Origin of the sequence: Jannaschia pagri, from assembly GCF_019655435.1 — a bacterium.
Lineage (GTDB): Bacteria > Pseudomonadota > Alphaproteobacteria > Rhodobacterales > Rhodobacteraceae > Jannaschia > Jannaschia pagri.
In genome coordinates this window covers 107066-337751 of sequence record NZ_BPFH01000003.1, presented here as the reverse complement: position 1 = coordinate 337751, position 230686 = coordinate 107066, and the positions used below count along the sequence as shown (strand labels likewise).

Here is a 230686-nt window from a genome sequence, read left to right as displayed (position 1 = left end):
GCCGCAGTTCCAGGGACATCTAGCGCGCCTCCGATCCATCTGGGCCGGGATCGGCGTGAGCGCTGGTTTGGTCTGCGTTGCTCAACAATGGTGCCTCCCCGCATCCTTTGCACGGGCAAACGAACAGCATATGGAACCAATCGTCAATAACGAATGTTCGTTTTCTTTCCTTTCTGGTCGAACGCACTAGGCACAGGCGCTGCCGCCTTACGACGCCCGATGGATATTTCAGTTTTGTATCAGAGAGATATGGCTCACCGGAACGAGGTTTCCAGCCCCTACACTGGACGGACGTCGCGCGCCCCATATAACGTGCAACCGATATGTTCGGGGGGACCGGTGGTCACTAATTTTCGCAAAGCAGAGATCCTTGAGCAGGCCCGTCGGGACGGCAAAGTCCTCGTTGACGACCTAGCCCGACGCTTTGACGTCACAGTCCAGACCATCCGACGAGACCTGTCGGAGTTGTCCGATGTGGGCAAGTTGGAGCGCGTCCACGGTGGGGCCATCGTGCCCTCGGGCGTGGTGAACATCGTCTATGAGGAACGGCGGCAGTTGAATGACGCGGGCAAACGCGCCATCGCCCAGGCCTGCGCCGCAGAAATCCCGAATGGATCCTCGATCTTCATGAACATCGGCACCACGACCGAAGCGGTGGCTACGGCGCTCCGCGACCATGAAGATCTGCTGGTTGTCACCAATAACCTCAACATCGCGAATATTCTCACCTCCCATCGGCAGTGCGAGATCGTCGTGACGGGTGGCACGCTACGTCGGACGGACGGCGGCCTGATGGGGGGGTTCGCCGTTGAGACGGTGCGGCAGTTCAAGTTCGACTATGCCCTGATCGGCTGTTCGGCTTTGGACCAGGACGGGGACCTGCTAGATTTCGACGAGCAAGAAATCACCGTCAGCCAAACCGCGATCCGCCGCGCGCGACAGGTGTTTGCCGTGGCCGACAAATCCAAGCTGGAGCGTAAGGCGCCAATCACCACCTGCGGGTTGGACGAGTTGGACGCCCTGTTCACCGACGCGGACCTGCCCGACCACCTCGTGACCTTGGCCCAGCGGGCAGAGACGCGGGTTGTCACCGTTCCAGGCGCCTAACGGAAGTAGTAAGGAGCGCAGCGCCCCAGCGCTAATTCAGGATGCCGATTTCGCCGTAAAACCGCTCCGCCCCAGGGTGCAGCGGGATCCCTACGCCGTCCAAAGCAGTCTCCGTCGTGATCAGCGCGCCCTTCTCATGACCGCCGTCCAGCAGTCTACGGGTCGTGCTGTTCCACAGGGCGCGGGTGATTTCGTAGATCAGATCCTCTGACTGATTGGCCAGGGTGACCCACTGCGCATTGACGCCTATGGTCCAGATATCATCGGTTAGACCGGGATAGGCCCCGGCGGGGATCACGTCATAGGCCAGGAACTCATGTTCAACCAGAATGACCTCGGTCGCGTCTTCGTCGAAGGGGACCAGAGTGATCTCCATATCCTCGGCAAGCTCCGTGATTGCCTTGGCGGGGTAGCCTCCGGAAAAGAAAAACGCGTCCAATGTGCCCGCCCGCATGGCGGCGGCAGCGTCTTCTATCTTGAGAAACTGGGCCGAGACATCCGCTTGGGTGATGCCAACCGCGCGCAAAATGATCTCCGCCTCGACCAGCGTGCCGGACCCCGGCTCATCCAATGACACACGTTTGCCCACCAGATCCCCGAGCGAGGTGATCCCACTGTCGGCGGAGGCGACCACATGCATGGATTCCGGGTACAGGTTCGCAATGGCGCGCAGCCCCTCAACCGGCGGACGCGGCGCCCAAATCCCCGTGCCCGAATGGGCCCAGGTGGCCACATCGGACTGGACAAAGGCGCTCTCCAACTGGCCTTCGGCAACCAGTTCGACATTGGCAACGGATCCGTTTGTTGTGATCGCTGTGGCCGTCAGACCCGGCACACCACAGGCGCCGCCATCTTCGCAGGGCCGTGATCCAGGGGGCGCGGAAATGGCGTTGGCGATCAAACCTCCGATGGGGAAGTACGTCCCGAAGGTGCCAGCCGTCGCGATACGGAAGGATCGCGCCTCTTGCGCGGCCCCTGCCGTACAAATGACCAGCCAAAGGCCCAACGCCGCCAAAGCCACCCGTCGCATGTCCCACCCCAATTGTCCCGATACAATGGCCGGAACCCTTGTCCATATGGGACGTCCTGAAAAGGCCCTGAGCGCAATCGGCCTGCAACCGTTGCGATCAGACCATGCGGATAACCTTCGGATCCAACGCCAAAACGTAGCCTTGGCGGGTGATGTTGCGGATCAGCAGATGAGTCACGATTTGGTTACCCAGCGCATCGCGCAGCCGTTTGATCCGCGTGGCGCCCGCAGCCTCGTCGCAATCCGCCTCGGCCTTGCCGGAAATCATGGCCTCAATCTGGGCACCGGTCAGCATATCCCCGTCAATGCGGGCCTCTGCCAACACGCTGAGCGTCTCCATGGCGGCATCGGTCAGCTTCAGCTCAATGTCGTTCAGCATCACCGCATTCTCGGCCCGCGCCAGCACGAGTGACGTGACCTGTATCCCCGACCGCTCGATCTCTCCCATGCGGCGGTTCAAGGTGACCACCGCCACCAACAGGACCACGCAGGCGATCAGCAGCGCCGTCGCAAAGACCAGCAGCACAAAGATCACCATCCGGTAGCTGACGAGAACCTCGGAGAAGGCCGTGCCCGATTGGGCCAGCACCTCCAACAATCCGATCTCGGCCTGGGTGGTGAGGTCCTGTTCCACGAACAGACGCTCCACCCGCGCGTTGAACGCGTTCCCATCGGGCAAGGTCGCAAACAGAAACACCGCCGCCGCCAGCAGGATGACGACGATAGCGGCAATCCCAAATCCGACGATCCGGGCCGAGGCAGCCCGCGTTTCAGTAACGGAGGAAGAAGGCGCCTGCACTGGCTCTCCTCTCGGATAGACCCTCTGGGCCGAAGACAGAGACGACGTTCAGCAACTGCCAACCGTCTTGCAACCGACCGGCGACAACGCCCGCAGCGGCCCCTGCGGAGCAGGCACTGTCAGGAATCTGCATGACACCATAATGCAGGCGCAGGGGATTGTCCTGCTTGGCCTTATAGTCGGCGTAGCACTCAGCCTGCGCTGCGGTCGCGCTCAGCAGCAGCGCACCTAGGAGGGGGACCAGATATCTCATGGGTCAACCTTGGGCGACCGGGGCCGCGCAGGCAATAACAACCCCGGCGATAGGCGATGACATGGCGTTGATATTGAGGCGCAGCGGGACGGTTCGGCACCCAGGTGGCATCCATCCCACCCAAGCACGAGGTGCCCCCATGTTCCGACAACTCTCTGCCGCGATCCTGTCCATCGCGCTCGCCCTGCCGATGACCACCGCCCCAGCCCGCGCTGACGCCGAGGATGTGGCAAAAGTCCTGGGCGGCCTGGCCGCGCTCTATGTTCTGAAAGAAGCCATCGACCGGCGAAACGACCGGCGCGATCACAGCGCCACGCGCAATCAGACGCACCGCCCGGGCGTACACCACCACCACCGTCACCGCGACGGCACCTGGCACCGTCATTCCGGCGGCAACGCCCGGCACAGCCACGATCACGCGCGCCACACGCCACCGCGTCACAACAACCGCGTCAATCGCGTCCCGGATCGGTGTGCTCGCTATCTTAACACCAACAGAGGACAGGTCCTGGCCTACGGCGCCCGGTGCATGCAACGACATGTGGCCCGTCCGGGCAGCTTGCCGCCCCAATGCATCCGTCGCGTGAACACCGACCGCGGCTTGCGCACGGTTTATGGGCGGGGATGCTTGCGGCGTGAAGGCTGGGCCATGGCACGCCGTTGACCGCACCCCGAGGCGACGTACAAGCGGGGTATGCCCCGTCTCGCCGCCCCCCCGCCCGATCTGAGTTACGAGCACGCCGCCCAAGCCCAGGGCGCGCGTGTCATTGCGGGTGTGGACGAAGTGGGGCGCGGACCCTGGGCCGGACCCGTCACCGCCTGCGCCGTCATCTTGACGGGGCCGACCCCAGACGGCCTGACCGATAGCAAAAAACTCAGCGCCAAGCGGCGCGAGGCCCTTGTGCCACATTTGGAGGCCTGTTGCCTCATCGGCATCGGCGAGGCCTCTGTCGCGGAAATCGACGCGCTCAACATCCGGCAGGCCACCCATCTGGCCATGCGGCGCGCCGTGGCGGCATTGCCCCAGGCCCCCGATCACTTGCTGATAGATGGCATCGATTGCCCGGCCTGGGTCGATTGTCCACGGGACACGATCAAAGGCGGCGACGGGCGATCATTGTCCATCGCAGCAGCATCGGTTCTGGCAAAAACAAGGCGAGATCAGGGCATGGTTACCCTGGCGCAACAATTTCCCGGCTACGGTTGGGAGACGAATATGGGTTATGGCACCGCCGCCCATCGGTTGGGTCTCGCTGAGTATGGCGTCACACAACATCATCGGAGAAGCTTCGCACCGATACGCAACATGTTGTAGGTGAAAGGCGCCCCAATTCCGCCCCATTCCCGTTGTGGACCATTCATCCACAGCCCGTCATCTTGGTCTCACACAAAGGCGACCCCGACAAATGAGGGCGCCGCATGAGGCGACAGACATGGCAAGACCTACCCCGGAGGCCCCCGCGCTTCCGCTCGATACAATATTGGCTGGTGACTGCGTGGCGGCGATGGATGCGCTCCCAGAGGCGTCTGTCGATCTGATTTTTGCCGACCCACCTTACAACCTGCAACTGCGGGGCGATCTGCACCGGCCCGACAACTCAAAGGTGGATGCGGTCGACGATCACTGGGATCAGTTCGACACCTTCGCCGCCTATGATCGGTTCACGCGCGACTGGCTGCGGGCCGCGCGTCGTGTCCTCAAGCCAAACGGCGCCATCTGGGTCATCGGCAGCTATCACAACGTGTTTCGGGTGGGCGCCGCCATCCAAGATGCTGGCTTTTGGGTGTTGAACGATGTGGTGTGGCGCAAAACCAATCCCATGCCGAACTTTCGCGGCAAACGCCTGACCAATGCCCATGAGACACTGATCTGGGCGTCCAAATCCGAAAAGTCGAAATACACCTTCAATTACGAGGCGATGAAGGCCCTGAACGAAGGTGTGCAAATGCGCTCCGACTGGACCTTTCCGATTTGTACGGGGCACGAACGGCTCAAGAACGAACGTGGCGAAAAGGCCCATCCCACACAAAAGCCCGAAGGCTTGTTGCACCGCGTTTTGCTCAGCACAACGAACCCGGGCGATGTGGTCCTTGACCCCTTCTTCGGCACCGGCACCACGGGCGCCGTGGCCAAGATGTTGGGACGTCATTTCATCGGGATCGAGCGCGAGGACGACTACCGCGCCCTCGCCACCCAACGCATCGCCGACGTCCGCCCCTACGAGAAGGCCGCCCTGGAAGTGACAACCTCCAAACGGGCTGAACCGCGCGTCCCATTCGGCCAGTTGGTCGAGCGTGGCATGCTGCGGCCTGGTGAAGAGCTGCTGTCCGGTAACGGTCGCTTCCGCGCCAAGGTTCGCGCCGACGGCACGCTTGTGGGCAAGGACCATAAGGGGTCGATCCACCAGGTCGGTGCCGCCTGCGAAGGGGCGCCCTCCTGCAACGGCTGGACCTATTGGCACTTCAAACGCGAGGGCAAGCGCGTGCCCATCGACGCCCTGCGCCAGCAGATCCGCGACGAGATGGCGGGCAAACGCCTCAGCTAAAACCAACACCAAGTTACCGCCTGCGCCCGCTGTCCAATGTCCGGCGGGTGCACCTTGACCCCCTGTGCCCCTGTGGCGCCGGGGGTCCTTTTTTGTTCGTTTTCGCGCAGGGCGGTCTCAGATCACGTCGCCGTGTGACACGATGACCGGGCCCGCGCGGCGGCCCACCTCCGTCGTAGCCCCCTCATCCCGAGCGGGCGCAACACTGACGGACCAAAACACATGCAGACCCTTTCTTCCCGTTCTACTGCCTACGGGCTGTTTTCCATCCGTGTGTCGTTATTCCTGTTCATGCTGGCCTGGGCCTTGGTCAAAGTGACCAACCCGGCGGCCTATGCTGGCGAGGGGATCTTTGCCACGTACTATGGCACCGGCCTTGGAACCGGTCTGGTCTTGGCCATCGGGGTGGCTCAGATCGCCTTTCTTCTGGCCTTTGTCGCAGGCGTCGCGCGCATGATCACGACCGGCGGCGTCCTGGCGATGAACGCCGGTACGTTGCTGGTTTCGCTGACGACGATTTTGCCGACCTACGTGGGCGGTGGAAATCTGTTGTTCGTCGCGTCTCTGCCGGTCTTTGCGGCGTCTCTAGCGCTGTTCCTGATGCGCGATCAGGATACCCTCCTGTCCGTGGATGCCGCGCGGGCCAGCACAGTCACGGCCTGACAAACGTTTGGGGAGGCTCACCATCTGGCCGCCCCAAACGAAAAGAGCGCCCCCGGAGGGACGCCCTTTCCTAAGTCTCAACCTAACAGGTCGCGACGCTGGTCGGATCAGTCCGAAGCAGCGGCAGCGGCAAGCAGGATCACGGCCAGGATCGGCACGATGATACCACCAGCGGAGGACGAGGTGTCCTCAACGATGACAACGGGCTCGACCGGGGCCGGAGCAGGGTTGCCAGCGAAAGCGGCGGTGGCAGCGACCGACATAGCGGCAGCAAGAGCAAGTTTCTTCATAGGATATCCTCCAAGATACGCCATCGGTGAGGCGACAGTTGCCACACCATATGGCACCCAAGACTGTACCTCGTGCGACTCGTTAAGCAGCTAAAGCAGGGGTTTGCAACGCCGACCCAGACGCCGATCGGCAGCTTTGCCGCCCTCTCGTCAAATTAGCAACACTTGCGTGCCCACCTTCGTGAGGTCGAAAACCTCGGCAATATGCTCATTATAAAGCCCGATGCACCCCGAGGATGAGCGGCGTCCAATCTTGCGCGTGTCATGGGTTCCGTGGATCCGATAATAGGTCCAGCCAAGGTAGAGCGCATGGGTTCCCAGGGGATTGTCCGGGCCTGGCCCAACCACCGCCGGCCATTCTGGATTGCGGCGACGCATGTTTGGCGTTGGACGCCAGGTCGGGCCGACCACCTTTTGCACCACCCGTGTCCGACCCCGCCGGGTCAAATCCTCGGATTGGGGGACCGAAGACGGGTAGAGGCGATATCCCCCTGATTCCTCCCAAAGGTGCAGGACGCGGCTTTGGATATCGACCAGAATCGCGCCATTGCGCAGAGTCGGGAAATACGGCTGCCAGGTCAGCGCCCGAAAGCTAGAGGTATTGCGGCGCGTCGTCGCCGAGAGGGGATCGCGGGTCTGGACGGTGTCCGGAAGGGTCTGAGCAACCGCCGGACTGGCCAAGGTCGCCGCCAGTGCCACCCCCGACCGCAATAATTGACGACGAGTCGGACGTTGGACCGGATTTGACATGCACACCTCCTGCAAGACGGCGTTGACCGAGCGGCCCGCGCCGCTCTCCGTCCTTCGACGTTACGCCCAAGGCAGCACACAATCCAACCTCCCCCATGGGCATGGCGGCAAACCTGCCACAAAGGGTTACAATTCTGTCAAGCCAGGGATTTGCGTCACCCCCTGCTCCGCGCTAGTCCAAGCCGGAACAGACCTCCGGGGGACCGTCGAATGAACCGTCGCACTGCTCTGATTTTGCTGGCAAGCACCGCGCTGGCGGCCTGCGCCCCGCCGCCGCCCACGCTGGGGCCCGATGGAAAACCGCTGCCCAAACTCTACCGGATTTCGAGCACCGACGCCCGCCGCATCCCCTTCCGTGCCCTGGACGCCGTGAACGCCCTGCGCCAAGGCGCCGGCGTCAGCCCCCTAGAACTCAGCCCGGAACTCACCGCCGCCGCCGAGACGCACTCCCGCGATATGTCCCTGCAAAACCGTCCTTGGCTGTTCGGGTCCGATGGATCGTCACCATTGGATCGGGCGTCCCGCGTAGGGTTCACCGGTCAGCTGCTGGGCGAAATGATCTCGGAATCCTTCGAAAGCGAACTCGAAACCATCGCCGCCTGGATGCAGGACGGTGACAAAAGCTCCATCGTCCTGAACCCCGCGGGCCGCCGCATGGGCTTCGCCTTCTTCCAGGAGCCCAACGGAAAGATCTGGTGGACGATGAACATCGGCACCTGACACCCCTCATCGGTGCGGCAGCTTAGGCGTAAATGTCGATGGGCGTGCCGTTCTGGACCATGGCATAGACGGTCTTCATTTCACGGTTTTTCACGGCGATACAGCCGGCCGTCCAATCATTGGACCGCCCCCGGCGTTTATCGCCCCATCCGTGGATGAAGATATCCCCCCCGGGCTTTTTGCCCTGCGCCGCCGCAAAGGCACGGTCCGCCGCGTTGGGGTAGTCGATCCCGATGGACAGATAAAACGCTGAGTTCGGGTTGCGCCGGTCGATGTGGTACCGGCCCTCCGGCGTTTTGCCGTCGCCTTCGAACTGCTTTGGGCCAGCGGCGGTGAACCCCAACTGAACCCGATAGGCCTTCAACACACGGTCATGGTGCAACAAGTACATGCGCCGCGCGGACTTCTGCACCTCAACCCGTGTGACCTGCGGCCCGTCGTAGGTGATGAACTTACCACCACAGGCTGCTAATGTGGATAAGCCGCCAAAGATGGCGGCGCGACGCGTGACCTGCGACATGAAAAACCGGTCCCAAACCCTGACTGCTCTTTTCGAGTGTCATACCCCAAAAGCCAGCACGGGAAAATGCCCGTCGTCAGTCGGCGTCCTCCTGTCGCAGCAAATCCGCAAGCCCCACGCGATAGTCGGGGAACCGCAACTGCACACCCAACTCTTCCTTGATCCGGTCGTTTCGCACCTTCTTGGACTCGGCATAAAAGCTGCGGGCCATGGGCGTCATTTCTGCGGTGGCGAAGTCCTCTGACGGGGGCACCGGCACGCCCAAAAGCTCCGCTGCATGACCGATAACATCCTCGGGCGGAGCGGGATCATCATCACACAGGTTATAGACCGCCCCCGGATTGGGCCGCGCGATGCTGGCCGCCAGAACCTGGGCGATATCCTCCACATGGATCCGGCTGAACACCTGGCCCGGTTTGACGATCCGCCGCGCCGTTCCGGCCCGTACCTTGGCAAAGGGTCCCCGGCCCGGCCCATAGATCCCGGCCAAGCGAAAGATGTGCAACCCGGCGCCCGTCCGCGCGCAAAGATCCCGCCAGGCGCCCTCCGCATCGACCCGCAGCTGCCCCCGCGCCGTCGACGGTGACAAGGGCGTCGCCTCGTCCACCCATCCGCCGCCGTGATCACCGTAGACGCCCGTTGTTGACAGGTATCCCACCCACTGACCGGGTCGCAGATGCGTCTCTAACGCAGCCGAATAGGCCACCAGCACCGGGTCCCCCTCCACCCCTGGACCGGCTGAGACCAAGAGGTGGGTCGCCCGGCCCAGCGCGTCCTCCAGCGGCGCACCAAACAGCACCGGGGTCACGCCTTGGGCGCGCAAGACCTCCGCCTTGTCAGCTGTCCGCGTCGTCCCGATGACCTCCCATCCGTCGGCCAATAGCGTCGGCGTCAACGCCCGCGCCGAATACCCGTGCCCAAAACTCAGCAAGACTGTCATAACCGCTCCACCGCCCACCGAGCGGCATCCGCCACCGCCGCATCCGGGTCATCACAAAGTGTCTGTACAAGGGGCTTGAACTGCGCATCCCCAGAATTTCCGATGGCATAACACACATTTCGCACCATCCGATCCCGCCCAATCCGCTTAATCGGCGACCCGGAAAACCGCGCACGAAATGCGGCGTCGTCCAAACAAGCCAACTCGGACAGATCCGGCGCCCGATGGGGCCCATGATACCGTAGGTCCGAGGCATTCACTGCGAACTTGTTCCAAGGACACACCGCCAGGCAATCGTCGCAGCCATAGATCCGGTTGCCCAGCCCTTCTCTCAGCGCAGGATCAACCGGCCCGCGATGCTCTATGGTCAAATAGGAAATGCACCGCCGCGCATCCAATTGATAGGGCGCGGGAAACGCATCGGTGGGACAGATATCGAGGCACCGCCGACAGGATCCGCAGTGATCGACCTCTGACGGATCAGGCTCCAACACGGCCGTGGTAAGAATCGCCCCCAAAAACACCCAATTTCCAAAATCCCGCGACAGCAGGTTGGTATGCTTCCCCTGCCATCCCAGACCAGCCGCTTGGGCCAGCGGCTTTTCCATGACCGGGGCCGTATCGACAAAGACCTTCACCTCGCAGGCGGCCTCCGCCACCAGCCACCGTGCCACGCGCTTCAACGCCTTCTTGACGATGTCGTGGTAATCGCGCCCCTGGGCATAGGCGCTGATCGCCCCCCGCGTTCCATCGCGCAGGTCCTCTAACGGATCATGGGCGGGGGCATAGGAATGGGCCAGCATGATGACAGACCGCGCCTCCGGCCAAAGCGCGCTGGGGTCGCCACGCCAGGCCATGCGGTCCGCCATCCAGGCCATCTGCCCGTGCCGTCCCTCGGTCACGAAGTCGGCCAAACGCTCCGCCAGATCGGGCACAGCCGAGGGATCGCAGACACCCATGCGGATGAACCCCGCGGCCCGGGCCGCCGCATCCAGGCGCGCTTTCACCGTCAAGGCAGCCCCTCCATTAAGGTTAACAACCTCGACCGGATCAGCGCGCGCCCCCTCCCCATCACGGGTCCAAAAATACTCATGTTGGGCCCCCAAGGCTGGGCCAGCCGGAAATCGGGGGAGCGCTCAGAAATCCAGATCCGCATAATGGGCGGCCGGTCGAAACCCAGGCACGACATCGGCCAGGATCGACCGAAAAGCCGGTCGCGACTTGATCTTGGCGTACCAATCCCGCACGCCCTCGTTCCGGTTCCAATCCACGTCTGAGCTATAGTCCAAGCACGACAAGTGCGCAGCCGCTGCGAAATCGGCCAACGTCAAATCCGGCCCCGCCAACCAACGGCGCTGATCCAGCAGCCACCCCATGTAATCCAGGTGGAACTTGATCGCCTTCACCCCGTTCTTGACGTTCGTCCCATCGGGATAGCCCTGACGGGTCAGCTTCTTGTTGATCCGCTCATAGACCAGTTTCGACGTCACCTCCCCGTGGAACTTGTCGTCGAACCAAGCCACAAGACGCCGGACCTCGGCCCGCTTTTCTGGCGTGCGCGGCATCAACGCAGGCTCCGGCACGGTCTCTTCGATGTACTCACAGATGGCCGAACTGTCAGACAGGGTCAGCCCGTCCATCCGCAACACGGGCACCTTACCGGCGGCGTTGCGACGCAGAAACTCAGACGATTGCTCCCAATACTTCTCGTCGATCAGCTCCACATCCAGCTTCTTCTCGGCCAAGGTCAGGCGGACCTTTCGACAAAACGGCGACAGGGGAAAATGGTAGAGCTGGATCATGGCTCCGAAATGCCTCGCCTGCGGTTCGTTTTCAATCCTCGAAACAGGCCGCGCGCCCATCGGCGCGAATGGTCGCTGCCCCGTCGACAATCGCGGCGGCCCGACGGGATAGAAAGGCCGTCGGGGCCGCCGCATCGCGCCCCTTCGGATTGGGCAACACCGCAGCCATTAGGGCCGCCTGCCGGGCGGAGATCTCCCCAGCACCGCGCCCGAAGTAAGCCTGTGCCCCCGCTTCAACTCCAAAGACACCTTCGTCGAATTCCGCTACGTTAAGATAGACCTCGATGATCCGCCGCTTGGGCCAGAGCAGTTCCATCAAGGGTGTCAGGCCCGCTTCCAACGCCTTGCGAACCCAAGACCGCCCCTGCCACAGAAAGACATTTTTCACCACTTGCTGACTAATGGTCGAGGCCCCCCGCGTCCCCCCATCCTCGATCGCGCTGCGAATGGCCGAGACATCAAACCCCCAGTGCCGACAGAAGTTGGCATCCTCCGCCGCCACAGCCGAGCGCGCCATGACGGGTGCCATATCGTCCAGGTCCACCCAGGTCCGCGCCACACCGGCCAATCGCGCATCCTCGCCAATAATGTACGGAGTCGTCGGCGGATCGATCCAGCGATAGGCCAAAACCCACAGGACCACGAGCATAAGACCCACCATCACCCCACGGCGCACCCATCGCACAGCCTGCTGGATGGCCGTCGTCAACCGCATCCGCAGGGTCGACTTCGCTTTCTTTCGCGCGCGCTTGGAAGGTTTGGCTGTTTTCCGGACCACAAGCGTCAGAAACCGATGATTCCCCCTCAGGTCAAGGGTGGGCGCCCGAAATGCGGACTGGCGCTCCCAGGCCGTTTCTTCTCGGCCTAAATACCTCCGGGGGGCGCCAAAGGCGCGGGGGCAGCGCCCCCTCCCCCATCACCACTGGCTATACCGCCCGAGCAACGACATAGCGCGAAGGCGCGCGCCGAGCGAGGCCGGGCCTTGGCCCGCCCGAGCTCGGCGCTCCAGTTACTCCGCTGGAACCGCTGCCATGTCCTCGGACAAAGGCGCAGGCAGGTGGATCAGCATCTCGGTCGGGCAGACCTGGACGAAGTTCGCCTTTTCCTCTTCCCAATCGGCGAGGATCAGGCGTCCCTTCCGGGACCCGGTCTCTTCCACGTGCCGCTCGATCAACCCGCGCAACTGGGTCTCCCAATGGGCGACCGTCACCGGCCCGGTCTCCAGCGTTTCCAAGTTCATGAGGCTGAGCGCCGTGCCCTCAGGGTCATAGACATAGGCCATGCCCCCCGTCATCCCGGCGCCGAAGTTACCCCCGATCTCCCCCAAGATCACGGCGACACCGCCGGTCATGTACTCACACCCGTTGGAGCCGCAGCCCTCGATCACCACAGAGGCGCCGGAGTTGCGCACGGCGAACCGCTCACCGGCCCGACCAGCGGCGAACAGATACCCATCGGTGGCGCCATAAAGCACCGTATTCCCGATGATCACGTTCTCATCGGCCTTCAGCGCCGAGGCCATGGGCGGCCGCACGACGACCGTGCCCCCGGACAACCCCTTACCGACGTAGTCGTTGGCGTCGCCCGAGACTTCGATCTTGAGGCCCGGTGACAGGAACGCACCCAGCGATTGGCCAGCCGAGCCTTGCAGCTTCACCGTCAGGTGATCGGGCTGCAACCCGTTCCGCATCCCGAATTGGGACACCACATGGCTGGAAATCCGCGTGCCGACGGTACGGTGCGTGTTCTGCACCGCATATTGCAGCTGCATCTTCTCACCGTCGTTCAGGAACCGCGCGGCATCCTTGACGATCTGAGCGTCCAGCGTCTCGGGCACCGCGTTGCGGGGCTTGTCGCGGTTGTACGCGATCTTATCCGCACCATCGACGGTGATCAGCAGCGGGTTCAAATCCAGGTCATCCAGATGGGCCGACCCACGCGATACCTGCGTCAGCAGGTCGGCGCGTCCGATCACCTCGTCCAAGGACCGAGCCCCGATTTCCGCCAGGATCTCCCGCACTTCTTGGGCGTAGAAGGTGATCAGGTTCACCACCTTATCCGCCGTGCCGGTGAACTTGGCCCGCAACTCTTCGTTCTGGGTGCAGACGCCCACCGGGCAGGTGTTCGACTGGCACTGACGCACCATGATACAGCCCATGGCGATCAGGGCGGCGGTGCCGATCCCGTATTCCTCGGCGCCCATCATGGCGGCCATGACGATGTCACGGCCCGTGCGCAGACCGCCGTCGGTGCGCAGGGTCACCCGCTCCCGCAGGTTGTTCATGGCCAGAACCTGATGCGCCTCGGTCAGGCCCATCTCCCACGGCAGCCCCGCGTACTTGATGGACGTCGCAGGCGAGGCGCCCGTACCACCATTGTGGCCCGAGATCAGGATGACATCGGCCTTGGCCTTGGCCACACCGGCGGCAATCGTGCCCACGCCCGAGCTTGCCACCAGCTTCACCGTCACCTTACAGCGCGGGTTGATCTGCTTGAGGTCGTAGATCAGCTGCGCCAGATCCTCGATGGAATAGATATCGTGGTGCGGCGGGGGCGAGATCAGCGTTACGCCCTTGGTCGAATGGCGCAGCCGCGCGATCAAGTCCGTGACCTTCATGCCGGGCAACTGCCCGCCCTCGCCGGGCTTGGCACCCTGGGCGACCTTGATCTCCAACTCTTCGCAGTGGTTCAGGTATTCGGCGGTCACACCGAAACGCCCCGAGGCCACCTGCTTGATCTTGGCCGACGGGTTGTCGCCATTGGGCTCCGGCACAAAATGCGCTGGGTCTTCGCCGCCCTCACCCGAGTCGGACTTCGCACCGATCCGGTTCATCGCAACGTTCAGCAGCTTATGCGCCTCGGGCGACAGGGCGCCCAACGACATGCCCGGCGTCACGAACCGCTTCCGAATGGCGGTGATCGACTCGACCTCCTCCAGCGGGATGGACTTGCCCATGGGCTTGATCGCCAACAGGTCACGCAGGTGGATCGGCGGGTTCGCCTTCATCGCGTGGCTGAACTGCTTCCACAGCTCGTAGGAGCCACGGTCACAAGCCGCCTGCAACATGTGCATCGTCTGCGCTTCCCAGGCGTGCTTTTCGCCCGAGCGGCGGGCCTTGTAGAACCCACCGATGGGCAGCACGTTGGTGCCACCGCGCCAACCGGCGGCGTGGACCTGTTCTACCTTCTTTTGCAGACCGCTGATCCCGATGCCGGAAATCCGCGACAACATGCCAGGGAAGTATTCTGCCACCATGGCGCGGGACAGACCCACGGCCTCGAAGTTCAGACCACCGCGATAGGAGGAAATCACCGAGATCCCCATCTTGGCCATGATCTTCAACAGACCAGCATCCACTGCCTTGCGGTACCGGGCCACGGCCTCGGTCAGGGTGCAATCCAGCAGGCCCTTCTCGATCCGGTCGGCCAGGGTGTCCTGGGCCAGATAGGCGTTTACCGTCGTCGCCCCGCAGCCGATCAGAACGGCAAAGTAATGGGGATCGATACATTCCGCCGACCGCACGTTGAGCGAGCAGAACGTCCGCAGGCCCTTGCGCGTCAGCCAGCTATGCACGGCAGAGGTGGCCAGGATCATCGGCATGGGCACGCGATCTTCGGCCTGGAACCGGTCCGTCAGAACCAGATGCCCAGCGCCCGAACGCACGGCCTCCTCGGCCTTGGCACGGATCTCCTGCAAGGCCGTGCGCAAAGCCCCCTGCCCGCCATCGGCCGGGAAGGTACAATCGATGGTGACGACGCTCTCGCCCATCTGATCCATGATCGCCTGGAATTGGGCATTGCCCACAAACGGGCTGTCGAGAACGAAGATTTCGGTCTGCGACCCATCTTCGTCCAGCACGTTCTTGAGGTTCCCGAACCGCGTCTTCAGGCTCATGACCCGGAACTCGCGCAAGCTGTCAATCGGCGGGTTCGTCACCTGGCTGAACGCCTGGCGGAAGAAATGGCTCAGCGGGCGGTACTTTTCAGACAGCACGGCCGACGGCGTGTCGTCGCCCATGGACGCCAGCACTTCTTTCCCGTCCTCGGCCATGGGCGCCAGGATCTGCTCGACTTCCTCGATGGAGTACCCGGCAGCAATCTGGCGGCTGCGCAGCTCTGCGCCCGCATGGACAGCGGTTTCCGTAACGCCAGCCGTCACCTCTTCGAGGTTGGTGATCCGCTTGACCCAATCGCCAAAGGAATGCTCCTTCGACAGCTCGTCCTTCAGCTCCGCATCATGCAGCAGGCGGCCCTCGGCCATGTCCACAGCGATCATCTGGCCAGGGCCCAAAGCCCCCTTTTCGACCACGGTCGCCTCATCCACGGGCACCATGCCCGCCTCCGAGCCGGCGATTAGCAACCCATCACCCGACACCGTATAACGCATCGGGCGCAGGCCATTCCGGTCCAAACCCGCGCAGACCCAGCGCCCATCGGTCATGGCCAGGGCCGCGGGGCCGTCCCATGGCTCCATCACGGCGTTGCAATAGGCATACATGTCACGCCAAGCATCGGGCAGTTCGACCGCCGCCTGGGACCAGGACTCGGGCACCAGCATCGTCTTGGCCATGGGCGCGTTCCGCCCTGCCCGCACGAGAACTTCGAACACCGAATCCAGGGCAGCAGAGTCGCTGGCCCCCTGGGGCACGATCGGCTTGATGTCCGACGCATTGTCCCCAAAGGCCGAGGACGCCATGCGGATCTCGTGGGACTTCATCCAGTTGACGTTGCCCTTGAGCGTGTTGATCTCACCGTTGTGGGCCAGCATGCGGAACGGCTGCGCCAGCCACCACTGCGGGAAGGTGTTCGTGGAATACCGCTGGTGATAAATGGCAAAAGCGCTCTCAAACCGCTCATCCATCAGGTCGGGGAAGAACTCCGCAACCTGTTCGGCCAGCATCATGCCCTTGTAGATGATCGACCGGCAGCTCAGCGAGGCCAGGTACAGGCCCGGCTGCTGCGCCGCGATGGCCGACTTTTCGATGCGGCGGCGGATCACGTAGAGGTCGCGTTCGAATTCTTCCTCGCTCACGCCTTTGGCGTTGGAGATCAGGATCTGCTCAATCTCGGGCCGCGTTTGGTTCGCCTTTTCGCCCAGGCAATCGATGTTCACCGGCACGTGACGCCAACCATAGATGCTGTAGCCCATGGCCAGCACTTCGGTCTCGACAATCGTCCGGCAGACCTCCTGCCCACCGAAGTCATTGCGCGGCAGGAACACCTGACCCACAGCCAGAAGCTGATCCATGTGGGGCTCGTGCCCGGTGCGACGCACCTGATCGTAGAAGAACTCCACGGGGATTTGCACGTGGATGCCCGCGCCGTCGCCCGTCTTGCCGTCAGCATCGACCGCGCCCCGGTGCCAGATGGCCTTCAGGGCGTTGATCCCAGCTTCGACCACCTTGCGGGACTTGCGCCCCTGGATGTCGACGACCAGACCCACCCCGCAGGAGGCATGTTCGCTCTCCTGATGATAGAGGCTGGTGCCGTCCATCTTGGTGCGCATCTCCACCTGCTGGCGTTCCCATTCCGTGAAATAGTGGGTCATTATGCGTCTCCTTCGACAGAGCGGCCCAGGGCCGAGTGTAGGGATGCGGATGGGCGACGGGTCATGCCATCACCTCCGCGTATTTCTCATACAACCGTTCCACACGGGCTTTGTTGCCCCGCAGAATGGCCGCGATCACATCAGACAAAACGCCCGCGTCCTTGAGGCTACGGGCCAGGTTGTGCCGCCCGCGTGGCAGGACGAACCGGTGGACCCGCTTATGCTCAGGCAGCAGGTTCAAGTGCCCCAGGTCCTCCGGGCAATTGCCCCCGGCGGACACGTAGTACTGCGTGCGCGTGGTCCCCATGGTGGCGGGCAGGTCCCGCTCCACCAAGCTGCCCCAGCGCTTGGCCACGTCAGGCCACCGGATGTCGTCTAACACCGCGCGATCCATCGTCACCTGTGGCGCAAAGGCGATGGCCCGCGTCACCCGCAGGTCGCGAGGCAGCAGCAGCGCCCCGAACCCGCCCATGGAGGTGCCCAGGCTGACGACCTCCCGGATCCCCTCGGCATTGCGGATGGTTCGCACCGACCGCACGATCCGCGCCCAGAGACCCCGTGCCGAATACCAGCTTGCCCGCTCGTCCGTGACGAACAGCACGTTGTTCTGGCCGCTCATCGACGCCGAGCGCGCAAATTCATCCAAGGGCTGGCCACCCACGCGCGCCTTGAGGCCCGTGAACACCACGACCATCCGCGGCGTGGAGCCGGGGAGCCAGCGCAGCGTCAACTCATCGTCGCGCAGCAGGGTGTCGATGGGCAGAGCCATGGCGAATGCAAGCGTCCTTCGTACAGGTCAGCAAGGCTGACGTTTCGTGGGTGGGAAGGTATGACCAAGATCACCCCTTGGTCATACCCGGATCATACATCACTCCGCGGGTGGATTTGGGCCGGCGTTATTCTGCGGCGATTGTCGCGCTCTCGGATGCGAACCGGTCCAGGATCGCCTCGGCGGCCTCGCGACCATCGCGGATCGCCCAGACCACCAGGGAGGCGCCGCGCACGATGTCCCCCACCGCATAGACGCCATCCAGCGGCGTCTGATGGGTGCGGAAATCGGCCTTCACGGTGCCCCAGCGGGTCACGGCCAATTCCGGTTGATCCCAGAGCGTCGGCAGGTCCTCGGGCTCAAAGCCCAGGGCCTTGATGACCAGATCCGCCTCTTCGACGTAATCGGCGCCTTCGATGATCTCGGGACGCTGACGGCCCGTGGCATCGGCCTCGCCCAGCTTCATGCGCTGCACCTTGACGCCGGTCACCTTGGCGGGACCGCCGTCGGCTTCGGCCAGCGCGGCCTCGAACCCGGCGGGCGCCGTTAGCCATTCGAAGCCCACGCCCTCTTCTTCGGCGTTCTGCACTTCCCGCTGCGACCCGGGCATATTCGCCTTGTCGCGGCGATACAGGCATTTGACGCTGGTCGCGCCCTGACGGATCGCCGTGCGCACGCAGTCCATAGCCGTGTCGCCACCGCCGATGACCACGACGCGTTTGCCTTCGGCGTTGAGGTCACCGTTGTCGAAGACCTCCACCGCGTCGCCAAAGCTCTTGCGGTTGCTGGCGGTCAGATAATCCAGCGCCTTGACGACGCCGGTGGCGCCGCTGTTGGCCAATTCCAAATCGCGGGACTTGTAGACACCCGTCGCGATGACGACGGCGTCATGCTTTTCGCGGATCTCTTCAAAAGTAATGTCGCGCCCGATCTCCGTGTTCAGCGCGAAGGTCACGCCCCCCTCGGCCAGTTGATCGTTGCGACGCATCACGACGTCTTTTTCCAGCTTAAAGCCAGGAATGCCGTAGGTCAGCAGACCACCGGCGCGGTCGTAGCGGTCATAGACCGTGACCTGCACACCAGCGCGGCGCAGTACATCCGCCGCCGCCAAACCACCTGGGCCAGCGCCGATGATGCCGACGCTCTCGGCCCGTTCGCTGTGCGGTTTGATGGAGGGAACCCAGCCGTTCTCAAACGCTGTGTCGGTGATATACTTCTCGACGGCCCCGATCGTGACCGTGCCGTGCCCCGATTGCTCGATCACGCAGTTGCCTTCGCACAGGCGGTCTTGCGGGCAGATGCGGCCACAGATTTCCGGGAAGGTGTTCGTCGCTTGGCTGACCTCATAGGCCTCCTGCAGGCGCCCTTCAGCGGTCAGGCGCAGCCAGTCGGGGATGTTGTTGTGCAGAGGGCAGTGGGACTGACAGTAGGGCACACCACATTGGGAGCAGCGCGCCGCTTGCTCGGCTGCGCGCTCCGCCGCAAACTCGCGATAGATCTCACCGAAGTCTTCCTTCCGATCCTCGGCAGTCCGCTTCTCGGGCGTCTGCCGGTCAACGGTCACAAAACGGAGCATCTTGTTCGCAGCCATCGGTCCCTCCTACTAGCCGAGCCCACCCTATACGCAAGGCGATCACAGATATAAAGTCAGTAATTATGACCTAAATTATGATTTCTCGTGATGACGCCGACGTTGCGCGTCGGATTCTGCAGAAATTTCGGTCCGATCCGGTCTTATCTCCCCCCTTTCCCTTCGAGCGGGGGCGATTCACAGTGCGGACGTTACCACGAATCGAGCACCATGGCCCTCTGGCATCTTTTCATTCTTGCGGTCCTCCAAGGCGTGACCGAGTTCCTCCCCATCTCATCATCGGGGCATTTGATCCTTTTGCCGTCCCTCACAGGAATGGCCGATCAGGGCGCCTTTCTGGATGTGGCCGTTCACGTTGGCACCCTTGGGGCGGTCGTCCTGTACTTCCGCGACGATGTGGCCCAGGCGCTGCGCGGCACTCTGGGCCTGTTCCAGCGCAGATGGGGTCCGCAGGAACGTCTGGCAGCGGGTTTAGCCATCGCCACGGTCCCGGTGATCATCGCAGGCCTTTTGATAAAGCTGACCATTGGGACGGACGTCCTGCGATCCGTCACAGTCATCGGCTGGACAACCCTGGGGTTTGGGCTGCTGCTCCTGTGGGCGGATCAACGGGGGCGGGAAGAGAAAGACCTGCGCGACTGGAGGTTATCCCAGGCGCTCAAGATGGGTCTGTGGCAAGCAATTGCACTTATCCCCGGAACCTCCCGATCTGGGATCACGATCACGGGGGCTCGGGCCATGGGATACGGTCGGGAAGAAGCGGCGCGGATCGCCATGCTGATGTCGATCCCCACCATCCTGGCCTCGGGCACCTTGCTTGGGTTGGAGGTCGCACGCGACGCAAATGCGGACCTAGCGCGCGATGGCGCCATCGCGGCGGTGCTGTCATTCGGCGCCGCGCTGGGCGCGCTCCACCTGATGATGCGTTTGCTGCGCTCCGTGAGTTTCACGCCCTATGTGATCTATCGCGTGATCCTCGGAAGTGGCCTTCTGATCTGGGCCTACGCCGGAATGTGACGGGCGGGCCAGGCGACCGGCGCCGCTTCGGTCGCGAGGAGGCGCGTGGCCCGTGCCGCAACAAGCGTGGCCCAGGCGCCAAACACATTGGCCACCACCGCCGCAGCCAAGATCCCCACATACCCAAACGTCATCACGCCGAGCCAGGCGAGTGGAACATAGACCGCCAACACCCGCGCCAAAGATAGGGTCATGGCATGTCCAGACTTGGACCGTGCGTTCAGCGCGGCGTTACCCGTGATCAGCATCCCGTAGCCAAACAGGGACCAGCCGACCACGCGGAGATAGCTTGCGGCGGCTTCGGTGCTGTCTTCACCCGCGCCGAAAGCCGCCGCTATGGGTTGCGCGAACAAGGTCAGGGCAATGGCCACGGTCAACCCGTAGATCACCGAGACCCCGAAACAGAGCTTCAAGGCTTGCCGTGCCCGGTCCACCTTTTCTGCCCCCCAGTTCTGGCCGACCACTGGCCCGATCCCAGACGATAAGGCCAACAGCGGAACGGCGAGCACGCTTTCGACGCGGGTCGCCGCGCCGAAGCCACCCACCGCGCTGGACCCCACGGTGGCGACCGCCGCTGTCACCAGTGCCATTCCGGCGGGATTGATGGCATTGGACGTGGCCGCAGGCCCACCAATCCCAGCAATGGTTTTCACGTTGCGCCACAAATCTTTCAGCGGCTCCGAGCAGGGGTTCAAAATCCCGTCGCGCCAGGCAAGCCAGAACGCCACGGCTGACCCGGCCACCATGGCGACCAAGGTTCCGAGGGCCGCCCCCATGATGCCAAGCTCCGGCACAGGACCTAACCCCAGGATGAATACCGGCGTTGTTCCCACGTTCACAATGGCCGACGCGACCATCACCATGGCAGAGGTGCCGCCGTTCCCATGGGCTCGGAACACCGCGTTGATCAGCATCATGGACACGAGGAACGGGAACGACAGGCTCCAGACCGGGGTATAGCGGAGCGCGGCCTCCAGCACGGCGTCCTCGGCCCCCAAGGCGCCCAGCAGGTACTCATCGACCAGCCAAAAAACCACGGCCGCGACGCCTGCTAGGATCAGACCAAGACCAAGCGCGTGAAGCCCCCGTCGCGTGACATCGTGATCGTCTTCTTTGCGGCCCAACGCCTGGCTGATGATTGCACCGGCGCCAGCAGAAAGTCCGATCGACAAGGACGAGATGGCCGTCGTCACCGGGAAGATAAAGCCCACAGCCGACAACGCCTCGGGTGAGACCTTGGCCAGGAAGTAGGAATCCACCAGACCCGTCGAAATAACGGCGGCAATGCCCAACATCATCGGCAGCGACATGGCTGCAAGGGCACGCCACACGGGCCCCTCCGTCAGATCGCGTCCGCCTTTCGCCATTTCCTAGGTCCCCCAAGTCTCCGAGTGAACCCAGTACATAGCGCGGCGGTTCCTCAGGTCTTGAGGTTCGACGCGCTCTTCTTAATATCGGAATATTGACCGGACCGGCGGAAGCGCCACAGGTATTCGGGCAGAACCGTTTCCATCGTCGTGGGGACGATCCCCAGCGCCTCGAAGCCCGGCACATCGTCAGAGGCCACGTTATCGCGGGCCAAGTTCCGCACCTGATCCTTGGTCAAGGTTCCGTTGTGGAGAAGGCCAGCGGTCACCGTCTGCGCCAGATCCAACCCCCAGGCCATGATCCGCGCGGCGAAGAATGGAACGGTCAAAATCAGCGCACGGCGGCGGATGACGCCCAGCATGTCCTGCATCAACTCGCGGAAGGTGCGGATCTCGGGCCCGCCCAACTCGTAGATGCCGGGCTTGGCTTTCCCTTCGACGGCTAGGGCCGCAGCGGCAGCGACATCATCGACAAACACCGGCTGAAAGCGCGTGTTCGGCCCTACAACGGGCAGGATCGGCATCAGGCGCGCCATGCCTGCGAAGCGGTTAAAGAACTGATCCTCGGCACCAAACACGATGGAGGGCCGCAGGATCACGGCGTCGGGCTGATGCGCCAGAACAGCCGCCTCGCCCGCGGCCTTGGTGCGGGCATAGTCGCTGTCGCTCTCAGCATCGGCACCGATTGCACTGATTTGAACCATGCCGGTGATGCCTTCGGCGGCGGCCAAGCGCGCGATACGCCCCGGCGCCTCCGCCTGGACGGCGTCAAACCTGTTCTTGCCAGCCTCGGCCAGGATACCCACGCAATTGACGACCGCATCGGCGCCCATCAGGGCCGCGGCGACGCTGGCATCGTCCCGGACATTGGCAAACACAGGCTCCACTTGGCCGACGGCACCATAGACCCGCACGAAATGCGCCTCGTTCGGGCGCCGCACGGCCACGCGCACCCGCCAGCCCTGTTCGGCAAGACGGCGCGCAATGTAGCGACCCACAAAGCCGGAGCCGCCGAAAATAGTGACGAGCTTGTGCATGACATCTCTCCTGTCCGGTCGGGCTTGCGATACCGGTTGCGACACCGCCGGACAAGAGGACAGGTTTTCGCAATTGGGGGTATTGACGCGACCAGCGGGCGGGGATACCCACCGCCCACCGTGGATGCCCAGGTGGCGGAATTGGTAGACGCGCTGGCTTCAGGTGCCAGTTCTCGCAAGGGAGTGGAAGTTCGAGTCTTCTCCTGGGCACCACGGTCTACCACACGAAATGCCCAGCCCCGTGCTGGGCATTCGCGTTTTCGGAGGCGCCGATGACCATCAACTTGCACAAGGGCGACCTGCCCGACGGGCTGACCTTCCCAAATGGCGTCGCCATCGATTGCGAAACGATGGGCCTGAACCCGCACCGCGACCGTTTGTGCCTGGTGCAATTGTCAGGCGGAGACGGCACCGCCCACTTGGTCCAGATCGCCAAGGGCCAGACGTCGGCCCCGAACCTGGAGGCGCTGCTCCGCGACGGCACTTGCCTCAAGCTGTTCCACTACGGTCGCTTTGACATCGCCGCGATGTACCATGCCTTTGGTGCCTTGGCCGCGCCAGTCTGGTGCTCCAAGATCGCCTCGCGCCTCGTGCGGACCTACACCGACCGCCACGGGCTGAAGACGTTGCTCCATGAGTTGCTGCAGGAAGACATCTCCAAGATGCAGCAGACCAGCGATTGGGGCGCCGAAGAGCTAACCGAGGCGCAGATGGCCTATGCCGCCTCAGATGTCCTGTATCTCCACCGGTTAAAAGAGGCACTCGACGCCCGTCTGCGCCGCGAAGATCGCCTGGAGATCGCGCAAGCCTGCTATGATTTCCTGCCGACCCGCGCAAAGCTGGATCTGATCGGCTATCCCGAGACCGACATTTTCGCCCATTCGTGATTATATGGCGGGAATGGTTGCAGATCGTCACCACACCCGCCTGATCAAAGGCGCGCGCATCCTGCTGCCGGTGGGTGCCTTGATCCTTCTCTCGACGCTGTTTCTCTTGGCGCGAACGGTAAACCCCGACGATGCCATTCCGTTTGCGGACGTGGACGTGTCCTTGCGGGCCAAGGACCAACAACTAACGTCCCCACGGTTTTCAGGCGTCTCGCGGAATGGGACCGAATTCGCGCTGACGGCTCAGGTGGCAAAGCCCGATCCCAAGGATGCCCGCAAGATGACGGCGCAAGAGATCCAACTGACCCTCGTTGGGCGTGAGGTGTCCGATGCCCGCGTGGCGGCGAACACCGGTCTGATCGACACTGCGACCCGGACCGTTACGCTGACCGGCGAGGTGGAGGTGGAGACCTCCACGGGGTTCTCCCTGACCACACCGCACCTGCAGGGCTCGCTCAGCACGCTGTCCGTTACCGCCAGGGAGGGGGTGACCGGGACAGGCCCCCTTGGGCGGCTGAACGCCAGAGAAATGCATCTGAGCGAAGACAGCGAGGGGCGTCAGCGCCTGCTCTTCACGGGAGGTGTAGACCTGCTATACGTCCCCCCAGTTGAGTAGGATGGCCCCATGTTGATCCGCACCCTTGCCTTGATCGCCGTCATCGCGACCCCTGCCCTGTCGCAACAGGCTCAGGTTGGCTTTGGCGGCGGGAATCACGACCGGTCCGCGCCGGTCGAGGTCGCCGCCGACAACCTGGAGGTCGACCAATCCACAGGCCGCGCCACGCTGACGGGGAATGTCGTCATTGCCCAGGATGACCTGCGGCTCAGCGCTGCGCGTGTTGTGGTCGATTATGCGGTCGTCAACGGGGATCGCCGGATCGACCGTGTGAACGCAACGGGCGATGTGCTGATCGTCGCGGGCGAAGACGCGGCCGAGGGGCAATCGGCGGTCTATGTCCTAGGGACATCCGAGATCCTGCTCACTGGGGACGTCGTCGTCAGTCAAGCGGGCAGCACCTTGGCGGGCGACCGTCTGGCTGTGAACCTCCAGTCTGGTGCCGGAACGGTCACGGGCCGCGTCCGCACCACGTTGCAGCCGTGACAGCCCCCACCGTCATCGAGGGCGCGGGCGGCCTGCACATCCGAGGTCTCAAGAAGTCCTACAAGAAGCGGCCCGTCATCCACGACGTCTCCATGGATCTGGCGCGGGGCGAAGTGGTCGCGCTGCTCGGACCGAACGGATCAGGCAAAACCACGACGTTCTACTGTATCGCCGGTCTCGTCACACCTGACGCCGGTCAAGTGACCCTCGACGGGCGCGAGGTCACCTGGCTGCCCATGTACCGCCGGGCCAAAGCCGGGATCGGATACCTCCCGCAGGAGATGTCGATCTTCCGGGGCCTGACGGTGGAACAGAACATCATGGCGATCCTGGAGGTGGCCGAACCCAAGCGCCACCGTCGCCGCGAACGTCTCGAAGAACTGCTTAGCGAGTTTCACATCGAACGCCTGCGCCGCGCCTCTGCCATGGCCCTGTCCGGGGGTGAGCGGCGCCGGGTGGAAATCGCGCGCTGTCTTGCGGCGTCGCCCCGGTACTTGCTGCTTGATGAACCTTTTGCCGGTGTGGACCCCATCGCCGTGGGCGATATTCGCAGTCTTGTGGTCGATCTGAAGTCCCGTGGCATCGGCGTTCTGATCACCGATCACAACGTTCGGGAAACGCTGCAAATCGTTGATCGCGCCTATATTCTGCATGACGGCGGTGTTTTGATGTCCGGCAGCCCCGATGACGTGGTGGCCAACGACAAGGTCCGCAGCGTCTATCTGGGCGAAAGCTTCGCCCGTTAAGGTCCCCGCTCCGATTTCCGTTGACAGAGCGCCCTCTTCCGGCGCCCAATCAGAGGATGGAGCACCGCTCTCATGTTCTGGGGTTGGCCGATCGCGCCCCCCGACACGACCGCCGCCGACCCGGCGGCCCGGTGCCCTGAGCGTCAGCCGACCTATCCGAGCCAACGCTTTCCAGACCACCCGAGGAGGACCCATGCGCTATCAGATCACCGGTAAGCAAATCGACATCGGCGAAGCCCTACAGACCCACGTAAAGACCGAGCTCAGTGGCGTCTTAGAAAAGTATTCCGGCCGACCAACCGATGCGCAGGTGACGTTTTCCAAGTCGGCGCATGAACACGTTTGCGAAGCCTCGGTGCATCTCTCGACCGGTCTGACGGCCACGGCCAAGGCCAAGGCGACCGAGATCTATGCCGCCTTCGATGGGGCCGCCGAGAAACTGGACAAGCAGTTGCGCCGTTACAAGCGCAGGCTCAAGAACCACCACCAGGAGCGGCAGCAGCCTGTTGCAGTTTCTGGCGGTGCTTCATATATCCTCGCCGCTGAGACGGAGGATTCTGAGCCCGAGACGCTACAGCCGATCATCGTTGCCGAAATGGAGACGAAGATCCCCGCGCTGTCCGTTGGAGAGGCCGTTATGCAAATGGAACTGGCCGGCGCCCCGGTTCTCGTGTTCAAACACGAAAAGGATGGGGGCGTGAACGTGGTCTACCGGCGCGAGGATGGCAACGTCGGCTGGATAGACCCGGCAACCGGAACGTAAGACATCCGCCACAAAGGCGGAGCGAGGATCGAGCGAATGCAGTTGAACGACATCCTGGCCCCCGGGGCCGTGAGGGTATTGCCGAAGATCAGCAGCAAGAAACGGCTGTTTTGTGATCTGGGTGATATTGCGCACGACGTCTACGGTTTGGACCAGGCTGACGCCTTCACTGCTTTGCAAGACCGCGAATCCCTTGGACCGACGGGCGTGGGCGACGGTGTCGCCCTGCCCCACGCGCGGCTCGATGGGCTAGAGGCCGTCCATGGCGTCTTCCTGCGGTTGGAAACGCCCCTGGACTTCGACGCCATGGATCGCAAACCCGTCGATCTGATCTTTGCGCTTTTCGCCCCGGAAGGCGCGGGCGTGGCGCATCTGAAGGCGCTGGCCCTGGTGTCTCGCACCCTGCGAGACAGTGGCATTTGCGCCAAGCTGCGGGCCAACAGCGATCCGGCGATCCTGCATACGGTGCTGACAGAAATGGAAGCGAACCAAGCCGCTTAAGGGTGGGACCAAGGGCCGAAGGTGCCCTTTTGGACCGGATCCGATCTGATGGCTCTGGGCAACAGGTCGTATTCGGAATCTGCGCGCCCTAGCTGTTCTTCCATCTGCGAAAGCCGAACTGCAGGAAATCCCGACGATAGGCGGCAATGGCCGCGTCGTCGTGGGCGTCGGTGTAAATCTCGGCAAGGGAAGGCGTCGCCTCCGCGCAGGTCAAATCCAACTCCGGCGCCGCCCGTCCACAGAAATCGGCCAGACGCGCCAAGTCACCCGGCGCATCGAACTCGCGGATTAGCCGTTGGGGCAGGACGGCCTGAGCCATACCGCTCAGGATCGCGGATTGACTGGCACGCTCCGGCGTGACGGGCAGGGCTGATCCCCCACTCAGGTTCGCCTTGAGAAAGGTCAGGAACCCCAAAAAGCCCTGCGCATGCAGATCCGGGTCGGGCACCTCGGGGATTGTCACGCCATGTTGGTTCGAGAGTATCCGGCGCAGCGCATTCGCCTCTGGCCCTTTGTCGGACAGAACCCTCTGCCATGCGCCGTGGGCCCGGACCAACGGATGACGCACCACCGCGAAACTGACAAAATCCTTCGCCTTGCGCATCCACGGCCGCAGATCGCGTTGGCGCATCCCATCGGTCGGCGCCGCTCCGTCCAGCGCCGTCAGCCAGGCCCGCACAGCGGCTGTCGGCCCACCGGGAATCGGCAGATACAGGAGGGGGCTCTGGGCCGCCGCCATCATGCTGGGCACCTCTGGGCCACGGGGTGGCTCCAGATTGGTGGACCGGGACAGAAGGAACGGATCGAGACCGGCCAGGTGGGCGCGCATCTCTTCCGGGTTGTCGACCTTTTCCTCCGGATCGCCGGGGTTTTGCTTTTTCAGTTTGCCGGGGACAGCCTTCAACCGATCCTGGGATCCCAGAAAGGCCGCCAAGCCGTTGAGGACGTTCAAGTCTCCGATCTGCTCATAGGCCAACCAGAACGCCGCCTGCCCCGTGCGTTGCAGGGCCTCCTGAATGCGGTCCCGAAAGGCCCGTTGGCGGGCAAGCTCCCCGTCGAACTCCGCACCATCGAAATACGCTTTGCCCGCTTTGGCCATCTTTGGGTTGGTCAGACGCCATTGCCCCGTTTGACGGGCAATGGCGAGGCTGATGTAGCTGTCGAGGGGATTGCGCGTCAGGATGATCTTGGCCGTGCGCGCATCCTCTAGGATGGTATCGACAACGCGGGGATCATGGTCGTGGAAGAACCGAAAGCCCGGCAACCCCTCGGTGTTGTGCCGAAGCGCGGACAGCAGGGGCAGGGGATCCACCTCACGCGCGGCCATGTCGATCCCGAACAAGGACTCGCGGTTGTGCGCGCCCAGAAACACCGGATTGAAAATCTCACCGTAGCTGGTCACGTCTGACAGGCTGTTGAGCGACTCCTCCAGGTGGTTGGAGCCGGTCCGCATCTCAGCGAAGACCACAAAGGCATCGAACTTAGCGGCCATGGCGCCGACGTCCCTGGGGCAGCGGTGTGGCCGCGAAATCACCCATCACCACCGGTTTCACCCCTTCGTTGCGCAGCCGCTGAAGAAACTCCGGAAAGGCGGACAGGTCTGGCATGGGCGGGATATCCGTCAACCGCCGGGGACCCGGTCCCGTGATTTCATCGACGATGTTCTGAAGCTTTTCCATCGGTTGCACCACGAAATCGGCCAGCGTCCATTGGTGGACCCGAGCCGTCACACCGACATCGTTCAACGCCTTGAGAAACGCCAATTCCGCCCGTTGCAGCCGGGCCGCTTCGGACCGGATCTCATCCATGGGACGCTGTGACAGGTGCAACGGAATGGCCCAGGCCCCCGAAATCACACAGATCGTCGCATTGGGATCGCGCGCCATGAACTGCGCAACCTCAGGGGTATCGCCGGGACCGTAGAAAAAGGTCTGACGTTCGCCCCGTGTGGACCACAAAAGGTTGGTTAGAAACTGCTGCGGTCGGTAGTCGCGCAATGTGGCGCTATCGCTCAGACAGCCGTTCAGAACGCGCTCCTCTCCGGCGAACTCCGCCCGATCTGGGTGATAGAGGCGCCCATGGACGCGCCCCCCAATCCGCCGGGCGAGCCAGAGGTCGAAGGTCTCGAAGAGATCCGCAAAGCCGCTAAAGACGTTGTAGCGCGCGCAAGTCACTGGCCCCTGGAAGCCAGGCGCAGGAAACCGGCCTTGGTTGTACAAACCTTGGCGTCCGTCCCCTCGCCGGTCATTGGCGCGGGCAAAGACACGATCAATCTTGCCTGGATTCGGCTCCGCCACGCGTTTGGCTGGACGGTCGGGGTCAAGGAAGGTCCCGTAAAGCGCATCAGCCTGGGGCCAAATCTTGCGCGCGACGAAGCAATCGGACCGTTCCAGCAGCTGCACGTGATCATCGTAAAAGATGTGGGGTTTGCCCTGGGTATCGAACTTGGCCAGCGTCAGGGAGCGACTTTCGATACGGCGCGCGTAGCGGCGGGTTAGGGACTGAAAATAGCTTTCGTCCGGAATCCATACCCGTTGAAAGTAGCGGTCCATGGCGATCCGATCCGGCGCCTTCAGAATTGCCTCTAACGTGTCGCGGGTAAGGCACCACCACTGGCTGCCCAGATGGGGCGACAGGCCTTCGGGCAGTTTGCGACGAACCCCCAGCTTGCGCTGCAACTCCGTGTAGCGGTCGAACAGTTTACGCCGTTTCCGCCAGGAAAATGGGAACCTCAAGGTGAAGCGTTCCGCCTCTAACCCATCGACTGTCCAAGTCACCTCTTGGATGGTCACGCTTTCGATGAAGTCCGTCTCGGGGTTGGCGAACAGGTACTCCTGCAACTCACCGACGGGACGCAGCGGCAGGCAGGAGCCTGACGCCAAGTAGACGTGCCGCACGTCCGGGAAGTTATCCAGCATCCGCGTGGTGGCCAATTGCGTCGCTTCGACCAAGGACCAGGTGCCCCATTCCACGCGCACCCGCTTTGAAAACCGCACCAGCCGGTTGCCGTCGAAGCGGGCCTTAAAGGCGCGAAACACCTTTTGCGTGACCTTGCCATCCACGTGGATGATGACGGGACAGCCGGCATTGGACCAATACTGCGCCACCTGCTCGGCCCGATCAAAGGCCGTATGGACCAACATGACGAAGCCTAGCGTCATGCCCAATTCCCCTTGGAGATCAGGCCCAGAATCTCGAGCTGACGCCAGTTGATGTAGCGTTCCGACCATTTGCACCAGAGGTTGGCGCGGGGGTCCAATTCATCGGCATAGGTCTTATACTCGTCGCCCGCGCGGTAGTGTTCGCCGCGCGCCGCCTCTTCCTCGGCCCGGTCCACGAACATGTTCAGGAACTTGGCGTGCAGCAAAACGCCCGTGGCTTTCTCACCGCCATCGACATCATAGACCTGGTTCAACCCCCGGGGCAGCAACGCATGGGTGGAACTGACGTAGACATAATCGGACGTCCATTTCACCAGGGGGATCTTATTGAGGGCCGGAGCTTGATACGGACGGTCGGCAAAGAACTTGCGCGCCCGTACACCGCCCTGAATCCAGAGATTGCCCAAGCCAGGGTTCTTCTCGATGACGTAATTGCCGCTGTCGAACCAAGCGGCGATCTCGAAGGGGTTCTGCCCCTCGACATAGGTATGCCGCGCGATCGGGCCTTTGGGATACATGTCCAGCAGCATGGCGCCAAACGACCGGATCTGGCTGGCATCCAACCAATCGGTCAGCGCCCGCAGGGGGCGCGTGTCGCAGAAGGGATAGACGAAGAACTCATCCACATCGACGGTCAGGCACCAGTGGCGCGCGCCATATTGCCGTTGCAACCAGTTGAGCCAATCGACACCGAAAGCCGACCGGTTGTAGCTGGCCGTGGTCGTCCAAACCGACGCGTCCGGTTGGCGCGCCAGATATTCCCGCGTGCCGTCTTCGCTGCCGTTGTCGACAAAGAGGAAGTGGTTGATGCCCAGCCGCCGATAGTAGTCGAAGAAATAGGGCAACCGCGTGCGTTCATTGCGCACGGTGCAAAACAGCAAAAGATCGGGCTTGGCGATTTGGCCGGTGCGGTTTTCCACGCAGGTCAATTCTCGCCGCCGGAGATAGGCCCGTGCGCGCCACCGCTTGCGACGCAAGCGCATCCGATAGGAGGACAAAAGCCCCATGGCACCCCAAACCTTCAACTGGGGCGCCCGGACGGCCCCCTGTATTGTTTCCACCTATTCAGCAATTAAGGCCATCTTGGGGCTTTGTTCCAGAAAAGCCTTGACGCTCGGTTACGCCCACCCGCCACGTGACATCAGGCCGAGCCCCTCAAGCTGTTGCCAGCCTTGATATCGAGTCGATTGCTCGCACCACAAAACGGGGTCACCGATCAGAGCGTCGTAGTACCCCTGGTAGAGATCCGAGTTCTCGAAATGCTGCCTGCGCGTCTTTTCCTCAGACGATTTGCTGATGATGTTGGGAAGGAACTTCGTGTGAAGCAAAACCCCCGAAGGCGCCTCTCCGCCGTTGGTGTCGTAGACGTGGTTCAAGCGGCGGGGCAGGGCGGAGTGGGTTGAGGTGACATAGGCGTAGCTGCGGTGCCACCGGATAAGCGGGACCTTGGATAGGGTGGGGGCGCGGCGCGGCTCGGGCGCGAAAAAGCAGCGCGCTCGCACGCCCCCCTGGATCCAGAGGTTCTGCAATTTGGCTTGGCGCGTGATCACATAGTTGCCCGCATCGAAGTAGGGCAGGGTGTCGACCGGATCTTGGTGCGGGTGATGCTTTGCCTCGCCGAGCGCGCCGCGCGGATAGAGATCCAGCATCAACGCGCCCATGCTGTCGCGCCCTTGCCACGACAACCAATCTGTCAGCGCCTTCAGGGTCCGCGTGGTGTGATGGGCGTAGACGAACAGTTCATCGGCGTCCAACGTCAGGCACCAGTGCCCATGACCGTACCGCCGCATCAGCACCGTCAGCCAGTCGATGCCGAAGCGGGATCGCTTGTAGCTGTCTGGCGTGGACCAGAGCGACACATCCGGCTGCGCGGCCAGCCAATCGGCGCTGCCATCGTCGCTGGCGTTGTCGACCACCAGGAAATGATCGACGCCCAGTGTGCGATGATGGTCGAAGAAGTGGGGGAGGCGGAGCCCTTCGTTCCGGACGGTCGCAAACGCCAGGATCGCCCCTGGCGCAATCAGGTCGGTCCGATCCACGCGGCATGTAATCTGGCGCCGTTTGCGCAGGGACCGCGCCAAGAGGCGGCGCCGTCTCCATCGAAGCTTATAGGCCGTCCACAGATCGTCGCCTGTGCCCATGGTGCCCGTGTTACTGGGCCGCCGTCGGGATCGAAGTGATGTCGGACAGGAACTCCACCAACTCCTCGCGCAGGTCGTCGCGCGCCATGCCAAAGGCCACGGTGGCCTGCAGGAATCCGGCCTTGGATCCGCAGTCGTAACGCTGACCCTTAAAGCGGAAGCCGTGGACATCGTCGCCGTCCTCGATCTCCTTGGCGATGGCGTCGGTCAGCTGGATCTCACCACCCGCACCGGACTTGATATCGTTGAGATGCTGCATGACCCGTGGGCTCAGGATGTAGCGGCCGATCACAGCCAGGTTCGACGGCGCGGTTCCAGCAGCGGGTTTTTCCACCATACCTTTGACCTTGAGCGTGTCGCCCACGGCAGGATCCACATCCAAGATGCCGTAGGACGATGTCTTTTCCGCCGACACCTCCATCGCGGCAACGACGCTGCCGCCGGTCTTTGCATGGGCATTGACCATCTGTTCCAGGCAGGGCGTCTCTGCCGCGATGACATCATCGGGCAGGATCACGGCAAAGGGCTCATCCCCAATGAGACGACGGGCACACCAGACAGCATGCCCCAGCCCCATCGCGCGATGCTGACGGATGTAGGCGATTTGGCCGGAGTCCATATAGGTATGCTTCAACTCCGCCAGGAGGTCGTCCTTGCCCTTGGCTTCCAGGGTCCGCTCCAACTCCGGCGAATGGTCGAAGTAGTCCTCCAGGGCGGACTTGCCCCGGGCCGTGACAAAGATAAACTCTTTGATGCCGGCAGCGCGGGCTTCGTCGATGGCGTATTGGATCAGGGGCCGATCCACGAGGGTCATGATTTCTTTGGGAACCGATTTCGTCGCCGGCAAGAACCGCGTACCCAAACCAGCGACGGGAAAAATAGCCTTTGTAACTGGCTTGCTCATCAGAAATCCTTCTCTTCTCCAAGCCGGACGATCTGACCGTCCGGTGCCCCCGTAGTGTTGTTGTAGCACACTTTTAGGGCAAATGTGTGCCTAACGGGCCTCTGGCACAAAAGCCCTGGCCTTGAAAGTCCTTGCCCATAGGTCAGGCAAACCCTTGCCTGTTAGGCCTGTTGCAATGTGACGCCTTCGGCAAAGGCGATAAAGTAAGGGTTCTCGTACCCAGGTTTGCCGTATTGCAGCGGGGTATGGTCATCGAACCGAACCACCTGTCCGCCCGCACCGCGCAGAACCGCATCCCCAGCAGCGGTATCCCATTCCATGGTCCGTCCGAGGCGGGGATACAAATCCGCCTCGCCGGTGGCGACCAAACAAAACTTAAGCGACGATCCCGCCGATTTCATGTCGGAGGTCGCATACTTTGAAATATACGCGTCCGTGGCCTCATCCCGGTGGGACTTTGACGCGACCACCCGCAGCGCCGCGTTGTCCGGGTCAGAGACCGACAATCGCGTCAGGTCGCCAACCGCGTCTTTGGCAAAAGGCGCCGCCTCTTCGACCGTGGTGCCATCGGCCTGAGTCCAGAACAAACGACCGCGCGCCGGCGCGTAGACCACCCCACGCAGCGGAACGCCTTCTTCAACCCAAGCGATGTTGACCGTAAAATCCCCGCGCCGCTTTACGAATTCCTTGGTGCCATCCAACGGATCGACGATGAAGAAGGACGCCGACTCCAGATCATGGCTGTCCGCCTGTTCTTCGGTCACGACCGTCGCCTCGGGAAAGGCCGCGGCCAAGCCGGCGCTGATGATCGCATCGGCGGCTTCGTCGGCGGCGGTGACCGGACTGTCGTCGGATTTGGCCCGAACGTCGAAATCGTCCTCGCCATAGATCTCCATGATTTTATCACCGGCCTCTAGGGAAAGGCGCCGCAGCACCTCCATCATTCGGTCAAATTCCATGAGTAGGACAATCCTTTAAGGTCTTAAGTGTAGCACCGCCGAACAACAGGCGGCCGCTTCGCGGTCACGGATGCTTATGGTAAGCTCAACCCGTTCGGGCAAGTCGGGAAGGAAAAACAGCGTGTTTCGGGTGGAAAAGCGTCAAAGCGCGGTCAGCAACGCCTTCACTTTGGCCGAACTCGTGTTCCACGCGACAGTTCGGCAGGCCCGCAAGGGTCACGGGAATGCGCTCTTGGCGCTGGCCATGAACATCTTGCAGACGGTCGTTTTTCTCGCGGCCTTCTTCGCGTTGTTCGCCCTGCTTGGCATGCGGGGCAGCGCGATCCGAGGGGATTTCCTGCTGTATCTAATGTCCGGGATTTTCCTGTTCCTGACGCATGTTAAGACCATCGGCGCCGTTCTCGGGTCCGAAGGGCCAGCCTCGCCGATGATGAAGCACGCCCCGATGAACACGGCGGTGGCCATCGCGGCCTCGGCCCTGTCAGCGCTGTACCTACAAACCCTTTCGCTCGTCGTGGTGTTGTTTGCCGTCCACGTCGCCTGGCACCCCGTCATCATCCAGGACCCCGTTCAAGCCTTTGGGATGTTCCTGCTGTCCTGGTTGGCAGGCATCGGCATCGGGCTTGTGTTTCTCGCCCTCAAACCCTGGTTTCCCAACTTCGTGCAGATCGCCAACACGATCTATTCCCGCGCAAACATGGTGTTCTCGGGCAAGATGTTTGTGGCCAACTCCCTGCCCAGCGCCTGGCTCGGGTACTTTTCTTGGAACCCGCTGTTTCACACAATCGACCAGTCGCGCGGCTTCACCTTTGTGAACTACAACCCGCATTACACCAGTTGGACGTACCCCCTGATCCTGTCGTTGATCCTGATCTTGATCGGGTTGATGGGCGAGTTCTACACCAAGCGGCACGCCTCCGTCTCCTGGATGGCGGGCCGGTGAGGGCGCTCGTTGCGCTTTTGATCTGGGCTGCGGGACCGGTCTGGGCCACCCAAGACGCCTGGCCCGCGTTTTATGACGTGGCGGGCGTGGCAGCGGACGATGTGCTCAACATCCGCGCCGCGCCGAACCCAGGGGCCGATATCATCGGGACCCTCGCGCCAGACGCAGTGAACGTGGAGGTCATCACCCCAAACCAGGCTGAAACCTGGGGGCGCGTGAACGTGGGGGAGCGGTCAGGCTGGGTCAGCCTACGGTTTCTCACCCGCCAACCGGGGCAATGGTTGGGGAGCTACCCTCAGATTGCCCGCTGTTCAGGGACGGAGCCGTTCTGGGCCCTCTCGGTCGGCGAAGATACGGTGCTGTCCACGCCAGAGGGATCATCCACCGGCGTCGTGGTCGCGCGGACAACACCCATAAACCGACGGGACCGGCACGGCCTGATGCTCTGGCTCGACGATGGGTTGTTCCAGGGGGTCATCGCGCAACAACAATGCGGTGATGGCATGTCCGACCGGGTCATGGGGCTAGAGATCAACGCCTTCTATGGCGGTGACATGCTGTCGGGGTGCTGCACGCTCACGCCATAGCCACGCGCATGGTCAAATTGATCCGACCCGGCGCTTGTAACAACGTCGAGGTGCCCGGCGCGATGCGGTCCACCCCGTGGTAGCGCAGACGCGCGTCACCCCCCATGACCACCACATCCCCCGACCGCAGCCAAAGACTTTCGGTTTTGCCGCCCCGCTCCGTGTTGCCGATCCGAAACAGCGCATCATCCCCGAGCGAGATGGAGACGACGGGCTGGGTCAGATCCGCTTCGTCCCGGTCCTGGTGCATTCCCATGCGCGCCTCGGGGCCGTACCAGTTCACCAAGCAGGAATCCGGCGCGCGCGCCTGCACTGTCACCGCATCCCACACCGCCCGGATCGACGCCGGAATCGCTGGCCACGCCGTACCAGAGGGATGACGATCCGCATAACGATACCCGCGCCGGTCGGTCACCCAACCGACCTGTCCTGCCGACGTCATGCGCACCGATAAGGGCTGCCCCCGGGGCGTGACGGGCGCCACCAAGGGCGCTGCCCGCAGCAGCTGACGCACATCCTCGACCATGGCGGCCTGGGCAGGCGGGTCCAAGAAACCGTCAAAGATGCGAAATCCCCTGACGTCGCGGCTCGAAACTTGGCTCAATTTGAGTCCCTTCACATCCTTGCGACCCCATTTGCCCCTCCTTATATACCCCACGAACCGCGGGCCGGGACCCAAAGGGCCCTAACCGCATTCACTGGGATGAGGACTGGGGTGCCGCCTATGGGCCCCGGGACGAGCAAATCGCCAAGAGAGGACACTTCGAAATGGCAAAAGTCATCGGTATCGACCTCGGGACCACGAACTCCTGCGTGGCCATCATGGACGGGTCGCAGCCCCGCGTCATCGAGAACGCAGAAGGCGCCCGGACCACCCCGTCGATCGTCGGCTACACCGACAGCGAACGCCTGGTCGGCCAGCCCGCCAAACGCCAGGCCGTCACCAACCCTGAAAACACCGTCTTCGGCGTCAAGCGCCTAATCGGCCGTCGCTTTGATGACGAGCATCTGGCCAAAGACAAGAAGAACCTGCCGTTCAACGTCGTCTCCGGCAATGGCGACGCCTGGGTCGAGATCCGGGGCGAAAAGTATTCCCCCGCACAGGTCTCCGCTCTGATCCTTCAGAAGATGAAGGAAACGGCTGAATCATACTTGGGCGAGGATGTCACCCAAGCCGTCATCACTGTACCCGCCTATTTCAACGACGCCCAGCGTCAGGCCACCAAGGACGCGGGCAAGATTGCCGGTCTGGAAGTTCTGCGCATCATCAACGAGCCGACGGCCGCTGCGTTGGCCTACGGTCTCGATAAGCAGGAAACACGCACCATCGCGGTCTACGACCTCGGCGGCGGGACCTTCGACGTCACGATCCTGGAAATCGACGACGGCCTGTTTGAGGTGAAGTCGACGAACGGCGACACCTTCTTGGGTGGCGAAGACTTCGACATGCGGATCGTCAACTACCTGGCGGACGAGTTCAAGAAAGAGCACGGCGCCGACCTGACCCAGGACAAGATGGCCCTGCAGCGCCTGAAAGAGGCGGCGGAAAAGGCCAAGATCGAGCTGTCCTCGGCCAACCAAACCGAGATCAACCAGCCGTTCATCTCCATGGGCTCCAACGGTCAGCCGCTGCACATGGTCATGAAGTTGACGCGCGCCAAGCTGGAAAGCCTGGTAGGCGATCTGATCAAGGCCTCGATCAAGCCCTGTAAGGAAGCGCTGAAGGATGCGGGCCTGTCCACCGGCGACATCGACGAAGTCGTCCTGGTCGGCGGTATGACCCGTATGCCCAAGGTCATCGAGGAGGTGACCAAGTTCTTCGGCAAAGAACCCCACAAGGGCGTGAACCCTGATGAGGTTGTCGCCATGGGTGCCGCCATTCAGGCCGGTGTTCTGCAAGGCGACGTCAAGGACGTGGTCCTATTGGACGTCACGCCGCTGTCGCTGGGCATCGAGACGCTGGGTGGTGTCTTCACCCGCCTGATCGACCGCAACACGACGATCCCGACGAAAAAGTCCCAGGTCTTCTCCACCGCCGAAGACAATCAGAACGCTGTGACGATCCGGGTCTTCCAGGGCGAACGTGAAATGGCCGCCGACAACAAGATGCTCGGCCAGTTTAACCTCGAAGAGATCCCGCCCGCACCGCGCGGCCTGCCGCAGATCGAGGTGACCTTCGACATCGACGCCAACGGCATCGTGTCGGTAGGCGCCAAGGACAAGGCGACCGGCAAGGAACAGCAGATCACCATCCAGGCCTCGGGCGGGTTGTCGGACGACGACATCGAACAGATGGTCAAGGACGCCGAAGCCAACGCAGAGGCCGACGCCCAGCGCCGCGAGCTGGTCGAAGCCAAGAACCAAGCCGAAAGCCTGGTGCATTCCACCAAGAAGTCGGTCGAAGAGCATGGCGACAAGGTCGACCCTTCCACCGTCGAAGCCATCGAATTGGCAGTATCGGCCTTGGAAGAGGTCATGGACGGCGACGACGCTGGCAAGATCAAGTCTGGCATCCAGAACGTGACCGAAGCGGCCATGCGCCTGGGCGAAGCCATCTACAAATCCCAGCAAGGTGACGAAGATGGCGATGTCGAATCCCCCGTGGATGAGGCCGATAAGCCCGCCGATGACGACATCCTCGACGCCGACTTCGAGGATCTTGGCGACGACCAGAAGCGGGCCTGATCCTGCGCCCCGATGTGACACGTCAGGCCGGCCCCTTTCCGGGCCGGCCTTGTCGTTGGAGGAGTTCCCATGGCGAAACGTGACTACTACGAGACGCTGGGCGTCGCGCGCGGCGCCAGCGCCGATGAAATTAAGAAAGCCTACCGCCGCAAAGCGAAAGAGCTGCACCCCGACCGCAATGCCGATAACCCCAACGCCGAGGCACAGTTCAAGGAAGCGAACGAAGCCTACGACGTCCTGAAGGATGCCGAGAAGAAGGCCGCCTACGACCGCTTTGGTCACGCAGCCTTTGAGGGCGGCATGGGCGGTGGACCACGCCGACCCGGTGCCGGACCACAGGGGCAGGGCGACTTCGCCAGCGCCTTCTCAGACGTATTCGAGGACCTGTTCGGCGACTTCATGGGTGGCCAACAGGGTGGCGGACGTGGCGGACGGACGCGCGCCACGCGGGGCTCAGATCTGCGCTACAACATGCGGATCTCGCTGGAGGAAGCCTTCTCGGGTGAGCAGAAGACGATCACCGTCCCCACGGCTGTGCAATGCGGAAAGTGCGACGGTAAAGGCACCGAAGGCGCCAGCGAGCCCGCCACCTGCCCGACGTGTTCAGGCATGGGCAAAGTGCGCGCGCAACAAGGCTTTTTTACGGTCGAGCGGACCTGTCCGACATGTAACGGCGCAGGTCAGATCATCAAAAACCCCTGCGCCGAATGCGGCGGGGGCGGTCGCGTCGAGAAAGAACGCCAGCTGTCGGTCAATATTCCCGCTGGCGTCGAGACAGGGACTCGTATTCGCCTCTCAGGCGAGGGCGAGGCCGGTCTGCGCGGCGGTCCGACGGGCGATCTGTATATCTTCATCGAGGTGGAGGATCATCCGATCTTCCAACGCGATGGCGTCAACCTCTACTGCGCGGTGCCCGTATCCATGACCGCTGCTGCCCTGGGTGGTGAGGTCGAGGTGCCCACCATCGACGGTGGTCGGTCTCGCGTGAAGGTGCCTGCCGGGTCCCAAACAGGACGGCAGATGCGGCTGCGCGGTAAGGGGATGCCCGCCCTGCGCGGCGGCGGTGTTGGCGATATGTTCATTGAAATGAACATCGAAACGCCGGTCAACCTGACGAGTCGCCAGAAGGAGTTGCTGCGCGAGTTCGAGCGGATCGATGCGGACAACAACCCCCAGGGCGATAGCTTTTTCCGCAAGGTGAAGGGCTTCTGGGACGGGATGACCCAATAGGTTTCGGGTCGCTTCCTGCGACCCGACCGGGACGGGGGGCCAGCCCCCCGCTCGCTTTGCTCGCCCCCCCCCCGGCATATTTTCAGAACATCGAACCCAGCGGTTAGCTGCCGATCCGGCAGGCGGCGAGCAGGGCCATGTTGAGAATATCCGACTGGGTCGAGGAGGTGGATGCAATTTGCACCGGCTTGTCGATGCCGGTCAGAATCGGCCCGATGACCGTGGCACCGGCCATTTCCTGCATCAGCTTGACGGAAATGGATGCGGAGTGCCGAGCAGGCACCACGAGAACGTTGGCTGGCCCCGTTAACCGGCTGAACGGATAGGCTGCCGCTGCATCGGGGTTCAGGGCCACATCAACCGTCATCTCCCCCTCGTATTCAAAGTCGGCGCCGCGCCGTTCCAAAACGTCAGGGGCCTTATGCATTTTCTCAGCCCGCTCGGAGACGGGATAGCCGAATGTCGAGAAGCTGACGAAGGCCACGCGCGGCTCCATCCCGAACCCACGGGCAACGCGGGCGCCAGCCTCGGCGATGGTGGCGAGATCTTCTTCCTGTGGCCATTCGTGAACGAGCGTATCCCCAATCAGAACAATCCGCCCCCGGTGCAGCAAGGCGGTGATGCCGACCGCGTCGTCATTGGTTTGGATGTCGAAGACATGGTTCAGAAGGCGGATCGCATGGGCCGCTTTCCGCGTCGCACCCGTCACCAGGCCATCGCCATGATCGTGGGCGAGCATGAGCGCTGCAAAGACGTGACGATCCCGGCTGGCCAAACGATGCACGTCGTTTTGGTCATAACCCTGACGTTGCAGACGGTCGTAAAGGTAGGATTTATAGGTCTCCAGATGACGCGTATTGGCGGCGTTGACGACCTCCAACTCGCGGACGGCATCCCCGAGACCTGCCTCCTCCAGCCGAGCGCGCACGTCGTCCACGCGGCCCACGACAAGCGCCTTACCGTAGCCATTGCGTTGATATGCGACGGCGGCCCGCAACACGCGGGGGTCGTCCCCTTCGGCGAAAATCATGCGGGCCTGGGCCTGACGGGACCGCGACGACAGACCCTGCAGGATCGAGGCGGTTGGATCCATCCGCGCCGCGAGCGCGTTTGCGTAACCCTCCATATCCACGATGGGACGGCGGGCGACGCCCGTATCCATGCCAGCGCGCGCGACGGCGGGCGGGATGACGTGGATCAAGCGCGGGTCGAACGGCGTGGGAATGATGTAGTCACGCCCGAACGTCAGCTTACGGCCATAGGCCATAGCGACCTCATCGGGCACATCTTCGCGGGCCAGCGCGGCCAAGGCCTCGGCACAGGCGATCTTCATCTCATCGTTGATCGCGCGGGCATGGATGTCGAGCGCGCCCCGGAACAGGTAGGGAAAGCCCAAGACGTTGTTCACCTGGTTGGGGTAATCACTACGACCGGTGGCGACGATAGCGTCGGCGCGGACTTCCTGCGCCTCTTCGGGCGTGATCTCGGGGTCGGGGTTGGCCATGGCGAAAATGACGGGGTCGTCGGCCATGCTTTCGACCATGGCGGGCGTCACGGCCCCCTTGGCCGAGACGCCCAGGAAAACGTCCGCACCGACCATGGCATCCTCAAGGGTGCGCAGGTCGGTCTTGATCGCATGGGCCGACTTCCACTGGTTCATCCCCTCGGTCCGGCCCTGGTAGATGACGCCCTTGGTGTCGCATGTGATACAGTTTTCGTGCCGCGCGCCCATGGATTTGAGCAGCTCGATACAGGCGATCCCCGCCGCCCCGGCACCGTTCAAGACGATTTTCACATCCTCGATCTTTTTGCCCGACAAATGCAGCGCGTTGATCAGACCAGCCGCACAGATCACCGCCGTGCCATGCTGGTCGTCGTGGAAGACGGGGATGTCCATCTCTTCCTTCAGACGGCTCTCGATCATGAAGCATTCGGGGGCCTTGATGTCCTCAAGGTTGATGCCGCCGAAGGTGGGGCCCATCAGTTTAACCGCGTTGACGAAGGCGTCGACGTCTTCGGTATCCAACTCAAGATCGATGGAGTTTACGTCGGCGAAACGTTTGAACAGGACGGCCTTGCCCTCCATCACCGGCTTCGACCCCAGGGCGCCCAGGTTGCCCAGGCCAAGCACCGCCGTCCCGTTCGAGATGACCGCCACAAGGTTGCCCTTGGTGGTGTAATCGTAGGCCAGTGCGGGGTTCTCGGCGATCCGCTCACAAGGGACGGCCACACCTGGGGAATAGGCCAAGGACAGATCCCGCTGGGTCGCCATGGCGGTCGAGGCGTTGATCTCGATCTTTCCGGGCCGTGGCTCCAGATGATAGGCCAGGGCCTCTGCGTCAGTGATCTTGGTGCGTCCGGCCATGCTATTCCTCCCTCGCGTCGGGTTGGTGTAGCGGAGCCTTTCGGGCAGCGGTAGGCTGCGCGCGCTAACGGAGGGCGCAAATGTCAGTCACGCCGATGATGGCTCAGTTTCTGGAAATCAAGGCGGAGGCGCCCGATGCCCTGCTGTTCTATCGCATGGGCGATTTTTATGAGCTGTTCTTTGACGATGCGGTTGCGGCCAGCGCTGCCCTGGACATCGCGCTGACCAAACGGGGCAAGCATTTGGGCGAGGATATCGCCATGTGCGGCGTGCCCGTCCATTCGGCCGAAAACTATCTGATGACGCTCATCCGCAAGGGATTTCGTGTCGCCGTAGCCGAGCAGTTGGAGGCGCCGGAAGAGGCGAAGAAGCGCGGCTCCAAATCCGTGGTCAAACGGGGGATCGTCCGATTGGTCACGCCCGGGACCCTGACCGAGGACACCCTGCTGGACGCGCGGGCTCATAACTATCTCGCCGCCTTTGCTGAGGTACGGGGGCAAGGGGCGCTGGCCTGGGCGGATATCTCGACTGGGGCGTTTCACGTGGCAACCTGCCCGCGTGTGCGGTTGGGGCCCGATCTGGCACGGTTGGGCGTGCGAGAGGTCATCGTCGTAGACGGCACCGATATTGGTCCGGTGATCGAAGACCTGGGCGCGGCCGTCACACCCTTGGGGGCAAGCGCATTCGATTCTACGGCGGCTGATGGGCGCTTGCGGGCCCTGTTCGACGTGGGCTCCCTTGAGGCTTTTGGGGCCTTTGGGCGCGCTGAACTGGGCGCCATGGGCGCACTGGTCGAATATGTAGAACTGACCCAGCGCGGGAAGCTGCCCCTCATGCGCCCGCCCCAGCGGCAATCAGCGGACGATCTGATGGCCATCGACGCGGCGACGCGGCGCAACTTGGAACTGACACGCGGGGCGACCGGTGGTCGGGACGGATCGTTGCTCTGGGCAATTGACCGAACGGTGACCGCCGCCGGGGGGCGATTGCTGGAACGTCGGGTCTCTGCGCCCTCTGCGGTGGAGGGCATCATTCGCGCGCGCCACGACGCCGTTGATTGGGCGCTGTCGGAGGATCGTCTGGCCGAGGATATTCGTTCTGATCTGCGCCGCGCCCCAGACATGGATCGCGCGCTGTCCCGCCTGTCGCTTGAGCGTGGTGGACCACGGGATCTGGCCGCCATCCGCAACGGGCTGGAGGCAGCTGATAGTCTCTATCAAAGGGTTTTTGAGACGTCTTGCCCCTTGGATGTGAGCAATCTCATCGGTCAGGAGGGGCTCCGAGATGTGTTGGCGCGCGCGTTGGTCGCGGAGCCGCCGATGATGCTGCGCGATGGTGGGGTGGTTGCGCCAGGCTACGACGCTGAATTGGACGAGGTGCGCACGTTACGCGATGAGGGCCGGGGTGTGATCGCTGGTTTGCAGGGGCAATACATCGAGGAAACCGGCATCGCATCGCTGAAGGTCAAACATAACAATGTCTTGGGCTATTTCGTCGAGACGACGGCCACCCATGCCGACAAGATGCGCGCGGATGATCGGTTTATCCATCGTCAAACGACGGCCAATCAGGTGCGCTTCACAACGATCGAATTGTCCGAGTTAGAGACGAAGATTCTGAACGCCGGAGGCCGGGCCCAGCAAATCGAAGATAGGATCTTCGAAGACCTGCGCGCAGCGGTGTTGGACGCCTCTGACGCGATCTTTGCAGCCGCCCGGTGCCTCGCGGAATTGGACGTCATGACCGGCCTCGCCGACCTAGCGAAGGGCGAGACCTGGTGCCGCCCCCGCGTGGATAGCAGCCGCGCCTTCGCCATCGAAGGGGGGCGTCATCCGGTCGTGGAACGTGCCTTGAAACGCGACGGGGCGCCCTTTGTGGCCAATGATACGGCCCTGTCGGCAGATGGGGGCGCAGCCATCCGCCTGCTGACAGGCCCGAACATGGCCGGTAAATCCACCTGGCTGCGGCAGAATGCTCTGATTGCAGTGCTGGCGCAGATGGGGAGTTTCGTTCCAGCGGACTCGGCCCATATTGGCGTCGTCAGTCAGCTATTCAGCCGCGTGGGCGCCTCGGACGATCTGGCGCGGGGCCGGTCCACCTTCATGGTGGAGATGGTTGAGACGGCTGCGATCCTGAACCAAGCGGACGACCGCGCCCTTGTGATCTTGGACGAGATCGGGCGGGGCACGGCCACCTACGACGGGCTTAGCATCGCCTGGGCGACCCTGGAGCACCTGCATGACGTGAACCGCTGCCGCGCGCTCTTTGCGACCCATTACCACGAGATGACCGCCCTCGCTTCGAAGCTGGACGGGGTGGAAAACGCAACGGTCGCTGTCCGCGAGTGGGAGGGTGACGTGATCTTCCTGCACGAGGTCCGGGAAGGCGCGGCGGACCGATCCTATGGGGTGCAAGTGGCGAAGCTCGCCGGGCTGCCCGAGGCGGTGGTATCGCGCGCCCGCGAGGTCTTGAATGCCTTGGAAGAGGGCGAGCGCGAGGGCGGGTCAAAGCCAAAAGCGTTGATTGACGACCTGCCGTTGTTCAGCGCCGTGCCAACCCCGCTGGCGGCGCCAGTGCGTGACAGCGGGGTAGAGGCTCGTATGAAGACCGTCTTGCCAGATGCCCTCAGCCCACGGGAGGCGTTGGACCTGATCTACGAACTCAAAGCGCTGACCGATGGGGCGGCGGGGTAACCACCGCCCAATGGATTCTCGTGAGCGGAATATATCCCGCCGTTGCCCTTAAGCCGGGGTGGACGACACACCCACCTGCGCGGGGCGCAGCAGGCGGTCGTGTAGCAGGAACCCTTCGGCGGCGACCTGGATGATCTCACCCGCTTTGGTGCCGGGCAGGGGGGCCTCGAACATCGCTTGGTGGATCTGAGGATCGAACTTTTCGCCGACCTCCGGTGCGACAAGGGTGATCCCGTGCTTTGAGAAGACGTTCAGCAGCTCTTTCAAGGTCAGTTGAATGCCCTCGATCACGCCATCCTTTTCCTCACCCGCGGCATCCAGGGCGCGCTTGAGGTTGTCGTAAACCGGCAGGAGATCACGGGCCAGCTTGGAACCGCCGTATTGCTCTGCCTCGACCCGATCCCGGGCGGCGCGTTTGCGTACGTTCTCGGCCTCGGCCAAGGACCGCATCAGCCGGTCGCGCATCTCATCCCGTTCGGCCACGATGGCGTCGACGTTGGCCTTTGCATGGTCGGTGGGGCCATCCCCTTCCTCCATGGCGGCATCCAGGTCGAAGTCCTCTTCCAGGTCTTCGGGGTCGTCGAGGAACGGATTTTCCTTCGGCTCAGCCATGCTCATCCTCTTGTGTTGGGGCCGGACAGCATCCGTCCGACCAATTGGGCGGTGTAGTCAACGACCGGCACGATCCGCCCGTAGTTCAGTCGAGTCGGGCCGATGACACCCACCGCACCGACAATTTTTCGATCCGCGTTCATATAAGGAGAAACCACCAGAGATGAACTGGAAAGTGAGAAGAGTTTGTTCTCAGACCCAATGAAAATGCGCACGCCTTCACCCGCTTCGGTCAGCGACAGGAAATCGGTGATGTCGCTTTTGCGTTCGAGGTCATCGAACAACTCTCGGATACGGTCCAAGTCTTCGGCGTCGCCGCTGCCATCAAGCAGGTTGGCCCGGCCCCTGACAATCAGGCGGGCGCCGCGCCCGTCGTCCGATTCCCAAGAGGCCAGACCTCGCTCAATCAGATCATGGGCAAGGCTGTCGATTTCCTGGCGACGCGCGGCCACCTCGGCGGTCATCAGATCACGCAAATCCGAGATCGTCCGACCGTCGATGATCGCGTTCAGGAAATTCGCGGCCTCCCGCATGGAAGACGGCGTTTGCCCGGGCGGGGGTGCGAAGACACGGTTTTCCACATGACCATCGGCAAAGACCAAGACGACAAGCGCGCGGTCCGCCGCGAGGCTGACGAACTCGATATGTTTGATCGGTGCTTCGTGCTTAGGAGCCAGCACCAGAGACGCGCTCTTGGTGATCCCGGACAGGGCGGTGCCAACACGGTCCATCAAGGCGTCGACGTCAGCTTCTGACGCGCCCACCGTAGCCTCGATGCGGTCGCGGTCGTCGTCACCCAACTGCGCCTCTAGCAGGCCGTCCACGAACATGCGCAACCCAACCTGGGTCGGAATGCGCCCCGCGGACACGTGGGGCGCGCGGATCAGACCCAGGTGTTCCAGATCCTGCATCACATTGCGCACGGTGGCGGCGGAGACCTTTTCCGACAGTTCTCTGGTCAAGGTCCGGCTGCCGACCGGATCGCCGGACCCCAGGTACCCCTCGACCACCCGGCGAAAGACTTCGCGGGAGCGGTCGTTCATTTCTGCCAAAATCTTCGCGTTTGTGGACATGGCACCATGGCGAGGGCGTCGGGACGAGAGGGATGTATTCATCGCCGGTCCCTGGGTCAATCGGACCCTTGCACCACCGCAATGCAAAGGCCAGAACCCCGCCAACACTTGCACCGAGGAACACCCATGCGACCTTCTGGCAGAGCCCTGGACCAAATGCGCGACATCTCCATCGAGATTGACGCGACCATGCATGCGGAGGGCGCGTGCCTGATCCGTTGCGGCAACACCCATGTGTTGTGCACGGCCTCCTTGGAGGAGCGTGTCCCACCCTTTTTGCGCAACACCGGCCAAGGCTGGGTGACGGCGGAATACGGAATGCTGCCCCGTGCCACCACGTCGCGGATGCGGCGCGAGGCGGCTGCCGGAAAGCAATCGGGCCGCACGCAGGAAATCCAGCGCTTGATTGGACGGTCTTTGCGCGCAGGGATTGATCGGAATGCCCTCGGAGAACGTCAGATCACGGTCGATTGCGATGTGATCCAGGCCGATGGCGGGACTCGCTGCGCGGCGATTACCGGCGGTTGGGTTGCCTTACGGTTGGCTGTGAACAAGCTGATGAAGGCGGGCGATATCGTCACGGACCCGATTGTGGATCACGTGGCGGCCGTGTCTTGCGGGATCTATGCCGGGCAGCCGGTTTTGGATCTCGACTATCCGGAGGATAGCGAAGCAGGAACAGACGGAAACTTCGTCATGACCGGATCGGGTCAGATGATCGAGCTTCAGGCGAGTGCGGAGGGCGCGACCTTTAGCCGGGAGCAGTTCCAAGACCTGCTGCAGCTTGCCGATCAAGGTATCGCGACGTTGGTGGCGGCACAGGCTGCTGCGGTCCAATGAAACCCCTTGGTGATACCCTGCTGATTGCGACCCACAACGCGGGCAAGTTAGAGGAATACGCCGCGCTGTTCGGCGCCATGGGGATTGCCTGCAAATCCAACCGCGACTTCGACCTGCCGGAGCCAGACGAGACAGAAACCACCTTCGTGGGAAATGCTCGGATCAAGGCGCGGGCCGCAGTGGATGCGACGGGCCTGCCCGCACTGGCGGATGACTCAGGGATCGAAGTGGATGGTTTGGACGGTCGTCCTGGTGTCCATACGGCGGATTGGGCGGAGACGCCAAATGGCCGGGATTTCGACATGGCAATGGCTCGGACCCATCGGGAGCTTCTGGCGCTGAATGCACCGAAGCCTTGGACGGGACGGTTTCGGGCGACGCTGGTCCTTTTGTGGCCGGACGGTCATGAAGAGGTGTTTGAAGGCGCAGCCGAGGGGCAATTGGTTTGGCCGCCACGGGGCACAACGGGCCATGGCTATGACCCGATGTTCCAACCGGACGGGGAAACACGGACTTTTGCCGAGATGTCATTCGAAGAAAAGAACGCACGCAGTCACCGGGCGGCGGCGCTCCAACAACTGCGCGATGCCATGGGGCTGACATGAGCGATCGGCGCCTGATCTCCACCGGGTCGCCGTTCGAAGCGGCCGTGGGGTATTCGCGCGCGGTCGTGCAGGGAGACTGGTGCTTTGTCGCCGGGATCACCGGCTATGATTACACCACCATGGTTTTGCCGGCCGAAATCGAGAAGCAGATCCGCAATTGCTACGCCACTGTGGACCGCGTGCTAGCCGATGCGGGCTTTGCCATGTCCGACATTGTGCGGGTGACGCACTACCTGACAGATCGTGGCCACGTGGACCGTGCGATCCCGATTTTGGGGGAAGCGCTTGGGCAGGTGAGACCAGCCGCGACCATGGTGATTGCGGGTCTAATGAAGCCTGAAATGCTATACGAGGTCGAAGTCACGGCCTTTCGAGGAAGCTGATGGAGACCTGGCAGATTGCGGGCTTCGGTATCTATGTCCATTGGCCGTTTTGTGCGGCCAAGTGCCCGTACTGTGACTTCAATTCCCATGTGGTCCAAACGGTGGACCATGCTCGGTTCCGTCAAGCGTACCTGTCTGAAATCGATAGTTGGGCCGCCAAGACACCGGGTCGCCGCGTGTCTTCGGTGTTCTTTGGTGGCGGCACCCCGTCTCTGATGGAGCCGGAGACCGTTGCCGCGATCTTGGACCGCATTCGACATCACTGGGTGGTGGCAAACGATCTGGAAGTGACCTTGGAGGCGAACCCCACGTCTGTGGAAGCCGGACGGTTTCGGGAATTCATTGCGGCGGGTGTGACCCGTTTTTCTGTTGGTTTACAGGCGCTTAATGATCAGGATCTGAAGGCACTTGGGCGTCTTCATTCGGCGGCCGAGGGGCGCGCCGCTTATGATGTCGCCCGGTCGGTCAGCGACCGTGTATCGTTTGATTTGATCTATGCGCGGCAGTTCCAATCCCTTGACGATTGGAGGTCAGAGCTGCGCGAGGCTTTGGCGATGGAGCCGGATCATCTGTCGCTGTATCAGTTGACCATAGAGGACGGGACGGCCTTCGGTGCCCGTGCCGCAGTTGGACGTCTGCCTGGTTTGCCAAGCGAGGATACGTCGGCTAATCTCTACGAAATGACCCAGATGATGTGTCTTGAGGCTGGTCTACCACGATATGAGGTATCGAACCATGCTGTGCCTGGCCAGGAGTCGCGCCATAACACGATTTACTGGCAGGCTGGTGATTGGCTTGGGATTGGTCCTGGAGCCCATGGCCGCCTAACGATGGACACTGGCAGGATTGGAACGGTGAACGTATCTGCCCCGATCCCATGGCGAGATGCGGTTGAGACCCTTGGATCGGGGCAGGAGCCCGTGAGTCATCTTCGGGCCGTGGATGTGGCCGAGGAATACCTTTTGATGAGCCTCCGGACACGGGATGGTCTGAGCCAGTCACGGCTACGTCGTCTCGGCTATGCTCTACACGACGAGGGACGGCGCCGTCTGGTGGAACTAGGCTTTCTGAACGTGAATGACGATCAGGTCATAGTCTCTGATGACGGCATTCTTGTCCTCAACCAGATCCTCAAGGATCTAGTCCCGCTTGAGCCCTTGGGAGAGAACCTCGCAGAGGGCGTCTAGCTGATCGAGCGACTTATATCGGATTGATACGTCGCCACCTTCGTCCCCTGGCTTGTGCTTAATCTGCACGTAAAGACCCAAAGCCGCTGTCAGATCCCCCTCCAAAGCAAGGGTGTCCGCGTCCTTTGCCGGTCTCGTAGCGCGTGTGGTATTTCCAGTACTCTCAGACTTTGCGGCCTTTGCGAGACGCTCGGTTTCGCGAACCGATAGGCCGTTCTTGACCACAAGCGCCGCAAGGCTGGAGGGATCGTCTGAATTGATCAAGGCACGGGCATGCCCGGCAGAAATCTGACCGTCACGGAGAAGATCTTGGACAGAGGGCGGCAGCTTCAGAAGGCGAAGTAGGTTTGTAACGTGACTGCGTGATTTCCCAAGAACCTCAGAAAGCTGGTCTTGGGTATGCCCGAACTTGTCGATGAGTTGTCGAAATCCGAGGGCTTCCTCGATAGCGTTCAGATCATCTCGCTGGATGTTTTCAACGATCGCAACCTCTAAGACCTCGGTATCGTCAAAGTCTCGGATAATGACGGGAACGGAGTGCAGCCCGCATCTTTGTGCTGCGCGCCAACGGCGTTCGCCCGCGACAATTTCGTATGATTCGGTGCTGCCGTGCCTTGGCCGGACGATCAACGGCTGTAGAACGCCCTTGGTGGCGATGGAGCTGGCCAAATCTGACAGCTTCTCTTCGTCAAATGTCCGACGCGGCTGATTTGGATTGGCGCTCAGCAAGTCGATGGGCACGCTTCGATCTGGTGACGAACGCTGCGCGGAGGCGTCGGTTGCGTCCACACCCATATCTGCCATGAGAGCCGACAACCCACGGCGCATCGGTCGTTTTCCCGTTACGTCAGACATTCTCAACCACCTGGCTTGTTGCGTTTCGGGCAAAGACTTCGCTTGCCAATGCTTTGTAGGCGATGGCGCCCCGTGAGGTCGGATCGTAGTTCAGAACCGGCATGGCGTAGCTCGGGGCTTCGCTTAACCGGACATTGCGCGGGATCACTGTCTCAAACACGAGATCGCCAAGATTTGCCCGGGCATCCTCCTCGACCTGCAAACAAAGGTTATTGCGCCGGTCAAACATCGTCAGGACAATCCCTTCAATCCGAAGATCGGCGTTTGCCGTCTCACGCACTTCCCGAACGGTGAGAAGAAGTTGCGACAGACCCTCCAACGCAAAGAACTCAGCTTGAAGGGGGACGATCACGGAATCAGATGCGACAAAGGCGTTGACCGTTAGCAAGTTCAACGATGGTGGGCAGTCTATGAGGATGTAATCATAGTGCGCATCGCGATGACGGAGCGCGTTTCGGAGGTGGACGACACGCCGGGATGTGGACATCAGCTCCGCATCGGCAGAACTGAGATCCATCGTGGCTGGAATGATCCAAAGGTTCTCAACATCGGTCGGTTTTGCAAGTTCCTCGGCCGAGGCCTGACCGAGCAAGAGGTCGTAGACGGTTTGCGTGCGGGTTTCCCGTGAAATGCCGAGCCCGGTCGACGCATTTCCTTGCGGATCGAGATCAATGATCAAGACCTTTGCCCCCCGGACGGCCAAGGCTGCACCGAGGTTGATGGCCGTAGTCGTTTTACCGACACCGCCCTTTTGGTTCGCGATACTGAAGATTTTAGGAGTTTTCATACCGCGCCCGTAGATTTGTTATCTTAAGGATGGCTCCGTCCGAACCATCGGCCGCCGAAACAACATCTAAGTCATATGTCCAAGATGCCTGAGCCTCAATATGCTCTGCCTGCCACTTGGCGCCTTTCGCAAAGATGAGCGTCCCATCTGGCACAATGTGCGGCTGTGCATAGTCCATAAGCTTGCTTAAGGACGCCAGGGCGCGAGCGCTAATGACGTCGGCATCAAATGGAGGGCACTTTTCAATTCGTTTCGAGACAACGTCGAAGGAAAGATCCAATTGCCGACGCACTGATCGAAGAAATGTCGCTTTGCGAAGGTCGCTCTCAACGAGTGTGACCGCGCAATCCGGTCGTAAGATAGCGATGACCACACCGGGCAAGCCGCCACCCGAGCCGAGATCCACCCAGTTCGCGGCCGGACGGTCGATTGCCTCCGCCATGGGGACCGAATCTAGTATGTGACGATCCCATGCCGTCGCAATTGTTGACGGGCCAATCAAGTTGATTGTCTCGTTCCACTGCATGAGCATTTCAAGGTAAGCTTCCAGTGTTTCACGTGAAACATCGGGAAGGTCGATGGTCATGCCTTCCGGCGTCCATGGCGCCTAACTTCGGAAAGAACCGTCAACAGCGCGGCTGGCGTCATGCCTTCCATCCGCCGTGCCTGCCCTACAGACTGCGGCTTCACCAACCGAAGCTTGTCCTTCACTTCCGTCGATAACCCCGACACGCCGTCAAATGACAGGTCAGATGGAATTGCGACCTTCTCATCTCGTTCCAATGCCATGGCATCTCTTGCCTGCCGTTCTTCGTAGGTGTGGTACAAAGCGTTGCGATGCACCTGTCGCTGAATTTCCTCAGGCCATTCAGCCACCTGCGGAGACAGAGCAGCCGCAGTGTCCACGTCAACTTGACCGCTCGATAGGACGTCAAAAAGGGACCGCCGCTTTGCTGTCTCAGACACCTTTACGCCATGCATAGCGAGATCGGATGGAAGAACATCGACCGTCTTCATCGCGGAAGTACAACCTTCAACGGCCTCCGCCTTTCGCTGGTATTGTTCCGCCCGTTCTTCACCGACGCATCCAACCTCATATCCCCAAGACGTAAGTCGTGCGTCCGCATTGTCGGCCCGCAGACTTAGGCGGTATTCAGCCCGCGACGTAAACATCCGATAAGGCTCAGTGACCCCACGCGTTGTCAGATCATCAATCATCACACCGATGTATGACGTCATTCGAGAAAAGTGGACTGGATCGCCATCCACACATCGGCGCGCTGCGTTGAGTCCAGCAACCAGTCCCTGCGCGGCCGCCTCTTCGTACCCTGTGGTTCCATTGATTTGCCCCGCTAGGAATAGACCTGGAAGGTCCGGGAGGGACAGATCGGCCGACAAACACCTCGGATCGATAAAATCATACTCGATTGCATAGCCAGGCTGGAGAATCTCCGCGGCTTCCAAGCCACGGATAGACCGGACGTAACGGAGCTGAACGTCCTCAGGCAGTGACGTAGAAATACCGTTTGGATAGATCCAATCCGTGTTCAGACCCTCCGGCTCCAGGAAGATCTGATGGGAGTCCTTCTCCGCAAACCGCGTGACTTTGTCCTCAATTGACGGACAATACCGCGGACCCACGCCATCGATATGCCCGCCGTACATCGCGGACCGATCAAGGTTCGCGCGGATGACATCATGTGTTTCCGAATTCGTATGCGTAATCGCGCAATCCACTTGCCGGAGCACTGGAGACTTGGACGCGAACGAAAGCATCACAGGATCCGTATCCCCAGGCTGGGCATCTAGACCTGCCCAATCAATCGATTTCGCAGACAAGCGGGGAGGTGTACCCGTCTTCAAGCGACCGATGCGAAGGTCCATCCCACGCAACCGTTCGGCCAGCGCAATCGACCCGTCAGACCCAAGTCTACCGCCCGGATAGGATTGGTCTCCAATATGAATCGTTCCACCTAGAAACGTACCGGTGGTCAGGATCACAGACGTTCCTGCTACTGCAGCGCCATCTTCAAGTATAATCCCGCTCACGGACCCATGGGAAACCAAGAGATCGGTCACGTGCCCTTCGATGATCGTGAGCGCCGACATCTTGGCCATTTCTGCTGAGACAGCGGATCTATACGCCGCTCGGTCCGCCTGAACGCGGGGGCCCTGGACAGCCGGCCCCTTACGGCGGTTTAGCAACCGGAACTGAATGCCGGCAGCATCGCCGCACCGTCCCATGATCCCATCGAGCGCATCAATCTCTCGGACAAGATGCCCCTTGCCGAGGCCACCAATAGCCGGGTTACAGGACATCACGCCAGGGTCACTCTTCCTCAGCGTGACCAATGCGACCTTTGCACCCATCCGTGCCGCAGCATGGGCAGCCTCACAGCCAGCGTGTCCACCGCCAACAACGACGACATCGAAATCAGGATGTTTCACGTGAAACCTCGCTACTTCCCCAGACAGAAGGACTTGAATACATCATCGAGAACGTCCTCAATTCCGATGTCACCAACGACATGCCCTAACTCGGATGACGCGGCACGTAGTCCCTCGACGACGATCTCGTCGGGCATATCATGACCTGACAGCTCAATTCCATCCAGTATCTCAACCGCCGCTGTAAGGCGACGGACATCCCGATCCCGTGTCACATAACTCGCCTTCTCGACACGCTTCGATAGAATGTCGGAGATAGACACAAGCAGGTCCGAGACGCCCTCACCAGACACAACCGAGATGTCTCCATCAGCGTTGATATCCGCTTTCGTTCGAACCGTTAGATCGTCTGGCTTATGATCCACACCAAAGTCTTCGTCGGCATCCGAGTCGCGAAGAAACAGTCGAAGGTCGGCGGCATTGGCACGTTGTCTCGCGCGATCCACGCCGATCTCCTCGACAGTATCCGTTGTGACGCGGACGCCTGCCATATCGAGGAACATAACCTTTAAACCATTCAAATCTAGGGGTTTTTCTAAAACATCACGGGTCGTGCCAGGAATATCGGACACAATAGCCACCTCATCGCGAGAGATGTAGTTCAACAGAGATGATTTCCCCACGTTAGGACGACCAACCAGAGCCACTTCAAACCCCTGGCGTAAGCTCTTGGCGTAACCAGCACCGTCCACTTCCGACCGCAAAGATCTAAGCAGACCGGACAGGATCTCACGCACCTCCGGCCAGACATCCACGGGCACCTCTTCATCCGCGAAGTCAATTGTTGCGCTCAACAACGCCATCGCACGGACCAGTTTCGCCCGCCAAGCCGAGACCTGTTCACCGAAGGCACCCCCCATAACAGCAACCGCGGCACGCCGCTGTTGCTCCGTCTCTGCGTCGATGACATCGGCCAAACCTTGAACCTGAGTCAGGTCCAGCCTGTCGTTCATCAAGGCACGTCGAGTGAATTCCCCCGGCTCGGCCAACCGGGCAAGACCGGTTTCGGATAGATGGTCCAGGGTAGCACGTACAACGGCAACGCTGCCATGAAGCTGAAGCTCGACGACATCCTCACCCGTGAAACTGCGCCCATCAGAAAAACACAGGACAACAGCCTCATCCAAGATACACCCGTCGTGGCCGCGCAGAACACGAAGGCTCGCCTGCCGATCAGGAACGTTGCCGACCCCGAGCGTTCCCAGAACTGCTTTCGCGTTCGGACCAGAAATCCGGACAACCGCGACCCCCGCCTTGCCCGGAGCCGTGGCCAAGGCAAAGATCGTGTCGGCCATGGATGTGCTCCGTCAGGAATTCATCGAATCGAAGAAATCCGAATTTGTCTTCGTCTGTTTCAGCTTCGAAATCAGGAACTCGATGGCATCGGTCGTGCCCATCGGGTTGAGGATGCGACGCAACACAAACGTCTTCTGGAGGTTGTGCGGATCGACCAACAAGTCTTCCTTCCGCGTCCCGGACTTCAAGATGTCCATGGCCGGGAAGACCCGCTTATCAGCCACCTTCCGATCCAGAACGATCTCGCTGTTACCGGTGCCTTTAAACTCTTCGAAGATCACTTCATCCATCCGGCTGCCGGTATCGATGAGCGCGGTCGCAATGATCGTCAGGGACCCGCCTTCTTCGATGTTTCTCGCGGCACCGAAGAACCGTTTCGGCCGCTGCAATGCATTGGCATCCACGCCACCGGTCAGCACCTTACCCGACGACGGAACCACGGTATTGAAGGCCCGCCCCAGACGCGTGATCGAATCGAGCAGAATGACCACATCCCGCTTATGCTCCACCAAGCGTTTCGCTTTCTCGATGACCATCTCCGACACCGCCACGTGTCGCGTGGCCGGTTCATCAAACGTGGAGGAAATGACCTCCCCCTTCACGGACCGCTGCATGTCCGTGACCTCTTCGGGCCGTTCGTCGATCAGCAAAACCATCAGGTAACACTCAGGATGGTTGGTCTCGATCGATTTGGCGATATTCTGAAGAATAACCGTCTTACCCGTGCGCGGTGGCGCCACGATCAGCGAGCGCTGACCCTTCCCGATGGGCGCAACGAGGTCGATAATGCGGGCCGACCGATCTTTGATCGTCGGATCCTCGATCTCCAACTTCAGACGCTCATCGGGGTAGAGCGGCGTCAGGTTGTCAAAGCTGACTTTGTGCCGCGCCCGCTCAGGCTCCTCGAAATTAATCGAGGTGACCTTGGTGATCGTGAAGTACCGCTCATTGTCGTCGGGGGCCTGGATGATGCCATCCACGGTATCGCCTGTCCGCAACGAATGCTGCCGGATCACATCGGGCGAAACATAAATGTCATCGGGGCCGGACAAGTAGTTCGCCTCGGGCGCCCTCAGAAAGCCGAAGCCATCTTGCAGGACCTCAAGGACGCCTTCGCCGCTAATCTCCCACCCATCATCGGCGCGTTCCCGCAGGATGGAGAACATCAGCTCTCCCTTGCGCATCGTAGAGGCGTTTTCGATGTCCAACTGTTCGGCCATGTCGACCAGAGCCTTGGGCGACGTTGCCTTCAGGTCGCGCAGGTTTAGGCGTTCGGTCGAACCGGTCTCGACAGTATCGTCGCGCATCAGAGCACTCCGTCAATGCACACGACCGTCAATCGATCAGTGGTGCAATTATATGAAAATCTGGAAAACGAACCTGGGTCAGGACGACCCGTCGTTAGCAAGCACCTACGGACGCTGCCCTAGAATGTCAATCATCCAGGCTTCACGATCACAGACACAACGATCGCGATCATCAGCACCGTCGGAACCTCGTTCATCATGCGAAAGCCCCGGCCTGTCATCGTGGACGTCTCCGCCAACAGCGCTTTCCGTTCGGCAGCACACCACATGTGAAACCAGGTCATACCCAAGACGCAGACCATCTTCACCCAGGGCCAAACCGCGCCGAAGTCCACGCCTCCCATGCCGACCATGACCAATCCAAAGATCCAACTCGACACCATGGCAGGTGTCATGATCGCCTTCAGCAGACGACTTTCCATCACATGCAGGACTGGGATCATCTCGGGGACCTCGTCCCGCTTCTCTACGTGATATACGTAGAGACGTGGCAAGTAGAACAGCCCTGCCATCCAAGCGATGATCGAGATGACATGAAGGGCCTTGGCCCAGATGTAGAAATCCATCGTGCTCTCCTTGGACCTCCCTTCCTTAATTTAAGAAGAAGAAAGAAAGAAAGATGTGTTTGTTGGTCCATGGAAATCCGGGGATAGAAACTCGTCCACACGGTTCGTCACAGATAGCGTTCGTCGATTCTAGACCGCTGGGGAAAACCATTTTTAGTATTTATAAACAAATAGTTGTTTCCTAGTATACCTGTGAAATCCCTGGGGGACGTGATGGCCAATCCGTCGCTTCTCCCAAACGAGCACGATCATTGATCCCCATGGATAACTCTCGCCAAACCTCCTAGGACTTCGCGGGTTATGCAGGCAAACGGGCTGGGTGAGGTTTTGCACCCGCTTTCGAACAAGGTTCTCCTTCTGGATGTTCACATGTCTATCCCCATCCTGACCCTGGCCTCGTCCTCCCAAACACGGCAGGCTTTGCTGCGGAACGCGGCGATCCCGTTTGAGGCGGTCCCGGCCCGGATCGATGAAATCAGCCTTCGCGACAGTCTCGTCGCCGATGGCCACACGCCTCGCAATGTGGCCGATGCCCTAGCCGAGATGAAGGCCTTGCGGGTTCGGCGGCCCGGACTGGTTTTGGGCTGCGATCAGATCCTGTCTTTCGGGACGGAGATCCTTGGGAAGCCCAGCAGTCAAGAGAACGCCATCGCGCAACTGTCTAAGTTGTCGGCACAACGCCATAAGCTCCACTCCGCCGCCGTTCTTGTGGAAGACGGCAAACCCATCTGGCGCCATGTCTCCGATGTGACGATGGTCATGCGCCGGGCCAGCGCCCCTTACATCGCGGAATATGTCGCGCGGAACTGGGACACCATCCAACATTCGGCTGGGGCCTACACCCTAGAAGGGGAGGGCGCGCGCCTGTTCCATCAGGTCCAAGGGGATTACTTTGCGGTGCTTGGATTGCCCCTTCTTCCATTGATTGATTTTCTCGTCACACGGGGGAATTTGCCGTCATGACAATCCGACTTGCAGGCGTCATCGGCGACCCGATCTCGCACAGTCGCTCGCCCCGGCTCCATGGGCATTGGCTACAGCGGTATGGGATCGATGGGCAGTACATCCCTTTGCACGTTCGGCCAGCGGATCTTCGGGCCAGTCTGGAATTGCTCCCCCGCTTGGGCCTGTCGGGGATCAACGTCACACTGCCCCACAAAGAAGCCGTGTTTGAGCTGGCCCACACCACGACGGAGCGCGCCAAGGCTGTCGGGTCCGCAAACACCCTGACGTTCGTCGATGGCCAGATCCACGCGGATAACACCGATGGATACGGGTTCCTGGCGAACCTGGACCAAGGCGCCGCAACGCGCGACCGCGCCGCGCCCGCTCTGGTCCTTGGGGCCGGCGGTGCCGCACGCGGGGTCATTGCCGCATTGCTACAGGATGGCACCGACCGCGTGACCTTGACCAATCGCACGGCCGCCCGGGCCGAAACTCTCGCCAGCCAGTTTCCCGACCGTGTTCAGGTCGTCCCATGGGATCAAGCGGAACACGCCGTTGCGGACCACGGGTTGCTCGTGAACACGACCAGCCTCGGGATGGTTGGCCAGCCCCCGTTGCAGATGTCCCTGGACCATCTCCCGCCTGAGACCATCGTTACCGATATTGTTTACACGCCACTGGAAACGCCTTTGCTGGCCTCTGCGCGGGCGCGGGGGAATGTGGTTGTCGATGGATTGGGGATGTTGCTCCACCAGGCGGTCCCTGGGTTCGAGGCCTGGTTCGGGCGGACACCCACGGTGGACTCTGACCTGCGTGCGGCCGTCCTCGCATGATCGTCGTTGGCCTCACGGGCTCCATCGGGATGGGGAAAACCACCACGGCGGCCATGTTTCGGGACCGTGGGGTGCCTGTCTGGGACGCTGATGCCGCGGTCCATCGCCTCTATGGTCCCGGTGGGGCCGCAGTGAGCGCAATTGCGGATGCCTTCCCAGAAGCCGTGCGTGACGGACAGGTAGACCGGTCCGCGCTGCGGGAGCGCATCATCACCGATCAGACGGCCCTGTCTCTGATCGAGGCCATCGTCCATCCACTCGTGGCCCAGGATCGCGCGCAATTCATTGCGACCGCCCAGGCCCCTCTGGTGGTGCTGGATGTCCCGCTGCTGTTTGAAACCGGTCTCTCCGTTGACAAGACGGTCGTGGTGACTGCTCCACCCGAGGTACAACGCGCCCGCGTGCTGGACCGTGGGACAATGTCGGAAGCGGCCTTTGATGATATTCTATCCCGTCAGATGCCGGATGCTGAAAAGCGCGCGAAGGCCGACTATGTCATCGAAACACTGTCCTTGCCTGCGGCCGCAGCCAGCGTGGACAGGATTATCGCGGATCTCACCGGAGACACCCCATGAGAGAGATCGTCCTAGATACCGAAACGACCGGGTTCGAACCCGAGTCCGGCGACCGGATCGTCGAGATCGGAGCCGTCGAACTCATCAACTACGTCCCCACGGGGCGGACCTATCACCAATACATCAACCCTGAACGGTCGATGCCCCAAGGTGCCTTCGAGGTGCATGGCTTAGGCGATGACTTCCTCAAGGACTTCCCCGTTTTCGCGCAGGTGGGGCAAGCCTTCGTCGACTTCATCGGGGATGCGAAACTGGTCATCCACAACGCCGCTTTCGACATGAAGTTTCTCAACGCGGAACTCGGCTGGATGGGCTTGGCCCGGCTCCCGATGGACCGAGCGCTGGACACGCTCGCCATTGCACGCAGCAAGTTCCCAGGGTCTCCAGCATCGCTGGATGCGCTCTGTCGCCGGTTTGGGATCGACAATTCTGCACGGGAAAAGCACGGCGCCTTGCTCGACAGCGAGATCCTAGCAGAGGTTTATCTGGAACTGATCGGTGGTCGGCAACCAACGCTCACCCTGGCGGGCCAACAGCGGACCACTCAAGTGTCCGGGGAGGTGTGGAAAGCCTATGCGCGCCCGACCCCGCTGCCATCCCGACTGAGCGAGACGGAACGTCATGCACATGATGCCCATGTGGCCGCTCTGGGCGAAGATGCGGTCTGGAAAACGTATCGGTAGTTGAGGTGTCGGGGACCCCAGCGAAGGTCCCCAACTTTTTATCCGACGCTTGGCCCTTAGGACGGCGTTGCCTGGGCAGCCTCAGCCTGGGCGCGGCGCGTGATCTCGTTGCGGTACAGCGACACGAAATCGATGGTTTCCAGGTTCAGCGGCGGGAACCCTCCGTCGCGGGTCACATCGGATACGATCCGGCGCAAGAACGGGAACAGGGTGCGCGGGCATTCAATCAACAGGTAGGGGTGCAACTGGTTGTCGGGCACGTTCGAGATCGCGAAAATCCCGGCATAGTCCAACTCCATGGCAAAGATCGTGTCTTCGCCGCCCTTCACCTTTGCGGTGATGTTCAGCTTACATGCGACCTCGAACTGACCGTCCTGCTGCCGCTTTCGGGCATCCAGACCAACCTGCACGTTGATGTCGGGCTGTCCGTCCATCGTCTTGCCCTTTTGGGCAGCAACGTTTTCGAAGGACATGTCGCGCACGAATTGGCCCAAGACCTTCATCTGCGGCATTTGCGGCTGGGCCTCGGTCGCGCCGTTGGTCGGGGCGGCGGAAGCTTCGGGGGCGGGAACGGTATCGTCCGTGTCGGCCATTTGGGGTCTCTCCGGCTAGGCGTCAGTTGGTTGACCGCTCGTTAACAGAGGCAACCCCCCCTCACAACAGAGAGGGTCCAATCCGACGACCGACCAGGGGTGATAGACCAGGTGTGTTCGCTACCTTTGGTCTGTGTCGCGATCATCTGGCGAGGTCCAACCCGAAGGACCCGACTTGCGGTGCACCTCCACATAGTCCCCATCGATCACAGTGTCTTGAGGCCCGTGGGGCCGCTGGGCAGGGCCTTGGCCCATGGTAAAGCTCTGGACATTAATGCGCGACCGGATCGCCGAGAGAAGGGCATCGCGCACCTGCGGCACCAGCAGGGAAAACCCAACCGCGTCCGTAAAGAAACCTGGTGTCAACAGTAACAGCCCTGACGCCAGGATCATCGCGCCATGGGCGAGGGGCCGCGTCGGATCGCTCAACCGATTGAACGACGTCTGCACGGCACGCAGTTGCGCCAATCCCTGCCGACGAACCAGGTAAGTTCCCGCCAAGGCGGTCAGCACCACAATCAGCAGTGTCGGCCACAGGCCCAACCATCCACCGACCTGAATAAACAGGGCGATTTCCACGATTGGGACCAAAACGAACAGGGCAAACAGCCACATGGTACCTCTCTCGTCTGGGGTCGCTTCCCTTGACCCCCACCGGGTTTTACATATGTGCCCTGTGTAGGATACCAAGCCTGCGACCCCAACCTTGGGCCGAGATTGCGAAGGATGAACGACGCCGTGTTACTACAACTTATCGTATTGGCGGCGATCGCCCTGTTCCTGGTGATCCGTCTCAAGAACGTTCTGGGCAAGCGGACCGGCTTTGAAAAGCCGACGGTTCTAGGCAGCCCGGCGGAGTCGCCGGTCCGGCGTGATTTTGAGGTCATCGAAGGGGGACCTGACCGGGACATCACCGATCACGTGGATGATGGGACACCCTCCGCAAAGGCCCTAGCCGCCATGAAAGAGGCAGAGCCTGGTTTTGTGGTGACGGAGTTTGTCGCCGGGGCGCGCGGCGCCTACGAGATGATCCTGATGGCCTTTGAGAGCGGCGATCTGGGCGACGTGCAGCCCTTCCTGTCCGAAGACGTCTACGAAGCCTTCCTGTCGGTGATCTCCGACCGTGAAGATAAGGGCCTGAGGGTCGAAGCGAACTTCATCGGCGTGCGGGAGACATCCCTGGAAGAGGCCGAATTTGATGCCGCGACGAACGAGGGTCAGGTTACGATCCGTTTCGTGGGTGAGCTGACCAGCGTCGTCAAAGACCAAGACGGCACCGTGGTCGAAGGCAATCCGAACGAAATCAAAAAGCAGCGCGACATCTGGACCTTCGCGCGCGAGATGGGATCGGACGATCCGAACTGGAAGCTCGTCGCCACGGGCGGCTGATATGGCTGCCCCGCGCGCAACTCTGGCCGCCCCCGAAACGGGGCGGCTTTCGTTTTCGGACCTGCCGGGTTGGCGGGAGGATGACCTGGCCCTTGCCCGGAGGGTTTTTGAGCGCTCTTCCGCACCCCAGTCGGTCCAACACGCCAGATCTGTCTTCGAGACTGACTTTGCTTTGGGACATCCAGTGTCGTGTCACCTGACGGGATACTACGAGCCGGAGATTGAAGGCAGCTTACACGCGACCGATCAGTTTCCGGTCCCGCTCCATGGCGTCCCGGAGACGCCCTGCACCCTGACACGCGCGCAAATTGAAGGGGGCTTCGACGGCCCGGTTCTTGCCTGGGTACGCGACCATGTGGAGCGGTTCTTTCTTCAGGTCCAGGGATCCGGGCGTCTGCGCTTGCAGGACGGGACCACGTTGCGCCTCGGGTTTGGGGCAAAGACGGCACACCCTTATCGCTCCATAGGTCAGGTCTTGCGGGATCGTGGTGAGGTGCCCGTGGATGTCACGGCGGATCAGGTCAAAGACTGGCTCCGCGCCGACCCAGAACGGGGCCGCGCAATGATGGCGCGTAACCCGAGTTACGTGTTCTTTCGCGTTCAAAATCTTCCTGACACTACCGGTCCCATCGGAACCCTCGGTCTGCCAGTGACGGCCGGTCGATCCATTGCCGTCGACCCGGACCACATCCCCCTTGGGACACTCGTTTGGCTGGACGCAGGGGGGGTCACGCGCCTGTGCATCGCCCAGGACACCGGCTCCGCGATCAAAGGCCCCGGTCGTGTCGACCTGTTCATGGGAACAGGCGCGGAGGCGGGTCATCGCGCTGGGGCCTTGAACGCCACCGGTCGTCTAATCCCGCTGGTGCGCAGATGAAACGTCGGCGTCTGTCGCCAGAGGATCGCGACCTTTGGCAACGTTACACAAAGACGGCGGACCGCCTGGCGGAGTCTCGTGCCGCGCCAGTGCCCGAGGCGCCGACCCCACCCGTTCCTAATCCCGTGGCACCGAGGCGGATTGACCCGTTCAAGCTGGGTGCCCAAGCGCGTCCACAGACCTCAACCCACGCCCTCGCCCCCAGCATCAGCGAGCAGGTTGCCGCCGCGCCCCTCCGCATGGATGCCAAAGCCCACAAACGGATGAAGGCCGGCAAACTGCGGCCCGAGGGTAAGCTGGATCTGCATGGAATGACCCTGGCGACCGCACAGCCCGCGCTGACCCGTTTTGTCATGGCGGCCCATGCGGACGGAAAGCGTCTCATCCTGGTGGTGACGGGCAAGGGTAAGTCCAAGCCGAGCCAGACGGTCATGCCCAATCGTCTCGGCGTTTTGAAACATCAGGTGCCCATGTGGCTGACGATGGCGCCCCTATCGTCAGTTGTCTTACAGGTCACCGAGGCGAACCGCAGCCACGGGGGGACCGGGGCGTATTACGTCTATCTCCGGCGGGCGCGGTGAATTCCCAAGGTGGCCAGCGCTGCCGCAAAGACGAAGTAGACGGCGATGGCTGTCATCTGGTCCGGGAAGGTGAGACCTCGGTCGATGATCCAACCCGTCAACCCCGGTCCCAGCGCCGACCCTAAGACCATAATGGCAGCGGCAAGTGCCTTGATCGCTCCTAGATGTTGCGTGCCATAGAACTCCGCCCAGAACGCGGTCGGAACAGTCGCTTGTAACCCGGTCCCGAGGCCGAAGACAGCGAGTGCCAGGGCCGCGCCACCAAGACTTTGCGTCCATCCCATCAACAGAAACGCCAGCGCGAACGGGAGAAGGTACACCCGGATCAACCGACCCGCGCCGACCCGGTCCAACACCATGCCGGAGGTCAGCGTTACGACCACGGATACCAACGTAAAAAGCGGCAGCAGCGCAACATATCCCGCAAGGGTCCAGCCCTTGGTCTCGACCAGGTGGACCTGGTGGAAAAACAGCGCTGTCCCAAAGGCGGGTGGCCCGAGGAGGAGGGGGACCAGCGCCCAGAACAGGCCGTGGCGCAGCATTTGCCCCCGGGTCCAGTGGCGCCCGCCCAGGCCTGTCACTGCCGTCTCGGTCGCGATGCTCTGGGGGGTACGCTCCGTCCGCAAGAGGCGCAGGACAACAGGGATGGAGACAAGGACCGCCCCGGCTGCGAAACACCAGAGCCACCGCCAGTCGATCACTGCCATGCCCGCGACAAAGACGATGGGAAGCACAGCCTGGCCTAAGGCGAAGCCCATGGCGGAGATCGACAGGGCGCGTCCACGGGTGGCCACGAACCAGCGCGCCATGGCGAGGGCGGCCAGGTGGCTCATCATTCCTTGACCGGCGAAGCGCAACAGAAAGACCGTCAGCGCGAGACCTGCCACATGGCTCGCCCCCGCCATCATCAGGCAGGCAAGGATCAGCAGCAGGCTGGTCGCGACGGCCAATTGCCGGATCCGCAATCGGTCGCTGACCGGCCCAACAAAGACCATGACCGCCGCCGAAATCGTCGTCGCGACGGCATAGAGCGCGCCCCATTGCCCGTCGGTCAGGGAAAAGTCTGCCATGATCTGCCCCGCGAAGAGGCCGATGAAGAAGGTTTGGCCATAGCTCGATGTGAACGAGATCAGGACCCCGGCGGAGAGAAAGGGCGCGTTGTCCCGCAGGAACGCGCCCGTGCTGGTCACAACACGTATCGTGACAGGTCGGTCGATTTCGCGAGCTCGCCCAATTGGGTCTCCACGAAGCTGGCGTCGATGGTGACCTCCGTCCCGCCTTGATCTGGCGCGTCGAAGGACAATTCCTCGAACACGCGCTCCAACACCGTGTAGAGCCGTCGCGCGCCGATGTTCTCGACACTCTCGTTCACCTGCGCCGCGATCCGGGCCAGGGCCGCGATGCCCTCGTCGGTGAAGGTCACTGTGACCTCTTCGGTGGCCATCAGGGCGGTGTACTGACGGGTCAGGGCATTGTCGGTTTCCGTCAAGATCCGCACGAAATCCGCCTCAGTCAGGGCGCGCAACTCGACCCGGATGGGCAGACGACCCTGCAACTCGGGCAACAGATCCGACGGCTTGGCGATGTGGAAGGCGCCGGAGGCGATGAACAAGATATGGTCTGTTTTCACGGCGCCGTGCTTGGTCGAGACGGTCGTCCCCTCGATCAGCGGTAGCAGGTCGCGCTGCACGCCCTCGCGGCTGACATCGCCGCCCCGGGCATCCTGACGGGCGGCGACCTTGTCGATTTCATCGATGAAGACGATGCCGTTCTGTTCCACGGCGCGCACGGCTTCGCGGGTCACCGCCTCGGGATCGAGCAGCTTGTCGGCCTCTTCGTCGATCAGCAAGTCGTAGGAGGCCGCGACGGTGAGACGCTTTTTCACGGTGCGCTGCATCATCTTGCCGAAGAGTTCGCCCAGATTGGCCATCTGGTCCATGCCGGGCTGTCCCGGGATCGCCATGCCGCCCATGGGGTTCGAGGTATCGGCGACCTCCAGTTCAATCACCTTGTCGTCCAACTCACCGGCGCGCAGCTTTTTGCGGAATGCCTCGCGCGTGCCGTCCCGCGCGTCTTCGCCCGCGATTGCGGTGATCACGCGGTCTTCGGCGGCGGAATGGGCCTTGGCTTTCACCTCTTCGCGCATTTGTTCGCGGATCATCAGTTGAGCCGCATCGACCAGATCGCGGATGATCTGCTCCACGTCGCGGCCCACGTAGCCCACTTCGGTGAACTTCGTGGCCTCGACCTTCAGAAAGGGCGCGCGGGCCAGTTTGGCCAAGCGGCGGCTGATCTCGGTCTTACCGACACCGGTCGGCCCGATCATGAGGATGTTCTTCGGATAGACTTCGTCCCGCAGGTCGTCGCCCAACTGCTTGCGGCGCCAGCGGTTGCGCAGGGCCACGGCCACGGCGCGTTTGGCGTCCTTCTGGCCGATGATGAAACGGTCGAGCTCGGACACGATTTCGCGCGGGGTCAGGTCGGTCATGGGTCTCTCCTTACCTGGGCCTACGTAAGGAACGTTCACGGAAACGCAACGGCGGTCACGTCCCCGTGGGTGGGGCTATGCCTCGCTAAGGTGGTCGATGCACAGTCCCCCCACACCATAGCACCGGAGATATCCATGTACCGTCGTTCTTTTATGCTGTCCGTCGCCACGGGCGTTGCCGCCTTACCCGCTGGATCCCTGTTGGCCGGAGGGCACGGGCGCCTGGGCAGTTTCACGGGCGCCTCGAACCATGTGACCACCGGCACCGCAGAGATCGCAGGAAACCAAGTCAATCTGCTGGCGGATTTCACCTTTGATGGGGCGCCCGACCCCAAGGTTGCCCTGGGTCGCAACGGATATGATCCCTCGACCCTCATGGGTCCGCTGACATCGGACACTGGCGCCAGCAGCTACACGATCCCAGCGGGCATTAACCCGAGCCAGTACAATGAGGTCTGGATCTGGTGTGAGCGGTTCAATGTCCCGTTGGGCGTTGCCAAGCTGAAGTAATTCTCGCGTCTTCTCAAAGCGTCTGACCCGCCGTAAACCGGGTCGGACGCCGGACCGATTAGGCCCAGCGCCCCACGGCCATAACGCGGGCCAGGGCGTAGTCGCCCGACGCAAAGTTGCTCATCCCGGCGATGCGATACTGCCGGAAAGTGACCGCGGTCGTGCTTGGCGGCAAATGCGTCCGCAAACCCAGGCTCGTAACGAACGGTGTGCAGTGATCGTTGACGCTGTCGTCGTCCAGATGGCTCGTAATGATCAGATCCGCAGGATCGATGAACGACACGGGAAATGTCCAGGTGCCCTCGATCCGGGAGCTTGCCACCTGGGTGAGCGTGATCTCCGCCGTGCAAATGAGCGTCCCATCAGCCATTTTGACGAAGTTTCCCGTGGCGGTCGTGCCCCGCTCCAGGACACCTCCCGTCGGGACGGCGCCCGCCCCCATGGACACGGGCGCCAACAGGTTGCCAGGGCCATACCCCCAATCCGCGCGCATCAAGCGGCCAGGTGTTGTGTCGTTAGCCGTGTCTTGAACCGCCGCGCCGTCCACCAAGCCTGTCGCCGGATCAACGCGCAGGGCCGTGGTCCAGGCCGTGCCGTCGGCGCTCACTTTGATGGACCAGGCATCCTCGCCGGCGCATCCCATCTCCGCGCGGCCAGACCAATTCGTCTGAAACAAAAGGCTATTGGTGTCAGCGGCGGTGGCTTTGTTAACTTTGATCTGATGTCCCGCCCCATCATGGGTCAGAAGCGTCGCCTCCGCCGAGACCGCCAGGCGGTTCGTCGTATCCGCCGACGTGTTGAGGCCAAGGGTGGTCAGGGGCCCCTGACCGACCACCGGCTGCCAGTCCGTGCCGTCAAACACGGCATCTGCCCCGAGCGAGACGACATGGGTTCGCCACCCCGCGCTGGGCGAGTAATAGACCCACCCCCCGCCCAGAAGCGCCGCGATCTGACCGGATTTGCCAAGCCAGTCGCCCGTGGCCCCGGCCCCAACGATATGGCGGTCGCCCTCCGCTGGGGTCGCGGGGGGTTCGGTCCGGTCCATGTCGGCCACGACCAGTTGAACCAGCGCGTCGAGCGCAGCCATCGCCTCGTTGTGGGTCACGTGCTTTTGCGCCTGGGACGCCTGGATCAACGGAAGATCGAGGATTGGGGTGGTTTGGGACATGGCTGGCTCCGGACCGACAGGTGAGACGAAAATCGCAGGGACCCTCCCGTTGAGCACTTAACGATCCGTTAACCGACACCCACCAGCGGGCGGCCCTTGGAGGGTCGTCCGGCCCAGGGTCGTCCTGTGAGGGCAGCGGCCAGCGGAGCCCGGGGGGGGAGGGGAATTAACCTTCTAAAATTAAATAAGAAATTTCTGGAATGTCCAGATTTTCGCCGCGGGCTTTGCACGCGCTGATCCGCCATTCCGCCACGCCTGACCTGCATCTCCATCTTACCCGATGGAGACCGCCATGACCCTGCGTAGTGCAGACCTTTCCCAGACCTGGACGGCTGAGTCAGATCCCTATCTGACTGATGTCACGGACATATCTGTTGGTGTCGGCGGTCGTATCTTCACAACGACCCATGCGGGAAACGCGGGCATCGCCTCGTGGTCCATGACCGGCTCGCGCGTTACGCGCACGGGCACAGCCGACTTACCGGCGGGCGCCGCCGTGGGGATATCGACGCAGCTTACGCAGATCGAGACTGGATCGGCTTCGTATCTGTTCGCTTGGGGTTTGGATGGACCCGGTCAAATGACCGTTCAGACGAACGGTCGCTTGGCGCGATTGAACGACGGCGATCAGGAGGTTCTTCCGTCTGACCTGCGCTCCTTAGAAATGGTCGAGGTTGACGGCACGTTCCACCTTTATGGCTCTCGCGCCGGGGATCGGAAGGTTCACCATTGGGTTTTGACCGACGATGGGGCGATGCAATCCCGTGGTCCCGAAGACGCCCTGGCCCGCGTGGGTCCCTTCGGTCTGACCGATCTGGCCAGCATTTCCGTCGGGGACAGAACGTGGCTTGTGGGCACAGGCGACGGGTTCGATACGCTGATCAGCTATGAAGTCGAAGATAACGGCCTACTTCGGCGAGACGGGCGGATCGCTCCCGCCGATGGCCCGGGCGTTCAGGCGCCCACAACCGTCGCGACCGCCGTGATTGACGGAACGGCCTATGTCTTGGTTGGCGGGGCTGGCTCCAACAGCCTGAGCGTTTTCATCCTCGACCGGTTCGGGAATTTCACGGCGACGGATCATGTGCTGGACGACCTCTCCACACGGTTTCAGTCCATCGGCACCTTGCAAACCCACACGGTGAAGGGCGCCACCTACGTTCTGGCGACGGGCGCCGATGATGGCGCGACGATCTTCCAATTATTGCCCGGTGGTCGTTTGCTCCACCGCGTAACTGTGCAGGACGAACTCAACACGGGTCTTGCCAACCTCAGTGCTGCAACCCTGACCGACCGCGGCGGCGATCTGATCCTCCTGGCGGCGAGCGCCACCGAACCAGGCCTCACCATGATTTCGATCCCCACGGGTGAGGCAGGGGAGACGGTGGTCTTGGACGATGACGGCGGCACGGCCAATGGAACGACCGGGGATGATGTGCTTGCCGGTGCTGATGGGGACGACAGGCTGTTGGGTGGCGATGGTGATGACATCCTCATGGATGGCGCGGGCAACGACGTCTTGACGGGTGGCGCCGGGGCAGATGTCTTCGTCTTCCATCCCGATGGTGAAGCGGACCGGATCTCGGATTTTGAGGTCGGCGTGGACCGGCTGGATCTGTCTGGCTGGATGTTCCTGCGAAACCCAATGCAACTGTCGGTGGCACCGACGGACGATGGCGCAACCATTACGTTCGGGTCTGAAACCCTCCACATAGAGACAGCCGATACCGAGCCCTTGACCCGCGCCACGCTCCTTTCAGATCAAGTGATCGGTCTTGATCGGATACTGCCTGCGTGGATGGAGGAAGAGACCATCGCCATTCCGGCGCCCATCGGCGTGAAAGACCCACCGCCGCCCACCGAGGGCACGGATGCCGATGACACATTATCCGGTGGGGCAGATGCTGATTCCCTCTCGGGCGGCGCTGGCGACGACTCGCTGGTTGGCGGTGGCGGTGCCGATACGTTGGACGGTGGCGTCGGACACGATGTGATATCCGGTGGGCAAGGCGATGACCGTCTGGTCGGTGGCGCTGGCGATGACACGCTGACCGGTGACGACGGTGGCGACAGCCTGGAGGCTGGGGCCGGGTCCGATGTGCTTTCTGGCGGTACGGGTAATGACACGCTCTCCGGTGGATCCGGGGGCGATCAACTGACCGGTGACGCGGGCTCGGACCAATTGCTTGGCGGGTCTGGAAACGACACCCTTGCGGGTGGCGGCGGGGCGGACACGCTGGATGGGGGGACAGGCGCCGATCGGTTGGATGGCGGGCAGGGCAGCGATACCTACCGTATCGACGCTCGCAACGACCGCGTCTTCGAGGTGTCAGGCGCCGGGGATGACACGATCCTGGCCACCGCCGAGGTGACCCTTGGTGCCGCAGCCGTTGAACACATCATCTTAGAGGGACGCGGGAACCTGCGGGTGAACGGCAATGGTTTCGCGACGGAAATCATCGGAAACGCCGGGTCCAACATTCTGGTCGGCGGCGGTGGAGAGGACACGATCACTGGCGCGGGTGGTCGCGATTACTTCGCGTTTCAGATCACGGACCCGCCCGGTCCGGCGCTGATCCGCGATTTCACCCCAGGGGATAAGCTGGCGTTGGATGATCGCTACTTTGGCCTGGGCGATGGCCGGATTGATCCGCGCGACGTGACTGAGGCGCAGGCGGCCTCGGCGCTGGGCTCGGGTGCGGTGCGGTACGACCAACGCACGGGATCACTGTTTATTGACACGGATGGGCGGCGTGGTCCTGCCGAACCTGAACTGATCCTCCGGCTTGAAAACACCCCCAGTTTGACCGCCGATGACGTCCTATTGTTCTGATCGGGCGCTGGTCCCATGTGATGGCGGCGGGGCCGTTTGCTGCAACCGGTCGCGGTTTTTTTGGATAAAACCCGATTAAGGTTCGGCGATAATTCCGCTAAACCCGGCGGGACACTGAATGGAGAGGTCCCGTGACGACAGAAATTTCGACGTCCGCCGATGCCGATCTAGCCGCGCTCTTGGAGGAAGTCCGAGAGTTTCTCGCCGAGCGGGAAGGCGAAAGTGCGCTCATGGCGCTCGACGATGAACCCGACCTGACGACTGGCCCCGAAGCGGAGCTTTTGCGCGCGGAAGCGCAAATTCAGATGGCCGAGGATTTTGATGAAGCCCTGATTACCCTGGAACGGGCGGCGCGTGCCAAGGCTGACCCGGCGTCCGTTGCCACGCTCTATAAGCGGGTGCGCATGGCCGATGTGAACCTGAAGAAACAGGCAAGCCTGCTCAGCTGGATCACCGAACGCTTGGACGACGCCGATCTTGCCGTATCCCTCGCCAAGTTGCAGATGCGCCGCGAACAGCCAACGCTGGCCGAGCGGGCGGCGAACCGGGCCTTGGATATCGACCCAGGCATGCCGGAGGCGCACCGCGCGCTCTATGTTGCGATCCTGCGGTCTGAGACACCGGAACGGGCCGTGGATGCCATTCGCGAAGCGCTCGTCGTGGCCCGTCGCAACCCGCGCTATCCGGCGATCATGTCGACGCTTGCGGGGATGGAGCCGAGCGAGGCCGATGCCCTCAAGACCGAGATGATCGACCATTGGCCCGAAAGCCTTGGCCGCCACCTGCGCGTGGGCGACTTGGACATCCGCAACGACGCGGATTTCAAGCCGGAGGCCAACGGCGTGTATCGCCTTGCCTTGCAAGGCCAGCGGGATGACGCCCTGGCCAAAGCCGAAGATATGATCGAGCGGAAGCAGGGCCGTGGCTTGTCCGCGCAAGATGAGGTCATGGCCGAGGTCCTGACGCTTCTGCCTGGTCCCCAAGACCGCAAACGCCCCTTGGTCGAAGACACGAACGCCGAAGTTATCGCGTCGGAGCCGTCACAAACCGGCGTCACGCTCTTGTGCTTCACCGATCTGACCCACCGCTTGAACTATGACTTTGAGGTCATCGATGCCTTTGCCGCGCGCAGCGGTGCGGCAACGCTCTTCCTGCGGGACCATTCGTTCCGTTTGTTCATTGGTGGCATTGGCTCGCTCGCGTCGGATCGTGCCGGTACGATTGCCGCGATTAAGGACAAGCTCGCGGATCTCAAGACGGAGCGCTTGCTGGTCATGGGGCTCAGCTCCGGGGGCTTTAGTGCCATCAGCTACGCGCGGGAACTCGGCGCCGAAAAGGTCCTTGGTCTCAGCGTTGCGACCTCCATCGGGCGGTTCCTGCGGGGCGACGACCGTCGCGCGCGCATGTTGATCGCCCGCCTCAATCGGAGTTTTGCACCCGAGGAGCTGGATCTGAATGCCGTCTTGCCGACTATCGACAGCCAGTGTCCGGTCGATTTGTACTACGGCATCAACAACGCGACCGACCGCGGGCATTCCGAGGATATCGGGGGCCTGCCCGGCGTAACCCTGCACCCGATGGAGGGTCACGCCCGCCATCAGGTCTTGCCGGATCTTATCCGACGCGGGACGTTCCAGGCGTTCTTGGACAGTTAAGACATGGATGGGCGGGCATGGACCCGCCCTACAACTCCAGCATGTCTCGGTGGTAGCGGTGCAGGAACACCATGCCAACAAGGCCGAGAACGAGCCCCACCCCAAACACATAGGCCGGGTTCACATAGACCACGTCATACCCGACGTAGAATCCGGACCGCATCTGTGCGGTCACATGGATTAAGGGGTTCCAAAGGAAGTATTCCTTATACTGCTCGGGCAGCCCTTCGAGGATCAGGATGATCCCCGACAGGAAAAACAAAGGTCGGTTGGCAATGCCCCAGACCTGTTGCCAGATCGGGAATTGGGTGATGAGAAAGCAATTCAACATCCCCACACCTGCGCCCAAGACGATGGCCATGGCATAGGACAGCAGGATTGGTTCCATTTGTACGACCGTTCGCGTCTCGAACAAACCACGGATCGCGCTGATCAGCAGGACCGCCACCAGAAGCTGCGTCAGGACCGTGAGTGTGATTCGCGCCAGAATGGCGTCCACATAGGTCACACGCGGGTACGACAGCAGAGCCTTTGAGAAGTTGATGGATTGAGCGGTCTTGTTGCTCACCTCCATGTACATATTGAACGGCAGGATTCCCGTGGCGAAGAAGATCGCGAAGTTCGTGCCCAGCTGCGGGCTACGCAGCCCGATCATCACGAACAGGACCGTGAGGAACAGGATGCCCAGCAGCGGCTCCAGGATCATCCAGGCATAGCCGCCAGGGGACCGACCGTAGCTGGAGGTCATTTCCCGCAGGATCAAAGCGACGATTGTCCGGATACCACTCAACCGCACGGTCTTGCGCACGGGACGCAGGGCCGCCGCCTCGGTCGCGCTGATCGGCGCGGGACCTGGTGAGGGCCCGGCGGTCTCTGACGTCATGGGATCCGGAGTCGCTGTCACGTCAGTCGCCCCCGAATAGATCGCGTGTGAAGACTTTGGCCTCCACGTCGAGCAGATCGTCGGTCATGCGGTTCGCCACGATGACGTCTGACTGCGCCTTGAAGGCTTCGAGGTCCGTCAGCACCGGGGAATTGAAGAAGGTCTCTTCGTCCAAGGCCGGTTCAAAGACCAAGACCTCGATCCCCTTTGCCTTGAGCCGTTTCATGATCCCCTGGACGGAGCTTTGGCGGAAATTGTCCGATCCTGCCTTCATCACCAGGCGATAGATGCCAACCACCTTTGGTCCTCGCGCCAGGATTTGTTCTGAGATGAAGCCCTTCCGCGTGCGGTTGGCTTCCACAATGGCAGCGATCAGGTTTTGCGGAACCTCGGAGTAATTCGCCAAAAGCTGCTTCGTGTCCTTTGGCAGGCAATACCCACCATAGCCGAAGGATGGGTTGTTGTAGTGCGCCCCAATGCGCGGGTCCAAGCCGACCCCTTCGATGATCTGCCGACTGTCCATGCCATGGGACAGGGCGTAGCTGTCCAACTCGTTAAAATAGGCGACGCGCATCGCCAGGTAGGTGTTCGCGAACAGTTTGATGGCCTCGGCCTCGGAGGGGTCCGTCAGCAGAACGGGGACATCTTTGGTAATCGCCCCGTCCAGCAGAAGGTCCGCAAAAGCCTGCGCCCGCTCCGACCGCTCCCCTACGACAATTCGGCTGGGGTGCAGGTTGTCATAGAGGGCGCGCCCCTCGCGCAGAAACTCCGGCGAGAAGAGAACATTGGTCAGGCCGGTCCGCGCCCGGAAGTCTTGCACGAAGCCAACCGGTATCGTGGATTTGATGACGATGGTCGCATCCGGTTGTTGGGCTGCGGCCTGCTGGGCAACCGCCTCTACCGAAGACGTGTCAAAATGGTTGGTCACCGTGTCGTAGTTTGTCGGTGTGGCAACGATCACCACATCTGCACCCGCGAAGGCTTCGGCTGGATCTGTGGTTGCCTGCAACGTCAGCGGAATATCGCTCAAGTACCGTTCGATGTCCGGGTCCACGATCGGGCTTTGCCGGGCGTTCAACATCTCTACCCGGCTGGCATCCAAGTCGAGCGCCACGACTTCATGCTTCTGAGCCAAAAGAACGGCATTCGACAGGCCAACGTATCCAATACCGGCAACGGCAATCTTCATATGGTATCTCCAAATCAGGCCCTGGCTTCCATCGTGGGGGCGTCACCGATGGGAACCAGACACGGCGCTGGGATGGCAATGGCACATTTCACGCCACCGCGCCAACAGGCGCGCGATGGGTTGGCGGTTTCAAGACAGGTTCAGCTTTGATGCAAAACCAGTTAGGCAATGGCGAAGCGTCAACAGATGGCGCGCCCCAAGGTACTCTCGAGATTTCAGGACCGTCCATGCACATTACCGACACTTCCCTTCCGGGTGTGAAATTGATCGAGCCGCCCCGTTTCGGAGACGCGCGTGGCTTCTTTTCCGAAAGTTGGAACAAGGCCAAGCTGGCATCAGAGGGCGTCGAGATCGACTTTGTGCAGGACAACCACTCCCTGTCGCGGACGGTCGGGACGGTGCGCGGGCTGCACTTTCAATCGCCGCCCCACGCCCAGGCCAAACTGGTGCGCTGTGGTCGCGGGGCGTTGTTCGACGTGGCGGTCGACATCCGGAAGGGATCCCCAACCTACGGGCAGTGGGTTGGCGAAGAATTGACCTTTGAGAACGGCAAGCAGCTTCTGATCCCTGCCGGATTCCTCCACGGCTTTGTCACGCGGGAACCTGACACAGAGATCGTCTACAAATGCTCGGACTATTACGCACCCGAATGTGACGGCGCCGTGCGCTGGGACAGTTGCGGTATCGATTGGGGGTTCGAGGGTGAGGCGTTGTTGAGCGACAAGGATGCCAAGGCCCCCGCCCTCGCTGAGTTCGACAGCCCTTTCACCTGGCAGGGATAAGACCATGAAGATCTTGATCACCGGCGGGGCCGGTTTCATCGGCTCGGCCGTGGTGCGCCAGGCCATCGCCGATGGCCATAGCGTCGTGAACTTGGACGCGCTGACCTATGCGGCCTGTCTCGACAACGTCGCCGGTGTCGCCGACAGCCCGAACTACGCCTTCGTCCAGGCCGATATTCGCGACCGCGCGGCCCTGGATGCGGCTTTTACCGCCCATCACCCCGACGCCGTCATGCACTTGGCCGCCGAAAGCCACGTGGACCGGTCGATAGATGGGCCGGGCGATTTCATCGAGACCAATATCACCGGCACCTACAACATGCTGGAGGCCGCGCGCAGCTATTGGACTGCCAAGGGCAAGCCTGCGTCGTTCCGGTTCCATCACATTTCCACCGATGAGGTCTTCGGCTCGCTGCCTGCCGACAAGTCGGTGAAGTTCACCGAGGATACGCCCTACGACCCGCGCTCGCCCTATTCGGCGTCCAAGGCGTCGTCGGACCATTTGGTGCGGGCCTGGCACGAGACCTACGGGTTGCCCGTGGTGCTGACCAATTGCTCCAACAACTACGGCCCTTTCCACTTCCCCGAGAAGCTGGTGCCGGTGATTATTCTGAACGCGTTGGCCGGAAAGGACCTACCGATCTACGGCGATGGCTCCAATGTGCGCGATTGGCTCTTCGTGGAGGATCATGCCCGCGCCCTTTTGGTTGCGCTGCAACGGGGGGCTCTGGGCCGCAGTTACAACATCGGTGGGGATAATGAGCGTACCAACCTGGAGTTGGTGACCGCGCTTTGCGCCATACTCGATGCCAAGCGGCCAAAGAACGAAGGCTCCTATGCCGACCAGATCACCTACGTGACCGACCGCCCTGGCCATGACGCCCGTTATGCCATCGATGCGACCCGGATCCAGGACGAACTTGGGTGGAAGCCCTCGGTCACCGTCGAAGAGGGTCTGGAACGGACGGTGGACTGGTATCTGGACAATACAGATTGGTGGCAGGCGTTGCTGGACCGGAAAGGGGTCGGGGAACGGCTGGGCGTGAAGGCGCTGTCCGAGGATCCTACGATGAAGGATCCAGCGACTGAACCTGCGGAGCCCCGCGCATGAGCATCCTGGTTTTTGGATCCACCGGCCAAGTCGCAACGGAGCTACGCCGTCAAGCGCCCGAGGCGACCTTCCTGAGCCGTGCAGACGCCGACCTATCGGACCCCGACGCCTGCGCTGCCGCTATTGCCGCGCATAAGCCCGATGTGGTGATCAACGCCGCCGCCTATACAGCCGTGGACCGCGCTGAGGAGGAGGAGGCCCTGGCCACGACCGTCAACGGCGACGCACCCGCCGCCATGGCCCGCGCTTGCGCGGATCTGGGCGTGCCGTTTCTGCATGTCTCTACCGATTACGTCTTTGACGGCACAGGCACCGATCCCTGGCAGGTGGGCGACCCGGTCGCACCGCTGGGCGCCTATGGCCGCTCCAAACTGGTGGGGGAGGAGGGGGTGCGCGCCGCGGGCGGGGCCCATGCAATCCTGCGGACGTCTTGGGTGTTCTCGGCCCATGGCAACAACTTCGTCAAAACCATGCTGCGCCTGTCCGAGACCCGCGACGCGCTGAACGTGGTCGAGGACCAGATCGGGGGGCCCACCCCGGCTGCTGACATTGCCGCGACCTTGCTGGCCATGTCCGCTAAGATGCGGGCGGGGCAGGGCGGCGGCACCTACCATTACGGCGGGGCGCCCGCGACGAGTTGGGCAGGGTTCGCCCGCGAGATATTCACCCGCGCAGGCCGCGACGTCACGGTGACCGGGATCCCGACCAAGGACTACCCCACCCCAGCGGCGCGCCCACTCAACTCCCAGATGGACGGCAGCACCCTGCGCACGGACTTTGGGATTGACCCGCCCGACTGGCGCGCGGGCCTCGATGCTGTCTTGCGCGACCTAACCGTCTGACGCCCCACTATTTAGCAGGAGATTTCCATGACCAATCGCAAGGGCATCATTCTGGCCGGCGGCTCGGGCACGCGGCTCTACCCCATTACGCTGGGGGTCTCGAAACAGCTTTTGCCGGTCTACGACAAGCCGATGATTTACTACCCCATCAGTGTGCTGATGCTGGGTGGGATCCGTGAGGTCGCGCTGATTACGACCCCGCAGGATGCGGACCAATTCAAGCGTACCCTGGGCGATGGCAGCCAGTGGGGCATGTCCTTCACCTATATCGAGCAGCCCAGCCCAGACGGACTGGCCCAAGCCTATCTCTTGGCCGAAGACTTCCTGGCCGGTGCGCCCTCGGCTTTGGTGCTGGGCGACAATATCTTCTTTGGCCATGGCTTGCCGAAGATGCTGGCCCGGGCCGATCAACAAGCTGTGGGAGGCACCGTGTTTGGATACCGGGTCGCGGATCCGGAACGGTATGGTGTGGTCGCCTTTGACGACGATGGGCAAGCAAAGCAGATCATCGAAAAGCCCGAGGTGCCTCCTTCAAACTTCGCGGTGACGGGCCTGTACTTCCTCGATGGGGACGCGCCGAAGCGCGCCGCCGCGGTGAAACCCTCGGCACGGGGTGAGTTGGAAATCACCACCCTGTTGGAAATGTATCTGACCCAGGGTTTGTTGTCCGTGGAGCGGATGGGCCGGGGATATGCCTGGTTGGACACGGGCACCCATGGCTCGCTGCTGGATGCGGGTAACTTCGTCAGGACGCTTGAGCGGCGTCAGGGTCTGCAAACCGGGTCGCCGGACGAGATCGCTTTCGGACAGGGGTGGATCGACCGGGCGGAGTTGACCAAGCGCGCCCAGATGTTTGGCAAGAATGACTACGGTCAGTACCTGCTTGCGCTGGCTGAGGACCCCAAGTCGTCGGCCTGAGTCGCGTTGCCATTTTGGAAACACAACGTTTCAATTGCATTGTAGCCAAAAGGCATCAGTAGGCGCAAAGCCGCGAATTTTGATCAGATTATGAGCGAAATTCGCCGCTTTTTGAGGACAGAAAGAGCGATAAGCAGTGGCCTGGCGGCGTCTCGGGAACGTTTCGTTCGCCTTTTTCTGACACGTCTGACCGCTGTACGCGCCGGGACATTCCGTGCCGGCGGCCTCTTTTCCCTTGCTGTTGGGTGCCTGCCCGCGGCGAGACCTCCGTCACGTTCTTAAGGAACCCACATGTCCGCAACTTTCCGACTGACTACCGGTCTTGATACGTTTACCGGAACGACCGGCAACGACATCGTCGAATTTCCCTCCAACGTCGCAAACCTAGAAGCGGGTGACATCATCACCCTCGGTGCCGGTACGGACACGCTGGTCACGGAGCGGACGTCAGCGCTGGGCCTCGGAACGGATCGTCTTGGCGGCTTCAGTGGACTTGATGTGATTGATGTCACTAGCCCCCCTGCGGTGACAATCAAACTGCTGGAGTTCCTGTTGTCGCAGTCCGACGATGGCACTCTGCTGGTTCGGTTCGATGGGGATCCCCTGACACTCGACCTGCGCGAGGCGGGTGGGCGCGAAGGCTTCGTGATCGAAGGCACGGGCCAGGTGTCGCTCTCTGATGGTGAGTTGCAGTGGGTCACCGTCGCGGATGGCGTGAACGGTCGGGTCGATGGCGGATCTGGCAGCGATACGATCGAAGGTGGCACGGGCAACGACGTTCTGCGCGGCGGCGGAAATGCCGATATGGTCGACGGCGGTGCGGGCGCGGACACGCTGACCGGCAACGGCGGCTATGACGTCCTGAACGGCGGCACGGGCAATGATGACCTGGACGGCGGCTCCGAAGACGATGTCCTTGAAGGTGGGGCTGGGCAAAACACCGCGACAGGTGGCTTTGGCTCCGACACCTTTGTGGTGACAGCGGGTGAGACGCTGACCATCACCGACTTCGAAGCCACGAACACCTTTGAGCGAATTGACCTGCGCGCCCTTGGATCCGACCTGGCGTTCAACCTGAACTTCACGACGGACGGCGCCTTTCAGGTTCTGTCCCTCGGGGCGGGCACAACACTCCGCCTGTCGGCCAGCGCGGCGGCTGCGATCACGCGCGATAGCTTCATCCTTCCGTCCGATGGGGATTTCGTGTCCAAGGCCCAGGGGTTGGCGCCCATGGCCGACTTCCGCTTTACCGATGCCGATGACACCTTTACCGGTGGGGCCGGTCGCCAGACATTTGAGGTGATCGGGCAATTCTCCAAACTGGCCGGGACGGATTTCTTCGATGGCGGCGCTGACGTGGATACACTGCGCATCTGGGGCGAAGATCGGGAGCTTTCCGAAGGTCTGCTGACCGGCATGTCCGGCATCGACGTGATCGACCTTGCAGGGGCCAGCGGCAACCTGGGTATCTCGATCAGCGCCGCAATGGTGGCGCAGTCGGACGCCGGAACGCTTCTCATCAAGACCGGCGGAAACGCTGTGATCGTTGACACCGCATTTGGTGATGGCGTCGTGACCGTTGAAGGGACGGGCCCGATTACCCTGCGCAATGAGGTGAACCAGAACCTGACCCTGTCCGACCAGTACGCGGGATCCGTGATTGGTGGATCCCGGGCTGACAAAGTGACGGGTGGCGCGCGCAACGACACTTTGGAGGGCGGCGCCGGTGCGGATACCGTTTCGGGCGAGGGTGGCGACGACAGCCTATCGGGTGGCGCCGCGCGAGACGTGCTGAACGGCGATGCGGGCGACGACACCCTTGAGGGCGGCGCAAGCCATGACCGGCTTAATGGCGGCACCGGGGACGACAGCCTCAACGGCGGCACCGGGTCGGACGTTCTGACCGGAGGGCTGGGCAGCAACACCGTCACGGGCGGGGCCAACGCCGATACCTTCGTGATCACCCCGGGCGAGACGCTGACGATCACGGACTTTGCGCTGACCAACACCTATGAGCGGATCGACCTCCGCCCCATGGGGCCGAATTTCGTCCTGGACCTGAACTATACGGTTGTTGACGGGTTTGGCGTGTTCGACTTGGGCCAGGGGACAACCCTGCGTCTGCCCGAAGCGACGGCCGCTGGCCTGACCGTGGATAACCTGGTCCTGCCCGGTGCCGAAGACTTCGTGACCTTTGCGACGAACCTCTCGACGCCAGCTGACTTCCTGTTCACAGCGGGCAACGACGTCTTTGCCGGTGGCGACGAAGCGGACATCTTTGAACTCAGTGGTCAGTTCTCGAACCTGTCCGGTGACGACGTGTTCGTTGGCGGGGCAGGTGATGACGTCCTGCGCATTACGGGCGCGGATCGTCAGTTGTCGTTCGACCTGCTGCGCGGCATGGACGGGATCGACATCATCGACATGACCGCAACGACGGGCGATCTGGCGGTGCGCATCGACCCGCGGATGGTCGCGCAATCCGACGACGGAACCCTCCTGATTAAGAACGGCCTCAACGATATGATCGTGGATGCCTCTTTCGGGGATGGTGTCATCACGTTGGAGGGGACGGGCAACATCCTGCTCCGCAATGTGACGGGTCAGAACGTCACGATTTCCGATGATTATGCGGGGAATGTCACGGGCGGGTCCCGGTCTGACAAGATCACTGGCGGGCGCCGTGATGACCGGATCGAGGGTGGCTTGCTCGATGACATGCTGGCCGGTGCTGGCGGTGACGACAGCATTCGCGGCGACGGCGGCAATGACACGCTGACGGGCGGCGAGGGGAATGACACGCTCGATGGTGGCGATGGACGCGACGAATTGATCGCGGACCTGGGCGCCACGACCATGACCGGTGGTGGGGGCGATGACCTGTTCATCATCGCAAAGGACGCAGGCCCCGTCACAATCACCGACCTCGACACGCTCAGCTTCCTGGAGCGTGTGGACCTGTCCCAGATCGACAGCATCCGGGCCGCATCGGACGTCAATGTCTCGATCGACGGGCGCGACGTGCGCCTGACCGCCACCGACCTGGACTTGACCCTGAAGGGCGCGGCAGGCCCCAACATCGATATCCGCGACTTCGTGTTGCCCGGCCAGGACGCGCGCATCTTCAATGTGACCAATGGCACGCCGCTGGAAGAGCTTCAGAACTTGATCAATGGCGCGCCGAGCGGGTCGACGATCAACCTGGCGGCCGGGACCTACGACATCACCGAGACGCTGCGGATCGACCGTTCGGACATCACCATCAAGGGGGCAGGCCAAGGTCAGACGATCCTTCGTGCGGCGCAAACCGACGCGAACGCGGGGCAGACCATCCTGGTTCAGCCGGACGGTCAGGAGCTCTTCACCGACCTCAGCCCTATCGCGGTGAACGCAGAGAAGGGCACCTTTCAGATCACGCTGTCCGAAGATCACGAGTTGGGCATCGGCGACCTGCTGTTCATCCATCAGGAAAACGACGCTGACTTTATCCGCGAGAGTGGCAATACCGACTGGATCCAGCCGGAACCTGATCGCCCGGAGGACATCTGGCTGCGTGAGTTCCGCTCCCGCATCACGGAAATTGATGGCAACGTCATCACCGTGCGGGAGCCGCTGCCTTTCGACTTCGATGCGGGCGTCGCCACGGTGCGGCAATCCACCTACCTGGAAAACGTCGTTCTGTCTGACTTCACGGTCACCGGCCAATGGGGCGAGACGGCGGATCCCAACAACTTCAACAACACGCTTCCCGATGAATGGAAGTCGATTGCCGCCATCGAATTGGATGCTGTCGAGAACTCCTCCATCAGCCGCGTGACGATTGAAGACCCGGCCAGCCACGCCTTCCGTTTCCAGCGTACCTATGACGTAACGGGCGAGGATCTGGTCGCCGAGGGCGCGCACAACAAGGGCCCGTCCAACGGCTACCACTACTACCTGGTCGAGGCGTTCAAGACGACGCTGAACAATGTCACGTCGGAAGATGCGCGCCACTCGGTTCTGTTCTCATCGTTCCACGCGGAACACTACAATGAGATCAACGTCACCGAGACCAATCGCGATATCAACTTCCACGGCAGCCCGGACGCCGACAACATCGTCCGCGTGGAAACGATGATCCAAGAGTACCGCAACGACGTCCCGTCGCGGGAGGATCCGCAGTGGCAATCGGTCAACCCAGGGGTTCCTGGGGAGCACCCCGAAGAAGCGATCGAGGATAACGACGTCACCTTCCGCACCCTGCAATCGGGTGGGCGGCCTGACATCGTGACGGCCGACGAACGGGGCGGCAACCTCAACACCGGCATCGGCAGCGACCAGTTGTTCGGTGGCTCCGGCCAAGACACGCTGACAGGCGGGCTGGGCGATGACGACCTGACCGGTGGCGGGGCGAGCGACCGCTTCGTGTATCGTGTCGGTGACGGCAACGACCAGATCCGCGACTTTGAGATGGGCGCCGGTGGCGACGTGTTGGTTCTGCAAGGGACGGCCTTCACCAATATCGGGCAGCTCAAGGTATCCTTCGAACAAGGCGACGTGGTTCTGGACATGGGCCGTGGGGTCGATGCGTCGATCCGCCTGCGGGATGTGGATGCCCGTTTGGCGCGACCGTCCAATGTCGAGTTCTTGAGCGACCCGAACGTTGAGGGTCTCGTGGACCGCGTGAATGCCGAAGACAGGTTCGTGCTGGGCACGCAGGTTGCAGACACTGTGACGATCTTTGCGTCGCAGCTGAACGCGACCAACTTCGAAGCGATCATGGGGACGGGCCTCGATACCCTCGTGGTCGAGGTTGGGAACGTCTCTGGCATCGTGGAAGAGATCGGCGATCTGTCGGGCGTGGATATCTTCGACTTCACCATCTCTCGCAACTTGGCTCTGGAAATCGGTCAAGAGGCGGTAACCCAGTCGGACAACGATGAGATCACCGTGATGATCGGGGATACCGGCGACATGCGCCTGAACGCCAGCGGCATCACCGACCGTGGTGGGCTGATCGTCGACGGCGCGCGGATCATTAACCTGTCGGACAGTGGCAATGCCTTGACGCTTGGCGACCGGATCGGTGGGACGGTGTCCGGCGGTGATGGCGCAGATGAGGTCGAAGGCGGCGCCCAAAACGACCGGATTGACGGTGGTGCCGGGAACGACACGATCGCTGGCGGTGCGGGCGAAGACACCTTGACGGGTGGCGCAGGCAACGACGCTTTCGTCTTCGAAGTCCCCGGCGCTGCGCTGCGCGGGGCCGACCGGATCACGGACTTCCAGTCGGGACAGGATCGCATCCTGATTGATGTCCCAGATGGTGTGTTCCCGACGGGCGCTTTGCCGAACGGTGTCCTGCGCCAAGGCACGGCGGCCCAGGACGCAAACGACTATCTGATCTACGATCAGGCGACGGGTCGGTTGTTCGTGGACCTGAACGCCAACGCTGCTGGCGGTCAGACGTTGATCGCCACCTTGGATGGCAATCCGGAACTGACGTCAGCTGACTTCTTGCTGGTATAAGTGCGGCATCAGGCGCTCCGTCCGGGGCGCCTGACCCATTCTTTAGATGAGGCAACGGCGGGCGAAGTGACTCGCCCCCGCACCCGTGCGCCCATTGGGCCAGCCGGGAACGTCACAGCGTTGTCGTGGGGCGCTTAATCGTGGGACGTCAGGCTGCCGGTAGGGACTCGTTCAAATGTTCCGGACGCCAGCGCCAAGCCAAGGGCACGTCGGACCCGTATTCGGCATAGATCGCCTCATACTGCGGCAGCAGCATTTCCATCAGCTTTTCACCGAGCTCCCCAGGCAGCTTTGGAACATCGGGCCGGTCCGGAAACGTCGGGCGACGGTCGTCGGGCAGGACATCCAGCCCCAGGGTGGTCGTCATCCGTTCCAACTCCACCAAGCGCGCCTCCGGGTCGTCGAGATGTTCGTGAAACAGCGTGACGATCCGGTCCTTTGGGACCTCGGGCAGTAGCCGCGACATCAACCGCGCATAGTCCGAATCCGGTCTAAGCCCGACGATTTCCTCCGGGCCTTCGGCAAGCAACTGGCGAAGCTGCCGCGCACAGGTATCGGCTGTCCGTTTCTCCTCAGGCATATCGAGGCATAGGGCCTCCCAATAACGATCCACTGGATCCCTTAGCACCAGAAGGAACACGCCATCGCCAAGCCCAGCCATGTCGGAAAAATCAAGCTGTCGGAGGCGGGCGTAGGCAGGTGTTAGATCGCACAACAATGGCTGGCTGCGCCGGTGGCGCTGCATGAAATCCAGATAGGCTTCGTGACGGGTTTCCCCCTCGCTCGGCGCAGCATGGATTTGCAAAAGAGCCGCCGTGTCACTGATCTTGCCGAGCAATTTGGACCGATCTGCGCCCTTTGCCTTTTCTTGTTGGGCCGACAGCTTGCGCAGGGCCGCGTTTCGGTCGCGCAGAAGACGGCGGTTCCGACCCGCGCGGGTGTCGAAGTAGTGGGGCTCCGTCACATCCGGGCAAAGGCACTGGCGATGGCGGCGCAGACAATCACCAACCCAGCCCGCATGGGTCACCGGCAAGCCAAGCCCGTAGAGCATGCGCACACCCTCGGGCAGGCGGACCATACTGTCGTCGCGGGCGGGCACAGCCGCTTCGCGGGTCCGGTCGGGGTCCAGACTAAACAGGTATCGGTCGATCGCCTCATCGACCTCTTCGTAGTACTGGAGCTTGCCGTTCTCCAGCATGGCGCCTGCCGTGCACAGATCGCGAATTTGCCCCATGGAGTGGCTGACGAAGATCGCGCCGGAGGTCTCCATCCGCCCGCGAAAGACTTCGCTCGATTTCCGGCGGAAGGCCGCGTCGCCCACGGCGGTGACCTCGTCCACCAGATAGGTGTCGAAGGCCAAGCCCATGTTGATCCCGAACGACAGGCGACCCTTCATCCCCGAGGAATAGGACCGCACCGGCAGGTGGAAATGTTCCCCCAGTTCCGCGAAATCCTCGACCCAGTCCATCAAGGATTCTGTATCCGCGCCATAGATGCGCGCCACAAAGCGCGTGTTTTGCGCGCCGGTCAGATCCGCATGCATGGAATCGGCCAGACCAACGGGGAATGAAACCGACCCCGTTGACAACACCTCGCCCCAGCTTGGGGTTGAGGTCCCTGCGATCAACCGAAGCAGGGTTGATTTTCCAGCGCCGTTCCGGCCCAACAGGCCCACGGAAACGCCCGTTGGGAAGACTGCGTTCAAGTTGTCGGCAACTGTGTTGCTGCGGCCATTGACGGTGAACGTCTTGGTCAGATTGCGCAGAACGATCATGGTTCAGACCCCTTGTGACACCCTAGCGGCGATCCCGCAGGGCATAGGCCGCCAAAACGATGATCCCCCACGCGAGGAAGCTGAACAGCGCGACAAGGCTGATCAGCTTGGTCCGTTCCGGGTGGGCCGCCGACTCCGCCAGGGTGGGGCGCACGTGCGCCGCGAGGTAGCGGCTTTGGCGCCGACTTTCCGCCAGGCTTGAATCGTAGCCAGCAAGCGCAGCGGTATAGGATTGTTCGGCAAAGTTGAGATCGACGATCAGGCTTTCGTATTCCCCAACAAGATCGGCAAAGGCGTCCAGTTCCCCGCCTTCCGCGGTGCCTCCTTCATCTTGACCCTCATCGTTACGGGGCCTGCTCCCAAGGCCCAGTTTGCTCCGCTCCTCGGCGATGCGGCTCTCGATGGTTTCGATCCGGCGCTTCAACTGCACGATCCGTGGGTCGTTCGCCGGTGCCGTTTGCACCAGAATATCCAGGTCGATCAGTGTCTGGGCCAATTCGCCCTGCAAGGATGATAGGATACCCATCTGGCTTTGGATCGAGGCCTGGGGGTCCACGATCTGTGTGCGGTTGCGGAATCGGGTGATGGCCTGACGGGCGACTTTCAGCCGCTCCACCGCGCCGTCCAATTCATCGCGGGCATAGCGCGTCGCGTCCTCGCGGGCGATGGCCGACAACTCATTGATCATATCGGAACTGCGCGCCTGGATTTCCTGTGCGATGCGCTGGGCATCGTCGGGGTCGAAGGCCTGCACCCGGAGTTCTAGCAACCCGGTGGAGCCGATGTTGTATACCTTCACCATGCGCCGCCAATAGGCCGTCAGGTCCTCAATGGTTCCGGGTGGGTGATAGGCATAGATCGGGTCCTGGTCCGGGGGGACCTTACTCCAGATCGTCCGAAGGTCGAGGCTGTCTTGGACTTGGCGGACAAGCTGTTGGCTCTGGATGAAATCATACAGGATATCGGTGTCCGAAGAAGAGGAGCCGGAAAGCCCGGTGATCCCAGCCAAGCTCTCGATGGCCGATCCCGCTTCTTCGGTGCGGACAGAAAACCCTGCCGTGGACACATAGCGATCCGCCGCCCGTTCCCAGAGGTACCAGGCGCACAGGGCCGTGGGGGCCACCACCAGCAGCAGGAAACTGAGGGTGATTAACCAATGCCGTCCCCTGGGCTGGGCCGGCGCGGCTGATGTCATTTGGGTATCCGTGGCGTCTGTCATGCAAAAGTCTCGACGGTCGCGGCGGTCAGGGCTCTGGCCCGGTCCGCCTGAAAAGAGGATAAGTCTGCCCTATCGCGTATTCCGCAAAAGCTGAACGCACTTTTCGCAAGCCTGCGTGAACAGGATCAAGGCCGGAGTGCAAGACGCACCTGATCGGCGGGATCCTCCGCATTCAATGGAACGCAAAGTCCGTTCGCCGCGCGGCTGACTGCCATGCCCTGGGCTCCGATGTCGAAGGCAATCACCGGCAGCCCCGTGGCAAGGGCTTCGTGCGTGGCGTAAGAGAAGGTTTCGGGCCAAATCGCCGGGACCAGCCAGTGGGTGATCCCATGGCGGCGCACCAAGTCCGGTATCTCGTCCACGCGGTAGCCTCCGTGGACGCTGACCCGGCGCGGCAACGTACAATCCGGGTCCACCTGACCCAGAACGATTAGGCCTGCGGGACCGTCTTGTATCCCGATATGGCGGCCAAGACTGGCGACGACCGCCGCTCCCTTATGACGGTTCAAGTTGCCGATAACGCCCACCACCGGCGGTTGGGGAGGCGTGACGTTTGCAACGTTGGGTATCGCCAATCGGGCAAGATCCGGCATCGGATGGCCACGAACTTCCAGCTTGGTGCCGGTGAAGCCCGGCGCGAGGTCGGGCCAGGCCGCCATCAGGTGTTTTCTGCCATCCTCCGAGAAGAGCCGGATCTTGTCTGCCGCCCCCAACAGGCGCCCCCAGGCCGCCATCCACTCTGGCAACGACACCTCTTGTCCGTCCGGTCGTTTTGCCCTGTGTGCGAGGTCCGTGTGATCCCTCTGGATGGGGCCGCGATAGACATCGTCAGCATCCAAAAGCGTATAGGACGGCGAGATCGGCAGCCAGTCGTGGAACAATACCTCCAGCTGATCGCCCGGTTGGCGGAGCGACAGAAGGATATCGGGCAAGGTGTAGGGATCCGGGTCGCCCACGCCGCAAGAATAGACCAGGCGCTTTTGGGACAGGATCGCAAGCAATCGAACCACGGCCTCCAGGTCGTCCGTGGCCGCACCGGTTACACCCGTCAGGCCGCCGGGTTGCCCACCGGCGTGGACCTCAATCTGCCAGCGCGTCGGCCCGCCGACCCGCAGGACCACCGACGGCAGCCCCTGGGCCCGATCCGTGGCCATCCGCGTTTGCAACCAGATATCCGCCCCGCCGCCCAGATCATGGGCTAGGTAGACCGGCACAGGACCAAGATCCGCCCGCGCGGCTTGGGTGTCTGCCCAGGCCAAGGCGAGCGCCAAGCGAGGTGTGGTCAACGGATCGGACGCAATGAAGCGCGCGACCTCCAGGTCATAGGTCGGATAGCGCTGAGAGATCAGCGCCCCATTTTGCGCGATCAGCATCGCCTTCGCCTCGGAGCCGAAGCTGCTGCCGCCGCGGTGTTCCACGAAAAGGTTGCCCAACCCGATGTGGCGACCGCCCAGGGCACGGGCTTTCTGGCACCAATCCACCTCTTCGCCATAGCCACGGCCAAAGGCCGCATCCAAACGGGGCAATCGCGCCAGAAACCGAGGGGACAGGGCCATGCAGAAGCCCACGCCCGTGGGCATCTCCGCCTGGGAAAAGACAGGGTCCAGGGTTCGTGCTACCCGATCAATCGCGTCGGCATCGCCGGGCATCAAGTCCCGCGCCATACAGATACTGGGCGCCGTCGTAATCTCTGCGTCATTTGACATGGCCGTGACCGAGGCGACCGCAGGATCAGCCTCCGGCCCGACCAGTGGGGCCACAAGGCGGCTGGCCCAACCGTCGGGCACCAGCGCGTCCGAGTTCAGCAGGACAGTCGGGTGGTCGGGCGCCTGTCCTTCATCAATCCCAGCAGCCTCAAACCCAAGGTTCACGGCCCCGATGAAGCCCAGGTTTTCCGGTGGCTCCAGCAAGGTCACGTGACCAGTTTCGAGCCCATCGGCCGCAGCCGTCCAGTCCCGCAGAAAGGGCCTGACCCGGTCATCGGACGACCCGTCTTCGATCAGGATCAGGTGCCAGGGTAGATCCGTGTGGCGGATGACCCGCGTCAGGCATTCGTCCAGCAAGTCGAACCCATTGTAGACCGGTAAGACGATGGTGATCGCCGTCTCAGCCGCTAGGCTAGGAGGAGCGGAGGCCGGGAGCACCCGCGCATCAAGGGGTTGGAACCGCGCCGCCTTGTCCAGGCCCAGGCCCCGTTTGACCGCACCGCGGAACCTCGGATCTCCGGTCCGTGCCCAACCCCAGAACGCTGGGATCAGACGGAGGACCGCGCGCGTGAACTGAGCCAGATGTCCCGCCCGAACCGTCAATGGCCCGGGAAATCGCAGCGGCATCTCTGCTGTGTCGCCAGCACTGTCCTGCCAGTGAATGCGCGGACCATGGGGCTCGGCCTCGGACGCGCCACTGGGCAGGTGCGGCAGGGCTAGATCAAAGCGAAAGGGCCGATCCGGGGCCAAACCACTTGGTCGGTCGACGGAGACACTGCGCGCGCCGTGGGCCAGCGTCACTCGGACGACGGGCGGTTCTCCGGGATGCATCTTCCCGGCCACGCGCAACCGCCCACTGTCCCGCTCTGCGGTCTCAACAGCTCCGAGCGTTTTGCCTGCGCCGTTGCGCAATGGACCGGTGCGGCCCGAGACCAGATCGTGCGCCAGAACGTATCGACCATACAGACCGGCGATGCGGTGCAAGATCCCTGCCATGGGCGATCAGGCCGCGTCCAGCACGCGGCGCGTCAGGAAATCCGCCAGGTCGGGATGCATCACCTCACCCCATTTTATGTCATTGGGGAGGGGCCGCAGCGGAAAGGCCTCCTCTCCCTCCGGGACGTTGGTGATGTACGTCTGTGTGAGTTCCGCATTCGCTGCGGCAAATCTGCTGTGAAAGGCCCGCCGCCCTTTGGCATCGCGATACAACGTGCGGGCGCGCAACATCCCCAACAGGTCCGGGTGTTGACGGATGGCGTGATCCAGCTGATCCATGCGGCGACGGATGTCATCCCGCGAATGGCAGGTGTGGTGTAACAAACGTTTTAGGACTACCAAATCTGGTAGCATCCCCTCGTTCTGACGCCCCGCCGTCGGCAACCCCTCTGGCAGGTTAAGATCAAGCGCCGCCGCGAAGTTCTCTTCGACGCCCGCGCCTCGGCAGAGGTGGGCATAGCTGAGCGCGCGAAGGCCCGGGAACACGGCGTCCCAGGCCTTGGCTTGGCCCAAGAAGTCGAAATGAAACCAGAACCGCTGCCGGAAGACCTGCATATTGTGGTGATACCGGGTCGATTTCACGTGTTCTTGGTAAAGGGAATGGGCGTAGTCGGCCTGCTCGCGAAAGACGACGACAACTTCGGCCCCGCCAACCTGTTCGGCGATCTGAGTGATGTAGGAGCGACGGCGCGCCCAGTACACCTCTGGGTCCTGGGGCATCGGCTGCGCCGGGGCTTGATCCAGGTGACGGTAAAGGGGTTCTGCGCTGAGGATGGTGATGTCATGGTCGGCCCGCCGCGCCCGAACGGCGGCAAAGAACGCGATGGCCTGATCGCGGGTCATGTCATCGTTCTGATTTGAGAATGCGTTTACCGCCGCTTGGTGCGCGTAGTGCACCGGGTGATCGATCAGATCGTAGCTGGGATAGAAGATGCCGCGCTCGGCCAAAACATCCCGATTGCGGTTCAAATACTTCTGAATCGACGTGGTCGCCGTCTTGTGGGTTCCGATGTGCAGGATCAGACGGCTCATGGGGCTTCGGGTCTCGGCGCGTTCTCTGAGGTCATAGGGCTCACGGTACCACTGACGGGGCGGTGGCCGCCCATATCATCGGTGCCACGCAGAAACAAACTTAGCTTTCCGGCGGGGCAAGGTCGGTGATGCTAAAGTCGTACGTCTCTCGGAAATGCGCCTCCAACGCGGCGATTGCACCGTCATTCCCGCCACCGAGGTTATAGCCCAAGTACAGGCTGCCGCCGCCACTGTCGGATTCTTGGAAGCTGCCGGAGGTATAATCCACATTGATCAAATGCGTCGGGATGTGGTTCAGCGCCAGATGCCAGCGGAACCACAAGTCGTCGACCGTCGGCGCGATGCGCAGCGCCGTGGCAATGTCCAGTACGCCCATGGGGAAAAAGGCCGTATCATAGAGCACGCCGTCCTTACCTGTCGGCAGGATCAGACGGCTGGGGCTTTCTTCGATCTGACGGCGCATCCAATTGCGGTAGGGCGCCACCGCGCCGTTTTCCACCGACAGCAAATGACCCCGGTAGGCGATGACACAGCCGTGTGCGTCATAAGCCTCCAACAGGGTTTCGAGCCAGGTCTCCGGGTACTCCGTATCGTCGTCCGCCGTCGCCACCAGCCGTGATTGACCCCAGTTGGCCCGCAGGTAGGGCAACAACTTGCGATAGGGTCCCCAATTTGGGCAGCGATGCACCACCAGTCGTCCGCCAGAGCCGTCGACCAAACCCTGGATCTCGGGCGTGAGGTCCGTGATGCCCGTGTCCAAAAGATGCGGATCGTGCGAGATATAGAGGTGGATCCGCAGGTTGGCATAGCTCTGGTTCAGCAGCGAAGTCAGAGTTCTTGCGACCCCGGCCAACCGTGCCGCTATTGTCGTCAGGCTGACATCGACGCGACCGAAATCCCGTGTATGTAGGGTCATTGGCCCGCCCCTCTCGTGCTCGGGCGGAGGGGCCAGGGAACGGCGGCCTGAGCCGGGTCAAATGCAGTGCCTTCACCGCGTAAGCCCGAAAGGTCGGGTCGCTCCTCGATATGGCCACGCCAAAGGCTGAGCGCATCGCGCTTGGTCTGTCGTGTCCGTTGCGACAACGTTCCGGCGGCCCCATAGCACAGGACCAGGGGCGGTCTCAGGGCGTGCAAGGCGTGTCCTCCGTAGTAGCTGCGCAGGCGCTCCCGCATCTCGACGTCACCCCGGGATCGAACTTCGGCAAAAGCGCCCGCAGCCTCAAACGCGCTGCGGCGGAACATCGAGGTCATGGTCCCGTCGCCGAGGATCGAAAAGCCCGCCTCCATCTGAACCCGACCGGCAGCGTCGATGCGCATATGGGACGACGTCACAAGATGACGATCCGTATCCGCCTGGAAGGCTGCGACTTGCGCGACAAACCGATCTGGGTGGGACCAATCATCCGCGTCTTGGATCGCCAAGAAATCACCCGTCATCGCCTCCAGCACATGGTTCCGCCCCACGTAGGGGCCTTGGTTCTGGTCCAGCCGGATCAGGCGCAGGGCTGGATCATCGGCACAGGCCGCGTCAATGGTGGCCCGCCCATCCGGGCCGGAGGCATCATCGATGATGAAGACCTCCACCTCCCCATGGGTTTGTGCCCGCATGGATCGCAACGCCAGACGCAGCAGCGTTGGATCAGGGTCGAAGGCCGACATGGCCACGGAGACGCGGGGTCCAGCCTGGCCGGTCGTCGCGGGCGCGGGGGGCCTGGCACCGGCTGCGGTCTCTGGGTTTGGTGATGCGGTCTTTCCTCGGCCCAAGCGAGTGACCAGACGCGCGACCGGGCCGGGCGCATCAGACGCAGAGCGCGTGGTGGTCTCTGCCGGACCTGCCTCCGTCATGGCCGCCTCGAACACCTCCGCGACGGTACTGCCCATAACTCGCAGGGGGCGCAGATCGGTGCCCTCGAAAGTGCGGGCTAGGACCGCGTTCAACGCGTCGTTATTCCCAAGGTGGTTCTGGCAGATCGCCGAGAGGTCCGCCCCATCGGCGAGAAATCCACTGGCGTCCAAGGCGGCCAGTTCCGTTGCGTCCTGGAATATGGCCGCCATCAGCTTGCGCCGCTGGACGCTGCCGCCGGGCGGGATAACCTCGCCGACCGGGACGGCGAGACGGCGCAGGCCGTTGGACTGCCCCCGCAGATCGTCCAGCCAGACAGTTAGGTCGAGGCTGCCAAGGCGCTCCGCATCGGACAAAAGCGCGATGATTGCCGTCCGATCCTCGGCGGCCAAAGCGGCGCGAAACAGATCACGGGGGTCGGCGGTGGATGTCAGGGCTGCGTCCATGTCGCGCCCCGCCACATGGCTGACCGCAGCGAGGGCAGACGTGCCCCGCAAGGTGACAAGACGTTCAAGGATGCGCGTGTCGGTGAGCAGCGCCGGATCCGTTTCTGCCAATCGCAGGGCAAGACGCGCCTGGGTCGCGATGCCCCCGTGAATGCGCGCGGCATGGGCCAGGCGACGCGCCATGCGCAACCCCAGCGGCGCCGTATTGGCCAGCGAGATCAGCGCGCCTTCCACTTCCGTCGGGGGCAGACCCGTGGCGAGCACAGCGATCATCGGCAAAACCAGTTCAGAGCGATCTCCGACCACCGCCGCCGGGTGCAGGGCGAGGCCCGCCGCAATGGCATCCACCGCTGGCAGGTGTCGGGCCAGACGAAGGGCACGCCCGGCCTCGCCCTCGGACAACTGGGGAAACAGACCCGGCCGGTTCGCCAGCGTCGTCAGAAAGGAGCCAACTGGGGAGACTAAGCTGTTCCCTTCGATTGATGGGTCTCCGAGCCGTCGCAGGATGTCGCGCGCGCCGTCCACATCTGGCGCCCCATTAAACCGCGCGATACTGCTTTCAATCCGGCGGTGCAGCCAATCCTGGCGGCTTATCAGCGGCTCAATCGGCCAATGGTCCGCAGTGGCGAACGTCGCCGCCTGGGCGCGCGTGACATGCGTTCGCAGGGCCGCAAGGTCCCGCAAGGACACGTCGCGCTCGGTCGGGTCGGTCGGGACCGGGTCGCCTGCGGGGTCCGACGTCTGCGGAAAATGATCCTCGGGTTGCTGATCCAGATCCAGCTTTCGCGCCATGCGGGTCCGGTGGTCGGCGGCACCGTCCCAGTCGTCTGCTTGCAAGCCGCCGGGCGTACACACAGCCACCGAACTTCGGGGCAGGACGATCAACCCACGATGCAACCAGTCAAAGGCCTTTGCCGCGCGCAACGTGGCCACTTGGTCCAGCGGCAAGGAGGTGACGGGGGCGAGGCACAGCCGGGTCAATTGCGCCTTGGCCCGATCCGCCCCGACGAGGGTGGCGTTAGCGGCAATCTCGAACCGCTCTTCGGCAGCGTGATAGGTCACGCCGGTGCCGGTGGTGGCGTAACGGCCTGCCCTTGCCCAGTGGCGCCCAACGGAGCGGATGATGTGGTGCGCGTCGCGCGGGCTGTCCCCCCCGATCAGAATAACCGGCTTCCGGGCGGCATGTCGCGGCAGTCCGCCGTCGATCCCGGCTTGTTCCAGCGCGTCCAGGGCCTGCTGACCGTGGCCCTCGACCAAGTGGCAATTGTCGAGGTTGAGATAGTGCTCGGGCGTAGCTGCCGCATCCAGGCGCACCACAATCCCATAGGCGGAGGCGATTGGGACAGTCCGCGAACGGACCGTCAATCCGCCTCGGCGCCCAGATCCGGCAGGGCGCATTTCAACCGGCAGGGGCCGTGCCTCTTCTCCGAGGCCTTTGGCCCGCGCGCAGGCCGGTAGAAAATCCCCCATGGCGACCCGCTTGCGCCGGTCCGGATAGCCAAGGATTTCCCGTTCCCAGGACAGGGTATTGGTCAGGTCGGGCACATGCAGCTTCCGACCACCCGCGCCCAGATCGCCCGAGATCAAGGGGGCGGCGGTGCGCAGGAACACCGGCAGCAGGGGCGTCGGCTCCAAGTCGGCGGGTAGTATCACCACGCCCGCCTCGGGCCCTACGGCTTCGGCAGTGGCGCAGGCGGCCTCGGCGGTGCGCGCGATCCGCAGGGCCTGGATCGTCCCGGCTTGTTGCAGCTTGGCCCAATCCGCTTCGACCGAGGGCGTGGGGACCCCCTCCAGAACCACGGCAAGGGGCTGCGGCTCCAGCAAGGAGAGCGCGGCTTCGTCGCTGTTGTCGGCGGCGCCAGTAGGCCGCGCGCGCTGCCGCTCAGCGTCTATCATCCGCAGGGTTTCCTGATCGACGCGGGCCAACCGGCCGGTCGCGTCGTGACCCAACAAGTGTCTCAGGAACGACGTGGCGGCCTCGGGCGCGCGGTCGGCGGAGGCGATGCGTCGCCCCCGGCGCAACCTCAGATCGCTGCGACACGCGGCCAAGACGGTCGACAGCAGCCGCGCGGCCTCGGGGGTCTCGGTTTCAGCGAAGCGCAAGAGAACCTGTGCAAAGATGGTGCCCAAAGCCGCCGCCCCATCGTTTTCGCCTTCGTCCGGGGCGCGCACCAAGCGCCAGATCTGCACCAAATCACCCAGCGCCAAGGCGGTCGGACCGTCGATCCGCCCCGGCTTTGCGGAGGCGCGGGATGCGGCGATCTCCCCCAGTTTCCATACATAGGGGGCGTCAGGGGCCGCCATGGGCACGACCATTTCACCCGTCAGTTCGCTCAGCCGGAGAGAGGTGCTGGCGTCATGGTGGCGGGCGCCCGGCGGCGGCGCCTTGAGCGCGCGCAGCAAATCGCTCGCCCGTGTGGCAAACCGGGGCGACTGCATCAACCGGGTCAGGAAGGCATCGACAGGCTCATCCCGGGTTAGCCAGTCTTTGATGACGGTTTGCGACGGGCTGTGTTCCCCATGCAGGATGCGCAGCGCGTCTCGGATGGTGCCCGGCGTCAACGGTTGAGTCAGCCGGTCGCGGATGGGCGCGGGGTAGGCCGCCAACCGAGCAAGGAGTTTTGGGGACAAGCGGATCATTGCCAAGGTCCTGCCAGCTTTGGTGCCGCCGCACGATGGCAAGGGAGGTAAGGCATGGCGTTCTCTGATCCGGCGTCGGTGTCGATGTCCTTCGGGCATCGGTACGTTTCAAGGGTTATGGTGCGATTTTGCTGTCGCCGCAATCTACAGTCCCCAGGGCCTCCGCAGGGGGCTGGCGGTTGCACCGGCGGCTCACTTGGCCCATTGATCACCGGGATCGCGCGCCAGACGAAAGACCCGACCCCATGACTGACCCCAGCCCGTTGGCCGTTGCTATTCGAGACACGGACAGAAGGGGCGCCGTGGTCGCGCGCGAGATCGGGGGGACGCGATGACCCTTCGCGCAACCCTCCGAGACTTGGCATCGCGGGTTCTGCCGCGACCCGCCGGATATGTGGACCATTTCGATGCGGATCGCGTTGCGGGCTGGGCCGTCGACCCTGCGGGCAGCGGGCAACCGGTGACACTCAGCCTGCATGTGGATGGGCAGCACGTCATGAACGTTGCCGCCGATTTGCCCCGCGAAGATGTCTCTCAATCGGGGCGGGCGCCATTGCGGTGCGGGTTCGACATCGCCCTGCCGTCGCGGTTACGGGACGGCCAAGCCCATGCCATCGAAGTACGGATCGGCCAAGACGGCCCCCGTCTGCGCGGCGGTAAACTGACCTTAGACGCGGGGATGGCCGGTCGGGGGGCCTCGGGCGCGGCGGCGCGGCCCATCGAAGGTGTGGCGTGGTACGACCGGAGCCGGGCCGCCGTGGCGGGTTGGGCCACAGGGTGCGGCACGGTGTCCATTGCCGTGGATGGTGGTCCGCCAAGCGATGTGCCCCTCGATCGTGAGGTGCCGGGTTTGGGCGCTGGCAATCGCCAGGGGTTTCTGTTCCCGCTGTCGGATGATTTGGCCGATGGTCATCCCCATGACATTGTCGTGCGGGCCGGGCATTGGGCCGATGGGGAAGACCTAGACGGCAGCCCCCTACGGCTCAGCCTTGGGGCCGCGCGTCCTCGGCTATCGGTCGTCGCGGATCCTGCGGTGGCGCGCGGTTTGTGCCTCAACCTGCGCGACCGGGACGGCGCCCCGTCCCGCGCCCCGGTGACCGTGCATGTGGACGGGGTCGAGAGACCGCGCCTCCAGCCAGATGCGGGCGGCGTCTTCGCGCTTTCTTTGCCGGAGGAGGCGCGTCACCTGACCGTTTCCACCGCGCCGGAGGTGGTCAGCCCGGATACGCCAGCGATGGTTCTTGGACGGTTTGTGATTGCGAGCGACGGTCGGCCCGAAGACTGGTCGCCGGACGTGCCCCGCCCGGCGCTTGACACCGTGCCTTTGGACGCCGCCCTGCTGGATGAGGCCGTGGCCGCGTTCGCGGCGTTTGCCCAGGATCCGGACGGTCGGTTCGATCCGGTGTGGGTTGCGGCTGCAGCGGGACTCCTCTCGCCCGACGCGGCGTTGACCCATTGGCGCGATGGCGGCGCCGTTGCAGGGCTGGCCCCCGGACCCGCGTTTGACGAAGCGGCGGCCAGGGCATTGCACCCCGGCGTGGCCGTTGCCATCGCGGCGGGACGTCTGCCCTGTGCCTTTGCGCTCGAACTCGTGCTGGGCGCTGGGGCCCTGGGCACGATGACAGGGCTGGCGGTGCGACGGTCCTCTGTCGATCCGGCCCCGCTCCAAGAGGCGGTGGCGACGCCATTGCCGCCCATCACCACATGGTGCGATCCCGCCGACAGCATCTATGCCGCTTGGTTGGCCCGCCTGGATGCCACGCCCGATCAGCGCGCAATGATCGAGGCGGACGAACGCGCCGCCCGGTCCGAGGTGGCTGCCGCCCCCCTTCTGCACAGGCCGTTGGTGAGCATCATCATGCCCAGCTGGAACCGTGCCTTCACCATCGGCGAGGCGATCCAGAGCGTGTTGGACCAGAGCTACGGCAACTGGGAACTTCTGATCTGCGACGATGCGAGCGAGGACCGCACCGCGGATGTGATCCGGGATTTCAAGGACGAGCGCATCCGGTACATGCGCTTTCAGAAATCCAACGGTGCTGGGGCGCGGAACCACGGTCTGCGCATGGCCCGTGGGGAGTACATCGCCTATCTCGACAGCGATAATATGTGGCATCCGCTCTTCCTTGACGTGATGCTGCGGCGGTTGATGGCCAAGCCCGGTGTGCCCATTGCCTACGGTGCCTATCTCGATACGGAGACCAAGGGTGCACGGGTCATCTTACAAGACATCTCGCGCCCGCCGTTCCGGCCGGTTCAACTGTCGGGCAAGAACTTCATGGACCTCAATACCATCATGCATCACCGCCGGGTGGTGGATTGGTTGGGGGGCTTTGACGGGCGTCTGCCACGGTTGCAGGATTGGGATATGGTTCTGCGCCATACCTCGGTGTTTGGGGCGCAGTTCGTGGATCGCATCGGCGTGTTTTACCGACGCAACATTGCTTGGGGTCAGGTGACGCAGACGCAGCAGGGGTCTGGCGCGCAAGACACGGTGAACGGCAAGACACAGGCACGCTTGGCCGGTGCTCACGAACGCCTGGACCTGGATTGGCCCGCCCCGTCGCGTGTGACGCTGATCGGCGCGGCCACGGGACCGGAGACCCGCAGCACTATCTGCGCCTTGGCGGATCTCTGCGCTCAGGTTGGCGCCGTAGACCTGGTCTGGATTGGTGATGGGGCGCCCACCCTGTCCGGTGTGTCGGTGCGCACGGTCTCCGATCGCTTGATGTCCGACCCCGCGCGTCTGGGAACAGCGATCGCTGATGTGACGGATGCGCCCGTGATTGCGCTGGGGATCCCGGATGCGGTGCTGTCGCGCGTCCCAAGCCTGGATCCAACCCGAACCTTGCGGTTGGTCGGGCGGGCCACCGGCACCTGGGTCGAGGCGCTGTCGGGGCCTGCGGCCTTCCCGATTGGGGCCTTGCCCTGCCCGGAGGTGACGCAGATGCCACGCGGGTCCACCTCTTACGGTGTGGTGTTGGTTTTGGGGCCGGAGCGCGCTTTGGCCGATCCGGCCTGGGTGGCGGCGCTTGGCGAGAACGGGTTGCAGGCGGTGGTCCCACCGACGGCGGATCATCCCAATTGGTCGCGGGTCGACAGCAACGGACGCCAGTCCATTTCCGATCCAGATGTGCTTCCGGAGGGGATGGCAGATGTTGCCTTGACGCTGGTGATGGGCCCGTCTTTGGCTGACCTATCGCCCTGGCAGATGGCCTTGCTGAACGGGATGCAGGCACGGGGCATCCCGGCGGCGGTTCCGTCCGAGGCAGACCCCGAAAGCTTGGCTGCCCAGTGGATCGACGCCAAGGCCGCCTATGCGCTTACCTCCCACAGGCATGCATGGGTGTTCGACAAACTCGCCAAACTGAACCGCGACGCGAACACAATGGCTCGTTTGACCGATCGGAGCCGCACGGTCCATCGCATTGCCCTGGCGCCTGAGTTGGCGCGGGAACGGGTTGTGCACATGCTCTGGAGGATGCAGTTCGCCCCACCGCGCGTCGAGGTTCTTGATGGACGCTGAGGTGCCGCTGTCGACGTCAGCTGTCGTGCGCCCAGCGCCAGCCCTGGTCGATGGGGCCTTCCCGCCCGGCGCAGTTGAGGTGCGCGACGCAGACGGCGAAACGTTGGCGTTGGAGGTCCAGCCCTCAGGCTGGCAGGTGCCCGAGACCAATATCCCAAACGGGTCAGAGGTCCGTCGGACGCCCGATGGGCCGTGGCACCCCCTGCAACTTGGCGGATGGTCCGGTCGCGTCGACAGCGCCGATGGGGGTGTCCTGCGGGGCTGGGCGCAAAATGATGAAGCGCCATCGCGCGCGGTAACGGTCGTGGCCTTGGTGCAGGGCCAGCCCGTCGCGTGTGCGGTGACCGACGGCGAGGGCCGCTTTCAACTCCGTTTGCCCGCCACTGTCGTCAAAGCGCCCCGGGCCGGTCGCGCGGTGATCGTCATCGCAGGGAGCGATTTTGTTCTGGACCAGGGTCGTGTGCCCGTCGGGGCAAGCCAAGGCTTGGCGAGCCCAGCGCCCTTGGCCCGTCGGTCCACATCAAACCCCGTGATCGCGATCAAGATCTCCACGCCCAACCTAAAGGAGGCGCCGTTCTGGGGGGACTATCACTTCGCGAACTCTCTGACGGCGGCCTTTGCCCGCATCGGCTTGCTGGCGCGGGTGGATACCGAGGATAGCTGGTATTCCAAGAGCAACGTCGAGGATGTGGTTCTGACGATCCGAGGCCGACACCAGGTTAAGCTTGATCCTGGGCGGATCAACCTCATGTGGCTGATCTCGCACCCGGATCGCATCCCTGACCCGGAGTTCGCCACCTACGACCATGTGGCGGTCGCCTCGGATGTCTATGCGCGCACATTGCGCGAGGCGGGTTTGGCGGATGCCAAGGTGCTGCACCAAGCGACCGATGCGACCTTGTTTGGGGCCGTCGATCCGGCGGCGGAGCGTCTTCCGGCCTGTCTGTTCGTCGGAAATTCCCGGCGAGAGTACCGCACCATGGTGAAGTGGTGCCGCCAACAGGACATCCCGCTAGAGCTTTATGGCGGCGGCTGGGACGGGGTTCTGCCCCCCGGTGCGGTGCGCGCGGCATCCGTTGCCAACGCGGATCTGCCTGAATGCTATGGTAGTCATTTGCTGCTTTTGAATGACCACTGGGATAGCATGCGCGGCAATGGCTTTCTGTCGAACCGCTTGTTCGATGGGTCCGCCACTGGCACGCCGATCCTGACTGACCCGGTCGCGGGATTGGAAGACGTCTTTGGCGATACGATTGCCCAGACTGGGGACCCCGAGACCTTTGCCGACAAGATCCGGGATTGTTTGGCGAACCCGGCGCCCTGGTTGGCGCGGGCCGCGCAGGCGCGCGCGACGGTGCTGGGTGCGCATACGTTTGATCACAGGGCTGCGTCCTTGGCGGGTCTGATCGGTCTGAGCTTTGCCAAGGACCCGGATGTTGCCCAACATGCCGCGCAGGCCGTCCCCCGTTAGAGCCATCGGAGATCCCATGCTGCCAGTTCTGCCCGATCATCTGACGACCCTTCTCAAGTCGGCTGGCAAGTTCGCCGACGTTTTGCGGCGCACGGGCTTTCCCGATACCGAAGCGATTGCGGATCTGGAGGGCATTGCTAGCCGGAAAGGCCTGGGCGCGGCCTATGACCATGCGCGATCCCGTCAGGGATACCTTGCCTTTGCCGAAGACACGATCACCGGGGTGCATTCCGGTCCGGCGTTTGACGCCCATGCCCAACAGTTGATCGACCAGGGTGAGGCGGTCCCGCGGCTCAAGTCGCTCGTCCCGGATCGTCCCCCGATGGAGGCCTGGCAGGCCAACGTTCTGTCAGCCTTCGCCGAGGCCCTGCTAAGCGGTAAGGACCCCTTGGGCATGGCGGACGGATATCTCTATGGGTCCGGTTTCGCCGAGTTGGGGCTGCCTGCGGGCCGGGCGGAGTTGATGGAGGTGTTCTGTACGGATCATCCGCGGGCGGCCCTGGTTCTGATGGACCACATCGAGGCGCTGGTGGACCGACCGGAGGTTTTGCAACCGCTCCTCCGGTTTGGGCTCCGGTATTTTACGACCAACAGGTACTTCCAAAAGACCTACGATCTTTGCCGGTTCTTTCGCGATACCTATGGGCTACGCGGACAAGATGTGGGCGACGTATTGGACCGACTTTGGTACGCCGCGTTTCGGCTCGGTCGGCGGGAGGAGGCGTTGGAGACGCTGGACCATTGGGCGACCCTGCGTCCGGTGTTGAAACGGCCATTGGTCTATCGCGCCTTGGTGACATCGGTCACCGACCCGGCCCTTGCCACAGAGTTGTTGGAGGACGCGGGCGCGGCGCTTGGCCGGTCCACTGTGGGCGGTAATGCGATCTATGTGGAACAGGCCCTGCGCGAGGGGCGCCTGCGCGAGGCCGAAAGCGCGATCCGCAATGCCATCTATGAGGCAGAACGGACGGACGAGGGCATCGTCCCCCAGGACTATTTGATTTCCCTGCATAACGTTCTGATCGCGCGGGGACGCCCGTCCCGTGCCCTGGACCGGGTGTTTTTCGATCAAGAGATCAAGCTGCGCTGGGACGGTCATTTCGGCTTGGATACGGTCGAAGACGTGAGTGGCCGGTCCGCAGTCACGCGGGGCCGGGTCGCGATTGTCATGACGGCGTTCCGGGCCGAAGCCTTCTTGGAGCGGGCCATGATGGGTGTCTTGGGGCAAAGCCACCGCGATCTAGAATTGATCGTGGTCGACGATTGTTCCGATGACGGAACGGTTGAGATCGTGCAGCGCTTGGCCCGCGAGGACGCCCGGGTGCGATACCTGCGGACGCCGCGCAACATGGGCACCTATGGGGCAAAGAACCTCGGCATTCGCGATGCACTGACTCGCGCGTCGGAGTTTGTGACACTGTGCGACAGCGATGATTTCTGGCTGCGAAACCACCTGTCTGTCCATCTGAGCGCGATGGCCGAGATGCCGGACACGGTTTGCACGACCTCCCAGTGGATCCGGGTGCGGGACGATGGCACCATCGAGGCGGGGTTGCGTGGCCGCTACGTGGAAACCTGCCCCCACTCGACCTTTTTCCATAGGTCTGTCTTCGATCAGGTCGGTCTGTTTGATGCGGTGCGCTTTGGTGCGGATCGGGAATTTCTCAATCGGGTCGGCTTGCACTTCGGCCCGCAGGCGGTGCGGCCCATCCACAGTCTACTGACGCTGGGCCGTCGTCACGATGCCTCGCTCACGACGGCGGGTGCCGGTGCCATTTCGCAGTTCAACGAGTCGCCCCTGCGGTTGCAGTATTGGCAGGCGTGGAATGAATGGCACGTGGCCTCGCTGAAGGCGGGTCGCCTGCCCCATACCGATGGCGACCCAGACGCGGCTGAGCGACCATTCGTGGCCCCAGGCGGGATGATGCCGTAGCGCCGGGCACAAAGTCAGTGATGGAAAGTTAGGCAGGCGAAGGTATGGTGCACACAACCCTCGCAGACCCGGGAAACGTGCCCCATGTCCTTTGATATCTCTTTCGACTACCGCTTCGACTCCCTCGGCTATTTCGACGACCCCGCGCGCCGCGCCGCATTGGAGGAGGCCGCCCGGATTTGGGAAGCGTCGATCAAGGACGAATTCCCGAACGTTCCAGTGGGCACTATTTTCACGATTGATGACCCAAACGATAGCAGCGTCGAACGCCAAATCGTCGTGGAGGAAGAGATCGATGATGTCCTGATCTTTATCGGTGCGACCGATTTGAACGGGTCCCTTGGTGTTGGTGGGTTCGATGGGGTCGACGCAGAGGGCGATGCCTTCAAATCCCGGGTCAGCGGTAACTTCCGTGGCGAGATCGTCACCGATTTTGAACCCTGGACCGGCACGGTCACGTTCGACAGCAACACGGACTGGAACTTTGACCTGGCGGGCGCGGTGCCGGGCCAAATCGACTTCCTGACGGTGGCCTTGCACGAAATCGGCCATGTGCTGGGCTTTGGTACCTCGGCGATTTTCAAGGATATCGGTGCCGGAGGCTTCTTTACCGGGCCCAATGCCGTCGCCGCCAACGACGGGGACCCGGTGCCGTTGCAAAACACGCTCGGCCATGTGGTCGAGGGGTTTGATGGCGACACGGTGTTGTTGGATCCCTTTGTGAGCTCTGGCGCGCGGATCCTTCCAGGGACCTTCGACTTGGCGCTGCTGGCGGACATCGGCTACGAGATCGACGGGTTCGAAAAGCAGGGGGAGCGCCCTGCCATCACAACCGACGGTGATGATATCACGGTTTTCGGGACGATCCTCGGCGACGCCTTCGACGGCAAGGGCGGGCGCGATCAAATCCAAGGCAACTCCGGCAATGACACGATCCTGGGCGGCAGCGAAAACGACACGCTCTTTGGTGGTGAGGACAATGACGACCTGACCGGAGGGTCGGGCGACGACCAGTTGCAGGGCGGGAACGGGGACGACACGCTGCGCGACGGAGAGGGAGACGACCGTCTTTTCGGGCAGGCGGGCGTCGATACCTTTGTCATCACCGGTGGCGGTGGCACGGTGACCCTGTCGGATTTCGACTTCGCGACCGAGGTCATCGTCTTGGAAGGATCGGGGTTTGCCGATGAGGTCGCGGCTGTCGCAGCGGTGACCAAGCCATTCTCCAATGTGTCGCAAATCACCTTTGCCGACGGCACCGAGGTTCGGGTGTTCCAGGAAAGTGGCAGCGGGACGGCTCTGACGGCTGCGAACCTATCCATCAATGATGGCGCCCCCATTATTTCCGACGATGCGGGCACCGGTCTGGTGGTAGGCGGGGCGCAGGCCGAAGTTCTGCGCGGCCTCGACGGGGACGATACGCTGGACGGCGGCGCCGGGAACGACACCATCGACGGGGGCGACGGTGTGGATACATGGCGCGCCAGCGGTACGCTCGGCGTTGACGTTGATCTCGGGGCGGCAACCGCGCGGGATGGGTCCGGCGATACGGATACGCTCGTCTCGGTGGAATGGGCCGAAGGCGCGGCGGGCGATGACAGCCTGAGCGGCAGCTTGGACGCCAATCGTCTGAGCGGGGCCGGTGGCAGCGACACTCTGACAACCTTCGGAGGGGGCGACACGCTCGACGGTGGCAGCGGGTCCGACAGTTTGACAGCCCTAGATGGCGCCAACCTCTTGGTCGGTGGGTCCGGCAACGACACCCTGCGCAGCGGCGAAGGCACCGACACTCTGGACGGGGGAACGGGCGCAGATCTCATGGACGGCGGCGGCGGTGATGACAGCTACCGGATCGACAACCGGGGCGACCGCGTTCTGGAGGGAGACGGCGGCGGACGTGATACCATCCTCGCAACGGCAGAAGTCACCCTGGACGGTTCAGAGGTCGAGACGGTCATTCTAGAAGGCAGCCGGAACCTACGGGTCAATGGCAATGCCGCCGCAACGGAGATCGTTGGCAACGGCGGGTCCAACATTCTGATTGGCGGTGGCGCCGAAGACACGCTGACCGGGGGCGGTGGGCGCGACTACTTTGCGTTCCAGGTCACCGATGCGGACGGTGCTGCGCGCATCACGGACTTTGGGGGGCGGGACCAGCTGGCCATCGACGACCGGTTCTTTGGGTTGGGCGACGGGCGCGTGGATGTGCGCGCGGTGACCGATCAGCAGGCCGCGAATGCCCTGTCGTCGGGGGCGTTTCGCTATGATGCCCGCAGCGGAGAGCTGTTGATCGACATCGACGGGCGTCGTGGTCCCGAAGATGCCGTCTTGATTACGATCATCGAAGGGGGCGGTCCGCTCACCGCCGAAGACGTCATCTTATTCTAATAGCGTCGTCCGCCTGTTGACAGGCTCAGTAGCCCCGCCGCAGGTTCTGTCTGTGTGATTAGGGGGGATCGTTATGACGACATATACATTGCGCGGTATCGTTTTGCAGGAACGGCCGGATGGGACCGTCACGGGCATTCGCGATACGTCGTTTGAGGTTGTCGTGCCGGATGAAATTACGACGTTGACCTCGGTGGTGCGCGGTTTCAACGAAGACGGAGAGCCGCTTCTCGAAGTCGTGGCGAACGACAACGACATCCGCTTAGACGGACAGCCGGGCTATCGCGAGGTGGTGCCAGGCGTTGGACGCGACCTCTCCTTTCTTTCGGTTGCCTGGACGTTTGAGGGGGCTTCGGGAACGTCTATCCTGTTCAATGTCTTCGACAATGACACCAATGAGTCGTTCATCTTTGAAGTCGGTGGCGACCCCTTGCCCGACGGTTCGTTCGCGTCTCCGCAGATTGCAAACGCCTTTCTGGCATCGACGACGATCAGCTTGCCGTCGCCCAATTCGGGGTTTGTACCCGGCCAGCCGGTATCGCTGCCGTCTCTTCCGGGTGTCGAGATCACGCAGGATGATCGCGCGGCCGACAACCGTAACAATGAGGCGACGGGCCGGTCCTATGATTTCGGCATCGGGACCGATACGTTCGACGCCGGTCGTGGCAGTGACACGGTTGACGGCGGAGACGGGTCCGACACGGTCCACTACGAGTTTATCCAGGGCGCTATCCGGGCCAATCTGACAACGGCAACCCGAGACGGCATTGCTCCCGGCACGGTCCAAAAGACCTCGGGCACGGATACGCTTATCTCCATCGAGAACCTGCTTGGCACGAACCTCAGCGATGTCATCTACCTTGCGGATGGCGCTGGTTTTGTCTTTGACCGTTCCGGGAATGATCGGGTTGAGGGCGGCACTAATAGCACGTTGTTCCAGGTCGGTAGCGGCAGTGACACTCTGATCGGTGGCGCGGACGATGACGTGCTGATTTTTGGCGACGATGGCTTCGACGGCGCGGGCGGCATCACCCAAGGCGCGCAGATCACACTGACTGGGGTCGGTGAGGGGACGGCCATCGATGGATGGGGCGGGGAAGACGTCTTTAGCGGGATGACCGGCGGGATCGAGGGCACAGCGCTGGCTGATACGTTCCAAGGATCCGACGGAGACGATGAGTTCATTGGCGACGCCGGTAACGACACCATAATTGGTGGGGCGGGGGACGATACCCTGATTGGGGGTGCCGGCGATGATTTGTTCCGCTACCTCGCCGGGGGGAGCGACCGCTTCGATGGCGGTGAGGGTCGCGATGGCCTTATCACGGATGTGACCGCCCTGGCTCCAGAAGTTTTGTCCGTGGATCTGGCGGCTGGCACCCACGGGCGCGAGGGGAGCGATGTCGGGCGCGATACCCTGCTGGACATCGAAGACTTCACCATGCTCGGCGATTGGGTTGCCAAGGTCCGTGGCAGCGACCTGGACAATCGCATTGTGACCGGTGCAGGTGCCGATGAGGTCGCGGGTCGTGGGGGAGATGACGACCTGAATGGCGGGTCCGGACGGGATACCCTGGCCGGGGGCGACGGCAACGACACACTGGATGGCGGTGCCGGTGTGGATCGCATGGACGGTGGGTCTGGTGATGACGTCTATCGCCTCGACAATGTCCGGGATCTCATCATCGAGGCGGTCGGTCGTGGGGACGACACGGTCCGTGCCACCGCCGAGGTCACCTTGGGTGCGGCTGAGATCGAGACGGTTATCCTTGAGGGCGATGCCGGTTTGCGCGTTAACGGAAATGGCTTCGCAACCGAAATCACCGGAAACGTTGGTAGCAACATCCTCATCGGTGGCGGCGGTGGTGACGTGGTCACCGGCGGCGGCGGTAAGGACTTCTTCGCCTTCCTGGTGGAGGATGCCGCCGGTGCCATGCGGATCACCGATTTTGGCGGAACCGATCAATTGGCGATTGATGACCGGTATTTTGGGCTGGGCGATGCCTCCATCGATGCGCGCGCTGTCACGGACCAGCAGGCCGCCAATGCTTTGGCATCTGGGGCCTTCCGGTATGACGGTCGGACTGGCGAGTTGTTCATCGACCGTGACGGCCGACGCGGACCCGAAGACCCCGTGCTAATCGCGGTGATCGAGGGCGGTGGCGCACTGACAGCAGACGACGTTCTGCTGTTCTGACCCCCCAAACAGGGGGTTTTCCAAAGTCTTAGCAGTGGTTTCCGCTGGATCGAGAGATCCGGCAGGTACCACTGCCAGACGAAAATCGCTTAAGCGATGACGGAATACTGGGAGGTATGAGCAATGTTCAACGTCGACACGTCTAACCAAGTGGACCTGAACCACAGGTCGATGTTTCAGCTGGGATCCGATCGCGTCGTTGAGATTATCTCTGGTCCGTTCAACCAGTTGAATGTTGCCGTGTGGGATGGCGCGGGCAACCAATTGACGACCGAAGCCGAACTGGTCGGGCCAGATCAGCCGCGCATGGGGTATACGCCTTGGCACGTCCGCGATGATGGAGAGGGCGCCTTTTCCATCTTCGTCGAAGGCCGCAGCGGGACGACGACAAACCTGTTGCTGGTCAGCTTCGATGCCGACGGTCAGCAGACGAATGTTGGATCGTACGAGCGTCTGGCCTTTGACAAGTTCCGGGCGAATGACGCCATTGACGTTGGCGATGGACGGGTCCTGGCCGTTGTGGATGTGGGCGACCGGGTAGAGTCAAAGCTCTATGGCCGCGACGGAACCATCCTCAACGAAGATCTGTGGAACAGCGGTGCGGGGTCGCAGAACGCGCGCGGCGGGGACGTCAACTTCGCGATGACGCGGTCCGGGGACACGGCCTTCGTTTTCTACATCGCGGATGGCGCCCACGGCTTGCAGGCGGAATTGTATCTGACGCGCACACAACTGAATGGCGAACCCGTGGTCGAATCCGCGCCAGAGGTCGCCCTTGCGGTGGATACCTTCCAGGTGGGCAGCGTGCGCGACAGCACGCGGATGCTGGATGCCATAACCCTTGACGACGGCCGAGTGGTTCTTGTCACCGCTGTGATCAAGAACGTGAATAACGACGGCTCGCCCGTGGACCGGGATTTGAAGAAGGACATCTTTTTGTGGATGTTCAATCCGGACGGCAGTGTCTTTCTGCCCGAGACCAAGATCAACGAATTTGAGTTGGGTACCCAGCAAGAGGTTCTCGCCTTCCCAGTGGATACAGGCGGCTTCATTGTCCTTTACCACAACATCGCGCCACAACCGAGTTTCTTCTTTCCGGACCGTCCGCTCGATCCGTTCGAGGGGCCCGAAGACCGGGTTATCATGCGCCTCTATGATGCCGACGGGAATGCTGTCGGCGATAGTGAGGCGCCCTTGGGGGCGTTCCAGTTTGGCGAGAACTCTCTGATCTTGCCGGACGGGACCGGCTACATCGCCGATACCACTGGCGTCTTTACCCTGACGACGGACCTGCCCGTGGTTGCCCCGCGCGTCGAAGGGGATGACGACCCGAACACCCTGACCGGCGGGGACGAGGCGGAGCTGATCTTTGGCCTTGGCGGCGACGATATCCTGAACGGCGGTTTGGGCGACGACACCATCGACGGCGGTGCGGGTGTAGACACCTGGGTCGCCTCTGGTCCGAACGGGGTTCAGGTGAACTTGGGCACCGGGCTGGCCACCGATGGGCTGGGCGGAACCGATAACCTTCTGCTGATCGAAAACGTCCGTGGTGGGGACGGCGATGATTACATCATCGGCGATGACAACGATAACCTGCTGGAAGGTATGGGGGGCAATGACACCCTGGAAGACGCCGGTGGCATCGACGTTCTGGACGGTGGCGACGGGATCGACACCTATCAGGCCGCGGGCGACCAGGGTGTCGTGGCGAGTTTGCTGACCAATACCTCCACCAACCTAGCGGGCGACCGCAAAACGCTCATCTCAATCGAGTCCTTGCGCGGGACGGAGTTTTTCGACCGGCTTCAGGCTGCGGGGGGCGAGGTCGGGACCCTGCTGGAAGGCATGGGGGGCAATGACCGTCTGAACGGAGGCAACGGGAACGACACCTTGGACGGCGGCGCGGGCCGAGACGGAATGGATGGCGGCTCCGGAGACGATACGTTCATCGTGGACAATGAGCGGGACAGCATCACGGAACGTCCAAATGATGGCTTTGATACGATCATCGGCCTGGGCAACGTGCGGGTCTCGGGCGAGATTGAGCGCGTCCAACTGCAAGGAAACGGCAATTTCCGCGTTGACGGCAATAGTTTCGGCCAAGAGATCGTCGGAAACGCCGGGTCGAACATCCTGATCGGCGGTGGCGGGGAGGATACTCTGACCGGTGGCGGCGGGCAGGACTTCTTCGCGTTTCTCACGTCGGATCGGGGCGGACCCGTTACGATTACAGATTTCGGCGGACGCGACCAGTTGGCCATCGACGATCAATTCTTTGGACTGGGTGATGGCGGCGTGGATCCACGCGCTGTCACGGCACAGCTTGCCTCCACAGCCCTCGCACTCGGGACGTTTTCCTATGATCGGCGGACCGGTGAATTGTTCATCGACAGCGATGGCCGCCGCGGTGCTGAGGCCCCGGAGTTGATCGCTGTCCTGCAAGGTGGTGGTGCGCTTACGGCGGACGACGTCTTGTTGTTTTAACCTCCGGCGCGCCCGTGCGCCCCATGGCGTGCGGGCTGGCCGCTAGTTCTGCGCTTAAATCTCGGGCATGTGAGCGGCTTGCCGTGTTATCTAGCGGTGCCGCGCTGTGAGGCTTGGGCGTTGCACCGATGTGTTTTAATACGTGGGGATTATAAAGACCGTCCGTTTGCCCCGTCGTGGCTTGCCTCTAGACCGAGATTGCGAATACCTGATCGCAAATTGAGCGTTCTGGAGTTTGCTTGTGTCGACGACGATTATCCATTTGGGCGGGCCAGAGAATTTACTCCTTGCGGCCTTTACGTCACCTTCGGGTTTTCGGGTTGAGAGAGATGCCCTCCTTTCAAGCGATTTGGTCATAAAGAACGGGTTTCGGGGTCTATTTTTGGACCTCAATACGGATGTGAACTTTGATCCTGGTCAATCCCTCGTAACGGATGGGACCTTGATTTCTTTGGAGGTGCGGCAGCTTTCTGGCTTCCGGCAGGCCGAAGGCGAGATCGTTTTCCGAGACGGGATTCGCGTCTCTGATTTTGTGTCGGCGATCAACGCCTTTAGCGGAGGTAATCCTGCCCCCCTAAGAGGTATCTTTGCCGGACCGATCACCTTCGACGGAAGCGGAGAAAACGGTTCGGTCGTAGATAGTGAGATCTTCTCGATATTGAGTGGACCGGCGACCGTTATTGGTTCCGACGTCGGTGATGAGCTCCTTGGGACGCTGGGAAATGACTCTATCGTCCCCGGGTCGGGCTTCGATTTCGTGGTCGCAACCCCTGGCAGCGATACGATTGATTTTGCTCTTCCGGAAGGTCAGCGGCCGCAAGACAACGGTGTAATTCTTGTCTATCAGGTACTGCCTGGAGGTGCGTCCTTTCTGGTGGACGGAGTGGCGAATACCGGCAGTATCGTGACCGCCGAGGGGACGGATACACTGCTGAACGTGGCATCCGCACTCGATTTCAACGGACGTGGGTTTGGGCTGCTGGGAACGCCCTTCAACGATCGCTTCGTCTATACTGGCGGACCTGACTCAGACGCTCTCATTGCGCCAGGTCCGGGAAATGATACTATTTCCGTGACGATTAGTGGCGACAACAATTACCTGTTACTCTCTTTTGACGCGCTGTTGCCGACGCCTTTGCAGAGTGGGATCTCGGTAAATTTGGACACCGGGGTGGTAGCCCGCGACGGGTATGGCGCAAGAGACCAGATTACGATTACCGGAGATGTCAGTCAGAGCTTTATCGATATTGGTGCAACATCTTTTGCAGACAGTTTGGTCGGGCGCGCCGATGGGGAGGAGTTAATTAGCCCTCTGGGCGGGAATGATACCATAGATGGCGGCGGAGAGGCCTTCGATATCGTCCGTTATAACGCGTCCCGCATGGATCGTGGCCTTTTCGCAGATCTCTCCGATCCGCAAGCGGCAGTTGTTCGTGGGTCCTACGACGGCACAGCCTTCACGGACAGTTTGCGCAACATCGACGGTCTATGGGGCACGAGAGAGTTTAACGACACCCTGATCGGCAGCGCAGGTAGGAACGAATTTCGCGGCCTTGGCGGCAATGATGATCTGCGCGGTGAGGGCGGCACCGATGTTTTGTTGGGCGGAGACGGTCGAGACACCCTGCGGGGGGGTGATGGCGATGACCGGCTGCGTGGCGAGAGCGGCGACGATCTCCTGCTGTCTGGGAACGGCTCTGACCGTCTCGAAGGCGGAGATGGCGACGACATCCTAGAGGCAGCCAGTGGCTTTAACTCTTTGGATGGGGGCGAGGGGTCGGATACGCTCCGCAGCCGCGACGGCAATAACGAGCTTTTCGGCGGCGCTTCCGACGATGTCCTCGAAAGCCAGTCTGGCAATGACACCCTAAGTGGTGGTGATAACAACGACCGCATTCGCATCATCGACCCCGGATTGGATATGATTGTCGACGGCGGGTTAGGACGCGATATCGTCACGATCAACCAGGACGGGGGGCGTGTCGCCATCTTTATGGAGGAGACCGTCCTCACCGATTTTCGGCTGCCCGCTCAAACGATCCTCATGTCTAGCGTCGAAGACCTTACCGTGGATGCAGGCGATGGTTTTCTAGAACTCCGGGGAAGCGACGCTGACAATTTCGTTCAGGCAGGCAGGGGCGCTGACGAGTTGAGAGGTCGCGGTGGCGACGACACGCTTTTGGGCGGCGCCGGCAAAGATACCCTGGCCGGCGGCGTCGGAGATGACAGCCTCGTCGGAGAGCAGGGCGAAGACCGTATGGACGGTGGGCTGGGCGACGACACCTATGTTGTTGACCATGTGGATGACCTGGTGCTCGAAGGCGAAGGCAATGGTGTGGATCAGGTGATCTCGACCGTGGATGTTGATCTTCGCCAGGCAGAAATCGAGAGCGTGATTTTGCGCGCCGATGGCGATCTACAGGTGACGGGCAATCGGTATGCCACGGACATCACGGGCAACAGCAGCAGCAACATCCTCATCGGAGGCGGAGGCGAGGATACGCTGACCGGAGGGGACGGTCGGGATTACTTCGTCTTTCAAGCGGATGATGCTGCCGGACCGACTCGGATCACGGATTTCAGCGCCGATGACTTTCTGGTGTTTGACGATCAGATCTTTGGTCTGGGCGCCGAGGGTGTCACGGTGCGCCGGGTGACCGCGCAACAGGTTGAGAATGCGCTGACGTTCGGTGCGTTCCGGTACGACACCACCACCGGTGAGCTGAGTATCGACCGAGATGGCGCGCCAGGTCCAAGATCTAGCGCGGTCGTGGCCGTGATCGAAGGCGGCGGCCCCCTCGATGGCGATGACATCTTGCTGTTCTGACGGGTTCCGCCAGGAACTACCGGTATTCCACCATTGACCCGTAGGGGGCAGTTCGCGTCTGCTGTCGCCACGTAAGGGGGGCTTGGTTCGCCAAGAAGAGTGCGTGCCATGCGTCACCTGTTTCGTGACACAAGATTTGATCGGGGGGGCTTTCATGGCCGACTTTACACTTTTTGGCGGATCGACCACGGCACGGACGCTTATTGGGTCCGAGCAGGGCTTTATCGCGCCCAACGCCGGACTCAGCGTAACGGGTGCCGACGCGGTGGAGGCTACGACGGGAACGAACTGGCTGACTGTTCTTGGCTACCTCAACACACGAGGCGGCGGGTTTGCCGCCGTGGATGCCAACGGCTCCGTGTTTGAGATGCAGGTCGGACAGGGCGCCTTCATCACCGCCGAAAATCCGTCAGGCGGCGTGCTGGACATCGACGTTGCGACCTTGTTCTCTCTGTTTAACGAGGGGACAATCAGCAGCACCAATGACCGCGCGGTTGAGTTTAACGACACCGATGGATTTGCAAACTTCTTTTTGAACAATGCAGGTCGGATCAATTCTTTCTCGGGCGAGGCTATCTACGCCAATGTCGGTGCGGGTGATGTGGATTTCTTCAACTCGGGTGAAATTTTCGCCCAAGGTGAAGGCGTTGAAATTCTCTTCGATAGCACCGCGACGATCGAAGCAAGCTACATCAACACGGGCTCGATTTCTTCCACGGAGTCGAATGCAGTCCGCGTAGCGAATGGAACTGGTGACTCCATCTTCCAGAACAGCGGGATGATTATCGCCGACGCCTCGGGTGTCGAATTCGACCGGAACGGTGATGTTGAATTGTTCAACAGCGGGACAATTCAAGGTAAAGACGAGTCCATTGAGATAGAAGGCGGCGATGACCTCGTGGTCAATACGGGGACGTTGATCGGGGATGTCCGGCTCGGGTCCGGGAATGACACGATCGACACGCGCGATGGTGTGATCAGCGGGATCGTGTACGGTGAGGCCGGTAACGACACCTACATCGTGTCGGATACGTCTATTGAGATCGGTGAGAGCACCCTTCCTTCAGGTGGGGTCGATGCTGTCCTGTCCACCGTCAGCTATCGCCTGTTGAACAGCTCAATCGAGAACCTGACGCTTTTGGGCCAAACCGCGACGCGTGGCGCAGGTAACGGCGGGAGCAATACCCTGGTCGGCAATATCGCCGATAACGACCTTCATGGCTTCGCGGGGGATGACAGCCTCGTTGGAAACGAAGGGGATGACAAACTCTTTGGCAGCAGCGGTGAAGATACGCTCGCAGGGGGGCAAGGAAACGACTGGCTGCACGGTGGCGCAAACGATGACGTTTTGAACGGTGGAACCGGCAACGACATGCTTGATGGCGGCACCGGTAACGACCAAATTTTGGCGTCTGAGGGGATGAACCTCGTGCGCGCCGGTACCGGCGACGACCTCGTCATCGCGAATAACGTGCAAGGCGAGGGCCAAAACGTTGATCTTGGGTCAGGCGATGATCAAGTGTTCGCCGGCTCTGGTGCAGATACCCTGGACGGCGGCGCCGGCACGGATATTCTGAACTACGCCTTTTCCGACGGCCGGGTGACGGTCAATTTGGGTGTTGGGTTCTTTGCCAATGGATACGCCGCCGGAGATTCGGCAACGGGCTTTGAGAATCTCGTTGGATCGACTTTCAACGACGTTCTGGTGGGCTCATCCGGCGCAAACCGCATCACTGCGAACGCGGGTAACAACCAGCTACGGGGTGAAGGTGGCGAAGACATTCTGCTGTCGGGTTCTGGCAACGACACCCTGAACGGTGGCAGCGGGGCCGATACCGCCGATTACAGCCTCTCTATGGCGCGTGTGATCGTAAACCTTGGCACGGGCTTCACCTCCGGTGGGTTCTCCGATGGTGACCAGTTGATTTCAATCGAACGGGTTGTTGGCTCGTCGTTCAACGACCGCATTGTCGGGTCCGACGGTGGGAACCGCCTGTTTGGCGGAGCTAGCGACGACTACCTCGATGGCGGCCTGGCCGCTGACTTGCTCTATGGCGGGACCGGCAATGACGAGTTGATCGGTGGCGCCGGCGCGGACCAGTTCGTCTTTGAGGCCATGTGGGGCGACGATCAGATCAACGACTTCCAGGACGGCACCGACTTGATCAACTTCCGCCTGCTGCCAGCGGTTACGGGCTTTGGTGACCTGACGGTGACCATTGATGGGTCCGACCTTGTGATCACGGCGGCTGGGATGTCCGACTCGATCCGTCTTATCAACCAGAACGGCGTGGCCACGATCACGGCAGACGATTTCCTGTTTGCCTGATCGCGCCGCATAACAGGGGTTCGGGCAGCTCTGCCCGAGCCCAAATCCCCGCGAAGGTCGGAGATTCTTCGCCGGTGCCACGTGAAGGGCGCTTTTGTTTCATCTTTGGAGACGATTCCGGCGTTACGGTAAGGAACCGCCGCGATTGAAACAAAGGCAGCCTTGATGGACCGCTCCGCCACGATCACCGCTATTGGCCCACGTCCCGGTCCCAACGGGGCACGGATCGTTGTTACTGGCTCCGCTGGTTTCATCGGGTTTCACCTGAGCCGTCTGCTCTTGTCCCAAGGGCACAGCGTGCACGGCATCGATGGGATGACCGACTACTACGACGTCTCATTGAAGCGGCGGCGCCACGCGATGCTGGCGCAAATCCCCGGGTTCTCTGCAACGCATGTGCGTCTCGAAGACCGGGAGGCGTTGGATGCGGCCATCGACCAGGCCGCGCCGGATGTGATTGTCCACCTGGCGGCCCAGGCCGGCGTGCGCCATTCCCTCGATGTGCCGCGGGCCTACATGGACGCCAACATCACCGGGAGCTTCAACGTTTTGGAGGCTGCCAAGCGGCACCGCGTGCGACATCTTTTGGTGGCGTCCTCTTCCTCCGTTTACGGTGCCAACACCGAAATGCCCTTCCGCGAGGTGCATCGGACGGACACACCGCTGAATGTCTATGGGGCAACCAAAAAGGCGGTCGAGGATCTGGGCCATGTCTACGCCCATCTGCACGACATCCCCGTCACGATGTTCCGATTTTTCACGGTCTATGGACCCTGGGGTCGGCCGGATATGGCGCTGTTTTCCTTTGCCGAAGCGATGGCCCACGGCCGCGCAATCAACGTGCACAATCACGGCCAGATGGAGCGGGACTTCACGTACATTGACGACCTTGTTCAGGCGATTGGCTTGCTTGTCGAGCGCCCGCCAGAACGCCCCAAAGATGGTAGTGTGTCGGATTGGGACAGTCTGAGCACCGTTGCACCCTACAGGGTTGTGAATATCGGCAACGGCTCCCCGGTCCCGCTGATGGCGTTCATTCGCGCGCTCGAAGACGCGATGGGCATCGAGGCGCGCAAAACGATGCTACCCGCGCAGCCCGGCGAGGTTCTTGCCACTTGGGCCGACACATCGCTGTTGCAGCGTTTGACGGGCTTCAAACCCCAGACCGACCATCGGCAGGGCGTTGCGGAGTTCATCAAGTGGTGGAGCATGTGGCGCAGCGGAGAGGCCAGTCAGGCCGGCTGATCCGGTACAGCTGGGCGCAGATGGCCCCGTCGACCAGGTTTCACTGCATGATTTCTAGGCGAAGGAGCACCGGCGCCAAGGCGCCCCCCTGGCGAACAGGGACAAAGTTCGGTAAGGCGCTTCCCAGACGCGATTACGCTGTGGGGGCTCCTGATGGCAACGATTACAACACCTAGATCTAAGTTCTTTTCCTTTCTGAACAGTTTTGTTTCCCCGGCTCCGGCGCCGACCCCTGAGGTCGTCGAAGAGGCGAAAGCAACGCCACCTCTGACCTTGGTCAGCTTCTATACGGAAGGTGGGTACTACGAGGAAAAGGCCGTCGAACTCCGGCAGCAGTGTGATCGTCTGGGGATGGCCCATGACATTGCCCCCATCACGCTGGGCCCCGACGATGACTGGGCGAGCATCTGCCGCCGGAAGGTGTCTTTCTATCGTGAGATGCTCCACAAGCATAAGAGCACCATCATGTGGGTCGACGTGGATTCGATCCTTTTGAAGAACTTGAACGATTTGGCCGAGGGTGCGTTCGACATCGGCCTGTTCATGCGGAACTTCAAGTATATGCCGCAGTTCAACCCGGCGCTTCTGGCGCGGACGTTCCACCCCGGCTATTTGATGTTCCGCTACACGCCCGCGACGATTGCTCTGCTGGAAGATACCGCGCGGGTCGAAGCAGAAAACGATGGTGCCTACACCGATGATTTCATCCTGGAGGAAGCCTTTCGGACGTCCGAGGCACAGCCGCGATTGCTGCTTCTGTCACCCAAAGACATTCTAAAGCCCGGCGACGAAGACCACGATGATGCGCTGTTCCGGCATGGTGACAGCGGCAACGTGAATGAGTTCAAAGGCAAGGTGCGCCAACACGTGGCGCGTGGCCTGGCGCCCGATGCTCAGCGTCTCGTCCTCAATGAAGTGATCAAGAAGGCGTCGACTGTCGCCGGACGTCCCCATGCCATCTTCTTGTTGGAATATATGGTCGACCTCGATCCGACCGACTTGAAGACGTATCTGAAGCTTCTGGATATCCTAAAGCGCGCCAAGCTGAAGGATAAGCTTGCCGCGCGGTTGGAGTCCGGGCTGGAGATGCCTGTCCTGCGGCCTTATGCATTGCGCTTTCAATTGATCGAGGCTCTGGCGGCGAAGAAATGGGCCGAAGCGGATGCGGTCTTTGAGCAGATCAAGGAGACGGGTGACGCCAAAGTCATTGCGTTTGCGCGCAGTCGGCTGTTCCGGTTCTCGCTGGACCGCCGCGCCGAAGCGGCTTCGATTCCCGATGCGGACCGGGTCAAGCTCTTTTGGTGGGAAGAACCCCATCCCGGCAATCTGGGTGACATTATTAACCCGTACATTGTCGAAAAGCTGACCGGTCGCCCGCCCAAGTTTGCGCCGCGCGGTGTTGGCATGTGTGCCATCGGGTCGGTGATCAAATGGGCCAAATCCGGCACCCCAGTTTGGGGCAGTGGATCCCCACATGAAAACGACACGCTCGCGCCCGATGCGGTCTATCATGCCGTGCGGGGTCCCTACACGCGGGACCTGGTGCTGCGGAACGGTGGGACCTGTCCGGAGGTCTATGGCGACGCTGGATGGTTCCTGCCGATCCTGTACCGCCCTGACGTCAAGAAAACCCATAAGACTGGCTTGATCCTGCACTTCCAGCACGAGGAAGCGCCTCTCGACGTGTCCCCAGACATCCGTCGGATCGACATTCGTCGCCTGGGATATGATGAGATCGAGGCGTTCCTGGATGAAATGCTCAGCTGCGAGCGGATCGTGTCTACGTCGCTGCATGGCGTTATCATTGCCCAAGCATACGGCATTCCGGCCTGCCTTGGCACGGTCACCAATGCCCAACAGCAAATCCATGGCGATGGAATTAAGTTCAAAGATTATTACGCATCCGTTGGCGTAATGACCCCGCCTAAACCGGTGGATTTGGCGACCTTTGACAAGATCTCTTCCGATACTTTTTCAACTGGCGACTTTACGCCGATTGGAAACAAGATAGACTTGGAAAGTCTGTTAAAGGCAGCCCCATTTACGGCGCTCCCTGAAATGTACATGCGGGCCCGTGACTTTGCCGCCGACTGAAAGGCTATATCAGCGTGACACGATCTCCGAAGGCTGGGGCATCAAAAGCCACCACGCGAACACGTCGGACCTCCTCTAAGTCTACGAAGCGGCAGGTAGGGGCGAACGCCACAACCTCCGACGAGACATTGGTTGTGACCGATGCGGTGAAACCGGTGGAGATCGCGCCCGGCACGGATGCGAAAGACGTTTTGGTGACGGCCGCTTTGCCGACACCGGCTGCCAAAAAGACGGTTGCCGCAAAGCCGAAGCCTACGGCGGCCAAATCTGCGCGGCCCGCTCCGGCGAAGGCGCCCGCCGTCGGGAAAGCTACCGCAACCAAGTCGGCGGCTGCCGCACCCAAAAAGGCACAGGGGACCACCCAAGATGTTCCGGTCGTCTGGGCAAAGACGACGTCCGAGACATGGACCAAAACCCGCTTTCGAGAGGTTCTGCGTGGACCAGCGAAGCATCCGATGCTGCAACTCATCCGAGAGCGCCGGACCATGTTGTCCCACCTCGCGCCAAGGCAGCTTCATCGGTCTTACGATCCAGAGACGACCAAGGACCTGGGTGGTTTGGTAAACCCTAAACAGATCTCGATTCCACCGCGATATGGCGAAATTCTCTATAAGCTGGCGCTGCAGTCAAAGACGGATTTAACCGTCGAAGCAGGTGCTGGATTTGGTATTTCCACCATGTACCTCGGCTTGGCGGCTAAGGTGAACAATACGTCCTTGCTGAGCTTCGAAATCGCAGACTACGCCGATATTGCGCAAAAGTCCTTAGACATCATAACGCCTGCCGGGATTGTCAAAAATGAGAGCTTTGACTCCTTCCCGATACACTTGAACGGCTCCACTTCAATCGGGTTCGCGTTCATCGATGCCAAACACGATGCCGACAATATCTTGCGCAGCTACAAGAGCCTTGTTGGCTGGTTGGCACCCAAATCGATGATTGTCATTGATGACATCTGGTATTCCGACAGCTCTCGGGGCGCGTGGCAAGAGATCGTGCGCACTGGTCCGTTTGGCTTTGCGGCCCTTGTGAACAAACGGTTCGGCGTGCTCGCACCGTAAGGCACCTAATCGTTCCTGGCGCGTCAACGACCTTGTTAACCCTTGCAGTCGAAGGGCCAGATCTAGCCCTTCGATCCTTAACGTCCCTATGACGGCAACTTCGACAGAATGTCGTCAGCGACCTTGAAGGGCGCTGCCTCCGCAAGCTTGCGCAAATCTGGCGGCGTCGGGGCGCCGTGCGTGCAGTGCGTCGACAGGCCCGCATGTATCCGAGGGACGGAGGCGAGGTCGAAGGGTTCATATTCCGCCGCCCCCACGCTTGCGGCATAGTCCTTAAACTTCATGCCATCGCCGTGGATTTGTCGGGCGGAGCCGCTGTCAACGGCCCAGCTAACGGGGATGCCATAGGCTTGGGCCAAGATGACGCCGTGCAGCGATGTGGAGAGGATCGCCTCGCAACTCAGCATCTCTTCCAGGAAGGCGTCGATCTCCGCGTCGGAGCCCCGCACAATGTCGATTTCTTTCACGTCGGGGGCGACGTCCAATGGCCGGTCCGCATGTGCGAAGTGTCGGATAAGGCCCAGCTTATGGGTCTTGGTGACGGCGGTATTGGGGCGCAGGATCGGCATAAACCAAGCGGGATCGCCATAGATTTCCGGACAGGTGGCACCGGCCTTCAGCACCATATCCCGCGTGAGCGGACCGCGAACGGCGCGGAATGTGGCGCGTCCATCGATCTTCTGCGTGCGCGACGAGGCGCCAGCCCCCCAGACAGTATCACCGGACCGGGCAAATCGGATGATGGACCCGATAGACAGGAGCCGCGGCGACGCCTTGGAGTATTTCGGAGGAATCCCGGTCAGACCCTGCACCACGCCCGGCCCCAAAAGATCACCGAGGTTGCCGGGGTACGGCTGCTCCCACCACATCATTCCGACGCGGTCCTTATCGGCAATCTTGGCCTCTGCAGCGGCGTAGTCAAAGCTGTGCCGGAAGGCCCGGCTCTTGACGAAGTTGATCGTGTCGGGATCGTCAGTTTTCAGCAGCGTGGCAGAGGCCTTTGCCGCTCCTTTCAAATCCCCCTCGCCGTACAAACGATCCAGATCGACCCGGAGGGCGGTTGTGCGTACCGCTGGATTGGCCTTGGCCACGTCCAGATGATACTTGTATTTGCCCATCTGACCCTGGCTCAGCAGGATGTTCAGCAGTTTGGTCACCGGTTCAGGGTCATCCGGCACGACCTTCCGCATCCGTTTGTAAAAGACCGCCGCATCCGCCGGGAGGCCATTGCGCATCGCGAGGCGCGCGCCTTCCTGCAGGATCGCCATCTGCCGCATGGGGGACAAGGCCGCCGCCTCGTGCTGGGCGGCCGTCTTGGAGGCATCGGCCACGTTTCCGCTGTCTGTATGGCGGAAGACTGCGCCAGGGCCGCGTGCGGCCTCAACGTTGGTAACAATCGCATCGGGCGAGAACAGGCCCATGGACAGGTGTTCATCAAAGCTGTTGAGCGCTTCCTGCAGGACCCAGTCGTCGGTTGCATTGTCCGGGGCTGTCGCCTCGACAGTGTCCAAATGCGCCAGGAAACGGTCCATGCGCGGGCTTGTGCCAAACTGCAGGTATCCGGGGTGGAGCAACCGCGCAAACCGATGGGGATCAAAGTTCGGCAAGTAGTGGAAGTTCCGCAGAAACCCGCTCAGATCCTGGCCGCTGCCAAGGGTGCTGGGGTCACCAATCAGCTGCGTGTCCACGTCGACCCAAAAGATCGACCGGCCATAGCGCCTACGTTGGGCGATGTAGTAGCCGATCTTTTTGCGGCATAGCCGTGTCCAATCGGTTGTGCGATCTGGGATGAACTCACAGATCTCAAAATCGACGCCCATCTTGGTGAAGGACTGGGCCAAGGTCTGTGCATGGGTCCCGTAGATATCGGCGCCCCCAAAGAAGCTGATGAAGAGCGGGCCATCCCCCTCTGAATAGCGGCCATAGGTTGGATAAAAGCGACCGCTGGGGGCGTGGCTTACCTGCCAGGAGGACGCCGCGATCCTGCGATTGCGATCTGTCGACTTCAGGTCGGCGCACTTCCGCAGGCCGATCAAGCCATCGCTGCCCATGCGGATACGGTAGTCGATGATCGCCTCACCACCGGTTCGCACCGTCGCTGCGATCCGCAGCCTTTCCGCCCGATGGCAGAAGGCCGTGAGGATCTCGCCCCATGTCAGGGTGCCTTCGATTGGCAAGGGCAAGGCGCCCCCGTCACCCGTGATGAACCCGACGTGATGGGACGTGGCCCCATCGGCCTGCACCATCACGCCGTCCTCGGTTGCCGTCAGCCCGATCTCATCGGGTTGGGCCGGGTCGGCCAAGCGCGGGCCTGGACCGCCGTGTCCCAAGGCCACCGGTTCCTGGGGAAACTGAGAAATGTAGCGCTTGTACTTATCCGCAAGTTCATCCGCCCCCGTGATCCCAGCGGCAGCCAACATCTCGGATGTCTTGTCATAGACTTTCTGATTGGCCGCGAGGACGGTGTCCCTCGGGGTGCGGTCAAACGATTGAACATAGACGACATCCGCAGCTTGCGGTTGTGGTGCCGTCACGAACCGGCCCCCATCGGCCAGGAAACGGATCGTGAAATCCAAGTCTTCGGCCCAGTTGAGCGTTTCATCGAACCCAACGCTTGCGAAGGCATCGCGCGGCCCGGCCAAAGACTGCAACTGAATGGTCCTTGCATGGGTGCCGGCATAGAGGTCGCGCAGCTTGGGCACGACGCGGGCCTTACGCTCTCGCCGTTGATGGAGCTTGTCCGCCTGGCATTGGGTAAAGGGCGTCATCAAAAGCCAGCTGCCCTTGCGTGTGCCATGGGCCAGACCAGCGCGAAGGTGTTCTATCCTGTGGGGGCCGTAGTAGTCGTCGATATCGAGCCAGGTCACCATCTCGGTCTTGGCCTCGGCCAAGGCACTCAGACGGGCGGCGCCGCGCCCACGGTTTTCGGGGTGGGTCGCGATGTGACAGGCGACACCGGCCGCTTCAAAACGTGTCTTAGCTTCGGCCAATTCGGCGGCGGTTCCATCGCTGCTGCCGTCGTCCACGAAGATGACGGCATCGGGCAAAGACCGCTGACCGAGCATCATATGGGTGAAGGGTGCGACTAGGTGCGCGGCGTTATAAACGGGCGTTAGGACAGAAATCTGCATGGGTCTAAACTCACTTTAAAGCGGCCGCACGGGTTGGACGATGTCAAAAATGTACAAGACGCGTTCCGTTACCCGAGTGCCTGTTGGCTGCTGGCGACGCTGTCGGACAAAGGAGTCCGGTCGGCAACCATACGTCGTTGTGGACTAGAAACCATCGAAGGCCAAGGGATCAGGCCAGCCACGGTTATTGCAGGACGGGCGTGTCAGTGGGCTCTGCCTCGGGGACGTCGGCCTTTGACTCGCCATCGGCGACGACGCGAAAGGCGCGGGAATCCGACAGATCCCGCCAGAAGGATAGCTTTGCATATTTCTCAAAGACCTCTGGCGGCAGGATCGTCTGTCGCGGTCGCGGGGCAACCACGGGGTGAACCCGGTGCAAGCCTGGTGTGCCCAACCCTTGGTCGAAGGCCGGCGCGTCGTATTGCACGGCATCGAAGTCATGCTCGTAAGGGTCTTCGCCTAGAAAGTCGTAGATGAGACCAAAGACATCCTTTGGGCGCTGAACGAGAAGATCATAGTCCAGTAAGACGATCCGGTCGGCGAACTCGGAGTAGCAGGCTTCGCGGAGGGCGTGCCAAGGATAGCCGACCATGCGCGTCGCCCCTGCCAGCGCCTCCACCCGTGTGTAGACGGTGGATCGCTCGCCGGGTGAGTTGAATAGGCGCGTGTGTTCAAACGGATCAGAGCGGACCTGCCGTTCGAGGGAGTCCATGATCCAGGACACATTGCGAACCAGACACAGCACACGCGCCTCTGGGAAGACCTGCATCAACGCAGGGAGATTTGCGGTCCAGGCGCGGTTGCTATCGAACACCACTGGGGCTTCGATCTCGGCGTAGTAGCTATCGAAGAGACCGCGCAGCAGGCGCGCCCTTTGCGCAGGCGTCACCGTGCTGGCCAGTTCGGACCCAGCGGACACTTGCGCGATCATACCGTCGAACAAGCTGGCGATGGGACTGGCCATGCCTGCGTGAAACCGTGGGTTTTGCCGCAGCAGTGCCGCCGTCAATGTGGAACCGGAACGGGGCAAACCCGAGATAAAGTGAAAGCGTCGGTCGGTCATAAGGGCTCTGACAAGAAAGGGCAGGGTGACGGCATGTCCATCACCCTGCCCGTGGCATCACAGGAATGCTAGGGCATCGTCGTCCGTGGTGACGCGCAATTGTAGGCCATTGGCATTGGTCACCAACTCGAACGCGAGATCCCCGGCCAAGTCAAAGCCCTCAAAGGCATCGAAGGAGCCGGTCAACGTGTTGAAGGTCCTCACCGTCAGGATGTCGAACGTATCGCCCAATTCTGCGGTAAACCCGGCATCTACGTTCAGGCGCAGCGTCCCATCCAGCGTCACGTCAGACGCCGCCGTTAGGGCCCCGTTACCATTGCCGCTCAACCCGATATTCAGGGTGCTTGCATCGCTAAAGACGAGGGCATCGGCGATCGACAAGAGCCCGTCATCCGTTGCAGCCAAGGTTCCTGTGAGAGTGGGCAAATCCTCTAGCCGCATCTCACCGTTGTCTGCGGTGATGGTGCCTTTGATGTCCAGAGTGTCAGACGCACGCGTGGTGCGGATCGTCCCGTTCCCAATGACCTCTATGCCGCTTGAGATCTCGAAGACTTCAGCATCGTTCGTTGCACCCTGAAACACCAAAACGTTTGACTGGCTTGATCCCGCGAAGGCCCCCGAAGACGTCATAGTGACGCGCCCGGTTCCCATCAGATCCCCACCATCGCGGATGCTCAGCGATGTGGTGCCGCCCGCCGTGCCGTTGTCCATGGCCAGCTCTGCGTTGAGGGTCAGATCACCCCGGCTGTTCAGCAAGCGCGAGGAGGTCGTCGCTCCCAATTCGGCGTCAATGTCCAGCGTCACGCCAGACAGGGACGTATTGCTGAAGAACGTCACGCTGCCGGTTTGACCCTCCGTCCCCGAGACGACCGTGTTCGAAACCTCGCCCAGACGGACTTCCCCGTCGGAGGCGTCGACATTCAGCACCGCGCCCGCGTTGTCGATCCGCTGCGCCGTCAATGCGCCATCCGCGCTGGCCTTGAGGGTGCCAAGGATCCGCATCGCGTCCTGTGTGGATCCGGCGTAGACGTTGCCCGCGCCCGTGATCGTGATCCCGGCGCCAATCGTAAAGATCTCTGCTTCGGTGATTTCGGACAGGCCCCGAATTTCGTTGTTCGTGATGAACGGCTTGAAGGCAGAATCTGCGTTTGGATTTGCCCGCGCGACCTCAATCGGGGAGGCGTTGGCCGACAAGTCGATCGTCCCCGTCCCATTCAGCGACTGCGTGCCTGACAGAGACAGCACGGTGGCCCGGTTCTCCGCTGCGGATAGGTTTAGCAGCCCGTTGATGGTCAGACCGCCGTCGACCGCAACCGTGCCGCTGTCGATCTGCGCATCCATATCAAAGGTGACCGAGTCCAGACGTAGGTTCTGCTCCAGGGTAACCATCCCTTCGCCCGTCAGAACCGCGTTGCTGAGGCTTTGCTCGAAGGTCACGGCGCCACCACGGGCGTCCACATTGAGGGCTTCGCCGTCTTGGTCCACGCCTTGCAGTCGGAGTTCGCCTCCGGAGCCGCCGTCATCCCCGATGACTTGGCCCAGGATCCGAATTTGGTCCCCACTCGAACTCGTACCAACCAGACCAGTGCCGGTCACGGTCAGATCCTCGTCAAAGGTCAGCCGTTGGACTTCGGTGTTCGTGAAACTATCCAGGAGAACGGCGACACCCGACGGCCCAACCGTGTCGTCAAGCCGCAACGTGCCCTCGCCGTCGACTGTCTGTGTGCCCTGGAACCGCAGCGTACTGTTGGTCGTCAGATCTTCGGTCAGGGACAGCGTCCCGTCGATATCCAACCCGGATTGTATGCGCAGCTGACCACCGGCCTCGACCTCGGCTGTGCCGAGAACGCGCAGGTCGGTCGCGTTGGCAGTGTTGATTTTGAAGGTGCCGCCCCCGGTCAGGGTAAGCTTTGACAGATCCGCGCTGTTGATCAGCGCGCGACCGCCTGCCTCCAGGGACACGACGCCGTTCTCAATGGTGTTCGTCAGCACGTTGAGGCCGTTCTCGACGCTGTCGAGGGTCAGTGTTCTGCCTTGCTGGTCTATGGACTGCAGGAACAACCGCCCGCCCGAGGCCGTCACGTCACCCAAGACCTGCCACCGGTCATCGGCGCCACCCGCCACGAGCCGACCGGTTCCGGTCAGGGAAACGCCTGCCCCGAGGGTGATCACCTCCGCATCGTTCGTCTGCTGTAAGAACCGCAGAGTGGCTTGGGCGTAGTTTGAATAGCCGTTGTATCCCGTCGTCCCTGGCCGACCGCGCAAATAGATGCCGCCTGTCCCGTCGACTGTCATGCCACCCGACAAGCCCAGGCTCGCATAGCCGCCCTGTCCGCGATTCCAGCTGTCGACGGTCAACGCGCCGTTGATCGTCAGACCGCCATAGGCCGTGACCTGCGCGTAGGAGTAGGGGCCCGATATGGCCACGTCGCTGTCCAGCGTCACATTCGTCCAGCGGTTTGTGCTGGCGGCTGTGACCGCGAAATCAGCGCCCGCAAAGGCCGCATCGATGACTTGGTCCGACACGGTTCCCGGCAAGACCGGCGGCTCCCCACCGGGGAGGTCCGCATCGGTCAACTGTTGGCCCGCGAGGGTTTCATCAACCACGACGGCCACCAGGGTATTGCCGCGGGCCACCAAAGCCAGGCCTTTGCTGCCATCGCCGATTTCGAAGTCGGTGACGGATTGGAACTGCCCCGTCAGGTCCGTCGTGGCAGAGATCAGGACGAACTCGGTTCCGAGCGCGGCGTCGAAGTCGTCGCTCAGGTCAAAGGCGAACGTACCGGCCAGGCCAATCGCGTCCCGGCTGGCCAAGAGGCCCCCTCGCGCCTCGATGCCGCTGCCGTCCATTGCCATGACGAGCGTGCCGTCCGCCTCCAGACGCAGAGACCGGTTGAAGCTGAGCTCGCCATCGTCTTCCACACGGATGTCGCCGGTGACGGCCACTTCGCCCGTCACGTTTAAGATGCCGTCGTCGGCTGTCACATCGCCCCGGATTTCCAGGTTGCCGACGCCAAAGACCGACACGAGACCCGCCCCCACGACGTCCACACCCTGGTCGAGGACAAAGGTCTGCGCCAAGCCGCCCGACTGGAAGGCGAGCTGTGCCCGGCTGCCGGCGTTCGACGTGTCGCCACGTTCCAACCGAATGACACCTGTGCCGCTCACCGTCTGTTCGCCCTGGAACGTCAGCTGACCGGACCCGCCGCGGTTGTTCGCCAGCGACAGCGTGCTGTTCTCTAGGACGAGGCCCTGTCCGACGGTCACCGCCGCGCGGGACGCGTCGTTTCCGATGCTTGCATCCCGGGCAAGCGTCACGTTCTCCATCCGCAGACTGCCTGCAAGCAAGACGTCTGCCTCACCGGTTCCCGTGACGCGAACGTCGCGGAGGGTGTCTTCGAAGACAATGCGGCCATCCGAGGCGAGGATGTTCAGATCGTTGCCGTCGTTGTCGATGTCTTCCAGTTCCAAATCGCCGCCGCGCGCGGCGACATCGCCGAGGATACGGATCGTATCGTCGCCGTTTCTGGACTGCAGCTGTCCGTTCCCGATGATGTCGATCCCTTCGCCAAAGGTCAGGACCTCTCGGATGGCGCTCTGACCGACAAGCTGGATCGTGCTGTTGGCGGTGTCGGATTCGTCCAGCAGCAGTGTGCCGGTTCCGCTGACCGTCTGGCCGCCCAGGAACTGGACGGTGCTGGCCCGCAGGCGGCTTTCGATGGACAGGCTGGCATCGTCCAGGATCAGATCGTTGGTAACGGAGATCGTGCTTCCCGAATTGTCGCCGATCGCGGCAGCATCCATCGACAGGGTACTGGACGACAGGTTCAGACCGCTGCGCAGCAAGACCTCGCCCGTGCCGTCGATCACAGCATTTTCGACGACGTCGCGAAGTTCGACCACCCCTGCGTCTGCATCCAAGGAGAGCGTGGCCCCCTCATTGTCGACCCGCGACAGTGACAGGGTCTCGCCCGCCCGGCCAACCATATCGCCCAGGACCTTGATGCGGTCCGTGCTCTGGCCGGCGCGAATTGCGATGGATCCTGTGACGGTCACTCCCTCTTCGATGGTGAACAGTTCCGTCGCCGATGACGTCGATTGGAAGGACAGTGCGTTTTGCGCGGTTGCCGTCGGCCCTGCGCTAAAGTCGAGGGTGCCGTTACCCATCAGCGAGGCGCCCGCCTCCATCAAGATGCTCGTGGTATCGCTCGCCGCCGCGTCAAAGCTGACGGTCGCGCCGCCCAGAAGCGTCAGGCCATTAAAGACGGTCAGCTGCTGGAAGCCGAAGTCAGGTCGCCCAACCACATCCGTCTCAAGGGCGACATCAACCAACCGCGCCTGGTTCGCGATCATGACGTCCGCGTTTGCGGTCGCCGGGCCCGTGACGCGGACATCCGTGACCGTCCCGGTGAGCAGATCCGTCGCCAAGGCCGTCCGGGTGTCCGTTGGGCGCGGGGTCGGCGTAAAGGGATCGCCGTCGATAAAGCCGCCAGCGCGCGCATTTGCATCGGACGTGACACGCAGGGTCAGCTCATTGGCCGTGGGGTCGAGCACCTGGAAGGCGAGGTTGCCATCCAGATCCAGACCTTCGAAGGCGTCAAAGCTGCCGGAAATGCCGCCCGTCGCCGTCAGGATCGTAAAGGTATCGCCAACGGAGGCAGTGAACCCATCTGCCACATCAATCGACAAGGTCCCCTCCAGGGTCACCGCGCCGGTTGATGTCACCAGGCCCTGGCTCGCTTGCGTCAGACCGACGTCCAGCGTCCCGCGCTCGGTCATCGTCAGGTTCCCGGACACTGCCAGAATACCGTCATCCGTCGCCGCGAGGGTGCCTTCGATCTCATCAAGGTGCCGGATCGCCAGCGTGCCGTCATCGGCGCGGACCATCCCGTCGACCGCGATGATATCGGCGGCGTTATTGCTTTCAATGGAACCGACACCCTCAACGGTCAGGTCCGTACCGATGGTGAGGGTTTCCGAGATCCCATATTGGCCCTGGAAGAAGATCGTGCTCCGTTGGAATGCCCCTTCTGGCGCCTCACCGTTGACTAGCTTGATCGTCCCCGAGCCGTCCAAGGTTTGTTCGCCCAGGAGGCGCAGTTGGACCGTTTGGCTGGCCGCCGCTTCCATGGTGAAGACGTCGTTGACCGTCAGACCCTCGTAGCCGTCCACGCGCAGGGTTCTTTCCGTCCCGAGCGTTTCCGTGGCCATGTTCAGCGTGCTGTTGAACAGCTGGGCCCCGGACAGAAGCGAGAGCGCGCCCGTGGCGTCAGGCGCGGCGCTCAGAACGGTGTCCTGCACCCGACCGCGAACGCCCACGACCCCATTCGAAGCATCAACCGACAGGGTTTCCCCGTCATTGTCGATATTGGCCAGCACAAGGGTCCCGTCGGTGACACCCTCGACCGTGCCGAGGATCTGGATGGCATCTTGTGCGCTAAAGGCGACGAATTGGCCCGATCCGGCAATGGTGAGATCCTTGCCGAAGGTTGCGATGTCGCGGGCCGTGCTGAGGTTGGCCACTTGCAGCGCGGCCAAGCCATTGGTCCCGAGCAGTTCAATGCGTCCGGTTCCGTCAATCAACTGGCTTCCCAGGACCCGCATCGCCGGATTGCCCGTCTCACCGCTGTCGATCCGAAGGGTGCCGTTGACCACGACCCCTTCATCCAGGAGACCAACGTACCCGAACCGGCCATCTGCCTGAAGTTGCGCGGTGGTCTCGATTGTCGTGTCTCGGAGCGTGACGTCGCGGCTCAGCGAGACGGTCCCAGTACCCGTCAGGATCGTGTCGTCAACCAAGCGTGCGAGGACGACGTCACCATTGGTGGTGTCGATATTCAGCTCTCCACCCGCTTGGTCGATGTTCCGCAACTCCAGCGCTTCGTCCGTGTCCCCTGAATTACCAACCACGTCGCCGAGGATGCGAACCGAACCGGCCGCCCGGACACTGCCCGTCCCCGTAAGGGTCAGGTTTTCGTCAAAGGTGACCAGGGAGTCGGTGGCGTAGAAGTAGCGGGAGTTGCTCGCATAGATCACGGAAGTGCTGGCGGTCGATCCGCCCGCAGCCGCACCAAATGCAATCGTGCCCGTTCCCGTGACCATATCGATCCCGGTCAGGCTCAAACGGGCGGTGCTTGTTGTACCACCTGCGATTTCTAGGAGACCGTCAATCTGTAGCGAACCGGCCGCTGTGGAGAAGACACTGGACCCGCTGGACGTGTCGAGTGCGACCGTGCTGCCCGTGGTGACAGTGAGGCCATCGACTTGACCGCCCTGGAGCCGGAGACGACCGCCCCCCTCGACCGTGATGTTGGAACCGTTCGACAACTCAACATTTGCGCCATCGGCAATGGCGAGGCGGGCGTTGTTCAGATCTGTCCCGAGAACGACCTTCGCGTCCTCGACCGAGTCGAGCTTTAGCAGGTTGCCGCCTTGGTCCAGCCCACTCAGGGAGAGCGTTCCGCCCTCGGCAATGACATCGCCAAGCAGGCGCAGCTTTCCAGACCCGGATGAGCCGAACACGAAGCCTGTGCCAGCGATGGTGATGTCTTCACCGATAACCGTCACGTCCTGATTGTTCGGCGTATATTGGTTCGTCGTTTGCAGACGCGCCTGGTCGCCGTCCAACTGGATCCTGCCGGTCCCTACGAGGCTCGACACATTGTAGAGCTGGACAGTCGCATAGGCATAGCCACCAGGCGACGCTTGGCCATCAATGTTCAAGGTCCCGTTCAGGGTGAGGTCGGAATCAATCGAAAGGCGGGCATTCTTGACGGTGGCATCGGTGTCGAGCCGAACACTCTGCCAGCTTGCGAAACTGCCAAAGTTTGCACCACTTACGGTCACATCGAATTCGGGCGTGCCGGTGATCGTTGCACCGATCAACGTGCCGCCGGTCTGGTCGAAGGCGCCCGCAACACCTTCGATGTTGCCGGTCGTCAGGCTGCCCCTTTGCAGGCGAAGGATGCCATCGATCCGGACTTCGTCCACTTCGGCGGTGGAGTTGAGTGTCGCCACGGCGCCTTCGTCAAGCACGATAGCGACGCCGTCGTCCGCCAGGGGCAAGGCGCCCGACTGCCAGTTCGTCTCCGTCTCCCACGTCCCGCCGGCGGCATTGATCCAGATGGCAGAGGCATCGACGATCTCAAACGACTGGCTGGGCAGGGGCGCCGTAATCGCGTTCCCCGCCAGGTCCGTGACGCGAGAGACGTCGATTGCAATGTCATAGGCACCCAGATCCAACGGCGCGAAACTGACCTGCGCTGTGAGCCCACCCGTGAGGAATACCAGGCCCTGCGCTGGGATTTCGGTGTCGTCGCCTGATTTGGTCAGGGTGATATCGGTCGCCGCCAGGGTGTTGGGGTCGATCTTCTCCGAGAAGGCAATCGTGAACACTTCGTTGCCCTGCAACAGCAGGCGTCCATCGTTCGGCGTCACCGATAGGACGGTCGGTGGCGTGATATCCTCGATGACCTGAACCGTGACCGGATCGGTCAGGGTCGCGTTGCCACCCGTGTCCGTTGCCCGCACCTGGATCTCAAGCTGGTCGCCGTCGGTCAAATCATCCAATGCAGGGACATCAAAGCCCAGTCCGAAGGGGGCCGAGACGTCGTTCAAGACAACGACCCCGTTCAGCAGAAGCTCGACGTTACGGACCTGAACATCATCGACGATATCCAAGCTGAGCTCGATCCGCGTGCCTTCTTCGATCTGGATCCCATCGGTATTCGGGTCCGCATCGGCCGCGGCGGCATCGAAGGTGACGGTTGGGGCTTGGCCCGCCGTGTCGAAGGGCACCGCGTTGATGACTTGCAGGCCGCCTGTGCCGTCAGCGACGTACGCGATCCCCGAGGCCAGGGCGACACCCTTGGCGTTTCCGGGCGTCGCGAACTCCGACAGCAGGTCGTAGGTCACCTCTGGATCGCTTGCGTTGTGGACCTGGAGGCCGCGGAATCCGCCAGCGACCAATGCCAAGCCAGAGCCATTGACGATGGTTTCCAGGTTGCCCGCTTGGACCCGTGGCGTGTCGATGTTCGAGATAAGCGAAATCGCTGTCGGATCCGTCACATCGTAGGTCAAATAGCCGCCGCGCTCTTCCAGGCGGAACAGGGGGACGTTGCTGACTTCCAAGGCGTTGGCCACATAGGCCACGCCTTCGTTGATGAACACTGTCTTGTCCTTGGGCACCGTCCGGATCGTGCTTTGCGGGAAGGTCTCGCGCCCAATTTCTGTGATTGCACTGCCTGATAGGCGCAAACTCACCAGATCTGTGTTGTTTATAATGGCATAGGCCACGTCGCCATCCACGGCGAGGTCATTGACGAAACCACCCGTCTGGAAGGCCGTCACCCGCGCGCCCGTCGTGCTGTTGAGCAGTTCAAGGCGTGACCCGCCGCCAACCAGCAATGTGCCGCCAAGGTCCACGACCGATTGCGCACCGCCCGACACGAACGTGGTTGTCACCAGTTCTGGCGCAACGGGGTCGGACACATCGACGATATGCAAACCGCCGTCGCCAGCCGCCACATAGGCCAGGTTGCGGCCCGCATCGACGGCCACCTGTTTCGCCGTTCCCGGCAAATCCAACTCGGCTTGCAAGATCGGGTTCTGGAATTGGCTCGCATCTACGATGGCCAGGCCGTGGCTGCCCGTCGCGAGATAGGCCGTCTGCGTGCCGGCCCCCTCGACCCCACCGGTGAGGGTGACGTCCATCGCCTCGCCCTTGAGGTCGACGGATCCGATGATGCCCGTGGGGAAGCCGATGCCATCCAAGGGGTTCAACCCCTGTTCCAACTCGGCGCCATCGGTCAGGCCGTCGTCGTCGCTGTCGGGGTTGTCGAGGAAGGTGCCGACCACCTCTTCGGCCAGGTCTGGGACGCCGTCCCCGTCGGAATCCTCCAACCCTTCGGCCAGGGTCATCAGCGGGAAGGGGATATCCGTAGATCCAGCCGCAGGGCCGGTGGTGAATTCGCTTTCGCCATAGAAGCCGTTGACGGGATCATAGATCCGGAAGGTGTATTCCGTCTCGGGCGCAAGCTGCACCCCTTCGGAGGCGGAGGCCACCGTGCCACGGAACTCCGTGGTGCCGTCGGTGATCAGATAGAGCGTGTTGTCCGACGTATTGAAGCGGTTCAACAGTCCCTCGGACAGCAGCAGGAGCGCATCTTCTGCGGTGGCGCGGAAGGAGTCGATGACGCCTTCGTCCGGCAGACCTTCGGGCGCCGCGATCTCGGCGTTGAAGTCCTCGGTCGCCTGCATGGCGTCCATCAGATTCTGGGCCAGCTCTGCCGCTTGCTCTTCGGTCAGCTGGTTGCGGGCCGTGGGATCAGCCTCGGTCGCGAACTCAAAGTCATCATCGGTGGGACGCGGCGGGGGCGAGAAGCCCTCTAACGAGGCGAGGATCGTGCTGCCTTCGGCAAGCTCCTCGTTCAGCGTTTCTTCGAGGGACTTGATCTCATCGGCAGCGAAGATGGGCTTTTTGTTCACCAGACCAGCGATGAAGTTCACCTTGTCCAGCACATTGCAGGCCAGGGCAAAAACGGCCTGAACCGCGCCCGCCTTGCCGCCACGGGCCAGGCCTTCGCCGAATTCCACCCAAGTTTCGACGTTGCTGATGGCCAGCTTCAGGGTGCCCATCAGGGTCGCGATGCCGTCCGTGTTGGGGGACGGGCAATCGGGGTCGGTTTGCGCCTTCAGCAGCTTTTCCCCGATCTCCAGGACACCTTTGACGCCCGCGACGGCGGCCTTGGCCTTGCCGACCAATTGGCCAGAGGTGAACTCCAGCACCGCATCAACGGCGACCTTGGCAACCTTTTTGACCCCGTCGACGACGCCGATGATCGCTTCAAACGCGCTGCCCTTGCCCCACCAGAAGGCGTCCCACGCCTTGGACAGGGCTTCCCCGAGGGCGGCACCCTCCTTGATCGCATCGCCGATGGATTTGGCCAGGGCGGAAAAGCGTGTGAGTTCTTTGGCGACGTCCCAGACGGTGGACAGGGCGCTGCGGGCAATTGAGAACCACTCTGCGTTGTCGATCGCCTCGTCTTTGCAGTCGTCCTCTTCCTCCTTATCATCTGGGTCGTCGGGATCATCCGGGTCGTCGGGGTCATTGTCGGGTCGATTTCTGATCGGGTCAAAGTCCGGCAGGTCGGACCGGTTCAGCGGTTCATCCCCGACGGCCTTCCAGCCCAGCGTGTTGACACCGGTGTCCCCCTCGGACCGCATGATGGTGCCGCCTTCGCCATCCTCCACGACAACAGCGGTGCCCGTTTGGACCCAAACGCCCGCATCATGGTCGAAGGACAGGATCGGACGTTTTGCGCCCAGCTCCAAGAAATCGATGTTCGGGAACTCGATCTGTGCCTTGCCATCCACATTGGTGGCGTCTTCGGCCTTAACGGTGAACACCACCGTCGGATCGAAGCCTTGGGGCAGCGGCGCAGGAATCCGATCCGGCTCAAAGGCCATGACCTGGACTTCGTTCACCGGCGTGCCGTCATCCCGTGTAAGGCTGTCGGCTGGGATCTTGACCTTAAGCTGGTTCCAAAGGCTCGGATCGATGCCGGGGAAGATCTCAGTCAGGTTGGCCAGACCGTTCTCACCAATCCCGGCCTCCGTGTCTTCGCCCGGTGTGAGGGTGGTCACATCCGCCTCGGCAAGGGCGGCAAAGTAGATGTTGAACGCCTTGTCACCGGAGGTCAGGCCAACGGTCTGCCCCGCAACGGTGTCCACCGGTTTGGTGATCGTGCCGTAATCGAAGTTCGGGCGGTTCGTCACATCGGAGGCGTCGAAGTCCAGATAGACCTGCGGGATCGGAAGATCTTCGAGCAGGAAGCGCCCGTTCTCATCTGTGACCGCCGTGACGCCTGGCAGACCGATGACGGACACGACGACGCCTTCCAGGGGGATGTCCAATCCGTCTTCGTCCCGGTAGTTGGCGTCGAAGATGAACCCTTCGACATTCGTGCCCTCGATCCGGGTGAGGGAAGACGTGGCGAAGGTGGAATTACCCTCTTGGACGGTGCTGACGTTCTGGCCGTTGGTGTCCTTCACCTTGGTGCCGTCGACGGCAACGCGCACGTTGGTGGCGGCTGGCAATAGGTCGTCGGCGAAGAAGGTGACCAGCTTGCCGTCCGACGACACGGTGTAGCGTCCCGCCAGGGACTCTCCCAAAGCGGTGATGGCGATGCTCTCGGCGTCGACGGTGTCGGGGTCAATCGGGCGGTTGAATTCGATGGTGATCTTGCCGTCCAGGTTGGCCCGCTCGCTCCCGTCGTTGGGGCGGATGGCCAAGACCTGCGTAGCCGCATCGACGCTGAACGTTGTGTTTGCAGGGCCCTCGTTCCCGGCTCTGTCGCGGAGCGTTGTGGACAGCGAGAAATCGCCATCGCCCAGGGGGCCTGCCAGGGTGATCTCAATCTCGGTATCGCTGCGCTGTTGGACCGAGACGATCTCAATCGCCGTCCCCGCCCCATCGCGCAGATCCACATCATCGGGGATCAAGGTCGTGCCGACGTCCAAAGGCTCGGACGTGGTGAGGATAAGGCTGTCGAGCGCGTCGGAAAGCGTTGCTGCGACGTCCCCCGACAGGCTAGCGATCTGGGTATCAATGGTGAAGGTCAGCGCCGCTTCGGTGGTCTTGCCCTCCTGGTCGGTGACGCGGAACTCGATGTCATGGGTGCCTTCGCCAAGCGCCCCGCGCACCGCCGCCGAGGGGATCGAGAAGGTTCCGTCGGCGCGGACAAGGTTGCTGATGTCGATGAACCGGCCACCCACGGCGCGCACTTCGAGTGTCGCGACGCCCAAATCGTCCGAGACTTCGCCCGACAGGCCAGCCAGACGGGTCACACCGTCGGCATCGCTGCTGCCGGTGTCCTGGGTGAGCGTGACGGACAACTCCGGGTCCTCGCCCCCTATGATCGCATCGACCGGGTTGAGTTGAGACAGGCGCGTGATCCCTGCGAGTTGCACCAGGGCGCCATTGCCCAGATCAACGGCTAGGTCACCATCCACGCGGGTCAGGCGCAGGTCGCCCAGCGACGACACACCGGGAATGCCGATGAACTGAACCTTGTCGATGCCCGACTGGAACGACCGAATAACGTCCACGGCCCCCGGCGCCAAATCGGGTCCGGTGATGCGGAACAGATCGGCGCCCGCGCCCCCGTTCATCGTGTCGGAGCCGGCCCCGCCGGTGATGGTGTCGTCCCCGGCCCCGGCCGAGAGCGAGTCGTTTCCATCGCCGCCAAAGATATTATCGGCGAGGTCCCCCTCGCTGATCAGTGTGTCATCGGCTTCGGTCAACAACAGATCGCGCAGGGCGGACAGGTCCACATCGCGCGCGTCGCTGACTAGGTCCACGTCGGCGAGGGAAAGCTCCGCCAGGGAACTGACGCCCTGCAAGCGGATGGATTGGCCGCTGGCGAAGGTGACGACCAAATCGCCGTCGTCGCGGGTCAACCGAACATCGCTGGGTGAGATGCGATTACCAAACCCGGACAGTTCAATCCGATCTTCGCCGCGGGTGTAATCGGCAATCACATCGGCGTCGCCATCTGTGGTGGCCGCGACGACGAAGACGTCTGCGCCGGCCCCGCCGACAAGGGTGTCGTCTCCCGCACCGCCGATGACGGTGTCTGCGCCGTCGCCGCCTTGGACGATGTCGTCGCCGTTTTCGCCGTCCAACAGATCGTCGCCGGTGCCGCCGGTGATGTCGTCATCGCCACGGCCCCCAGCAATCACGATGTTCCCGCTGTTGAGCGTCGCAAAGACGTCGTCGGATTCCGTCAGAACGACCTCTGTCTGCCCCGTTGATGGCGCGGTTGAACTGGCTTGAGGCACCGGTGCAACCGATGCGCCCTGGGTGAACAGGGCCGATGTGGCGGCCCAAACGTCCTGGGCGACCTGGGCACCGACGTCCCGCGCGGACAGGTCCCCATCTTGGATGTGGATACCCCCGTAGAGGCGCGACAGCCCGGCGTCCGCTGCGGCGTCCCAGACAGTGTCCCAAGTGAGTTCGATCACCGGCCCGTCGTAGTCCTCGAACGTCAGACTATCGGTGCGGAAGGATCCAATCAGGTCCCGGCGTCCATCCTCGTCCAGGTCCTGCACGCCGCGCGAGGTGCCGTCGTACAAAACGTCGCTGCCCGTGAAGGAGTCAATGATCGTCGCCGCCGCATAGGAGAACCCGGAATGGCCCGATCCATATTCTGGGAACGGTGGCGTCACAAAGGTCACATCTTGGTAGGGGATCCATTCGCCCCCGTCGATCAATCCCGCGCCCTGGTTCGGCCCAATCCACGCCTCGACCTGCTGACCGTCGAACAGATACCGGATGGCTGTTTGGGGCCGGACATAATCGTAGGCGTACTTTGCGTCCCAGACGGCAATGCCGGTGTCGAAGAGCGCGTTGTTGAGCGCAAAGAAGAACTTCACATCATCGCTGAGCGTGTGGCCTTCGCGCAGAGACACGTCCTGGGCAATCTCGTTCCAGTGGCCCGGAGGCGTGGAGGAGCGTGGGCCATCGGCCCAGTATTCTGCGGTCGCTTTCTGCTCCGACGTGAGGTTTGCGCTGATCTCTAGGACGGCGCCGAATTGTTCCCGATAGGCCGCGTCGCCTGTCGTCACCTTGCCGGTCTGATCGGTGTAAGGCGAAAAATCCCCCAGCTTCGGCGGGGGACCCGGTCGGTAAGCGTCACCGGCCTCAATGGCAAAAGGCGTCACGCCGCCCCAATGGGGTGTCAGCGGCTTTTGCAGGTCATAGGTCGCCGGGTTGTCGGTCGCGATGGGAATGCCGTTCTCGTCTCGAACCGTTCCATTCGGCACCCGCAAGGGCTGCCAGTGATTGGGGTCGACGACCGGCTCGCCGCTATCGGGGTTGATCGGCTCATAGCCAGAGGTGTCAGCGAAATCGTTGTCGGCGTTTGAGCCGTCCGTTGCCCGTGCCTCAAGCACGCCGCGCGCGGCCGCCAGTCCGATCTCCCGTGCTTCCTCGGGTGGGGTCTCGCCCATCTCCTCGGCCTGTTCGGCCAGTTCCCGCAGCAGCGTGTCGAATAGGAACCGCGCATCGGGGAACACCTCGACCAGTGCGGCATGGGCCGCGTAGCTGATCGCCGTGGAATGGGACATGTGGTTGCCGCCACCGATCGCCGTCAGATCGCCGTAGGCCCCGACGGCGTCATCATCATAGGCGGCCCAGGCATCGTACATGGCCGCGTGGGCGATGTGCAGCGCTCGCGTGATTTCCGTGGGTTTCGCATCGCCGAGGCGAACCGCCTCTAGTGCAACCTCATTCCAGCGGGCGGCAACGGTCTGTCTGGGCATGGCACGACACTATTCGCTTATAACAATGTCGTGTTTGTTCCATAGCTGCAGACGTTATGTCGCGTCTTGATTTTGCCGTTTTTTCAGTCAACACCCTGTGCACTGGGCGTAACCATTTGATTTAATTTATTGCAAGGTGCTACACCGACTCAGATCTAAAAGTGATTCGGTCCCCGTTCGATTGGCGACTCACTGCTTCGTGATCGACTGGAACTTTCAGTGGGCGGCTTTTCATCGACAGAATCTTGCGCTGCGACGTTACGGTTTGATCGTCTCCACAGTCAGATTGCCGTTGGTGTAGACGCAAATGTCGGCGGCAATCCCCATGGCCTTTCGCGCGATGGTTTCGGCATCCGCCTCCGTGTCCATCAAAGCCCGCGCCGCGGCGAGCGCAAAGTTACCGCCGGACCCGATGGCGGTCACGTCATGCTCCGGCTCCAGCACATCGCCGGCCCCTGTGATGACGAACAGATCCGTGCCGTCGGTGACGATCAGCATTGCCTCCAGCTTTTGGAGATACTTGTCCGTCCGCCAGTCCTTGGCCAGTTCGACACTGGCGCGGGCCAGTTGGCCGGGTGTGGCCTCCAGCTTGGCCTCCAGGCGTTCGAGCAGGGTGAACGCGTCCGCGGTGGATCCGGCAAAGCCCGCAACCACCTCATGGCCGCCGGGTGTCAGACGCCGCACCTTGCGCGCGGTGCCTTTCATGACGGTTTGCCCGACGCTTACCTGTCCATCCCCTGCGACGACTACTTGCCCGCCCTTACGAACGCCGATGATGGTGGTGCCGTGCCAGCCGGGAAAGTCGCTCATGATCTGTCTCCTTCTCGCCCCCGATATGGGGTGCGATTAGGAAAAGCGCCAGCCTTTGCGCCGGGGGACCCGCACCGCCAGCATGGGCATCAGCCAAGGGCCACGGAACCGGTTGAGATCCAGCGCTTCATAGACGCCGGTCGTGCGTTGCCCGTCGATAACCGTTTCCACGGCGCAGCGATTGTAGAAGGGCGCGTCTAGCATCGCTTTGACCTGGCGTGGACGATGGCCAGCATCGCACCGGGTTTCGCGCCGCACGAGCCAGTTCGAGCGGCGGAACCTTTGCAACGGCGGGGCATCTATCGGCGTGCAGGAGCCGTCTTTGCCGAAGCGGAGCGCCACGTTCAGGGCCGATCCGTCGCGGCGCACTGCGTCGTAAAACGCGACCGAGCCCTCGGCCACAGGAAAGCGCCCCCAGGTCCAGTAATCGAAATCCGCCTCCAACGCGCGCAGGCCGAAGTTTGCGTCCAGGTATCCGTGCCCGGACCAGGTCCAGCCCGGTCGGTCGATGTCCACCTCGATACGTGCCGTCGGCGCAAAGGGTCGCCAGATATGGGCGCCGTCATCGGTCAGGGGGACCTCGATATCGGTGACCGCGCTGGGGTGAACCGTGACCTGACCCCGGATCGGTTGGCCGTGGGGCGTCGAGAGTTCGGAGATGTCGATTACCAGTTTGCCCTGGTCCCATCGGAGCGAGGACGGACCGATGGTCATCGTCTGATCGGTCAGACGCAGGGCCTCGCGCCCCCGGTCCGTCATGGTCCAGCGTCCGCCCGCGCCATAGGTCACGACGTTCAGGCAGACGTGGTTTTCGGGGGCCTTGCGACCGCTCCACCGGTACCAGGGCGAAAAGACCGAGCCTATGAAGGCAATGATCGAGATCGCGCGTTGGCCGTCGTCAGAGAGGCCGTCGATGTACCACCAGGCGTAGCCGTCCGCCGGAACCGAGAGGTCGAAGCAAGGTCCGTCAAGATCGCATCTGCCGCGAGCCGTCCGGACGTGGCCGCCATGGGCACCCCCGCCCCCGGATGGGTCCCCCCGCCCGCCAGATACAGCCCCGGCAGATCCGTCCGTGCCGTTGGGCGCGCAAACGCCGCCATCATCCCGTGCGGGGATCGCCCGTAGAGGGAGCCGTCCGAGCCCGGGAACCGCTTGTTGAACTGCTCCGGCGTGGTCAGCGCTCTGACGTCTGGGGTCTTGTCGAAGGTTAGTCCCATCTCTGCGAGGCGTGTGAAGGTCGTCTCTCGGCATCTTTCTTGCTCCTCCGGGATGGCAACGACACCCGACCGGGGTGGGCCGTTCAGAATGATTTCGAACCGCTCGGCCCCGCTCGGATCGGCGCCGTTGCCCCGGTCTTGGGCGCAGACATACAACGTCGGATCGTCGGGCAGCCGGTTGTCAGCGATCTGGGGGAATTCGCTGTTTGGCCGGTGGCTGAAGAAGACGTTGTGATGGGCCGGCGGGCGCCCCGTGACCCTGGCCGCAAAGGACCACACAAAGGCGGACAGGCTGCGCGGCATCACCGCACGCGTCGGCACGCCCGCTGTGGCCCCCAACAGCCCGAGGCTCAACGCACGGGGATCGCCGTTGAAGACGACCACATCGCAGGGGTGCCTCTGTTCTGCGGTATGGACGGCAGCAACGCGGCCCCCGTTCTCTTCGATCCGGGTAACCTCTGCGTTGAAATGAAAGTGCGCGCCTGCGGCCTCTGCTACCCGTTGCATGGCCTTGGCCAGTCGGTGCATCCCGCCTGTCACCGCCCATACACCGCGTGATTCGGCGCTCCAGATCAGCGACAGCAGGGCCGGTGCCGCCGTCGGCACCCCACCCACATAGGTGGCATAGCGACCGAACAGCTGTCGGAGCCGTTTATCGGTGAACCGCAAGGCAAGCGCCTGCGCCATGCTCAGGCCGGGGGCCATCGCGGGCAGCAGCGCCGGTTGGCGCAGAACAACCGGGGTCATGGCGCTGGCCGAGGGGGCGGGCGCTTGCATCATGGGGCCTTCGAAGGCGTCGAAAAGCTGTGAGGTGGTCGCGTGAAACGCCTTGAACTGACGCGCGGCGGCATCGCCCGCGAACTCTGCGATGGCAGCCAGGGATCGATCCGGATTGGCAAACAAATCAAGGGTGCTGCCGTCATCCCAATGGTGACGGGCCAGGACGTCCAAGGGCTCTAGGCTCACATGGTCGTCGACGGAGGTGCCGCAGGCGCCAAACAGGTCGTCAAAGACATGGCGCAACGTCAGGACCGTTGGCCCCGCGTCCACCGGGCCCGCAGAGCTGTCGACGGTCCGCATTTTGCCGCCCGGCGCCGTGGCGCGTTCCAGCACGGTCACGTCACAGCCAGCGTGGGCCAGGCGCATCGCGGCGGCCAGGCCCCCGATTCCTGCACCGATAATCATGACACGTTGAGACATTGCACCCCTTACGCCGGTTGACAGCGCTCCTTGTATGTCCAACTAATGTTACACCTAGTGTCATTTTACAATGACATATGCAGCCGGAGGATCGGCCATGCCCCTAACCGCCCGAATTGAAGCCGCCGTTGACGGGGCGTTGGCCCGCGCCACCCGTGCCAGGCCCCCCGAACGTCTGGCTGCCGCTTTGCACCACGCGGTGAAGCCCGGGGGCGCGCGCATCCGGCCAACAATTGCCATGTCCGTCGCCATTGCCTGTGGGGATGATCGTCCCGACGTCTCCGATGCTGCGGCGACAGCCATTGAGCTTATCCATTGTGCATCGCTGGTCCATGACGACATGCCCTGCTTTGACGACGCCGATATTCGGCGCGGCAAGCCGACGGTGCATCTGGCCTATGATGAGCCGATTGCCCTTCTGACCGGTGACAGCCTGATCGTGCTCGGGTTCGACGTGCTGTCGCAAGTGGACCCGGCCGATGCGGTCCGAGGGCTTGCCCTCACGGCGGAGCTCGCACGCTATACCGGGATGCCCCACGGCATTTGCGCCGGTCAGGGGTGGGAGAGCGAGGCGGAAATCGACCTGGCAACCTATCATCGGGCCAAAACGGGGGCTTTGTTCACGGCGGCCACCCGCATGGGCGCTCTAGCAGCGGGGCAGGAGCCTGACCCCTGGACCGATCTGGGCGCCCGGATCGGGGAGGCGTTCCAGGTTGCCGACGACCTTTTGGATGTGCTGCAACCGTCTGATGTGACTGGCAAACCCACAGGGCAAGACGTGGCCCATGACCGTCCCAGTGCGGTAACCAAATACGGTGTCGACGGCGCGATCCGCCGGTTGGAGGATATCCTCTCGGGCGCCATCGCCTCCATCCCCGCTTGTCCTGGTGAGGCGATGCTGGCGGATATGGTGCGCCGCACGGCCAAGCGTCTCACCCCCGCCCACCACCGCACGCCAGCCGAATGACCCTGGCAGAGCCGTCGCCCCAGGCGCCCCGTGGTCCCGGCTGGGCGCTGCGCCTTGTGGCGTCTCGTCGGTTTCAGTCGTTTTGCGCCGCTGTGCCCTGTCTGCGCCGGATCGCGCGGCGGGACGGAGAGGCGTTGTTCGATCTGGTCGGGGGTTTCGTCCACTCCCAGGTCTTGTTTGCTGTGGTGGAGTTGCGATTGCTCCATCGCCTGTTCGACGGGCCGGCCACGGCGCCCGCCTTGGCGCGCGGGACGGCCTTGACTGCGGATCGGATCGAGATCCTCTGCAACGCGGCAGTGTCGCTCGGCTTGATGCGGCGGACGCGGGATGGCTATGGGCTGGCCCGCAAGGGCGCCGCGATCCTTGGTGTTCCCGGTCTGGAGGCGATGATCTCCCACCATCATGTGCTCTATCGCGACCTCGCCGACCCCCTCGCCGTCCTTGGGGGCGCTGAAACGGAGCTGTCCAAGTTCTGGCCCTATGTCTTCGGCGCGGCGGCGGCCCAGGATCCTGACACCGCGCGGCGCTATTCCGATTTGATGAGCGACAGCCAGGGCCTGGTGGCCGAGGAAACCCTGCGCCGCTGTGATCTATCCAAGGCTGGAACGGTCCTGGACATCGGCGGTGGGACCGGTGCTTTCCTATCAGCGCTGGGGCAACGCCATGGGGCACCAGCCCTTCATCTGTTCGATCTGCCACCAGTAGTGTCAGGCGCGCGTGACAGATTCGCGGCGACGGGTTTGACGGATCGCGTGCAGATCACGGCAGGCAGCTTTCGCGACGATCCGCTGCCGGTCGGGGCCGATGTCATCACACTGGTGCGCGTCTTGTACGACCATAGTGACACCACGGTCATGGACCTGCTGCGCGCCGTCCACGCGGCCTTGCCGGAAGGCGGTCGTCTTGTGGTGAGCGAACCCATGACCGGTGGGGACCGGCCCCATCCCGCAGGCGATGCGTATTTTGCGTTTTATTGTATGGCGATGGGAACCGGGCGTGCTCGGAGTCCGCAGGTCATACGCGAAATGATGGGTGCAGCCGGCTTCGCGTCGACTGTCGATCATGGGACCACGCGGCCATTTGTGACGCATGTCCTGTCCGCAGAAAAATAGACCTCAAGTTTACAGATTAGATGTCTAGCTTGATTGACAATATGTGCCCTGGCGGTAGAGTAACCCCAAGCAGGGTGAGTCACCTGCAGCGTACCTGAGGGAGAGATTGCGTGCAGACCGAAGCCATCATCATGTCCGGTCCGGGGGACATTGCCCTCGGGGATCTGGGCTTGGTCGATCCGCAAGCGGGATCGGTCGTGGTGGATATTCGGCAATCCGCGATTTCGACCGGCACGGAAAAGCTGCTCTGGTCCGGTGAGATGCCGCCGTTTCCTGGCATGGGGTATCCGCTCGTCCCCGGCTATGAGGCTGTGGGAGAGGTCGTTGAGGCCCGCGGAACCAACCTTCTCAAAGTGGGTGACCGCGTCTTTGTCCCGGGGGCCGATTGCTATGATGGCGCGCGCGGTCTGTTCGGCGCCGCCGCGGCCCGCGTTGTGACGCCAGCGGATCGGCTGGTGAAAGTTGACCCAGGCCAAGGTGCACAGGGTGCCCTGTTGGCGTTGGCCGCCACGGCGCGGCACGCCATCGCGGGCCTGCGTGTGGATCTGCCCGAACTCATTGTGGGTCACGGCGCCTTCGGTCGCCTGCTCGCCCGGCTGACCGTGGCCGCCGGTGGTGCCCCGACAGTGTGGGAGCGTGCGGCCGAGCGGCGCGGTGGTGCCCAGGGCTACGAGGTCATTGATCCCGAGACCGACGACCGCCGCGACTACCGCACGATTTACGATGCCTCCGGCAATGCAGGTCTCTTGAACGATCTGGTTGGGCGTCTGGCCAAGGGTGGGGAGATCGTGCTGGCCGGGTTCTATCCGCAGCCCGTCAGCTTTGCCTATCCGCCCGCCTTCATGCGTGAAGCCCGTTTCCGCATTAGCGCCGAATGGACCCGCGACGATCTCGTCGCCACGCGCGATCTGGTCGAAGATGGCGTCCTATCCCTGGACGCCCTGATTACGCACACCCGTCCCGCCCACGACGCGCCCGAGGCCTATGCCCAGGCCTTCGCCGCGCCCGACTGTCTGAAGATGATCCTCGATTGGGAGCACACCGCATGAGCCTGGACGTTCCCAACCTCAAGGATTTCTCCGACCGTCTCCGTGAAGAGGCGTCCGAGGACTTGGCCGACGTCATTCCGACCGAAGCCACTAAGAAGACCCAGATCATCGCGATCTATGGCAAGGGCGGGATCGGCAAATCCTTCACCTTGGCGAACCTCAGCCACATGATGGCCGAGCAGGGCAAGCGCGTGCTGTTGATCGGCTGCGATCCAAAGTCCGATACCACCAGCCTTTTGTTCGGTGGAAAGGCCTGCCCGACGATCATCGAAACCTCGACCCGCAAGAAGTTGGCGGGCGAAGAGGTCGCCATTGGTGATGTCTGCTTCAAGCGGGGCGGCGTCTTTGCCATGGAGCTTGGTGGTCCCGAAGTCGGTCGCGGCTGCGGCGGACGTGGCATCATCCATGGCTTCGAGTTGCTGGAAAAGCTGGGCTTTCACGACTGGGATTTCGACTACGTGCTGCTCGACTTCCTAGGTGACGTGGTCTGCGGCGGCTTCGGCCTGCCGATTGCCCGCGACATGGCCCAGAAGGTGATCTTGGTGGGGTCCAACGACCTCCAGTCGCTTTACGTGGCCAACAACGTCTGTTCCGCGGTTGAGTACTTCCGCAAGCTGGGCGGCAACGTCGGTGTCGCGGGGTTGGTCGTGAACAAGGACGACGGGTCGGGCGAGGCGCAGGCCTTTGCCGAAGCGGCTGGCATCCCCGTGCTCGCCAGCATTCCCCAGGACGACGACCTGCGCAAGAAATCCGCCAACTATCAGATCGTTGGCACGGATCAGAGCCAGTGGGGGGCTTTGTTCGCGGCCCTAGGCGAGAACGTCGCCGCTGCGCCGCCCGTGCGTCCCGCGCCCCTGTCGCAAGATGGTCTGTTGGAGCTGTTCGACGGCTCTGAAACAGGTGCTGGCGTGACCCTGGAGCCGGCCACCGATGCGGATATGCGCGGCAAGTTCTATGAGGAAAAGCCGTCGTTGGAGGTCATCTACGACGATGCCTGATGACCTGCAACATATGGCGACCCAGACCGGCGGTTGCACCTCGTCCGAGACGATGGAGCAGGCCGCGCGCGAGGCCGGGCAGGGCGATCTGCTGGATCGGTTCAAGGCTGACTATCCCGTCGGTCCCCACGATAAGCCCCAAAGCATGTGCCCCGCCTTCGGCTCCCTGCGTGTGGGGCTGCGGATGAAGCGCGTGGCCACCGTGCTCAGCGGCTCGGCCTGCTGCGTCTATGGTCTGAGCTTCGTGTCCCACTTCTATGGTGCGCGCCGGTCGGTGGGATACGTGCCTTTCGACAGTGAAACGCTGGTGACTGGCAAGCTGTTCGAAGACATTCGGGAGGCTGTCCACAAGCTGGCCGACCCCGAAAAGCTCGACGCAATCGTCGTCACCAATCTCTGTGTGCCGACCGCCAGCGGGGTGCCCCTGCGCCTGCTGCCCGACGAAATCGACGGGGTGCGGATCATCGGCATCGACGTGCCGGGTTTCGGCATCCCCACCCACGCTGAGGCCAAGGATGTCCTGGCCGGAGCAATGCTTTCCTACGCTCGCAAGGAGGCGGCGGCGGGTCCCGTGCCCGCGCCGCAAGCGGGCAAATCCGATCGTCCGACAGTCACGCTGTTGGGCGAAATGTTTCCGGCGGACCCCTTGGGGATTGCCGGAATGCTCGCGCCACTCGGTCTGGCGGCAGGTCCGGTCGTTCCCTGCCGTGAGTGGCGCGAGTTCTATTCTGCGTTGGATTGTGGCGCTGTCGCCGCGATCCATCCCTTCTACACCGCAGCCGTGCGGGAGTTTCAGGCGGCCGGACGCCCTGTGCTCGGGTCGGCCCCTGTTGGGGTCGATGGAACGGCTGCGTGGCTCGCCTCAGTCGGCGATGCCTTTGGGATTCCTGCCGCGACAGTGGCCGAGGCGCAGAACCAATTCCTCCCGGCGATCAAAGGTGCCCTGTCTGGCAGCCGGATCGACGGGACCGTCACCGTGTCGGGCTACGAAGGCTCTGAGTTGTTGGTGGCCCGCCTGCTGATCGAAAGCGGCGCCGATGTGCCCTATGTGGGCACCGCCTGCCCCAAGACGCCTTGGTCGGCCCCAGATCTAGACTGGTTGGAAGCCCGGGGCGTAACGGTGAAATTCCGAGCCTCCCTGGAGGATGACTTGGCAGTGGTCGAGGGCCTGCGCCCGGACCTCGCCATTGGGACCACGCCCGTGGTGCAGAAGGCGAAGGAGCTTGGGATCCCGTCGCTCTATTTCACCAACCTGATTTCTGCCCGTCCCCTAATGGGACCCGCCGGTGCCGGATCCTTGCAGCAGGTGGTGAATGCGGCGATCGGGAACAAGGATCGCATGGGCCGGATGCGCGGCTTTTTCGAGGGCGTCGGTCACGGCGATACCTCGGGTGTCTGGGAAGATGCGCCGAACCTACGCCCCGACTTTCGCGCGGCGCACCGGAAGAAGTTGGATAAGCGCGCCCGCGCCGCAAAGGCGGAGCAGATGATATGATCTGGTCGCTTTGCATCTGTGGGCACGGCGGGGGCCAGCCCCCGCACCCCCGGCATATTTCCGGAACATCGAAGCGGAGACCTTTCGCATGTTGATCCAGGATCATGATCGGGCCGGCGGCTATTGGGGGGCTGTTTACGCGTTCTGCGCCGTGAAGGGCCTGCAGGTCGTCATCGACGGACCCGTTGGCTGTGAAAACCTGCCCGTCACCTCGGTGCTGCACTACACCGATGCCTTGCCGCCCCACGAACTTCCCATCGTGACCACCGGGCTTGGTGAGGAGGAGTTGGGTCGCGACGGGACTGAGGGCGCGATGAAGCGGGCCTGGGGCACGTTGGATCCGGCCCTGCCTGCCGTGGTTGTGACGGGATCCATCGCCGAGATGATTGGTGGTGGCGTGACGCCCGAGGGCACCAACATCCAGCGGTTCCTGCCGCGCACCATCGACGAAGATCAATGGCAGGCCGCGGACCGTGCCATGACCTGGATCTTTACCGAGTTCGGGATGACCAAGGGCCGAATGCCCAAGGAAGCGAAGCGCGAAGCCGGCGCCAAGCCCCGCGTCAACATCCTGGGGCCCATGTATGGCACCTTCAACATGCCCTCGGACTTGGCCGAAATCCGGCGTCTGGTCGAAGGGATCGGGGCCGAGGTCAACATGGTCATGCCCCTGGGCGCCCATCTGGCCGAGATGCGCAACCTGGTGAACGCGGACGTCAACATCTGCATGTATCGGGAGTTTGGGCGCGGGCTCTGCGAGGTCCTGGGGAAGCCGTATCTGCAGGCACCTATCGGGGTTGAGAGCACGACCTCCTTCCTGCGCAAGTTGGGCGAGCTGACCGGGCTGGACCCGGAGCCGTTCATCGAGACCGAAAAGCATTCGACGCTGAAACCCGTTTGGGATTTGTGGCGGTCGGTGACGCAGGATTTCTTTGCGACCGCGTCCTTTGGGATCGTGGCGAATGAGACCTACACCCGGGGCATCCGCCTGTTCCTGGAAGACGATCTGGGCCTGCCCTGTGCCTTCGCGGTGCCGCGTGTGGCGGGGCGCAAGACCGACAATGACGCGGTGCGCGAGATGATCGCCGTGAAGCGGCCCCTCGTGCTCATGGGGTCGATCAACGAGAAGATGTATCTGGCCGAGACGGCGGGCGGATTTGGGCCGAAGCCTGCGTTTATACCGGCGGGCTTTCCCGGCGCGGCCATTCGGCGGGCCACGGGCACGCCCTTCATGGGCTACGCGGGTGCCACGTATCTGTTGCAAGAGATCTGCAACGGCTTGTTCGATGCGCTGTTCCATATTCTGCCGCTCGGCACGGACATGGACGCGGCCGAGGCAACGCCAACACCGCTCAAGCGCGATTTCCCGTGGGAGCCTGAGGCCCAGGCCCTGCTCGACCGGATCGTGGCCGGCTTCCCAGTGCTGACCAGAATTTCCGCTGCCAAGACACTCCGCGATCAGGCGGAACGGGCAGCGCTTAAGGCGGGGGCGGCCCGTGTCGATGCCGAAACGGTTGCACGCCTCGCCCCCAAAGATACCCAGACCAAGGAGGACGAGCATGTCTGACATGACCTCGAACACCCCGATCGCACGGTCCCGCAAGGAACCGGGCTGGGAATACTGGATGTACTTCGCCCCGATCTTTGCGCTGTCGCTGCCTTTGGCGGGGCTGCGCGCAGTATCGGCGGCGGTGCAGTCCGACACATCTCCGCGCCCTGGTATCCTGACGGATGCTTGGACCCGCGCGCGCGATGTGACGACGACGATCTGTTCGGTCTGACCCCAGACCCGAGCCGACCAACGCCCCAGCACGTCAGACACGCCAGGGCATGACTATACGCTCCCCTTCCCGTGGCCGGGCGGATCGGAGCAGAACTTTCATCCCCCGCCAGGGGGGTGATCGGCCGATGTCGCAATGAGGCGGCATCGGGGCCCGGCCGCAGGGTGTGCGGCGTCAGTTCTAAGGAGTTTTCCCATGGCTGACAGAACCGACCTGTCTTTCACAGGTCTCACCGACGAGCAGGCCCAGGAACTGCATGCGGTGTATTTGAGCGGGCTCTGGCTGTTTTCGGCAGTCGCCGTAGTCGCCCACCTGCTCACGTACATCGTGTTCCCGTGGTTCGCGTTCTGAGGGGGTAGATCATGTCCAAGTTTTACAAAATCTGGCTGGTCTTCGACCCGCGCCGCGTTTTCGTGGCTCAGGGCGTCTTCCTGTTCCTGCTCGCTGCGATGATCCATCTCGTGCTGCTGTCCTACGACGGCTACAACTGGTTCGAGTTGAGCGCCGCCGCACGGGGCGAATAACACCCGGTCGCGGGCGGGGCGGTGACGTCTCGCCCGCGCCAATCCCAACGATAACTAGACGGAAACAGGGGCTGCGCCGCGCGTGGCCCGGCGACCGTCCCGAATGCGCGGAGGCTGCCCCATGGCATTGCTCAGCTTCGAGAGAAAATACCGCGTCCGAGGCGGGACGCTGATCGGGGGCGATCTTTTCGACTTTTGGGTGGGGCCGTTTTACGTCGGCTTCTTCGGGGTCACGACTGCCTTCTTTGCGGCCCTTGGGACGCTTCTCATATTCATTGGCGCCTCGTGGCAGGGGACGTTCAACCCCTGGACGATCAACATCGCGCCGCCGGACTTGTCCTACGGTCTGGGCCTTGCCCCGCTACAGGCAGGTGGTCTGTGGCAGATCATCACGATCTGTGCCGTGGGTGCCTTCGTCAGCTGGGCCCTGCGCGAGGTGGAGATCTGCCGCAAGCTGGGCATGGGTTACCACGTACCCTTCGCCTTTAGTGTTGCGATCTTTGCCTATGTGACGCTGAACGTGTTTCGCCCGCTTCTGATGGGCGCCTGGGGGCACGGGTTTCCGTATGGCATCTTCAGCCACCTGGATTGGGTCAGCAACACGGGCTACGCCTATCTGCACTTCCACTACAATCCGGCCCATATGCTGGCTGTGACGCTGTTCTTCACGACGACGCTGGCCCTGGCCTTGCACGGGGCACTGGTTCTGTCCGCCGCAAACCCCGAAAAGGGCGAAGAGGCCAAGACCCCCGATCACGAAGATACGTTCTTCCGCGATTTCATCGGCTATTCTGTGGGCACCCTGGGCATTCACCGTGTCGGGTTCCTGCTGGCCATCAACGCCGGTTTCTTTTCCGCCGTCTGTATCATCATCTCTGGACCCCTTTGGACGAAGGGTTGGCCCGAGTGGTGGAACTGGTGGCTGACACTGCCAATCTGGCCCGCTGCAGGAGGGATGTGAGTCATGTCTTGGTGGCCTGAATACCAAAACATCTTCACCCAAGTTCAGGTGCAAGGCGCACCTGAGATGGGGATGGACAACGAAAACGAGATGCACCGGGAGCGGACTAAATCCGCGTCCTTCTCCACCCTGGCCGGTTGGTTGGGCAACGCGCAGCTGGGGCCGGTTTACCTGGGCTTCTTTGGCGTGGTGTCCCTGGCGACGGGCACGCTGTGGTTGAACATCATCGGCTTCAACATGCTGTCGCAGGTTGGGTGGTCGATCCCGGAGTTCATCCGGCAGCTCTTCTGGCTCGCGTTGGAGCCGCCGTCGCCAGAGTACGGCCTCACCATGCCGCCGCTGAATGATGGCGGGTGGTATATGATCGCCAGTTTCTTACTGCTGATCTCGGTGATGAGCTGGTGGGCCCGGTCCTATTTCCTGGCGCAGCAGCATAAGATGGGCAAGCACGTCGCCTGGGCCTTTCTGGCAGCGATCTGGTTGTTCCTTGTGCTGGGCTTCTTCCGCCCGATCCTGATGGGATCCTGGTCCGAGATGGTGCCCTACGGGATCTTCCCGCACCTGGATTGGACGACGGCCTTCTCGATCCGCTACGGGAACCTCTACTACAACCCGTTCCACGCGCTTTCGATCGTGTTCCTCTATGGCTCGGTCCTGCTGTTTGCCATGCACGGTGCGACGATCCTGGCGGTGACCCGCTACGGCGGCGACCGCGAGTTGGAGCAGATCTATGACCGCGGTACCGCGACCGAGCGCGCGGCCCTGTTCTGGCGCTGGACCATGGGCTTCAACGCCACGATGGAGGGGATCCACCGCTGGGCCTGGTGGTTCGCGGTCCTGACCCCGATCACCGGCGGCATCGGCATCCTGTTGACCGGCACTGTCGTCGACAACTGGTTCATCTGGGCGCAGGAGCACTACTTCGCCCCCACCTATCTCGAACCCTACGGGTACGAGGAATACGTGACGGGAGGCGAATAAGATGTTCCCCAAATGGTTCGACGATTGGAACGCGAAAAACCCCACCAACATCTTCGGCCCCGCCATTCTGGTGGGGGCCCTGGGTGGGGCCCTGTTCCTGGCGGCGCTTGTGGTGACCTGGGGCAACCCGTTCTACGATGAGTTCGATCAGACTGGCCCACGTGGGACGGGGATGCAGATTGCGGCCCTCAGCAGCACGGTCGATCCCACCATCGAAGAGTACTACACCGAAGAGCCCTATCCCCGCGAAGAGGGAGAGCCGCTCGCCGGTGAAGTCTACGAGAACGTGCAGGTCCTGGGTGGCGTGTCCGACGGCAACTTCAACCGCCTGATGAACGCGATGACCCAGTGGGTCTCGCCCGACCAAGGGTGCCTCTACTGCCACGTGCAGAACGACGATGGAGAGATCAACTACGCCTCGGACGACAATTACACCAAGATCGTCTCGCGTCGCATGATCCAGATGACTCAGTACATCAATGAGGAATGGATCGGTCACGTTCAGGCAAACCAAGAGGTCGGGGTGAACTGCTACTCCTGCCACCGTGGTCAGCCGGTGCCGAACAACATCTGGTTCCGCATCGACCCTGTCACCGAGTCGACGGCCGGTTGGTCAGCGGTTCAAAACCGGGCGACGGTTCAGTCTCAGTTCACCTCGCTGCCCTCCGATGCGCTGTATCGCTACCTCTATGAGGACAATGTGATCGCCGTGCACGACCTGGAAAGCCGCGTTGGGGATTGGCCTGCGGACGAAGGTGTGGCGACCTGGCAGAACACGGAGCGGACGTTCAGCTTCATGAACTACTTCGCCAACTCGCTGGGTGTGAACTGTGTCTTCTGTCACAACAGCCGGGCCTTCTATGACCCGTCGCAGCACACGCCCCAGTGGGCCACGGCATCGCTCGGCATCATCATGGCACAGGAGCTCAACAACGACTTCCTGGAGCCGTTGGGCCCGGTCTACCCGCCAGAGCGTCTGGGTCCGGTCTATGCCGATGCGCCGAAGGCCGCCTGCAAGACCTGCCACCAAGGCTACAACAAGCCGCTGCAGGGTCTGAACATGATCGCGGATTGGCCTGAATTGGCCAGCTCGGAACCGCCTGTCTACGAGTGATCGCTTTCCGGCCTCCGCCCCTTGTAGGTGGGTGCCGACCCCCATGCCCTACGATGTCCCAATCCGAGTAGGCATGCCTGAGCGCGCGATGGAGTTCCTCCTCGCGCGCTTTTTTTGTCTGCTTCGGGAGGTCAGGCGCGCCGGACGGCAGATCGCGGACAGAGGACAGACGCAGAGGACGTGAGGGCTGAGTATGAAGGTGTTGGATTTGCTGAGGATGACTGTGGTCTCGATATCGCTGCCGACCTCCTGAGACCGGCCCGAAGCTGCGCCGCATAGCGCGTTCGGAAAGGTAGGGTCCGTGATAACGACGTTGGAGAAGCAATTGGGTCAAGTACCGGACCGGGCCCGCGTTAGGGGGGGGGGCACGGGGGCTTGGGGACGTCGGATCCTTCCGACTGCTAGACGCGACGGGACGGCTTCGGATCACGGGCTATCATCGCGTTGCGGCACTCCGCACAGGGCGGACACATATTGTCATCCGAGCCGCGCCGCGATGGGGATTCCGCGCGGAGTGGATACGCTCAATTTGCGCTGACTGAAGGGAAGATGGAGCCTAGGGATCGGAGATCATGGTCAGGGCGGTGTTTCCCCAACCATCAAGGCCTTCAACTAGGCGCGGTTCAGGACGCCAAAGATCGCGTCCATGTGCTCTCGCATGTAGATACGCAGCCAAGGGGTGAAGCGCTCGGGATGACGGTCGATTTCTGCGCGAAGGTCATACAGATCGACCCACCGCACGGCCGCCACCTCATCGGGGTTGAGCGCCATGGGGACTGTCCGATCCGCATCGGCGGTAAAGACCTCGACCACCTCATGCTCAATCAACCCGTCGCCCACATCCGCGCGATACTCCAGAACGCCGCGAGGCCGCATGGTCAAGCCGGTGATCCCCACCTCCTCCGCCAATCGGCGGTTGGCGCAGGTGACGTTGTCTTCGTCCCAAAGCGGATGGGTGCAGCAGGTGTTCGCCCACAGTCCGGGCGTATGATACTTTGACAGGGCGCGTTGCTGGATCAGGATGCGCGCGCCGTCCATCACAAAGACAGACACGGCCTTGTGCCGCAGGCCTAGCCGATGGGCGTCCAGCTTCTCAACGGGGGTCAATGTGCCGTCGACCCAGGCGGGGATCAGAATGGTCATGCTTGGCGCGCTCCGGTCGCGGGAACGATACCCATGAGGTGGGCAAGGTTCTTAATACCGATCTTGATATGCGCCATGGGCCGGGCCTTCACGAGTTCCTTATTCATATAGGCTTCGAAGGTCAGGCGCTGCACGTCGACATCGTGACACAGTGTGACAAAGCGTTCGCGACGTTCGTCGGATTTGTAATAGGCGTCCTGCATCGCGCCGAGGATCTTAAAGACCGCCTTGTGATCTTTCATGAACCGTTTGCGCGCCGTGGCTAGGTGCGCGGCCTGTCCCGTCGCCAGGACCTTTTCGCAGGCCACAGCGGCCACGCGCCCGCCGACCATGGCATAGAAGATCCCCTCGCCAGAGCTGGGCGCGACAACGCCTGCCGCGTCTCCGGCCAGGACCAGATCGCGACCGTTGTCCCAACGCTCCAGCGGTTTCAACGGGATGGGTGCGCCTTCTTTCCGGATGGTGGGGCAATCGGCCAGGCCCGATGCGGCGCGCAGGGCGCGGGTGGCTTCCTTCAGGTCGACGCCGTCGCGGCCCGTGCCCATGCCGACGCTGGCCGATGTCCCGTGGGGGAACACCCAGCCGTAGAAATCGGGGCTGATCTGGCCGTCATAGACCACATCGCATCGCGCGGGGTCGTAGGAGCCGACCGCGTCGGGGGCTTCGATAATCTCGTGGTAGGCGATCACATAGGGGATTTCCTTGCCGCCCTTTACCTCGGCCCGTGCCACGCCCGAGCGGGCACCATCCGCGCCGATGACCAGCCGGGTGTCCAGCCGGACTTCCTCGCCACTGGCCTTGTCGCGGTAGAACACCGTCGCCACGTTCCCTGACCGTTCGATCCGCAGGAACGTGCCGGTGTGCCGTGCCGCCCCCGCCTCGGCGGCGCGGAGGCGCAGAAACTCATCGAAGTGTTCCCGGTCGACCATGCCAACGTAGCCATCTTCGATGGGGATATCGACCTGACGCCCAGTTGGGGAAATCATGCGGGCCGTGTTGATCTTGGCCACGAGTTGGCTGTCGGGAATGTCGAAATCCCGGATCAATCGGGGGGGCACGGCCCCGCCGCAGGGTTTGATGCGCCCAGCCTTGTCGATCAGCGCGACGCTGCGTCCGGCGAGTGCCAGATCATGGGCCGCGGTGGCGCCCGAGGGGCCGCCCCCGATCACGACGACGTCGAAGGTCTGGGTCATGGTCATTCTCCGGGGATGGGGGCGGGCGTGGCGCCGAGGACGCGCGCAGCCATCAGGGCCGCGGCAAGGAAGAGGATGGCTTCGAGGGTGAACAGCGTGCCGTAGGCCGCGCCATCCGGCAGGACCGTGCGCAGCAGGTCCAGCGTGGTTGTGGCGGCGATGACGGCGATGCCCGAGGCAATGGCCTGGGCCGCGCCGAACACGCCCATGGTCGTGCCCTCGGCGTCCTTATTCGCAGAGGCGAGCCGCATCATAGACCCGATGGCGCCGACAGCGAACAGGCCATTGCCAAGACCCAAGGTAACGGTCCCGGGGATGAGGGGTGCGCCCGCACCCAGGGCAATCAAGCCCACAGCGGATAGGATGCACCCAACGATGGCCCAGGCCCGCAGGGATCCGATCCGCAGATGGACCAGCCCGCCGCTGGCCAACATGCCCAGCAGGGCTGCGCCATCCTTTGCGCCAGACAGTTTGGTTGAGTCTCCGGGTGGCAGGCCGTGGACATGGCCGGCGAATGTCTCGAAAACCGGTTCCGACAGCTGAAAGGCCAGGATTGACAGGAATACAAAGCCCGTGAAGCGGCGGGCGGAGGGGGCCGCCCAGACTTCACGGAGGGCCTCGGCCAGCGGCTTGGAGGCCGTCGAGGGGACGACGCCAGTCCGCTCCATGCGCCACGTCGCGCCTAGGGTCACGATCAGTGCGCCCGCCGCCGCGATGGCGACAACCCGCACCAAGCGTTCGGGCGAATATGGCTCTAGTCCGATCCCGACGCATATGGACGTTAGGATCGCCCCCCCAATCAAGAAGAGCCATGCGATCGTGGCAGAGACACCGCGTTTGTCTTCGGATGTCGCAATCGTCAGAAGTGCCAGAAACGACGTTCCGGCAGCACCGATGCCCAGGCCGATGGCGACATAGGCCAAGACCCAGACCAGGAGGGCCGCGCCCGTAGGGAGGCCGACAGCCCAGGCGGCGGCGATCATACCTAGGCAGAGTGTTACCATGCCGCCGATGATGACGGGCACTCGCGCCTGAGTCCTATCGGATCGGTAGCCCCAAGCTGGTCGACTGAGCTGCACGCCATAATGCAAGGCTATTAGAAACCCGGATAGGGTTGCTGGCAGGGCAAGCTCCACCGTCATGAGACGGTTGAACAGATTCAATGGGAGCGCAGACATACCCCCGATCGCTGCGTTCACCAGACACAGCCGACCAATCCCGGCCCATCCCAGTGGGACCGCGGCGCTCATGCGGCCCCCAAGGCGGCGGCGGCCACCATCATACCCGAGACGGAGCCCAGCACGCCGGTGCCATTGTACCAAGGCGCCAGGCCCTTCGGGTCCCGCAACAGCCGACGCATGGCCATCAGTTGCGCGCCCACGAGGGCTGCGATCATGGCGCCATGGATGGGATGACCCCAGGCGACCAGTAAGGCGATCACCGCGATCTGCGGCACGGCCATGACCCAGCACGCGACCCGTGCCGCGCGCTCGGGTCCAAGGGTGACGGGCAGGGAGTTGACGCCTAGCTGCCGATCCCCCTCCAGCGCTTTGAAGTCGTTCAGGGTCATGATGCCGTGGGCGCCAATCCCGTAAAGCAACGCCACGGCGACGATCCGCCAATCCGGTGCTCCGGCGGCTAAGACTGCCGCGCCAGTGATCCAAGGCAGGGTCTCATAGGACAGACCGACCAGACCAGGCCCCCACCAGCCCGACCGCTTGGCGCGAAGGGGTTCCGCCGAATAGGCCCAGGCGGCGATCACGGCCAGGACCGTGGCGCCAAAGCCCCAAGGCCCCAGAAAGGCTCCCATGAGCAGGGAAAGGACCGTCATGGCCAAGGCGATCCAAAGGCCCCAGCGACCGGGGACGCGGCCCGATGGGATGGGGCGGTCGGGTTCGTTTATGGCGTCCACATGTCTGTCGCACCAATCGTTTGCGGCTTGGCTCATGCCGCAGACGACGGGCCCGGCCAGAACCACGCCGAGGGCCACCAGACCGGGCGCGGTGCTGGGCGACACGCCCGAGGACACGACACCGCAGAGGTAGGCCCACATCGGCGGGAACCAGGTGATCGGCTTGATCAGACGCAACATCGCCAGGGGCTCAGGCACGCGGCGTGGCGTAGAGTGTAAATCAGACGTGACAGTCATGTGTGTATCGTAGTCGATACACTTGAGTCGTCACAAGGGGGTTTGAACCGATCCCGTTACGCGGGCTCAGGATTCATCCCGTTGGAGCAACCCGTATTTCCGCAGTTTGACGTACAGGCTTTGTCGGCTCAGCCCCAACATCTCTGCGGCAGCGACGCGATTGTTGTTGGTCAGTTCCACGGCGGCTTCGATGCATTGCTTCTCTACCACATCCGTCATGGACGCGACGATATCGCGCAGCGGTGCAGAGCCCACGAGCGCCGTCGCGTTGCCCAGTCCGGCGTCACCGGGCATGTCGGCGTCGACGCCCGTGTCCCGCAGCATCGTACCGCGCCCCATGTCGCGCAGGACAAAGCCCTGGCCTTGCCCATCGGGCAGCGCCACGCAGACGATCTCCACCGAGACAGAAGAGCCGAACCGCGTGATCAGGCGGGTCGCATAGGCGCCAATCTGGCTTGTATCTGTGATAACCTTGAGGTCCACGCTCCCCCGCGCCAGCGTGTCCGGGAACGACAGACCCCGGAGTGGCGCAATGGAGTCCACATCCATCATCGTCAGAAAGGCGTCATTCGCCTGAACGATCCGGTAGTCATCGTCGGTAAAGACGATGGCATCGCTGCCGTTGGTGTAGAGCGCAGCCAGCCGGTCGGACAGATCTTGTTTGACGCTCGTGGTGGGTCCGCTCTCGGTCCGGTGAATGCGGCACAGAAGAACCCGTTCACCCGCATTGCGGAACGCCGAGGGTCGGATCGCAACCTCTTGGCCATTGCGGCGGAGCGGGGCGACGACGGCCTGACCGCTTTCATCTTCGGCTGCCCGGATCAGCGAATCCAGGAAATCGGCGCGCTTCCGGCCCTCAAACTCCTGGGTGAAGGCGCTGTTCGACAAGGCGGCTTGCCCCGCATGGAACAGCTTTGCGGCGGCGCTGTTGGCATCGAGAATACGACCCGTTCCCACGTCCACGAGCACCAGCGCCTCGTTTGAGGCCTCCAGTAGGACGCGATACCGGGTCTCAAACACCCGTTGGCCTTCGTAATCTTTTTCCAGAGCCAGTTGCGCCCGCACCAGGCGTTGCTGCAACTCAGCGACCGGGCGCATGTCACGGCCCAGCATCAGGATCCGCCCGTCGCGGCCGGTCAGATGCATGGTGTATCGCACCGGAAAGTCCCAGGCGCCGCCGTCAATATGGTTCACTTCGATTGCGTCGGGTCGCCCAGCCGCGTTGGCCGCGACGGCTGTGAGCAGGCCCGTTACCTTGGCGACGCTATCGGGGGCCAGGAAATCCGTGATGTTACGGCCTTCCCAATGGCCGATTTGACCAAGGGCGGAGTTCAGGGGGTTCGTCGTCACGGATATGACCGTGCCCCCTTCGGAGAGGACAAGCGCTAGGTCTGCGGCGGTCGCGACGATATTGCCCAGGTACTCAGGCGCGATTCGAGGTCCAGAACGCTCATTCCAGAAGTCGCTTTCCCGAGTGTTCATCTGCCACTTCTCCTTTGTCGCTCGCTAGCGATCGGATCCCGCCCCCATTGGACACCTAGCTGGCAAGTGCCCGTCCGAAAGTTGAATATCGCAGAATTTCGCAGCTTGTCTAATATCGTTCGTTGCTAGATCCGCCCCAGATCTGCGGCATTCTTGCGCGTTAAGGGCCATTGCGGGCCCTCCGACAACGATTGGGATGGGTTTTGAGATCTCTTGGCGCAGGGTGCGGATCAACTCAGGCAGCTGCGCGACGGACCGATAACTGGCCACCGAGATCAAGATGCCAGCAGGCGCGGCTCGGCTTGTGATGCGGACCAAATCGGGTCCACTCAACCCGGCCAGGACCGATGTGGGGGCGCCCAACGCGCGCAGTTGATCGGCGGCAAAGGCCGCTGGCAATCCGTGCTGCTCCCACCTCGGCACGATCATCGTCAAGGACTGCGCACCCCGTGGTGCTGGCGACTGGCGGGACAGCGTGCGGATCGCGTCCTGCAGCCGTGTTGCCGCGATGGTGACATCCACGAAAGACAGTCGGTCATCCTGCCATCCACTGTCCAGCAGGCGCGCAACATCCGGAAACACGCGGTCCAGCAGCACCCGTGCGATATCGCTGCGGCGCCCCGCCAGATCCAGGATGGCCCGGCGCGGCCCGTCATCCACATCGATCATCGCGCGTTCAACCAAGGCGATCAGATTCGGCGTGATGCCAAATTGAGGACCCCTCTGAAGGTCCCGCAACAGCCTGATCGCCAGGGGGCCTGGCGCTGCGGTCATCGCAAAAGGTGGTTCGAAGCCAGGCACATGGACCTCTCTTTCGAGGATTCTGCAACCGCCTACAAAGTACGCCCCGCAACCTCGATGTGTCACGGGTAACTGACAGCTTGTCCATAGGCGTAACGTGAGCTTGTCACTAAGGCAACACTCTTAGTGTAACTTCAAGTTGACATTCTGCCCGTCAACGCGCTGATACTGTCAGGGAAAGGGAGTCGCCTCATGTCCGCCCCGAACGGAGACATCACCCACGCGTCGCTTTACACAGCGGCAGAGCGTGCCCGCCGCGATGAAACGGTCTGGACCACGATCCAGGGCGTTCTTGCGCCCCTGCAATTCTTGGTCTTCCTTGTCTCACTCGCCCTGGTCGGTCGGTACTTGCTCACGGGCGCGGGGTACGAGGCGGCGACAGCGTCCATCGTGCTCAAGACCGTGGTTTTGCTCACGATCATGGTGACGGGCTCGATCTGGGAAAAGGTGGTCTTTGACTGCTGGCTCTTTGCTCCGGCCTTCTTCTGGGAAGATGTCGTCAGTTTTGGCGTGATCGCTTTGCACCTGGCCTATGTCTGGATGCTGCTAAGCGGTGACTTTTCCCCGCTGGCTCAGATGATCTGCGCCCTCGTGGCCTATGCGGCCTACGTCGTGAACGCGGCGCAGTTCCTTTGGAAGCTCCGGCGCGCCCGCCTTGAGGGGGTGCCCGCATGAATGATTTGTCCCCCACCGGCTGCACCAACGCGCCCGTTCTGCGTGAGCGGGGTCAGCATGAGGTCTTTTGTGGACTGACGGGCATTATTTGGCTGCATCGCAAGATGCAGGATGCGTTCTTTCTGGTTGTCGGCTCTCGGACTTGCGCGCACCTGCTGCAATCGGCGGCGGGCGTGATGATCTTCGCTGAACCACGGTTCGGCACCGCGATCCTTGAGGAAGGCGATCTGGCCGGTCTGAAGGATGCCAATGATGAGTTGGACCGAGAGGTCGCGCGCCTCCTCGACCGCCGTCCCGACATCAAGCAGTTGTTCCTTGTCGGCTCCTGCCCGTCCGAGGTCATTAAGCTGGATTTGGCCCGCGCGGCCGAGCGCCTGACCGATATCCACGCGCCCCACGTCCGCGTGCTGAATTACTCGGGATCGGGGATCGAGACGACCTTTACCCAAGGGGAGGACGCCTGCCTCGCCTCCATGGTCCCGGGCTTGCCCGCGACCGATGCGCATAATCTCCTCCTGGTCGGGGCTTTGCCGGATGTGGTCGAAGATCAAGCGCGCGATTTGTTGGACCGGATTGGCCTCCCGCAGGTCTCCGTCTTGCCTGCCCCGCGGGCCGATGGCGCGCCATCCGTCGGGCCCAACACCCGCTACGCTCTGCTTCAGCCGTTCCTGGGCGACACCAGCGCCGCCTTGGACCGGCGCGGCGCCACCCGGATCGACGCGCCCTTCCCCTTTGGCGAAGAGGGCACAACCCTGTGGCTCAAGGCGGTCGCGGCGGCCTTCGGTATCGCGCCCGAGGTCGTTGACCGCGTGACCGAGGCCCCCCGCGCCCGTGCGCGCAAAGCGGTTGCGGCGGCGGCGGAGACGCTCTCCGGCAAGCGCATCACGTTCCTGCCGGACAGCCAGCTGGAACTCTCCCTGGCCCGGTTCTTGACCCGAGAATGCGGGATGGAGGCCGTTGAGGTCGGCACACCCTTTCTACACGGCCCCATCATGGCGCCGGAGCTCGCGCTTCTCCCCGGGGGCGCGCGTCTCTCCGAGGGGCAGGATGTGGACAAACAACTGGACCGCGTGCGCGCCGACCGTCCGGACATCACCGTTTGCGGCTTGGGCCTGGCCAATCCCCTAGAGCGGGAGGGGCTGACCACGAAGTGGGCCATCGAGTTGGTCTTCTCGCCTGTGCATTTCTATGAGCAAGCGGGCGACCTTGCGGGTCTCTTCGCGCGTCCGCTCCGCCGCAAGGCGATCCTGTCGGGCGCCCCCTCCCTTCGATGTTCCTCAAATATGCCGGGGTCCGGGGCAGAGCCCCGGCGCGTCCCATGAAGCTGACCGTTTGGACATATGAGGGCCCGCCCCACGTGGGCGCCCTGCGCGTCGCTACCGGGATGGAAGGGCTGCATTATGTCCTACACGCGCCCCAGGGTGACACCTATGCAGATCTGCTGTTCACAATGATCGAACGGCGCGGGAAACGCCCGCCGGTGACATACACGACGTTCCAGGCCCGTGATCTGGGGGCGGATACCGCCACGCTGTTCAAGGACGCCTGCCTCGCCGCCTATGAGCGCCACAAACCGGAGGCTCTGATCGTTGGGGCCTCTTGCACGGCGGAGCTGATCCAGGACGATCCCGGTGGTCTGGCGGAGCGACTGGGGCTGCCCGTGCCGGTGATCGCTCTGGAACTGCCCAGCTATTCCCGCAAGGAATTGTTCGGCACCGACGAGACCTTCTATCAACTGACCCGCCATCTGGCGAAACCCTGCGACCGCACGCCCGAGGTATCTTGCAACATCCTGGGGCCCGTTGGCCTGGGCTTTCGGCACCGGGATGATGTTGTCGAGGTGACGAAGCTGCTGGCCGCCATGGGGATCGCCGTCAACGCGGTGGCGCCCATGGGCAGCCGTCCGTCGGACATCGCGCGCCTAGGGGCCGCCCATTTCAACGTTCTGCTGTATCCTGAACACGGCGAGGCCGCCGCCCGCTGGTTGGAGCGGGAACACGGCCAGCCCTTCACCAAGACCGTCCCCATCGGCGCCAAAGCCACGCGTGAATTCGTAGCCGAGGTTTCCCAACTGGCGAGCGTTGCGCCGCAGTTGGACGAGGCGGACCTGCGCCAGCCCTGGTGGTCGGCCTCTGTCGACAGCACCTATCTAACCGGTAAGCGCGTCTTCATCTTCGGCGATGCGACCCACGCCATGGCCGCCGCGTGCGTAGCCCGTGACGAGATGGGCTTCGAGGTCTGTGGCTTGGGCTGCTACAACCGTGAGTTCGCGCGGCCTCTGCGGGCATTGGCCAAAGAGCTTGGGGTCAGCCCCCTGATCACCGATGACTATCTGGAGGTGGAGCGCGCGATCGCCGAGGCGGCGCCCGAGATGATTCTGGGCACCCAGATGGAGCGTCACATCGGTGAGCGTCTGGGCATCCCCTGCGCCGTCATCTCATCGCCCGTACACGTGCAAGACTTCCCGGCCCGTCATTCCCCGCAGATGGGCGTCGAGGGGGCAAACGTGTTGTTCGACACTTGGGTTCATCCCCTGGTCATGGGCCTGGAGGAGCATCTCTTGACGATGTTCCGAGAGGATTTTGAGTTCTCTGACGAGGCTGGGCCCTCGCACCATGGTGGCGCGCCTGCGGCACGCGCAGAGGGGGGCCAGCCCCCCACGCCTGCGGCGCCCCCCCGGCATATTTCGGGAACATCGAACGACGGGGAGGTGCTGGAGGTCGTTTGGGCGGCTGCGGCCGAGAAGGAACTGCGGAAGATCCCATTCTTTGTGCGCAATAAGGCGCGACGCAACACGGAGCGGTTCGCGGCAGAGCGCGGTGTCGGCGAAATCAGCGTAGAGACGCTGTATGAGGCAAAGGCCCATTATGCGCGGTGATGGCCCCCTCCCCGGGCCGCGGCCCTACCGCGTGGCGATTGTCACGTTGGACGCCCATGCGGCTGGTCCTGTCGCACGAGTCGGACGGCGCTTGGCGCGAGAGTTTCCGGGGCTTGAAGTCTCGGTCCATGCGAGCGCCGGCTGGGCCGAAGCGCCCGAAGCGTTGGAGGCCGCGCGCCACGCCGTTGCTGAGGCTGATATCATCGTCTGCGGCTTGCTGTTCATCGACGAGCATATCCAGGCTATCCGCCCGGACTTGGAAGCGCGGCGGGATGCCTGCGATGCGCTGGTGGGCATGGTCAGCGATCCAGCCATCGTCAAGCTGACGAAGATGGGCGATCTGGATATGGGGCAACCCTCGTCCGCGGCGGTTCAACTGCTCAAGAAGCTCCGCGGGTCCAAGTCACCTTCGGCCAGCAGTGGCGAAAAGCAGATGAAGATGCTGCGCCGTTTGCCGAAGTTGCTGCGGTATGTGCCCGGGAAGGCGCAAGATTTGCGGGCTTGGTTCCTGTGCATGCAGTATTGGCTGGGGGGATCGGATGAGAATTTCGAGGGCCTTCTACGGCATCTGATTGGTCGCTACGGGCGGTTCGAGACGGAGGCACTGGCCCCCATCGACTATCCCGAAGTGGGACTCTACCATCCCGATACCGGGATCGTGGCTGAGGCGGATCAACTGCCTGTCGTGGACGGTGTGCGGGCGACTGTCGGCCTGTTGCTGATGCGGTCCTACGTTCTGGCGCGGGATACGGCCCATTACGACCACGTCATCCGTACCTTTGAGGCCCAGGGCATTCGGGTTCTGCCCGCCTTTGCGGGTGGCTTGGACATGCGGCCTGCCATCGAGGATTACTTTAGCGAGGGACGCATCGACGCGCTGGTGTCGCTGTCTGGGTTCTCGCTGGTTGGTGGCCCCGCTTACAATGACAGCCCCGCCGCTGTTTCGGTGCTGGAGGCGTTGGATGTGCCTTATATCGCGGCACATCCGTTGGAGTTTCAGACCCTCGGCCAATGGGGTGCGTCGGCCCAGGGGTTGGGGCCGGTCGAGACGACCATGTTGATCGCGCTGCCCGAGATTGACGGCGCAACCAATCCGACCGTGTTTGCCGGTCGCCATGATGTCAGTGGCTGTGCGGGATGTCCGCGCGGGTGCTCGGGCGACGAGACCCGCGAAATGGCCGCCTGCCCTGAGCGTGTGGAGGCCCTGGTCGCGCGGGCGGGCCGGTTGGCCCAATTGCGCAGGTCCCGCGCAGCGGAGCGGAAGATCGGGATCGTGTTGTTCAACTTCCCGCCCAATGCCGGGGCGAGCGGGACAGCGGCGTACTTGTCCGTCTTTGAGAGCCTGCATAACACCCTGCGCCGTCTTGCCGCCGAGGGTCACGCTTGTGACGTGCCCGATACCGTGGAGGCCCTGCGGGAGGCGGTTCTGGGGGGGAATGCAGCGACCTATGGCCAGGATGCCAATGTCGCCGCCCATGTGAGCGCCGATCGTCTGGTCGCAGAGGATCCCTGGCTGGCTGAGACGGAAGCGGTCTGGGGCGCGGCGCCGGGTCGGTCCTTGTCCGATGGGCGGGGCGTCTTTGTCTTGGGGGCGCAGTTCGGGAACGTGTTTGTTGGTCTCCAGCCGCCGTTCGGGTTCGAGGGCGACCCCATGCGTTTGCTGTTCGAAAAGGGCTTCGCCCCGACCCATGCCATGGGCGCGTTTTACCGCTGGATCAGAGACGATTTCGGGGCCGATGTGGTGCTCCATTTTGGGATGCATGGCGCGCTGGAGTTCCTGCCGGGGCGGCAGGCGGGTATGGGCGCCGGCGATTGGTCGGACCGGCTGATCGGGGATGTTCCAAACGTCTACCTCTATGCGTCTAACAATCCGTCCGAGGCGTCCTTGGCCAAGCGACGTAGCGGGGCCGTGACGGTGACCCATGTGACGCCGCCGGTTCTAGCATCGGGTCTGTATAAGGGGCTTCAGGCCCTCAAGGACAGCGTATCGCGGTGGCGCGGGGGGGACCGCTCTGCGGACCTGTCGGCCCTTATCGCGGATCAGGCTGCGGCCGTGGATATGGACGAGGCGGACCCCGATAGGCTCTGGCTAGCATTGTTAGAGACTGAATCGGCTCTGATCCCCGACGGGTTACATGTGGTTGGAGACGATCTCAGCGAGGCCCAGGTCGCCGCCTATCTCGGACATCTGCCCTTGGAGGCCCGCGTGGAGGCGGAGGCTGCGCTGCGCTCCTCGGCGGAGCTGGACGGGCTGATGCGCGCGTTGTCGGGGCGGTACATCTCGCCGGTACCGGGGGGTGACCTGATCCGGTCGCCCGAGGTGTTGCCAGCCGGGCGCAATATCCATGCCTTCGATCCCTTTCGGATGCCGACCGACTATGCCTTGCGCGATGGGATGGCCCAGGCGGATCTGTTGATCGCCACCCATGCGGAGGTGCCCCGTTCGGTCGCCTTGGTTCTGTGGGGCTCGGACAACATCAAATCCGACGGTGTCCCCATTGGTCAGGCGCTGGCCCTGATGGGCGCGCGGCCCCGGTTCGACCACTATGGTCGTCTGGCGGGGGCGGAGCTGATCCCCCTTGAGGAACTTGGGCGCCCTCGTATCGACGTTGTCATGACGCTGTCAGGGATTTTCCGCGATCTGCTGCCCTTGCAGACGCGCCTGCTGGCCGAGGCCGCCTGGCTGGCCGCGACGGCAGAGGAACCGACAGACCAGAATTTCGTGCGTGCCCATGCACTCGCCTATGCCGACAAGATGGGCTGCGACATGGAGACAGCCGCCCTGCGGGTCTTCTCCAACGCCGAGGGCGCCTATGGTGCCAACGTGAACGCGCTGATCGACAGCGGCGCCTGGGATGACGAGGGCGAGCTGGCCGATGCCTATGAGGCGCGCAAGGGCTTTGCCTATGGCCGCTCGGGCAAGGCGGCGCCCCAGGGCGCGCTGCTGACGGCGGCATTGGGCGATGTGGATCTGGCCTACCAGAACCTGGAATCCGTCGAATTGGGCGTGACGACAGTGGACCATTACTTCGACACGTTGGGTGGCATCAGCCGTGCGGTGAAACGCGCCAAGGGGACCGAGGCGCCGGTCTACATCGGGGACCAAACCACGGGGGCCGCCAAGGTGCGGACCCTTCAGGATCAGGTCGCGCTGGAGACCCGGTCGCGCAGCCTGAACCCCCGGTGGTTCGAGGGTCTGCTCAAGCACGGGGCCGAGGGTGTGCGCCAGATTGAGGCGCAAGTGACGAACACGCTCGGGTGGTCAGCGACCACTGGCGCCGTGGATCCTTGGGTCTATCAGCGCCTGTCAGAGACGTTTGTCCTGGACGAGGAGATGCGGACTCGTTTGGCGGAGTTGAACCCCAAGGCCAGCGCCCGCATGGCCAACCGCTTGCTCGAGGCCGGGGACCGGGACTTCTGGCAGCCCGACGCCGAAACGCTGGCCGCGCTGCAAGACGCCGCCGAAGAGCTGGAAGACCGGCTCGAAGGGATCACGGTGGCCGCCGAATGATGCGCGCCCCTTCATATCACGTGACACGCGCCCCGGACGTGCTCCGGGGCCCCTGGCCGCTCAGCGCGGCCTCAAGTTGGAGGGCCCTCTGATGCCCAAGGATATTCCTGAACTCAAAGGGTTGGACGGCGAAGGCTCCGTCCAAGTGCACCAGGACGCCAATGCCAAGATTGAAGGGGCCAAGGTCTTCTCGGTCTATGGCAAGGGCGGGATCGGCAAATCGACGACCTCATCGAACCTGTCGGCGGCCTTCACCAAGCTGGGCAAACGGGTGCTGCAAATCGGTTGCGACCCGAAGCACGACAGCACCTTTACCCTGACGGGTCGCCTGCAATCGACGGTGATCGACACCTTGAAAGAGGTCGATTTCCACGCCGAGGAGCTGCGCCCCGAGGATTTCGTGGCTGTCGGCTATGGCGGTGTCCAATGCGTGGAGGCCGGCGGTCCGCCCGCTGGCACCGGCTGCGGCGGTTATGTGGTGGGGCAGACCGTCAAGCTGCTGAAACAGCACCACATGTTGGAGGACACGGATGTCGTGATCTTCGACGTTTTGGGCGACGTCGTCTGCGGTGGCTTTGCCGCTCCGCTGCAACATGCCGACCGCGCGGTGATCGTGACGGCCAATGACTTCGACAGCATCTATGCCATGAACCGGATCATCGCCGCAGTTCAGGCCAAGGCTAAGAACTACAAGGTGCGTCTGGCGGGCTGTGTGGCCAACCGGTCCCGTGAAACCGATGAGGTTGACCGGTATTGCGACGCCGTCGGCTTCAACCGGATCGCCCATATGCCCGATGTGGACGCGATCCGGCGTAGCCGCCTGAAGAAGAAGACCCTGTTCGAGATGGACGACGAGGAAGACATCGTCCGGTGCCGCGCTGAGTACGTGCGTCTGGCGCAACTGCTCTGGGACGGGACCGAAGGCCTTGCGCCGGAGCCTCTGCCGGATCGCGAAATCTTTGAGCTTCTGGGGTTCGATTGATGGACTACGGCGCCACCCGTTCCCGCGTCGAAAGCTATTTCGACGGCACCGCCACGCAGGTCTGGGCGGATCTGACCTCGGACGCGCCTGTGTCTAAGGTCCGCGCCACCGTGCGTGCGGGTCGGGATCGGATGCGCGACGTGATTCTGTCGCGCCTGCCGGACGATCTGACCGGCGCGCGGGTGCTGGACGCGGGCTGTGGCACGGGCGCCAAGGCGGCTGAATTGGCGCGGCGCGGGGCCGACGTGGTGGCCGTGGATATCTCGCCCAAACTGCTCGACATCGCGGCCAAGCGCCTGCCCGAGGCGCTGCGCGAGCGTGTGACCTTTACCGCCGAAGACATGTTTTCCCCTGCGTTAGGGTCGTTTGACGCGGTCGTCGCGCAGGATTCGATGATCTACTACGGTGCCAGTGATTTGGCCCGGCACTTGGACGCCCTGTCCAGCCGGACGCCGCGCACGGTGTTCAGCGTCGCGCCGCGCACCCCCCTGCTGATGGCGATGTTCTGGGCAGGCAAGGCCTTCCCGCGCAAGGATCGCTCACCCACGATGGTGCCCCATTCCGCCGCTGATCTTGCACCGCGCTTGTCGGGTGCCCTGATCGAGGTCGAGCGGGTGACGAGCGGTTTCTATATCTCCACCTGCCTGGAGCTGCGCGCGTGAGCGCCCTCAAACATATGGCGCTGAAGGCGTTGCCCTTCTCGGACGCCGGGTCTGCGGGGCTGCCCTTGGCGCAATTGCTGCGGCTGTCGCTGTTCCAGGTCTCGGTCGGTATGGCCGCCGTGATGCTGCTGGGCACGCTCAACCGCGTGATGATCGTGGAGCTCGGGCTGTCGGCCTTCCTGGTGGCCGCGATGATCGCCCTGCCTGTGTTGATCGCGCCGTTCCGCGCGCTGCTGGGCTTCAAGTCCGACACCTACCGCAGCGCCATTGGTTGGAAGCGCGTTCCCTACCTGTGGTTCGGTACCCTGTGGCAGTTCGGCGGGTTGGCGATCATGCCGTTCTCGCTGCTGATCCTGGGCGGCTACGATCAGATCTATATCCCACCGGGTGCGGGGGAGGCGGCTGCGGCTGTTGCCTTCCTGATGACGGGCCTGGGGATGCATATGACCCAGACGGCGGGTCTCGCCCTGGCCGCGGACCGCGCCGATGATGAAACGCGGCCGAGGGTCGTGGCCCTGCTCTACGTGGCCTTTCTCGCAGGGATGCTGGTCAGTGCGCTGCTGATCGGCTGGCTGCTGCGCGACTTTGACCCGGTTGTCCTGATCCAGGTGGTGCAAGGCACGGCTGTGGCGACCTTGGCGCTGAACGTGGTGGCCCTGTGGAAGCAGGAATCGTTCAAACCGACCACCAAGGCCGAGCGCGCCGAACCCGCGCCTCAGTTCCGCGACGCTTGGGCCGATCTGGCCGGTGGTGGGACCGCCGGGCGCCTGTTGCTGGCAGTTTTCCTGGGCACCATGGCCTTCAACATGCAGGACGTGCTGTTGGAGCCCTATGGCGGCGAGATCCTGGGCCTGTCCGTTTCGAACACGACGCTTTTGACGGCCTGCTGGGCTGTGGGCGCCATCGCGGCCTTTGCGCTGGCGGCGCGTTGGCTGGGACAGGGGATCAATCCGACACGCATGGCCGCGCGCGGGGTTCTCGTGGGGCTGGGCGCGTTTAGCGCGGTGATCTTCTCGTCGCCCCTCGGCTCTGCGTCGCTGTTCTTTGCGGGCAGCCTGGGCATCGGGTTCGGCGGCGGTCTATTTGCCGTTGCGACCCTCACCACGGCGATGACCTTGCCCACGGGACTGGCCGGGCGAGGCTTGGCCCTGGGCGCCTGGGGCGCGGCCCAGGCCACGGCCCAGGGCCTCAGCACGGCGCTGGGCGGGGGGATCCGCGACGGGGTGAATGCCCTGGCCACCTCCGGCGTGTTGGGCGAGGTGCTCAACAGCCCCGTCACCGGCTACTCCGTCGTCTACCACATGGAGATCGGCCTGCTCTTCCTGACGCTGGCCGCCCTTGGACCATTGGTGCGCCGCACCGCACGACCTTCAGACAGACCCGACCCGAAGGAGGCCAGGATCGGACTGGCCGACTTCCCAACTTGAGGGACCAAACCCATGCAACAAGTGGATGCCTTTTTCGGAAACTTTGACCTGGCCAGCCTGGCGATTTGGCTGTTCTGGGGCTTCTTTGCCCTGCTGATCTACTACCTTCAGACGGAGAATATGCGCGAAGGTTACCCGTTGGAAAACGACGACGGGACCATTGCGCCAAACCAGGGGCCGTTCCCTGTCCCGTCGGAGAAGACCTTCATCCTGCCCCATGGCCGCGGCGAGGTCGTGCAACCGACACTGCAGCCCGAGGCCCGCGAAGTCGCCATGGAAAAGAGCGCCGTGCCCAACGGCTTCCCGTTTGAGCCGACGGGCAACCCGATGCTGGACGGTGTTGGACCGGCAAGCTGGGCCCCGCGTCGCGACCTGCCGGAACTGGATGGCCACGGTCATCCCAAGATCCTGCCGATGCACGCGGTCGACGGCTTCCGCGTGAGCGCGGGGCGTGACCCACGTGGCCTGCCTGTGATGGGCGATGACGGCAAGATCGCCGGTGAGATCAGCGATATGTGGATCGATGTGCCCGAACAGCTGGTCCGCTACCTCGAAGTGGACGTGGCGGACGCGGGCAAGCGGATCATCCCGATCCAACTGATGCGGATCCACGCCGACCACGTCGAGGTGAAGGCCCTGCATCAACAGCACTTCGCCCAGATCCCGGCGACCAAGTCACCGACCCAGGTGACCATGCTGGAAGAAGACAAGATCTGCGGCTTTGTCGGCGGGGGCAAGCTCTATGCCAGCCTCGACCGGCAAGAGCCGCAGCTCTGATCGACCACAGACCGTAGCGGGAGGACCGGCCCATGCCCCATGACGACTTTGAACAGGAGCCCATCCGAGGGCTCCCCGAGCTTCCTCCCTCCGGGGAGGAGATCCTTTGGCAGGGCGCGCCCAGCGGTTGGGCCCTGGCCAAGGATGCGCTCAAAGTGAAGTGGGTGGCCGGGTACTTCGTGCTGCTGTTTGGATGGCGCGCCATCGTGGCGGGGGCCGAAATGCCCCCGATGCAGGCGATTATCGCGTCCTCCTTTTACCTGATACTCGGGGTGCTGACCTGCGGTCTGCTGATCGCCACGGCCTATGCCCAGGCGAAATCAGCCGTCTACACCATCACGAACCGCCGCGTGATTATGCGGATCGGCGCAGCGTTGACGATGACGTTGCAGTTTCCGTTCCGTTGGGTCGAAGCGGCGGACCTGGTGATGCGCCGGGATGGGACGGGCACGATTGCCCTTCGTACTTCGGGCGAGACGCGGTTTTCCTATCTGCTGATGTGGCCGCACCTGCGGCCCTGGCGCATGGCCAAGACACAGCCCGCCCTGCGCTGCATCCCCGATGCGGCCCGTGTCGCCAAGCTTTTGGCCGATGCCGCCGGCGCCGACACCGCGATGCCCCAACTGGCGCGCGATGATGACGCGGCCTCAACCATAGGCACCATGCCTGTCCCAGCGGAGTAAGGTGACATGACCCCCGAAGCCCGCCTCGTCCAACGCGACAAGGAAATGGTCCCGACGCTGCTGCTGCGTGCGGTCGGTGTTCTGGTGGCCTGTGCCCTGTTCATCACCACCTATGCCGCCCTGACAGACCGCCCATTGGAGGCGATGCCCGCGCTGGAGGGCGGCGATGTGGCCATCGTCAAACAGCGTGCGATCATGCTGGATGCCGATGGCACCACCGGCGCGGCCCGTGTGCTGGACGCCAATGGCACCGTCATCGCGACATTTGACACAGAGCAAGGCGGCTTCGTCGCAGGTGTGCATCGTGTGCTGGTGTTCGAACGTGACAGACGAGGCCAAGACATCCGGGCGCCGATCCGCCTGGTGCTGTTCGAGAACGGACAGCTGAGCCTGCGCGACGACCTGACCGGCTGGCGCGCGGAGTTGATCGGATTCGGGGCGAAGAACGCAGACACCTTCGCCAGGCTTTTAGACTAACCGACGGGAGAACGACCCATGGGATTTCTGACGAGAACACGCGAGGAAGCGCCCTGCACGGTGACGATCTCGCACCGGTTCGAAGAGTTGTCGGCGCATGTGCGCTTCAACAACGGGGCGGTGGTTCATCCCGGTGACACGGTCGAGGTGCAGGGCGCCGAGATCATGGCCCCCTACGGCGAGGTCGTCTCGGAGGAGCGCACAGCCGTCATCACCCGCGCCAGTGGGTTGGAGCGCATGTGGACCCGCGCCACCGGTGATTTGGAATTCATGGAACTGTGTGAGTTCAGCTTCTCCGAGGAGGTCTTGGCATGAACGTCCAAACCAATCACTCCGCCGATGCCACCACCGTCGAAGAGGCGCTGGCCGCCGATAACCAACAGGTCGTCGACAGCGAAAGCGCCACCCGCGTCGCCATGTCGAACACACTCCTGACGCCGCGGTTCTATACCACCGATTTCGATGAGATGGATGCCATCGATGTCAGCCCCGTGCGCGAAGACTGGGACACCTTGATCGGCCAGATGAAAGCGGACCCGAACCGGGGGCACTTCAAAAAGAACGAAGACTGGGATCACATCGACTGGGACGGCATGGACCCGGCGCTCAAGCGGGAGTTCATCGATTTTCTGATCTCGTCCTGCACGGCCGAGTTCTCGGGCTGCGTTCTGTACAAAGAAATGAAGCGCCGGGGCTCGAACGAGGACATCACCACGCTATTTCAACTGATGGCGCGGGACGAAGCGCGACACGCGGGCTTTATCAATGATGCCCTGCGTGAGGCAGGTATTGCCGTGAATCTGGGATTCCTTACGCAGAAAAAGAAATACACCTACTTCCGGCCCAAGTTCATCTACTACGCCACTTACCTTTCGGAAAAAATCGGCTACGCGCGCTACATCACGATCTTTCGTCACCTGGAGGCGCATCCGGAACATCGATTCCACCCGATTTTCAAATGGTTCAAAGAGTGGTGCAACGACGAGTTCAGCCATGGCGAAGCCTTCGCCTTGCTGATGAAGACCGACCCGAAGCTGACAAGCGGTCGGAACGTCTGGTGGATCAAGTTCTTCCTAACAGCGGTCTACGGCACGATGTACGTCCGTGACCACCAGCGCCCCGCCTTCCACAAGGCCCTGGGTGTGGACCCGGATTGGTACGCGCAATCCGTGTTCGAAAAGACCTCTGAAATCTCCAAGCAGGTCTTTCCGATCACGCTCGACATCGACCATCCCCGCTGGATGCCGACCTTGAAGCGGTTGCAAAAGGCCAACGCCGATCTGGCCCTGGCTGAAAAGAAGACCGGTCTCAGCCGTCTGTTGGGTAAGGCCAGCGGATCGCTGCGGGCCGCTGCGGCTTTTGTCTCGCTATATACGATCCCGGTCAAACGGCATGATGTGCCCACCCAAACCCGGTTGGAGCCTGCCTACTGATGTTCGCCTCACCCTGGATCGCCGGCCTTGTGGCCCTGTTCGCCTGGTGGTTCTCCACCGGGGTGATCCTGGTTGTGGTGCGCCGTGCGGACAGCGTGCAGGCGCCCATGTGGGCCGTCCTGGGCATGTTGCCTCTGATGGTGCTCGGGTGCGTCGGGGCCTGGGTGTCCATGGCGGACGCTGGCCTGGGCGCGACCTATGTGGGGTTCGTGTCGGCCCTGGCGATTTGGGGCTGGATCGAGTTGGCCTTTCTGACGGGCGTCATCACCGGTCCAAACCGGATGCGCGCCCGCGCCAATGTCCCCGAGTGGGAGCGGTTCATTCGCGCCTGGGGCACTGTGGCCTATCACGAGATGACGTTGACCGCCGCCTTGATCGCGCTGGCCATCGCCAGCCACGGGGCCGTGAACCGCTTTGCGCTGTGGACGTTCGGGGTGCTTTACGCGGCCCGGATCAGCGCCAAGCTCAACCTCTATCTGGGCGTGCGCAAGGTGAATACGGAGTTCATCCCCCGCGCCCTCGACCACCTGCCCAGCCATTTCCGCGAGGCGCGGATCAATTGGCTGTTCCCGACGTCGGTCACGCTCTTGTCGTTTGCCACCGCCTGCTGGATGGAGAGGGTGGCCCATGCCGAGACCGCACCCGAGGCGGTGGGATTCGCTCTGTTAGCCGCGCTGACCGCGCTGGCGTTGTTGGAACACTGGTTCATGGTCGTGCGCTTGCCCGACGAAAAGCTATGGCGGTGGATGCTGCCGCAAAACGAGAGACTGTTGGAGGAGGGGCCCGATGCCATTCGATAAACTGTTCGAGGAACAACTCGATGCGCTCAAGGCGGAGGGCAACTACCGCTATTTCGCCGACCTGACGCGGGAATGTGGTCAGCACCCCCGCGCCAAGAACCACCACGAGGGAGAGATGCGGGACGTCACCGTCTGGTGCTCCAACGACTACCTCGGGATGGGGCAGCACCCCGATGTGGTCGAGGCCATGGCCCGCACCGCCCGGGAATGCGGTACCGGGGCCGGTGGCACGCGCAACATCAGCGGCACGAACCATCACCACCTGGAACTAGAGGCCGAGCTGGCCGATCTGCACGGCAAGGAAAGCGCCCTGCTGTTCACTTCGGGTTATGTGTCGAACTGGGCCGCGCTCAGCACGCTGGGCGCGCGGCTGCCCAATGCGGTGATCCTGTCGGATAGTTTGAACCACGCCTCGATGATCGAAGGCATTCGCCATTCCAAGGCGCAAAAGGTCATCTGGAAGCACAACGACGTCGAAGATCTGGACCGGAAGCTGGCCGCCCTGCCTGCCAATGCGACCAAGATTGTGGCCTTTGAGTCGGTCTATTCCATGGATGGCGACATCGCCCCCATCAAAGAAATCTGCGACGTGGCCGATAAGCATGGCGCCATGACCTATCTCGACGAGGTCCATGCCGTTGGCATGTACGGCGCGCGCGGTGGCGGCGTCGCCGAGCAAGAGGGGCTGATGGACCGCATCACCCTGATCGAGGGGACCTTGGGCAAGGCCTTCGGTGTCTTTGGTGGGTATATCACCGGCTCCGCTGCGCTGTGCGATTTCATCCGCAGTTTTGCCTCGGGCTTCATCTTTACCACGGCGCTTCCGCCGTCGGTTGCGGCCGCGGCCACCACGTCGATCCGGCACCTGAAGACCAGCGGTGTGGAGCGCGCCGAGCAGCGCGCCCAGGTCGCCCGCCTGCGCGCCCGCCTGGATGCCGAAGGGATCCCCCATATCGACAACCCCAGCCATATCATCCCGGTGATGATCAAGGACCCGGTCAAGTGCCGGATGCTGTCCGATTACCTGATGGATATGTTCGGGATTTACGTGCAGCCGATCAACTATCCGACCGTTCCCAAGGGGACGGAGCGGTTGCGCTTCACGCCCGGTCCGCGCCATTCCGATGAGGATATCGAGCATCTGGTTCAGGCGCTGAAAACCCTGTGGAAGCAGTGCGCTATCGCCCGGCAAACCGCCTAAGCCCCGGCGCGGCCCGGAACGTTTAACATCGACGTGAGTTGCGGTTGGACCTAGACCCATGTTGGTCTAGGTTCGGAGTTGGAACACCTCTAAGGGAGAGAGACCCGATGCTTCGTACCTTCACACTTGCCGCAGCCGCCTTTGCTGCCCTGTCGGCCGCACCCGCCTTGGCCGATGGACATGCCGTCGATCTGACCGCCACTGGCGACGTTGACGCGGGCGAGCGTGCCTTCCGCCAGTGCCAGTCCTGCCACGTCGTCCAGGACCCCGATGGTGAGGTCCTTGCCGGTCGTGCCGCCAAGACCGGCCCCAACCTCTATGGCATCGTTGGTCGCCTGTCCGGCGCCGTCGAAGGCTTCCGCTATTCCGACCTGACCATGGCCGCCGGTGAGGCAGGCATGATCTACGACGAAGCCAACTTCGTGGCCTACGTCCAGGATCCGACCGCCCACCTGCAAGAGGTCTCGGGCGCAAGCGGTCGCTCCAAGATGTCCTACAAGGTCCGCAAGGAAGAGGACGCGATCAACCTCTATGCCTTCCTGGCCCAGTTCAGCGAGATCGAGGGCGACTCCTGAGGGAGGCCGTTTGAGGCCGGGCGAAAGGCACGGTAAGAACGCAGATCAAAACCCCCGGTGTTACCCGGGGGTTTTCTTTTGAGCAGTCCCATCGACCCTCAGCGCTGTGTCCAGAAAGGTCAGGCAGACCTCCGCCGCCCGATGCGCGGCTTCCTCGTGCAACAGGTGGCCAACTCCGGGAAGCTCCGTCAGGGTCGCCTGCTGCAGGCGATCCGCCATGTCTCGGCTGACACGGGTGGGAACCGTCCGATCGTTCGCCCCCACGACCAATAGGGCGGGTGCATCCAGTCCAGGCGCATCGCGGATCAGCCGGTCCAGCGACCAATTCGCCATCATGGCCAAGGCGCCGGCCACGTGCTCGCGATCCGAAATCAGCGCGTGGTATTGGCGCAGGCCCGCGTCCTCAATGGTGCTGCCTGTGCCCGCCAGCATCCGCCGCGTGCGGGGGAGGGAGCTTCCCGCCGTAAAAAGCGGGACCGTCAAGGGGTTGAATGCCAGGGCCTTTGCCATGAGGGGAAAGAGAAAGCCCGCGATCCCCTCAAACATCTGAAAGGCGCCGTTGATCGAGAGGACCGGCGTGGGCCGCGCCCCGTCCAGCGCGAGCCGCAGAGCCACGGTGGCGCCAGCGGAATGGCCCAGGTAGGCGGCTGGCGAAATGGCGAGAGCGTGCAGCAGCCGCGCGACGTCCTCGGCCATGGGATCAAGGCCCGCACGGCTCCGGTTGTCTGACCGGGTAAAGCCGTGCCCCGGCAGGTCCAGCATGGTGATGCGATACCCATCGGCCAGCAAAGGCGCCAGCGCGCGCCAACTGTGGGTCGATGCGCCTGCGCCATGGAGCAGGACCAGGTCAGGGCCTGCGCCCAGTTGTTGGACGTGCCAGCGGTGAGGGCGTGCCTCTATGATCTGGCTTTGGGCGGCAAAGGGCCAGTCGTCGGGCGGCGGTGGCCTCATGCCAGGGCCTGGGCCACCGTGCGGCGCATCTTTTCGGCGTCGGCGCGGGGCAGGGGAACGCAGGGTGCGCCCATCTCTGCGGCCAGGGTTGCCAAGGCCGGTGTGGGCCGGTTGCCTGCATCGATCAACAGCCCGGGCACCTGCGCAGCCCGGAGTGTGCGCGCCATCGTCGTGGCCTCTGCGGTCGCTGTCCCGCGCGCGGCCTCTCCGGCGAGGGTGATGTTCGGGCGTCCGTCGGTCAGCACGATCACCGCTGGGTCCATGCCACGGCCTCGGGCCTGATGCGCTAGCTCTGCCGACTGGCGCAGGCCCGCGGCCAGGGGCGTGCCCCCACCGCCCGGCAGGCCGGACAACTCCTTCTTGGTGCGCAAAAGGCTACGGGTGGGGGGGAGCAGCAGGTCCGCTGCGGTTCCTCGGAAGGCAATCAATGCCACATGGTCCCGGCGCGCATAGGCCTCGGCCAGCAAAAGCTCCACCGCGCCTTTGACCTCGGCCAGGCGGGCGAAGGCTGCGGAGCCGGAGGCATCCACGGCAAAGATCAACAGGCGGTCCGAGCGGGTCTCATAGCGTTTCAACCGGATGTCGCTGGCGCGGACTTGGACCGGCTGTCCAGGCCCCCCGCCGCGCAGCCGTTGCCAAGGTGCGGCAGCGCGGAGGGTCGCCACAAGGTCAAGCCGCGCGCGCCCGTCCAGACGTCCGGCGCGGGGGGGCAGCGGGCGTCCGCGGCGATTGCCCTTGCGCGTGGCGCCGGCCCCCGTGCCCGTTGCCCGCGGGACCGCGCCTTGGGCCAATTGGGACAGAAGGTCGGGCGGAAGGCTGGCCAAAGCCGCCTCTAGCAGGATGTCACCATCTGGCAGCGGCTGATCCTTGGGTGGGCCATCTTGCTCGTCAGGGGGCGGTGCGTCGTCAGGCGTCTCCGCCGCCTCCTCGGGCGGGGCGGGTGGCATCTGGGTCGCATGGGGCAGCAGGGCAACCTGTATGGCGAACGCCAGATCGGCCTCTGAAACCTCCGCCCGCCCGTCTATGGAGGCGGAGGTCTGGGCCAACCGTAGGGTGAACATGCCTCGCCGTTGGGAGGCAATGCCGAGCGCCAGTGTCAGTGCCACGACCTGACCGCGCAAATCGTTTGAGGAAAGTGCGGGTCCATCCGGTAAGGGCGAGAGATCCGGCAGATCGGCGGCGCGCAATCCGTCGAGATCCAGAAAGAGACCCATGCGGTCCACCAAGGCCGGCGGCAGCCTTTCGTCAGGCTCCGCCCCCTCGTCCAAGGCAATCAAACTCCGATCACCCCCGTCCAGGACTTGGCCCAACCGCGCGGCAAGGCCCGGCGTCGTGCGCTCCGCCATGGGCAAGACCAGCAACTTGTGCCGGTCAATCAGGCCTGCACGCTGAACGGGGCGGCCATGGGCCAGCGTCTCAGCCAGGTCGAGACCACCGAACAGCGCGTCGTCCCCCATGTCTGGATGCAGGCGCGCAGCCGCTGGCAGCCGATCCGTCAGGAGCGCCAAGAACGCCGTCCGCGCGTCGCCAGCCCGCGCGCGCAGGTGCAGACCGCCCAGCCCGGTTGGATCGAGCGCCAGGCACCGTGCGGTGCGCACCGCCTGTGCCCATCGCTCGGCGCTCACGCCAGGACGTCCTCGACGGTGCGGACCACGCGCGTGGAACTGCCAGCCTCGTCCAGGGGGTCGCGGCGTAGGCGGTGGCGCAGGGCCATGGGGGCCACGCGGCGCAGGTGATCGCGGGTGACTTCGCCGTCGCCCTCGAACGCGGCCAATGCCCGGGCCGCGCGCAGCAAGGTCAACTCACCGCGCAATCCATCGGAGCCGAGCGCAATACAGAGCGCTGCGCAATCGCGCAGAGCCGCGTCGCTCGACTCCGTGGTGGCCAGCCGCTGCCGACCCGCGACAATCCGGTCGCGCAGGTCTGCCTCCTCCACAGAGCAGCTGGCCAGGAAGGCCGCGCGGTCCCGGTCGAAGGCATCCCGCCTGCGGATCACGGCCACCCGGTCTTCGATGGTTTGGGGGGATGCGACCTCGACCGATAAGCCGAAGCGATCCAACAATTGGGGGCGAAGCTCCCCTTCCTCTGGGTTGCCGGAGCCGACGAGCACGAAGCGGGCCGGGTGCCGGATCGACAGCCCCTCACGCTCCACCACGTTCTCGCCTGATTGCGCGACATCCAACAGAAGGTCGACGATGTGATCTTCCAGCAGGTTGATTTCGTCGATGTAGAGATACCCGCGATTGGCTCGCGCCAGCAGTCCCGGCTCAAAGGCCTTTTCGCCCCGGGTCAGGGCGCGTTCGATGTCCAGCGCGCCGGTCACCCGATCCTCGGTCACGCCGAGGGGCAGATCGACGACGGGGGTTGGCGCCTGGATGACCTGCGGGGATGGCACATCGGCCCAATCGGGCACATCCTCGGCCCGGGCGGAATTGACCGGGCAACCTGCGACCATCTCCAACGGCGGCAGCAGAGCGGATAGCGCGCGCACGGCCGTGGACTTGCCCGTCCCCCGGTCGCCAAACACAAGCACCCCGCCAATGCCCGGGTCCACGGCCGTCAGCACCATGGCGGTCTTCATCTCATCCTGGCCGACGATGGCCGTGAACGGAAAAGCGGTCATTGCAATACCTCGGTCGCGGGGCGTCCCTGCCACTGGCCGGTGGCCTCGGCCACGGAAAAGCGGGCGTAGAGTTCTTCGGCGAACCAATCGCCGTCGCGCACGGCTTGGATCGCGGCGGCATGAGGGCCTGATGTTCGGGCAAAGCGTGCCATGGAGTCGGTATCGGGCCAGATCGAAAAGGTGACCTGGTGCAGAAACGGGACCTCTCCGACCCCGATCTTCAGCCGCACGTCCGAATTGGCGCCGATCCGCCGACTGATATCTGGCACCCTGCGCCAAAATCGCAGGGCATTCCGGGGGCGGACCGTGGCCCGCGTGAGGGCCGCGATGGGACCCTCGCTCGCGCCCGACAAGGGTCTGAAGGGACTGGTCCCCGACCACTGCCCCCGTGCCGACACCGGTGTCAGGTGGAGCGTGCAGACCTCGGTCGCGTGGTGCCTATACCGGCGAAAGACCGGCGCGGTCAGGCCGTGCTCCGCAGCAGAGCGATCCGTCCACGCGCAGAGAATGGCATAGACCCCGGTGTTGGGCACGGGGGTGAACCCTTCGCCGGTACCCGACCCCATCAGTTTCCAGAACGAACATCCGGGCAACCGCGCCATGGCCCGTCGCGCGAAGGCCATCTGGGAAAAGGCCCAGAGACGGTCCCGAACGGGGCCGAAACGATACAGCGTCAGGGTCACGGTTTGGATGGTCTGGCCCTCGGTCGTCGGTCGCCACAATCAAGTGTTGGCGTTACTTACAAGAATACTGTAAACCGAAGTGGACACTCAAGCCAATAGCGAGCCGCATGACCCGACATCAGTCCTTTGACCCGCCCGCGTCGTCCCACGCCGTTGTCATCGGTGCGGGCCTTGGCGGATTGGCCGCTGCCATGCGCCTTGGGGCCCGTGGGTGGCGTGTTACCGTCCTGGATCGTCTCGATATACCCGGTGGGCGCGCCACCTCGATCACGTCCCATGGGCACCGATTCGATTTGGGTCCGACGATTGTCACCGCGCCCGAGGTGTTTCGCAAACTCTTTGCCGATTGCGGGCGGGACTTCGATTCGGCGGTGACGCTCCGCGCGCTCGACCCCTTCTACACGATCCGTTGGCCCGATGGGTCGCACCTGGACGCGCGCGCCAAGGACGCCGACATGGAGGCGGAGATCGCCCGCCTGTCGCCCGGTGACGTGGACGGATGGCGTAAGTTCCTAGACGATGCGGAGCGGCGATACGTGGTCGGCTACGAAGGAATGTTGACCAAACCCATGCACAAACTTTGGGAGACACTCCGCGTTCTGCCGGAATTTGCCATGCTGCGGGCGGATCGCTCGATCCTGGGGTTGGCGCGAAAACGGGTCAAGGATGAACGCCTGCGCATGGCGCTGTCGTTCCACCCGCTGTTTATCGGGGGGGACCCGTCGCGTGTGACCTCCATGTATGCCCTGGTCAGCCACCTGGAGAAGACCCAGGGCGTGCATTACGCCATGGGCGGCGTGGGCGCGATGGCCCAAGCCATGGCCGATGTGGTGACCCAACAGGGCGGAACCCTGCGCCTCGGTACCCAAGTCGATTGTGTCAGCCAGGATGAGACGGGGCGCGTGAATGGCGTGGTCCTGTCCGGCGGAGAGACCGTTGCCGCCGATATCGTCGTCTCCAATGCCGATGCGGGCCACACCTACAGTCATCTGATGCGCAAACAGCGGCGCAAGCGGTGGACGCAGGCGAAGCTGAACCGGACGCGGTGGTCCATGGGGCTGTTCGTCTGGTACTTCGGCACCAAGGGCACGCGGGGCATGTGGCCAGACCTGGGCCACCACACCATTCAATCGGGTCCCCGGTATGAGGGGCTGCTGCGCGATATCTTCCGCCGGGGGCATCTGGCCGAGGACATGAGCCTGTATATCCACCGCCCGTCGCTGACCGATCCGACGGTCGCGCCCCGCGGGGACGATACCTTTTATGCGCTGTCGCCCGTGCCGCACCTGGGGCACCGGTCGCCGATCAATTGGGCCCAAGAGGCGGAGCGTTATCGCCAGAAGGTGCAGGATCAGTTGGAACGGACCGTCATGCCCGGTTTGGGCCAGCACATCTCGGCCAGCATGTGTCTCACGCCCGAGGATTTCCGCGATCGGTACCTGTCGCTCCACGGGGCTGGGTTCTCGGTGGAGCCTCGGATCCTTCAATCGGCTTGGTTCCGTCCGCATAACGTCTCCGAAGAGGTGCCGGGTCTGTTCTTGGTCGGCGCGGGCACCCATCCGGGTGCGGGGCTGCCGGGAGTCGTCGCCTCGGCCGAAGTGTTGGAGCAGGTGGTGCCGCCGGTTGGTGCGCGGACGCCCGATTCTGTCGCGATCACCACCGGCAGCCCCGCGCAGGCCGCCGAATGACCGCCGCGTCGGACATGGCCCATTGCCGTGAGGCGATCCGCACGGGGTCTCATTCTTTCCACGCCGCGTCCCGGCTGCTGCCTGCTTCGGTCCGGGATCCGGCGCTGGCGCTCTATGCCTTTTGCCGGTTGGCCGATGATGCCGTGGACGAGGTGGCGGACAAGGGGCCAGCCGTCCTGGCTCTCCGCGACCGGCTGGATTTGGCCTTTGCGGGACGTCCCGCCAACAGCCCCGCAGACCGCGCCTTCGCCCGCGTGATCGAGACCTATGATATGCCCCGCGCGTTGCCGGAGGCTTTGTTGGAAGGGCTGGCCTGGGATGCCCAGGGCCGGACCTATGCTAGCCTGTCTGACCTCAGGGCGTATTCCGCCCGCGTGGCCAGTGCCGTGGGGGCGATGATGTGCGTGCTGATGCGCGTGCGTGATGCCGATGCCCTGGCACGGGCCTGTGACCTGGGCGTGGCCATGCAGCTGACCAACATCGCCCGCGACGTCGGTGAGGATGCGCGCGCCGGTCGGCTGTACCTGCCGACCGATTGGCTGGATGACGTGCATATCATGCCCGAGGCGTTCCTGAGCGATCCGCATCCCTCGCCCCAGATCCGTCGCATGGTGCAGCAACTGCTTGAGGAAGCCCGCCGTCTTTATCACAGGGCTGAGGCAGGCGTGCGCGCGCTGCCCTTGGCGGCACGGCCCGGCATTTTTGCAGCGCGCCACGTCTACGATGGGATCGGCACCGAGATCCGTCGCGCGGGCTATGACAGCATCACGCGACGGGCGCACACGACCAAGACGCAAAAGCTGGGGTGGCTGGGCCGAAGCCTGGTGCAATCGGCGGCTGTCTCTCTGGTGCCGCGGTCTCCTGTGCTCCATGCCCGTCCCCTGGCGGAGGTCGCTTTTCTGGTGTCGGCCGCCGCCGATCCCCGGCCCGCGCGCGAAGGCTGGAGCGATGAGTTGCTTGGCGTCTTTTCGCAACTTGCCGCCCAAGACGCCGCAACTGGACGGAGGCGGAGCGCGTCCTAACTCCTGCCCATGGATTGGATGCTATTCGTCATCTTTCTCGGGGCCTGCACGGCCGCTGGGGCCACGGGATCGATGTTCCCGCCCGATGCTTGGTATCGCACCCTGTCCAAACCAACGTGGACGCCCCCCGATTGGGCCTTTCCCGTCGCCTGGAGCTATCTGTACCTGGCCCTGGCCTTTGCGGGGGCGCGTGTCGCCCCGCTAGACGGGGCCGCCATGGCGATGGCGTTCTGGGCTCTCCAGATCGCGCTCAATACCCTATGGACCCCGGTCTTCTTCGGGTTGAAACGACTGCGGGCGGCCCTGGTGATTATCGTGTGCCTGTGGCTTGCGGTCGCGGGTTTGTTGGCGGCCCTTTGGCCGCTGGACCGCCTCGCGTTCTGGTTGCTGTCGCCCTACCTCATCTGGGTCACCATCGCCGGGGCGCTCAACCTGTCGATTGTCACCCGCAATCCGCAGTCCGCGTCAGCCTAGATAGCTGCGCAGCACTTCGGTCGGGTTCGCAAATAGCTCTTGCGTCTCAGCAGGCGGGGCGAGGACGCCGTCGGCAAGCATACAAACCGAATCCGCGATGGACCGGGCATCCCCCGGATCGTGGGTGACCATCAGGACGGACAGCCCCTCATCTCGTGTCGTTTCGCGCAACAGGGCCAACATATCCTGGCGCAATGCAGGGCCCAGGGCGGAGAACGGCTCATCCAACAGCAACCAGGGACGCCGCCGCAGGAGGGCGCGGGCCAATGCGACACGGCTCTGCTGACCGCCCGACAGATCCCGCGGCAGACGATCCCCCATCCCGTCGAGACCCACGCGCGTCAGCACCACATCCCGCGCCTCCCTATGTTGCGGTGTCAGGCGCAATCCGGGATCGAGGCCCAGTCCCACGTTCTGCGCCACGGTCAGGTGCGGGAACAGGTTGTTGTCTTGGAACAGAACCGAGAGGGGCCGCGCCCCTGGTGCCAGGGCCGTGACATCGGCGCCGTCGATGCGGATCTGTCCGGCGCTCGGCGGCACGAACCCCGCGATGGCAGACAGAATTGTGGATTTCCCCGACCCGCTGGCCCCCATGATCGCCGTGATTCCGCCTGTGGTCAGGCTCAGGTCCGCCGAGACATGGAATGCGCCTAGGTCGACGCGGAGGGCGCGGAGTTCAAGCATCGCGGCTCCCCCGTTCAAACAGCCAGAACACCCCAAGGGATAGGGCAATCAACAGCAGTGCGGCGGCCTTGGCCTCGTCCATTCGGTAAGATCCCATGAGTTGATACAGCACCAGCGGCAGGGTCGCCTGATCCGGTGAGGCAAAGAGCGCGATAACGCCCAGGTCCCCCGCTGCGAGGGCTGCGGTCAGCCCAGCGGCGAAGCCCAGAGGTCGCCGCAGGCGCGGCAAGCCCACCAGCCGCAGCCACGCCCAGCCCGAGAGGTTCAGCGAGGCCGACAGGCGATCATAGTCCCGTATCAGGTCACGCATCGCCGGGATCAGCGCCCGCAGCGCAAAGGGCAAGCCCAGGACCACATTGACGAACAGCGTCACCGGCAAGGCCAGGACAACGGGGTTCGCCACCGGCAGGACAAGCAGGAACAGCCCCGTCCCCAGAACCAAAGGCGACGCTGCGACTGACAGCGTGCCCGCTACCTCGATCCAACCGCCGTGGGGGCGGGTGGCGGCGATGGCCATGGCCAGGGCGAGGCTGGTGGTCAGCAAGGCGGCTGCCACGGCGATGACCAAAGACCGCAGCGCGCCCCACCAGACAGCAGCTGGCAGCGTCGTCACATGGCCGATCCCGTCGCCCAAAACGATCGCCACGGGCAGCAGAAGGAAGGCACAGGCAAGCCCGATGGCGACACTGTCCTGCATGCGCACCGCCCACCCTTGGGAATCCCACCGGGGCACCACACGATCTTGTCCCGCGCCAAAGCCAGACGGCAATGCCAGGCGCAGGGACAGCACCGCCGCCGTGGCCCCTAGGATCAACTGCAAGGCCCCCAACATCGCGGCGCGGCCCAGGTCGAAATCGAAGCGAAACGCCTCATAGATGGCCAATTCCACGGTTGTGGCATTGGGGCCGCCGCCCAAGGCGAGGGCCACCGCAAAGGACGTGGTGCAGATCAGAAAGATCACCAGGAAGACGCCCGGCACGACCGCCCGCAGCATGGGCCATTCCAGCAGGCGAAAGGTATCGCGCGTCGTGAAGCCGAGCGAGGCGGCGAGGCGCAGTCGTTCGCCCGGGATGGCTTGCCACCCTTGGACAATGAGGCGCGTGGCCAGGGGCATGTTGAAGAACACATGGGCCAATACGACCCCATGTGCGCCATAGATCGATACCGGCTCCAGCCCCACGGCTGTCAGCAAGGTGTTCACCGGTCCCGACCGCCCGAACACCGCCACGAGCCCCAGGACTGCGACGATAACCGGCAGGATGAAGGGCGCCCCGAGCAGCAGGATGACCGCACCCCGCCCGGCGAACCGCCGTCGTGCGAGCGCGCGGGCCACGGGCACTGCCAGCAGGACCGAAAGCGCCGCTGAGACCATCGCTTGCCCTAGGGTGAACCGCAGGGCGCCCCAATCGGAGGGACGCAGGCCATCCCATCCGTCCGCGCGCCAGGCGACCGCGCCCAGGGGCACCACAAGCGCGGCGGCCACCACGCTTGCCACGGCAACCCCGATCCGAACCCCAAGGGTCATGGCGGTCGGGGCCTATCGGGCCAAGCCTGCCTCAAAGGCGGCGACGACGGTCTCGCGCAGGGCCTCCGCCTCGGGCGCCGGGTAGATGATGGCCTTTTCCGGTTTGCCCAGCAGGGCAAAGCCCTCGGGCAGTTGGTCGGCTGGCAGTTTCGCGGGCATGGACCAATTGCCTTCTGGGATGATGGACTGGAACGCTTCGGTTAGGACGAAATCGAGGAAAGATTGGGCCAGGTCGGGTTGATCGCTTCCGGCCAGTTTGGCGGCTGTCTCGACCATGACGTAATGCCCTTCGTCGAAGATGGCGGCCTTCTTGGTCAGGTCCTCTTCGGCGATGATGTGGTAGGCTTCCGATGTGACGTAGCTGAGAACCATGTCAGCCTCGCCCTCGGTGAACATGCCATAGGATTCGGACCAGCCTCGGGTGACCGTGGTGATCTTGGGGGCCAGCTTGGCCCAAGCGTCCTCGGTCTCCTCTCCGAAGACGGCATACATCCACAGCGCCAGCGCGAGGCCCGAGACACTGGTCCGCGGGTCCTGGATCACGATGCGCAGGTCGTCGGGGGCTTCCAGCAGCGCTGCGAAAGACGTCGGTGGCGTCTCGACCCGCGCGGTGTCGTACATGAAGGCCGTCTGCCCCCAGTTGAACGGCACAAAGGTGGTGTCCGTCCACTCAATCGGCATGGTCAGATCGCGGGTGTCTACACCATGGTCCGCGAATAGACCGGTTTGGCGCGCCCGTTCTGCGTCGTCGGTGTTCAGACCGATCATGACGTCGGCGCGGGTCCGCTCGCCCTCCAGGCGCAGGCGGGGCAGCAGGTCGCCTGTGACGTACTCAATTTCGCAGGCGCAATGGGCCTCGAACGCTGTCTTGATCGCTGGGCCGGGTCCCCATTCGGATCCGAAGTAGTCGGGCGCATAGATGGTCAACGGCTCTGCCGATGCGGCAGAGGCTGTCAGGATCAGGGCCGGGATGAGGGTCGTTTTCATGTCTCTCTCCATGGGCCGGACGGGGTGGGGTGAGGACATCGCACCTTCCCTCCGCCGGTCTTAACCGGGTCAGGTTCAACGGGTTCGCCGATTGCGTCTCAGCCCTGGTGCGGGCACCCCGAGGTGGTGCCGAGGATAGGCGAGGCCCGGCAGCCCGTCCAGTCGTCACAGCGGAATGCGGAGCCCGTCACGCCCCAGATAGAGCGGTCCTGACCAATGGGGCGCAACCGCCGCCGTCCAATCCTCGGGGCCGAAGTTGGGGTCGTCCGAAGGCAGCAAATGGTGCAAGGCCAGGGCGTGCACGCCTGCCAGCGTCGCAATCCTCGCCGCATCCTCTGCCGCCGTGTGGGAGCGTTCGATATGGCGCAGCAGCCGCCCGTCTCCGTTGCCCACGCGGGCCACCAGCGCCTGCACCGCTTGGGGCAGCATCGCCTCATGGATCAACAGGTCTGCGCCCCGGGCAAAATCAGCGAGGGGCGGAAAGGGAGCGGTGTCGGCGGAAAAGACGACGCGCTTGCGCCCGGCGAAAGACAGCGCAAAGCAATCTGTCAGGGGTGGATGATCCACACGCAGGGCGCGCACCTCGATGGGGCCGATATGCGTCACCATACCGGCCTCTAGGGGATGGATGGTGACCAAACCCCGCAGATCGGGCCGTCCCTCGTCCGCGATGCGCAGGTCGATGTCATCGGCCAGGGAGGCCAGGAAGCCCTTCCAATAACGGTCCAACCCCGGTGGCCCCCAGACCGTGACGTGGGTGCGCAGCCCTGCCGTCCAGGCCGTGTGCAGCAGGGGCCCAAGCTCCAGGTAGTGGTCGGAGTGCAGATGTGTGACGAAGATCGTTGTCAGATCGGCCAGTGCCATGCCCTGATCGCAGAGGCCCCGCGAGACGCCCAGCCCACAGTCCACAACGATGCGCTGACCCTCCAGGGTCACAAGGCTGCTTGTGGGCATGGCAGAGCCAGGTCGGATCGCCGGACCGCCCTTGGTGCCCAATAGGGCGACATGATCTGTGTCGGTCATCGCATGCTCCTGTCGGGTCTTGGTGCCAGAGCCACCGGGGTCAGGCAATCTGCCGCGCCCCGCTTGCGGGCGGGCCGCGCGCTGGCTATCGGGCGGGGGAGGAGAGCGCCCATGTCCCTGAACACCTTCGGTCACCTGTTCCGCGTCACCACCTGGGGTGAAAGCCACGGCCCCGCCTTGGGCGCGACGGTTGATGGGTGCCCGCCGGGGGTTTCGATCCGGGCCGAAGACCTGCAGGTCTGGCTGGATAAGCGCAAACCGGGGCAGTCCAAGCACACCACGCAGCGCAAGGAACCCGATGCGGTCGAGATCCTGTCGGGTGTCTTCGAGGGCGTCAGCACGGGCACGCCGATCCAACTGATGATCCGCAACACCGACCAGCGGTCCAAGGACTACGGCGATATTGCCGAGAAGTTTCGGCCAGGCCACGCCGATATCACCTATTGGCAAAAGTACGGCGTGCGCGACTACCGTGGTGGTGGACGGTCGTCGGCCAGGGAGACGGCGGCACGGGTCGCAGCGGGTGGCGTAGCGCGGGCGGCCCTGGCGGCCATTGCGCCGGATGTGTCAATCACGGGCTACATGGTCGGCATGGGGCCCTTGGACATCGACCGCAGCCGGTTCGACTGGAACGAGATCGGGCGCAACGATTTCTGGTGCCCGGACGCGGTCGCTGCGCAGGAGTTCGCAGACCACCTGGATTGGCTGCGCAAGGACGACCATAACTCCGTCGGGGCGGTGATCGAATGCGTGGCGCGCGGGGTGCCCGCTGGTCTGGGAGCCCCGATCTACGGCAAGCTGGACACGGATCTTGCGGCGGCGATGATGTCGATCAACGCCGTGAAGGGTGTGGAAATTGGCGAGGGGATGAACGCCGCGCGCCTGACCGGGCGCGATAACGCCGATGAGATTTCCATGGGGCCTGATGGGCCGGTCTATTCGTCCAACCACGCGGGCGGCATCTTGGGTGGGATCAGCACGGGGCAGGACGTTGTGGTCCGCTTTGCCGTCAAGCCGACCTCTTCGATCCTGTCGGAACGGCAGACGATCACCAAGTCCGGCGAGGACACCACCATCATCACAAAGGGGCGCCATGACCCCTGCGTCGGCATCCGCGCCGTCCCGGTAGCGGAGGCGATGATGGCCTGTGTCGTCCTAGACCATCTGCTGTTGCACCGTGGCCAGGTTGGCGCGGCCGGCGGGCGGATCGGCTAGGGGCAGGCGCGCCGCATGGGGCATCGAGCCCCATCCGGCGCGGCGAGACACGCTGTTTCTCGCGCTCTTTGGAGTATTTCGGACCCGTGATGGAAGGGGCTGGCTAGGGTCGTGCTTGGCCTTGTCCGGGGCTCGACTGCATTTTGCTGAGTTGGACCGCGAGGATGCCAAAGGTGACGATGATAACGCCCAAGAGGTCCAAGGGGGCCAAGCGCTCGCCCAAGAGCGCCCAGGCGATGACGACGCCAAAGATCGGGTTCAGGAAGTGGAATGTGGCCGCAGGCGTCGCGCCGATGCGGGCCACCAGGAGAAACCAAATCCAAGTGGCGGCAAGGCCGGGAATGAGCGTAGTATAGGTAAGGGCGGCAATGAGCCGGGGCGTCCAGGTGACATCCCATGTCTCAAACGCCAAACCGACGGGCAGCAGGGCCGCCGATCCAACCAGCATTTGCAGACCCACAACCATCATCAGGTTTCCGCCCCCGGAGGCGCCGCGCACCGAGAGTGTGGCCAGGGTCAAGGCGATGACGCCAAGGGCGCAGAAGACGATTCCAAGGGGATCCGCGCCCCCTTGTACCCGTGTTCCCATTATCAGGAGGACACCCAGCGCGCCGGCCATGAGGCCTGCGATGCCCCAAAGGCGCGTCCCCTCCCGAAAGACGAGCCAATTGGCCAGCGCCACCAGCAGCGGCAAGCATGAGGCGATGATCGCAGCGAGGGAGGCTTCGATCCACTGCATGGCAACGAAGTTGAGGCCGAGATAGAGGGCGTTTTGGCATACGCCGAAGACGGCGACGGCGCGCCATTGGGACCCTGTTAGGCGCATCCGTTGGCGCATGGCATAGGCAAGCGCGACACCCAGCCCGCCAGAGATCGCGAACCGCAGGGACAGGGACAGGATGGGCGGGGCCTCGGCGACGATGATCCGCGCCGATGTGAAGGCAGAGGACCACATGAGCGCAAAGGCCAGCCCGTAGATCGCCGCGCGCATGTCCATTGTCGCCCCCTGTGCCAGCGTGCCCACCATGGTCAAGCCCGTGCCGGACGCAAGTGGCGAGGCGCCCTGCGCCAAACTGGTTGGTCAGTCCAAGGGCCGAGAGCGCGCCCTGGGGCCTATAACGTGAAAGGGACCGCTCCATCGGAACGGTCCCTTTGGTCATGCAATGATCTAGGGCGGTGTGAGTGGGTCCGCCCAAACGATCACGCGTTGACGGAATCCTTGAGGGCTTTGGCGATGGTCATCTTGACCACCTTGTCGGCCTCTTTCTTCAACTGTTCGCCGGTGGCCGGGTTGCGCACCATACGCTCGGGGCGTTCGCGGCACATGATCTTGCCGACACCGGGCAACGTGACGGCGCCGCCGTTCGACACCTCTTCGGTGATGACGGCGACGATGGCGTCCAGCGCCTCGGACGCGACCTTCTTGTCGGCATCCATTTTGTCGGCCAAGGCGGCGACCAATTGCGTTTTGGTCATTGGTTTTTGGGCCATCTTCCGGCTCTCCCTCTTATTCACGGCAAGTTTCGTGTAAGCTGTTGGCAACTTAGCCCATGATGGTGAGAGGTCACAATAACTTGTATGCCCGTTATCCGTTTCATCTAACGAGACGATGCCTCAAAGGAACGCGGTTTCCTCAAAACTGCGCAACTTGCGGGAGTGGAGACGCGCCAGCGGCATTTCCCTGAGAGATTCCATGGCTTTGATACCGATCTGCAAGTGTCGGCTGACCTGCGTCTTATAAAACGCGGAGGCCATGCCCGGCAGTTTGAGCTCTCCGTGCAGCGGTTTATCGCTTACGCAAAGTAAAGTGCCGTAGGGAACGCGGAATCGAAATCCATTGGCCGCAATGGTCGCGCTTTCCATATCCAGGGCAATGGCGCGCGATTGGCTGAGCCGTTGCACAGGGCCCGCCTGTTCGCGCAATTCCCAGTTGCGATTGTCGATGGTTGCGACCGTGCCCGTGCGCATAACCCGTTTCAATTCATAGCCTTCGAGTTGTGTGACGTCGGCCACGGCCTCCTCCAGGGCGACTTGTACTTCGGCTAGGGCGGGAATCGGCACCCAAATCGGAAGGTCATCGTCCAGAACGTGGTCTTCGCGCAGGTAGGCATGGGCCAAGACGAAATCGCCCAACGACTGGGAATTGCGAAGCCCCGCGCAGTGGCCGACCATCAACCACACATGGGGGCGCAACACCGCGATGTGGTCTGTGGCCGTTTTGGCGTTTGAGGGGCCGACACCGATGTTGACCAGGGTGATGCCTGCCTCACCCGCCCGCGTCAGGTGATAGGTCGGCATCTGTGGCATCTTGGGCGGGTCGACCATGGGGGCGTCGGGGTCCGCGGGTGTGATCCGCTGACCGTTGGGGCCGACGAAGGCGGTATAGCCCGAGGTCGGGTCGCGCAGGGCCTCGCGGGCATAGGCCTCGAATTCGTCGACGTAAAATTGGTAGTTCGTGAACAGGACATGGTTCTGAAAATCGCCCGGATCCGTGGCGGTGTAATGGGCCAGGCGGGCCAGGGAATAGTCGACCCGCTGCGCGGTGAAGGGGGCCAGCGGTTGGGACCCGTCCTCGAACGTGAAACCCGTGCCATTGACGATCGAATCATTCGTCGTGTTCAGGTCCGGCACATCGAAGACATCGCGCATCAAAAACGGCAGAACACCGTCTTGCGGCACGGTCAGATCGGAGTCGTTCAGGACGGCGAAATGGACCGGGATCGGGGTTTGGGACCACCCCACATGGACGGGCACGTCATGGGCCTTGAGCAGAAGCTCAATTTGCGACGTCAGATAGTTTTGGAACAGATCGGGCCGTGTGATCGTCGCCGTGTAGCGCCCCGGTTCGACGACGTGGCCAAAGCTGAGCCGACTGTCGGTGCGGGCGAAGGTTGAGGTGGTGATCCGCACCTCCGGGTAGAAGGCGCGATAGCGGCAGTCGGGAATGCCACCGCCCACGGCCGTGCTGAACGCGGTGCGCAGGAAATCCGTCGCGACATCATAGAGGCGGCGCAGTTCGGCCACGGCCTCGGCGGCGTCGGTGAAGGAGCGGTGGGGCGTTTCGTCTGGCGCGCAGACGGGGGTCAAATCGGTCATGGGGTCTCGATAACGTCGGTGAGTTCGAATGTGGTCACATCCACAAGGCCCAAATCGCTGATCCTCAGTTCGGGAATCACCACCAGGGCCAGGAGGGAGTGCTGCATGTAGGCGTTGTTGAGGGTGCAGCCAGCGGCAGCCATGGCGCGGCCCAAGGCCTCTGCCTTTGCGGCAACCTCAGCGGCGGGACGGTCTGACATCAGTCCCGCGATGGGCAGTTCGACCAGGGCTTGCTCCGTGCCATCGGCAAAAAGCGTTACGCCGCCACCGACGGTTCGCAGACGGTTGGCTGCCATGGCCATATGATCGCGACACGTGCCGACAACGATCATGTGGTGGCTGTCATGGGCTACGGTGGAGGCCATGGCCATTGGCCGATCATAGCCGAAGCCCGACACGAAGGCGTTCGTCACACCACCCGTCGCACGGTGCCGTTCGACCAAGGCGATCTGGCATGTATCGGGGTGCTCGTCGGTTGCTACGCGCCCTTCTCGCACCGGCAGATGGCGCGTCAGGGCCTTGGTCGGTGCCTGGTTTTCCACGACTCCGATGACACGGGCGGTGACTTCGGTAGCCCCCTCGGGCGCGGGAATATCAAAATCGGACGCAATCAGATCACGCGCCATGTGTACCGTCTGCCGCGCCGTATCTGGCCAGCCGATATGGGGACAGGGCACGGTCAGGCGACCGTCCTCAGCGACCCATTGGCCCAAGGCCATGACCCGCTCGATCGGCAGCGCGGTCAGGTCCGAGGTCACGATCAGATCGGCCCGTCGGCCCGGGGCGATGGCGCCCAACTCCCGCTCCAATCCGAAATGGGTGGCGGTGTTGATCGTGCACATTTGCAGGGCCACCAGCGGGTCGCAGCCACAGGCGATGGCATGGCGCAGGACACGGTTCATATGCCCGTCGCTCACCAGGGTGCCGGAATGGCAGTCGTCGGTGCACAGAAGGAAGTTGCGGGGGTCCAGCCCCCGTTCCGTCACAGCGGTGATCTGCGTCTCGACGTCATACCAGGCCGAGCCGAGCCGCATCATTGAGCGCATCCCCTGCCGGACGCGGGCCACGGCATCGGCCTCGCAGGTGCCCTCGTGGTCATCCGCTGGGCCACCCGCCGCGTAGGCATGGAACACCGGTCCCAAATCGGGCGAAGCATAGTGCCCCCCGATTGTCTTGCCGGCAGCAGCGGTCGCCGCCATCTCGGCAAGCATCTTAGGGTCCCCTGCTGCGACGCCGGGAAAGTTCATCATCTCACCAAGCCCGACGATGCCGGGCCAGGACATGGCTTCGGCCACGTCCTCTGGCGTAATCTCATGGCCTGTCGTTTCTAAGCCGGGCGCAGATGGTGCGCAGGACGGCATCTGGACAAACATGCTGCACGGCAGACCCCGTGCCTCATCATGCATCAGCCGCACGCCCGGCAGCCCCAGGACGTTGGCAATTTCGTGGGGGTCGGTGAACATCGTCGTGGTGCCATGTGGGATCACGGCCGCGGCAAATTCCGCCGGGGTCAGCATCCCCGATTCCACATGCATATGGGCATCGCAAAGACCCGGGATGACATGCCGCCCGCCCACGTCGATCACCGCCGTCTCCGGGCCGATGCAATGGCTCGCATCCGGGCCCACATAGGCAAATCGACCCTTTGCAATGGCGATCTGCCAGGGGGGGACTTCGCGCGTATGAACCAAGACGACGCGCCCGCCCGTTATCACGGTCTCGGCAGGCGCACGGCCAGCGGCGATAGCAATCAGATCAGGGGCAACTTCGGGCCAAGAAGGCAGGGTCTCAGGCGACATGGGCAAGCCTGTCACGGGCTGCGCCCGGGCGCAAGCCACGGGGCCGCTGCCCCGGGCCGTAGGCAAGGAATCGGGCACTGTCGCAGGTGGATGCCACCGATTGTGGCGGCCAGGCTGTCTGCTCTCCGGTGGCCGTCATCCCGTGATCCAAAGCACCACGCCACTTACGTCAGATACGGCAGGTCACCGACCAGGCCGATCCGATTCAAAACCCAATATGCTCCCACCGCCGCAATCAACAGCGATCCAGGAATGACACAGGCCCGGCGGTAAAAGGACCTCTGGCCGAACGGGAGGCCCAGCACCAGGAAGGCGACGGCGATCACCGTCAGGTGCCCGATCTCCAGACCAATGGCGAAAGACACGAGGGAGGCGACGAAGTGCGACCCCACTCCAAACTCCGACAGGACAGAGGCAAATCCCAGCCCGTGGACAAGACCAAAGAGGAACACCACGCCAATCCGAGTCCATCCGATGTCGGTCTTTTCGCCGCCCCAGATGTTTTCGACCGCCACATAGACAATCGAGGCCGCGATGACCGTCTCTACCGCCCACATCCAATTGTCGGGAATGGCAATCACCCCCGTCGTGGCCAGCGCCAGGGTCAGGGTGTGCGCGACCGTAAAGGCCGTGACTTGCCAAACGAGGGGGCGCAGGGCCAGCGCGAAGAAGTAGAGGCCCAGCACGAACAGGATATGATCCAACCCGTCCGGAATCACATGGATAAAGCCAGAGACCGTGTAGCGGGACACGACCTCCCCCAGGGATTGATCCGCCACTCCGATGCGCGGCATCGGGTCGGACAGCGCGCCGCCGGTCAGAAAGACTTCGTAGGTGGCCCCCTCCCCGACTTGGCGCAGGATCAAGCTGCCTAGGCCAGCGTCCCAGCCAAAGACCACCTCTGTCCCATCCTCGGGCAGAGCCGCCGTCAGGATCAGGGTGCTGTCACGGCGCAGCTCCGGGTTGCCGACATCGGGGATCGTCGTACCCGTCAGTTCCGGCATCAACTCAGTCTCCCCCGCCATCAGCGTCATCCGGCGGGCGATTTGCGGCCATGCGTCGGTCAGGGCGGTCGCCAACTCGGCCGGCGGCAGGGCGCGCAGGGCATCGTTACGGCCGGACAGGGGCGAATCGTTCACATCGCTGACTCCGGCGAGGTCGATGCCCGCCAGGATCGGCTCCACAGCCATGCGGATGGTAATATCGACCCGATCCGCTGAGACCTGGGCATCGGCGACCGCTGGTTCCACCTCATGTGCCGCGGTCGTGAAGGCCGCGCCCATTGACAGCAGCGCCACAAAGATCACCCTGACCCAAAACTTCAGGATGTGAGCCATGTCTGTCCTCTTTTCGGTACAATCCGTTTGTCTATCCGCTGCACTGTGCATCTTCGCCCTGGGCGCGCAAGCACATGAGTTCTGGATAGAGCCAGAGGATTACACCGTGGCAACGGGGGACAGCGTCATCGCGCGCTTTCGCAACGGGGAGACCTTCGAAGGCTCTTCGTTGAGCTGGATCCCCGGGCGGTCGAAACGCTTTGACATGGTCTCCGGCGGTGTCGTGGCGCCGGTGCCCGCCCGCCTTGGCGATAACCCAGCTTTGGCCTTGGATGCGCCGTCGGAGGGGTTGCTGACGATCCTGCATGAGACGGCGGACCAACGGCTGACTTATAAAGAGTGGGCGAAGTGGGTGAAGTTCACCGACCATAAGGACGTGGCCTTTGCCCAAGATAGCCATCTTGACCGAGGCCTGCCTGAAACCGGCTTCCGAGAGGCCTACCGTCGGTTCGCGAAATCGCTGATCGCCGTGGGGGATGGCCAAGGTGCCGACGTAGCCCAAGGTCTGAGGACGGAGTTTGTCCTCGGCGCCAATCCCTACACCGATGACCTGTCGGCGGGGTTGCCCGTTCAGATCCTGTTCGAGGGGGCGCCCAAGGCAAATGCCCAGATCGAAGTGTTCGACAAGGCGCCCGATGGCGCGGTCGAGGTCACGCTGTATCGTGCGGACGCGGAGGGACGGGCGGTTTTGCCTGTTACCGAGGGCCACGCCTACTTGCTCGACTCAGTCACCTTATTGCCGCTGGAGCCGGAGGAAGACGGCGATCCTGTCTGGTATACCCTTTGGGCTGCGTTGACCTTTGCCGTGCCCGAGGGGTAAGTGAGCCAACCGTGACCGGAGGCCCCCATGGACAAGTTCGAGACCCTCACAGGCATCGCCGCCCCCCTGCCGCTGATCAACGTCGATACGGACATGATCATCCCCAAGCAGTTCCTGAAGACGATCAAACGGTCTGGCCTGGGTGTGAACCTGTTCGACGAAATGCGGTATGCCGATGATGGCTCCGAGATCCCGGATTTCGTTCTGAACAAGCCCGCCTACCGTGAGGCGCAGATCATCGTGGCAGGCGACAACTTCGGCTGCGGCTCTTCGCGGGAACATGCGCCTTGGGCCCTGCTGGACTTCGGCATCCGCGCGGTGATCGCGCCCAGCTTTGCGGACATCTTCTATAACAACTGTTTCAAGAACGGTATCCTGCCCATCGTCTTGCCACAGGATCAGGTGGACGCGCTGATGGCCGATGCGGAAAATGGCGAGAATGCGCGCATCACGATCAATCTGGAGGACCAGACGGTCACCGGCGCCGACGGCGCGACCTATGGGTTTGAGGTCGATGCGTTCAAGAAGCACTGCCTGCTCAACGGGTTGGATGACATCGGTCTGACCATGGAGAAGGCGGCGTCCATCGATACCTATGAGGCGGGCATGTCCCAGGCGCGTCCCTGGGTTTAGGTTAACGTCAAATCGTAACGCCTTGATAAACAGGCCCTTTCGCTGATCAGCGGAGGGGCCTGATGCGTTCTGAACACAGTGATTTGAGCAATGCCTTTTTGTTCTCAAACAGGAACTTGCAGGTCGAAGTTAAACAAGGCACCTTCAAGGCAAGAATGAGGCAGCCGCCCCACAAAATCGGGGCGGACAACGATGGAACAAGGGAACGGCATCGTATCGTTTCCATCCAACGAGGATCGGTAGAGCAGTGATTTCACGGCTTCCTGGCGCGTGCATTCGTGCGCTTTTAATGGTTGCGATGGTCTTGGCGCCATCCCTCCTGCTCCCTGATATCTCTCCTCAGGTGGCGGACACGATCGTTCTGATTGCCATATTTGCAGCGCTCTTCGTCCTTATCGAATACGCCGCCGTGTATCCGGGTCTGATCGAGTTTCGGGACGCGCCGCCTTTTAACCGAGTGCGGTTCGGGGTTTTGTTGGTCTCGCTCGTCTTGATTGCGTTGGCGATGCGCGGGATCGAAACACCCTCGGCCCTTGCCCGCCTCATCCAGGCAGTTGGGCTGCTTTTGGGGCAGTCGGTCGACTTCGCCTTTAGCCCTGTGCGCCTGATCCTGTGGCTGATGCCAGAAGGGACGACCGTGGTTCAGGCGCAGTTGGTGCGGATCGCTGCGGGCATCGCGTATCTCGTGTCGCTCGTGGGGCTGACCGTCTTTGCGATCATGATCCGGCTCAAGAACTGGCCGTCACCAACGGGCCGGTTCAACGTTTGGGTGAACCTGCCGACGTTCGACCCGACCGCAGGGGCGGATGTGGTCAAGCGACTCAATCGCGACGGGACCATTAACATTTTGTTAGGACTCGCCCTGCCATACCTGACGCCACCCTTCGCGTACTTCATCGCCCACTCATATGGCGTGTCGATGTTTGAAAGCGATCTGCTGTTTGTCTGGACGATGTCCCTATGGGCGTTCTTGCCTGCCTCGCTCTTCCTGCGTGGAATCGCTATGCGCCGTTTGGCTCTGATGATCTCCCGCAAGCGCCGTCGCTATGGCGAAGAGGTTGGCGACGAGGTGCCTGCCTTTTTGCCGGCCTGATTGCGGGCGCCTGTCTCGGCGCCGGGCCGGCACTGGCCCAGGGCCCAAGCAAGGTTCGAATTGCGACCTATCACACGGAGTTGAGCCGCAAAGGCCCCGCGCTCCTGCTGCGCGATATTGAGCGCGGCGACCCGCAGGTTCTGGCCGTACTGGATGTGATCGCCCACGCCCGCCCAGACGTGTTGCTGCTGCTCGATGTGGATTGGGACTATGGCGATGCTGCGCTGTCGGCGTTGCAAGCGGCCTTGGATGAGAGGGGGCTGGACTACGCCCATAGGGTGTCACGCCGTCCCAATGCGGGCGTGCCGAGCGGTTTCGATCTGGATGGAAACGGTCGTTTGGGCGAAGGGCGCGACGCCCTCGGCTATGGGCGGTTTACGGGCGATGGCGGCATGGCGCTGTTGTCGCGGCTGCCCCTTGGGACGGTCGAAGATCACAGCGCGGACCTTTGGGCGGATCACAGCGCCCCCCCGGCGGATGTTTTGCCGGTCGAGGCCGCAGGGGTCGTCCCCCTGGCGTCTGTTGCACAATGGGTCGTGCCCTTGACCCTCGGGCAGACGCGACTGAGGCTGATCACGATGAACGCCAATACCCCGGTTTTCGATGGGCCGGAGGATCGCAATGGTCGGCGCAATGCCGATGAACTGCGCTTTGTCGCGGACCTTGTCAGCCAGGCGCCGCTGCCCGTTGTTTTGGGCCGGTCGAATATTGACCCCCAAGATGGCGACGGGCTGCACCAGGTCATGATAGATCTGTTAGACCACCCCGCCTTGCAGGACCCGGAGCCGCGCGGCGCGGGCGGCGGCGGTCTGGGGCATCGCGGTGATCCGGCGCTGGATACGGTGGACTTTGAGGGGCCCGGTCCACTGCGTGTGGATTACATCCTTCCGTCCCAGGCCTTGCGCGTGCTGGACAGCGGCGTGGTCTGGCCCGCGCCCGGTGACCCCCTGGCCGAGGTGGTCGCGACGGCCAGCCGGGGGCGCCTGGTCTGGGTGGACCTTGCGCTTCCTTGACCGCACCTCGGGCAGCGCGTACCCCGTGGCGCGAATTTCATCGAAAGGCCCCGAGACATGGCGAACCCCTCTCTGCTGATCCTGCCGGGCGACGGCATTGGCCCCGAAGTCATGGCCCAGGTGCGGCGCGTCATCGATTGGTTCGGTGCCAATAAGGACCTGGTGTTCGACGTGTCCGAGGACCTGGTGGGCGGTGCGGCTTACGACAAACACGGCACGCCCCTGCACGACGACACCATGGCCAAAGCCCAAGAGGTCGACGCCGTCCTGCTGGGCGCGGTCGGTGGGCCGAAGTACGACGATCTGGATTTCGCGGTGAAGCCGGAGCGGGGCCTGCTGCGCTTGCGCAAGGAAATGGACCTGTTCTCCAACCTGCGTCCGGCCCAGTGCTTTGACGCGCTGGCCGACTTTTCGTCCTTGAAAAAGGACGTGGTCGCGGGCCTCGACATCATGATCGTGCGGGAGCTGACCTCCGGCGTCTACTTTGGTGAGCCGCGCGGCATCCACAAGGAAGGCAATGAGCGGGTCGGCGTGAACACCCAGCGCTACACCGAGTCGGAAATCGCCCGCGTGGCGCGCTCTGCGTTTGAGCTGGCCAAACGGCGCGGCAACAAGGTCTGCTCCATGGAGAAGGCCAACGTCATGGAATCGGGCATCCTGTGGCGCGACGTCGTCCAGGAGATCCATGACGCCGAATACCCCGAGGTGGAGCTGTCGCACATGTACGCCGACAACGGCGCCATGCAGCTGGTCCGCGCGCCCAAGCAGTTCGACGTGATCGTGACCGACAACCTGTTCGGCGATGTGCTGTCCGATTGCGCGGCCATGCTGACCGGCTCGCTGGGGATGCTGCCCTCGGCGTCCCTCGGCCTGCCGATGGGGAACGGGCGCCCCAAAGCGCTCTATGAGCCGGTCCACGGCTCCGCCCCCGACATCACGGGACAGGGCAAGGCCAACCCCATCGCTTGTATCCTCAGCTTCGCCATGGCGCTGCGCTATTCCTTTGACGAAGGCGCGAACGCTGATCTGCTGGAGGGTGCCGTGCAGAAGGTGCTGGCCGATGGCGTGCGCACGGCCGATCTGATGGGTCCCGAGGGCGGGACGCCCGTCTCGACCGGTGAGATGGGCGACGCGATCCTGGCGGCGCTCGACGCCGCGTGACCGTCACGGTCCGGCCCCACGACCCGGATGCGCCTGATGCGTTCTTGACGCTCTATCGGGCGTGTCTGGCCCATTACGACGAGGGGCCGGCCGACCGCGAGACGGTGGAGGCGCTCATTCTCAGGGAACTCGCCGCGCCGTTCGGGACCTTCGCCCATATCGCTTGGGCGGGGGATCTGCCCGTTGGATTCACTTGCTGGATGCGGGTCTTCCCGGCGGGCAATGGGTTTGCCCTGTATCTCAAAGAGCTTTTCGTGACCGAGGCCGCCCGCGGCACCGGCGCGGGCCGCGCGTTGATGCAGCAACTGGCGCGCACCGCCTTGGACCAGGGCTGCGACACCCTGCGGTGGGAGACGGGAGAGACCGGCGCGCGGGCGTTCTATGGGCGTTTGGGCGCCGAAGACGACGGCAAGACCCATTACACGTTAGACGGTCCTGCATTGGCGCGTTTGTCCGAATAGGGGGTTCCTCGGTCGCACGACGGAGGCTAGATCCGGGGCACACACCGCGTGCCCCAAAGGGGGAGGGGGACGCGCCAACCTGTTGGAAGGCCCATGCCCGAACGTTCCTCTGCTCTCTCAGGCATCCTGCTCGCCCTTGTGGGCTTTGCCTGTTTCTCCCTCCATGATGTGGCCGTGAAGATGCTGGGCGGGGGGTACTCCGTCTTTCAGATCGTCTTCTTCAGTGTCTTGCTCACCTTTCCCCTTGTGATGGTGATGCTGCTGCGCGACGAGACGCGTGCCACGCTGATTCCCGTGCATCCCTGGTGGACAGGGCTGCGAACCGTGTCTGCGGTGATCACCGGGTTCTGCGCATTCTATGCGTTTTCCGTTCTGCCCCTGGCCCAGGTTTATGCGATCATCTTTGCCTCGCCGTTGCTGATCACCGTTCTGGCCATTCCGATTCTTGGAGAACGTGTCGGGCTGCATCGCGGCGGCGCCGTTCTGGTGGGTCTGGCGGGCGTGATGATCGTGTTGCGGCCTGGCGATTTGGTGCTGGGCCCAGGCCATATCGCGGGTCTCGCCGCCGCTTTCTTTGGCGCCCTGGCCGCTGTCATCATGCGCAAGATCGGGCGGGAGGAGCGGACCGCCGTCATGATGCTCTACCCGATGATGGCGAATTGCCTGGTGATGGGCGCGCTGCTGCCGTTTGTCTACAAACCGATGCCGCTCGGGGATCTGGGTCTGTGGGTGATGATGGCTGTCTTGGCCTTTATCGCGACCATTGCGCTGATTCAGGCCTATCGCCTGTCGGATGCCGTTCTGGTTGCGCCCATGCAGTACAGCCAGATTCTCTGGGCGGCGCTCTATGGGTGGTGGTTCTTTGAGGAATCCATCGATCTGTGGACCGGTGTCGGGGCGAGCGTCATCATAGCTTCGGGCCTCTATATCGTGCTGCGCGAAGGACGGGGGCAATCGGCCAACTCGCCGGTGCTGCGAACGCGGTCACGGGCGGAAACGGGGACGGCGCCACGGGTCGGACCGATGTTGTCCGATGCGGACAAGGCCGTGCCGCAAAGCCTGGATTGATGGCCTTAGCCTTCCGTTAGGGATTGGGTGCTACCGAGTTGTCCATGGCGGATGGTGGACACAACGACGCGTTTGACAGGTGGCGACAGGATCCCCTGGTGAGGTTGGAAAAGAGTCTGGGGCCTTTGCAGGGGCGCCTGTTGTCCTTGCTCGTGCCGGAGTGTGACGACGACCCAGACCTTGCGGACGACCTGGTCGAAGCGGCCTCCTGCCTGCGGAGCGTGCAGGATCACTATCTCCCTGGCATGGACATCGTCATCAGCCAGTCCAGCTTGAGCACCATCGTGCGGTTTGCGGATCAGTTGACGGCTTTGGCCAAGCTGCTCACGTCTAATGAGGATTTGGACCGGGCGAGCCTATTGGCCCACCTCAAGGATTATTCCGCCCAGTTGGAAGATGTCCTTGACGCCATGCGCTGCGACTTCCTGGGCGAAGTGTTGCGCCGCCAGGACCGAGCCCGCGAATCGTCCGACTTGGCCGCCCGTGAGGTTTCGGCCATCAGTCGCCAAATCTATTTCATTTCGATCAATGCCTCGGTGGAGGCGGCCCGCGCTGGGGAGGCGGGGCGCGGCTTTGCTGTCATCGGCGAACAGATCAGAAATCTGTCCCAGGACACATCGAAAGCGCTCAGTCGGATGAAGGAAGCCACAAGCAGTCCCTGATAGGCCCTTGCCACCCTGCGGATCGCCGGATATCCCGCCCGCAGTCCGCTGCTTGCGGACAAACGGTCGGGCAGTGGCGCAGCCTGGTAGCGCACCTGCTTCGGGAGCAGGGGGTCGGAGGTTCGAATCCTCTCTGCCCGACCAACGCAGATGCAATTCGCAACACCCAGAAAAACGCTGTCCTGCCCAAGACGCTTGCGGGCCAGGGAGCTGGCTCCTGTCGTTGCTCGGCAGTCGCTTTCGCTTGGTCCCGCGCCCAGCCCTGAGTGTCCGTTTGCCACCTCACAAACCGACCGCCTACCGTCTCAAACGAGGCCATCCACCCGGGGCGCTGCGTCGACCTCGGTCAAAAGACTGCAGATCTCTTGCATCCAAGCGGTCCGCATATGCGTCGCGATGATCGAGGCGGGGCGATGTTTGGGCCAGATGATCGCGTACCTGTATCGAATGGCCCGTGACAACGGGCGGACCACCAGACGTTCCGACGTCTCGGTGGTTTGGTTGATGTGCGCCACCGTCAAAGGGTCGATAATCGCGCAGCACTGCTCGGCCATGACGAATTGCAACAGGGGTAGGAAGGTCTGGCTTTCGACCCGGCAATCGAACGCAGCTTCCGCCCGGTCGAAGGCCTCCCGAACGTCATGCAGATGGACATGATTGGCTTGCAGGCTTCCCATGGGGTGCCCATCCAAGGCGCTTAGGTCGATGCTCGACCGGTCGGCTAGGGGATGCGACCGAGGCAGCGCCACGAAGCAATCGCCGGAGATGTGCTGCGAGTGGTAAAGGCGGTCACCGGTCGTGCGCTGGGGCAAATCGGTAAAGCCGAAATCAATGGTCTGGGCCCGCGCAAGCTCGGCGATTTGACTGGAACTGCGGGCAAACAGGGCGACTTTGATGCCAGACGCGGTGCCGATTTGATCCGCAAGGAAGCGCGGAAACAGAAGCGAAATCGGTCCCGGCATGGCCGCCACGTTCAAACGTCCGCCCTTTCCGTCGGCAAGGGCATGGATGGTGGAACGTACACCGGCCATGCGGCTTAGGATCTCGCTGACCTCAGCCAAGAGGTACTGAGCCTCGGGGACGGGCACCAACTTACGACCTTGCCGCTCGAAGAGGGGCATCCCCAACTGCGCCTCCAAGGATTTGATCGCGGCTGTCACGGCAGGCTGCGTTCGACCCAGTTTCACGGCTGCATCCGTCAAGGTCGCAGAGGTCATCACCGCCTCGAAGGCGGACATCTGTGCATAATTCATGGGATATCTATAAAGTATACTTTGCTTTATCAAAGATAATAAAATTAGCCTTTATTTGTTCACTCGCTAAGCTGACTGCACGACTCGTTCAGAGGTCTTCAAACAGCGGAGTGTTTCATGACCCTTTTGACTAAGATGTCCGGTATGGCGTTTGCCCTGACCCTGGTGGCAGGCACGGCAGTGGCCCAAAGCCCGACGTTCTTCCGGATCGGAACCGGTAGCGCGGGGGGCACCTATTTCCCAATCGGCGGCACCATCGCCAACGGGATTTCGGCCCCCCCCGGCGCGCGGCCCTGCGAAGAAGGTGGGCAATGCGGCGTGCCCGGCTTGATTGCTATTGCGCAATCCACGACGGCCTCGGTCTTCAACAACACCGCCGTCCAAAACGGAGAGCTTGAGGCCGGGCTTGCCGCAGCCGATGTGACGCGGTCGATGTTCCTGGGTGAGGGGAAGTTTGACGGCAAACCGCATCCGAACCTGCGCATCGTCGCCAACCTCTACCCCGAAGATCTGCACCTGGTCCTGCCGGAGGGCGCCAGCATCGACAGCCTGTCTGACTTGGCTGACAAGCGTGTGGGCATCGCCCAGGCCGGGTCTGGGACCCAGGTCGCGGTCGAAATGATGCTGGGCGAATGGGGCGTCACCCGAGACAACATGGACGAGGCGGAGTTGAACAACTCCCAATCGGCGGAACGTTTGGCGGACGGACAGTTGGACGCCTATTTCTACGCGGCTGGCTGGCCCGTCTCGGCAATGGTCCAACTGGCGACCACCAAGGGGATGGAGCTTCACAGCTTCACCGATGAGGATCTGACCAAGATCAACGAACTGATCCCGGCCTATATCCCATCCTCCATTCCGGCGGGCGTTTATGAGGGGGTCGATTACGAGGTGAAGACGCCAGCGGTGTCGGCGCTGCTCGTGGTGTCGTCTGAGCTTCCCGAAGACTTGGTCTATGGCATCACGGCGGCCATGTGGAACGACAACACCCGCAAGTTGCTCGACAACGGCCACGCCAAGGGGAAGCAGATTACCCCGGACACCGCCCTGGACGGGATCGCAGCTTTGGGCGTGCCGCTGCATGCCGGTGCGGAACGGTTCTACCGCGAGGCGGGCTTGCTGGAGTAGCGGGCAGGCGCCCTCTCTCCCCGGGGCGGCGATCTGCGCCGTCCCACCTCCCATTCACATGACCGACGATGGAGGCGTGCCATGGCCGAGCCGCGACCAGAAGACGTGCGTGAGTTGACCGACGAAGAACTCGCCGCCATCGAAGAGAAATATGACGAGGGCGCGGCCACACGCTCCGTCACGCCGAGGTTCGCGCTCTTGCTGCGCTACGTGGCGCTCACCTTTGCGGTCTATCACTATCTGACGGCGGGGTTCGCCCTGCCACCGGACTATTGGCACATGGGCTGGCACCTGTCGGGGCTGTTTATCCTGACCTACAGCTTCTACCCGCTGGTCAAAACGAAGACGGCCTTTGATCTGAAGACAGGTGCCCTGCGCCTGGGTGGTGTGCCCTATCTTGATATCCTGCTGATGGGGATGGGTGTCTGCGCGGCGCTGTACTTGGGTCTTGCCTGGCGCGGGATCGAATGGCTGGGCGTGGAGGAGATGACCTTTCGCATGGGCAACCCAAACGGCTGGGACATGCTGTTTGGCTGCGTCCTGATCGTGCTGGTGTTGGACATTGCTCGCCGGACCCTGGGCTGGATCCTGCCCGCCATCATCAGCCTGTTCATCTGCTACGCATTGTTTGGACCGGTGTTTCCCGGCCTGCTTCAGCACCCGGGCGTCAAGTTCAACACCTTCGTGTCGTCCATGTATTTCCCGCAGGAGGGGATCTTTGGCGTCACGCTTTGGGTCGTCTCGACCATCGTGTTCCACTTCGTCTTGTTCGGGGTCATCGCCCAACGGACTGGTCTGGGTCAGTTGTTCATCGACAATGCAACGATCTTGGCCGGGCGCTACACTGGCGGTCCGGCAAAAGTGTCGGTGGTGTCATCGGCGTTCTTTGGCACGATCTCGGGGTCGTCGGTGGCCAACACGGTCTCGACCGGGGCGCTGACCATCCCGAACATGAAGCGCCTGGGCTATCCCGGCCATTTCGCAGGCGGGGTTGAGGCCGCCGCATCTGCAGGTGGGCAGATCACGCCCCCGATCATGGGCGCTGCCGCCTTCATCATGGCCGAGTTCCTGGAGCTTCCCTACACAACAATCGTCATCGCGGCGATCTTCCCGGCGCTGCTGCATTACGTGGGCGTCTTTGCCGTCGTCCATCTGATGGCGCGGAAACTGGGGCTCCAGGGGTTGGGGGCAGAGGCGCTGCCCCGTTTGGGGGCGGTCTGGCGTGACGGTTGGGCGAACATCGTGCCCCTGGTCGGTCTGCTTGTGGTGCTGTTCTCGGGGTACACGCCGTATATGTCGGCGTTTTGCGGCATCTCGCTGGCGATTGTCGCGGGGATGAGTCGTCTGAGAGAGCCGCTGACCCTTATCTATGCCCTCGCCTTCTCGGCCTTTGTGGTGTGGAAGTATCTGGGCGGCGGGTTCGACCTGACGATGTCGATAATCCTAATCGGTGGCGCTGCGGTCGCGACATTGAACCCACAGATACGGATTTCCCTGCCGCAGATGGCCGACACCTTTGAGACGGGGGTCAAATACGCCCTGGCCGTGGGCGCGGCTTCTGCCGCCGTGGGGATTGTGATCGGAGTCATCAACACGACCGGGGTCGGCTTCCGCATTGGCTTCATGGTGACCCAGGCCGCGTCCAACCTCGGGAGTGATATTGCCTGGCTGTTTACCGTCGGAGACTGGGTCCTGTTCTCGGTCGAGGATCTGACGCTGTTCATCAGCCTCGTCTTTATCGCGCTGGCGTGCATCCTCATGGGGGCCGGGGTGCCGACGACGGCGCTCTACATCATGTTGGTGTCCGTCGCCCAACCGGCCCTGGCGCAATTGGGCGTGCCCCCCATCGCGAGCCATATGTTTGTGCTCTATTACGGTGTGGTGGCCGAGATCACGCCGCCGGTCTGCACCTCGGCCTATGCGGCGGCGGCCATCGCCAACTCCAACCCTTTCCGCACGGGGATTTCGGCATTCACCCTGGGGCTGGGCAAGGTCATTGCGCCCATGGCCTTTGTCTATGCGCCGGTCCTCCTGTTTGTGTCGTCCACCGGGTTCGACCTGTGGGAGTTTACCTATACGGCGGCCAGTTGCATTGCCGGGGTCATCGCCCTGTCGGCGGCGGTGGTCGGCTATTGGTTGGCGCCCATGGGGGCCGTGTTCCGATGGCTGATGGCAATCGCGGGGCTGGTGTTCATCGCGCCGTCCTTGCAGGCGGACCTCGTGGCGCTCGTCATCGCCGCGCCGGCTGTCATCACCCAGGTCATCGCGCGACGGGCGGGTCATGCTGTCGCCTGACACCACCCCAAGGGTGACCGTTCTTGGCGCAGGGATCGTTGGGATTTGCACCGCGCTCTCTTTGGCGGAACGTGGTGTCCCCGTTCGTGTCATTGACCGCGGTCCGCCGGGGCAGGCGACCTCCTTCGGCAATGCTGGGGTCATCTCGCCTTGGTCCATCATCCCCCAAGCGGTGCCCGGCATCTGGCGGCAGATTCCAGGTCTGATGTTGGGTCGCTACCGCCCCTTGGCCGTGCGCCCCGCTGCTTGGCCGCGCATGGTTCCCTGGGGGCTGCGGTTTCTACGGAACGCGACGGAGCAGAAGCTGCGGCAGTCCTGCGACGCCATGCAGATCCTCTGCGGTCCTTCAATCGATCTGTATCGGCGCCATCTGGCGGGCACTGGTCACGCGGGCCTGGTGGTCGACAGCTGCTATGTCCACGCCTTTCGCAACAGCAGCCGTGCTGATCTGAGCGCGCTCGACTATGCTTTGCGCGTCGAGAAGGGCGCGGCCTGCGAGGTGATCGACGGCCCCGCCGTCACCCGACTGGAACCCGCGCTGGGCAGCCAATTCAACGCGGCCATCGTGATCCACAACCAGGCGCGCGCCCTATCGCCGGGGAAGCTGAGCGAAGTCCTGGCGGAGAAGGCCACCGGGCTTGGCGTGGAATTCATTTCCGACAGCATCACAGCGGTGGAGCGGGCGACCCCAGGCTGGCGGATCGTCTGTGATGGCGAGACATATCATGCGTCTCAGGTTGTTTTGGCCCTGGGCGCGTGGAGCTTGGACATCTTGCGCCCCCTTGGGATCCAGGTGCCTTTGATGGCAGAGCGCGGGTACCACATCGAATGCCCCACCCCCGGGGTGACCCTGACCAACTCCATCATGGATATGGATGCCAAGGTCGTCGCAAGCTCCATGCAGGATGGGGTGCGCGTTGCGGGCCAGGCTGAGTTCGGTGATCCCTCGGCCCCCCCGTCGCCCCGGCGCAAACCGCATCTTGAGCGGTTGGCCCAGGCTATGATGCCCCAACTAAACGTGGCGGATGCGCGGCTCTGGGTAGGGGCGCGCCCGTCCCTGCCGGACAGCCTGCCGATGCTTGGTCCGGTCGCGGACCAGCCCGGCCTTTTCCTCAACTTCGGACATTCTCACTACGGTCTGATGATGGCGCCCAAGTCCGGCGAGTTGCTGGCCGATACGCTTGTCGGGCGGATGCCAAACGTTGACCTGAGCACCTATGCTGTGGATCGCTTCGAGGTCGCGTCCTAACCTCTGTGTCGGCGGACAGGGGTCGACCTATTGCGCGGCAAGGGTACTGCTTTCATCGGCAGCCGGTAGCCATACGGCAAATTCAGCGCCGCCATCCGGCACGTTGCGGGCCGAGATTAGGCCACCCGCCCGCTGGATCAGGGTCTGAGAGATCGACAGGCCCAGGCCCGTGCCCTCTGCCTGCTTGGTCGTAAAGAACGGGTCGAACACGGCCCCGAGCAGATCGTCGGGAACACCGGGCCCCGTGTCGCGCACCAGAAGACGCGCGCCCTGCTGCCCATCGCGCAGGTCAGGCCCAAGGATCAAATCGAGCCTGCCGCGACCGTCCATGGCCTGCACGGCGTTCATGACGAGGTTAACGACGACCTGCTGCATCTCACCGGGGTCGATGCAGACGGGCGGGACATCGACGAGGTCTGTCCGCACCTCAACGCGTCCTTTGATCATGAGGTGATCCACGAGAAACAGGCAATCGGCAACGACGGGCCGGAGGTCCACCCGGTCCGCGAAATCGGCATATTCCGCCGGTCGTGCAAAGGTCAGCAGCTTGCCGACGATGGCCTCGATCCGAAGGACCTGCTGGTCGATCAAGGCCAGTTCCGTGGTCAGGTCAGCAGCCTCCACATCGATGGTGTCGCGGATGACGTCCACATTGCCTTGGATCACCGCCACGGGATTGTTGATCTCATGGGCCACGCCTGCCGTGATCTCGCCGATGGCGGCCAGCTTTTCCGACACGACCAACTGTCGGAATGTCTCCTCCAGCTTGGCGTTCGCATCGCGCAGGGCGGCGGTGCGTTCCTCGACGCGGCGGTTCAAGTCTTCGGCCCAGCCGCGCAATTCCCGGTCGCGATCTTGGATTTGGTCTAGAAGACCATCCAAATGGGCGGCGACCTGACCAATCTCATCTCTGCTGCCCACATCGCCGTTGCGTGCCGACAGATCCCCCTCGGCCACCTGGCGCATGGTGTGCGTCATCGACTCCAGTGGCCAAAAGATCCCCTTGGCCAGCCACAGAAACAGCGGCGCCGACAGGCCAATCACCGCCAAAAAAGCCACGGTGACCACGACAAAGGCCTCGCGTTTGGCGGCGGCGAACGGGGCCTCTTGGAACCCGACATAGAGCATTCCAACCCGGTCCCCCCGGCTGTCCGTGATGGGCAGATAGCCAGAGATGTACCAATCGTTGACCACGAACGCGCGGTCCAGCCAGGTCTGACCCTCGCCCAGAACGGCCCTGCGCACAGCCGCGGACACGCGGGTGCCCAGCGCGCGCACATCCTCAAACAGGCGGACGTTGGTCGAGACGCGGACGTCGTCCAGGAACAGCGTCGCGGTGCCGTGCCGGTCCCCGCCCGTGACAGCGTTCAGATAGACCAACGCGTTGATCGTATCGATGAATTGTAGATTGCGGTTCAAGAGTGCCCCGCCAATCAGAACGCCATCGGCCACGTCCACAGGTACCGGGCTGGCCGCATGGACAACCATGCCGCGGTCTTCTCGCGCGCGGTCGGTTGGGACGGCGGCCTCGGTCTCGATTAGGGGGATTTCCGCGCGCTGGGCCAGGGCCAGGCCCCCCTTCTGGGCCAGATCCTCTGGCGCGAAGATGTCGATGGCCGACCCTGAGGTGCCCCCCAGGGCCGCTTGCACCACGGGCCAAGGCTCCGGCATCTTGGACCGGGGCAGAAAGTACAGAAAGTCCAGGTTCAGAGCCTCGCGCGTTGTCTCAAACCAGGCATCGCGGGCGATGTCGTCCTGCATGGCGCGGGCGAAGGCCCTGGACCGCGCCGCCGCCGCCAAATCGCGCCCGGTGTCGTCCACAATCCGAGCCAGGTACTGCTCGGCGATGCGCAGGTCGCTTTCGACATTGGCGATCAGCACATTGTCGTAGTCCATGGACCACCGGGACATGCTGAGAAACAGCAGAAGGGGCATCAACACGATCACTGGGATCAGTGCGAAGATCAGCAGTCTCAGGCGAACGGATGTCACGGGGCGGCCTCCGGGGGGCAGCGTAGCGGGTCCGGGCCGCGCGGCCAAACCACGATTGGCCCCGCGTTAGGGTCAAACTGTCCCACCACGCGACTGACCTGCGTCCAGCCTGGACAGTTTGGACGATGCCCCCGAATGCCGCTGGCACGCCCCCGGTGAACCTGAGACAGTCGGCAGAACGGACCGGGGAGCAAGACAACATGGGAGACCTATGGGAGGGGCTGACGCGCGCTGTCTGGCTCGTTCTGACGCTCGACCCCGATCTGATGGAGATCTCGGCCCGGTCCCTGCAGGTCACCCTGACGGCCTTGGTGATCGCGACCGCCATCGCGCTGCCCTTGGCCGCCCTGTTGTCGGTGCGACGGTTCCGGTGGCGGCGGGCCGTGATTGCCGTGCTGAATGCTTTGATGGGCCTGCCGCCGGTGGTCGTCGGGCTGATCGTCTATGTGATCCTTTCCCGGTCGGGGCCCTTGGGCGTGCTGGGTTTGCTGTTCACCCCGACGGCCATGGTGATCGCCCAAGTGGTCATTATCGTCCCGCTCATCGCCTCTATCGCGCATCAATCTCTGCGGGAGCTTTGGCAGGAGTACCACGACCTGCTGATCTCCATGAATGTGACCCAATGGCAGAAGATCTCGACCCTGTTGTGGGACGGACGGCGCGCATTGTTGACGGCCTCGCTGGCGGGCTTCGGGCGCGCCATCGGAGAGGTGGGCGCGATCATGATCGTGGGCGGCAACATCGACAATGCGACCCGCGTGCTGACGACGGCCATCGCCTTGGAGACGGGCCGCGGCGACTTCGCGCTGGCCTTGGCCTTGGGCTTTGTGCTGATCGGCCTCGCCGTCGGGATCAACCTGGCGATCCATTGGCTGGGCCGGACCGAGCGGGAGGGCCGCTGGTGACCGAGCTCTTCCCCCTGGTTCTGGAAGGCGCCTGTACCCGCCGGGGTGGCAAGGATTTGGCGGGGCCCGTTGACCTCCGGTTGGAGGGGCAGGGCGCCTCCATCATCATTGGACCGAACGGATCCGGCAAAACCAGTCTGCTGCGCCTGATCCATGGGGCGGCGCGTCTGTCGGCTGGGACCATCACCTGGGCCTGTCCCACGGATACGGCGCGCCATCACCAGGCTTTTGTCTTTCAGCGGCCCGTCATGTTGCGCCGGTCTGTCGCCCAGAATATCGCGTATCCCCTTCGGTTGCGCGGCGTCGGGCGGCGCGCGGCCCTGGATCAGGCGCGCGACTGGGGCGTGCGCGTTGGTCTCGCCGACTGCCTGGACTTGCCCGCGCCGGTTTTGTCCGGCGGCGAGCAGCAGAAGCTGGCCCTGGCCCGGGCGTTGATCACCGAGCCGCGCGTTCTGTTCCTGGATGAGCCCTGTGCCGCCCTGGACGGGGCCGCCACCCGCGATATCGAGACCATACTGGCCGACGCCAAGGCCGCTGGCACCCGGATCATCATGACGACCCATGACATCGGTCAAGCCCGGCGCTTGGCGGACGAAGTAATCTTTCTGTTGCATGGGCGTGTTCATGATCGCGCCCGGGCCGACATCTTTTTCGACGCCCCTGCCACATCTGAGGCGGCGGCCTTTCTGAGAGGAGACATCGTGCAATGACGACCCGTGGACCTATGGTGGCGCTGGCCTGCGCGCTCTTGTGTATCGTCTCGACCGCTCCCGCGCGCGCGGCCGAGGTGATGCGCATGGCGGTTACGACCTCGTTCCATAACTCCGGCTTGGCGGATGTGCTGTTGCCCCAGATCGCTGAGGATCTGGATCTAGAGGTGCAGCTTCTCGTGGTCGGTACCGGTCAAGCGATCCGGTTGGGTGAAGCGGGCGATGTGGACGCGATCCTCGTCCATTCGCGCAGCGCCGAAGAGGCCTTCGTCGCCGGTGGCTACGGGACCCACAGGCGCGAGATTATGTACAATGATTTCGTCGTCATTGGCCCCGCCGCCGATCCCGCTGGTCTGCGCGAGGCGGCTGACGCAACCGGGGCCTTGCGGGCCATTGCCGAAGCTGAAGCACCCTTTGTCAGCCGGGGCGATGACAGTGGAACGCACAAAAAGGAACTGTCGCTTTGGTCCGATGCTGGGGTGGCTGCCGAAGGCGATTGGTACAACGCCGTCGGCGCAGGCATGGGGGCCGCGCTCAACACCGCCTCGGGCTTGGGCGCTTACATTTTGGCCGACCGCGCCAGTTGGCTCAACTTTGCCAACAAAGGTGACTTGGATTTGGTCTTTGCCGGAGATCCGGTCCTGTTCAATCAATACGCCTATCTGCCCGTGAACCCCGAGCGTCATCCCCACACGCGCCACGCGCTGGCCCTGACGTTGGAGGACTGGCTGACCTCCGACACGGCCCAAGTGCTGATCGACGGGTATACGATTGGGGGCGAGACGCTGTTTACCTTCAACGCGGATCAAGGCGCCGGACAGTAATCAGACCCTGAGGTCAGGGCGCACCGCCCACCTGGTGTCGCACCCTTGGATAGGGATTTGCTGTCGTTCCGTTGCAGCCTACTTCCGGTTGAGGGGTATCGTCCTCTGACGGGGGCAATGCTGTGATAAACCGAAACTTCAGTCTGATCCTGCTGGGCAATGTCATCCTTGGGGTGGCTTTACCGATGCTGGTGACCCTCGGTCCCCTGGCAGGCGGCTGGCTGGCCCCCCAGGCGTGGCTGGCCACGGCACCCTTGTCGGTGTCGATGCTGGCTGGGATCGCGGTTGCCTCGCCCATGTCGCTGTTCATGGGGCGATATGGGCGTCGGGCGGGCTTCTTGGTTGGCGCGATGACGCTGACCACCGGTGCCCTACTGGCCGTTGGCGCGTTGCTTGTGCTCAGCTTTCCGCTGCTGTGCGCGGCGCATGGGCTGATGGGCTGCGCCCTTGTCTGTATCAACTACTTCCGTTTCGCCGCCGCCGAGGCCGTGGGGCCAGATCACCGGTCTCAGGCAATTTCCCTGACGCTCGCATCGGGCCTGGTCGGTGCGCTGGTTGGGGCGCAGGTCTTTGCGCTGTCCAAGGATGTCCTCGCGCCCACGCCCCTGGCCGGGGCCTACGCTGCCTTGGCCATTGTCGGCGTGATCGGGGCCTTACCCGTCTTGGGCATGACCTCCATGCGTGTGGCCCAACCGGTGCGCCGCACAGCCGGAGCCTTGGAGACCCTGCGGACGGTTATTCGACGGGATCCACGTGTTTTGATGGCCATTGGCGTGGCGGCCCTGTCGCAGGCTGTCATGGTGTTGATGATGACGCCCACGCCCCTCGCCATGGAGGGATGTGGGTTCGCCGAGGACCAGGCAGCTGGCGTCATCAGTTGGCACGTGGTGGCCATGTTCGCGCCGGGTCTGTTTGCGGGGTCATTGATCAAGCGGTTTGGGGCCGGGCGGATGGCCACGGCGGGGTTCGCCCTGATCGCGTTCGCCGCCGTCGTGGCGCTTTTGGGCGTGGAGCTTGTGAATTTCTACGCCGCGCTGATCATTCTCGGGGTCGGCTGGAACTTCGCCTTTGTCAGCGGGACTTACATGTTGCAGGGCGCTGTCGGCGAAGATGAAGCCCCCGCCCTGCAAGGGGCGAATGATACGATCCTGGCGATTGCGGCGGCTTCGGCCTCGCTGCTGTCAGGGATGCTCTTCGTGGGGATCGGGTGGATCGGCTTGACCACGCTGACCATTCCCCTGTGCCTTCTGTTTGGCTTCCTGCTGTTGCGCACGAACCGCCGCGCGGCTGCGTGATCCTTTGGGGCAGGGCCGGGCGACCCGGCCCCGAGGGCAGGGTCAGCCGTCGGGCAGATCGCCATGGACGGCGACCATGTCCAACTCTGCCGCTTGGGGTTCGATCACCCGGTAGCTTTCGCGCACGCCCGCGTCGGTCAGCTCTCGCGCGACGGTCAGCAATGTGTTGGGCGCATGATCGTCACAGAGCGCCGCCATCTGGGCGATTTCTTCGGCGGCCACAGGCTGCGCGGCGTCTGCCGATGGGGCGCCATAGTAGGTCACGAAATGTTGCGACAAGGCGGACGTCAGTGCCGCGACCTCTGCCTCGGTCACTTCGACGACGGCAACGAATGTGACCCGGCCGAAGGTTTCTAACCCCAGCCATCCGTTGGCAAAGGCCTGACGGGCCTTGCCGGACAAATCGCCTTCGGACCAGTCGGAGAATTCGAAGCCTCCTGAGATGCACCATTCGCCGGTGCGCGCGGGGCTTGCGAAGACTCGGGTGTCGCTCTCGTCGAAATGGATCGCACGGGCGAGTTTCATGGGGCCTCCAGCAGGGTTGTCAGGGGGATCAGATGGGTGGTTTCGGCGTCGCGCAGCAACATGCCGAAGCGGTCGTCCACGCCCAGGTAGGTCCCCGTATGTCCGCTCCGCACGGTTTCCTCGCCGATCCCATGGGCGAGGCCGCGCCATTCCGCGTGCAGGGGGCGGGCGCCGTCGGCTTCCCACCGGGTGATCCAGTTGAGAGTGTGCCGCGCCCAGGCCTCTAGCAACGTGGGCGGGGCCACATCGGCGCAGCCTTCGGCATAAAGCGCGGTTTGGTCGGGAGTCTCCCCGCCATCGCCCTGGGGCCAGAGCGGCAGGGTCAGAGCCACCACCAGCCAATCGGGCACTTGCGTGGGATCACCGCCAGAGGCCCGCATGGTCAGGGACCCGCAGGAGGCGCCGTTGATGCGCAGCCCCCCGTCCCAATCCAGGTGCACGGCCACTTCGGGCGGGGCCAAGGCGCCCAGCGCGTTCTGAAACCCCACCCCGCAGAGCGGCAGCATGGTCACGGCCTCTGCCAGGGGGACATCGGGCGCAAAAACCATGGCCGCTGCCATGCGGTCATCCCGCAAGTCGTGCAGGATCAGCCCCGCATCGCAGCCGCCCGCTGCCCGCATGGCGGCCTGCTCCAGAACGTCGCCTTGCACGGCCTCGCCCTGCATCAGCGGTGGGAATGTCAGGGCCGCCGCGGTCATGCCACGCCCTGGGCCACGAGTCCCGCGGCCACATCCTGGAAGGCGCGGGCCTGGGCGCTGTCGGGCTGGCTGACGACAATGGGCGCTCCGCCATCCGCAGCAAGGCGGATCTGCAGATCCAGGGGCACTTCGGCCAGCAACGGAACATCGAGCTTGGCGGCCTCGGCGGCGACGCCCCCGTGGCCAAAGACGTGTTCTTCGTGACCGCAGGCCGAACAGATGTGCGTGCTCATGTTCTCGATCATGCCGACGATAGGCACCTTGAGCTGTTGGAACATGTCGATCCCCTTCCGGGCGTCGAGCAGGGCCACGTCCTGAGGCGTCGACACGACGATGGCGCCATCCACCTGCGCCTTTTGGCTGAGGGTCATTTGCACATCGCCTGTCCCGGGTGGCAGGTCCACGATGAGAACGTCCAACGCGCCCCATTGCACCTGGGTCAGCATCTGCTGCAACGCGCCCATCAGCATGGGACCGCGCCAGACGACCGCCTGGTCGTCGTTGGTCATCAAGCCGATGGACATGAGCGTCACGCCATGGTTGCGCAGCGGCAGGATCGTCTTGCCATCGGGTGAGGCGGGACGCCCGGAGATGCCCAGCATCCGGGGCTGGCTTGGGCCATAGACATCCGCGTCCAGCAGTCCCACACGCCGCCCCTGCTGCGCCAGGGCGCAGGCCAAATTGGCCGAGACCGTGGATTTGCCGACGCCCCCCTTGCCGGAGGCAATCGCCAGAATACGGTCGATGCCCGGCACTTTCTGAGGGCCTTTCGGCTCCGCCGGGCGGCTGGGGCGAATGTCGGGGGGCGGGGCCTTTTCCGTATGGCCGGTCAGGATGATCGACACAGGGCCAGCGCCGTCCAGCGCGGCCAAGGCCGTCTCGGCCTGTTCTTTGGCTCGGGTATAGGGTTCCACGGCGGAGGTGGGGATCTCCAACACGAAGCGGATGGCGCCATCCTCGCCCACGGATAGGGCGCGCATGACGCCAGAGGCGACAATATCCCCGCCCGCCACCGGGTCGGGGATCTGTTTCAAAGTCTCAAGGACGGTTTCGCGGTCGAGCGGCATCGGGTCAGTCGGCCCCCGTGATCTGGCCCGTGACCTCATGGGTCAGGTCCAGGGCCTCGATGGTGATCGTGGCTTTGACGGAAAAGGTCTTGCCGGTCGTGTCCCCGTCGCGCATCGCCTCTTCGATGGCCTGTTGCGAGGTGACGCCCACCTGCTTCAGGAACTTGCGCATGGACATGTTGAAGTCGTCGCTCATGGTGTCCTCCTATGGTTGAATTGACGCATCCTATCGTCGGCGCCTAGGCTTGGCGGATGATACGTCTTTTCCTTGCTTTGTTGGTCTTGCCCCTGACGGCTACCGCCGGAGAGGTTCGTTTGTACGCGCCGGATGCCTTGGTCGACACCGGTCTGATCCGCCACATCCTGCCGCGTTTCACGCTTAAGACCCAGGTTCGGGTGGCGCTTGTCCCCCAGGCCGAGGCTCAGGTCATGTTGGGACCCGATGGCCGTCCTCTGTGGCAAGGGGCGGGTGCCACCTGGCACCTGGCCGTGCCGGGCGAGGGGGACGATGTGGACCGGTTCGTGACCTGGCTGCGCTCGGACGTGGGCACGAATACCGTGACCAGCTTCGCGCCTGACGGGGCCGCGTTGTTCACCTTGGCGGAGGCCGGGGACGACGGGCAGGACGCGGTGGTCTACGCCGGTGATGTGGCCTTGGGCCATGCGGTCAGCGTCGAGAAATGTGCCCGGTGCCACGCGGTTGAGGCGGGCAAATCGCTGGGTGACATCGGGTCCACACCCTCCTTCGCCCTGTTGCGCGCGCTGCCCAACTGGGAGGAGCGGTTCGTGACCTTCTACGTGCTGAAACCCCACGGTGCCTTTACCCAGATCATCGACCTGACGGAGCCCTTTCCCGCGGATCGGCCAAGCCCCATCGTTCCCATCGCGCTGACGCTGGACGAGGTGGATGCCGTCACGGCCTATGTCGCCGGGATGGCCCCGGCGGATCTGGGGGCGCCGCTGGCCCATCAGTGATCGCGCCGGTTCGACAGGTAGTCATCGGTCGTGCGCGGTCGCGGACGCTGACGCCCCTGGAACGGGTTGCCGTCGGCGTGGAACTGGGCGTTGACGCGGCAGTCGTCGCACATCTGCACCATGCGCAGGGCGCCGTCCGCCTGGTACATGGAATGGCTGGAAAGCTTTTCGGTGATCCGGTCGATTGTGGACTTCACGCCGAAGAGGGTACCGCATTCCACACAGGCGAAGGGCTCTTCCTCGTGGAGCACCCTTTGTTCCAAGGCGGCGGGCGTCAGGTCCATCTGAGGGGCCAGGGTAATGGCGTTCTCCGGGCAGATCCCCGCACACAGGCCACACTGCAGGCAGGCGTCCTCTTGGAAGCGGAGCTGGGGCCGGTCCGGGTTATCGCCAAGCGCGCCCGAGGGGCAGAGCGACACGCAGGACAGACACAGCGTACAAGCCTCCGTGTCGACGACGACCGCGCCATAGGGTGCCCCCTCTGGCAACGGGATGCGCTCCGCCGTCGGGGCCAGGGCCTTGGCAGCTTGGCGCGCCACTTGGCGCCGCGTGCCCATGGGGCGGACCGGTTGGGCCACGGGTGCCTGGGGCTTGGCGGCGAACAAATGGTCCGACAGCGCCTCCGGGTCCGTGACGTCCAGAACCTCGGTGCCTGCCATGATCGCATTGGCCAGGGCGACCTGAGTGTCCAAGGCAGCGCGGTCGGCCCCGGGACCAGGGACAACAGTTACGCTCGCAAACCCGGCGGCCAAGGCGGCCAAAGCCTCCGCATGGCCAAAGGTGTTTAGGGCCGGAAGCTCCAGCGGCAGGACGTCGGCCGGGAGGCCCGTGTGATGCCGCGCGGTCAGGCGGATCATCTCCGACCCGTGGGCATCAACCACCAAGAGGCGCGGGGCCGTGCCGCCCGCGGCCAAATAGGCCTGAGCAAGGGTCTGGATGCGGGTAAACACCTCTTCGACCGGCGGGGCATCGTAGCTGATCGCGCCTGACGGGCAGGCCGCTGAACAGGCCCCGCAGCCCGCGCAGATCGCGGGATCAACAGTGACATGTTCGCCCGCCGAGGAGATCGCCGCCGTCGGGCAGAGGTCCAAACACCGGGTGCAGCCGGTTTGCTCGGCCCGGGAATGGGCGCAGAGCAGGGGCTCCATCCGCACGTGCAGGGTCTTTTCGAAGGTGCCGGTCATATGGCTCGCGGCCATCACAGCGGCAGAGACCGACGGCCCGTGGCTCGGGTCAGCCCGCAGATAGCCGTCTCGCTTCTCAGGTGCCGGAAACAGGGGCAGGCCACCCGTCAGATCCAGGATCAAGTCGCAGGTGCTATCGGCGCCGTCTTGCGGAGCGGTCAGGGTCAGGGGGCCGCGCCCAGATGGATCCACCTGACGGAACCGGTCCAGCGTAACCTCGAACCGACCGAGCGACCCCGTGGCGCGCCGCAAACTACCAGTGACCACGTCATAGGCGCGCGTGTCCGGCACATCGCTGCCATCGGGCAAGAGGACAGTCACGGCCAGGTGTTCGCTAAGCGTCTCGGCGGCGGTGAGCGCCACGTCCGGCGCGCCCAAGATCAGACAGGTTCCGGCGGACATGACGTCCAGCGTGCGGTCGGGACGCCCGGGCACCATCGCCTCAGCCACGAGGGCGGACATTTTGGGCAGTGTGGGGGCGGTGTCTGCGGTCCATCCGGCCCGGTCGCGCAGGTCGAGGGTGGCCGCCGGGGGCAGGTCAAGCTCCTCGGCCAGGGCATCGAAGGTTGCCGCCTCCTGGGTGCAGGCAAAAATTGCGTCACCCTGCGTCAAGGCCGCCGCTGCTTGGTCGATCTGGCGGGTGCAGAGCGCGGAACAGGGGGCAGACACCTGCAGGCCCGTGGTCCGGGCCAGGCCGTCTGCGTCCACCCGTTGGGTGCCCGAACAGTCGCACGTTATCAATGTCTTGGCCATGATATCCCCTCCCGCGGTCCATGGTCATCAAGGGGGTCTGGTCCCTTGAGTCGGACCTCAAGTAGGCACGATTCCAGAGGCGCCACAATGCGGTTTGAGAGCCGGTTCACGGGGGGCGACGGCCAAAACGGCCTCTGATTCGCGGCCTGTGCGGAAGTGATTCGCGAATGCTGCAACGCGGCAGAAAACCTAGTCTTTTTGTCGACTTGGACAATGCGTCCCTGGCGTCGCAACCCATGGGGACAACCTGGCCAAACTGTCCCCAAAGGTGTGCCGAATACGATTGTATGCGGTTTGCCCTTTGTTCGTCGGCGAGAGACGGCCACAGAGGGACGTAGAGGAGAGATCGCATTGATCAAGAACCCAGCAGCCTATCGGAGCCTTCCGATTGGCGTCGTTCTGCGACGTAGCCCCGGCGTGACCCGCTGGGTGCCCTGGGTATGGACGGCCAGTGCGGTCTTGCCGGGCGCAGGTCCCGCCGAATGGCGCGTTTTGCGCAGTGAAGGCGAGGTGACCGAATACCACGCCGCGACACCGCTGCTTGAACTCCATGGCGCCGAGACCGAAGCCTATCTGCACGGGCTGAGCGCGCAGGTCCCCGCAGTCTACATCATCATGCGCCAAGCCCCTGGCGCAGACTGTCCGTTGGACGTGAGCCTTGTCACGGCGTCCCCGTATGAGGCGCAAGACTACACCGACAGCGGCGAAGAGATCGTTGAGAAGGTGCCGATGCCTGCTAGCTTGATCGCCTTCGTGCGGGAGTTCGTCGAGGCGCACCACGCGGATGAGGTCTTTGTGAAGCGCCGCCGCGACAAAAAGCGGGTCGACCTGACCCAGGACGGGATTGGCGATGAGCGGATCGCGAAGGCTGCGGATATCTACGCCTCGCCCACCCTGAAGCGGAGGCGCCTGCAATGAGCGACTTTTGGTCCCGCCGCAAAGCCGCCGTTGAGGCGGAGGCCACCGCCGAGGTGGAAGCCGTCGCCGTCCGGGCCGCCGATGCGGATCGCGCCGATCTGGAGGCGCAGACCGACGAAGAGGTGTTGGCCCATTTCGATCTGCCCGTCCCAGAGGACGCCGATGATCCAGCGGTCTTGCGCAAGTTCCTGACGGACACGATGCCAGCGCGGCTCAAGTCGCGGGCGTTGCGGCGCATGTGGCGGTTGAACCCGGTCTTGGCGAACCTGGACGGCCTCGTGGACTACGGCGAAGACTTCACCGACGCGGCCACTGTGGTCGAGAACATGGCCACGACCTATCAAGTCGGTAAGGGGATGTTGAAAGCCCTGCTGCACGAAACACCCGCCCCGGTTGAGGTGGTTGAGGACGATCCCGCCCCGGATGATGCGCCCGACGATACGCCAGAGGTGACTCAAGAGACGTCCGAAGAACTCGTTGCAGCCGCCCCCATGGCAGCGCCACAGCCCGCCCCGACCTACGCCGCGCCAGAGGATACCCCCGCCCCGGTTCTACCGCGGCGTATGCGGTTTTCGGTCGCCGGCACCCCAGCATGAATGAGGATGATATGACAGACGCCGCCGCCGACATCGCCATCCGCGAAGAAGACCGCCTGCGCGCGGATCTGTATAACTTCCTGGGTGTGATCCTGGCCCAGCCCGCCGATGAGATGCTGTTGGCCCAAACAGCCAGCCTCAGCGGTGATGACAGCGATTTGGGTCAGGCCATCTCGACCCTGGCGCGGGTGGCCAAAGTGTCCAAGCCCAAGGCCGTGCAGAGCGAGTATAACCGGCTGTTCATCGGTCTGGGCCGAGGGGAGCTTCTGCCCTACGCGTCCTACTACTTGACCGGTTTTCTGAACGAGAAGCCCCTCGCCACCCTGCGCCAGGACATGACCGCTCGTGGTCTGGCCCGGGCCGAGACTGTGTTCGAGCCCGAGGATAACATCGCCAGCCTCATGGAGATGATGGCGGCTATGATCGTCGGTCGCTTTGGCCCGCCTGCTCCGCTGGAGGCGCAGCGGGACTTCTTTAACCGTCACATCGCGCCATGGGCCAGCCACTTCTTTGCCGACCTGGAGGGGGCCAAGAACTCGGTCTTCTACGCCCCGGTTGGCACCGTTGGTCGGGCGTTCATGGACATCGAGACCGAGGCCTTCCGACTGGGGGCCTAACCGCATTCCGGGGCTGGCAGGCCCCGGTTCACCCGCGCGGAGCGATCCGCGTGCCCGGCGGGCAACCGCCACCCACCAGAGAGGAGGACTCTCGCATGACCCAGAAAGACACCGGTGCTGATACAAGCCGCCGCGGTTTTCTGAAATTGGCCGGTACGGCCGCACCCGTGGCAGCGGTTGCGGTGGCCACCGGATCGGCGGCTGATGCCGCACCGGCCGAACCCGATCTGACGTCCGAACGGATGCAAGACACGGCGCATACCCGCGCCTATTTCGACTCCGCCCGTTTTTGACGGGTCCCGCGCCGTCCGGGTGGGCCGGGCAGCGCTGACTGGATCGACTGGTTGCGTGACGCCCGACCGATCCCGTCGATCACCTAGCTAGCGGGCCGAAAGGTCCGTGCAAGGGAGGACATCTCCATGTTGCGGAAAAAGACCAATGGGGTTGCGAGACGCCCCCAGCGGACAAGTATCCTGTCTGACGTGGCCACCGCCTCGGTCGACCGCCGCGCGTTTCTGCGTGGATCCGGTCTGGCCATTGGGGGGCTGACGGCCATCGCCGCCACGGGCGGCACGGTAACTCAGGCCAATGCTGCCACCGCCGCCACCGGCGCGGTCGAGTTGCGGAAATCGGTCTGCACCCACTGTTCGGTTGGTTGTACGGTCGTGGCCGAAGTGGCCGACGGCGTCTGGACGGGTCAGGAGCCCGGCTGGGACAGCCCGTTCAACCTGGGCGCCCACTGCGCCAAAGGCGCTTCCGTGCGGGAGCACGCCCACGGCGAGCGCCGCCTGAAGTATCCCATGAAGAAAGAGAACGGCGAATGGGTCCGTATCTCCTGGGAGCAGGCCATCGAAGAGGTCGGCGACAAGATGATGTCGATCCGCGACGAAAGCGGCCCCGACAGTGTCTACTGGCTGGGTTCGGCCAAGCATAACAACGAACAGGCCTATCTGTTCCGCAAGTTCGCCGCCTATTGGGGCACGAACAACGTGGACCACCAGGCCCGGATCTGCCACTCGACCACCGTTGCGGGCGTTGCGAACACATGGGGCTACGGCGCCATGACCAACAGCTACAACGACATTCACAAGTCGAAGGCGATCTTCATCATCGGTGGCAACCCGGCTGAGGCACACCCGGTGTCCCTGCTGCACGTGTTGCGCGCCAAGGAACAGAACAACGCCCCGCTGATCGTCTGCGACCCGCGCTTCACGCGGACCGCGGCCCATGCCGATGAATACGTCCGGTTCCGTCCCGGCACCGACGTGGCGCTGGTCTGGGGGATCCTCTGGCACATCTTCGAGAACGGTTGGGAAGACAAAGAGTTCATCCGCACCCGTGTCTGGGGCATGGACCAGATCCGCGAGGAAGTCGCGAACTGGACCCCCGAAGAGGTCGAGCGTGTGACCGGCGCCCCCGGCAGCCAGTTGCGCCGCGTGGCCCAGCAGCTTGCCAACAACCGCCCTGGCACCGTCATCTGGTGCATGGGTGGTACGCAGCACACCAACGGCAACAACAACACCCGCGCGTACTGCATCCTGCAGCTGGCTCTGGGGAACATGGGCACCGCCGGTGGCGGCACCAACATCTTCCGCGGCCACGACAACGTGCAGGGTGCGACCGATCTGGGCGTCCTGTCCCACACGCTGCCGGGCTACTACGGCCTGTCCGCTGGGGCTTGGGGCCACTGGGGTCGCGTCTGGGAAGAGGATGCCGATTGGCTGGCGGGTCAGTTCGCCAAGACGACCGGCGCCGACGGCAAGGAGAAGTCGCTCCAGAACCTCACCGGGATCCCGGTGTCGCGCTGGATCGACGGTATCCTTGAAGACGCCGACAACATGGATCAGCCGAACAACGTCCGGGCCATGGTTCTGTGGGGCCACGCGCCCAACTCGCAGACCCGTCAGACCGAGATGAAAAAGGCGATGGAAATGCTGGACATGCTGGTCGTGATCGACCCGTATCCCACCGTTTCCGCGATCCTGCATGACCGCACCGACGGGGTGTACCTGTTGCCGGCGGCCACGCAGTTCGAGACCTACGGCTCTGTGACGGCCTCCAACCGCTCCATCCAATGGCGCGAGCAGGTGGTTGACCCGCTCTTTGAATCCAAGCCCGATCACGAGATCATCGGCCTGTTTTCGAAGAAGTTCGGCTTCCACGAGCGGATGTTCCGCAACATCGCGTTGGAAGACGACGGGATCACCCCGAACATCGAGGACACCACGCGCGAGTTCAATCGTGGCATGTGGACGGTGGGCTACACCGGCCAAAGCCCCGAGCGGATCAAGCTCCACATGGAGAACCAGCACACCTTCGACCGCACCACGTTGCAGGCGATCGGTGGACCGGCCGATGGGGATTACTACGGTATGCCCTGGCCGTGCTGGGGCACGCCCGAGATGAAGCATCCGGGCACGCCGAACCTCTATGACATGTCCAAGCCGGTGGCCGAGGGTGGTCTCACCTTCCGTGCGCGCTTTGGCGTGGAGCGGGACGGCGACAACCTGCTGGCCGAAGGCGTCTACAGCGTGGGATCTGAAATCCAGGACGGATACCCCGAGTTCACCATGCAGATGCTGATGGACCTGGGCTGGGACGGCGATCTGACCGACGAGGAACGGGCCGCTATCGACGCGGTTGCCGGTGCCAACACCAACTGGAAGACCGACCTGTCGGGCGGCATCCAGCGGGTGGCGATCAAGCATGGCTGTGCGCCCTTCGGGAACGCCAAGGCCCGCGCGGTCGTCTGGACCTTCCCCGATCCGGTGCCTGTCCACCGGGAGCCGCTCTATACGAACCGGCGGGATCTCGTGGCGGATTATCCGACCTACGAGGATCGCAAGTTCTACCGGCTGCCGACCATGTATGCCTCGATCCAGAAGCAGGACTTCTCGAAGGATTATCCCATCATCCTCACCTCCGGCCGTCTGGTCGAATATGAGGGCGGCGGCGATGAGACCCGTTCGAACCCCTGGCTGGCAGAGCTGCAGCAGGACATGTTCGTGGAGATCAACCCACGGGACGCCAACAACCTGGGCATCCGCGATGGCGGGCAGGTCTGGGTCGAAGGCCCCGAGGGCGGCAAGGTCAAAGTTATGGCCATGGTCACCCAGCGGGTGGGCGAGGGCGTGGCCTTCATGCCCTTCCACTTCGGCGGTCATTTCCAGGGCGAGGACCTGCGGTCCAAATACCCGGATGGGGCAGATCCCTATGTCTTGGGTGAATCCACCAACACCGCCCAGACCTATGGCTACGACTCTGTGACCCAGATGCAGGAGACGAAAGCGACTCTCTGCAAGATCAGTGTCGCGTAAGGAGGAGAGAGAGAATGGCTAGAGCAAAGTTTCTCTGCGACGCCGAGCGCTGCATTGAATGCAACGCCTGTGTCACGGCCTGTAAGAACGAGCATGAGGTGCCTTGGGGGATCAACCGCCGCCGCGTGGTGACCATCCAGGACGGACAGCCGGGCGAACGCTCGATTTCCGTGGCCTGTATGCATTGTTCGGACGCGCCCTGCATGGCGGTGTGCCCGGTCGACTGCTTCTATCAGAACGAAGAAGGCGTCGTCCTGCACTCCAAGGACCTGTGCATCGGGTGTGGTTACTGCTTCTACGCGTGCCCCTTCGGCGCGCCGCAGTACCCGCAGGCGGGCAACTTCGGGTCGCGCGGCAAGATGGACAAATGCACCTTCTGCGCCGGTGGCCCAGAAGAGACGCATTCCACCGTCGAATTCCAGAAGTACGGCCGCAATCGGATCGCCGAGGGCAAGCTGCCCATCTGCGCCGAGATGTGCTCCACCAAGGCCCTGCTGGCCGGTGATGGCGACGTTGTGTCGGGCATCTACCGGGAGCGCGTGGTCGCCCGCGGCTTCGGCTCGGGCGCCTGGGGCTGGGGAACCGCCTATGAGCAAAAGGGCGGCTGATGCTGCTCAGACGGGGGCCGATTGCGGCCCCCGTCGTTCCTATCCGTAAGGCGGTGTTGAACCCGCCATCCCTCAGAGACATTCGGAGACGTCCCATGACCCGCCTCCTGGCGCTCACGCTTACGCTATTCCTGTCCTTGACCCTCGCCGCGCCCACCTTCGCGCAGCAGGCCGAGGCCCCCGCGATCGACCGCTCCGCCACGGGTGGCGCGCCAACCCTCGAAGATATCCTCGCCCGCCAGCGCGGCGAGGCCATCGACCATGCCGAGCGTCGGGCCAACACCGGCGACCCTGATTCCGCCGCTGAAATGGCCGCCCAATTGGGGACCCTGGGCGGTGCGTCTGACCCCGAGTTGTGGCGCGCCCTGCGCTTTGGGACCGCTGATGTGTCCGTGTCCAATGACGGGCCTGCTGCGGGCATCCTCGTCCAAGACAGCGGCATGGCTTGGCTGCAATTCCGCGAAGGACCGCTTCAGACCTACGGCGCCTACCTGCTGGGCGGGACGCTCATTGCCCTCTTGGTGTTCTACCTGCTCCGGGGTCGCGTGATGATCGACGGCGAAAAGACGGGCCGCACCGTGCTCCGGTTCGCCTTCATCGAACGCTTTGCCCATTGGTTGATGGCGGGCAGCTTCGTGCTGCTAGGTCTAACCGGCCTGCTGGTCCTGTTTGGGCGCAAGGTTGTCATTCCCCTGGTGGGGCACGAAGCCTTCACGCCCGTGGCCATTGGCGCCAAGTTCATCCACAACAACGTCTCTTGGGCGTTCATGGTCGGTCTGGCCATGGCCTTCGTGTTCTGGGTCGTCCACAACCTGCCGTCCCGCCACGATGTGGTCTGGATCCTGCGCGGTGGTGGTCTGTTCGGCGGCGGCCACCCGCCCGCCAAAAAGTTCAACGCGGGCCAGAAGGTGATATTCTGGTCGGTCATGATCCTCGGCGGGTCCATCTCGCTGTCGGGTCTGTCGCTGCTGTTCCCGTTCGAGATCCCGATGTTTGCCAAGACCTTTGCCCTGTTGAACCAGGTCGGTGTGGGCGAAATGGTCGGCTACGGCCCCTTGCCCGAGGCCCTGGCGCCCCACACTGAGATGCAACTGGCGCAGGCCTGGCACGCCATTGTCAGTTTCGTTCTGATGGCGATCATCATTGCCCATATCTACATCGGGAGCCTCGGCATGGAGGGCGCCTACGACGCCATGGGCTCCGGCCAGGTGGAGGAGCAATGGGCGCGGGAGCACCACTCGATCTGGCTTGACGAAGTGAAGGCCAAGGAGGCGGAGGCCCCAGCGGGCGCGCGGGCCACTCCGGCGGAGTAAACCTCGGTGAAGGCCCTCACGATCTGCCTGATGCTCTGCGCCGGGGTCGCCTCGGCGCAGGAGTTCACGACCTACAAGGGCCATGGCGGCCCGATCATGGGGTTGGACGTCTCCGCGTCTGGTCAGTTGGCCAGCGCGTCCTTCGACAATGCCGTGGGCCTCTGGTCGAACGACCGGCCCACCTGGCTGGACGGGCATGGGGCTGCCGTGAACGCGGTCCTGTTTCCAGGCGACGGCAGCATTGTGTCTGGGGCCGATGACTTCACGGTTCGACGCTGGCGCGACTCCACGTCCGAGGTGATCGGCCAGCATCAAGGCAAGGTCGCCCATCTGGCAGCCACCCCTGATGGCGCGGTCCTGGCGTCGGCGTCTTGGGACGGAACGATTGGGTTGTGGGGCGACGTCACTGCGACGCTGTCCGGCCATGGCCAGGGTGTGAACACCGTCGCGTTCTCATCCGATGGGGCCACGCTCTATTCCGGGTCTTCCGATGGGACGATCCGCATCTGGGACGTAGCCTCTGCGACGGCCCAGGGTGTGCTCGTCACCCACGGGTTTGGCATCAACGAAATGATCGTCGGGGACGGCTGGTTGGCCTATGGGGCCGTCGACGGGGGCACGCGCGTCATCGACCTTGCCACTGGCGCCCAGATAAAGGACTTCAGCCTGGAACGCCGTCCGATCCTGTCCATGGACTATCACCCTGCGACCGACCGGATCGCCGTGGGGGACGGCCATGGCTACATCATGGTCATCGACAGCGCGGCGTGGCGGATCGCCCAGGATTTTCGCGCTACGCGTCAGGGTCCGGTTTGGGCACTGGCCTATTCCAAGGACGGCGGCACGATCCATGCGGGCGGCATTGACGATGTGATATACGCCTGGCCCGTCGCTTTGCTGGATGACTTCGACCCGGCCATCGGGGCCGAGACGCGCCCCTTTCTGCGCCAGGCGGAGACCATGCCCAACGGCGAGCGGCAGTTCATGCGCAAATGCTCGATCTGCCATGCCTTGACGGCTGGACCGTCGCGCAAGGCCGGTCCGACGCTTTATGGTGTGTTCGGACGGCAGGCGGGGACTGTGCCTGACTATCGCTATTCCCCGACCCTCACGGGGTCGGATATCATCTGGAACGACACCACCATCGACGCGTTGTTCGATGAAGGGCCGGACCACTACATCCCGGGCTCCAAAATGCCCATGCAAGTGATTGCGGCCGCACAGGATCGGATCGACCTGATCGCCTATCTGCGGACCGCTACGACAGAGGACTGAACATGAAAGCCATCACAACCGCCCTTGTGGCGACCGTCGTCATCGCCGTCGGCGCCTGGTTCGTTTTGGGCGAGCTCGGGTTTTCCGTGCAGGACACCCAATCCGGCCCGAACGTGCGGCTGGATTGACGCCATGATGCCCGCTCCGATCTCGGATGTGGATGACTACGGCGAGGCCTTGGCCGCGGCGCGGATCCTGATTGTCGATGACGAGCCGGGGATGCGGCATTTCCTGCGTAAGATCCTCGCGCCCCGCGTCGCCGTCGTGGCCGAGGCGAATGGCCCGCAACAGGCCAGCGAGATCCTGGACAAGGCGCAATACGACATCGTCATCCTCGATAATGTCATGCCCGGCGGCAAGGGGATCGATTGGGTGGCAGATCAACGCCGCAAGGGGTTCTTTGCCGAAACGATCCTCATGACGGCCTATGCCGATTTGGATACCGCCATTGCCGCCATGCGGGCCGGGATCGGGGATTTCGTTCTCAAACCGTTTCGCGCCAATCAGATCCTGGGTGCCCTGTCGCGCACGCTGGATCGGCAACACCTGCGCCGGGACAATTCCCTGCTGCGCCATGCCTTGCGGGCGGGTGATACGGGCACGGACCTCTTGGGGACATCCGTGGCGATCACAGAGGTGCGGGACATGCTGGCCAAGCTGGCGCCCTTGCCCAGTTCGGTTCTGTTCACCGGCCCCTCTGGCGTCGGCAAAGAGGTCGCCGCCCGCAGCCTTCATGCCCAATCGGACCGCGCGGACCTGCCGTTTGTGGCGGTCAACTGCGCCGCTATCTCGCCGGATCGGATCGCGGCGGAACTGTTCGGTCAGGTCGAGGAGGGGGGGCGCCTGCGACCCGGGCTGTTCCTTCTAGCGGATGGTGGCACCCTACTGCTGGACGAGGTGGCGCAGATGCCCGACCAGGTCCAAGCCGCCCTGTTGCGTGTCCTGGAAGACCGTCGCGTCCGCCCCGTTGGCGCGGAGCGGGACATGCCGCTCAAGCTGCGGTTCTTGATTGCGACAAACGCCGACCTGAAAGAGGCGGTCGCCCAGGGGCGGTTCCGCGCGGACCTCTACCACCGGCTAAACGTGGTCCAGATTAGGGTCCCTCAACTCAAGGATCGCGCCGAGGACATCGTGGAGTTGACGGCGATGTTCATGCGCCATTTCTCGCGCGAATTGGGAATGCCGGCCCTTCAACTGAACGATGAAACGCTGCTCCGGCTTCGCCGCTACGACTGGCCTGGGAACGTCCGGGAACTGCGCAACCTGATCGAACGCTCGGTCATCCTGGGCGAGTTCCCGGAGGAATTTGCAGGGTCCGGCGCGGTGACAGGGGACGAGGCCATCGAAAACCTCGATCTGGTCACGCAGCGGCATATCCTGCACATCCTCGACCAATGCGATGGGAACCGGGCCGAAGCAGCCCGCCGCCTGGGGGTGTCGCGCAAGACCATCGACCGGAAGATGGCGGCCTGGGGCTGACCCGTTTTCGGTTGAGAGATCGGGTCCCTAGTCGCTGCCCCGCTATCCCAAGATAGCGTTTTGCAAAGTCTCGCCTGTTCTGGGCGACGGCGCATCAGCTTTGACGAATGTCTCATATGAAATGGCCGGTGGTCGTGCATTCTGACGTCATGGGACGACTTTGGCTTTTGGTGATTGGGTGCCTCTGCCTGTTGGGGGCAGGGGGCCTTTGGGTGACCCATGATCCTTGGATCCAGGCCACGGCAAAGGGTATGGCCGACGCCCGCGCCCTCCATGACGTTCAAGACCGCCCAGACCGCGTCGGCTTCTTACTGATCCAGGACCCGTCCCTTCTGAAAGCGGTGGCGTGGTCGACCACGGGCTCGGTTGTCTACCCAGGCCCGGGCACCTATGCGCCGACGCGCTTTGAGCTGCCCTTGGACACGCTCCAGGATCTCACCCAACTCACGGCTGGCGACTTTCAAGCGAGTTGGTCGGCCTACGACCGCAACGGCGAAGAATTGCTCTATTGTCAGCCCGCGCCACGGCTCTGCCTGATCTATGATCGCGGAGCACTACAGGACGTCTTACAGGTGTCGCTGACAGGCCCAGGGTGGGGGACCATTGGCCTGCTCATCGGGGCGGGACTGGTCAGCCTGGTGCTGGCCTGGCGGTATCGGGTGAGGGATGCGGATACGGCCGACGACGATCTTGTCTTGGTGCCCGAACACCACAGCGCCCGCCGTGGCACGCTGGAGGTTTCGTTGACGCCCCGAGACGTCCGCTTGTTGGCGTTCCTGCAAACGAAACGGGGCGAGGTCGTCACCAAGGACCAACTCTACGACGCGGGATGGGGCCGGGACTTCATGCCCAACTCCCGCGCTTTGGATCAGCACATCATCAACCTTCGCAAGAAGCTTGACCCCGACAAGTCCCGGCCACCCGTGATCGAGACGGTGCGTGGGGTTGGCTACCGGTTGGTGGACTAGCGTTTTTGCATATTTTTTGCGGAGTTCTTGCGGGAATTTCGCACAAGGATAGCGGCAGGTCGCCACCTTTGGTCGGAGTTGAAACCCAGATCAAAAGGTTGAGCCCCATGCGATTTCCGTCTTTGAGCGCCCCCGGCGTTGCGCTCCTCACGATCCTTGCGTCCCCTGTTGTGGCCCAAGATTTCGGTCAATGCGGCAAGCACGTCTCTGACGCCCACGGGACCCACAACCCCGAAGAACTCACGATTTGCAGCCATATCGACCGGATGCGCCAAGGCGAGACCCATCCGGTGCTCGGCTTCATCGGCTACATCGAGGCGAAGGCCGGCAATCATGATACCGCCCGCGAAATCTTCACCACGCTCGCCGATGAAGGCAATTCCTCTGCGATGACCTGGATGGCCTGGATGGAAGACAACGGCCTAGGCGGGCCCGAGGATGCCGAGGCCGCAGCAGAATGGGACCGCCGGTCCATGGAAGCGGGCAGCTCCGTTGGGGCCTTCAACTACGGGCTGGACATCTTGCGGGGTCGCGGTGTCGCCTACGACGAGGAGCTTGGTCGTCGGATCATCGAGCGTGCCGCCGCCTTGGGGGATCGCGCCGCGCAGCATCTGATCGATAACGACTTCGACCTCGATAGCGTCACACCCGATGCCGATGAGTGGAAGTACGAAAAGAAGCTTTTCTGAGACGCGGCCCGTTTGCCGTCGAACGACCGTTTGACGGGGCTCCCCAACCATCATCTTAAGGAGGAGAAGATGACCAAACTCACACGCCGAGAGGGTCTGGCGACCATCGGAACGACCGTCGCCGCCGTCGCTCTGGGCGCCAATGCAAGCCAGGCCGCGACACAGGTCGCTGCGGCCTTTGATCAGTCGAACATCAAGTGGAACACGCTCGAAGGCATCGACCATCTTTGGTATCACGTGCTCAACGTGGACCGTGAGGCAAAGGTCGTCGACCTGCTGCTCAAGTTCGCGGCGAACGAGAGAGTTATTCTCCACAAGCACCATGCGGATTACAGCACGTTCATCATCCAAGGAGAGTTGCGCCTGTATGATGCCGAAGGGGACCTGACCGAGATCCGCCCAACAGCGAGCTTTGTTCAGAAAACCGCAGGCGGCGCACCCCATACCGAAGGGGGTGGCGACGAAGACTGCATTGCTTGGTTCAGTAACAAGGGCACCGATGGCGTTATCTACGAGGTCTTAGGGCCAACGGGCGAAACGGTCGCCACACTAGGCTTGCCCGAGTTCGAAGCACTGATGCAGGCCCAGGATGACCCTGTCCAACCCATCATCCCAAGCTGACATGACGGTTTTCAAAAATAGGCGCTACGGGATGCCGACCTGAGCGCAATACACGGGGCCGTCCTTCGGGGCGGCCCATTTACGTTGCCCGCTGGGTTTCCATTTGGCGGCCGCGACGCATCAAGAGGTCGACGGGCCTCATTCTGCCGGGCCAAGGAACGCACGCCAGCGACGCACAAATGTTCGCCCCAGAGACATGGTCTTAGGCGCAATCTATCGAATAGAGAGGTTTGGTGGAGCCTAGGGGAGTCGAACCCCTGACCTCTTGCATGCCATGCAAGCGCTCTACCAACTGAGCTAAGGCCCCAACGTGTGCAGCCACCTAAGGCAGCGGCGCAGGGGGCGCAAGCGGAAAATCCGCCCGCGCCCCTTGGTCGTTATTCGTCGTCTTTGTCGTCGCCCACGTCGGCGATTTCTTCGAGCGAAACGGTATCGTCCTCGTCATCGTCCAGGACGTCGTCATCGTTGTTGTCCGCCGCGTCATCGTCATCCAGATCGACGTCATCATCGTCCAGCAGCAGATCTTCGTCGTCCTTGGGCTTGGCGTCGGCATCGTCCTTATCGGCCACCAAGACACGGGTCTTGTTGCCGGTATCGATGTTCACGACTTCGCCCGTATAGGGGCTGACGATCGGGTCGCGGTTGAGGTCGTAGAAGCGCTTTCCGGTCGTCGGGCAGACCCGCTTGACGCCCCATTCTTCCTTAGGCATGTCGGTTCCTTCATATCGCTCCGGCTGGGTTACCGGCGAGGGGAATGGGGTGCCATGCCATAGGGGCCGCGCCATGGCAAGTCCCGCGACGGAGCGATGGGAAGGGGCCGGACACATGACCAAGGTCGATACATTGCCGGTGCCCAATATGCCCGGTGTAGTGGTGCATCTGCGGCGGGTCGCGCGGGCCAGGCGGATGTCCCTGCGGGTCGGGCGATCCGATGGGGCGGTGACCCTGACGCTGCCGCCCCGTGTCCCGGTGGCCGAGGCCCAGGCTTTTGTCGCCCAGCAGGCCCCCTGGATTCGTCGACATGTGGAGGCTGCGCCGCCGATCCTCACCGTCGCCGTGGGTCAGACGATGCCGCTGATGGGCCAACCGGTTCCCGTCCGCGCCGGATCTGGTCGCGCGGCGCGTTGGACGGGGACCGAGGTGACGGTGCCGGACACGGATCGGGCGGGCGCGCGGGTCAAAGTCCTCCTGCAATCCTTAGCGCGCAGCCACATCGTGGCCGCCGTGGACCGCTATGCCGATGCTTTGGGCAAGCAGCCCGCGCGCATCACCCTGCGCGACACCCGCTCCCGCTGGGGCAGTTGTTCGTCCCGCGGGGATCTGATGTTCTCCTGGCGCCTGATCATGGCACCGCCCGAAGTGCTTGATTACGTCACTGCCCATGAAGTCGCCCATCTGCGCCACATGGATCATTCGCCGCGGTTCTGGGCCCAAGTGGAGGCCTTGATGCCCGATTGGCGGCCCCGCCGGGATTGGCTACGGTTCGAAGGTGCGGCGCTGCATGCGGTGCGGTTTGACGGGCCGGGGGATGCTTGACCTTCGCGCGCCCGTCAGGACAGGGTAGCCGATGCTTCTCAATCCGCTACCCGAAGGCGCTGGCGCGGCCCATGATCGTCTCTACCGGACGCTGCGCACGCGCATCATGCATGGTGAGTTGGCCCCAGGCGAGGCGCTGACCCTCAGGGGTATCGGACGGGACTACGGTGTCTCCATGACCCCGGTGCGCGAGGCCATGCGCCGTCTGGTGGCCGAGGGCGCGCTGTCGCTGTCGGCGTCGGGTCGGATCACGACGCCCGCCCTGTCCAACGACCGGATCGAGGAATTGGCGGCCCTGCGCTCTCTGCTGGAGCCGGAACTGGCCGTGCGCGCCCTACCGCGCGCCCATATG

At 63.1% G+C, this 230686-nt stretch carries 189 protein-coding genes, 3 tRNA genes and 1 riboswitch (2 of these 193 cut by a window edge); of the genes, 112 read left to right on the top strand and 80 right to left on the bottom strand.

Annotated features, from left to right (window positions below; genetic code table 11):
• A protein-coding gene (locus tag K5R33_RS09725; RefSeq protein ID WP_220748829.1) for an ABC transporter ATP-binding protein crosses the window boundary here: on the bottom strand, nt 1-19 show its 5' end (the start). The gene continues 1070 nt to the left of window position 1, outside the view; only the first 19 of its 1089 coding nucleotides appear in the window; the start codon lies at nt 17-19; the stop codon falls past the left edge of the window.
• A 320-nt stretch (nt 20-339) separates the two neighbouring features.
• Between K5R33_RS09725 and K5R33_RS09720 the strand changes: the two genes are divergently transcribed.
• Nucleotides 340-1107 (top strand): DeoR/GlpR family DNA-binding transcription regulator, encoded by a 768-nt coding sequence (locus K5R33_RS09720; protein ID WP_220748828.1) that lies wholly within the window; start codon nt 340-342, stop codon nt 1105-1107.
• Nucleotides 1108-1138: 31 nt separating this feature from the next.
• Here K5R33_RS09720 and K5R33_RS09715 read toward each other — a convergent pair whose 3' ends face one another.
• The 3 genes from K5R33_RS09715 to K5R33_RS09705 form a co-directional block, all read right to left on the bottom strand.
• Nucleotides 1139-2137: a TAXI family TRAP transporter solute-binding subunit gene (locus tag K5R33_RS09715; protein WP_220748827.1), complete on the bottom strand. Its 999-nt coding sequence runs from the start codon at nt 2135-2137 to the stop codon at nt 1139-1141.
• A 97-nt stretch (nt 2138-2234) separates the two neighbouring features.
• A complete protein-coding gene (locus K5R33_RS09710; RefSeq protein WP_220748826.1) occupies nt 2235-2936 on the bottom strand; it encodes a winged helix-turn-helix domain-containing protein in 702 nt (233 codons plus the stop codon).
• Nucleotides 2908-3189 (bottom strand): hypothetical protein, encoded by a 282-nt coding sequence (locus tag K5R33_RS09705; protein ID WP_220748825.1) that lies wholly within the window; start codon nt 3187-3189, stop codon nt 2908-2910. Before K5R33_RS09705 ends, K5R33_RS09710 begins: the two co-directional genes overlap by 29 nt.
• Before the next feature lie 139 nt (nt 3190-3328).
• Here K5R33_RS09705 and K5R33_RS09700 point away from each other — a divergent pair, with 139 nt between their 5' ends.
• From K5R33_RS09700 to K5R33_RS09685, 4 genes are all read left to right on the top strand, one after another.
• Nucleotides 3329-3853, top strand: a complete 525-nt coding sequence (locus K5R33_RS09700) for a hypothetical protein (protein WP_220748824.1) — start codon at nt 3329-3331, stop codon at nt 3851-3853.
• 30 nt (nt 3854-3883) lie between these two features.
• Complete coding sequence (gene rnhB / locus K5R33_RS09695; RefSeq protein ID WP_220748823.1) at nt 3884-4504, top strand: ribonuclease HII; 621 nt, start codon at nt 3884-3886, stop codon at nt 4502-4504.
• A gap of 118 nt (nt 4505-4622) precedes the next feature.
• Nucleotides 4623-5735 (top strand): site-specific DNA-methyltransferase, encoded by a 1113-nt coding sequence (locus tag K5R33_RS09690; RefSeq protein WP_220748822.1) that lies wholly within the window; start codon nt 4623-4625, stop codon nt 5733-5735.
• A 222-nt stretch (nt 5736-5957) separates the two neighbouring features.
• A complete protein-coding gene (locus tag K5R33_RS09685; protein ID WP_220748821.1) occupies nt 5958-6398 on the top strand; it encodes a hypothetical protein in 441 nt (146 codons plus the stop codon).
• Nucleotides 6399-6505: 107 nt separating this feature from the next.
• Here K5R33_RS09685 and K5R33_RS09680 read toward each other — a convergent pair whose 3' ends face one another.
• Nucleotides 6506-6688: a hypothetical protein gene (locus K5R33_RS09680; protein WP_220748820.1), complete on the bottom strand. Its 183-nt coding sequence runs from the start codon at nt 6686-6688 to the stop codon at nt 6506-6508.
• A gap of 150 nt (nt 6689-6838) precedes the next feature.
• On the bottom strand, nt 6839-7438 hold the full coding sequence (locus K5R33_RS09675) for a L,D-transpeptidase (RefSeq protein WP_220748819.1): 600 nt from the start codon (nt 7436-7438) through the stop codon (nt 6839-6841).
• Between the two features lie 210 nt (nt 7439-7648).
• Between K5R33_RS09675 and dalA the strand changes: the two genes are divergently transcribed.
• Nucleotides 7649-8158 carry a divisome-associated lipoprotein DalA gene (gene dalA / locus K5R33_RS09670; RefSeq protein ID WP_220748818.1) on the top strand — a complete coding sequence of 170 codons (510 nt, stop codon included), beginning with the start codon at nt 7649-7651 and terminating at the stop codon, nt 8156-8158.
• 22 nt (nt 8159-8180) lie between these two features.
• On the opposite strand, the gene K5R33_RS09665 is transcribed toward dalA, so the two are convergent.
• The 8 genes from K5R33_RS09665 to K5R33_RS09630 form a co-directional block, all read right to left on the bottom strand.
• Nucleotides 8181-8678 (bottom strand): L,D-transpeptidase family protein, encoded by a 498-nt coding sequence (locus tag K5R33_RS09665; RefSeq protein WP_220748817.1) that lies wholly within the window; start codon nt 8676-8678, stop codon nt 8181-8183.
• A 76-nt stretch (nt 8679-8754) separates the two neighbouring features.
• Nucleotides 8755-9618 carry an SDR family oxidoreductase gene (locus tag K5R33_RS09660; protein WP_220748816.1) on the bottom strand — a complete coding sequence of 288 codons (864 nt, stop codon included), beginning with the start codon at nt 9616-9618 and terminating at the stop codon, nt 8755-8757.
• Complete coding sequence (gene queG / locus K5R33_RS09655; RefSeq protein ID WP_220749066.1) at nt 9615-10577, bottom strand: tRNA epoxyqueuosine(34) reductase QueG; 963 nt, start codon at nt 10575-10577, stop codon at nt 9615-9617. Before queG ends, K5R33_RS09660 begins: the two co-directional genes overlap by 4 nt.
• Before the next feature lie 177 nt (nt 10578-10754).
• On the bottom strand, nt 10755-11420 hold the full coding sequence (fzlA, locus tag K5R33_RS09650) for an FtsZ-binding protein FzlA (RefSeq protein WP_220748815.1): 666 nt from the start codon (nt 11418-11420) through the stop codon (nt 10755-10757).
• Between the two features lie 31 nt (nt 11421-11451).
• Complete coding sequence (gene mtgA / locus K5R33_RS09645) at nt 11452-12135, bottom strand: monofunctional biosynthetic peptidoglycan transglycosylase (RefSeq protein ID WP_220748814.1); 684 nt, start codon at nt 12133-12135, stop codon at nt 11452-11454.
• Nucleotides 12136-12429: 294 nt separating this feature from the next.
• The gene (gene gltB / locus K5R33_RS09640; RefSeq protein ID WP_220748813.1) at nt 12430-16968 is read right to left on the bottom strand and encodes a glutamate synthase large subunit; all 4539 of its coding nucleotides are present in this window, start codon (nt 16966-16968) and stop codon (nt 12430-12432) included.
• A 61-nt stretch (nt 16969-17029) separates the two neighbouring features.
• Nucleotides 17030-17737 carry a hypothetical protein gene (locus K5R33_RS09635; protein ID WP_220748812.1) on the bottom strand — a complete coding sequence of 236 codons (708 nt, stop codon included), beginning with the start codon at nt 17735-17737 and terminating at the stop codon, nt 17030-17032.
• Nucleotides 17738-17864: 127 nt separating this feature from the next.
• Entirely contained in the window at nt 17865-19328 is a 1464-nt protein-coding gene (locus tag K5R33_RS09630) for an NAD(P)-dependent oxidoreductase (RefSeq protein WP_220748811.1), read from the bottom strand.
• Nucleotides 19329-19538: 210 nt separating this feature from the next.
• Between K5R33_RS09630 and K5R33_RS09625 the strand changes: the two genes are divergently transcribed.
• Nucleotides 19539-20345, top strand: a complete 807-nt coding sequence (locus K5R33_RS09625) for an undecaprenyl-diphosphate phosphatase (protein ID WP_220748810.1) — start codon at nt 19539-19541, stop codon at nt 20343-20345.
• Here K5R33_RS09625 and K5R33_RS09620 read toward each other — a convergent pair.
• Together K5R33_RS09620 and K5R33_RS09615 are read right to left on the bottom strand one after the other, a co-directional pair.
• The gene (locus K5R33_RS09620) at nt 20330-21712 is read right to left on the bottom strand and encodes an MATE family efflux transporter (RefSeq protein WP_220748809.1); all 1383 of its coding nucleotides are present in this window, start codon (nt 21710-21712) and stop codon (nt 20330-20332) included. The two genes, K5R33_RS09625 and K5R33_RS09620, sit on opposite strands and share 16 nt — an antisense overlap.
• A gap of 53 nt (nt 21713-21765) precedes the next feature.
• Complete coding sequence (locus tag K5R33_RS09615; protein WP_220748808.1) at nt 21766-22749, bottom strand: complex I NDUFA9 subunit family protein; 984 nt, start codon at nt 22747-22749, stop codon at nt 21766-21768.
• Between the two features lie 126 nt (nt 22750-22875).
• Here K5R33_RS09615 and K5R33_RS09610 point away from each other — a divergent pair.
• From K5R33_RS09610 to K5R33_RS09580, 7 genes are all read left to right on the top strand, one after another.
• Nucleotides 22876-22962 (top strand) — tRNA-Leu (locus K5R33_RS09610).
• Nucleotides 22963-23021: 59 nt separating this feature from the next.
• Nucleotides 23022-23636 carry a ribonuclease D gene (locus K5R33_RS09605; protein WP_220748807.1) on the top strand — a complete coding sequence of 205 codons (615 nt, stop codon included), beginning with the start codon at nt 23022-23024 and terminating at the stop codon, nt 23634-23636.
• Between the two features lie 13 nt (nt 23637-23649).
• On the top strand, nt 23650-24252 hold the full coding sequence (lptC, locus tag K5R33_RS09600; RefSeq protein ID WP_220748806.1) for an LPS export ABC transporter periplasmic protein LptC: 603 nt from the start codon (nt 23650-23652) through the stop codon (nt 24250-24252).
• A gap of 9 nt (nt 24253-24261) precedes the next feature.
• On the top strand, nt 24262-24738 hold the full coding sequence (gene lptA / locus K5R33_RS09595; protein WP_255576292.1) for a lipopolysaccharide transport periplasmic protein LptA: 477 nt from the start codon (nt 24262-24264) through the stop codon (nt 24736-24738).
• Nucleotides 24735-25484 (top strand): LPS export ABC transporter ATP-binding protein, encoded by a 750-nt coding sequence (gene lptB, locus K5R33_RS09590; protein ID WP_255576291.1) that lies wholly within the window; start codon nt 24735-24737, stop codon nt 25482-25484. Before lptA ends, lptB begins: the two co-directional genes overlap by 4 nt.
• Before the next feature lie 193 nt (nt 25485-25677).
• The gene (hpf, locus tag K5R33_RS09585; RefSeq protein ID WP_220748805.1) at nt 25678-26247 is read left to right on the top strand and encodes a ribosome hibernation-promoting factor, HPF/YfiA family; all 570 of its coding nucleotides are present in this window, start codon (nt 25678-25680) and stop codon (nt 26245-26247) included.
• 36 nt (nt 26248-26283) lie between these two features.
• The gene (locus K5R33_RS09580; protein WP_220748804.1) at nt 26284-26748 is read left to right on the top strand and encodes a PTS sugar transporter subunit IIA; all 465 of its coding nucleotides are present in this window, start codon (nt 26284-26286) and stop codon (nt 26746-26748) included.
• An 88-nt stretch (nt 26749-26836) separates the two neighbouring features.
• Here K5R33_RS09580 and K5R33_RS09575 read toward each other — a convergent pair whose 3' ends face one another.
• From K5R33_RS09575 to cysQ, 6 genes are all read right to left on the bottom strand, one after another.
• Nucleotides 26837-28240, bottom strand: a complete 1404-nt coding sequence (locus K5R33_RS09575) for a sulfotransferase domain-containing protein (protein WP_220748803.1) — start codon at nt 28238-28240, stop codon at nt 26837-26839.
• The gene (locus K5R33_RS09570; RefSeq protein ID WP_220748802.1) at nt 28230-29909 is read right to left on the bottom strand and encodes a DUF5927 domain-containing protein; all 1680 of its coding nucleotides are present in this window, start codon (nt 29907-29909) and stop codon (nt 28230-28232) included. Before K5R33_RS09570 ends, K5R33_RS09575 begins: the two co-directional genes overlap by 11 nt.
• Nucleotides 29906-30916 (bottom strand): glycosyltransferase family 2 protein, encoded by a 1011-nt coding sequence (locus tag K5R33_RS09565; RefSeq protein WP_220749063.1) that lies wholly within the window; start codon nt 30914-30916, stop codon nt 29906-29908. Before K5R33_RS09565 ends, K5R33_RS09570 begins: the two co-directional genes overlap by 4 nt.
• A 111-nt stretch (nt 30917-31027) precedes the next feature.
• Nucleotides 31028-32050, bottom strand: coding sequence for a glycosyltransferase family 2 protein (locus K5R33_RS09560; RefSeq protein ID WP_220748801.1), 1023 nt, complete (start codon nt 32048-32050; stop codon nt 31028-31030).
• Nucleotides 32051-32060: 10 nt separating this feature from the next.
• Complete coding sequence (gene galU, locus K5R33_RS09555; RefSeq protein ID WP_220748800.1) at nt 32061-32954, bottom strand: UTP--glucose-1-phosphate uridylyltransferase GalU; 894 nt, start codon at nt 32952-32954, stop codon at nt 32061-32063.
• A gap of 161 nt (nt 32955-33115) precedes the next feature.
• Nucleotides 33116-33913, bottom strand: a complete 798-nt coding sequence (cysQ, locus tag K5R33_RS09550) for a 3'(2'),5'-bisphosphate nucleotidase CysQ (RefSeq protein ID WP_220748799.1) — start codon at nt 33911-33913, stop codon at nt 33116-33118.
• A gap of 121 nt (nt 33914-34034) precedes the next feature.
• On the opposite strand from cysQ, the gene K5R33_RS09545 reads away from it, so the two are divergent.
• Together K5R33_RS09545 and K5R33_RS09540 are read left to right on the top strand one after the other, a co-directional pair.
• On the top strand, nt 34035-34856 hold the full coding sequence (locus K5R33_RS09545; protein WP_220748798.1) for an ABC transporter permease: 822 nt from the start codon (nt 34035-34037) through the stop codon (nt 34854-34856).
• Nucleotides 34853-35443: an SH3 domain-containing protein gene (locus K5R33_RS09540; protein WP_220748797.1), complete on the top strand. Its 591-nt coding sequence runs from the start codon at nt 34853-34855 to the stop codon at nt 35441-35443. The genes K5R33_RS09545 and K5R33_RS09540 overlap by 4 nt, the downstream gene beginning before the upstream one ends.
• Here K5R33_RS09540 and K5R33_RS09535 read toward each other — a convergent pair.
• Complete coding sequence (locus tag K5R33_RS09535) at nt 35433-36047, bottom strand: alpha-ketoglutarate-dependent dioxygenase AlkB family protein (protein WP_220748796.1); 615 nt, start codon at nt 36045-36047, stop codon at nt 35433-35435. The genes K5R33_RS09540 and K5R33_RS09535 overlap by 11 nt on opposite strands.
• A 164-nt stretch (nt 36048-36211) precedes the next feature.
• Here K5R33_RS09535 and dnaK point away from each other — a divergent pair, with 164 nt between their 5' ends.
• Both dnaK and dnaJ read left to right on the top strand, forming a co-directional pair.
• Entirely contained in the window at nt 36212-38128 is a 1917-nt protein-coding gene (dnaK, locus tag K5R33_RS09530) for a molecular chaperone DnaK (protein WP_220748795.1), read from the top strand.
• Nucleotides 38129-38197: 69 nt separating this feature from the next.
• Nucleotides 38198-39358: a molecular chaperone DnaJ gene (gene dnaJ, locus K5R33_RS09525; RefSeq protein WP_220748794.1), complete on the top strand. Its 1161-nt coding sequence runs from the start codon at nt 38198-38200 to the stop codon at nt 39356-39358.
• Between the two features lie 103 nt (nt 39359-39461).
• Here dnaJ and K5R33_RS09520 read toward each other — a convergent pair whose 3' ends face one another.
• Entirely contained in the window at nt 39462-41723 is a 2262-nt protein-coding gene (locus tag K5R33_RS09520) for an NADP-dependent malic enzyme (RefSeq protein ID WP_220748793.1), read from the bottom strand.
• Between the two features lie 80 nt (nt 41724-41803).
• On the opposite strand from K5R33_RS09520, the gene mutS reads away from it, so the two are divergent.
• Nucleotides 41804-44416 (top strand): DNA mismatch repair protein MutS, encoded by a 2613-nt coding sequence (gene mutS / locus K5R33_RS09515; RefSeq protein WP_255576290.1) that lies wholly within the window; start codon nt 41804-41806, stop codon nt 44414-44416.
• A gap of 48 nt (nt 44417-44464) precedes the next feature.
• Here the strand turns inward: mutS and K5R33_RS09510 are convergent, their stop codons facing one another.
• Nucleotides 44465-45028 (bottom strand): nucleotide exchange factor GrpE, encoded by a 564-nt coding sequence (locus K5R33_RS09510; protein WP_220748792.1) that lies wholly within the window; start codon nt 45026-45028, stop codon nt 44465-44467.
• Nucleotides 45029-45030: 2 nt separating this feature from the next.
• Nucleotides 45031-46101: a heat-inducible transcriptional repressor HrcA gene (gene hrcA, locus K5R33_RS09505; RefSeq protein WP_220749061.1), complete on the bottom strand. Its 1071-nt coding sequence runs from the start codon at nt 46099-46101 to the stop codon at nt 45031-45033.
• Between the two features lie 126 nt (nt 46102-46227).
• Here hrcA and rph point away from each other — a divergent pair, with 126 nt between their 5' ends.
• From rph to hemW, 4 genes are read left to right on the top strand one after another with little or no spacing between them, the layout of a single operon-like run.
• Nucleotides 46228-46941: a ribonuclease PH gene (rph, locus tag K5R33_RS09500; RefSeq protein ID WP_220748791.1), complete on the top strand. Its 714-nt coding sequence runs from the start codon at nt 46228-46230 to the stop codon at nt 46939-46941.
• A complete protein-coding gene (locus K5R33_RS09495; protein WP_220748790.1) occupies nt 46938-47546 on the top strand; it encodes a non-canonical purine NTP pyrophosphatase in 609 nt (202 codons plus the stop codon). Before rph ends, K5R33_RS09495 begins: the two co-directional genes overlap by 4 nt.
• Complete coding sequence (locus K5R33_RS09490; RefSeq protein ID WP_220748789.1) at nt 47543-47929, top strand: RidA family protein; 387 nt, start codon at nt 47543-47545, stop codon at nt 47927-47929. Before K5R33_RS09495 ends, K5R33_RS09490 begins: the two co-directional genes overlap by 4 nt.
• Nucleotides 47929-49116, top strand: a complete 1188-nt coding sequence (gene hemW, locus K5R33_RS09485; protein WP_220748788.1) for a radical SAM family heme chaperone HemW — start codon at nt 47929-47931, stop codon at nt 49114-49116. Before K5R33_RS09490 ends, hemW begins: the two co-directional genes overlap by 1 nt.
• On the opposite strand, the gene K5R33_RS09480 is transcribed toward hemW, so the two are convergent.
• The 7 genes from K5R33_RS09480 to hemJ form a co-directional block, all read right to left on the bottom strand.
• Nucleotides 49069-49971 (bottom strand): ParB/RepB/Spo0J family partition protein, encoded by a 903-nt coding sequence (locus K5R33_RS09480; protein WP_220748787.1) that lies wholly within the window; start codon nt 49969-49971, stop codon nt 49069-49071. The two genes, hemW and K5R33_RS09480, sit on opposite strands and share 48 nt — an antisense overlap.
• Entirely contained in the window at nt 49964-50758 is a 795-nt protein-coding gene (locus K5R33_RS09475) for a ParA family protein (protein WP_220748786.1), read from the bottom strand. The genes K5R33_RS09480 and K5R33_RS09475 overlap by 8 nt, the downstream gene beginning before the upstream one ends.
• Complete coding sequence (gene rsmG / locus K5R33_RS09470; protein WP_220748785.1) at nt 50745-51344, bottom strand: 16S rRNA (guanine(527)-N(7))-methyltransferase RsmG; 600 nt, start codon at nt 51342-51344, stop codon at nt 50745-50747. Before rsmG ends, K5R33_RS09475 begins: the two co-directional genes overlap by 14 nt.
• Nucleotides 51341-53206, bottom strand: coding sequence for a tRNA uridine-5-carboxymethylaminomethyl(34) synthesis enzyme MnmG (gene mnmG / locus K5R33_RS09465; protein ID WP_220748784.1), 1866 nt, complete (start codon nt 53204-53206; stop codon nt 51341-51343). Before mnmG ends, rsmG begins: the two co-directional genes overlap by 4 nt.
• 11 nt (nt 53207-53217) lie before the next feature.
• On the bottom strand, nt 53218-54501 hold the full coding sequence (mnmE, locus tag K5R33_RS09460; RefSeq protein WP_220748783.1) for a tRNA uridine-5-carboxymethylaminomethyl(34) synthesis GTPase MnmE: 1284 nt from the start codon (nt 54499-54501) through the stop codon (nt 53218-53220).
• Nucleotides 54502-54513: 12 nt separating this feature from the next.
• Complete coding sequence (gene rho / locus K5R33_RS09455) at nt 54514-55809, bottom strand: transcription termination factor Rho (protein WP_220748782.1); 1296 nt, start codon at nt 55807-55809, stop codon at nt 54514-54516.
• A gap of 131 nt (nt 55810-55940) precedes the next feature.
• Entirely contained in the window at nt 55941-56375 is a 435-nt protein-coding gene (gene hemJ / locus K5R33_RS09450; RefSeq protein ID WP_220748781.1) for a protoporphyrinogen oxidase HemJ, read from the bottom strand.
• Between the two features lie 369 nt (nt 56376-56744).
• Between hemJ and K5R33_RS09445 the strand changes: the two genes are divergently transcribed.
• The 4 genes from K5R33_RS09445 to dnaQ are packed head-to-tail and all read left to right on the top strand — an operon-like array spanning nt 56745 to nt 59411.
• Complete coding sequence (locus tag K5R33_RS09445) at nt 56745-57338, top strand: Maf family protein (RefSeq protein WP_220748780.1); 594 nt, start codon at nt 56745-56747, stop codon at nt 57336-57338.
• Nucleotides 57335-58153 carry a shikimate dehydrogenase gene (locus K5R33_RS09440; protein WP_220748779.1) on the top strand — a complete coding sequence of 273 codons (819 nt, stop codon included), beginning with the start codon at nt 57335-57337 and terminating at the stop codon, nt 58151-58153. The genes K5R33_RS09445 and K5R33_RS09440 overlap by 4 nt, the downstream gene beginning before the upstream one ends.
• Nucleotides 58150-58728 carry a dephospho-CoA kinase gene (gene coaE / locus K5R33_RS09435; RefSeq protein ID WP_220748778.1) on the top strand — a complete coding sequence of 193 codons (579 nt, stop codon included), beginning with the start codon at nt 58150-58152 and terminating at the stop codon, nt 58726-58728. Before K5R33_RS09440 ends, coaE begins: the two co-directional genes overlap by 4 nt.
• The gene (dnaQ, locus tag K5R33_RS09430) at nt 58725-59411 is read left to right on the top strand and encodes a DNA polymerase III subunit epsilon (protein WP_220748777.1); all 687 of its coding nucleotides are present in this window, start codon (nt 58725-58727) and stop codon (nt 59409-59411) included. The genes coaE and dnaQ overlap by 4 nt, the downstream gene beginning before the upstream one ends.
• A gap of 56 nt (nt 59412-59467) precedes the next feature.
• Here the strand turns inward: dnaQ and secB are convergent, their stop codons facing one another.
• Both secB and K5R33_RS09420 read right to left on the bottom strand, forming a co-directional pair.
• Nucleotides 59468-60004, bottom strand: a complete 537-nt coding sequence (gene secB / locus K5R33_RS09425; protein WP_220748776.1) for a protein-export chaperone SecB — start codon at nt 60002-60004, stop codon at nt 59468-59470.
• Between the two features lie 120 nt (nt 60005-60124).
• Nucleotides 60125-60619: an FxsA family protein gene (locus tag K5R33_RS09420; protein WP_220748775.1), complete on the bottom strand. Its 495-nt coding sequence runs from the start codon at nt 60617-60619 to the stop codon at nt 60125-60127.
• A 111-nt stretch (nt 60620-60730) separates the two neighbouring features.
• On the opposite strand from K5R33_RS09420, the gene K5R33_RS09415 reads away from it, so the two are divergent.
• Genes K5R33_RS09415 through K5R33_RS09405 form a run of 3 tightly spaced genes read left to right on the top strand, consistent with a single transcriptional unit; the run spans nt 60731 to nt 62851 of the window.
• Complete coding sequence (locus tag K5R33_RS09415) at nt 60731-61393, top strand: Tim44/TimA family putative adaptor protein (RefSeq protein ID WP_220748774.1); 663 nt, start codon at nt 60731-60733, stop codon at nt 61391-61393.
• Between the two features lies 1 nt (nt 61394).
• Nucleotides 61395-62270: a murein transglycosylase A gene (gene mltA, locus K5R33_RS09410; protein WP_220748773.1), complete on the top strand. Its 876-nt coding sequence runs from the start codon at nt 61395-61397 to the stop codon at nt 62268-62270.
• Nucleotides 62267-62851 carry a Smr/MutS family protein gene (locus K5R33_RS09405; protein ID WP_220748772.1) on the top strand — a complete coding sequence of 195 codons (585 nt, stop codon included), beginning with the start codon at nt 62267-62269 and terminating at the stop codon, nt 62849-62851. Before mltA ends, K5R33_RS09405 begins: the two co-directional genes overlap by 4 nt.
• Here the strand turns inward: K5R33_RS09405 and K5R33_RS09400 are convergent.
• Both K5R33_RS09400 and hslU read right to left on the bottom strand, forming a co-directional pair.
• A complete protein-coding gene (locus K5R33_RS09400; RefSeq protein WP_220748771.1) occupies nt 62830-64041 on the bottom strand; it encodes an MFS transporter in 1212 nt (403 codons plus the stop codon). The genes K5R33_RS09405 and K5R33_RS09400 overlap by 22 nt on opposite strands.
• A complete protein-coding gene (hslU, locus tag K5R33_RS09395; protein WP_220748770.1) occupies nt 64038-65339 on the bottom strand; it encodes an ATP-dependent protease ATPase subunit HslU in 1302 nt (433 codons plus the stop codon). The genes K5R33_RS09400 and hslU overlap by 4 nt, the downstream gene beginning before the upstream one ends.
• 135 nt (nt 65340-65474) lie before the next feature.
• Here hslU and K5R33_RS09390 point away from each other — a divergent pair, with 135 nt between their 5' ends.
• The gene (locus tag K5R33_RS09390; protein ID WP_220748769.1) at nt 65475-65849 is read left to right on the top strand and encodes a DM13 domain-containing protein; all 375 of its coding nucleotides are present in this window, start codon (nt 65475-65477) and stop codon (nt 65847-65849) included.
• Between the two features lie 58 nt (nt 65850-65907).
• Here the strand turns inward: K5R33_RS09390 and K5R33_RS09385 are convergent, their stop codons facing one another.
• Nucleotides 65908-67017, bottom strand: coding sequence for a DUF2793 domain-containing protein (locus K5R33_RS09385; protein ID WP_220748768.1), 1110 nt, complete (start codon nt 67015-67017; stop codon nt 65908-65910).
• Between the two features lie 292 nt (nt 67018-67309).
• Here K5R33_RS09385 and K5R33_RS09380 point away from each other — a divergent pair, with 292 nt between their 5' ends.
• Entirely contained in the window at nt 67310-69850 is a 2541-nt protein-coding gene (locus K5R33_RS09380; RefSeq protein ID WP_220748767.1) for a calcium-binding protein, read from the top strand.
• Nucleotides 69851-69981: 131 nt separating this feature from the next.
• Nucleotides 69982-71505 carry a tetratricopeptide repeat protein gene (locus K5R33_RS09375; protein WP_220748766.1) on the top strand — a complete coding sequence of 508 codons (1524 nt, stop codon included), beginning with the start codon at nt 69982-69984 and terminating at the stop codon, nt 71503-71505.
• A gap of 28 nt (nt 71506-71533) precedes the next feature.
• On the opposite strand, the gene K5R33_RS09370 is transcribed toward K5R33_RS09375, so the two are convergent.
• A complete protein-coding gene (locus K5R33_RS09370) occupies nt 71534-72388 on the bottom strand; it encodes an ABC transporter permease (RefSeq protein WP_220748765.1) in 855 nt (284 codons plus the stop codon).
• A 22-nt stretch (nt 72389-72410) separates the two neighbouring features.
• Nucleotides 72411-73577 carry a nucleotide sugar dehydrogenase gene (locus tag K5R33_RS09365; RefSeq protein ID WP_220748764.1) on the bottom strand — a complete coding sequence of 389 codons (1167 nt, stop codon included), beginning with the start codon at nt 73575-73577 and terminating at the stop codon, nt 72411-72413.
• 227 nt (nt 73578-73804) lie between these two features.
• Here K5R33_RS09365 and rfbC point away from each other — a divergent pair, with 227 nt between their 5' ends.
• The 5 genes from rfbC (at nt 73805) to K5R33_RS19165 (ending at nt 82738) form a co-directional block, all read left to right on the top strand.
• Complete coding sequence (gene rfbC, locus K5R33_RS09360; RefSeq protein ID WP_220748763.1) at nt 73805-74359, top strand: dTDP-4-dehydrorhamnose 3,5-epimerase; 555 nt, start codon at nt 73805-73807, stop codon at nt 74357-74359.
• A gap of 4 nt (nt 74360-74363) precedes the next feature.
• Nucleotides 74364-75470 carry a dTDP-glucose 4,6-dehydratase gene (gene rfbB, locus K5R33_RS09355; protein ID WP_220748762.1) on the top strand — a complete coding sequence of 369 codons (1107 nt, stop codon included), beginning with the start codon at nt 74364-74366 and terminating at the stop codon, nt 75468-75470.
• Nucleotides 75467-76312: a dTDP-4-dehydrorhamnose reductase gene (gene rfbD, locus K5R33_RS09350; protein ID WP_220748761.1), complete on the top strand. Its 846-nt coding sequence runs from the start codon at nt 75467-75469 to the stop codon at nt 76310-76312. Before rfbB ends, rfbD begins: the two co-directional genes overlap by 4 nt.
• A gap of 27 nt (nt 76313-76339) precedes the next feature.
• Nucleotides 76340-77230: a glucose-1-phosphate thymidylyltransferase RfbA gene (rfbA, locus tag K5R33_RS09345; RefSeq protein ID WP_220748760.1), complete on the top strand. Its 891-nt coding sequence runs from the start codon at nt 76340-76342 to the stop codon at nt 77228-77230.
• A 291-nt stretch (nt 77231-77521) separates the two neighbouring features.
• Nucleotides 77522-82738, top strand: a complete 5217-nt coding sequence (locus K5R33_RS19165; RefSeq protein ID WP_220748759.1) for a calcium-binding protein — start codon at nt 77522-77524, stop codon at nt 82736-82738.
• Between the two features lie 148 nt (nt 82739-82886).
• Here the strand turns inward: K5R33_RS19165 and K5R33_RS19185 are convergent, their stop codons facing one another.
• From K5R33_RS19185 to K5R33_RS09310, 6 genes are all read right to left on the bottom strand, one after another.
• A complete protein-coding gene (locus K5R33_RS19185) occupies nt 82887-84512 on the bottom strand; it encodes an ABC transporter ATP-binding protein (protein ID WP_220748758.1) in 1626 nt (541 codons plus the stop codon).
• 22 nt (nt 84513-84534) lie between these two features.
• The gene (locus K5R33_RS09330; protein WP_220748757.1) at nt 84535-85707 is read right to left on the bottom strand and encodes a KpsE/RkpR family capsule polysaccharide export protein; all 1173 of its coding nucleotides are present in this window, start codon (nt 85705-85707) and stop codon (nt 84535-84537) included.
• 149 nt (nt 85708-85856) lie between these two features.
• Nucleotides 85857-88433: a glycosyltransferase gene (locus K5R33_RS09325; protein WP_220748756.1), complete on the bottom strand. Its 2577-nt coding sequence runs from the start codon at nt 88431-88433 to the stop codon at nt 85857-85859.
• Between the two features lie 6 nt (nt 88434-88439).
• Nucleotides 88440-89465, bottom strand: a complete 1026-nt coding sequence (locus K5R33_RS09320; RefSeq protein WP_220748755.1) for a hypothetical protein — start codon at nt 89463-89465, stop codon at nt 88440-88442.
• 100 nt (nt 89466-89565) lie between these two features.
• On the bottom strand, nt 89566-90381 hold the full coding sequence (locus K5R33_RS09315) for a glycosyltransferase (RefSeq protein WP_220748754.1): 816 nt from the start codon (nt 90379-90381) through the stop codon (nt 89566-89568).
• Nucleotides 90378-94394, bottom strand: a complete 4017-nt coding sequence (locus K5R33_RS09310) for a glycosyltransferase family 2 protein (RefSeq protein WP_220748753.1) — start codon at nt 94392-94394, stop codon at nt 90378-90380. Before K5R33_RS09310 ends, K5R33_RS09315 begins: the two co-directional genes overlap by 4 nt.
• A gap of 331 nt (nt 94395-94725) precedes the next feature.
• Between K5R33_RS09310 and K5R33_RS09305 the strand changes: the two genes are divergently transcribed.
• From K5R33_RS09305 to K5R33_RS09255, 11 genes are all read left to right on the top strand, one after another.
• The gene (locus K5R33_RS09305) at nt 94726-97920 is read left to right on the top strand and encodes a glycosyltransferase family 2 protein (RefSeq protein WP_220748752.1); all 3195 of its coding nucleotides are present in this window, start codon (nt 94726-94728) and stop codon (nt 97918-97920) included.
• Nucleotides 97910-99391, top strand: coding sequence for a CgeB family protein (locus tag K5R33_RS09300; RefSeq protein ID WP_220748751.1), 1482 nt, complete (start codon nt 97910-97912; stop codon nt 99389-99391). The genes K5R33_RS09305 and K5R33_RS09300 overlap by 11 nt, the downstream gene beginning before the upstream one ends.
• Before the next feature lie 16 nt (nt 99392-99407).
• Nucleotides 99408-101324: a glycosyltransferase family 2 protein gene (locus K5R33_RS09295; protein WP_220748750.1), complete on the top strand. Its 1917-nt coding sequence runs from the start codon at nt 99408-99410 to the stop codon at nt 101322-101324.
• 84 nt (nt 101325-101408) lie between these two features.
• On the top strand, nt 101409-103712 hold the full coding sequence (locus K5R33_RS09290) for a calcium-binding protein (RefSeq protein WP_220748749.1): 2304 nt from the start codon (nt 101409-101411) through the stop codon (nt 103710-103712).
• 73 nt (nt 103713-103785) lie between these two features.
• The gene (locus K5R33_RS09285; protein WP_220748748.1) at nt 103786-105909 is read left to right on the top strand and encodes a calcium-binding protein; all 2124 of its coding nucleotides are present in this window, start codon (nt 103786-103788) and stop codon (nt 105907-105909) included.
• A 123-nt stretch (nt 105910-106032) separates the two neighbouring features.
• Nucleotides 106033-108396, top strand: a complete 2364-nt coding sequence (locus K5R33_RS09280) for a calcium-binding protein (protein ID WP_220748747.1) — start codon at nt 106033-106035, stop codon at nt 108394-108396.
• 382 nt (nt 108397-108778) lie between these two features.
• The gene (locus K5R33_RS09275) at nt 108779-111223 is read left to right on the top strand and encodes a calcium-binding protein (protein ID WP_220748746.1); all 2445 of its coding nucleotides are present in this window, start codon (nt 108779-108781) and stop codon (nt 111221-111223) included.
• A gap of 154 nt (nt 111224-111377) precedes the next feature.
• Nucleotides 111378-113552 carry a calcium-binding protein gene (locus K5R33_RS09270; RefSeq protein WP_220748745.1) on the top strand — a complete coding sequence of 725 codons (2175 nt, stop codon included), beginning with the start codon at nt 111378-111380 and terminating at the stop codon, nt 113550-113552.
• Nucleotides 113553-113717: 165 nt separating this feature from the next.
• Nucleotides 113718-114797, top strand: a complete 1080-nt coding sequence (locus K5R33_RS09265) for an NAD-dependent epimerase/dehydratase family protein (protein WP_220748744.1) — start codon at nt 113718-113720, stop codon at nt 114795-114797.
• Nucleotides 114798-114950: 153 nt separating this feature from the next.
• Entirely contained in the window at nt 114951-116891 is a 1941-nt protein-coding gene (locus tag K5R33_RS09260) for a polysaccharide pyruvyl transferase family protein (RefSeq protein ID WP_220748743.1), read from the top strand.
• A 134-nt stretch (nt 116892-117025) separates the two neighbouring features.
• Nucleotides 117026-117952 (top strand): class I SAM-dependent methyltransferase, encoded by a 927-nt coding sequence (locus K5R33_RS09255; protein WP_220748742.1) that lies wholly within the window; start codon nt 117026-117028, stop codon nt 117950-117952.
• Nucleotides 117953-118038: 86 nt separating this feature from the next.
• Here K5R33_RS09255 and K5R33_RS09250 read toward each other — a convergent pair whose 3' ends face one another.
• The 6 genes from K5R33_RS09250 to crtD all read right to left on the bottom strand — a co-directional run bounded on the left by K5R33_RS09250 (nt 118039) and on the right by crtD (nt 139695).
• On the bottom strand, nt 118039-121083 hold the full coding sequence (locus K5R33_RS09250; RefSeq protein WP_220748741.1) for a glycosyltransferase: 3045 nt from the start codon (nt 121081-121083) through the stop codon (nt 118039-118041).
• Nucleotides 121084-121267: 184 nt separating this feature from the next.
• Nucleotides 121268-122146, bottom strand: coding sequence for a sulfotransferase family protein (locus tag K5R33_RS09245; RefSeq protein ID WP_220748740.1), 879 nt, complete (start codon nt 122144-122146; stop codon nt 121268-121270).
• Between the two features lie 57 nt (nt 122147-122203).
• Nucleotides 122204-136468, bottom strand: coding sequence for an Ig-like domain-containing protein (locus tag K5R33_RS09240; RefSeq protein ID WP_220748739.1), 14265 nt, complete (start codon nt 136466-136468; stop codon nt 122204-122206).
• Between the two features lie 258 nt (nt 136469-136726).
• The gene (gene hslV / locus K5R33_RS09235) at nt 136727-137278 is read right to left on the bottom strand and encodes an ATP-dependent protease subunit HslV (RefSeq protein WP_220748738.1); all 552 of its coding nucleotides are present in this window, start codon (nt 137276-137278) and stop codon (nt 136727-136729) included.
• Nucleotides 137279-137314: 36 nt separating this feature from the next.
• Entirely contained in the window at nt 137315-138142 is an 828-nt protein-coding gene (gene crtC / locus K5R33_RS09230; RefSeq protein ID WP_505744258.1) for a carotenoid 1,2-hydratase, read from the bottom strand.
• A complete protein-coding gene (gene crtD, locus K5R33_RS09225) occupies nt 138139-139695 on the bottom strand; it encodes a 1-hydroxycarotenoid 3,4-desaturase CrtD (RefSeq protein WP_220748737.1) in 1557 nt (518 codons plus the stop codon). Before crtD ends, crtC begins: the two co-directional genes overlap by 4 nt.
• Nucleotides 139696-139792: 97 nt before the next feature.
• Here crtD and K5R33_RS09220 point away from each other — a divergent pair, with 97 nt between their 5' ends.
• The 12 genes from K5R33_RS09220 to pufC all read left to right on the top strand — a co-directional run bounded on the left by K5R33_RS09220 (nt 139793) and on the right by pufC (nt 150677).
• Nucleotides 139793-140662, top strand: a complete 870-nt coding sequence (locus K5R33_RS09220; protein ID WP_220748736.1) for a polyprenyl synthetase family protein — start codon at nt 139793-139795, stop codon at nt 140660-140662.
• Nucleotides 140659-141774: a methyltransferase gene (locus K5R33_RS09215; protein ID WP_220748735.1), complete on the top strand. Its 1116-nt coding sequence runs from the start codon at nt 140659-140661 to the stop codon at nt 141772-141774. The genes K5R33_RS09220 and K5R33_RS09215 overlap by 4 nt, the downstream gene beginning before the upstream one ends.
• 110 nt (nt 141775-141884) lie before the next feature.
• Nucleotides 141885-142823, top strand: a complete 939-nt coding sequence (gene bchC, locus K5R33_RS09210) for a chlorophyll synthesis pathway protein BchC (protein WP_220748734.1) — start codon at nt 141885-141887, stop codon at nt 142821-142823.
• The gene (locus tag K5R33_RS09205; protein WP_220748733.1) at nt 142820-143821 is read left to right on the top strand and encodes a chlorophyllide a reductase iron protein subunit X; all 1002 of its coding nucleotides are present in this window, start codon (nt 142820-142822) and stop codon (nt 143819-143821) included. The genes bchC and K5R33_RS09205 overlap by 4 nt, the downstream gene beginning before the upstream one ends.
• Nucleotides 143814-145316 (top strand): chlorophyllide a reductase subunit Y, encoded by a 1503-nt coding sequence (gene bchY / locus K5R33_RS09200; RefSeq protein ID WP_255576280.1) that lies wholly within the window; start codon nt 143814-143816, stop codon nt 145314-145316. The genes K5R33_RS09205 and bchY overlap by 8 nt, the downstream gene beginning before the upstream one ends.
• A gap of 88 nt (nt 145317-145404) precedes the next feature.
• Nucleotides 145405-146883 (top strand): chlorophyllide a reductase subunit Z, encoded by a 1479-nt coding sequence (gene bchZ / locus K5R33_RS09195; protein ID WP_220748731.1) that lies wholly within the window; start codon nt 145405-145407, stop codon nt 146881-146883.
• Nucleotides 146876-147097, top strand: a complete 222-nt coding sequence (gene pufQ / locus K5R33_RS09190; RefSeq protein WP_220748730.1) for a cytochrome PufQ — start codon at nt 146876-146878, stop codon at nt 147095-147097. The genes bchZ and pufQ overlap by 8 nt, the downstream gene beginning before the upstream one ends.
• 195 nt (nt 147098-147292) lie before the next feature.
• Nucleotides 147293-147448: a light-harvesting antenna LH1, beta subunit gene (gene pufB, locus K5R33_RS09185; RefSeq protein WP_109562365.1), complete on the top strand. Its 156-nt coding sequence runs from the start codon at nt 147293-147295 to the stop codon at nt 147446-147448.
• Nucleotides 147449-147459: 11 nt separating this feature from the next.
• Nucleotides 147460-147621 carry a light-harvesting antenna LH1, alpha subunit gene (gene pufA / locus K5R33_RS09180; protein WP_220748729.1) on the top strand — a complete coding sequence of 54 codons (162 nt, stop codon included), beginning with the start codon at nt 147460-147462 and terminating at the stop codon, nt 147619-147621.
• A gap of 121 nt (nt 147622-147742) precedes the next feature.
• On the top strand, nt 147743-148582 hold the full coding sequence (pufL, locus tag K5R33_RS09175) for a photosynthetic reaction center subunit L (RefSeq protein WP_220748728.1): 840 nt from the start codon (nt 147743-147745) through the stop codon (nt 148580-148582).
• Between the two features lie 3 nt (nt 148583-148585).
• Nucleotides 148586-149563, top strand: a complete 978-nt coding sequence (gene pufM, locus K5R33_RS09170; protein WP_220748727.1) for a photosynthetic reaction center subunit M — start codon at nt 148586-148588, stop codon at nt 149561-149563.
• Between the two features lies 1 nt (nt 149564).
• Nucleotides 149565-150677 carry a photosynthetic reaction center cytochrome PufC gene (gene pufC / locus K5R33_RS09165; protein ID WP_220748726.1) on the top strand — a complete coding sequence of 371 codons (1113 nt, stop codon included), beginning with the start codon at nt 149565-149567 and terminating at the stop codon, nt 150675-150677.
• A 612-nt stretch (nt 150678-151289) separates the two neighbouring features.
• Here the strand turns inward: pufC and idi are convergent.
• From idi to K5R33_RS09135, 6 genes are all read right to left on the bottom strand, one after another.
• Nucleotides 151290-151820 carry an isopentenyl-diphosphate Delta-isomerase gene (idi, locus tag K5R33_RS09160; RefSeq protein ID WP_220748725.1) on the bottom strand — a complete coding sequence of 177 codons (531 nt, stop codon included), beginning with the start codon at nt 151818-151820 and terminating at the stop codon, nt 151290-151292.
• Nucleotides 151817-153013: a geranylgeranyl diphosphate reductase gene (locus K5R33_RS09155; RefSeq protein ID WP_373314154.1), complete on the bottom strand. Its 1197-nt coding sequence runs from the start codon at nt 153011-153013 to the stop codon at nt 151817-151819. The genes idi and K5R33_RS09155 overlap by 4 nt, the downstream gene beginning before the upstream one ends.
• A 2-nt stretch (nt 153014-153015) precedes the next feature.
• Nucleotides 153016-154263 (bottom strand): BCD family MFS transporter, encoded by a 1248-nt coding sequence (locus K5R33_RS09150; RefSeq protein WP_220748723.1) that lies wholly within the window; start codon nt 154261-154263, stop codon nt 153016-153018.
• Nucleotides 154260-155162 (bottom strand): chlorophyll synthase ChlG, encoded by a 903-nt coding sequence (gene chlG, locus K5R33_RS09145; protein ID WP_220748722.1) that lies wholly within the window; start codon nt 155160-155162, stop codon nt 154260-154262. Before chlG ends, K5R33_RS09150 begins: the two co-directional genes overlap by 4 nt.
• Nucleotides 155163-155228: 66 nt before the next feature.
• Nucleotides 155229-156644 carry a transcriptional regulator PpsR gene (ppsR, locus tag K5R33_RS09140; protein WP_220748721.1) on the bottom strand — a complete coding sequence of 472 codons (1416 nt, stop codon included), beginning with the start codon at nt 156642-156644 and terminating at the stop codon, nt 155229-155231.
• A 24-nt stretch (nt 156645-156668) separates the two neighbouring features.
• Nucleotides 156669-157313, bottom strand: a complete 645-nt coding sequence (locus K5R33_RS09135) for a hypothetical protein (RefSeq protein ID WP_220748720.1) — start codon at nt 157311-157313, stop codon at nt 156669-156671.
• Between the two features lie 324 nt (nt 157314-157637).
• Between K5R33_RS09135 and bchF the strand changes: the two genes are divergently transcribed.
• The 15 genes from bchF to K5R33_RS09060 all read left to right on the top strand — a co-directional run bounded on the left by bchF (nt 157638) and on the right by K5R33_RS09060 (nt 173526).
• Complete coding sequence (gene bchF / locus K5R33_RS09130) at nt 157638-158120, top strand: 2-vinyl bacteriochlorophyllide hydratase (protein WP_220748719.1); 483 nt, start codon at nt 157638-157640, stop codon at nt 158118-158120.
• Nucleotides 158117-159442 (top strand): ferredoxin:protochlorophyllide reductase (ATP-dependent) subunit N, encoded by a 1326-nt coding sequence (locus K5R33_RS09125; RefSeq protein WP_220748718.1) that lies wholly within the window; start codon nt 158117-158119, stop codon nt 159440-159442. Before bchF ends, K5R33_RS09125 begins: the two co-directional genes overlap by 4 nt.
• Entirely contained in the window at nt 159439-160998 is a 1560-nt protein-coding gene (gene bchB, locus K5R33_RS09120) for a ferredoxin:protochlorophyllide reductase (ATP-dependent) subunit B (RefSeq protein ID WP_220748717.1), read from the top strand. Before K5R33_RS09125 ends, bchB begins: the two co-directional genes overlap by 4 nt.
• Nucleotides 160988-164509 (top strand): cobaltochelatase subunit CobN, encoded by a 3522-nt coding sequence (locus tag K5R33_RS09115; protein ID WP_220748716.1) that lies wholly within the window; start codon nt 160988-160990, stop codon nt 164507-164509. Before bchB ends, K5R33_RS09115 begins: the two co-directional genes overlap by 11 nt.
• Before the next feature lie 91 nt (nt 164510-164600).
• The gene (bchL, locus tag K5R33_RS09110) at nt 164601-165491 is read left to right on the top strand and encodes a ferredoxin:protochlorophyllide reductase (ATP-dependent) iron-sulfur ATP-binding protein (protein ID WP_220748715.1); all 891 of its coding nucleotides are present in this window, start codon (nt 164601-164603) and stop codon (nt 165489-165491) included.
• Nucleotides 165491-166153, top strand: coding sequence for a magnesium protoporphyrin IX methyltransferase (gene bchM, locus K5R33_RS09105; protein ID WP_220748714.1), 663 nt, complete (start codon nt 165491-165493; stop codon nt 166151-166153). The genes bchL and bchM overlap by 1 nt, the downstream gene beginning before the upstream one ends.
• Nucleotides 166154-166167: 14 nt before the next feature.
• Complete coding sequence (locus tag K5R33_RS09100; RefSeq protein ID WP_220749059.1) at nt 166168-167580, top strand: PucC family protein; 1413 nt, start codon at nt 166168-166170, stop codon at nt 167578-167580.
• Nucleotides 167581-167592: 12 nt separating this feature from the next.
• Nucleotides 167593-168357: a photosynthetic reaction center subunit H gene (gene puhA, locus K5R33_RS09095; protein ID WP_220748713.1), complete on the top strand. Its 765-nt coding sequence runs from the start codon at nt 167593-167595 to the stop codon at nt 168355-168357.
• Between the two features lie 32 nt (nt 168358-168389).
• Nucleotides 168390-169040 (top strand): photosynthetic complex putative assembly protein PuhB, encoded by a 651-nt coding sequence (gene puhB / locus K5R33_RS09090; RefSeq protein ID WP_220748712.1) that lies wholly within the window; start codon nt 168390-168392, stop codon nt 169038-169040.
• 6 nt (nt 169041-169046) lie between these two features.
• Complete coding sequence (puhC, locus tag K5R33_RS09085) at nt 169047-169517, top strand: photosynthetic complex assembly protein PuhC (protein ID WP_220748711.1); 471 nt, start codon at nt 169047-169049, stop codon at nt 169515-169517.
• Nucleotides 169518-169535: 18 nt separating this feature from the next.
• Complete coding sequence (locus K5R33_RS09080; RefSeq protein ID WP_220748710.1) at nt 169536-169832, top strand: O2-dependent cyclase accessory protein; 297 nt, start codon at nt 169536-169538, stop codon at nt 169830-169832.
• A complete protein-coding gene (gene acsF, locus K5R33_RS09075) occupies nt 169829-170950 on the top strand; it encodes a magnesium-protoporphyrin IX monomethyl ester (oxidative) cyclase (protein WP_220748709.1) in 1122 nt (373 codons plus the stop codon). The genes K5R33_RS09080 and acsF overlap by 4 nt, the downstream gene beginning before the upstream one ends.
• Nucleotides 170950-171750: a putative photosynthetic complex assembly protein PuhE gene (puhE, locus tag K5R33_RS09070; protein ID WP_220748708.1), complete on the top strand. Its 801-nt coding sequence runs from the start codon at nt 170950-170952 to the stop codon at nt 171748-171750. The genes acsF and puhE overlap by 1 nt, the downstream gene beginning before the upstream one ends.
• Nucleotides 171737-172951, top strand: coding sequence for a 5-aminolevulinate synthase (gene hemA / locus K5R33_RS09065; RefSeq protein ID WP_220748707.1), 1215 nt, complete (start codon nt 171737-171739; stop codon nt 172949-172951). The genes puhE and hemA overlap by 14 nt, the downstream gene beginning before the upstream one ends.
• Before the next feature lie 107 nt (nt 172952-173058).
• Nucleotides 173059-173526, top strand: coding sequence for a c-type cytochrome (locus K5R33_RS09060; protein ID WP_220748706.1), 468 nt, complete (start codon nt 173059-173061; stop codon nt 173524-173526).
• 60 nt (nt 173527-173586) lie between these two features.
• Here K5R33_RS09060 and bchO read toward each other — a convergent pair whose 3' ends face one another.
• The 4 genes from bchO to crtA are packed head-to-tail and all read right to left on the bottom strand — an operon-like array spanning nt 173587 to nt 177783.
• On the bottom strand, nt 173587-174477 hold the full coding sequence (bchO, locus tag K5R33_RS09055) for an alpha/beta fold hydrolase BchO (RefSeq protein ID WP_220748705.1): 891 nt from the start codon (nt 174475-174477) through the stop codon (nt 173587-173589).
• Complete coding sequence (locus K5R33_RS09050; protein WP_220748704.1) at nt 174474-176102, bottom strand: magnesium chelatase subunit D; 1629 nt, start codon at nt 176100-176102, stop codon at nt 174474-174476. Before K5R33_RS09050 ends, bchO begins: the two co-directional genes overlap by 4 nt.
• Nucleotides 176099-177100: a magnesium chelatase ATPase subunit I gene (bchI, locus tag K5R33_RS09045; protein WP_220748703.1), complete on the bottom strand. Its 1002-nt coding sequence runs from the start codon at nt 177098-177100 to the stop codon at nt 176099-176101. Before bchI ends, K5R33_RS09050 begins: the two co-directional genes overlap by 4 nt.
• The gene (gene crtA, locus K5R33_RS09040; RefSeq protein ID WP_308442982.1) at nt 177097-177783 is read right to left on the bottom strand and encodes a spheroidene monooxygenase; all 687 of its coding nucleotides are present in this window, start codon (nt 177781-177783) and stop codon (nt 177097-177099) included. Before crtA ends, bchI begins: the two co-directional genes overlap by 4 nt.
• Before the next feature lie 107 nt (nt 177784-177890).
• Between crtA and K5R33_RS09035 the strand changes: the two genes are divergently transcribed.
• Genes K5R33_RS09035 through tspO form a run of 3 tightly spaced genes read left to right on the top strand, consistent with a single transcriptional unit; the run spans nt 177891 to nt 180967 of the window.
• On the top strand, nt 177891-179471 hold the full coding sequence (locus K5R33_RS09035; protein ID WP_220748702.1) for a phytoene desaturase: 1581 nt from the start codon (nt 177891-177893) through the stop codon (nt 179469-179471).
• Entirely contained in the window at nt 179468-180493 is a 1026-nt protein-coding gene (gene crtB / locus K5R33_RS09030; protein ID WP_220748701.1) for a 15-cis-phytoene synthase, read from the top strand. Before K5R33_RS09035 ends, crtB begins: the two co-directional genes overlap by 4 nt.
• 9 nt (nt 180494-180502) lie before the next feature.
• Nucleotides 180503-180967: a tryptophan-rich sensory protein TspO gene (gene tspO, locus K5R33_RS09025; RefSeq protein WP_305067753.1), complete on the top strand. Its 465-nt coding sequence runs from the start codon at nt 180503-180505 to the stop codon at nt 180965-180967.
• On the opposite strand, the gene K5R33_RS09020 is transcribed toward tspO, so the two are convergent.
• The 4 genes from K5R33_RS09020 to K5R33_RS09005 all read right to left on the bottom strand — a co-directional run bounded on the left by K5R33_RS09020 (nt 180959) and on the right by K5R33_RS09005 (nt 185186).
• Nucleotides 180959-181651: a thiamine ABC transporter ATP-binding protein gene (locus tag K5R33_RS09020; protein ID WP_220748700.1), complete on the bottom strand. Its 693-nt coding sequence runs from the start codon at nt 181649-181651 to the stop codon at nt 180959-180961. The genes tspO and K5R33_RS09020 overlap by 9 nt on opposite strands.
• Entirely contained in the window at nt 181644-183176 is a 1533-nt protein-coding gene (locus tag K5R33_RS09015) for a thiamine/thiamine pyrophosphate ABC transporter permease ThiP (protein WP_220748699.1), read from the bottom strand. Before K5R33_RS09015 ends, K5R33_RS09020 begins: the two co-directional genes overlap by 8 nt.
• 12 nt (nt 183177-183188) lie before the next feature.
• On the bottom strand, nt 183189-184163 hold the full coding sequence (locus K5R33_RS09010) for a thiamine ABC transporter substrate-binding protein (protein WP_220748698.1): 975 nt from the start codon (nt 184161-184163) through the stop codon (nt 183189-183191).
• A gap of 29 nt (nt 184164-184192) precedes the next feature.
• Nucleotides 184193-184294, bottom strand: a riboswitch (TPP riboswitch).
• Nucleotides 184295-184328: 34 nt separating this feature from the next.
• Nucleotides 184329-185186: an MBL fold metallo-hydrolase gene (locus K5R33_RS09005; RefSeq protein ID WP_220748697.1), complete on the bottom strand. Its 858-nt coding sequence runs from the start codon at nt 185184-185186 to the stop codon at nt 184329-184331.
• Between the two features lie 111 nt (nt 185187-185297).
• Here K5R33_RS09005 and aroC point away from each other — a divergent pair, with 111 nt between their 5' ends.
• Nucleotides 185298-186401, top strand: a complete 1104-nt coding sequence (gene aroC / locus K5R33_RS09000) for a chorismate synthase (RefSeq protein WP_220748696.1) — start codon at nt 185298-185300, stop codon at nt 186399-186401.
• Between the two features lie 103 nt (nt 186402-186504).
• Here the strand turns inward: aroC and K5R33_RS08995 are convergent, their stop codons facing one another.
• The 5 genes from K5R33_RS08995 to K5R33_RS08975 all read right to left on the bottom strand — a co-directional run bounded on the left by K5R33_RS08995 (nt 186505) and on the right by K5R33_RS08975 (nt 192633).
• The gene (locus tag K5R33_RS08995; protein ID WP_220748695.1) at nt 186505-187398 is read right to left on the bottom strand and encodes a DMT family transporter; all 894 of its coding nucleotides are present in this window, start codon (nt 187396-187398) and stop codon (nt 186505-186507) included.
• 203 nt (nt 187399-187601) lie between these two features.
• Nucleotides 187602-187892: an HU family DNA-binding protein gene (locus K5R33_RS08990; protein WP_220748694.1), complete on the bottom strand. Its 291-nt coding sequence runs from the start codon at nt 187890-187892 to the stop codon at nt 187602-187604.
• Between the two features lie 123 nt (nt 187893-188015).
• Nucleotides 188016-189497, bottom strand: a complete 1482-nt coding sequence (locus K5R33_RS08985; protein WP_220748693.1) for an AMP nucleosidase — start codon at nt 189495-189497, stop codon at nt 188016-188018.
• Nucleotides 189494-191296: an adenine deaminase gene (locus K5R33_RS08980; RefSeq protein ID WP_220749056.1), complete on the bottom strand. Its 1803-nt coding sequence runs from the start codon at nt 191294-191296 to the stop codon at nt 189494-189496. Before K5R33_RS08980 ends, K5R33_RS08985 begins: the two co-directional genes overlap by 4 nt.
• A gap of 164 nt (nt 191297-191460) precedes the next feature.
• A complete protein-coding gene (locus K5R33_RS08975) occupies nt 191461-192633 on the bottom strand; it encodes a HupE/UreJ family protein (protein ID WP_255576275.1) in 1173 nt (390 codons plus the stop codon).
• Here K5R33_RS08975 and K5R33_RS08970 point away from each other — a divergent pair.
• From K5R33_RS08970 to K5R33_RS08930, 9 genes are all read left to right on the top strand, one after another.
• Nucleotides 192632-193453, top strand: coding sequence for a DUF4198 domain-containing protein (locus tag K5R33_RS08970; RefSeq protein WP_220748692.1), 822 nt, complete (start codon nt 192632-192634; stop codon nt 193451-193453). The two genes, K5R33_RS08975 and K5R33_RS08970, sit on opposite strands and share 2 nt — an antisense overlap.
• A gap of 27 nt (nt 193454-193480) precedes the next feature.
• Complete coding sequence (gene leuD / locus K5R33_RS08965) at nt 193481-194086, top strand: 3-isopropylmalate dehydratase small subunit (protein ID WP_220748691.1); 606 nt, start codon at nt 193481-193483, stop codon at nt 194084-194086.
• A gap of 343 nt (nt 194087-194429) precedes the next feature.
• Nucleotides 194430-195179 (top strand): hypothetical protein, encoded by a 750-nt coding sequence (locus tag K5R33_RS08960; protein WP_255576273.1) that lies wholly within the window; start codon nt 194430-194432, stop codon nt 195177-195179.
• 80 nt (nt 195180-195259) lie between these two features.
• Complete coding sequence (locus tag K5R33_RS08955) at nt 195260-196192, top strand: endonuclease/exonuclease/phosphatase family protein (protein ID WP_220749079.1); 933 nt, start codon at nt 195260-195262, stop codon at nt 196190-196192.
• Between the two features lie 57 nt (nt 196193-196249).
• Nucleotides 196250-197353, top strand: coding sequence for a 3-isopropylmalate dehydrogenase (leuB, locus tag K5R33_RS08950; RefSeq protein WP_220748689.1), 1104 nt, complete (start codon nt 196250-196252; stop codon nt 197351-197353).
• Entirely contained in the window at nt 197350-197814 is a 465-nt protein-coding gene (locus K5R33_RS08945) for a GNAT family N-acetyltransferase (RefSeq protein WP_220748688.1), read from the top strand. Before leuB ends, K5R33_RS08945 begins: the two co-directional genes overlap by 4 nt.
• 93 nt (nt 197815-197907) lie before the next feature.
• Nucleotides 197908-198882: a DMT family transporter gene (locus K5R33_RS08940; protein ID WP_220748687.1), complete on the top strand. Its 975-nt coding sequence runs from the start codon at nt 197908-197910 to the stop codon at nt 198880-198882.
• A gap of 98 nt (nt 198883-198980) precedes the next feature.
• On the top strand, nt 198981-199544 hold the full coding sequence (locus K5R33_RS08935; RefSeq protein WP_220748686.1) for a methyl-accepting chemotaxis protein: 564 nt from the start codon (nt 198981-198983) through the stop codon (nt 199542-199544).
• A gap of 67 nt (nt 199545-199611) precedes the next feature.
• A tRNA-Pro gene (locus tag K5R33_RS08930) sits at nt 199612-199688 on the top strand.
• A 161-nt stretch (nt 199689-199849) separates the two neighbouring features.
• Here K5R33_RS08930 and K5R33_RS08925 read toward each other — a convergent pair.
• Nucleotides 199850-200797: a LysR family transcriptional regulator gene (locus K5R33_RS08925; protein ID WP_220748685.1), complete on the bottom strand. Its 948-nt coding sequence runs from the start codon at nt 200795-200797 to the stop codon at nt 199850-199852.
• Between the two features lie 117 nt (nt 200798-200914).
• On the opposite strand from K5R33_RS08925, the gene K5R33_RS08920 reads away from it, so the two are divergent.
• The 3 genes from K5R33_RS08920 to K5R33_RS08910 all read left to right on the top strand — a co-directional run bounded on the left by K5R33_RS08920 (nt 200915) and on the right by K5R33_RS08910 (nt 205469).
• Nucleotides 200915-201925 carry a TAXI family TRAP transporter solute-binding subunit gene (locus tag K5R33_RS08920; protein WP_220748684.1) on the top strand — a complete coding sequence of 337 codons (1011 nt, stop codon included), beginning with the start codon at nt 200915-200917 and terminating at the stop codon, nt 201923-201925.
• 81 nt (nt 201926-202006) lie between these two features.
• On the top strand, nt 202007-204220 hold the full coding sequence (locus tag K5R33_RS08915) for a TRAP transporter permease (RefSeq protein ID WP_220748683.1): 2214 nt from the start codon (nt 202007-202009) through the stop codon (nt 204218-204220).
• Nucleotides 204207-205469, top strand: a complete 1263-nt coding sequence (locus K5R33_RS08910; RefSeq protein ID WP_220748682.1) for an NAD(P)/FAD-dependent oxidoreductase — start codon at nt 204207-204209, stop codon at nt 205467-205469. The genes K5R33_RS08915 and K5R33_RS08910 overlap by 14 nt, the downstream gene beginning before the upstream one ends.
• A gap of 27 nt (nt 205470-205496) precedes the next feature.
• Here the strand turns inward: K5R33_RS08910 and K5R33_RS08905 are convergent, their stop codons facing one another.
• Entirely contained in the window at nt 205497-207461 is a 1965-nt protein-coding gene (locus K5R33_RS08905; RefSeq protein ID WP_220748681.1) for a sensor histidine kinase, read from the bottom strand.
• A gap of 200 nt (nt 207462-207661) precedes the next feature.
• On the opposite strand from K5R33_RS08905, the gene K5R33_RS08900 reads away from it, so the two are divergent.
• The 4 genes from K5R33_RS08900 to K5R33_RS08885 all read left to right on the top strand — a co-directional run bounded on the left by K5R33_RS08900 (nt 207662) and on the right by K5R33_RS08885 (nt 211195).
• Nucleotides 207662-208366 carry an ABC transporter permease gene (locus K5R33_RS08900; protein WP_220748680.1) on the top strand — a complete coding sequence of 235 codons (705 nt, stop codon included), beginning with the start codon at nt 207662-207664 and terminating at the stop codon, nt 208364-208366.
• A complete protein-coding gene (locus tag K5R33_RS08895; protein WP_220748679.1) occupies nt 208363-209076 on the top strand; it encodes an ATP-binding cassette domain-containing protein in 714 nt (237 codons plus the stop codon). The genes K5R33_RS08900 and K5R33_RS08895 overlap by 4 nt, the downstream gene beginning before the upstream one ends.
• 14 nt (nt 209077-209090) lie before the next feature.
• Nucleotides 209091-209900 carry an ABC transporter substrate-binding protein gene (locus K5R33_RS08890; protein WP_220749054.1) on the top strand — a complete coding sequence of 270 codons (810 nt, stop codon included), beginning with the start codon at nt 209091-209093 and terminating at the stop codon, nt 209898-209900.
• Between the two features lie 122 nt (nt 209901-210022).
• Nucleotides 210023-211195, top strand: coding sequence for an MFS transporter (locus K5R33_RS08885; RefSeq protein WP_220748678.1), 1173 nt, complete (start codon nt 210023-210025; stop codon nt 211193-211195).
• Nucleotides 211196-211237: 42 nt separating this feature from the next.
• Here K5R33_RS08885 and K5R33_RS08880 read toward each other — a convergent pair whose 3' ends face one another.
• The 4 genes from K5R33_RS08880 to K5R33_RS08865 are packed head-to-tail and all read right to left on the bottom strand — an operon-like array spanning nt 211238 to nt 213681.
• Nucleotides 211238-211720: a DUF6505 family protein gene (locus K5R33_RS08880; protein WP_220748677.1), complete on the bottom strand. Its 483-nt coding sequence runs from the start codon at nt 211718-211720 to the stop codon at nt 211238-211240.
• The gene (locus K5R33_RS08875; protein WP_220748676.1) at nt 211717-212418 is read right to left on the bottom strand and encodes a biotin/lipoate--protein ligase family protein; all 702 of its coding nucleotides are present in this window, start codon (nt 212416-212418) and stop codon (nt 211717-211719) included. Before K5R33_RS08875 ends, K5R33_RS08880 begins: the two co-directional genes overlap by 4 nt.
• On the bottom strand, nt 212415-213485 hold the full coding sequence (locus K5R33_RS08870; protein ID WP_220748675.1) for an Mrp/NBP35 family ATP-binding protein: 1071 nt from the start codon (nt 213483-213485) through the stop codon (nt 212415-212417). The genes K5R33_RS08875 and K5R33_RS08870 overlap by 4 nt, the downstream gene beginning before the upstream one ends.
• 4 nt (nt 213486-213489) lie before the next feature.
• Entirely contained in the window at nt 213490-213681 is a 192-nt protein-coding gene (locus tag K5R33_RS08865; protein WP_220748674.1) for a DUF6494 family protein, read from the bottom strand.
• A gap of 56 nt (nt 213682-213737) precedes the next feature.
• On the opposite strand from K5R33_RS08865, the gene K5R33_RS08860 reads away from it, so the two are divergent.
• Nucleotides 213738-214460 carry a cytochrome c gene (locus K5R33_RS08860; RefSeq protein ID WP_220748673.1) on the top strand — a complete coding sequence of 241 codons (723 nt, stop codon included), beginning with the start codon at nt 213738-213740 and terminating at the stop codon, nt 214458-214460.
• Here K5R33_RS08860 and K5R33_RS08855 read toward each other — a convergent pair.
• Nucleotides 214454-216397, bottom strand: coding sequence for a 4Fe-4S binding protein (locus K5R33_RS08855; protein ID WP_220748672.1), 1944 nt, complete (start codon nt 216395-216397; stop codon nt 214454-214456). The genes K5R33_RS08860 and K5R33_RS08855 overlap by 7 nt on opposite strands.
• A gap of 351 nt (nt 216398-216748) precedes the next feature.
• Between K5R33_RS08855 and K5R33_RS08850 the strand changes: the two genes are divergently transcribed.
• From K5R33_RS08850 to K5R33_RS08795, 13 genes are all read left to right on the top strand, one after another.
• Nucleotides 216749-217315 carry a DUF3305 domain-containing protein gene (locus tag K5R33_RS08850; protein ID WP_255576271.1) on the top strand — a complete coding sequence of 189 codons (567 nt, stop codon included), beginning with the start codon at nt 216749-216751 and terminating at the stop codon, nt 217313-217315.
• The gene (locus K5R33_RS08845; protein ID WP_220748670.1) at nt 217312-217911 is read left to right on the top strand and encodes a DUF3306 domain-containing protein; all 600 of its coding nucleotides are present in this window, start codon (nt 217312-217314) and stop codon (nt 217909-217911) included. Before K5R33_RS08850 ends, K5R33_RS08845 begins: the two co-directional genes overlap by 4 nt.
• Nucleotides 217912-217922: 11 nt before the next feature.
• The gene (locus K5R33_RS08840; RefSeq protein WP_220748669.1) at nt 217923-218528 is read left to right on the top strand and encodes a TorD/DmsD family molecular chaperone; all 606 of its coding nucleotides are present in this window, start codon (nt 217923-217925) and stop codon (nt 218526-218528) included.
• 95 nt (nt 218529-218623) lie between these two features.
• Nucleotides 218624-218821 (top strand): twin-arginine translocation signal domain-containing protein, encoded by a 198-nt coding sequence (locus tag K5R33_RS08835; RefSeq protein ID WP_220748668.1) that lies wholly within the window; start codon nt 218624-218626, stop codon nt 218819-218821.
• Nucleotides 218822-218947: 126 nt separating this feature from the next.
• Nucleotides 218948-221845 carry a formate dehydrogenase subunit alpha gene (locus K5R33_RS08830; RefSeq protein ID WP_220748667.1) on the top strand — a complete coding sequence of 966 codons (2898 nt, stop codon included), beginning with the start codon at nt 218948-218950 and terminating at the stop codon, nt 221843-221845.
• 14 nt (nt 221846-221859) lie between these two features.
• The gene (gene fdh3B, locus K5R33_RS08825) at nt 221860-222453 is read left to right on the top strand and encodes a formate dehydrogenase FDH3 subunit beta (protein WP_220748666.1); all 594 of its coding nucleotides are present in this window, start codon (nt 221860-221862) and stop codon (nt 222451-222453) included.
• Between the two features lie 95 nt (nt 222454-222548).
• Entirely contained in the window at nt 222549-223766 is a 1218-nt protein-coding gene (locus K5R33_RS08820; RefSeq protein ID WP_220748665.1) for a formate dehydrogenase subunit gamma, read from the top strand.
• Nucleotides 223767-223772: 6 nt separating this feature from the next.
• Nucleotides 223773-225041 carry a c-type cytochrome gene (locus K5R33_RS08815; protein WP_255576270.1) on the top strand — a complete coding sequence of 423 codons (1269 nt, stop codon included), beginning with the start codon at nt 223773-223775 and terminating at the stop codon, nt 225039-225041.
• A gap of 2 nt (nt 225042-225043) precedes the next feature.
• Nucleotides 225044-225169 carry a hypothetical protein gene (locus K5R33_RS19040; protein WP_255576269.1) on the top strand — a complete coding sequence of 42 codons (126 nt, stop codon included), beginning with the start codon at nt 225044-225046 and terminating at the stop codon, nt 225167-225169.
• A 4-nt stretch (nt 225170-225173) separates the two neighbouring features.
• A complete protein-coding gene (locus K5R33_RS08810; RefSeq protein WP_220748664.1) occupies nt 225174-226520 on the top strand; it encodes a sigma-54-dependent transcriptional regulator in 1347 nt (448 codons plus the stop codon).
• Between the two features lie 116 nt (nt 226521-226636).
• Nucleotides 226637-227488 (top strand): winged helix-turn-helix domain-containing protein, encoded by an 852-nt coding sequence (locus K5R33_RS08805; RefSeq protein ID WP_220748663.1) that lies wholly within the window; start codon nt 226637-226639, stop codon nt 227486-227488.
• 107 nt (nt 227489-227595) lie between these two features.
• The gene (locus K5R33_RS08800) at nt 227596-228177 is read left to right on the top strand and encodes a tetratricopeptide repeat protein (RefSeq protein ID WP_255576268.1); all 582 of its coding nucleotides are present in this window, start codon (nt 227596-227598) and stop codon (nt 228175-228177) included.
• 69 nt (nt 228178-228246) lie between these two features.
• On the top strand, nt 228247-228798 hold the full coding sequence (locus K5R33_RS08795; protein ID WP_220748662.1) for a hypothetical protein: 552 nt from the start codon (nt 228247-228249) through the stop codon (nt 228796-228798).
• A 231-nt stretch (nt 228799-229029) separates the two neighbouring features.
• Here K5R33_RS08795 and K5R33_RS08790 read toward each other — a convergent pair.
• Together K5R33_RS08790 and K5R33_RS08785 are read right to left on the bottom strand one after the other, a co-directional pair.
• Nucleotides 229030-229105 (bottom strand) — tRNA-Ala (locus tag K5R33_RS08790).
• 70 nt (nt 229106-229175) lie between these two features.
• Nucleotides 229176-229508, bottom strand: coding sequence for a TIGR02300 family protein (locus K5R33_RS08785; RefSeq protein ID WP_220748661.1), 333 nt, complete (start codon nt 229506-229508; stop codon nt 229176-229178).
• A gap of 73 nt (nt 229509-229581) precedes the next feature.
• Between K5R33_RS08785 and K5R33_RS08780 the strand changes: the two genes are divergently transcribed.
• Nucleotides 229582-230334 (top strand): M48 family metallopeptidase, encoded by a 753-nt coding sequence (locus tag K5R33_RS08780; protein ID WP_373314153.1) that lies wholly within the window; start codon nt 229582-229584, stop codon nt 230332-230334.
• 31 nt (nt 230335-230365) lie between these two features.
• On the top strand, nt 230366-230686 hold the start of the coding sequence (locus K5R33_RS08775) for a GntR family transcriptional regulator (RefSeq protein WP_220748660.1). The gene runs 327 nt beyond the window's last position; only the first 321 of its 648 coding nucleotides appear in the window; the start codon lies at nt 230366-230368; its stop codon lies beyond the right edge, outside the window.

Excerpts from the sequence above, each read along its gene's own strand:
- K5R33_RS09715 (WP_220748827.1), bottom strand. The coding sequence starts at position 2,137 with ATGCGACGGGTGGCTTTGGCGGCGTTGGGCCTTTGGCTGGTCATTTGT.
- K5R33_RS09705 (WP_220748825.1), bottom strand. The coding sequence starts at position 3,189 with ATGAGATATCTGGTCCCCCTCCTAGGTGCGCTGCTGCTGAGCGCGACC.
- K5R33_RS09700 (WP_220748824.1), top strand. The coding sequence starts at position 3,329 with ATGTTCCGACAACTCTCTGCCGCGATCCTGTCCATCGCGCTCGCCCTG.
- rnhB (WP_220748823.1), top strand. The coding sequence starts at position 3,884 with ATGCCCCGTCTCGCCGCCCCCCCGCCCGATCTGAGTTACGAGCACGCC.
- K5R33_RS09690 (WP_220748822.1), top strand. The coding sequence starts at position 4,623 with ATGGCAAGACCTACCCCGGAGGCCCCCGCGCTTCCGCTCGATACAATA.
- K5R33_RS09685 (WP_220748821.1), top strand. The coding sequence starts at position 5,958 with ATGCAGACCCTTTCTTCCCGTTCTACTGCCTACGGGCTGTTTTCCATC.
- K5R33_RS09680 (WP_220748820.1), bottom strand. The coding sequence starts at position 6,688 with ATGAAGAAACTTGCTCTTGCTGCCGCTATGTCGGTCGCTGCCACCGCC.
- K5R33_RS09675 (WP_220748819.1), bottom strand. The coding sequence starts at position 7,438 with ATGTCAAATCCGGTCCAACGTCCGACTCGTCGTCAATTATTGCGGTCG.
- dalA (WP_220748818.1), top strand. The coding sequence starts at position 7,649 with ATGAACCGTCGCACTGCTCTGATTTTGCTGGCAAGCACCGCGCTGGCG.
- K5R33_RS09665 (WP_220748817.1), bottom strand. The coding sequence starts at position 8,678 with ATGTCGCAGGTCACGCGTCGCGCCGCCATCTTTGGCGGCTTATCCACA.
- K5R33_RS09660 (WP_220748816.1), bottom strand. The coding sequence starts at position 9,618 with ATGACAGTCTTGCTGAGTTTTGGGCACGGGTATTCGGCGCGGGCGTTG.
- queG (WP_220749066.1), bottom strand. The coding sequence starts at position 10,577 with ATGGGTGTCTGCGATCCCTCGGCTGTGCCCGATCTGGCGGAGCGTTTG.
- fzlA (WP_220748815.1), bottom strand. The coding sequence starts at position 11,420 with ATGATCCAGCTCTACCATTTTCCCCTGTCGCCGTTTTGTCGAAAGGTC.
- mtgA (WP_220748814.1), bottom strand. The coding sequence starts at position 12,135 with ATGCGGTTGACGACGGCCATCCAGCAGGCTGTGCGATGGGTGCGCCGT.
- gltB (WP_220748813.1), bottom strand. The coding sequence starts at position 16,968 with ATGACCCACTATTTCACGGAATGGGAACGCCAGCAGGTGGAGATGCGC.
- K5R33_RS09635 (WP_220748812.1), bottom strand. The coding sequence starts at position 17,737 with ATGGCTCTGCCCATCGACACCCTGCTGCGCGACGATGAGTTGACGCTG.
- K5R33_RS09630 (WP_220748811.1), bottom strand. The coding sequence starts at position 19,328 with ATGGCTGCGAACAAGATGCTCCGTTTTGTGACCGTTGACCGGCAGACG.
- K5R33_RS09625 (WP_220748810.1), top strand. The coding sequence starts at position 19,539 with ATGGCCCTCTGGCATCTTTTCATTCTTGCGGTCCTCCAAGGCGTGACC.
- K5R33_RS09620 (WP_220748809.1), bottom strand. The coding sequence starts at position 21,712 with ATGGCGAAAGGCGGACGCGATCTGACGGAGGGGCCCGTGTGGCGTGCC.
- K5R33_RS09615 (WP_220748808.1), bottom strand. The coding sequence starts at position 22,749 with ATGCACAAGCTCGTCACTATTTTCGGCGGCTCCGGCTTTGTGGGTCGC.
- K5R33_RS09605 (WP_220748807.1), top strand. The coding sequence starts at position 23,022 with ATGACCATCAACTTGCACAAGGGCGACCTGCCCGACGGGCTGACCTTC.
- lptC (WP_220748806.1), top strand. The coding sequence starts at position 23,650 with ATGGTTGCAGATCGTCACCACACCCGCCTGATCAAAGGCGCGCGCATC.
- lptA (WP_255576292.1), top strand. The coding sequence starts at position 24,262 with ATGTTGATCCGCACCCTTGCCTTGATCGCCGTCATCGCGACCCCTGCC.
- hpf (WP_220748805.1), top strand. The coding sequence starts at position 25,678 with ATGCGCTATCAGATCACCGGTAAGCAAATCGACATCGGCGAAGCCCTA.
- K5R33_RS09580 (WP_220748804.1), top strand. The coding sequence starts at position 26,284 with ATGCAGTTGAACGACATCCTGGCCCCCGGGGCCGTGAGGGTATTGCCG.
- K5R33_RS09575 (WP_220748803.1), bottom strand. The coding sequence starts at position 28,240 with ATGGCCGCTAAGTTCGATGCCTTTGTGGTCTTCGCTGAGATGCGGACC.
- K5R33_RS09570 (WP_220748802.1), bottom strand. The coding sequence starts at position 29,909 with ATGACGCTAGGCTTCGTCATGTTGGTCCATACGGCCTTTGATCGGGCC.
- K5R33_RS09565 (WP_220749063.1), bottom strand. The coding sequence starts at position 30,916 with ATGGGGCTTTTGTCCTCCTATCGGATGCGCTTGCGTCGCAAGCGGTGG.
- K5R33_RS09560 (WP_220748801.1), bottom strand. The coding sequence starts at position 32,050 with ATGGGCACAGGCGACGATCTGTGGACGGCCTATAAGCTTCGATGGAGA.
- galU (WP_220748800.1), bottom strand. The coding sequence starts at position 32,954 with ATGAGCAAGCCAGTTACAAAGGCTATTTTTCCCGTCGCTGGTTTGGGT.
- cysQ (WP_220748799.1), bottom strand. The coding sequence starts at position 33,913 with ATGGAATTTGACCGAATGATGGAGGTGCTGCGGCGCCTTTCCCTAGAG.
- dnaK (WP_220748795.1), top strand. The coding sequence starts at position 36,212 with ATGGCAAAAGTCATCGGTATCGACCTCGGGACCACGAACTCCTGCGTG.
- dnaJ (WP_220748794.1), top strand. The coding sequence starts at position 38,198 with ATGGCGAAACGTGACTACTACGAGACGCTGGGCGTCGCGCGCGGCGCC.
- K5R33_RS09520 (WP_220748793.1), bottom strand. The coding sequence starts at position 41,723 with ATGGCCGGACGCACCAAGATCACTGACGCAGAGGCCCTGGCCTATCAT.
- mutS (WP_255576290.1), top strand. The coding sequence starts at position 41,804 with ATGTCAGTCACGCCGATGATGGCTCAGTTTCTGGAAATCAAGGCGGAG.
- K5R33_RS09510 (WP_220748792.1), bottom strand. The coding sequence starts at position 45,028 with ATGGCTGAGCCGAAGGAAAATCCGTTCCTCGACGACCCCGAAGACCTG.
- hrcA (WP_220749061.1), bottom strand. The coding sequence starts at position 46,101 with ATGTCCACAAACGCGAAGATTTTGGCAGAAATGAACGACCGCTCCCGC.
- rph (WP_220748791.1), top strand. The coding sequence starts at position 46,228 with ATGCGACCTTCTGGCAGAGCCCTGGACCAAATGCGCGACATCTCCATC.
- K5R33_RS09495 (WP_220748790.1), top strand. The coding sequence starts at position 46,938 with ATGAAACCCCTTGGTGATACCCTGCTGATTGCGACCCACAACGCGGGC.
- K5R33_RS09490 (WP_220748789.1), top strand. The coding sequence starts at position 47,543 with ATGAGCGATCGGCGCCTGATCTCCACCGGGTCGCCGTTCGAAGCGGCC.
- hemW (WP_220748788.1), top strand. The coding sequence starts at position 47,929 with ATGGAGACCTGGCAGATTGCGGGCTTCGGTATCTATGTCCATTGGCCG.
- K5R33_RS09480 (WP_220748787.1), bottom strand. The coding sequence starts at position 49,971 with ATGTCTGACGTAACGGGAAAACGACCGATGCGCCGTGGGTTGTCGGCT.
- K5R33_RS09475 (WP_220748786.1), bottom strand. The coding sequence starts at position 50,758 with ATGAAAACTCCTAAAATCTTCAGTATCGCGAACCAAAAGGGCGGTGTC.
- rsmG (WP_220748785.1), bottom strand. The coding sequence starts at position 51,344 with ATGACCATCGACCTTCCCGATGTTTCACGTGAAACACTGGAAGCTTAC.
- mnmE (WP_220748783.1), bottom strand. The coding sequence starts at position 54,501 with ATGGCCGACACGATCTTTGCCTTGGCCACGGCTCCGGGCAAGGCGGGG.
- rho (WP_220748782.1), bottom strand. The coding sequence starts at position 55,809 with ATGCGCGACGATACTGTCGAGACCGGTTCGACCGAACGCCTAAACCTG.
- hemJ (WP_220748781.1), bottom strand. The coding sequence starts at position 56,375 with ATGGATTTCTACATCTGGGCCAAGGCCCTTCATGTCATCTCGATCATC.
- K5R33_RS09445 (WP_220748780.1), top strand. The coding sequence starts at position 56,745 with ATGTCTATCCCCATCCTGACCCTGGCCTCGTCCTCCCAAACACGGCAG.
- K5R33_RS09440 (WP_220748779.1), top strand. The coding sequence starts at position 57,335 with ATGACAATCCGACTTGCAGGCGTCATCGGCGACCCGATCTCGCACAGT.
- coaE (WP_220748778.1), top strand. The coding sequence starts at position 58,150 with ATGATCGTCGTTGGCCTCACGGGCTCCATCGGGATGGGGAAAACCACC.
- dnaQ (WP_220748777.1), top strand. The coding sequence starts at position 58,725 with ATGAGAGAGATCGTCCTAGATACCGAAACGACCGGGTTCGAACCCGAG.
- secB (WP_220748776.1), bottom strand. The coding sequence starts at position 60,004 with ATGGCCGACACGGACGATACCGTTCCCGCCCCCGAAGCTTCCGCCGCC.
- K5R33_RS09420 (WP_220748775.1), bottom strand. The coding sequence starts at position 60,619 with ATGTGGCTGTTTGCCCTGTTCGTTTTGGTCCCAATCGTGGAAATCGCC.
- K5R33_RS09415 (WP_220748774.1), top strand. The coding sequence starts at position 60,731 with ATGAACGACGCCGTGTTACTACAACTTATCGTATTGGCGGCGATCGCC.
- mltA (WP_220748773.1), top strand. The coding sequence starts at position 61,395 with ATGGCTGCCCCGCGCGCAACTCTGGCCGCCCCCGAAACGGGGCGGCTT.
- K5R33_RS09405 (WP_220748772.1), top strand. The coding sequence starts at position 62,267 with ATGAAACGTCGGCGTCTGTCGCCAGAGGATCGCGACCTTTGGCAACGT.
- hslU (WP_220748770.1), bottom strand. The coding sequence starts at position 65,339 with ATGACCGACCTGACCCCGCGCGAAATCGTGTCCGAGCTCGACCGTTTC.
- K5R33_RS09390 (WP_220748769.1), top strand. The coding sequence starts at position 65,475 with ATGTACCGTCGTTCTTTTATGCTGTCCGTCGCCACGGGCGTTGCCGCC.
- K5R33_RS09385 (WP_220748768.1), bottom strand. The coding sequence starts at position 67,017 with ATGTCCCAAACCACCCCAATCCTCGATCTTCCGTTGATCCAGGCGTCC.
- K5R33_RS09380 (WP_220748767.1), top strand. The coding sequence starts at position 67,310 with ATGACCCTGCGTAGTGCAGACCTTTCCCAGACCTGGACGGCTGAGTCA.
- K5R33_RS09370 (WP_220748765.1), bottom strand. The coding sequence starts at position 72,388 with ATGACGTCAGAGACCGCCGGGCCCTCACCAGGTCCCGCGCCGATCAGC.
- K5R33_RS09365 (WP_220748764.1), bottom strand. The coding sequence starts at position 73,577 with ATGAAGATTGCCGTTGCCGGTATTGGATACGTTGGCCTGTCGAATGCC.
- rfbC (WP_220748763.1), top strand. The coding sequence starts at position 73,805 with ATGCACATTACCGACACTTCCCTTCCGGGTGTGAAATTGATCGAGCCG.
- rfbB (WP_220748762.1), top strand. The coding sequence starts at position 74,364 with ATGAAGATCTTGATCACCGGCGGGGCCGGTTTCATCGGCTCGGCCGTG.
- rfbD (WP_220748761.1), top strand. The coding sequence starts at position 75,467 with ATGAGCATCCTGGTTTTTGGATCCACCGGCCAAGTCGCAACGGAGCTA.
- rfbA (WP_220748760.1), top strand. The coding sequence starts at position 76,340 with ATGACCAATCGCAAGGGCATCATTCTGGCCGGCGGCTCGGGCACGCGG.
- K5R33_RS19165 (WP_220748759.1), top strand. The coding sequence starts at position 77,522 with ATGTCCGCAACTTTCCGACTGACTACCGGTCTTGATACGTTTACCGGA.
- K5R33_RS19185 (WP_220748758.1), bottom strand. The coding sequence starts at position 84,512 with ATGATCGTTCTGCGCAATCTGACCAAGACGTTCACCGTCAATGGCCGC.
- K5R33_RS09330 (WP_220748757.1), bottom strand. The coding sequence starts at position 85,707 with ATGACATCAGCCGCGCCGGCCCAGCCCAGGGGACGGCATTGGTTAATC.
- K5R33_RS09325 (WP_220748756.1), bottom strand. The coding sequence starts at position 88,433 with ATGGCAGGGATCTTGCACCGCATCGCCGGTCTGTATGGTCGATACGTT.
- K5R33_RS09320 (WP_220748755.1), bottom strand. The coding sequence starts at position 89,465 with ATGAGCCGTCTGATCCTGCACATCGGAACCCACAAGACGGCGACCACG.
- K5R33_RS09315 (WP_220748754.1), bottom strand. The coding sequence starts at position 90,381 with ATGACCCTACATACACGGGATTTCGGTCGCGTCGATGTCAGCCTGACG.
- K5R33_RS09310 (WP_220748753.1), bottom strand. The coding sequence starts at position 94,394 with ATGATCCGCTTGTCCCCAAAACTCCTTGCTCGGTTGGCGGCCTACCCC.
- K5R33_RS09305 (WP_220748752.1), top strand. The coding sequence starts at position 94,726 with ATGACCCTTCGCGCAACCCTCCGAGACTTGGCATCGCGGGTTCTGCCG.
- K5R33_RS09300 (WP_220748751.1), top strand. The coding sequence starts at position 97,910 with ATGGACGCTGAGGTGCCGCTGTCGACGTCAGCTGTCGTGCGCCCAGCG.
- K5R33_RS09295 (WP_220748750.1), top strand. The coding sequence starts at position 99,408 with ATGCTGCCAGTTCTGCCCGATCATCTGACGACCCTTCTCAAGTCGGCT.
- K5R33_RS09290 (WP_220748749.1), top strand. The coding sequence starts at position 101,409 with ATGTCCTTTGATATCTCTTTCGACTACCGCTTCGACTCCCTCGGCTAT.
- K5R33_RS09285 (WP_220748748.1), top strand. The coding sequence starts at position 103,786 with ATGACGACATATACATTGCGCGGTATCGTTTTGCAGGAACGGCCGGAT.
- K5R33_RS09280 (WP_220748747.1), top strand. The coding sequence starts at position 106,033 with ATGTTCAACGTCGACACGTCTAACCAAGTGGACCTGAACCACAGGTCG.
- K5R33_RS09270 (WP_220748745.1), top strand. The coding sequence starts at position 111,378 with ATGGCCGACTTTACACTTTTTGGCGGATCGACCACGGCACGGACGCTT.
- K5R33_RS09265 (WP_220748744.1), top strand. The coding sequence starts at position 113,718 with ATGGACCGCTCCGCCACGATCACCGCTATTGGCCCACGTCCCGGTCCC.
- K5R33_RS09260 (WP_220748743.1), top strand. The coding sequence starts at position 114,951 with ATGGCAACGATTACAACACCTAGATCTAAGTTCTTTTCCTTTCTGAAC.
- K5R33_RS09250 (WP_220748741.1), bottom strand. The coding sequence starts at position 121,083 with ATGCAGATTTCTGTCCTAACGCCCGTTTATAACGCCGCGCACCTAGTC.
- K5R33_RS09245 (WP_220748740.1), bottom strand. The coding sequence starts at position 122,146 with ATGACCGACCGACGCTTTCACTTTATCTCGGGTTTGCCCCGTTCCGGT.
- K5R33_RS09240 (WP_220748739.1), bottom strand. The coding sequence starts at position 136,468 with ATGCCCAGACAGACCGTTGCCGCCCGCTGGAATGAGGTTGCACTAGAG.
- hslV (WP_220748738.1), bottom strand. The coding sequence starts at position 137,278 with ATGAGCGACTTTCCCGGCTGGCACGGCACCACCATCATCGGCGTTCGT.
- crtD (WP_220748737.1), bottom strand. The coding sequence starts at position 139,695 with ATGTCTCAACGTGTCATGATTATCGGTGCAGGAATCGGGGGCCTGGCC.
- K5R33_RS09220 (WP_220748736.1), top strand. The coding sequence starts at position 139,793 with ATGCCCCTAACCGCCCGAATTGAAGCCGCCGTTGACGGGGCGTTGGCC.
- K5R33_RS09215 (WP_220748735.1), top strand. The coding sequence starts at position 140,659 with ATGACCCTGGCAGAGCCGTCGCCCCAGGCGCCCCGTGGTCCCGGCTGG.
- K5R33_RS09205 (WP_220748733.1), top strand. The coding sequence starts at position 142,820 with ATGAGCCTGGACGTTCCCAACCTCAAGGATTTCTCCGACCGTCTCCGT.
- bchY (WP_255576280.1), top strand. The coding sequence starts at position 143,814 with ATGCCTGATGACCTGCAACATATGGCGACCCAGACCGGCGGTTGCACC.
- bchZ (WP_220748731.1), top strand. The coding sequence starts at position 145,405 with ATGTTGATCCAGGATCATGATCGGGCCGGCGGCTATTGGGGGGCTGTT.
- pufQ (WP_220748730.1), top strand. The coding sequence starts at position 146,876 with ATGTCTGACATGACCTCGAACACCCCGATCGCACGGTCCCGCAAGGAA.
- pufB (WP_109562365.1), top strand. The coding sequence starts at position 147,293 with ATGGCTGACAGAACCGACCTGTCTTTCACAGGTCTCACCGACGAGCAG.
- pufA (WP_220748729.1), top strand. The coding sequence starts at position 147,460 with ATGTCCAAGTTTTACAAAATCTGGCTGGTCTTCGACCCGCGCCGCGTT.
- pufL (WP_220748728.1), top strand. The coding sequence starts at position 147,743 with ATGGCATTGCTCAGCTTCGAGAGAAAATACCGCGTCCGAGGCGGGACG.
- pufM (WP_220748727.1), top strand. The coding sequence starts at position 148,586 with ATGTCTTGGTGGCCTGAATACCAAAACATCTTCACCCAAGTTCAGGTG.
- pufC (WP_220748726.1), top strand. The coding sequence starts at position 149,565 with ATGTTCCCCAAATGGTTCGACGATTGGAACGCGAAAAACCCCACCAAC.
- idi (WP_220748725.1), bottom strand. The coding sequence starts at position 151,820 with ATGACCATTCTGATCCCCGCCTGGGTCGACGGCACATTGACCCCCGTT.
- K5R33_RS09155 (WP_373314154.1), bottom strand. The coding sequence starts at position 153,013 with ATGACCCAGACCTTCGACGTCGTCGTGATCGGGGGCGGCCCCTCGGGC.
- K5R33_RS09150 (WP_220748723.1), bottom strand. The coding sequence starts at position 154,263 with ATGAGCGCCGCGGTCCCACTGGGATGGGCCGGGATTGGTCGGCTGTGT.
- chlG (WP_220748722.1), bottom strand. The coding sequence starts at position 155,162 with ATGACTGTCACGTCTGATTTACACTCTACGCCACGCCGCGTGCCTGAG.
- ppsR (WP_220748721.1), bottom strand. The coding sequence starts at position 156,644 with ATGAACACTCGGGAAAGCGACTTCTGGAATGAGCGTTCTGGACCTCGA.
- K5R33_RS09135 (WP_220748720.1), bottom strand. The coding sequence starts at position 157,313 with ATGATCGATGTGGATGACGGGCCGCGCCGGGCCATCCTGGATCTGGCG.
- bchF (WP_220748719.1), top strand. The coding sequence starts at position 157,638 with ATGTCCGCCCCGAACGGAGACATCACCCACGCGTCGCTTTACACAGCG.
- K5R33_RS09125 (WP_220748718.1), top strand. The coding sequence starts at position 158,117 with ATGAATGATTTGTCCCCCACCGGCTGCACCAACGCGCCCGTTCTGCGT.
- bchB (WP_220748717.1), top strand. The coding sequence starts at position 159,439 with ATGAAGCTGACCGTTTGGACATATGAGGGCCCGCCCCACGTGGGCGCC.
- K5R33_RS09115 (WP_220748716.1), top strand. The coding sequence starts at position 160,988 with ATGCGCGGTGATGGCCCCCTCCCCGGGCCGCGGCCCTACCGCGTGGCG.
- bchL (WP_220748715.1), top strand. The coding sequence starts at position 164,601 with ATGCCCAAGGATATTCCTGAACTCAAAGGGTTGGACGGCGAAGGCTCC.
- bchM (WP_220748714.1), top strand. The coding sequence starts at position 165,491 with ATGGACTACGGCGCCACCCGTTCCCGCGTCGAAAGCTATTTCGACGGC.
- K5R33_RS09100 (WP_220749059.1), top strand. The coding sequence starts at position 166,168 with ATGGCGCTGAAGGCGTTGCCCTTCTCGGACGCCGGGTCTGCGGGGCTG.
- puhA (WP_220748713.1), top strand. The coding sequence starts at position 167,593 with ATGCAACAAGTGGATGCCTTTTTCGGAAACTTTGACCTGGCCAGCCTG.
- puhB (WP_220748712.1), top strand. The coding sequence starts at position 168,390 with ATGCCCCATGACGACTTTGAACAGGAGCCCATCCGAGGGCTCCCCGAG.
- puhC (WP_220748711.1), top strand. The coding sequence starts at position 169,047 with ATGACCCCCGAAGCCCGCCTCGTCCAACGCGACAAGGAAATGGTCCCG.
- K5R33_RS09080 (WP_220748710.1), top strand. The coding sequence starts at position 169,536 with ATGGGATTTCTGACGAGAACACGCGAGGAAGCGCCCTGCACGGTGACG.
- acsF (WP_220748709.1), top strand. The coding sequence starts at position 169,829 with ATGAACGTCCAAACCAATCACTCCGCCGATGCCACCACCGTCGAAGAG.
- puhE (WP_220748708.1), top strand. The coding sequence starts at position 170,950 with ATGTTCGCCTCACCCTGGATCGCCGGCCTTGTGGCCCTGTTCGCCTGG.
- hemA (WP_220748707.1), top strand. The coding sequence starts at position 171,737 with ATGCCATTCGATAAACTGTTCGAGGAACAACTCGATGCGCTCAAGGCG.
- K5R33_RS09060 (WP_220748706.1), top strand. The coding sequence starts at position 173,059 with ATGCTTCGTACCTTCACACTTGCCGCAGCCGCCTTTGCTGCCCTGTCG.
- bchO (WP_220748705.1), bottom strand. The coding sequence starts at position 174,477 with ATGAGGCCACCGCCGCCCGACGACTGGCCCTTTGCCGCCCAAAGCCAG.
- bchI (WP_220748703.1), bottom strand. The coding sequence starts at position 177,100 with ATGACCGCTTTTCCGTTCACGGCCATCGTCGGCCAGGATGAGATGAAG.
- K5R33_RS09035 (WP_220748702.1), top strand. The coding sequence starts at position 177,891 with ATGACCCGACATCAGTCCTTTGACCCGCCCGCGTCGTCCCACGCCGTT.
- crtB (WP_220748701.1), top strand. The coding sequence starts at position 179,468 with ATGACCGCCGCGTCGGACATGGCCCATTGCCGTGAGGCGATCCGCACG.
- tspO (WP_305067753.1), top strand. The coding sequence starts at position 180,503 with ATGGATTGGATGCTATTCGTCATCTTTCTCGGGGCCTGCACGGCCGCT.
- K5R33_RS09020 (WP_220748700.1), bottom strand. The coding sequence starts at position 181,651 with ATGCTTGAACTCCGCGCCCTCCGCGTCGACCTAGGCGCATTCCATGTC.
- K5R33_RS09015 (WP_220748699.1), bottom strand. The coding sequence starts at position 183,176 with ATGACCCTTGGGGTTCGGATCGGGGTTGCCGTGGCAAGCGTGGTGGCC.
- K5R33_RS09010 (WP_220748698.1), bottom strand. The coding sequence starts at position 184,163 with ATGAAAACGACCCTCATCCCGGCCCTGATCCTGACAGCCTCTGCCGCA.
- K5R33_RS09005 (WP_220748697.1), bottom strand. The coding sequence starts at position 185,186 with ATGACCGACACAGATCATGTCGCCCTATTGGGCACCAAGGGCGGTCCG.
- aroC (WP_220748696.1), top strand. The coding sequence starts at position 185,298 with ATGTCCCTGAACACCTTCGGTCACCTGTTCCGCGTCACCACCTGGGGT.
- K5R33_RS08995 (WP_220748695.1), bottom strand. The coding sequence starts at position 187,398 with ATGGACATGCGCGCGGCGATCTACGGGCTGGCCTTTGCGCTCATGTGG.
- K5R33_RS08990 (WP_220748694.1), bottom strand. The coding sequence starts at position 187,892 with ATGGCCCAAAAACCAATGACCAAAACGCAATTGGTCGCCGCCTTGGCC.
- K5R33_RS08985 (WP_220748693.1), bottom strand. The coding sequence starts at position 189,497 with ATGACCGATTTGACCCCCGTCTGCGCGCCAGACGAAACGCCCCACCGC.
- K5R33_RS08980 (WP_220749056.1), bottom strand. The coding sequence starts at position 191,296 with ATGTCGCCTGAGACCCTGCCTTCTTGGCCCGAAGTTGCCCCTGATCTG.
- K5R33_RS08970 (WP_220748692.1), top strand. The coding sequence starts at position 192,632 with ATGTCTGTCCTCTTTTCGGTACAATCCGTTTGTCTATCCGCTGCACTG.
- K5R33_RS08975 (WP_255576275.1), bottom strand. The coding sequence starts at position 192,633 with ATGGCTCACATCCTGAAGTTTTGGGTCAGGGTGATCTTTGTGGCGCTG.
- leuD (WP_220748691.1), top strand. The coding sequence starts at position 193,481 with ATGGACAAGTTCGAGACCCTCACAGGCATCGCCGCCCCCCTGCCGCTG.
- leuB (WP_220748689.1), top strand. The coding sequence starts at position 196,250 with ATGGCGAACCCCTCTCTGCTGATCCTGCCGGGCGACGGCATTGGCCCC.
- K5R33_RS08940 (WP_220748687.1), top strand. The coding sequence starts at position 197,908 with ATGCCCGAACGTTCCTCTGCTCTCTCAGGCATCCTGCTCGCCCTTGTG.
- K5R33_RS08925 (WP_220748685.1), bottom strand. The coding sequence starts at position 200,797 with ATGAATTATGCACAGATGTCCGCCTTCGAGGCGGTGATGACCTCTGCG.
- K5R33_RS08920 (WP_220748684.1), top strand. The coding sequence starts at position 200,915 with ATGACCCTTTTGACTAAGATGTCCGGTATGGCGTTTGCCCTGACCCTG.
- K5R33_RS08915 (WP_220748683.1), top strand. The coding sequence starts at position 202,007 with ATGGCCGAGCCGCGACCAGAAGACGTGCGTGAGTTGACCGACGAAGAA.
- K5R33_RS08910 (WP_220748682.1), top strand. The coding sequence starts at position 204,207 with ATGCTGTCGCCTGACACCACCCCAAGGGTGACCGTTCTTGGCGCAGGG.
- K5R33_RS08900 (WP_220748680.1), top strand. The coding sequence starts at position 207,662 with ATGGGAGACCTATGGGAGGGGCTGACGCGCGCTGTCTGGCTCGTTCTG.
- K5R33_RS08890 (WP_220749054.1), top strand. The coding sequence starts at position 209,091 with ATGGTGGCGCTGGCCTGCGCGCTCTTGTGTATCGTCTCGACCGCTCCC.
- K5R33_RS08880 (WP_220748677.1), bottom strand. The coding sequence starts at position 211,720 with ATGAAACTCGCCCGTGCGATCCATTTCGACGAGAGCGACACCCGAGTC.
- K5R33_RS08875 (WP_220748676.1), bottom strand. The coding sequence starts at position 212,418 with ATGACCGCGGCGGCCCTGACATTCCCACCGCTGATGCAGGGCGAGGCC.
- K5R33_RS08870 (WP_220748675.1), bottom strand. The coding sequence starts at position 213,485 with ATGCCGCTCGACCGCGAAACCGTCCTTGAGACTTTGAAACAGATCCCC.
- K5R33_RS08865 (WP_220748674.1), bottom strand. The coding sequence starts at position 213,681 with ATGAGCGACGACTTCAACATGTCCATGCGCAAGTTCCTGAAGCAGGTG.
- K5R33_RS08860 (WP_220748673.1), top strand. The coding sequence starts at position 213,738 with ATGATACGTCTTTTCCTTGCTTTGTTGGTCTTGCCCCTGACGGCTACC.
- K5R33_RS08855 (WP_220748672.1), bottom strand. The coding sequence starts at position 216,397 with ATGGCCAAGACATTGATAACGTGCGACTGTTCGGGCACCCAACGGGTG.
- K5R33_RS08845 (WP_220748670.1), top strand. The coding sequence starts at position 217,312 with ATGAGCGACTTTTGGTCCCGCCGCAAAGCCGCCGTTGAGGCGGAGGCC.
- K5R33_RS08840 (WP_220748669.1), top strand. The coding sequence starts at position 217,923 with ATGACAGACGCCGCCGCCGACATCGCCATCCGCGAAGAAGACCGCCTG.
- K5R33_RS08835 (WP_220748668.1), top strand. The coding sequence starts at position 218,624 with ATGACCCAGAAAGACACCGGTGCTGATACAAGCCGCCGCGGTTTTCTG.
- K5R33_RS08830 (WP_220748667.1), top strand. The coding sequence starts at position 218,948 with ATGTTGCGGAAAAAGACCAATGGGGTTGCGAGACGCCCCCAGCGGACA.
- fdh3B (WP_220748666.1), top strand. The coding sequence starts at position 221,860 with ATGGCTAGAGCAAAGTTTCTCTGCGACGCCGAGCGCTGCATTGAATGC.
- K5R33_RS08820 (WP_220748665.1), top strand. The coding sequence starts at position 222,549 with ATGACCCGCCTCCTGGCGCTCACGCTTACGCTATTCCTGTCCTTGACC.
- K5R33_RS19040 (WP_255576269.1), top strand. The coding sequence starts at position 225,044 with ATGAAAGCCATCACAACCGCCCTTGTGGCGACCGTCGTCATCGCCGTC.
- K5R33_RS08810 (WP_220748664.1), top strand. The coding sequence starts at position 225,174 with ATGATGCCCGCTCCGATCTCGGATGTGGATGACTACGGCGAGGCCTTG.
- K5R33_RS08805 (WP_220748663.1), top strand. The coding sequence starts at position 226,637 with ATGAAATGGCCGGTGGTCGTGCATTCTGACGTCATGGGACGACTTTGG.
- K5R33_RS08800 (WP_255576268.1), top strand. The coding sequence starts at position 227,596 with ATGCGATTTCCGTCTTTGAGCGCCCCCGGCGTTGCGCTCCTCACGATC.
- K5R33_RS08795 (WP_220748662.1), top strand. The coding sequence starts at position 228,247 with ATGACCAAACTCACACGCCGAGAGGGTCTGGCGACCATCGGAACGACC.
- K5R33_RS08785 (WP_220748661.1), bottom strand. The coding sequence starts at position 229,508 with ATGCCTAAGGAAGAATGGGGCGTCAAGCGGGTCTGCCCGACGACCGGA.
- K5R33_RS08780 (WP_373314153.1), top strand. The coding sequence starts at position 229,582 with ATGGCAAGTCCCGCGACGGAGCGATGGGAAGGGGCCGGACACATGACC.